General features: G+C 39.0%; 238 protein-coding genes, 1 other RNA gene, 3 pseudogenes and 1 other annotated feature (2 of these 243 running past the window's edge). Of the genes and pseudogenes, 53 read left to right on the top strand and 189 right to left on the bottom strand.

The genetic code is table 11. The annotated features are described in order from the left end of the window. Both LG307_RS11585 and LG307_RS11590 read left to right on the top strand, forming a co-directional pair. A protein-coding gene (locus LG307_RS11585) for an LLM class flavin-dependent oxidoreductase (RefSeq protein WP_404441946.1) crosses the window boundary here: on the top strand, positions 1 to 583 show its 3' portion. 443 nt of this gene lie to the left of the window's left edge; the window shows 583 of its 1,026 coding nt (coding positions 444-1,026); its start codon lies off the left edge, out of view; it ends in the stop codon at positions 581 to 583. Positions 584 to 628: 45 nt separating this feature from the next. Next, entirely contained in the window at positions 629 to 1,750 is a 1,122-nt protein-coding gene (locus LG307_RS11590; protein WP_404441948.1) for an NADH-dependent flavin oxidoreductase, read from the top strand. A 227-nt stretch (positions 1,751 to 1,977) separates the two neighbouring features. On the opposite strand, the gene LG307_RS11595 is transcribed toward LG307_RS11590, so the two are convergent. The 9 genes from LG307_RS11595 to LG307_RS11635 all read right to left on the bottom strand — a co-directional run bounded on the left by LG307_RS11595 (position 1,978) and on the right by LG307_RS11635 (position 11,977). After that, a complete protein-coding gene (locus LG307_RS11595) occupies positions 1,978 to 3,180 on the bottom strand; it encodes a toxic anion resistance protein (RefSeq protein WP_404441950.1) in 1,203 nt (400 codons plus the stop codon). Positions 3,181 to 3,198: 18 nt separating this feature from the next. After that, a complete protein-coding gene (locus tag LG307_RS11600; RefSeq protein WP_404441952.1) occupies positions 3,199 to 3,837 on the bottom strand; it encodes a 5-bromo-4-chloroindolyl phosphate hydrolysis family protein in 639 nt (212 codons plus the stop codon). A 195-nt stretch (positions 3,838 to 4,032) separates the two neighbouring features. Next, positions 4,033 to 5,448 carry an NAD-dependent succinate-semialdehyde dehydrogenase gene (locus LG307_RS11605; protein WP_404441954.1) on the bottom strand — a complete coding sequence of 472 codons (1,416 nt, stop codon included), beginning with the start codon at positions 5,446 to 5,448 and terminating at the stop codon, positions 4,033 to 4,035. A gap of 94 nt (positions 5,449 to 5,542) precedes the next feature. After that, the gene (locus LG307_RS11610) at positions 5,543 to 6,748 is read right to left on the bottom strand and encodes an MFS transporter (RefSeq protein WP_404441956.1); all 1,206 of its coding nucleotides are present in this window, start codon (positions 6,746 to 6,748) and stop codon (positions 5,543 to 5,545) included. A gap of 239 nt (positions 6,749 to 6,987) precedes the next feature. Continuing rightward, positions 6,988 to 7,467 carry a YusW family protein gene (locus tag LG307_RS11615; protein WP_404441958.1) on the bottom strand — a complete coding sequence of 160 codons (480 nt, stop codon included), beginning with the start codon at positions 7,465 to 7,467 and terminating at the stop codon, positions 6,988 to 6,990. A 59-nt stretch (positions 7,468 to 7,526) separates the two neighbouring features. Next, positions 7,527 to 8,174 (bottom strand): phosphatase PAP2 family protein, encoded by a 648-nt coding sequence (locus LG307_RS11620; RefSeq protein ID WP_404441959.1) that lies wholly within the window; start codon positions 8,172 to 8,174, stop codon positions 7,527 to 7,529. Between the two features lie 61 nt (positions 8,175 to 8,235). Continuing rightward, the gene (locus LG307_RS11625; protein WP_404441961.1) at positions 8,236 to 10,161 is read right to left on the bottom strand and encodes a vWA domain-containing protein; all 1,926 of its coding nucleotides are present in this window, start codon (positions 10,159 to 10,161) and stop codon (positions 8,236 to 8,238) included. A 10-nt stretch (positions 10,162 to 10,171) separates the two neighbouring features. Then, positions 10,172 to 11,044, bottom strand: coding sequence for an AAA family ATPase (locus LG307_RS11630; protein ID WP_404441963.1), 873 nt, complete (start codon positions 11,042 to 11,044; stop codon positions 10,172 to 10,174). Between the two features lie 150 nt (positions 11,045 to 11,194). After that, on the bottom strand, positions 11,195 to 11,977 hold the full coding sequence (locus tag LG307_RS11635; RefSeq protein WP_404441965.1) for a TerC family protein: 783 nt from the start codon (positions 11,975 to 11,977) through the stop codon (positions 11,195 to 11,197). 420 nt (positions 11,978 to 12,397) lie between these two features. On the opposite strand from LG307_RS11635, the gene LG307_RS11640 reads away from it, so the two are divergent. Both LG307_RS11640 and LG307_RS11645 read left to right on the top strand, forming a co-directional pair. Next, positions 12,398 to 13,762, top strand: a complete 1,365-nt coding sequence (locus LG307_RS11640; RefSeq protein WP_404441967.1) for an MATE family efflux transporter — start codon at positions 12,398 to 12,400, stop codon at positions 13,760 to 13,762. Positions 13,763 to 13,853: 91 nt separating this feature from the next. Further along, on the top strand, positions 13,854 to 14,231 hold the full coding sequence (locus LG307_RS11645; protein ID WP_404441968.1) for a hypothetical protein: 378 nt from the start codon (positions 13,854 to 13,856) through the stop codon (positions 14,229 to 14,231). Positions 14,232 to 14,272: 41 nt separating this feature from the next. Here LG307_RS11645 and LG307_RS11650 read toward each other — a convergent pair whose 3' ends face one another. The 16 genes from LG307_RS11650 to LG307_RS11725 form a co-directional block, all read right to left on the bottom strand. Beyond that, the gene (locus tag LG307_RS11650) at positions 14,273 to 15,109 is read right to left on the bottom strand and encodes a CAP domain-containing protein (protein ID WP_404441970.1); all 837 of its coding nucleotides are present in this window, start codon (positions 15,107 to 15,109) and stop codon (positions 14,273 to 14,275) included. 391 nt (positions 15,110 to 15,500) lie between these two features. Beyond that, the gene (locus LG307_RS11655; RefSeq protein WP_404441972.1) at positions 15,501 to 16,652 is read right to left on the bottom strand and encodes a homogentisate 1,2-dioxygenase; all 1,152 of its coding nucleotides are present in this window, start codon (positions 16,650 to 16,652) and stop codon (positions 15,501 to 15,503) included. 23 nt (positions 16,653 to 16,675) lie between these two features. Further along, entirely contained in the window at positions 16,676 to 17,587 is a 912-nt protein-coding gene (locus LG307_RS11660; protein ID WP_404441974.1) for a fumarylacetoacetate hydrolase family protein, read from the bottom strand. Between the two features lie 18 nt (positions 17,588 to 17,605). Beyond that, positions 17,606 to 18,214 (bottom strand): flavin reductase family protein, encoded by a 609-nt coding sequence (locus LG307_RS11665; protein ID WP_404441976.1) that lies wholly within the window; start codon positions 18,212 to 18,214, stop codon positions 17,606 to 17,608. Between the two features lie 18 nt (positions 18,215 to 18,232). Further along, on the bottom strand, positions 18,233 to 19,321 hold the full coding sequence (hisC, locus tag LG307_RS11670; protein ID WP_404441978.1) for a histidinol-phosphate transaminase: 1,089 nt from the start codon (positions 19,319 to 19,321) through the stop codon (positions 18,233 to 18,235). Positions 19,322 to 19,378: 57 nt separating this feature from the next. Continuing rightward, positions 19,379 to 20,497, bottom strand: coding sequence for a 4-hydroxyphenylpyruvate dioxygenase (hppD, locus tag LG307_RS11675; protein WP_404441979.1), 1,119 nt, complete (start codon positions 20,495 to 20,497; stop codon positions 19,379 to 19,381). 119 nt (positions 20,498 to 20,616) lie between these two features. Further along, positions 20,617 to 22,053, bottom strand: coding sequence for a dihydrolipoyl dehydrogenase family protein (locus tag LG307_RS11680; protein ID WP_404441981.1), 1,437 nt, complete (start codon positions 22,051 to 22,053; stop codon positions 20,617 to 20,619). Beyond that, positions 22,054 to 23,304: a dihydrolipoamide acetyltransferase family protein gene (locus tag LG307_RS11685; RefSeq protein WP_404450439.1), complete on the bottom strand. Its 1,251-nt coding sequence runs from the start codon at positions 23,302 to 23,304 to the stop codon at positions 22,054 to 22,056. A 21-nt stretch (positions 23,305 to 23,325) separates the two neighbouring features. Further along, the gene (locus LG307_RS11690) at positions 23,326 to 24,321 is read right to left on the bottom strand and encodes an alpha-ketoacid dehydrogenase subunit beta (protein ID WP_404441982.1); all 996 of its coding nucleotides are present in this window, start codon (positions 24,319 to 24,321) and stop codon (positions 23,326 to 23,328) included. Next, the gene (gene pdhA / locus LG307_RS11695) at positions 24,321 to 25,385 is read right to left on the bottom strand and encodes a pyruvate dehydrogenase (acetyl-transferring) E1 component subunit alpha (RefSeq protein ID WP_404441984.1); all 1,065 of its coding nucleotides are present in this window, start codon (positions 25,383 to 25,385) and stop codon (positions 24,321 to 24,323) included. Before pdhA ends, LG307_RS11690 begins: the two co-directional genes overlap by 1 nt. Before the next feature lie 16 nt (positions 25,386 to 25,401). After that, positions 25,402 to 26,538, bottom strand: a complete 1,137-nt coding sequence (locus LG307_RS11700) for a Leu/Phe/Val dehydrogenase (RefSeq protein WP_404450440.1) — start codon at positions 26,536 to 26,538, stop codon at positions 25,402 to 25,404. 24 nt (positions 26,539 to 26,562) lie between these two features. Continuing rightward, positions 26,563 to 26,958: a thioesterase family protein gene (locus LG307_RS11705; protein ID WP_404441986.1), complete on the bottom strand. Its 396-nt coding sequence runs from the start codon at positions 26,956 to 26,958 to the stop codon at positions 26,563 to 26,565. A 425-nt stretch (positions 26,959 to 27,383) separates the two neighbouring features. Then, complete coding sequence (locus tag LG307_RS11710; protein ID WP_404441987.1) at positions 27,384 to 28,178, bottom strand: ABC transporter ATP-binding protein; 795 nt, start codon at positions 28,176 to 28,178, stop codon at positions 27,384 to 27,386. Continuing rightward, positions 28,156 to 29,178: an ABC transporter permease gene (locus tag LG307_RS11715; protein WP_404441989.1), complete on the bottom strand. Its 1,023-nt coding sequence runs from the start codon at positions 29,176 to 29,178 to the stop codon at positions 28,156 to 28,158. Before LG307_RS11715 ends, LG307_RS11710 begins: the two co-directional genes overlap by 23 nt. Positions 29,179 to 29,211: 33 nt before the next feature. Next, a complete protein-coding gene (locus LG307_RS11720; RefSeq protein WP_404441990.1) occupies positions 29,212 to 30,210 on the bottom strand; it encodes an ABC transporter substrate binding protein in 999 nt (332 codons plus the stop codon). Between the two features lie 267 nt (positions 30,211 to 30,477). Further along, positions 30,478 to 31,425 (bottom strand): NAD(P)H-dependent flavin oxidoreductase, encoded by a 948-nt coding sequence (locus LG307_RS11725; RefSeq protein ID WP_404450441.1) that lies wholly within the window; start codon positions 31,423 to 31,425, stop codon positions 30,478 to 30,480. A 79-nt stretch (positions 31,426 to 31,504) separates the two neighbouring features. On the opposite strand from LG307_RS11725, the gene LG307_RS11730 reads away from it, so the two are divergent. Next, positions 31,505 to 32,020 (top strand): gamma carbonic anhydrase family protein, encoded by a 516-nt coding sequence (locus tag LG307_RS11730; protein WP_404441992.1) that lies wholly within the window; start codon positions 31,505 to 31,507, stop codon positions 32,018 to 32,020. Positions 32,021 to 32,298: 278 nt separating this feature from the next. Here LG307_RS11730 and paaX read toward each other — a convergent pair whose 3' ends face one another. From paaX to LG307_RS11815, 17 genes are all read right to left on the bottom strand, one after another. Next, positions 32,299 to 33,174 (bottom strand): phenylacetic acid degradation operon negative regulatory protein PaaX, encoded by an 876-nt coding sequence (gene paaX, locus LG307_RS11735; RefSeq protein ID WP_404441994.1) that lies wholly within the window; start codon positions 33,172 to 33,174, stop codon positions 32,299 to 32,301. Between the two features lie 150 nt (positions 33,175 to 33,324). Continuing rightward, positions 33,325 to 34,536, bottom strand: coding sequence for a thiolase family protein (locus LG307_RS11740; protein WP_404441996.1), 1,212 nt, complete (start codon positions 34,534 to 34,536; stop codon positions 33,325 to 33,327). A 21-nt stretch (positions 34,537 to 34,557) separates the two neighbouring features. Further along, positions 34,558 to 35,403 carry a 3-hydroxyacyl-CoA dehydrogenase gene (locus LG307_RS11745; RefSeq protein ID WP_404441998.1) on the bottom strand — a complete coding sequence of 282 codons (846 nt, stop codon included), beginning with the start codon at positions 35,401 to 35,403 and terminating at the stop codon, positions 34,558 to 34,560. 81 nt (positions 35,404 to 35,484) lie between these two features. Beyond that, entirely contained in the window at positions 35,485 to 37,002 is a 1,518-nt protein-coding gene (locus tag LG307_RS11750) for an aldehyde dehydrogenase family protein (protein WP_404441999.1), read from the bottom strand. A 24-nt stretch (positions 37,003 to 37,026) separates the two neighbouring features. Then, positions 37,027 to 37,800, bottom strand: coding sequence for an enoyl-CoA hydratase-related protein (locus tag LG307_RS11755; RefSeq protein ID WP_404442001.1), 774 nt, complete (start codon positions 37,798 to 37,800; stop codon positions 37,027 to 37,029). 11 nt (positions 37,801 to 37,811) lie between these two features. Next, on the bottom strand, positions 37,812 to 38,591 hold the full coding sequence (locus tag LG307_RS11760; RefSeq protein WP_404442003.1) for an enoyl-CoA hydratase/isomerase family protein: 780 nt from the start codon (positions 38,589 to 38,591) through the stop codon (positions 37,812 to 37,814). Then, the gene (locus LG307_RS11765) at positions 38,584 to 38,892 is read right to left on the bottom strand and encodes an EthD family reductase (protein ID WP_404442004.1); all 309 of its coding nucleotides are present in this window, start codon (positions 38,890 to 38,892) and stop codon (positions 38,584 to 38,586) included. The genes LG307_RS11760 and LG307_RS11765 overlap by 8 nt, the downstream gene beginning before the upstream one ends. A gap of 104 nt (positions 38,893 to 38,996) precedes the next feature. Further along, on the bottom strand, positions 38,997 to 39,488 hold the full coding sequence (gene paaD, locus LG307_RS11770) for a 1,2-phenylacetyl-CoA epoxidase subunit PaaD (protein WP_404442006.1): 492 nt from the start codon (positions 39,486 to 39,488) through the stop codon (positions 38,997 to 38,999). A 42-nt stretch (positions 39,489 to 39,530) separates the two neighbouring features. After that, complete coding sequence (paaC, locus tag LG307_RS11775) at positions 39,531 to 40,352, bottom strand: 1,2-phenylacetyl-CoA epoxidase subunit PaaC (RefSeq protein ID WP_404442008.1); 822 nt, start codon at positions 40,350 to 40,352, stop codon at positions 39,531 to 39,533. Beyond that, entirely contained in the window at positions 40,349 to 40,696 is a 348-nt protein-coding gene (gene paaB / locus LG307_RS11780; protein ID WP_226681611.1) for a 1,2-phenylacetyl-CoA epoxidase subunit PaaB, read from the bottom strand. The genes paaC and paaB overlap by 4 nt, the downstream gene beginning before the upstream one ends. 17 nt (positions 40,697 to 40,713) lie before the next feature. Then, positions 40,714 to 41,682, bottom strand: a complete 969-nt coding sequence (paaA, locus tag LG307_RS11785; protein ID WP_063560822.1) for a 1,2-phenylacetyl-CoA epoxidase subunit PaaA — start codon at positions 41,680 to 41,682, stop codon at positions 40,714 to 40,716. Positions 41,683 to 41,770: 88 nt separating this feature from the next. After that, positions 41,771 to 43,090, bottom strand: a complete 1,320-nt coding sequence (locus LG307_RS11790) for a phenylacetate--CoA ligase family protein (protein WP_404442011.1) — start codon at positions 43,088 to 43,090, stop codon at positions 41,771 to 41,773. Positions 43,091 to 43,248: 158 nt separating this feature from the next. Further along, entirely contained in the window at positions 43,249 to 44,430 is a 1,182-nt protein-coding gene (locus tag LG307_RS11795; protein ID WP_404442013.1) for a DUF2812 domain-containing protein, read from the bottom strand. Positions 44,431 to 44,625: 195 nt separating this feature from the next. Continuing rightward, positions 44,626 to 44,787 (bottom strand): hypothetical protein, encoded by a 162-nt coding sequence (locus tag LG307_RS11800; protein ID WP_404442014.1) that lies wholly within the window; start codon positions 44,785 to 44,787, stop codon positions 44,626 to 44,628. A 140-nt stretch (positions 44,788 to 44,927) separates the two neighbouring features. Beyond that, complete coding sequence (gene bshB2 / locus LG307_RS11805; RefSeq protein WP_404442017.1) at positions 44,928 to 45,593, bottom strand: bacillithiol biosynthesis deacetylase BshB2; 666 nt, start codon at positions 45,591 to 45,593, stop codon at positions 44,928 to 44,930. Between the two features lie 18 nt (positions 45,594 to 45,611). Continuing rightward, complete coding sequence (locus LG307_RS11810) at positions 45,612 to 45,953, bottom strand: YojF family protein (protein ID WP_404442020.1); 342 nt, start codon at positions 45,951 to 45,953, stop codon at positions 45,612 to 45,614. A 129-nt stretch (positions 45,954 to 46,082) separates the two neighbouring features. Continuing rightward, entirely contained in the window at positions 46,083 to 46,679 is a 597-nt protein-coding gene (locus tag LG307_RS11815) for an alpha/beta hydrolase (RefSeq protein ID WP_404442021.1), read from the bottom strand. A gap of 149 nt (positions 46,680 to 46,828) precedes the next feature. Between LG307_RS11815 and LG307_RS11820 the strand changes: the two genes are divergently transcribed. Further along, on the top strand, positions 46,829 to 47,332 hold the full coding sequence (locus LG307_RS11820) for a hypothetical protein (RefSeq protein WP_404442024.1): 504 nt from the start codon (positions 46,829 to 46,831) through the stop codon (positions 47,330 to 47,332). 37 nt (positions 47,333 to 47,369) lie between these two features. On the opposite strand, the gene LG307_RS11825 is transcribed toward LG307_RS11820, so the two are convergent. Then, complete coding sequence (locus LG307_RS11825) at positions 47,370 to 48,497, bottom strand: hypothetical protein (protein WP_404442027.1); 1,128 nt, start codon at positions 48,495 to 48,497, stop codon at positions 47,370 to 47,372. Positions 48,498 to 48,623: 126 nt separating this feature from the next. Between LG307_RS11825 and LG307_RS11830 the strand changes: the two genes are divergently transcribed. After that, the gene (locus tag LG307_RS11830; protein WP_404450442.1) at positions 48,624 to 49,355 is read left to right on the top strand and encodes a ZIP family metal transporter; all 732 of its coding nucleotides are present in this window, start codon (positions 48,624 to 48,626) and stop codon (positions 49,353 to 49,355) included. Between the two features lie 42 nt (positions 49,356 to 49,397). Here the strand turns inward: LG307_RS11830 and LG307_RS11835 are convergent, their stop codons facing one another. The 3 genes from LG307_RS11835 to deoD all read right to left on the bottom strand — a co-directional run bounded on the left by LG307_RS11835 (position 49,398) and on the right by deoD (position 51,614). Further along, entirely contained in the window at positions 49,398 to 50,255 is an 858-nt protein-coding gene (locus LG307_RS11835) for a D-alanyl-D-alanine carboxypeptidase family protein (RefSeq protein WP_404442029.1), read from the bottom strand. Positions 50,256 to 50,435: 180 nt separating this feature from the next. Continuing rightward, positions 50,436 to 50,843 carry a secondary thiamine-phosphate synthase enzyme YjbQ gene (locus tag LG307_RS11840; protein ID WP_404442032.1) on the bottom strand — a complete coding sequence of 136 codons (408 nt, stop codon included), beginning with the start codon at positions 50,841 to 50,843 and terminating at the stop codon, positions 50,436 to 50,438. Positions 50,844 to 50,909: 66 nt separating this feature from the next. Next, positions 50,910 to 51,614, bottom strand: a complete 705-nt coding sequence (gene deoD, locus LG307_RS11845; RefSeq protein WP_224840559.1) for a purine-nucleoside phosphorylase — start codon at positions 51,612 to 51,614, stop codon at positions 50,910 to 50,912. A 310-nt stretch (positions 51,615 to 51,924) separates the two neighbouring features. Between deoD and LG307_RS11850 the strand changes: the two genes are divergently transcribed. Continuing rightward, on the top strand, positions 51,925 to 52,068 hold the full coding sequence (locus LG307_RS11850; protein ID WP_207556242.1) for a hypothetical protein: 144 nt from the start codon (positions 51,925 to 51,927) through the stop codon (positions 52,066 to 52,068). Between the two features lie 44 nt (positions 52,069 to 52,112). Here LG307_RS11850 and LG307_RS11855 read toward each other — a convergent pair whose 3' ends face one another. Further along, a complete protein-coding gene (locus tag LG307_RS11855) occupies positions 52,113 to 52,427 on the bottom strand; it encodes a YodL domain-containing protein (RefSeq protein WP_404442037.1) in 315 nt (104 codons plus the stop codon). Between the two features lie 176 nt (positions 52,428 to 52,603). Here LG307_RS11855 and LG307_RS11860 point away from each other — a divergent pair, with 176 nt between their 5' ends. After that, positions 52,604 to 53,713 carry a DUF2515 family protein gene (locus tag LG307_RS11860; RefSeq protein WP_404442040.1) on the top strand — a complete coding sequence of 370 codons (1,110 nt, stop codon included), beginning with the start codon at positions 52,604 to 52,606 and terminating at the stop codon, positions 53,711 to 53,713. 105 nt (positions 53,714 to 53,818) lie between these two features. Here the strand turns inward: LG307_RS11860 and LG307_RS11865 are convergent, their stop codons facing one another. Then, entirely contained in the window at positions 53,819 to 53,986 is a 168-nt protein-coding gene (locus tag LG307_RS11865; RefSeq protein ID WP_010193926.1) for a YozD family protein, read from the bottom strand. Between the two features lie 187 nt (positions 53,987 to 54,173). On the opposite strand from LG307_RS11865, the gene LG307_RS11870 reads away from it, so the two are divergent. Then, entirely contained in the window at positions 54,174 to 54,332 is a 159-nt protein-coding gene (locus LG307_RS11870; protein WP_404442042.1) for a hypothetical protein, read from the top strand. On the opposite strand, the gene LG307_RS11875 is transcribed toward LG307_RS11870, so the two are convergent. From LG307_RS11875 to LG307_RS11940, 14 genes and pseudogenes are all read right to left on the bottom strand, one after another. Then, complete coding sequence (locus LG307_RS11875; RefSeq protein ID WP_404442044.1) at positions 54,321 to 55,028, bottom strand: hypothetical protein; 708 nt, start codon at positions 55,026 to 55,028, stop codon at positions 54,321 to 54,323. The two genes, LG307_RS11870 and LG307_RS11875, sit on opposite strands and share 12 nt — an antisense overlap. 540 nt (positions 55,029 to 55,568) lie before the next feature. Continuing rightward, positions 55,569 to 55,787: a YozE family protein gene (locus LG307_RS11880; RefSeq protein WP_404442046.1), complete on the bottom strand. Its 219-nt coding sequence runs from the start codon at positions 55,785 to 55,787 to the stop codon at positions 55,569 to 55,571. A 62-nt stretch (positions 55,788 to 55,849) separates the two neighbouring features. Next, positions 55,850 to 56,128 (bottom strand): YokU family protein, encoded by a 279-nt coding sequence (locus LG307_RS11885; RefSeq protein ID WP_404442049.1) that lies wholly within the window; start codon positions 56,126 to 56,128, stop codon positions 55,850 to 55,852. Between the two features lie 11 nt (positions 56,129 to 56,139). Continuing rightward, on the bottom strand, positions 56,140 to 57,561 hold the full coding sequence (gene ablA, locus LG307_RS11890) for a lysine 2,3-aminomutase (RefSeq protein WP_404442051.1): 1,422 nt from the start codon (positions 57,559 to 57,561) through the stop codon (positions 56,140 to 56,142). 100 nt (positions 57,562 to 57,661) lie between these two features. Next, the gene (locus LG307_RS11895; RefSeq protein ID WP_404442054.1) at positions 57,662 to 59,068 is read right to left on the bottom strand and encodes a sigma-54 interaction domain-containing protein; all 1,407 of its coding nucleotides are present in this window, start codon (positions 59,066 to 59,068) and stop codon (positions 57,662 to 57,664) included. 10 nt (positions 59,069 to 59,078) lie between these two features. Beyond that, positions 59,079 to 59,966, bottom strand: coding sequence for a putative beta-lysine N-acetyltransferase (gene ablB / locus LG307_RS11900; protein WP_404442057.1), 888 nt, complete (start codon positions 59,964 to 59,966; stop codon positions 59,079 to 59,081). Between the two features lie 95 nt (positions 59,967 to 60,061). Beyond that, positions 60,062 to 61,330 carry a peptidase gene (locus LG307_RS11905; protein WP_404442060.1) on the bottom strand — a complete coding sequence of 423 codons (1,269 nt, stop codon included), beginning with the start codon at positions 61,328 to 61,330 and terminating at the stop codon, positions 60,062 to 60,064. Positions 61,331 to 61,370: 40 nt separating this feature from the next. Further along, positions 61,371 to 62,021 (bottom strand): 3-oxoacid CoA-transferase subunit B, encoded by a 651-nt coding sequence (locus LG307_RS11910; protein ID WP_404442062.1) that lies wholly within the window; start codon positions 62,019 to 62,021, stop codon positions 61,371 to 61,373. Next, positions 61,991 to 62,707, bottom strand: a complete 717-nt coding sequence (locus LG307_RS11915; protein WP_404442065.1) for a CoA transferase subunit A — start codon at positions 62,705 to 62,707, stop codon at positions 61,991 to 61,993. Before LG307_RS11915 ends, LG307_RS11910 begins: the two co-directional genes overlap by 31 nt. 13 nt (positions 62,708 to 62,720) lie before the next feature. Beyond that, complete coding sequence (locus LG307_RS11920) at positions 62,721 to 64,052, bottom strand: aspartate aminotransferase family protein (RefSeq protein ID WP_404442068.1); 1,332 nt, start codon at positions 64,050 to 64,052, stop codon at positions 62,721 to 62,723. 236 nt (positions 64,053 to 64,288) lie between these two features. Continuing rightward, positions 64,289 to 64,432, bottom strand: a complete 144-nt coding sequence (locus tag LG307_RS11925; protein ID WP_404442071.1) for a YjcZ family sporulation protein — start codon at positions 64,430 to 64,432, stop codon at positions 64,289 to 64,291. Positions 64,433 to 64,518: 86 nt separating this feature from the next. Next, positions 64,519 to 66,078, bottom strand: a complete 1,560-nt coding sequence (locus LG307_RS11930; RefSeq protein ID WP_404442073.1) for a methyl-accepting chemotaxis protein — start codon at positions 66,076 to 66,078, stop codon at positions 64,519 to 64,521. 91 nt (positions 66,079 to 66,169) lie between these two features. Then, positions 66,170 to 66,298: pseudogene (locus LG307_RS11935) on the bottom strand (DNA alkylation repair protein); the annotation flags it as partial. Positions 66,299 to 66,374: 76 nt separating this feature from the next. Beyond that, the gene (locus tag LG307_RS11940) at positions 66,375 to 66,989 is read right to left on the bottom strand and encodes a TetR/AcrR family transcriptional regulator (RefSeq protein ID WP_404442076.1); all 615 of its coding nucleotides are present in this window, start codon (positions 66,987 to 66,989) and stop codon (positions 66,375 to 66,377) included. Between the two features lie 423 nt (positions 66,990 to 67,412). Between LG307_RS11940 and LG307_RS11945 the strand changes: the two genes are divergently transcribed. From LG307_RS11945 to LG307_RS11960, 4 genes are all read left to right on the top strand, one after another. Next, positions 67,413 to 68,216, top strand: coding sequence for a GDSL-type esterase/lipase family protein (locus tag LG307_RS11945; RefSeq protein ID WP_404442078.1), 804 nt, complete (start codon positions 67,413 to 67,415; stop codon positions 68,214 to 68,216). Then, positions 68,213 to 69,127, top strand: a complete 915-nt coding sequence (locus LG307_RS11950) for an ABC transporter ATP-binding protein (RefSeq protein ID WP_404442080.1) — start codon at positions 68,213 to 68,215, stop codon at positions 69,125 to 69,127. The genes LG307_RS11945 and LG307_RS11950 overlap by 4 nt, the downstream gene beginning before the upstream one ends. Beyond that, positions 69,120 to 70,100 carry an ABC transporter permease gene (locus LG307_RS11955; RefSeq protein WP_404442082.1) on the top strand — a complete coding sequence of 327 codons (981 nt, stop codon included), beginning with the start codon at positions 69,120 to 69,122 and terminating at the stop codon, positions 70,098 to 70,100. Before LG307_RS11950 ends, LG307_RS11955 begins: the two co-directional genes overlap by 8 nt. Before the next feature lie 98 nt (positions 70,101 to 70,198). Beyond that, positions 70,199 to 71,032: a phytoene/squalene synthase family protein gene (locus tag LG307_RS11960; RefSeq protein WP_404442084.1), complete on the top strand. Its 834-nt coding sequence runs from the start codon at positions 70,199 to 70,201 to the stop codon at positions 71,030 to 71,032. 467 nt (positions 71,033 to 71,499) lie between these two features. On the opposite strand, the gene LG307_RS11965 is transcribed toward LG307_RS11960, so the two are convergent. The 6 genes from LG307_RS11965 to LG307_RS11990 all read right to left on the bottom strand — a co-directional run bounded on the left by LG307_RS11965 (position 71,500) and on the right by LG307_RS11990 (position 78,039). Further along, positions 71,500 to 72,531: a cyanophycinase gene (locus LG307_RS11965; RefSeq protein ID WP_404442087.1), complete on the bottom strand. Its 1,032-nt coding sequence runs from the start codon at positions 72,529 to 72,531 to the stop codon at positions 71,500 to 71,502. Between the two features lie 404 nt (positions 72,532 to 72,935). Then, positions 72,936 to 73,667: a class I SAM-dependent methyltransferase gene (locus tag LG307_RS11970; RefSeq protein WP_404442089.1), complete on the bottom strand. Its 732-nt coding sequence runs from the start codon at positions 73,665 to 73,667 to the stop codon at positions 72,936 to 72,938. Between the two features lie 291 nt (positions 73,668 to 73,958). After that, complete coding sequence (locus LG307_RS11975; RefSeq protein ID WP_404442092.1) at positions 73,959 to 74,255, bottom strand: antibiotic biosynthesis monooxygenase family protein; 297 nt, start codon at positions 74,253 to 74,255, stop codon at positions 73,959 to 73,961. A 150-nt stretch (positions 74,256 to 74,405) separates the two neighbouring features. Then, positions 74,406 to 74,780, bottom strand: coding sequence for a hypothetical protein (locus LG307_RS11980; protein WP_404442094.1), 375 nt, complete (start codon positions 74,778 to 74,780; stop codon positions 74,406 to 74,408). 820 nt (positions 74,781 to 75,600) lie between these two features. Then, a complete protein-coding gene (locus LG307_RS11985; RefSeq protein WP_404442097.1) occupies positions 75,601 to 76,662 on the bottom strand; it encodes a hemolysin family protein in 1,062 nt (353 codons plus the stop codon). A 63-nt stretch (positions 76,663 to 76,725) separates the two neighbouring features. Beyond that, positions 76,726 to 78,039, bottom strand: coding sequence for a hemolysin family protein (locus LG307_RS11990; protein ID WP_404442099.1), 1,314 nt, complete (start codon positions 78,037 to 78,039; stop codon positions 76,726 to 76,728). Positions 78,040 to 78,236: 197 nt separating this feature from the next. On the opposite strand from LG307_RS11990, the gene LG307_RS11995 reads away from it, so the two are divergent. Then, entirely contained in the window at positions 78,237 to 78,515 is a 279-nt protein-coding gene (locus LG307_RS11995; protein ID WP_404442101.1) for a twin-arginine translocase TatA/TatE family subunit, read from the top strand. A gap of 508 nt (positions 78,516 to 79,023) precedes the next feature. After that, positions 79,024 to 79,167 carry a sporulation protein gene (locus tag LG307_RS12000; protein ID WP_404442103.1) on the top strand — a complete coding sequence of 48 codons (144 nt, stop codon included), beginning with the start codon at positions 79,024 to 79,026 and terminating at the stop codon, positions 79,165 to 79,167. A gap of 363 nt (positions 79,168 to 79,530) precedes the next feature. Here the strand turns inward: LG307_RS12000 and LG307_RS12005 are convergent, their stop codons facing one another. Then, the gene (locus LG307_RS12005; protein ID WP_404442106.1) at positions 79,531 to 80,085 is read right to left on the bottom strand and encodes a MerR family transcriptional regulator; all 555 of its coding nucleotides are present in this window, start codon (positions 80,083 to 80,085) and stop codon (positions 79,531 to 79,533) included. A 422-nt stretch (positions 80,086 to 80,507) separates the two neighbouring features. Here LG307_RS12005 and LG307_RS12010 point away from each other — a divergent pair. The 3 genes and pseudogenes from LG307_RS12010 to LG307_RS12020 form a co-directional block, all read left to right on the top strand. Next, positions 80,508 to 80,757, top strand: a pseudogene (locus tag LG307_RS12010) (transposase); the annotation flags it as partial. Between the two features lie 351 nt (positions 80,758 to 81,108). After that, on the top strand, positions 81,109 to 81,651 hold the full coding sequence (locus tag LG307_RS12015; RefSeq protein ID WP_404442108.1) for a TetR/AcrR family transcriptional regulator: 543 nt from the start codon (positions 81,109 to 81,111) through the stop codon (positions 81,649 to 81,651). Between the two features lie 116 nt (positions 81,652 to 81,767). Then, complete coding sequence (locus tag LG307_RS12020; RefSeq protein WP_404442111.1) at positions 81,768 to 84,356, top strand: RND family transporter; 2,589 nt, start codon at positions 81,768 to 81,770, stop codon at positions 84,354 to 84,356. 190 nt (positions 84,357 to 84,546) lie between these two features. Here the strand turns inward: LG307_RS12020 and LG307_RS12025 are convergent, their stop codons facing one another. From LG307_RS12025 to LG307_RS12060, 8 genes and pseudogenes are all read right to left on the bottom strand, one after another. Further along, the gene (locus tag LG307_RS12025; protein WP_404442113.1) at positions 84,547 to 85,437 is read right to left on the bottom strand and encodes an IS3 family transposase; all 891 of its coding nucleotides are present in this window, start codon (positions 85,435 to 85,437) and stop codon (positions 84,547 to 84,549) included. Next, on the bottom strand, positions 85,434 to 85,724 hold the full coding sequence (locus LG307_RS12030; RefSeq protein ID WP_404442116.1) for a transposase: 291 nt from the start codon (positions 85,722 to 85,724) through the stop codon (positions 85,434 to 85,436). The genes LG307_RS12025 and LG307_RS12030 overlap by 4 nt, the downstream gene beginning before the upstream one ends. 130 nt (positions 85,725 to 85,854) lie before the next feature. Next, positions 85,855 to 86,322: an SMI1/KNR4 family protein gene (locus LG307_RS12035; RefSeq protein ID WP_404442119.1), complete on the bottom strand. Its 468-nt coding sequence runs from the start codon at positions 86,320 to 86,322 to the stop codon at positions 85,855 to 85,857. 135 nt (positions 86,323 to 86,457) lie between these two features. Next, positions 86,458 to 87,017 (bottom strand): annotated as a pseudogene (locus tag LG307_RS12040) (class I SAM-dependent methyltransferase). Between the two features lie 446 nt (positions 87,018 to 87,463). Continuing rightward, the gene (locus tag LG307_RS12045; protein ID WP_404442122.1) at positions 87,464 to 87,847 is read right to left on the bottom strand and encodes a DoxX family protein; all 384 of its coding nucleotides are present in this window, start codon (positions 87,845 to 87,847) and stop codon (positions 87,464 to 87,466) included. A 709-nt stretch (positions 87,848 to 88,556) separates the two neighbouring features. Then, the gene (locus tag LG307_RS12050) at positions 88,557 to 89,708 is read right to left on the bottom strand and encodes a Ger(x)C family spore germination protein (protein WP_404442124.1); all 1,152 of its coding nucleotides are present in this window, start codon (positions 89,706 to 89,708) and stop codon (positions 88,557 to 88,559) included. After that, positions 89,709 to 91,112 carry a spore germination protein gene (locus LG307_RS12055; RefSeq protein ID WP_404442127.1) on the bottom strand — a complete coding sequence of 468 codons (1,404 nt, stop codon included), beginning with the start codon at positions 91,110 to 91,112 and terminating at the stop codon, positions 89,709 to 89,711. It abuts the gene before it with no gap. Continuing rightward, positions 91,109 to 92,197: a GerAB/ArcD/ProY family transporter gene (locus tag LG307_RS12060; protein WP_404442129.1), complete on the bottom strand. Its 1,089-nt coding sequence runs from the start codon at positions 92,195 to 92,197 to the stop codon at positions 91,109 to 91,111. The genes LG307_RS12055 and LG307_RS12060 overlap by 4 nt, the downstream gene beginning before the upstream one ends. Before the next feature lie 238 nt (positions 92,198 to 92,435). Here LG307_RS12060 and LG307_RS12065 point away from each other — a divergent pair, with 238 nt between their 5' ends. Further along, positions 92,436 to 93,296 (top strand): pirin family protein, encoded by an 861-nt coding sequence (locus LG307_RS12065; protein WP_404442132.1) that lies wholly within the window; start codon positions 92,436 to 92,438, stop codon positions 93,294 to 93,296. A 284-nt stretch (positions 93,297 to 93,580) separates the two neighbouring features. On the opposite strand, the gene LG307_RS12070 is transcribed toward LG307_RS12065, so the two are convergent. From LG307_RS12070 to LG307_RS12085, 4 genes are all read right to left on the bottom strand, one after another. Next, positions 93,581 to 95,152, bottom strand: coding sequence for a bifunctional 3-(3-hydroxy-phenyl)propionate/3-hydroxycinnamic acid hydroxylase (locus LG307_RS12070; protein WP_404442134.1), 1,572 nt, complete (start codon positions 95,150 to 95,152; stop codon positions 93,581 to 93,583). Positions 95,153 to 95,217: 65 nt separating this feature from the next. Continuing rightward, on the bottom strand, positions 95,218 to 96,105 hold the full coding sequence (locus tag LG307_RS12075) for a VOC family protein (protein WP_404442137.1): 888 nt from the start codon (positions 96,103 to 96,105) through the stop codon (positions 95,218 to 95,220). A gap of 14 nt (positions 96,106 to 96,119) precedes the next feature. Then, entirely contained in the window at positions 96,120 to 97,103 is a 984-nt protein-coding gene (locus LG307_RS12080; protein WP_404442138.1) for a fumarylacetoacetate hydrolase family protein, read from the bottom strand. A gap of 240 nt (positions 97,104 to 97,343) precedes the next feature. Then, positions 97,344 to 99,314, bottom strand: coding sequence for an acetoacetate--CoA ligase (locus LG307_RS12085; protein ID WP_404442141.1), 1,971 nt, complete (start codon positions 99,312 to 99,314; stop codon positions 97,344 to 97,346). A gap of 291 nt (positions 99,315 to 99,605) precedes the next feature. On the opposite strand from LG307_RS12085, the gene LG307_RS12090 reads away from it, so the two are divergent. Further along, positions 99,606 to 100,181 (top strand): TetR/AcrR family transcriptional regulator, encoded by a 576-nt coding sequence (locus tag LG307_RS12090; RefSeq protein ID WP_404442144.1) that lies wholly within the window; start codon positions 99,606 to 99,608, stop codon positions 100,179 to 100,181. 299 nt (positions 100,182 to 100,480) lie between these two features. Here the strand turns inward: LG307_RS12090 and LG307_RS12095 are convergent, their stop codons facing one another. Next, positions 100,481 to 101,092: a TetR/AcrR family transcriptional regulator gene (locus tag LG307_RS12095; protein ID WP_404442147.1), complete on the bottom strand. Its 612-nt coding sequence runs from the start codon at positions 101,090 to 101,092 to the stop codon at positions 100,481 to 100,483. Positions 101,093 to 101,364: 272 nt separating this feature from the next. Here LG307_RS12095 and LG307_RS12100 point away from each other — a divergent pair, with 272 nt between their 5' ends. Next, complete coding sequence (locus tag LG307_RS12100; protein ID WP_404450443.1) at positions 101,365 to 102,552, top strand: YhgE/Pip domain-containing protein; 1,188 nt, start codon at positions 101,365 to 101,367, stop codon at positions 102,550 to 102,552. 660 nt (positions 102,553 to 103,212) lie between these two features. Here the strand turns inward: LG307_RS12100 and LG307_RS12105 are convergent. Together LG307_RS12105 and msrA are read right to left on the bottom strand one after the other, a co-directional pair. Further along, positions 103,213 to 104,553, bottom strand: a complete 1,341-nt coding sequence (locus LG307_RS12105) for a sodium-dependent transporter (protein ID WP_404442149.1) — start codon at positions 104,551 to 104,553, stop codon at positions 103,213 to 103,215. A 54-nt stretch (positions 104,554 to 104,607) separates the two neighbouring features. Next, positions 104,608 to 104,823: a binding site (T-box leader), on the bottom strand. Between the two features lie 1,220 nt (positions 104,824 to 106,043). Beyond that, positions 106,044 to 106,997 carry a peptide-methionine (S)-S-oxide reductase MsrA gene (msrA, locus tag LG307_RS12110; protein WP_404442152.1) on the bottom strand — a complete coding sequence of 318 codons (954 nt, stop codon included), beginning with the start codon at positions 106,995 to 106,997 and terminating at the stop codon, positions 106,044 to 106,046. Positions 106,998 to 107,135: 138 nt separating this feature from the next. Between msrA and LG307_RS12115 the strand changes: the two genes are divergently transcribed. Then, positions 107,136 to 108,062, top strand: coding sequence for a CobW family GTP-binding protein (locus LG307_RS12115; protein WP_404442154.1), 927 nt, complete (start codon positions 107,136 to 107,138; stop codon positions 108,060 to 108,062). Between the two features lie 129 nt (positions 108,063 to 108,191). Then, positions 108,192 to 109,037 (top strand): protein-glutamine gamma-glutamyltransferase, encoded by an 846-nt coding sequence (locus LG307_RS12120; protein WP_404442157.1) that lies wholly within the window; start codon positions 108,192 to 108,194, stop codon positions 109,035 to 109,037. 31 nt (positions 109,038 to 109,068) lie between these two features. Here the strand turns inward: LG307_RS12120 and LG307_RS12125 are convergent, their stop codons facing one another. Both LG307_RS12125 and LG307_RS12130 read right to left on the bottom strand, forming a co-directional pair. After that, positions 109,069 to 109,218 carry a hypothetical protein gene (locus LG307_RS12125; RefSeq protein WP_404442158.1) on the bottom strand — a complete coding sequence of 50 codons (150 nt, stop codon included), beginning with the start codon at positions 109,216 to 109,218 and terminating at the stop codon, positions 109,069 to 109,071. A 2-nt stretch (positions 109,219 to 109,220) separates the two neighbouring features. Beyond that, entirely contained in the window at positions 109,221 to 109,382 is a 162-nt protein-coding gene (locus LG307_RS12130; RefSeq protein ID WP_404442161.1) for a Fur-regulated basic protein FbpA, read from the bottom strand. Between the two features lie 189 nt (positions 109,383 to 109,571). Here LG307_RS12130 and LG307_RS12135 point away from each other — a divergent pair, with 189 nt between their 5' ends. The 6 genes from LG307_RS12135 to LG307_RS12160 all read left to right on the top strand — a co-directional run bounded on the left by LG307_RS12135 (position 109,572) and on the right by LG307_RS12160 (position 115,271). Further along, positions 109,572 to 109,895, top strand: a complete 324-nt coding sequence (locus tag LG307_RS12135) for a MerR family transcriptional regulator (protein ID WP_063560791.1) — start codon at positions 109,572 to 109,574, stop codon at positions 109,893 to 109,895. Between the two features lie 119 nt (positions 109,896 to 110,014). Beyond that, on the top strand, positions 110,015 to 111,775 hold the full coding sequence (locus LG307_RS12140; protein WP_404442164.1) for a LytS/YhcK type 5TM receptor domain-containing protein: 1,761 nt from the start codon (positions 110,015 to 110,017) through the stop codon (positions 111,773 to 111,775). After that, complete coding sequence (locus LG307_RS12145; protein WP_404442166.1) at positions 111,768 to 112,496, top strand: LytR/AlgR family response regulator transcription factor; 729 nt, start codon at positions 111,768 to 111,770, stop codon at positions 112,494 to 112,496. The genes LG307_RS12140 and LG307_RS12145 overlap by 8 nt, the downstream gene beginning before the upstream one ends. 122 nt (positions 112,497 to 112,618) lie before the next feature. Next, positions 112,619 to 114,067, top strand: a complete 1,449-nt coding sequence (locus LG307_RS12150) for a carbon starvation protein A (RefSeq protein ID WP_404442169.1) — start codon at positions 112,619 to 112,621, stop codon at positions 114,065 to 114,067. 100 nt (positions 114,068 to 114,167) lie between these two features. Then, positions 114,168 to 114,416, top strand: a complete 249-nt coding sequence (locus tag LG307_RS12155) for a DNA alkylation repair protein (protein ID WP_404442171.1) — start codon at positions 114,168 to 114,170, stop codon at positions 114,414 to 114,416. Positions 114,417 to 114,530: 114 nt separating this feature from the next. Continuing rightward, on the top strand, positions 114,531 to 115,271 hold the full coding sequence (locus LG307_RS12160; protein WP_404442174.1) for a DUF4397 domain-containing protein: 741 nt from the start codon (positions 114,531 to 114,533) through the stop codon (positions 115,269 to 115,271). Between the two features lie 49 nt (positions 115,272 to 115,320). On the opposite strand, the gene LG307_RS12165 is transcribed toward LG307_RS12160, so the two are convergent. From LG307_RS12165 to LG307_RS12180, 4 genes are all read right to left on the bottom strand, one after another. Then, a complete protein-coding gene (locus tag LG307_RS12165; RefSeq protein ID WP_010193870.1) occupies positions 115,321 to 115,449 on the bottom strand; it encodes a YjcZ family sporulation protein in 129 nt (42 codons plus the stop codon). Between the two features lie 44 nt (positions 115,450 to 115,493). Next, positions 115,494 to 115,586: a YjcZ family sporulation protein gene (locus LG307_RS12170; RefSeq protein ID WP_010193868.1), complete on the bottom strand. Its 93-nt coding sequence runs from the start codon at positions 115,584 to 115,586 to the stop codon at positions 115,494 to 115,496. A gap of 483 nt (positions 115,587 to 116,069) precedes the next feature. Beyond that, positions 116,070 to 116,657: a YpmS family protein gene (locus LG307_RS12175; RefSeq protein ID WP_404442177.1), complete on the bottom strand. Its 588-nt coding sequence runs from the start codon at positions 116,655 to 116,657 to the stop codon at positions 116,070 to 116,072. 11 nt (positions 116,658 to 116,668) lie between these two features. Next, entirely contained in the window at positions 116,669 to 117,571 is a 903-nt protein-coding gene (locus LG307_RS12180; protein WP_404442180.1) for an SGNH/GDSL hydrolase family protein, read from the bottom strand. A gap of 117 nt (positions 117,572 to 117,688) precedes the next feature. Here LG307_RS12180 and LG307_RS12185 point away from each other — a divergent pair, with 117 nt between their 5' ends. Further along, positions 117,689 to 117,832: a hypothetical protein gene (locus LG307_RS12185; protein ID WP_404442183.1), complete on the top strand. Its 144-nt coding sequence runs from the start codon at positions 117,689 to 117,691 to the stop codon at positions 117,830 to 117,832. 27 nt (positions 117,833 to 117,859) lie between these two features. Here the strand turns inward: LG307_RS12185 and LG307_RS12190 are convergent, their stop codons facing one another. Further along, a complete protein-coding gene (locus LG307_RS12190; RefSeq protein ID WP_404442185.1) occupies positions 117,860 to 118,441 on the bottom strand; it encodes an SCO family protein in 582 nt (193 codons plus the stop codon). Between the two features lie 131 nt (positions 118,442 to 118,572). Here LG307_RS12190 and LG307_RS12195 point away from each other — a divergent pair, with 131 nt between their 5' ends. Further along, positions 118,573 to 119,844, top strand: coding sequence for an MFS transporter (locus tag LG307_RS12195; RefSeq protein ID WP_404442187.1), 1,272 nt, complete (start codon positions 118,573 to 118,575; stop codon positions 119,842 to 119,844). Between the two features lie 22 nt (positions 119,845 to 119,866). Here the strand turns inward: LG307_RS12195 and LG307_RS12200 are convergent, their stop codons facing one another. The 12 genes from LG307_RS12200 to LG307_RS12255 form a co-directional block, all read right to left on the bottom strand. Further along, on the bottom strand, positions 119,867 to 122,632 hold the full coding sequence (locus LG307_RS12200) for a VWA domain-containing protein (RefSeq protein WP_404442190.1): 2,766 nt from the start codon (positions 122,630 to 122,632) through the stop codon (positions 119,867 to 119,869). Beyond that, entirely contained in the window at positions 122,616 to 124,421 is a 1,806-nt protein-coding gene (locus LG307_RS12205; protein WP_404442193.1) for a VWA domain-containing protein, read from the bottom strand. Before LG307_RS12205 ends, LG307_RS12200 begins: the two co-directional genes overlap by 17 nt. Before the next feature lie 5 nt (positions 124,422 to 124,426). Beyond that, positions 124,427 to 125,290 (bottom strand): DUF58 domain-containing protein, encoded by an 864-nt coding sequence (locus LG307_RS12210; protein WP_404442196.1) that lies wholly within the window; start codon positions 125,288 to 125,290, stop codon positions 124,427 to 124,429. Between the two features lie 5 nt (positions 125,291 to 125,295). Further along, a complete protein-coding gene (locus LG307_RS12215) occupies positions 125,296 to 126,303 on the bottom strand; it encodes an AAA family ATPase (RefSeq protein WP_404442199.1) in 1,008 nt (335 codons plus the stop codon). Continuing rightward, positions 126,304 to 127,896, bottom strand: a complete 1,593-nt coding sequence (locus LG307_RS12220) for a hypothetical protein (protein WP_404442201.1) — start codon at positions 127,894 to 127,896, stop codon at positions 126,304 to 126,306. 7 nt (positions 127,897 to 127,903) lie between these two features. Continuing rightward, a complete protein-coding gene (locus LG307_RS12225; RefSeq protein WP_404442203.1) occupies positions 127,904 to 128,749 on the bottom strand; it encodes an ABC transporter permease in 846 nt (281 codons plus the stop codon). Next, the gene (locus LG307_RS12230) at positions 128,749 to 129,681 is read right to left on the bottom strand and encodes an ATP-binding cassette domain-containing protein (protein WP_404442205.1); all 933 of its coding nucleotides are present in this window, start codon (positions 129,679 to 129,681) and stop codon (positions 128,749 to 128,751) included. Before LG307_RS12230 ends, LG307_RS12225 begins: the two co-directional genes overlap by 1 nt. Then, complete coding sequence (locus LG307_RS12235) at positions 129,678 to 132,119, bottom strand: hypothetical protein (RefSeq protein ID WP_404442208.1); 2,442 nt, start codon at positions 132,117 to 132,119, stop codon at positions 129,678 to 129,680. The genes LG307_RS12230 and LG307_RS12235 overlap by 4 nt, the downstream gene beginning before the upstream one ends. 119 nt (positions 132,120 to 132,238) lie before the next feature. Next, positions 132,239 to 133,366 (bottom strand): Ger(x)C family spore germination protein, encoded by a 1,128-nt coding sequence (locus LG307_RS12240; protein ID WP_404442209.1) that lies wholly within the window; start codon positions 133,364 to 133,366, stop codon positions 132,239 to 132,241. Further along, complete coding sequence (locus LG307_RS12245; RefSeq protein ID WP_404442212.1) at positions 133,363 to 134,469, bottom strand: GerAB/ArcD/ProY family transporter; 1,107 nt, start codon at positions 134,467 to 134,469, stop codon at positions 133,363 to 133,365. The genes LG307_RS12240 and LG307_RS12245 overlap by 4 nt, the downstream gene beginning before the upstream one ends. 9 nt (positions 134,470 to 134,478) lie before the next feature. Next, a complete protein-coding gene (locus LG307_RS12250; protein ID WP_404442215.1) occupies positions 134,479 to 135,951 on the bottom strand; it encodes a spore germination protein in 1,473 nt (490 codons plus the stop codon). Positions 135,952 to 136,054: 103 nt separating this feature from the next. After that, positions 136,055 to 137,038 carry a nucleoside hydrolase gene (locus LG307_RS12255; protein ID WP_404442217.1) on the bottom strand — a complete coding sequence of 328 codons (984 nt, stop codon included), beginning with the start codon at positions 137,036 to 137,038 and terminating at the stop codon, positions 136,055 to 136,057. Positions 137,039 to 137,167: 129 nt separating this feature from the next. On the opposite strand from LG307_RS12255, the gene LG307_RS12260 reads away from it, so the two are divergent. Together LG307_RS12260 and LG307_RS12265 are read left to right on the top strand one after the other, a co-directional pair. Continuing rightward, a complete protein-coding gene (locus LG307_RS12260; RefSeq protein ID WP_083800888.1) occupies positions 137,168 to 137,428 on the top strand; it encodes a hypothetical protein in 261 nt (86 codons plus the stop codon). Between the two features lie 124 nt (positions 137,429 to 137,552). After that, positions 137,553 to 138,068: a PCYCGC motif-containing (lipo)protein gene (locus tag LG307_RS12265; protein ID WP_404442219.1), complete on the top strand. Its 516-nt coding sequence runs from the start codon at positions 137,553 to 137,555 to the stop codon at positions 138,066 to 138,068. Positions 138,069 to 138,130: 62 nt separating this feature from the next. Here the strand turns inward: LG307_RS12265 and LG307_RS12270 are convergent, their stop codons facing one another. The 18 genes from LG307_RS12270 to LG307_RS12355 form a co-directional block, all read right to left on the bottom strand. Next, a complete protein-coding gene (locus LG307_RS12270; protein WP_404442222.1) occupies positions 138,131 to 138,973 on the bottom strand; it encodes a DegV family protein in 843 nt (280 codons plus the stop codon). 220 nt (positions 138,974 to 139,193) lie between these two features. After that, complete coding sequence (locus LG307_RS12275; protein ID WP_404442224.1) at positions 139,194 to 139,445, bottom strand: DUF2535 family protein; 252 nt, start codon at positions 139,443 to 139,445, stop codon at positions 139,194 to 139,196. Between the two features lie 91 nt (positions 139,446 to 139,536). Further along, positions 139,537 to 140,202 (bottom strand): SOS response-associated peptidase, encoded by a 666-nt coding sequence (locus LG307_RS12280; RefSeq protein ID WP_404442227.1) that lies wholly within the window; start codon positions 140,200 to 140,202, stop codon positions 139,537 to 139,539. Positions 140,203 to 140,288: 86 nt separating this feature from the next. Next, positions 140,289 to 140,999, bottom strand: coding sequence for a lysophospholipid acyltransferase family protein (locus LG307_RS12285; RefSeq protein ID WP_404442230.1), 711 nt, complete (start codon positions 140,997 to 140,999; stop codon positions 140,289 to 140,291). Between the two features lie 25 nt (positions 141,000 to 141,024). Continuing rightward, positions 141,025 to 141,519, bottom strand: coding sequence for a dihydrofolate reductase (locus LG307_RS12290; protein ID WP_404442232.1), 495 nt, complete (start codon positions 141,517 to 141,519; stop codon positions 141,025 to 141,027). Next, a complete protein-coding gene (locus tag LG307_RS12295) occupies positions 141,516 to 142,310 on the bottom strand; it encodes a thymidylate synthase (protein ID WP_404442235.1) in 795 nt (264 codons plus the stop codon). Before LG307_RS12295 ends, LG307_RS12290 begins: the two co-directional genes overlap by 4 nt. Positions 142,311 to 142,416: 106 nt before the next feature. Next, a complete protein-coding gene (locus LG307_RS12300; RefSeq protein WP_404442238.1) occupies positions 142,417 to 143,166 on the bottom strand; it encodes a toxin in 750 nt (249 codons plus the stop codon). Between the two features lie 229 nt (positions 143,167 to 143,395). Continuing rightward, the gene (locus tag LG307_RS12305; RefSeq protein ID WP_404442241.1) at positions 143,396 to 143,926 is read right to left on the bottom strand and encodes a phosphatidylglycerophosphatase A; all 531 of its coding nucleotides are present in this window, start codon (positions 143,924 to 143,926) and stop codon (positions 143,396 to 143,398) included. A gap of 18 nt (positions 143,927 to 143,944) precedes the next feature. Beyond that, positions 143,945 to 144,532: a YpjP family protein gene (locus LG307_RS12310; protein ID WP_404450444.1), complete on the bottom strand. Its 588-nt coding sequence runs from the start codon at positions 144,530 to 144,532 to the stop codon at positions 143,945 to 143,947. A gap of 395 nt (positions 144,533 to 144,927) precedes the next feature. Next, entirely contained in the window at positions 144,928 to 145,701 is a 774-nt protein-coding gene (locus LG307_RS12315; RefSeq protein ID WP_404442244.1) for a class I SAM-dependent methyltransferase, read from the bottom strand. Positions 145,702 to 145,762: 61 nt separating this feature from the next. Beyond that, the gene (locus LG307_RS12320; protein WP_404442247.1) at positions 145,763 to 146,197 is read right to left on the bottom strand and encodes a BrxA/BrxB family bacilliredoxin; all 435 of its coding nucleotides are present in this window, start codon (positions 146,195 to 146,197) and stop codon (positions 145,763 to 145,765) included. Between the two features lie 243 nt (positions 146,198 to 146,440). Further along, positions 146,441 to 147,562, bottom strand: coding sequence for a conserved virulence factor C family protein (locus LG307_RS12325; protein WP_404442250.1), 1,122 nt, complete (start codon positions 147,560 to 147,562; stop codon positions 146,441 to 146,443). 21 nt (positions 147,563 to 147,583) lie between these two features. After that, positions 147,584 to 149,491: an ABC-F family ATP-binding cassette domain-containing protein gene (locus LG307_RS12330; RefSeq protein WP_404442253.1), complete on the bottom strand. Its 1,908-nt coding sequence runs from the start codon at positions 149,489 to 149,491 to the stop codon at positions 147,584 to 147,586. A 3-nt stretch (positions 149,492 to 149,494) separates the two neighbouring features. Continuing rightward, positions 149,495 to 150,124 (bottom strand): HD domain-containing protein, encoded by a 630-nt coding sequence (locus LG307_RS12335; protein WP_404442256.1) that lies wholly within the window; start codon positions 150,122 to 150,124, stop codon positions 149,495 to 149,497. A 748-nt stretch (positions 150,125 to 150,872) separates the two neighbouring features. Continuing rightward, complete coding sequence (locus LG307_RS12340) at positions 150,873 to 151,715, bottom strand: DegV family protein (protein ID WP_404442259.1); 843 nt, start codon at positions 151,713 to 151,715, stop codon at positions 150,873 to 150,875. Between the two features lie 44 nt (positions 151,716 to 151,759). Then, positions 151,760 to 152,617, bottom strand: a complete 858-nt coding sequence (locus LG307_RS12345; RefSeq protein WP_404442262.1) for an amidohydrolase family protein — start codon at positions 152,615 to 152,617, stop codon at positions 151,760 to 151,762. Between the two features lie 151 nt (positions 152,618 to 152,768). Then, the gene (locus LG307_RS12350) at positions 152,769 to 153,302 is read right to left on the bottom strand and encodes a glutathione peroxidase (RefSeq protein ID WP_404442266.1); all 534 of its coding nucleotides are present in this window, start codon (positions 153,300 to 153,302) and stop codon (positions 152,769 to 152,771) included. A 17-nt stretch (positions 153,303 to 153,319) separates the two neighbouring features. Further along, positions 153,320 to 155,011 (bottom strand): formate--tetrahydrofolate ligase, encoded by a 1,692-nt coding sequence (locus tag LG307_RS12355; RefSeq protein ID WP_404442269.1) that lies wholly within the window; start codon positions 155,009 to 155,011, stop codon positions 153,320 to 153,322. A gap of 205 nt (positions 155,012 to 155,216) precedes the next feature. On the opposite strand from LG307_RS12355, the gene LG307_RS12360 reads away from it, so the two are divergent. Beyond that, positions 155,217 to 156,392, top strand: coding sequence for a diglucosyl diacylglycerol synthase (locus LG307_RS12360; protein WP_404442272.1), 1,176 nt, complete (start codon positions 155,217 to 155,219; stop codon positions 156,390 to 156,392). Positions 156,393 to 156,413: 21 nt separating this feature from the next. Here the strand turns inward: LG307_RS12360 and LG307_RS12365 are convergent, their stop codons facing one another. The 3 genes from LG307_RS12365 to LG307_RS12375 all read right to left on the bottom strand — a co-directional run bounded on the left by LG307_RS12365 (position 156,414) and on the right by LG307_RS12375 (position 158,055). After that, the gene (locus tag LG307_RS12365; RefSeq protein ID WP_404442275.1) at positions 156,414 to 156,566 is read right to left on the bottom strand and encodes a DUF3934 family protein; all 153 of its coding nucleotides are present in this window, start codon (positions 156,564 to 156,566) and stop codon (positions 156,414 to 156,416) included. Between the two features lie 103 nt (positions 156,567 to 156,669). Beyond that, positions 156,670 to 157,359: an AIM24 family protein gene (locus LG307_RS12370; protein ID WP_404442278.1), complete on the bottom strand. Its 690-nt coding sequence runs from the start codon at positions 157,357 to 157,359 to the stop codon at positions 156,670 to 156,672. 15 nt (positions 157,360 to 157,374) lie between these two features. Further along, complete coding sequence (locus LG307_RS12375) at positions 157,375 to 158,055, bottom strand: class I SAM-dependent methyltransferase (protein ID WP_404442281.1); 681 nt, start codon at positions 158,053 to 158,055, stop codon at positions 157,375 to 157,377. 93 nt (positions 158,056 to 158,148) lie between these two features. Here LG307_RS12375 and LG307_RS12380 point away from each other — a divergent pair, with 93 nt between their 5' ends. The 6 genes from LG307_RS12380 to LG307_RS12405 all read left to right on the top strand — a co-directional run bounded on the left by LG307_RS12380 (position 158,149) and on the right by LG307_RS12405 (position 162,004). After that, a complete protein-coding gene (locus LG307_RS12380; protein ID WP_205831518.1) occupies positions 158,149 to 158,373 on the top strand; it encodes a DUF3892 domain-containing protein in 225 nt (74 codons plus the stop codon). Between the two features lie 23 nt (positions 158,374 to 158,396). Then, a complete protein-coding gene (locus LG307_RS12385) occupies positions 158,397 to 158,540 on the top strand; it encodes a hypothetical protein (protein ID WP_404442284.1) in 144 nt (47 codons plus the stop codon). Positions 158,541 to 158,654: 114 nt separating this feature from the next. Beyond that, positions 158,655 to 159,287 carry an FMN-binding negative transcriptional regulator gene (locus LG307_RS12390; RefSeq protein WP_404442287.1) on the top strand — a complete coding sequence of 211 codons (633 nt, stop codon included), beginning with the start codon at positions 158,655 to 158,657 and terminating at the stop codon, positions 159,285 to 159,287. Between the two features lie 127 nt (positions 159,288 to 159,414). Then, complete coding sequence (locus tag LG307_RS12395) at positions 159,415 to 160,443, top strand: ATP-binding cassette domain-containing protein (RefSeq protein ID WP_404442290.1); 1,029 nt, start codon at positions 159,415 to 159,417, stop codon at positions 160,441 to 160,443. Beyond that, on the top strand, positions 160,406 to 161,197 hold the full coding sequence (locus tag LG307_RS12400; RefSeq protein WP_404442293.1) for an ABC transporter permease: 792 nt from the start codon (positions 160,406 to 160,408) through the stop codon (positions 161,195 to 161,197). Before LG307_RS12395 ends, LG307_RS12400 begins: the two co-directional genes overlap by 38 nt. A 3-nt stretch (positions 161,198 to 161,200) precedes the next feature. Next, positions 161,201 to 162,004 (top strand): ABC transporter permease, encoded by an 804-nt coding sequence (locus LG307_RS12405; RefSeq protein ID WP_404442295.1) that lies wholly within the window; start codon positions 161,201 to 161,203, stop codon positions 162,002 to 162,004. Between the two features lie 362 nt (positions 162,005 to 162,366). Here LG307_RS12405 and LG307_RS12410 read toward each other — a convergent pair whose 3' ends face one another. The 4 genes from LG307_RS12410 to LG307_RS12425 all read right to left on the bottom strand — a co-directional run bounded on the left by LG307_RS12410 (position 162,367) and on the right by LG307_RS12425 (position 166,464). Further along, the gene (locus tag LG307_RS12410; protein WP_404442297.1) at positions 162,367 to 163,119 is read right to left on the bottom strand and encodes an ABC transporter permease; all 753 of its coding nucleotides are present in this window, start codon (positions 163,117 to 163,119) and stop codon (positions 162,367 to 162,369) included. Then, positions 163,116 to 163,835: a phosphate ABC transporter ATP-binding protein gene (locus tag LG307_RS12415; RefSeq protein ID WP_404442300.1), complete on the bottom strand. Its 720-nt coding sequence runs from the start codon at positions 163,833 to 163,835 to the stop codon at positions 163,116 to 163,118. The genes LG307_RS12410 and LG307_RS12415 overlap by 4 nt, the downstream gene beginning before the upstream one ends. Before the next feature lie 111 nt (positions 163,836 to 163,946). Beyond that, entirely contained in the window at positions 163,947 to 166,118 is a 2,172-nt protein-coding gene (locus LG307_RS12420; RefSeq protein ID WP_404442303.1) for a DNA topoisomerase III, read from the bottom strand. A 100-nt stretch (positions 166,119 to 166,218) separates the two neighbouring features. Beyond that, the gene (locus LG307_RS12425; RefSeq protein ID WP_404442306.1) at positions 166,219 to 166,464 is read right to left on the bottom strand and encodes a hypothetical protein; all 246 of its coding nucleotides are present in this window, start codon (positions 166,462 to 166,464) and stop codon (positions 166,219 to 166,221) included. Between the two features lie 196 nt (positions 166,465 to 166,660). Here LG307_RS12425 and cspD point away from each other — a divergent pair, with 196 nt between their 5' ends. Next, positions 166,661 to 166,861 (top strand): cold-shock protein CspD, encoded by a 201-nt coding sequence (gene cspD, locus LG307_RS12430; protein WP_088018492.1) that lies wholly within the window; start codon positions 166,661 to 166,663, stop codon positions 166,859 to 166,861. A gap of 122 nt (positions 166,862 to 166,983) precedes the next feature. Then, positions 166,984 to 167,265 carry a DUF2564 family protein gene (locus LG307_RS12435; protein ID WP_404442309.1) on the top strand — a complete coding sequence of 94 codons (282 nt, stop codon included), beginning with the start codon at positions 166,984 to 166,986 and terminating at the stop codon, positions 167,263 to 167,265. A gap of 54 nt (positions 167,266 to 167,319) precedes the next feature. Here LG307_RS12435 and LG307_RS12440 read toward each other — a convergent pair whose 3' ends face one another. Next, on the bottom strand, positions 167,320 to 167,508 hold the full coding sequence (locus LG307_RS12440; RefSeq protein ID WP_010193776.1) for a zinc-finger domain-containing protein: 189 nt from the start codon (positions 167,506 to 167,508) through the stop codon (positions 167,320 to 167,322). A gap of 22 nt (positions 167,509 to 167,530) precedes the next feature. Further along, positions 167,531 to 168,184, bottom strand: coding sequence for a reverse transcriptase-like protein (locus tag LG307_RS12445; RefSeq protein WP_404442312.1), 654 nt, complete (start codon positions 168,182 to 168,184; stop codon positions 167,531 to 167,533). A gap of 170 nt (positions 168,185 to 168,354) precedes the next feature. On the opposite strand from LG307_RS12445, the gene LG307_RS12450 reads away from it, so the two are divergent. Next, positions 168,355 to 168,750 carry a reverse transcriptase-like protein gene (locus LG307_RS12450; RefSeq protein WP_404442315.1) on the top strand — a complete coding sequence of 132 codons (396 nt, stop codon included), beginning with the start codon at positions 168,355 to 168,357 and terminating at the stop codon, positions 168,748 to 168,750. Positions 168,751 to 168,881: 131 nt separating this feature from the next. Here the strand turns inward: LG307_RS12450 and LG307_RS12455 are convergent, their stop codons facing one another. Continuing rightward, positions 168,882 to 169,154, bottom strand: a complete 273-nt coding sequence (locus LG307_RS12455; RefSeq protein WP_404442318.1) for a DUF6123 family protein — start codon at positions 169,152 to 169,154, stop codon at positions 168,882 to 168,884. Positions 169,155 to 169,216: 62 nt separating this feature from the next. After that, positions 169,217 to 169,705, bottom strand: coding sequence for a divergent PAP2 family protein (locus LG307_RS12460; RefSeq protein WP_404442321.1), 489 nt, complete (start codon positions 169,703 to 169,705; stop codon positions 169,217 to 169,219). Between the two features lie 97 nt (positions 169,706 to 169,802). Here LG307_RS12460 and sspL point away from each other — a divergent pair, with 97 nt between their 5' ends. Continuing rightward, the gene (gene sspL, locus LG307_RS12465; RefSeq protein WP_404442323.1) at positions 169,803 to 169,943 is read left to right on the top strand and encodes a small, acid-soluble spore protein L; all 141 of its coding nucleotides are present in this window, start codon (positions 169,803 to 169,805) and stop codon (positions 169,941 to 169,943) included. 779 nt (positions 169,944 to 170,722) lie between these two features. Here sspL and LG307_RS12470 read toward each other — a convergent pair. The 21 genes from LG307_RS12470 to LG307_RS12570 form a co-directional block, all read right to left on the bottom strand. Further along, positions 170,723 to 171,592: a 5'-3' exonuclease H3TH domain-containing protein gene (locus LG307_RS12470; protein WP_404442326.1), complete on the bottom strand. Its 870-nt coding sequence runs from the start codon at positions 171,590 to 171,592 to the stop codon at positions 170,723 to 170,725. Between the two features lie 114 nt (positions 171,593 to 171,706). Next, positions 171,707 to 171,841: a hypothetical protein gene (locus tag LG307_RS12475; RefSeq protein WP_263458277.1), complete on the bottom strand. Its 135-nt coding sequence runs from the start codon at positions 171,839 to 171,841 to the stop codon at positions 171,707 to 171,709. A 74-nt stretch (positions 171,842 to 171,915) separates the two neighbouring features. Then, a complete protein-coding gene (locus LG307_RS12480) occupies positions 171,916 to 172,755 on the bottom strand; it encodes a sulfurtransferase (protein WP_404442329.1) in 840 nt (279 codons plus the stop codon). 17 nt (positions 172,756 to 172,772) lie between these two features. Further along, a complete protein-coding gene (locus LG307_RS12485) occupies positions 172,773 to 173,030 on the bottom strand; it encodes a YpbS family protein (RefSeq protein WP_404442332.1) in 258 nt (85 codons plus the stop codon). 182 nt (positions 173,031 to 173,212) lie between these two features. Continuing rightward, positions 173,213 to 173,971, bottom strand: a complete 759-nt coding sequence (locus tag LG307_RS12490; protein WP_404442334.1) for a DNA polymerase beta superfamily protein — start codon at positions 173,969 to 173,971, stop codon at positions 173,213 to 173,215. Between the two features lie 12 nt (positions 173,972 to 173,983). Beyond that, on the bottom strand, positions 173,984 to 177,664 hold the full coding sequence (locus LG307_RS12495) for a dynamin family protein (protein ID WP_404442336.1): 3,681 nt from the start codon (positions 177,662 to 177,664) through the stop codon (positions 173,984 to 173,986). A 383-nt stretch (positions 177,665 to 178,047) separates the two neighbouring features. Next, positions 178,048 to 178,617: an isoprenylcysteine carboxyl methyltransferase family protein gene (locus tag LG307_RS12500; RefSeq protein WP_404442338.1), complete on the bottom strand. Its 570-nt coding sequence runs from the start codon at positions 178,615 to 178,617 to the stop codon at positions 178,048 to 178,050. A gap of 6 nt (positions 178,618 to 178,623) precedes the next feature. Beyond that, positions 178,624 to 179,703 carry a type III polyketide synthase gene (locus LG307_RS12505; protein ID WP_404442340.1) on the bottom strand — a complete coding sequence of 360 codons (1,080 nt, stop codon included), beginning with the start codon at positions 179,701 to 179,703 and terminating at the stop codon, positions 178,624 to 178,626. Between the two features lie 220 nt (positions 179,704 to 179,923). After that, positions 179,924 to 180,457, bottom strand: a complete 534-nt coding sequence (locus LG307_RS12510; RefSeq protein ID WP_404442342.1) for a GNAT family N-acetyltransferase — start codon at positions 180,455 to 180,457, stop codon at positions 179,924 to 179,926. A 169-nt stretch (positions 180,458 to 180,626) separates the two neighbouring features. Beyond that, the gene (locus LG307_RS12515) at positions 180,627 to 182,144 is read right to left on the bottom strand and encodes a carboxypeptidase M32 (RefSeq protein ID WP_404442345.1); all 1,518 of its coding nucleotides are present in this window, start codon (positions 182,142 to 182,144) and stop codon (positions 180,627 to 180,629) included. A gap of 142 nt (positions 182,145 to 182,286) precedes the next feature. After that, positions 182,287 to 184,206 carry an ATP-dependent DNA helicase gene (locus tag LG307_RS12520; RefSeq protein ID WP_404442347.1) on the bottom strand — a complete coding sequence of 640 codons (1,920 nt, stop codon included), beginning with the start codon at positions 184,204 to 184,206 and terminating at the stop codon, positions 182,287 to 182,289. Positions 184,207 to 184,651: 445 nt separating this feature from the next. Beyond that, on the bottom strand, positions 184,652 to 184,846 hold the full coding sequence (locus LG307_RS12525) for a hypothetical protein (protein WP_047968909.1): 195 nt from the start codon (positions 184,844 to 184,846) through the stop codon (positions 184,652 to 184,654). Positions 184,847 to 184,939: 93 nt separating this feature from the next. Further along, a complete protein-coding gene (locus LG307_RS12530; protein WP_404442350.1) occupies positions 184,940 to 185,143 on the bottom strand; it encodes a hypothetical protein in 204 nt (67 codons plus the stop codon). 55 nt (positions 185,144 to 185,198) lie between these two features. Then, positions 185,199 to 186,341 carry a class I SAM-dependent RNA methyltransferase gene (locus tag LG307_RS12535; RefSeq protein ID WP_404442352.1) on the bottom strand — a complete coding sequence of 381 codons (1,143 nt, stop codon included), beginning with the start codon at positions 186,339 to 186,341 and terminating at the stop codon, positions 185,199 to 185,201. Positions 186,342 to 186,494: 153 nt separating this feature from the next. Next, positions 186,495 to 186,884, bottom strand: an RNA gene (gene rnpB, locus LG307_RS12540) — RNase P RNA component class B. A 62-nt stretch (positions 186,885 to 186,946) separates the two neighbouring features. Then, positions 186,947 to 187,252, bottom strand: coding sequence for a cell division regulator GpsB (gpsB, locus tag LG307_RS12545; protein WP_404442355.1), 306 nt, complete (start codon positions 187,250 to 187,252; stop codon positions 186,947 to 186,949). Positions 187,253 to 187,327: 75 nt separating this feature from the next. Continuing rightward, complete coding sequence (locus LG307_RS12550) at positions 187,328 to 187,894, bottom strand: DUF1273 domain-containing protein (protein ID WP_404442358.1); 567 nt, start codon at positions 187,892 to 187,894, stop codon at positions 187,328 to 187,330. Between the two features lie 134 nt (positions 187,895 to 188,028). Further along, positions 188,029 to 188,436 carry a CotD family spore coat protein gene (locus LG307_RS12555; RefSeq protein WP_404442361.1) on the bottom strand — a complete coding sequence of 136 codons (408 nt, stop codon included), beginning with the start codon at positions 188,434 to 188,436 and terminating at the stop codon, positions 188,029 to 188,031. A 341-nt stretch (positions 188,437 to 188,777) separates the two neighbouring features. Next, positions 188,778 to 190,031, bottom strand: coding sequence for a ribonuclease H-like domain-containing protein (locus LG307_RS12560; protein WP_404442363.1), 1,254 nt, complete (start codon positions 190,029 to 190,031; stop codon positions 188,778 to 188,780). Positions 190,032 to 190,046: 15 nt separating this feature from the next. Next, a complete protein-coding gene (locus tag LG307_RS12565; RefSeq protein WP_404442365.1) occupies positions 190,047 to 192,314 on the bottom strand; it encodes a DEAD/DEAH box helicase in 2,268 nt (755 codons plus the stop codon). Between the two features lie 114 nt (positions 192,315 to 192,428). After that, positions 192,429 to 192,641: a cold-inducible protein YdjO-related protein gene (locus LG307_RS12570; protein ID WP_404442367.1), complete on the bottom strand. Its 213-nt coding sequence runs from the start codon at positions 192,639 to 192,641 to the stop codon at positions 192,429 to 192,431. A 282-nt stretch (positions 192,642 to 192,923) separates the two neighbouring features. On the opposite strand from LG307_RS12570, the gene LG307_RS12575 reads away from it, so the two are divergent. After that, on the top strand, positions 192,924 to 193,388 hold the full coding sequence (locus LG307_RS12575) for an Hsp20/alpha crystallin family protein (protein ID WP_404442369.1): 465 nt from the start codon (positions 192,924 to 192,926) through the stop codon (positions 193,386 to 193,388). Between the two features lie 483 nt (positions 193,389 to 193,871). Here the strand turns inward: LG307_RS12575 and LG307_RS12580 are convergent, their stop codons facing one another. Continuing rightward, positions 193,872 to 194,024 (bottom strand): hypothetical protein, encoded by a 153-nt coding sequence (locus LG307_RS12580; protein ID WP_169291539.1) that lies wholly within the window; start codon positions 194,022 to 194,024, stop codon positions 193,872 to 193,874. Between the two features lie 138 nt (positions 194,025 to 194,162). Between LG307_RS12580 and LG307_RS12585 the strand changes: the two genes are divergently transcribed. Both LG307_RS12585 and LG307_RS12590 read left to right on the top strand, forming a co-directional pair. Beyond that, positions 194,163 to 194,351, top strand: coding sequence for a hypothetical protein (locus LG307_RS12585; protein WP_404442371.1), 189 nt, complete (start codon positions 194,163 to 194,165; stop codon positions 194,349 to 194,351). Positions 194,352 to 194,402: 51 nt separating this feature from the next. Further along, positions 194,403 to 194,906, top strand: coding sequence for a GNAT family N-acetyltransferase (locus LG307_RS12590; protein WP_404442374.1), 504 nt, complete (start codon positions 194,403 to 194,405; stop codon positions 194,904 to 194,906). A 41-nt stretch (positions 194,907 to 194,947) separates the two neighbouring features. On the opposite strand, the gene LG307_RS12595 is transcribed toward LG307_RS12590, so the two are convergent. Beyond that, positions 194,948 to 195,574, bottom strand: a complete 627-nt coding sequence (locus LG307_RS12595; RefSeq protein ID WP_404442377.1) for a YppG family protein — start codon at positions 195,572 to 195,574, stop codon at positions 194,948 to 194,950. A gap of 204 nt (positions 195,575 to 195,778) precedes the next feature. Between LG307_RS12595 and LG307_RS12600 the strand changes: the two genes are divergently transcribed. Both LG307_RS12600 and LG307_RS12605 read left to right on the top strand, forming a co-directional pair. Beyond that, positions 195,779 to 195,982: a YppF family protein gene (locus LG307_RS12600; protein WP_404442380.1), complete on the top strand. Its 204-nt coding sequence runs from the start codon at positions 195,779 to 195,781 to the stop codon at positions 195,980 to 195,982. Between the two features lie 121 nt (positions 195,983 to 196,103). After that, entirely contained in the window at positions 196,104 to 196,268 is a 165-nt protein-coding gene (locus LG307_RS12605) for a hypothetical protein (protein WP_404442382.1), read from the top strand. A 44-nt stretch (positions 196,269 to 196,312) separates the two neighbouring features. Here the strand turns inward: LG307_RS12605 and LG307_RS12610 are convergent, their stop codons facing one another. From LG307_RS12610 to LG307_RS12620, 3 genes are all read right to left on the bottom strand, one after another. Next, positions 196,313 to 196,672, bottom strand: coding sequence for a YppE family protein (locus tag LG307_RS12610; RefSeq protein ID WP_404442384.1), 360 nt, complete (start codon positions 196,670 to 196,672; stop codon positions 196,313 to 196,315). Between the two features lie 36 nt (positions 196,673 to 196,708). Continuing rightward, the gene (locus tag LG307_RS12615) at positions 196,709 to 196,966 is read right to left on the bottom strand and encodes a hypothetical protein (protein WP_404442386.1); all 258 of its coding nucleotides are present in this window, start codon (positions 196,964 to 196,966) and stop codon (positions 196,709 to 196,711) included. Between the two features lie 359 nt (positions 196,967 to 197,325). Further along, positions 197,326 to 198,342, bottom strand: coding sequence for a DUF2515 family protein (locus LG307_RS12620; protein ID WP_404442389.1), 1,017 nt, complete (start codon positions 198,340 to 198,342; stop codon positions 197,326 to 197,328). Between the two features lie 94 nt (positions 198,343 to 198,436). On the opposite strand from LG307_RS12620, the gene recU reads away from it, so the two are divergent. Then, positions 198,437 to 199,033 carry a Holliday junction resolvase RecU gene (recU, locus tag LG307_RS12625; protein WP_404442392.1) on the top strand — a complete coding sequence of 199 codons (597 nt, stop codon included), beginning with the start codon at positions 198,437 to 198,439 and terminating at the stop codon, positions 199,031 to 199,033. Between the two features lie 45 nt (positions 199,034 to 199,078). Next, positions 199,079 to 201,766, top strand: coding sequence for a PBP1A family penicillin-binding protein (locus LG307_RS12630; RefSeq protein WP_404442395.1), 2,688 nt, complete (start codon positions 199,079 to 199,081; stop codon positions 201,764 to 201,766). Positions 201,767 to 201,806: 40 nt separating this feature from the next. Here the strand turns inward: LG307_RS12630 and LG307_RS12635 are convergent, their stop codons facing one another. The 18 genes from LG307_RS12635 to LG307_RS12720 form a co-directional block, all read right to left on the bottom strand. Continuing rightward, positions 201,807 to 202,310 carry a YpoC family protein gene (locus LG307_RS12635; protein ID WP_404442398.1) on the bottom strand — a complete coding sequence of 168 codons (504 nt, stop codon included), beginning with the start codon at positions 202,308 to 202,310 and terminating at the stop codon, positions 201,807 to 201,809. After that, positions 202,310 to 202,963: an endonuclease III gene (gene nth / locus LG307_RS12640; RefSeq protein ID WP_404442401.1), complete on the bottom strand. Its 654-nt coding sequence runs from the start codon at positions 202,961 to 202,963 to the stop codon at positions 202,310 to 202,312. The genes LG307_RS12635 and nth overlap by 1 nt, the downstream gene beginning before the upstream one ends. A gap of 71 nt (positions 202,964 to 203,034) precedes the next feature. Continuing rightward, entirely contained in the window at positions 203,035 to 203,736 is a 702-nt protein-coding gene (locus LG307_RS12645; protein ID WP_404442403.1) for a DnaD domain protein, read from the bottom strand. 448 nt (positions 203,737 to 204,184) lie between these two features. Then, the gene (asnS, locus tag LG307_RS12650) at positions 204,185 to 205,477 is read right to left on the bottom strand and encodes an asparagine--tRNA ligase (protein WP_404442406.1); all 1,293 of its coding nucleotides are present in this window, start codon (positions 205,475 to 205,477) and stop codon (positions 204,185 to 204,187) included. Positions 205,478 to 205,611: 134 nt separating this feature from the next. Next, positions 205,612 to 206,799, bottom strand: a complete 1,188-nt coding sequence (locus LG307_RS12655) for a pyridoxal phosphate-dependent aminotransferase (RefSeq protein WP_404442409.1) — start codon at positions 206,797 to 206,799, stop codon at positions 205,612 to 205,614. Between the two features lie 21 nt (positions 206,800 to 206,820). Continuing rightward, positions 206,821 to 207,294 carry a DUF5590 domain-containing protein gene (locus tag LG307_RS12660; RefSeq protein WP_404442412.1) on the bottom strand — a complete coding sequence of 158 codons (474 nt, stop codon included), beginning with the start codon at positions 207,292 to 207,294 and terminating at the stop codon, positions 206,821 to 206,823. A gap of 12 nt (positions 207,295 to 207,306) precedes the next feature. Then, a complete protein-coding gene (locus LG307_RS12665) occupies positions 207,307 to 207,477 on the bottom strand; it encodes a YpmA family protein (protein WP_010193715.1) in 171 nt (56 codons plus the stop codon). Positions 207,478 to 207,851: 374 nt separating this feature from the next. Beyond that, positions 207,852 to 210,386 (bottom strand): exonuclease domain-containing protein, encoded by a 2,535-nt coding sequence (locus LG307_RS12670; protein ID WP_404442415.1) that lies wholly within the window; start codon positions 210,384 to 210,386, stop codon positions 207,852 to 207,854. 156 nt (positions 210,387 to 210,542) lie between these two features. Continuing rightward, entirely contained in the window at positions 210,543 to 210,929 is a 387-nt protein-coding gene (gene panD / locus LG307_RS12675) for an aspartate 1-decarboxylase (protein WP_404442417.1), read from the bottom strand. 3 nt (positions 210,930 to 210,932) lie between these two features. Then, on the bottom strand, positions 210,933 to 211,793 hold the full coding sequence (gene panC, locus LG307_RS12680) for a pantoate--beta-alanine ligase (RefSeq protein WP_404442420.1): 861 nt from the start codon (positions 211,791 to 211,793) through the stop codon (positions 210,933 to 210,935). Between the two features lie 5 nt (positions 211,794 to 211,798). Continuing rightward, entirely contained in the window at positions 211,799 to 212,629 is an 831-nt protein-coding gene (gene panB, locus LG307_RS12685) for a 3-methyl-2-oxobutanoate hydroxymethyltransferase (protein WP_404442422.1), read from the bottom strand. A gap of 247 nt (positions 212,630 to 212,876) precedes the next feature. Continuing rightward, on the bottom strand, positions 212,877 to 213,830 hold the full coding sequence (locus LG307_RS12690; protein WP_404450445.1) for a biotin--[acetyl-CoA-carboxylase] ligase: 954 nt from the start codon (positions 213,828 to 213,830) through the stop codon (positions 212,877 to 212,879). 2 nt (positions 213,831 to 213,832) lie between these two features. After that, positions 213,833 to 215,050, bottom strand: coding sequence for a CCA tRNA nucleotidyltransferase (locus tag LG307_RS12695; RefSeq protein ID WP_404442424.1), 1,218 nt, complete (start codon positions 215,048 to 215,050; stop codon positions 213,833 to 213,835). 21 nt (positions 215,051 to 215,071) lie between these two features. Continuing rightward, on the bottom strand, positions 215,072 to 216,199 hold the full coding sequence (bshA, locus tag LG307_RS12700) for an N-acetyl-alpha-D-glucosaminyl L-malate synthase BshA (protein WP_404442427.1): 1,128 nt from the start codon (positions 216,197 to 216,199) through the stop codon (positions 215,072 to 215,074). Continuing rightward, complete coding sequence (gene bshB1, locus LG307_RS12705) at positions 216,200 to 216,910, bottom strand: bacillithiol biosynthesis deacetylase BshB1 (protein WP_404442429.1); 711 nt, start codon at positions 216,908 to 216,910, stop codon at positions 216,200 to 216,202. It abuts the gene before it with no gap. Then, positions 216,903 to 217,322, bottom strand: a complete 420-nt coding sequence (gene mgsA, locus LG307_RS12710; RefSeq protein ID WP_404442432.1) for a methylglyoxal synthase — start codon at positions 217,320 to 217,322, stop codon at positions 216,903 to 216,905. The genes bshB1 and mgsA overlap by 8 nt, the downstream gene beginning before the upstream one ends. 13 nt (positions 217,323 to 217,335) lie before the next feature. Continuing rightward, positions 217,336 to 218,139: a 4-hydroxy-tetrahydrodipicolinate reductase gene (gene dapB, locus LG307_RS12715; protein WP_404442435.1), complete on the bottom strand. Its 804-nt coding sequence runs from the start codon at positions 218,137 to 218,139 to the stop codon at positions 217,336 to 217,338. After that, positions 218,139 to 218,477, bottom strand: a complete 339-nt coding sequence (locus tag LG307_RS12720) for a nucleotide pyrophosphohydrolase (protein ID WP_404442438.1) — start codon at positions 218,475 to 218,477, stop codon at positions 218,139 to 218,141. Before LG307_RS12720 ends, dapB begins: the two co-directional genes overlap by 1 nt. A gap of 163 nt (positions 218,478 to 218,640) precedes the next feature. Here LG307_RS12720 and LG307_RS12725 point away from each other — a divergent pair, with 163 nt between their 5' ends. After that, positions 218,641 to 219,516, top strand: a complete 876-nt coding sequence (locus tag LG307_RS12725; protein WP_404442440.1) for a YitT family protein — start codon at positions 218,641 to 218,643, stop codon at positions 219,514 to 219,516. A gap of 95 nt (positions 219,517 to 219,611) precedes the next feature. On the opposite strand, the gene LG307_RS12730 is transcribed toward LG307_RS12725, so the two are convergent. From LG307_RS12730 to hisC (LG307_RS12790), 13 genes are all read right to left on the bottom strand, one after another. After that, positions 219,612 to 220,292 carry a zinc metallopeptidase gene (locus tag LG307_RS12730; RefSeq protein WP_404442442.1) on the bottom strand — a complete coding sequence of 227 codons (681 nt, stop codon included), beginning with the start codon at positions 220,290 to 220,292 and terminating at the stop codon, positions 219,612 to 219,614. 85 nt (positions 220,293 to 220,377) lie between these two features. Then, complete coding sequence (locus LG307_RS12735; RefSeq protein ID WP_404442444.1) at positions 220,378 to 221,175, bottom strand: sporulation protein YpjB; 798 nt, start codon at positions 221,173 to 221,175, stop codon at positions 220,378 to 220,380. 59 nt (positions 221,176 to 221,234) lie between these two features. Next, positions 221,235 to 221,831: a DUF1405 domain-containing protein gene (locus LG307_RS12740; protein ID WP_404450446.1), complete on the bottom strand. Its 597-nt coding sequence runs from the start codon at positions 221,829 to 221,831 to the stop codon at positions 221,235 to 221,237. Between the two features lie 71 nt (positions 221,832 to 221,902). Further along, positions 221,903 to 222,697 carry a c-type cytochrome gene (locus LG307_RS12745; RefSeq protein ID WP_404442447.1) on the bottom strand — a complete coding sequence of 265 codons (795 nt, stop codon included), beginning with the start codon at positions 222,695 to 222,697 and terminating at the stop codon, positions 221,903 to 221,905. A 35-nt stretch (positions 222,698 to 222,732) separates the two neighbouring features. Beyond that, positions 222,733 to 223,407: a menaquinol-cytochrome c reductase cytochrome b subunit gene (gene qcrB, locus LG307_RS12750; RefSeq protein ID WP_404442450.1), complete on the bottom strand. Its 675-nt coding sequence runs from the start codon at positions 223,405 to 223,407 to the stop codon at positions 222,733 to 222,735. A 3-nt stretch (positions 223,408 to 223,410) separates the two neighbouring features. Next, a complete protein-coding gene (locus LG307_RS12755; protein WP_404442452.1) occupies positions 223,411 to 223,920 on the bottom strand; it encodes a Rieske 2Fe-2S domain-containing protein in 510 nt (169 codons plus the stop codon). A gap of 245 nt (positions 223,921 to 224,165) precedes the next feature. Then, entirely contained in the window at positions 224,166 to 224,624 is a 459-nt protein-coding gene (locus tag LG307_RS12760) for a YpiF family protein (protein WP_404442454.1), read from the bottom strand. A gap of 466 nt (positions 224,625 to 225,090) precedes the next feature. Next, positions 225,091 to 225,627, bottom strand: coding sequence for a ReoY family proteolytic degradation factor (locus LG307_RS12765; RefSeq protein WP_404442457.1), 537 nt, complete (start codon positions 225,625 to 225,627; stop codon positions 225,091 to 225,093). Positions 225,628 to 225,659: 32 nt separating this feature from the next. After that, on the bottom strand, positions 225,660 to 226,919 hold the full coding sequence (locus LG307_RS12770; protein WP_404442460.1) for a tetratricopeptide repeat protein: 1,260 nt from the start codon (positions 226,917 to 226,919) through the stop codon (positions 225,660 to 225,662). Between the two features lie 33 nt (positions 226,920 to 226,952). Continuing rightward, the gene (locus tag LG307_RS12775; RefSeq protein ID WP_404442463.1) at positions 226,953 to 227,861 is read right to left on the bottom strand and encodes a hypothetical protein; all 909 of its coding nucleotides are present in this window, start codon (positions 227,859 to 227,861) and stop codon (positions 226,953 to 226,955) included. A 340-nt stretch (positions 227,862 to 228,201) separates the two neighbouring features. Then, complete coding sequence (aroA, locus tag LG307_RS12780) at positions 228,202 to 229,494, bottom strand: 3-phosphoshikimate 1-carboxyvinyltransferase (RefSeq protein WP_404442466.1); 1,293 nt, start codon at positions 229,492 to 229,494, stop codon at positions 228,202 to 228,204. Positions 229,495 to 229,509: 15 nt separating this feature from the next. Further along, positions 229,510 to 230,622 carry a prephenate dehydrogenase gene (locus LG307_RS12785; RefSeq protein WP_404442469.1) on the bottom strand — a complete coding sequence of 371 codons (1,113 nt, stop codon included), beginning with the start codon at positions 230,620 to 230,622 and terminating at the stop codon, positions 229,510 to 229,512. Positions 230,623 to 230,679: 57 nt separating this feature from the next. Beyond that, positions 230,680 to 230,686: the final stretch of a histidinol-phosphate transaminase gene (gene hisC, locus LG307_RS12790; RefSeq protein WP_404442471.1), read on the bottom strand. 1,088 nt of this gene lie beyond the right edge of the window; the window shows 7 of its 1,095 coding nt (coding positions 1,089-1,095); its start codon lies beyond the right edge, outside the window; its stop codon occupies positions 230,680 to 230,682.

The raw sequence follows: 230,686 nt of genomic DNA on the forward strand, positions 1-230,686 counted from the left end.
CCGAAATTACTTTGACCCTTCCCTGGCACAAGGATATAGTCATGTTAAAGCAATTCCAGGTGAGGGATTAAACATACCTATTTGGCTGTTAGGTTCAAGCGGATACAGTGCACAGCTGGCAGGAGAGCTGGGACTGCCGTTTGCTTTTGCTAGCCATTTCTCGCCGCATAACACACTGCCGGCTATCCAGCTGTATCGCCGTTCCTTTAAGCCCTCTAAAGTACTGGACAAGCCGCATGCAATGGTAGGGCTAAACATCATTGCGGCCGACACAGATCAAGAAGCGAAGCGGCTCGCTACAACATTGCAGCAGCAGTTCTTGAATTTGATGCGCGGAAAGGAAATCCCATTGCAGCCGCCAGTGGATAATATTAATGATATAGCGAGCGACTATGAAATAGCTGCCCTTGAGAATCAGTTAGGAACTTCGATTGTCGGCAGTCCTCAAACTGTAAAAGAAAAGCTAGAAAAATTTCTGGATGAAAGTCAAGCCGATGAAATCATGGCAATCACCCAGGTTTACGATCATAAGGCCCGCCTCCGTTCCTTTGAAATACTGGCAGAGATTACTCAGCTAAAATAAATTGCAAACCTTTACCAAACTTATGTAAACAAAAGGAGAAAAAAGATGAATCCAAAATATGAAGCTGCATTTAAACCATTTACCTTCCGTTCTGGAGTGGAAATAAAGAACCGTATTACAATGGCACCCATGACCAATACGGCGGCGCATGAAAATGGTGAAGTATCAGACGAAGAAGTTGCGTATTATCAAGAACGTGCCGGTGGTGTGGGAGCGGTGATCACCGCATGCACATACGTCACCAGGAATGGAAAGGGATTCCCGGGTGAATTTGGCGCAGATTCCGATTCCCTAATACCTAGTTTAAAACGTGTGGCGACAGCTATACAGATAAAAGGATCGAAAGCGATTTTACAAATTTTTCACGGTGGAAGAATGTGCCCGCCTGAAGAATTGCTCGATCGTCAACCTATTGCTCCGAGTGCGATAGCAGCGGAACGGGACGATGCCGTGGTACCTCGGGAAATGACATCTAACGAAATCGAAGAAATCATTAACGCATTTGGTGAAGCTACCAGAAGAGCAATCGAAGCTGGGTATGATGGGGTTGAAATCCATGGTGCCAATACGTATTTGATTCAGCAATTCTTTTCTCCGCACTCAAATCGCAGAACTGACAAGTGGGGTGGAACTCTGGAAAAACGTATGTCCTTCCCGCTTGCTGTAGTTGACGCTGTTAAAAAAGCAGTTTCAGACCATGCAACAAAACCTTTTATCATCGGCTATCGCTTATCGCCTGAAGAAAGAGAGAATCCTGGTATCACCATGGAAGACACGTTGCAATTAGTGGACAAGTTAGCGGACAAGGACCTGGATTATCTCCATATTTCTGTCGGCGGCTATTGGACCGGATCAATCCGTGATGATAACGATCAGACTTCCCGAGTTATTATGATCCACGAACGTGTCGGCGATCGTGTTCCTGTGATGGGTGTCGGGATGCTGCGGACACCCGATGAAGTGATGAAAGCATTTGAAACAGGTGTACCTTTAATCGCTTTAGGAAGAGAATTAATAATGGAACCCCAGTGGGTACAAAAAGTACAAGCCGGTGAAGAAGACAAAATCCGTACAACATTATCTAAAAAAGATCAAGAAGAACTGGCTATTTCTAATAAAATGTGGGAGTACTATACTGGCATCCCCGGCTGGTTTCCTATTGTATAAGGAGTTCACTTATCTCATTCCATTCTCCTCTTACTAGAATTGTTCAAAAAAATGGGAATCATGATAATAATTGTCCTACTCAGCAAGTAAGTATAAGAATATACCTTATACTAAACATGACGGAACATTTTAAAGGGAAACCACCTAAGTGGTTTCCCTCTTTTATTTAGTATTAGAGCAGAAAATCTGATATTTTTTCTGATACATATGTTTTTTTATAATTTCAATCAGTCCTTTTTCGCTTTAGAACGAACTTCAAGTAGTTTGTTTTTTAGGTCATTTTCCATTTGGACGAGTTCTAGTTCTACTTGATGGCGTTTTTCTCGGCCTTCTTGTTGGATCTGTAAGGTTTCTTCAAGTGTTTCGATTAGATTTTCTTGCGTTTTCTTCAGTGTTTCGATGTCGACAAGACCTCGTTCGTTTTCACGTGCTGCCGAAATTGTGTTTTGTTTAAGCATTTCTGAGTTTCGCAATAACAATTCATTGGTAGTCTCTGAAACATTTTTCTGTGTATCCACTGCCTTTTGTTGATTGTATAAGGAAACTGCAATAACCAGTTGGTTCTTCCATAGTGGAATGGCTGTAAGGATGGAAGATTGAATTCGTTCCACCAGTGTCTGGTTTGTATGCTGGATCATCCTGATTTGCGGTGCCATTTGCAGGGTGATTTGACGGCTGATTTTCAAGTCATGTGTGCGCTTTTGAAGGCGGTCTGCAAATTGCATCATATCACTAACGGCCTGTACATCCATTTGATTATTTGTTTGCCTTGCTTTTTGTTCTAGCTCCGGAATGATGGTTGCCTGAATTTCATCAAATTTATGCTCCGCTGCGGCGATATAAATATTTAATGCCTGGAAGTAATCTTTATTTTTGTCGTATAAAGATTCAAGCATGATATTGTCACGCTGTAACACCTTTTTAAAGCTTTCGAGTTGATCTGAAATTTTATCGATTTCAAAACCAATTTTACGGTATTTCGCAAAAAGTTGTTGTACTGAATTATTGACACTTCCAAAGAATTTACCAAAGAAACCTTTTTTCTGAGGTTCCAGTTCTCCAGGTTTTACTTCTTTGATCTTTTTCATTAATTCAGAAACCACTTCTCCTACCGGGCCTGCGTCCTTTGCCTGAACATGAGACAATATGGAATTAGAAAAAGTGGACAATTCGTTTTGTGCAGTGACACCGTAGGAAGATATAGCGTGTTGATCATTTGGATCAATTTGTTTTGCAATATCAATGGCTTTAGCTTTGTACTCTTCAGAAAGGGTATCCATTACCTTTTCTCTTTTAGGTTCTGATTGAACCTCATTTAGGTCTTGCGTCATCATTTCGTTTTCCGTTTTCGGTGTCGCAAATGGATTGCTTAATAAGTCATTCAGTGTATCTTCTTTTACTTGGTTTTTTACCTGGTTATTGTTTTTCATCGTCACTCACCCCATAAGCTACTTCTTCTCAATTATTCTCTTATCTGTATCAAGCTGTTGATAATTCATTAGTTTGATTTCAATCGTAAGATTATTCATATCCCCTGACAGTACTGCCATTAACTCTTTTTCCATATTGCGTTCTAATTGTTTTAAAGCACTTTCTGTTTCTCTAAGGGCTATGGAAACTTCATGAGTCCGCACTGGTTGATTTAATAGGTGCACATATTTTTCAGTGATGATAGCAGAGGAATCCAGATGATGGTGAAAGAAATTTTGCGCTGTACGATAGCGTACCGGTTCCTTTTCCACCATTTTAATGATTTTAGTCGAGATCTTAGATAATTTTGTTATCGTTTGATAAACAAAAATCGAGCGCACGCGAAACCTTGAATTATTAATTTTCTTTGCTTTTTCTTTCGCTTCCTTTAACTGAGCATTAACATATTTTTTCTCTTTTCGTTCTATCTTTTCCAAGTCGTTATTAGGTAGCAATTTTCTCTTCAACGCCCAATAGCTTCCAAGAAAGCCACCAAATGCGCCAAGGATACCGAGTTGAATTTGATTACCTGTTAAAAGGAATACTATTAAAAAACCGATGGCCGCTAAATTAAACGATAGTATGATAATAAAACTGTGCAGTAAAAACCGTTTCATAACTTCACTCCTCACCTTTTTAAAGGCTTAAGATAAACTATACCTTTCTTACGTATTCAATAAGAGAAAGGTTTCAATTATTTATAGTTTTATTATAAAGGATAGAAGTCGGAATACGAAATATTTTATGTATCAGCCAATAGAATAAATGAAAATAGCCCTTGATCATGTTGAAATCAAGGGCTTTAAAGTATATTAAATTCCTATAGAAACGTATTTCACTTCCAAATATTCTTCCATTCCATGATGTCCGCCTTCTCTGCCGATACCACTTTCTTTCAATCCGCCAAATGGGGCCTGTGCCACAGATGGTGCCCCATCATTGACACCAATAATGCCATAATCAAGCCCTTCTGTAACTCGATAAATTCTGGACATTTTCTCCGTGAATACATAGGCTGCCAATCCGTATGGAGAATTATTAGCCCTCTTGATCGCCTCTTCTTCCTCTTTAAAAGTGGTAATTGGGGCAAGAGGCCCAAAAGTTTCTTCATTCATGCAAAGCATTTCATCTGTTACACCCGTGATGACTGTCGGCTCCATGAACGTTTTATCCTTCACTTCGCCACCAAAGGCAACAGATGCACCTTTCTCTTTGGCATCGCTTAAATGCTCTTTCACTTTTTCTAATGCATCTTCATCAATCAGTGGTCCAAGATCCACTCCGCGCTCCATCCCGTTTCCAACTTTAAGTTTAGAAACCTCTTTGACGAAAAGTGAAGTGAATTCTTCAGCCACACTCTCCTGAACATATATTCTATTGGCACAAATACAAGTCTGGCCGGCATTTCGGAATTTGGACTGAACAAGTCCTTTCGCTGCTTTTTCCAGGTCGGCATCCTCAAATATGATAAATGGAGCATGTCCGCCAAGCTCCAATGATAGTTTCTTGACTGTATGAGATGCTTGTTCCATTAATTTCTTACCAATTTCCGTAGACCCTGTAAAGGTAAGCTTTTTCACATCTTTATGTTTCATTAATGACTCGCCAATAACGGAAGATTTTCCGGTGATGACTTGCAGAACACCTTTAGGCACCCCTGCTTCGTCTGCATATTTTGCCAGGAGTAAGGCAGTCAATGGAGTCTGTCCGGCGGGTTTCACGATTACCGTACATCCTGCTGCTAGGGCTGGAGCAACTTTCCTTGTAATCATTGCGGCTGGGAAATTCCATGGCGTGATGGCGGCAACAACACCAACCGGCTGCTTTTGGATCAGTACTCTTTTGTCCTTGGAGGAAGATGGAATGGTCTCTCCGTAGATTCTCTTGCCTTCCTCTTTATACCAATCTACAAAACTATTCGCATAACCAACCTCTCCCAATGCTTCCCGGAACGGTTTGCCTTGTTCCTTTGTAAGAGTTTCTGCAATAAGCTTTTTATTTTCCTCCAATAAAACGAACCATTTATTTAAAATATCTGCACGCTCATATGCCGTATAATTTCTCCAAGTTTGAAACGCTTCTTCTGCATGCTGGACCACTTTTTCCAGTTGGTCCTCGGAAATGCTTGGTACCGTACCGATCACTTCTCCTGTTGCTGGATTTGTCACTTCGATTACTTCCTCTGTATTCACCCATTCACCGTTTATGTACATCGAATATTTTTCCATTGTGTTCCCTCCATTTAAAAGTTTTCAGGACATTCTCTTTAATATATTCACTCTTTATGGGACATTCCCTTTATTGAACACAAAAAAACACCCGTTAAGGTGTTTTTTGTTCGGCAACTGCAACTGGGTGGCGAAATAGTCTTAAACCATATATCAAAATCAACGTTAAAGAGAGCATTCCAAAAACGATTGCCATCATTTGAAGTCCTATCGTATCAAGGAAGAGCCCGGTTCCAAGAAGTACTACCTGGAACAACACACGGTCCAGCATATTTCGGAATGAGAAAAAGCGCCCGTGGTACTCTTTCGGTATTTTCGTTTGAAAGATGGTTGCTGCAATCGGGAAGAAACATCCAACCGCCAAGCCGAATAAGCCAAAAGAGAATAAGGTCATCCATTTAATGTCTGCAAAGTACAAACTCAAGTGGGAAATGGCTATAAGTGTTACAAACAAAAACATTAGCGGAACCATATTATTATCGTTAGAAATACGTTTTACCGCAAATGCTCCAATCATGAAGCAGACACCTTCGATTGTGTAAATCCAGCTTTTAATCGCTTGATCATCTTGGATTTCACTAATGTTAATGACCATCAGGTTGAAGCCCCCAATGAATAAAAATGGGATAAATGTAAGAATCAATACGGTAAGAGCAATCGGCGTTTCCTTTAAAACCGGCAGGACCTCTTTGAAATCTCCGGATTTTTTATTTTCGCCATCTACTGCATCGTTATGGTTTGGTTCGTCAAAGTTCAACAAAAAGGTAAGTAAGAACAGTATGCCATAAGCAACCATGGATGCCATATACAAGGATGATAAACTCATGATAACTAGCATCGCTCCCGCAAGGGCAGTCCCTGCAATTCTAGATACAGTGGATACATTCATATGTACCCCGTTCATTTCTAATAAGTCTTTGTCTTTCACAATCAAAGGAATCGATGATTGTAACGCTGGAAAATAAAATGCTGCAGACAACTGGATGGCAATCATGAAGATAATCATGAAAAGAATAGATTGATATTCAATCGCTAGAAACATAAATACTACGCTGATCATCCGACCAAATCCTGAAATTAGCATTACTCTCTTTTTACTTGTTGAGTCAATAATTTTACCGGCTAACGGTCCTACCATCACACCTGCCAGTAGCCCTGCAAACAAGATAAGAGACTTCGCAAAATCTGAAGGAACCAATGCTTGCATAAACTCCAAATTCCCGATAATACCCGTCCATAAGCCTAATCCTGCGATAAATTCACCTATTAAAATAATCCATACATTCCGGTTTTTCCACATGATAGTTTCTCCGATCACTTGTGTTGTTGTAAGAAAACTATACCATGGAATGAATTAATTCGCTACTCGAAATTTCTGATTGTCTTCATGCAGGCGATGAGGACCTCTCTTCTCCTTTTTCCTCGTCACTGAGGTCTTCATCACGACCATGAGGACCGTCGTCCTTCGAATAATCGAAGAATCTGGAAAGTAAAGCAATAAAAAATTGGCATAGGAAAGTCCCTTTGCCAATTTTTGGATTATTTCTTCTCTTCATATTTCTTAACGGTACCATCTTCAAACATTACTTCAAGTTCAAATTCTTTATAGTCATCCTTCAAACCGAATACTTCTAACACCTGCGTCATTACTTCTTGCTGATCTGCGTTGCTATCAAATTTCAATTGTTCCAATCGAGGGGATAGCTCGGTATAAGCCTCGTCCCCTTTTAGGGAAACTTCATTTATATCATCCTCAATTTCTGCTTCACCATTTCCTTCTGCTTTATATTCAGCTTCATATTTCACTCTGTTTTCGTACTCCACTTCGAGGTCGAACTTAGTAAATTCATGTCCAGCTGTACTCTGTTCGTTTTCCACATCTGTAGCAGTATTTTGAGGTGGAGCATTCTCCGGAGGTGCGGATAAGTTGTTATCCGTTCCACAACCTGCCGCTAATCCAACAGATAGTGTCATTACCAAAGCTGTCATCATCGGCTTTTTCGATACCCATTTATTCATATAGGTCATCTCCTTTATAATTTGTAAGAATATTTTTTCCCGTTGTAAATTATTTACCCTTAATTAAGAAGAGAATTCATTTTCTTGTTATGAACAACTTTCAAATAAATTCCACTTAAGAACAGGAACCATGAAGCACCCATTGCAAATCCGCCCAACACATCAAGTGGGTAGTGTACTCCTAGATAAATTCTGCTAAATCCTATTAGTCCTATTAGAACAAAACAAACTGTCACGAGTGTATTCCTTAGCCAGCTTTGCTTAATTATTAAGAAACATAAGAATGCAATAGCCCCAAAGAATGCCATGGAATTCATCGAGTGTCCACTAGGGTAACTATAAAACCCTGCTTCTACTACATGATCTAGGCTTGGTCTGTCTCTTGAAAAAATCGTTTTTAACAGTGTATTTAGTAATCGCACTCCTAAAAGATTTGCCCAAAGAAATAGGGCTAAATACCAGTTTCGTTTAATAAAGAGGATGATTGTAATAATAACGAGTGCAGGGTAGAAAAACAGCCTTGATCCTAAATAGGACAAAAAGATAAAAAATCCATCCATTTCACCTATTCTATAAAGGCTTTCACCAATCATCCGGTCCCATGATTCACTTGCTTCTACATTAACCAATAATGCTACAATAAGAAATACCGAAAAAAGAATACCGCTTGCTAAAAACATATTGTTTGGTTTTATGTAAATATTCATGATGTCACTCCCGACAAAAAGGCTAACTTCCTGTATCTTAGAGTTAGCCTTTTTGCTTTTATTATAAACTTTTTAACAATAATTTTTTCAAAAGTGGAAAGAGCACATCTGGTAACTCTTTTATATCCGGAACTAAAATACTATACTTGCCATACATATTTTGGATGGTTTTGACTTGGCCCTCATCAATTTCACCGTTTGCCAAGAATACGTTGATTACTTCAAGTCCATTCTTCCGTGCTTCCATGACAGATTGGTGTGTATCTACTATCCCATTCTTTTCGTAGTCCATTGCTGCAGGTTCCCCGTCGGAGAATACGAGTAGAAATTTTTGTTTTTCGCTCCGATGCACAAGTCTTTTGGTCATATGTCTGATTGCATAACCATCTCTGTTATCTTCTTCAGGTTCAAGCTGAAGAATCTCCGGCCCAGAAGCAGGTCTTACACTAGAGTTGAAATCTATCACAGTTTTAAAGTAGTTCGGCTGGCTAGTCTTTGTTGCATCATTGGTATCTTCCCAGAATCCTACCACTTCGTGAGGAACGAATACGGATTTCAACGCTTCATGAAAAAGAGTGATCCCATATTTGGTCTGTTCCATTTTATCGAACATGGATGCCGAGCAATCAACCAATAGGGAGAAAACAGCATCAATTTCAATAGAGGGATTATCTTTCTTATAAAATACTCTTAGGTTTTCTTCTGTAAACCACGGTAAGAGTTTTTTACTCAATCTGCCGAATGGAAGATCACTTCTTGGCATAATTTTTTTATGCTCCAATGTTTTTTGTATTAACTGTTTTAATTTCTTTTGATAGGTGGAGACAAACAGTTTATATTCTTCATAATCTGAATAATGTTCCGCTGATATTTTCTCCGGTTTTAAAAAGACAGGATAGGCGTATTTGTTCTCTTTCCCAAACTCTGCGCCACTCCCTCCTTCTTTTTTTGTATCATTTAGAACATCCAGCGCTTCTAGCTTGGAATAATCATTTTTATTTGTCTGTTGACTCTCGCCTTGGACAAAGCCCATTGCCTGGTCCCCATCTTCTCCTTCGCGTACGCCTTCTCCCATTAGATCGGTTTTTGTACCTTGTTCCATATCAAATTGAAGAAAGCTTTTGTTGTTGCTTTCTGATTCACGGTGCCATGTTGGTAGCTTGTCTTCATGTACATCTTCTTCGTCGTCTTCAATATCCTGTTGTTTTATATCATCATTTTTCAGTTCACTTTTTCTTTTCATTTCATCAAAGGTCGGGGACTCGTCTACTTCAGGCATCTCTGAAAAGTCCGGTAGGAAAAAATACGTATTAAGCATATCTTTCTCCAAGAGGTCTTCAAGTACTTCAACTATGGTTTTCACACTGCGAAAAATAGCTTCCGTGCTTTTTGCTTCGTAAGATTTAGCAATTTCGTCCCGGAGAAATGGGAGAGCAAGGTCTAACTTCATATTTAGTTGAGGGACTTCCTCCAAAGGATTATCCGTGGTCAATAGGAGATACAACAAATTGTATAGCGCATCTGTCATAATGTTTCTTTCCATGTTGACTGTAAGTTGGCTTCTGAAATATTTGCGATATTCCACTCTTCTCACCATAAAGGTTTTAGTGGTGCCTGGCCGCTCTCGTTTGCAAAGTTCCTCAAGTCTTATATCTTCCATCAGAATAAACAATTGTCTGCTAAAACTTGATAGATGTGTATTTTTCATATAAGTAAATAACTGTTTAATCACTTTATAATCAGTATGTGCAACAGATCCGACACTGCGCAAGTACACATCACTTTTCATGCCGAGCAGTTTTTCAAAAGTGGGATGGTTATCCCAAAATAAACTGATATACATTTTATTCAAATACGGATCATAGTAGGATTTGAACGCATATTCCACTTCTAAGTCTTTCTTCTTTGAAAGGGAAGTCGCTAAGTCCGATAACTCCATAAATAGAAAGGAATCAATTTTTTTATCATTAAAAACGATAGGTCTCAAGTTAATCTCCTCATTCAAACAAAGTTTGTGCGATGTTTAAGATAGCTGCTTTTTCTCTATCATCTTCCAGTTTTTCAACAATACCGCGTTTAATCGCTCTAAGCGGTGGCAAGTATACACTAAGATCACAAGTGTCTAATAGGGCACGCACAGATGCAGCCTCTTCCGATAGATTTCCGTTTTCAACAAGCGCGATAAGGTCGGCAGATAATGTTACATACTTACTTAGTAGCTTTTCATCATTCAATTTGGATTGGCTTTTCAGGACTTGAAGTAAAACCTCTCCCTGCACATATGGCACATCGATGACAATAAAGCGATTTTTCAGTGCTTCATTTAATGGTACCGTTCCCACATACCCTTCATTTATGGCAGCTATAACTCCAAAGTCCTGACTTGCTTTCACTACTTCACCTGTAAAAGGATTTGTAATGGTTTTACGATAGTCTAGTACTCCGTTTAGAATTGGCAAGGTTTCTGGTTTCGCCATATTTATTTCATCGATATACAGAAGATTGCCTTCTTTCATCGCATTGATGACTGGACCTGGTACAAATTCTATCGTCGCTTTTCCATCATTATTTTGAATGGTCTTAAACCCAAGTAATGCTTCTGCATCTAAGTCTACTGAGCAGTTAATACTGTGCATTGGTTGATGGAAAAGAGATGACAAGGTTTCCGCCAATTTTGTTTTTCCAGAACCTGTTGGGCCTTTTAGTAGGACGTTCTTTCCCATCGCCAAGGCAATGATGCAATCAAACAGAACGTCATCATCAGCTGATGTATAACCTGCCGACCCTATAAGGGAGTTGCTACCTTTTCTTTCTTTATTTCTTTTTATCTTTTCTTGAATAGTTTTAGGTAATTGATCTATATTAAACATCTTTCATTCTCCTTTAGGCATATTCCATTTAGTATCTCACATTTTCCACTTCGTTCATGTACTAGTGAAAAAGGCTGCTGACAATAGATTGTCAACAGCCTAGTACATTATATCAATTATTACATTTTACTTGAAGTAAAAAGTGTTAACTTACTTAATGCTATCCACTTCTTGAACTACTTTGTTCTTTCCGGAAACAATCCAGCCACCAACAGCGATACCGATCAAGACGATCCAGAACATCGCTTTAAACAACGGACTGTGCGGGAAGTGGTACGGTAATACGCCAACACTTGGATGTGCGAGTGTGTACATTGCCAACTTGAAACCGACCCAACCTACAATTAAGAATGCGGCTGTTTCCAAACTTGGTCTTTCTTTTAACAGTTTTACGAACAAGGTTGCCGCAAAACGCATGATGACTACTCCGATAAATCCACCTAGGAAGATGATGATAAACTGTCCACCATCAATTCCTCCTATTTGAGGTAAGTTAGTTTTTGGCAATGTCATGGCTAATGCGAAAGCTGCAAGGATAGAGTCTACTGCAAAGGCAATGTCTGCAACTTCTACTTTAAAGACTGTCATCCAGAAACCGGACTGTTTTTTGGGATTGTCAACAGCGGCAGCATGTTCCACTTTTGCCACTGCAAACCGTCGCCATATATGATTGAGCGCGATAAACAGCAAGTATGCTGCTCCAATCGCCTGTACTTGCCAAATTGATACTAAGAATGAGATAGCGAATAAAGATCCAAGCCTGAAGACGAGTGCTCCTGCCAACCCGTAAAATAAAGCCTTTTTCCGGGCTTCTTCTGGTAGGTGCTTAACCATAATTGCTAGTACTAGTGCGTTGTCAGCCGCTAAAATACCTTCAAGTGCAATCAAGACAAGAAGAACCCAGCCGTATTCCAATAATAGTGATATCTCCATGGTTTCCTCTCCTTTTTACATAACAAAAGCCTTTCCTAAGAAACAGGTAAAGGCTTTTATGAACACATAAAAGACCTTTACCTAGAACTGTCCAATTTCCAGTTTAGGCAAAGGTCTTGCTAACAACATCATCGTTGCCGATAAAGCCGGTGCTGATTTATTCAGTCACGTCATGACGGCAATATCGTTCTCATAGCTACTCCCCTTTGATTGGGCTTGTGCATATGTAGTTTTAATATAAACCTATTCTAGTAGGTTTATATTAATGTGTCAACACATTATTTTCCCCACTCAAGTAGTGACGGAATTCCAATATCTCAAATTTCAAACATTTTATTTCTACACTCTAAATAAATGTTTTATGATATAATCCATAACATTATTACATAATTACTTCAACTAAAAGGTCGTGGGATTGTTATGCATCAAGTGTTTTCCTATAAAGAGCGTCTTCATCTTTTCATTAAAATTGTCGTTCCCATTCTTATCACCCAACTCGGCTTATTTTCCATGAATCTTTTTGACGTCATGATGACTGGAAACGTAGGAGCCAGCGACTTGGCCGGTGTGGCAATCGGTTCCGGACTTTGGGTTCCAGTTTATACGGGTCTAAGTGGGATATTACTCTCCATAACTCCTATCGTGGCACAGCTAGTTGGCGCGAAAAAAACGGAAGGTGTCCCATTTTCAATCACCCAAGGTGTGTATGTCGCGTTTGCTATGAGTATTCTTGTTATCTTAATTGGAGCTTTGTTGATTAATCCCATACTTTCTGGAATGAGTCTTGAAGCCGGGGTTAGACATGTAGCTAAATACTACTTAATTGCACTTGGCTTTGGAATCGTTCCATTGTTTGTCTACACAGTTATTCGATGTTTTATTGATGCGCTAGGACACACAAGAACATCTATGATCATCACGCTGCTGTCCTTACCTATTAATGTCTTACTGAACTACTTATTGATCTTTGGAAAACTTGGACTCCCTGCCCTTGGCGGAATCGGTGCAGGAGTGGCATCTGCTTTGACTTATTGGGTTATCATGGTCATTTCTTTATATATTGTCTTGAAAAAGAGACCTTTTACCAAGTATCCACTTTTCAAGAAGCTATATCCGGTATCCCTTTCAAAGTGGAAAGAGATATTACTAATCGGTGTTCCGATAGGACTTTCGATTTTCTTTGAAACCAGTATTTTTTCAGCAGTGACGCTCTTGATGAGTTCTTTTGACACAGTTACTATCGCTTCCCATCAAGTAGCACTTAATTTTGCTTCCCTGCTTTATATGATTCCGCTCAGCATTTCTATGGCCTTAACCATCTTAGTTGGATTTGAAGTTGGAGCAGGACGCATTCATGATGCCAAGCAATACACCATCATGGGTGTTGTTTCTGCAGTTCTTCTTTCCTCCATTTGCGCTGTGTTTCTGTATTCCTTTAGAGCAGAAGTCGCTTTTCTTTATACAAAGGATCCAGAAGTAATTACTCTGACTACCGCTTTCCTCTTATACGCAATCTTCTTCCAGCTTTCTGATGCAATTGCTGCACCGATACAAGGCGCTTTAAGAGGATATAAAGATGTAAATGTTACGTTTATGCTAGCTTTTGTATCCTATTGGGTCATCGGGTTGCCGATTGGATATCTACTGGCAAACTATACTGAATTTGGAGCATTTGGCTATTGGATTGGATTAATTTGTGGGTTAGCGGCAGGAGCAGTCGGGCTTTCTTTCCGTTTAAGCATCCTTCAAAAAAGATATATGAGAACAACTGTACCTGTGAAATAAATATAACTATTCTTATAGGAATAAAAAGAGGACTTATGTAGTAAATTGTCGAAAAAAGTCATATTATAATTTTTTAAGTGAGGTAATACCTATGAATGATTATGATATGGAAAAAGTTCGTGCTTCTTTACACTATTTTCGCCATGAGCTAAAAGTCCTCTTAGATTTGCTGGAAAGCTATGAGATGTCAGACTATGAGCAGAAAACACAATTGCAGCAAAATCTGATAATTCAATTCAAAAGGTATAAAGAAAAGTTAAAAAGAGAAATAAAAATTTTGATTGAATACGATAGCAGTCTGCTGAGTTCAGATTATCTCTTACCTTGTTTGGCAGTTGCCTTTACGTATCTCCAAGATATTGGAGTAAATCGCATTAACCCGAATAGTATCCAAAGGGTTGTCCAACAGATAAAAAAGGCTTACTTTTATATGGAACGCTGTGATCATGACTTTGAAACAAACAAATAGAAAAAGGCAGCCAACCGGCTGCCTTTTATTTGGTGACTATATTATTTTCCGATAAACATTTGAGTCCAGTAGTTACCTTCTTCCACATGACCTACACCAATGTGAGTGAAGTTTTCATTCATGATATTAGCACGGTGACCTTCAGAATTCATCCAAGCATTCACAACTTCTTCAGGGCTTTGTTGACCTTGTGCAATGTTCTCCCCTGCAGTGTTGTACTGAATTCCATATTTCTTCATCATATCAAATGGAGATCCGTGAGTCGGGCTGTTATGAGAGAAATAATTGTTTTGTTGCATGTCTTTAGACTTGTCTTTCGCTACTTTGCTTAATTCTTCATCTAATTCAAGTGGTGCTAAACCTTGTTTTTCACGCTCAGCGTTAGTTAATTCTACCACTTTCTTTTCAAACTCACTTACAGCACCAGCAGTTTGTTCAGTTGCTGGTTTTTCAGCATTTTGTTGTGGTGCTTGTTGTTGTGGTGATGGAGCTTCTTGCTTTGGTGCTTCCTGTTTCGGTGCTTCAGCAGGAGCTTCCGCTTTTTCTTCCTTTGGAGCTTCTACTTTTTCAGCAGGTTTCTGTTCAGCTTGTTTTGGTGCTTCTTTTTCAACTGCTTCAGCAGAAGGTGCGCCATTTAGGTTAACTTTTACGCCGTATTTTTCTTCAAGATCTTTCACATAACCATCTAAGAACGCTTTTGCATCTTCTTGATTTGTGAATGCTTTATTACTATTAAATGAAATGACTTTGTTTGTTAAGTCACATGTTGGATTTGTTGGTGCGTTTGATTCTGCTTTCGCATTCATTCCGAATGGTGCCGCAGTTAGTACAGCTGCAGTTGTTACAGCAGTGATGATAGATTTTTTGTTGATTTTCATAGGTGTGTTTCCCCCTTGAAGTTTTTTGTGTTGCTTTCTTGCTACACGAAAATCATACCACGGGTTTTGTGTAATATTAGAGGAATAATATAGAAAATGAAAACGTATAATTTCAATTATTATCCATATACTGAAAAACTCTTTATGTATCAACGGATTTCATGGAGTGGCTAATTCAATCAATCTTCAAGCATTTTTCCAGTAAAATGAAACAAATTAAAATTATACTAATAAAATGGTGTTGACAAGTTTTTATACGGTCCATTTTATTACAAAATAGTTCTGTTATATTACATTCTTTACAGGAAATCTTACTCTTTTGGATAATAATTCCTCTCCAAACAAACTAAAACACCAAGCTCTATTAAAAAGCTTGGTGTTCTAAACAAAACTATTTTTCTATCCAAGTAAACATATACTTCTTATCTTCTATACTGTGTGCTTTTTTTACAACTTTCAATGGCTTGAATGTATCAATCATGACTGCAAGCTCCAAGGTCTCTTTCTTCCCTATGCTTGCCTCGGTGGTACCTGGATGCGGGCCATGCGGAATGCCTGATGGATGCAACGTAATGGATCCTTCCTCTATTCCTTTTCTGCTCATGAAGTTCCCTGCCACATAATATAGCAGTTCATCACTGTTCACGTTACTATGATAATAAGGTGCCGGTATTGCTTCTGGGTGGTAATCGTACAATCTTGGCACAAAGGAACATACAACAAAGTTATGACCTTCAAATGTCTGATGAACTGGAGGTGGCTGGTGAACCCTACCTGTTATTGGCTCAAAATCTTCTATATTAAATACCCATGGATAGAGGTAACCATCCCACCCAACAACATCAAGTGGGTGGTGACCAAGTACATGTGAATGCAAATAGCCCCTTGTTTTGGTGATTACTTCATACTCACCTTTGTCTGTATATGTTTCCAACATTTCAGGTCCCCTAAAGTCACGTTCGCAAAATGGACTGTGTTCCAACATCTGGCCATATTCATTGCGATACCTTCTAGGTGTGGTTAGTTGACTAAAAGATTCGATGAAGAGAATTTTTGTTTCTTCTTTAGGAACGACGCGGTAGATAGTACCGATTGGTAAGGTCACATAATCTCCTGGGCGGTATGTGATTGTCCCGAACATGGTCTCCACTTTACCTGAACCGTAATGAATGAAAAGTAGTTCATCTCCGTCACCATTTCGGTAATAATTCTCCATTTTCTCCGTGACCAGTGCTGTTCCTATTAAAAGATCACTGTTGCCTAATAAGTATTCTCTGGCATCTAATGCGTTTCCTTTTGTCTCTAATGATGTGGTTAGTAGGTGGCGGTGATTCAGGGCTTCTTGATCTTCATATTCTGGCATATAGCTGCCAAGCACCGTGGATTTTACCACTTCTGTCGGCAGGTAGTGATGATAGAGAATGGATTGTGTACCTGAGAATCCTTTGGTACCCATTACTTGTTCTCTATATAATGTCCCGTCTTCTTTTTTAAACATCGTGTGGCGTTTATGTGGTATTTCTCCCATTTTACGATAATACATGAGCTCACCTCATATCATAGTAGTTATCTAATTGTGTTTTTTAATGTTCCTAGACCTGTGATGGTTAGTTCAACTTCATCACCGGGTTGTAGCCAGCGGTGTACTTCTGTACCGAGTTCTAGGATGCAGCCCGTACCAACCGTTCCTGATCCTATCACTTCTCCAGGGTATAATGTAACATCGGCTGAAGCTCTTTCAATCATTTGAGCAAATGTATAATGAATCTGCTTGAAATTCCCTTTAGAAAGTAGACTTCCATTAACAGAAGCAGTCATTTCTAAGTTGTACTCTTTATCTGTTTTAAACGACTCAAGTTCATCTGGTGTCACAATGACTGGTCCCAAAGATGTGGCAAAATCTTTTCCCTTTGCTGGGCCCAATCCTACCTTCATCTCTTTTGCTTGAAGGTCCCTTGCACTCCAGTCATTCATGATGCAATAGCCGAATATGTACTCGTCGGCATCTTGTGCCATTATATCTGTGCCTTCTTTTCCAATGATGCAGGCGATTTCCAGCTCGTAATCCATCCATTCACAAGCGGATGGCTTGTCAATAAACTCTTCAGGACCTTTAATAGCCATGTGATTGGTAAAATAGAACACAGGCATTTCATACCACTCCGGGATTACCTCAAGCCCTCTTCTGGCCCTTGCCGTCTTTACATGCTCCTCAAATGCATAGAAATCACGGACGCTTACAGGTTTAGGCAGTGGTGCAAGGAGTGTGACCTCGTTCCTTTTATACCTTCCTTTTTCGCTATCACTTTCTGAGTGCAGTGCCACAATATCTTTGAATTTTTCATATTGATTAATTAATGTTAAAAGATCGCTCGGTAATAGACCATCGGATGCTTCGTTCATATCGACAACAACGTCATCTTGTATCCAGCCGGCTCTATTGTCATCCGAATCTTTTTTAAAGGTTATAAATTTCATGACAAACCCTCACATTTTTTATTTGCGTTGAAGTTCAAACATATCACTGATGGCCTTTGTATACATACTTCCTGCCATTCTCCCTACTGGATTCAATTTCTTGGTATCAATTTTCCCTTCATAATAAAGGTCATCTGAAATATGGAAACTCTCCACTTTTCCAATTACAAGGCTTCCTGAACCTGGCGCATCACCGAAATGCAACACTTCATGAAGTGTGCATTCCATTTGAACAAGACTCTCCTTCACTCTTGGTGGGGTAACTAGGAGACTAGGTTCTTTTGTAAAACCTGATTCTACAAATTCATCCACATCGCTTGGAAATTCGGTCGCTGTTATATTCATTTGCTCTACTATTTCTTCGCTGACAATATTAATCACAAATTCCTTTGTGCTTTCAATATTCAGTAAAGTGTCCTTTTTTGACCCATCTGTCCCTCTTCGCATAGGAGAAAAGCAGACTAGCATCGGCTCTGCACTGATCGCTGTAAAAAAGCTGAAAGGAGCGATGTTTGCATTTCCTTCATTATTAATAGAAGAAACTAGTGCAATCGGTCTTGGCAAGATTGAACCAACCATCAACTTATATGCATCTTTCCAGGCAAGGTTGCTTGGTTGTATATCCATGTTCGTCCACCTGCTTTCCTACAAATTTTTTAACGTCTCAATAAAGTAACTGTTATCTTCCATAGAACAAATGGTGACGCGTATACTGTTCGGATATCCTAAAGCAGCACCTGATTTAACCAAGATCCCTTTTGTAAGTAATTTTTGAGTGATTTCGTTTCCATCCTTGCCGATATGTATCATCATGAAATTCGCTTGTGTAGGGAAATAGGAAAAACCAAGCTTTGTTAGTTCAGTCTCCAAATAGGTTCTTCCTTCTTCATTACGAAGGATACACTCTCTCCTGAATTCCTGGTCTGCTATCGCTTCTATTGCAGCTGCCTGTGCTAACTGGTTAACATTGAATACCTCTTTAACCTTGTTCAATTCAGCTGATATGGAAGGATCCATAATGCCATAACCAATTCTTAATCCCGCCAATCCATATACTTTAGAAAACGTTCGTAAAATGACAAGATTGGAGTGCCTCTTCAGTAAAGGAATGGATGACAGATATTCATCACTTGTTGCGTACTCATAGTAAGCTTCATCTAGGACGATCAATATATGCTCCGGCACTTTTTCAATGAAGGAAATAAGTTCAGCCTTTTTTACAATGGTCCCAGTCGGATTATTAGGATTGCAGACAAAAATCATTTTCGTCTGTTCGGTAATGGTAGCGAGCATGGCAGTCAAATCATGAACGCCATTCTTCAATGGAACGATCACAGGCTTGCCGCCTTCAATGGACACGTTGGTTTTGTATCTCGGGAAAGTGATATCGGCCATAATGGCTTCTTCCTCACCATTTAAAAAAGCCCGGATCAATAGTCTGATAATTTCATCAGAACCATTGCCTATAAACAATTGATTTTGTGCAACTCCCAAAAAACCACTCAATTTGCTGGATAGAGCTCTAGCGGAACCGTCGGGATAAGTAAATAGATAATCAAGCTTTTGCATTAATTGATTTTTTACTAATGGCGAACAACCGAATACATTTTCAATTTCAGACATGTTTACTATTTTCTCGATTCCTAATTCGCTCTGTATATCCTGCAAGCTTTTCCCTAAAGGGTAGGCAGCAATATGTTGAAGAATTTTCCTGCTTTTTACTTTTACCGCCATTGGTTAATCTACCTCCTATAAAAAAGGGAGGAAACTGGTCCTCCCTTTGTGACTTTTTTACAGATTCCCTCTTAATTCTTGTTCTCTTTCAATGGATTCAAATAACGCTTTGAAGTTTCCTTCACCAAAGCCTTTTGCACCCTTCCGTTGAATTACTTCAATAAAAAGAGTTGGTCTGTCTACAATCGGTTTTGTAAATATCTGAAGTAAGTATCCCTCATCATCTCGGTCAACCAGAATGCTCAGCTCGCGAAGCTTTGCAATTTCCTCATCAATCTCCCCAACTCTTTCTGACAACATTTCATAGTAAGTATCAGGAGTATTAAGGAACTCTACGCCATTTTCCTTTAATTTGCTTACTGTCTGTACAATATCTTCCGTCAGGATTGCAATATGTTGAACACCGGCACCATTATAGAACTCCAAGTATTCTTCAATTTGTGATTTTCTTTTTCCTTCAGCAGGTTCATTGATTGGGAATTTAATTCTTCCGCCATTGTGCATTACTTTAGACATAAGCGCGGAATATTCTGTGTTAATATCTTTATCTGTGAAGTGAGTCATTTCCTTGAAGCCCATCACTTTTTCATAATAAGCGACCCATTCTTCCATTTGCTCTACGTTCCCTACCACATGATCAATACCGATAATACCTGCGTCTTTAACCGGTGTGGAGTTCGTGTATGCTCTGAATCCAGGCATGAATACTCCACTATAATTTTTACGTTCAACCAGTGTGTGGATGGTATCTCCGTATGTACCAATTACCGCTTTTTTCAATGTACCGTGCTCGTCTGTCAGCTCTTGTGGAGGCTGGATGGCGATTGCTCCTCTTTCCACTGCTCCGTTGTAAGCACTTTCAACATCTTCTACGACAAGTGCAATATCCTTTACTCCGTCCCCATGCTTTTTAACAAACTCAGAAATTTTTGTATCCTGTTTAAGTGAACCTGTAATGACAAGTCGTACATTACGTTGCTTTAATACATAGGACACCGTCTCCCTGTTGCCTGTTTCTAACCCAGAATAAGCTATAGGTTGAAAACCGAATGTGGTGGCAAAAAAATGTGATGCTTGCTTGGCGTTACCTGTGTAGATCTCCAAATAGTCCACATCTTTTACAGGAAATACTTCTTCCGCTTGATCTTTTACTTGCATCGTTTTTTCTACGTTCATAAATACCCCTCCTAATTTTTATCTAAAAAATATTATTATTCTGAATATAATATAATCTATAATTTTCATAGTCTGCAAGAGTCTCGTTTAAAGCTAGAATGCTTTGACGCGCCAACGTGTCAAGACGAAGTCACTTTTTGTTTCGTCGCTCTAGGGACCTTATGAATTGCTATTCCCTCAAGATCCTCGACTGACTCCCACATGCTTTCGCTCACACTTGGATGCGGGTAAGATGGAAATAACATATCCTCTTGTCTTGCAACCATTTCTAAAGCAATTGTTCCTGTACTGATCATTTCCACCGCTTGGGCTCCCATTATATGAATACCTAAAACCAGATCGGATTTTGAATCTGTTACCGTTTTAGTAAAGCCTTCTTTTTGCCCAAGAATGCTTGCATAACCATTTGTTTGCAGGGTGCTTTCCCCTACCTTTACTTCAAATCCATTTTCAATCGCAACTGTTTCCGTCATCCCGACAGTTGCAATGGGAGGAATGGTCTGCACGATTCTAGGAAGAAAAGTAAGATCGAACTCAGAGTGATGGCCTGCGATATTTTCCGCTGCCACCTTCCCTTGTTTTATCGCTTTTACCGCCAAGGCCGGGCCTTCTGTAATATCACCAATTGCATAAATGGAAGCAATATTTGTACGGCACGCTTCATTAATTTTTATAAAACCTTCCTCACACAAATGAATGCCTGCTCGCTGAAGACCAAGTGATTCTGTTACCGGGTTTCTTTCTTCGGCACAATAAAGGTGTGAACTTTCCAAAACGACGGATTCATTCTTACCGTGATCAAATGCCACTTCCCACTGATTCTCATCGAACCTGAACTTAGGAGTTGTGTCAGTCTTATAGAGCTTTATTTTTTGCTTTTTCAACTGTCTCTGCAATTCTTTGTTAATGGCAGGCTCAAATGTAAATTCATGCTGACCTGGAGGAAGAATCAATGTTACCTTTGACCCTAGACTGTTAAATGTAGTTGCAGCTTCAAGGGTAAAATCATCGTTTCCATATAAAATAAGTTCACTTGGCAACTTCTCCAGATTCCAGATGGAAGTAGGTGTCAATGAATGGTGATGTATTTCTGCGATTGGCTTTTTACTGCACCCAGAAGCTATGATTGCATCTTTGAAGGTAAAGGTATCATATTGATGCCCATTCTCTACCCCTATTTTACTGGCAGATATAAAAGAGGCTTCTCCCGTTATGATCTCGATTTTGTTTGCTTTGCATAATGCCACAACACCTTGAAGCAGTTGCTCCACAACCTTCTTTTTGTGTTCCTGTAAACTCGGCAAATCGAATGTTACCCCGCTCGTATCCAACCCCAGTTGTTGAAAAGTTTCCATCCGTTGAAATGACTGAGCTGCTGCTGTATGTATTTTGGATGGGATACATCCTTCATTTAAGCAGACACCGCCAAGCTTATTTTTCTCAATAATGGTAACCTGCCGACCTAACTGCGCCGCTCTGATTGCAGAGTGATAACCCCCCGGGCCTCCACCGATCACTATTACATCCCGTTCTTGCGTAAGTTCGCCTACAACCATTTAAACCAGCTCCAGCATTAATAATTTTGGTTCTTCTAAAAGTTGAGTCAGCCTATTGGTAAATGCCACTGCTGTCGCTCCATCTGCCACACGATGATCGAATGACATGGAAATGTTCATGATGGAACGTATAACAATCTCATCCTGCTCATTTACAACCGGACGTTTTTTGGTTTTATGGAATGAGATCAATCCCACTTCCGGCTGATTGATAATTGGCGTAGCACCAATACTTCCTCCTAGAGGACCAACATTGCTGATGGTAAAACTGCCTCCGGTCAATTCTTTCATGGAAAGCTTATTGTCCTGGGCCTTTTGGGTTAACTCTTTTAAATTGGCATGGATTTCTTTTAATGATTTTCTCTCTACATTGCGGATCACAGGGACAATCAATCCATCTTCTGTGTCTGTGGCTATCCCGATATGATGTTCTTTTATCAATTCGATTGTCTCTTCCTGCTCATTCAATCTGGCATTAAAGATTGGATAGTCTTTTAAGGCGATGGAGATGGCTTTAAGGAATAAAGCAGTTGCTGATATGCTTTGATTGCTTTTTTTCCAAATCTCCCTGTGTTCTAATAAATTTGTCACATCTATTTCTTCAAAATGGGTGCAATGCGGTATGGTAAGCAGTGACTGTGACATTTTCTTGCCTATTTGTTTTCTTCGTCCTCTAAATGGAATGATTGTTGTAGCTTCTTGCTGATTATTGGATTCTGTTTGTGTTCGAGATTGCTGAACTGGCTGTTCTTTTATTTCAACTTTTGGTGTAGGTTGCTTTTTACTTTCTATGAATCTATATACATCTTCATCTGTGATTCTTCCGGCAGGACCGGTCCCCTCAACCTGTTCAATATCAACTTCCGCGTCCCTTGCAATCTTTCTTGTATATGGGGTAGCCATGATTCTAAAAGATTTAAGCTTTGTTGGTTGTTGATGCTCTCTTGGTGCTTCCACAACTTTTGAGGAGATGTTTTTTTGTGTAGAGTTGGAAGAAGTTATTGTTTCCTTCCCGGCTGAATCAGCTTCTAATATAAATAAAGTGGTACCAACTGAAATGGTCTCCCCTTCTTTAACCAAGATTTCTTTGATTACCCCAGCTCGTGGCGCTGGTATTTCGGCAGTCATTTTATCTGTCTGTACCTCCACCAGAGGCTCATCAGGCTTCACTTTATCTCCTTTTTTAACAAAGAAAGTTAAAATATCAGCCTGTGTCATACCTTCGCCAATATCATGAAGTTTGACCTCGATCATACTGTGAACCCCCTTTTACTAAAACTTCATCACTTTATTTACTGCTGCAATGACCCTGTCAGTAGTTGGCAAATAGTAGTCTTCAAAACCAAAATAAGGAACTGGAACGTCAAATCCAGTCACTCGCTCCACCGGCGCTTTTTGATAGAGGAACGATGTTTCATTGATGATGGCAAGCACATCACCACTTACACTTGTTGCAGCATGAGCTTCGTGCACAATAACCGTTCTCCCGGTTTTTTGTACAGATTCCGCAATAATATCTTTGTCAATCGGGTAGAGGCTTCTCAGGTCGATCACTTCACAACTTACACCCTCAGACTCTAGTTTTTTTGCAGATTGAAGGGCAACCGGAATCATCGCTCCCCATGCAATGATGGAAACATCCTCCCCTTCCCTGCAAACCTTTCCTTTTCCGATTTCCACAGTATATTTTCCTTCAGGCACTTCTTCCCTGACAGAACGATAACAACGCATCGGCTCTAAAAATAGTACTGGATCTGGATCTTCGATTGCAGCAATCAATAATCCTTTGGCGTCATATGGGTTAGACGGGCAAACAACCTTGATACCTGGCATATGGGTGAAAATTGCTTCTGTACTATCTGAATGGATTTCCGGGGCCCTGACTCCTGCTCCATATGGTGCACGAATCACCATAGGGACGGTATAATGCCCCATCGTTCTTGCCCTGATTCTTGATGCATGGGTCATGATTTGTTCGTAGGCAGGATAAATAAATCCAAGAAATTGGATCTCTGTAACGGGACGGAACCCATTTATCGCCATTCCGATTGCAGCTCCTATAAAACCAGCTTCACTTAAAGGGGTATCCATCACTCGATCTTCCCCGAATTTTTGTTGCAGTCCTTCGGTAGCCCTGAAAACACCACCATTGACCCCAATATCTTCTCCCATAAGCAGAACATTTTCGTCCTCACGGAGCATGGTGTCCAGTCCATCTGTAATGGCCTGAACCATTGTCAATGTTCTAGTCTTTACTGCCGTTTCCATTATGCTTCACCTCTCATCAGTTGAAGAAGTTCCTTTTTCTGTTGCTCAATTCCCCATGTAGGTTGTTCAAATACATAATCAAACATATCAGCAGGGTTTGCCTTTGGAAAACTCTCCATCTCTTCTATGGAAGAATCGACTTCTTGAGAGAGCTCTGCTAACATTGATTGTTTAAGTTCTTCGTTGAACCAGCCTTTTCCTTTCATAAAGCGTTCAAGGCGTAGTATCGGATCGTCCTCCCGCCTTTTTTCACTTTCCGATTGGTCTCGATATTTGGTAGGATCGTCAGCTGTCGTATGTGCACCATATCTCCACGTAACCGCTTCAATTAAAGTGGGACCTTCACCATTTCTTGCTTGTTCCAAAGAGTCCAGTGTATGAAAATAGACAGCAAAAATATCATTTCCGTCTATGCGAATACTTCTCATATCATATGCGAGTGCTTTTTGGGCAATTGTTTCTGTATTCATTTGTTTGGAAAGTGGTACAGAAATGGCGAAATGATTGTTTTGGTTGAAAAATACAACTGGCGCCTTCAAAACGCTAGCAAAATTTAAACCTTCGTGGAAATCCCCTTCAGATGTTGCTCCATCGCCAAAATAAACGATACTTGCGTTTCTAGTGCCTTTTCTTTTTTCCGCGTATGCCGCTCCTACAGCATGTGGGAGTTGCGTGGCTATTGGGATCCCTGGTGGAAATACTTTTTTCCCATTTGCCGGTATACACCCTTCATTTCTCCCATTCCAAAATAGGAGAATGTTGCGTAGAGAGTGACCGAACGTCATAGTAGCACCGTGATCCCTATAAGACGGAAATAACCAGTCTTCTTCCTGGAGCGCCATCGCACTTCCAACTTGTGATGCCTCTTGTCCCTCATACGGTGCATAAGTGCCGATACGACCTTGACGTTGAAGGCTTACACATTTTTTATCAAAGGTACGAATTCTAAGTACATGCCTATACATCGACTTTGCAAGTTCTTCTGTCATTCTTTCTTCGTAGGATTTATCAAGTATATTCCCTTGATTATCGATAACCTGAATAATAGGAAATTGATTGTTCACCTTATTTCCCCCTCTGTTAAACTCGTACAGACCACTTCGGTCGCTTGGAATGAGTAAAGAAGCTGTTTCTTCTGCTTCTGTCTACAAGTCTTTGTTCGCAGAAATTATTTGCTGCTTCTACCGTGGTAATATTCATTTTTTCAGCTTCCTTGTAAACATCCATCAAAGAATTGTAGATGGCCATTGTTTTGCGAAGAACACGCTCTTTGTTTGGTTCATATAGTTCATCTGCCACTTGTATAAGCCCACCCGCATTTACGATGTAATCTGGTGCATAGAGAATCCCTTTTTCTTGCAGCATGGCACAATGGTGATTTTCAATCAGTTGATTATTTGCTGAACCTACCACTGCTTTCACCTTCAATTGTTCGATTGTCTGATCATTGATGATTCCACCAAGAGCGCACGGTACAAACACATCTGCATCAACCGAGTATATTTCATCTCCGCCAACCACTTTAATTCCTGCGCCAACTTCCTTGGCTTTTGCAACAAGTTGATTGATGGCGAATTCATTTATATCGGAAACATAAATGTCAGCGCCGGCATTCATGAGCTGCTCTGCCACCTTTGCCCCAACCTTCCCGAGCCCTTGAATGGCATAACTTTTCCCGTAAAGATTCTTTGAACCCCAGAGTGTAAGGTTTGTCGCTTCGATTCCATAAATAACTCCTTGAGCCGTTGGCACGGAGGAGTCTCCACTTCCGCCATACACCTCATCCACACCGACAATACAATTTGTTTCCTTTAGGGCATGCACAAAATCCTCAGGAGATGTCCCCATATCTGTACCTGTGTAAAAACGTCCATTTAAAGACTCTACAAACTGTCCGAAAGCTCTGAACAGCTCCGGGGTTTTGTCTTTATTAGGATCACCGATGATGACCGCTTTTCCTCCGCCAAAGTCCACGTCCGCTGCGGCACATTTATATGTCATTCCTTTTGAAAGACGGAGAACGTCATATAGAGCCGCATCGACAGAGTGATATGGCTGCATCCTGCATCCACCTAAGGCAGGCCCTAATGTTGTGTTATGTATGGCAATAATGGCCTTCAGCCCGGTATCAGGATCATTGCAAAAAACTACTTGTTGGTGTTGTTGAATCTTATCAAACATTTCCATTCCCCCAACTTCAGAAGTAAGCGTTTTCATATTTGTCAAAGCAACCACCCTTTATCAATTATTCTTGTAGTCTATCAAAGCTTCAATTTTTCTTTTAGGTAATACAACTTGCGTAACTTCCCCTTCGCCAATCAATCTGTCATTAGATAAAACTAATACTTTTGTGATAATGAAGTTTTTCTTTAGACCGACGATGGTTGCTTCTAAAGTCAAAACGGTTCCCTCTGTTGCCGGAGCCAGATGCTTAACTTTTACTTCTGCACCCATTCCTTCTTCTGTCTCATCCAAAACCCCTAAAATTATTTGCCGAGAAACCCACTCCATGTGATAGACCATCATTGCAGTGGAATACACAGGATGCACCACTTTCCCTTCAAACTGGGCAAACATTTTGTTTGTAACCGTGATTCGGATGCTATGTTTGGCACCTATAGTTAGATCTGGCTTCATGTTTACACCCCAAAACGTATAACGTTTATTTAACGCTATAATAACATTCCGTTAAATGAACCGTCAATAAATTGTAGAAATTTTATAAATAGTCAATCTTAAAAGTCCAGGAGAACAAATTAAAATCGATAATGCAACCTAAAACCACGTCCCAAGTAAGATTTTAATCTCTTAGGACGTATCTCGCATTTCGCATAGCTTTGAAATCTTGACCTTGGCCGGATCTTGCCTTTGCGCTTCATCTTTGACAATTTCAATGAAATTTCATTGTCACCAAGGTCTTCATAACTGCGATGAGGACCATTCTCCACCTTTTTCCTCGTCACGGAGGTCTTCATCCCAACGAATCCAGCATTCCATTTTTTTATAATTTCTTAAACGATAAAAAAGAGGAAAATGATTATGTCATTTTCCCCTTTTCTTATTCAACTAAGCAACGCTCTGTCGTTAGTCATGGCTTGTCCGCGTATTCGTTGGAATTCAGCTAACAATCTCTCAATGGTAAGAGATTTCTTTTCTTCTTCCTCTACTTCGAGAATAATTTGGCCTTTGTCCATCATGATTAAACGATTGCCAAGATCTAGCGCCTGTTGCATGTTATGGGTCACCATAAGCGTTGTCAATCCCTTGTCTGCCACAATCTCTTTTGTGATATTGGTAATCAACTCTGCACGGGATGGATCAAGTGCAGCGGTATGTTCATCCAATAAAAGAATATCAGGCTCTGTAAATGTTGCCATCAAAAGAGACAATGCTTGTCTTTCTCCACCCGATAGCAACCCCACTTTTGCACTTAACCTGTTTTCCAAACCAAGATGCAACTTTTCCAAGACTTCTTTGAAATAAGTTTTTCTCTTTTTCGTAACGCCCATCTTTAATGTACGGTTTTTGTTGCGGGAGTATGCCATTGCCAGGTTTTCCTCGATGGTCATGGTTGGAGCTGTTCCCGCCATAGGGTCCTGGAACACCCTTCCGATATATTTGGCTCTTCTGTGCTCTGCCATATACGTGACATCTCGGCCATCAATTTCTACTTTTCCCGTATCGGGTGTCAGCACTCCTGAGATCATATTCATCAGAGTAGACTTTCCGGCACCGTTACTCCCAATAATAGTGACAAAATCTCCTTTTTTTAACGAGAGATTGATCGTATCAAGCGCATTTTTTTCATCTAATGTACCTTCATTAAATATTTTGTTAATCTGTGTTAAATGTAGCACGTTGATCCCCCTTTTCATTGGCAGATTGTAGAGATCTAAGCTTTAACATCTTTTGTCTCTTCCGCTTTCTATCTTTGTAGCTATCAATGAATTTAGGTGTGATCAGTGCCAATATTACTATCGTTGCTGTAATGGCTTTTAGGTCCCCTGTTTCTAAAAAATCCACCCTTAATGCAAGCGTCACGACAATACGATAGATGATGGCGCCACCAATTACGGCAAAAGTGGTCCATGCAATCGTCCTGGTACCGAAAATAGCCTCTCCGATAATAACAGATGCTAACCCGATGATAATCATCCCGATTCCCATTCCAACGTCTGCATACCCGCCATGCTGGGCAATCAGTGCACCTGAAAATGCAACCATGGCATTGGAAATTCCTAAACCAACAATGACTAATCCGCTTGTGTTGGCAGAAAGGCTTCGAATCATCCGTTTATTATCACCTGTAGCTCTGATTGCCAAGCCGATTTCTGTCTTCAAAAATAAATCAGTTATAATTTTTATGGCAAACGTCACTATCAACATGATGAAGATGATTCCCCACGTTTTAGGTACAAATGCACCTAAACCGATAGTGGAGAAAATATTGTTTAAAAACTCATCTATTCCGGTATTCCCCCACCAGGAACGGATGTTGGTGAAAAAGGTATCACTATTTAATAATGGGACATTCGATCGTCCCATTATTCGCAAATTAATAGAGTATAAAGCGATCATCATCAATATACCTGACAATAGCGGATTAATCTTTCCAAACGTATGTAAGGATCCAGTAATGCAGCCTGCGATAAATCCTGCAAACATCGCCACCACTGTAGCTGTGATAGGACTATATCCGCTGACAATCATTGTCGCAGCAACTGCAGCGCCAGTTACAAAACTACCATCTACCGTCAAATCGGGAAAATCAAGGACCCTAAAGGAAAGATATACCCCTAGGGCCATGATTGCGTAGATGATTCCCAATTCGACTGAACCAAAAATTGCTGTTACCATGTCAGAATCATCTCCTCGTTGTCTTAAAATTTCTTATTTTTCATCATAGAACTCTGCGAACTCCGTCCAAGCATCTTGCACTTCCAAGCCTTGAGCTTCAGCAGCTTCTGTATTGATGGTTAATTTCAAGCTTTGAGGGTAGGATACTGGAATTTCAGAAGGGTCCTTTTCACCTTTTAATACTTGAACAGCCATTAAACCCGTCTCATAACCTAAGTCATAATAGTTGAATCCACTTGCCGCAACTGCCCCAGCTTCCATGGAATCAAGATCTCCTGCAAATAAAGGAATCTTTTCATTAGTTGCAACGGTTATAAGTGATTGAATAGCTGAAACAACCGTGTTATCAGTAGGCATATAGATAGCATCCACTCTTCCAATAAGAGATTCTGCAGCCTGTTGAACTTCTGCAGATGTAGAAACCGATGCTTCTACTAGAGTTCCGCCTTTTTCCTCAACAAGACTTTTCACTGTTTCTACCTGAACAACAGAGTTTTGTTCACCCGTATTGTAAATAACTCCGATATTCTTCGCCCCAAGCTCATCTACCATGAAATTGATGGTAGTAGCAATGGCATCAGGGTGTGTATCTGAAGTACCTGTGATGTTTTCACCTGGCTTATCAAAGGATTCTATAAGTTCTGCACCAACAGGATCAGTTACAGATGTAAAAATGATAGGAATGTCTTTTGTCGCCTGCAATGCGCTTTGTGCACTTGGAGTAGAATTAGCGAAAATCATGTCCACTTCATCAGCAACAAACTTGTCTGCAATAGGCTTGTTATTATTCGGATCTCCCTGAGCATTTTGAACATCATATTTAACATTGTCGCCTTCTTTGTAGCCATTGTCTTCTAGTGCCTTCTTGAAACCTTCAAACGCAGCATCCAAAGAAGGATGCTCAGCAATTTGGGTTACCCCTACAACCACTTGATCCTTTGCATCCCCGCTTGTTGAATCGGAACTACAGCCGACCAGTAAAGCAGCACAGGCCATACTTGCCAAAATAGATTTCATCTTGAACTTTTTCATACTTATCCCCCTTATATATGTTTTTAAGCTACATAAAATTATGTAAGCTATTGAAACCGTTTACAATGTTGTTTCGTCTATGATGAATAAAATGACATTCGTTTTTTCAACGTTATATTAACACCAACAAACAAATAGTGTCAATATATTCTAAAAATTTAAATAAATTTGTTATTCTACAATAAATACGCCATTTTCCCTTAAAACCCTTTTTCTTTTTGTAAATAAAAAAAGAAACCTCCGATTGGATAAGAGGTTTCTTGACTCTTATAATAGGACAATTGCCTTTTGAAGACGTTCTTTTGCTTCCTTTACCATTTCCTCGAATAGTTCGCATACACTTGGAATGGTTTTAATGATACTTGATATTTGACCGCCGTTTATGAAACCTTGCTCAAGCTCCCCCTCGACTGCACCTTTAATATGGTGATCCTCAGTAGTCAATAAATTAAACTCCTCAAGCGTAATTCCTTCCTGCTCTTTTTGAAGAAGCAGATCAGCATATGGTGTGCGAAGAACCCTTCTTACCCTTCCGACAGATCTGCCCACAATGACAGTTCCCAGATCGTCAGCCGCCAAGATGGAGTTCTTATAATGACTGTGAAAAGGTGCTTCTTTTGTAGCAATAAGCCTTGTCCCCATTTGCACTCCAGAGGCACCAAGGGCGATAGCTGCAGCAAGGCCTTTTCCATCCCCGATCCCCCCAGCTGCAACAACAGGTATGGACACAGCCTCTACCACTTGTGGAATTAATGTCATAGTGGTTGTTTCCAGGTTAGAATTAATACCGGCAGCTTCATATCCTTCTGCCACAATAATATCCGCGCCAGCACCTTCCGCTTTCTTTGCCTGTTTAGGTGAAGCAACCACACAAATGACGGTTATGCCATTTTCTTTTAGCTTTGGAATGTAAGGAGCGGGGTTTCCTGCCGAAAGGGAAACAACCGGTACATGGTGCTTCATAATGAGTTTCAGAATTTCTTTTGTATAGGGAGAGACTGACAAAGCAACATTCATTGCAAAAGGTTTTTCCGTGAACTCCTTGGTTTTTTTGATGATATCTTCCACTTGTTCCGGCTCCATCGTTCCTGCCCCTATTGTACCAAGGCCTCCTGCATTGGAAACGGCTGCAGTTAATGGTGCGTTACTAATATTGCCCATTCCGCCTTGGATAATTGGAACATTTATTTTAAGAATCTGTTGTAGTTTATTCATCAATTATTTCACCCCTCGTAAAAATAATGTTATACTAATTTTAATATTTAGACAATAATATTTAGGGAGTGAGTGATGAATGATTTATCCTTTTGGTGGAAAAAAACCTCAACTTCATGATTCAGTATTTGTAGCACCGGGTGCTCGAATTATCGGTGACGTTACGATTGGGGAAGAATCGACTGTTTGGTTCAACGCAGTTTTACGCGGCGATGAAGGACCAATAAGAATCGGGAAAAGATGCAGCGTCCAGGATAATGTAACTGCACACTTGTATGAAGGTTTTCCGTTAGTGGTTGAGGATGAGGTAACAGTCGGGCATACAGCTATTTTGCATGGCTGTACGGTTAGAAAACGGTGCATCATAGGCATGGGTTCTACCATTTTGGATGGAGCGGATATTGGCGAGGAAAGTATCATAGGTGCCAATACATTAATTCCTTCTGGTAAAAAGATTCCTCCTCGTTCATTGGTTGTAGGTTCCCCTGGTAAAGTTATTCGTGAATTAACAGACAGGGATTTGGAGCTGATACAGCTATCCATTGATACATATGTGCAAAAGGGGAAGGATTATCAGAGGGAATTGGGCGATTAAAGGTTGAAATGAGGGCCGGGCTGTTATATGACGCTCGGTTTTTTGTTTGTTTGAGATTCTACAACTTTGGAGGGAGCTTCTACAATTGGTTTGTTAGGTTCTACCGTTTTGGAGCCACCTTCTACCTTAAAATCCGAACCTTGTACACTTTTGGACAGACCTTCTACCCTTCAACAAAAATCGACACAAACAATATCCATTATAATAATATTATGTAAACCATCTAACTTCCACAAGAAAAAAAGCACTTCCACCAACTCATAGTGGAAATGCCCCCATCACTCCATAATATATGGATGATTCATCACATCATACTTCTTATCCTTCAATTCCAGCTCGTTTCCATCCTCAAATACTCCTTCAAAAAACCGGGAAGCAGGCTCTGCAAGCTCTTTGTAATATTCACTAAACAAAGAAGCTGCATGACTGCCTAGCCACATATCCGGTAAAAGCTCTTCTGGCAGTCCCGGATCCACGAACAAAAACTTTCTGTATTCATGTACAAGCTTGGTCCGCTCCACGAAACATTCAGCATCTGTCATTTGACCTTTTCCAATCTTATTCTTATCGATGATATATTTCTGGCTATACTCTTGGATAAATTGTTGGTACCTTCCATTTATCTCATTCAGATCCCAACTTTTCATGACAAGTCGTTCATTTTCAAAAGGCCCATGATATTCAGAAATGAAAAAGTCTACATACTCTTCTATTTCGTATTTGGCAATAAGGTCTTGTACTTGTTTTTCCAACGAGTTAGGCGAAATCCAACAACTGTTTGATAACGTCCCAAATCCGCTCCAGACCAGCTCTTTCCGAAGTTCATCCCGGACGCTTCTGATTTCTTCTGGTATGGTATACATGAGCATGCGCCATTTTCCATCCCAGCTATCCGTTTTCAGCTTGAAAATACGTTTCGCCGCTTCATCTATTCTTTTCACGCCGCGGTCTGTTAAAAAATAATAACTTTTGTTACCCTTTTTCTCCGCTTGTACCCACCCCTGCTTATTCATACGCGATATTGCTGCGCGAACGGCTTGATCATTATGGCCAAATTCATTTAACAATTTGATTAAGCTGCCGATCCAAATTTTATTCCCATAATGCCTGACATAGTCACCGTATAATGTAAAAATCATTGATCTTGTATTCATTTCCTGCATCCTCTTTCTACCAAATAGGATAAATCGCTATATTACAGTAATTCATTTTAACAGAGTAACGCGTCATAGAAAAGACGGAACGGAAAACTTATCCAAGCATCCTCCAAAAAACCATACCAAAGAATCATAGAACTTCAAGCTCTATGATTCTTGTGGTCTCTCAACTATCGTAGCAATCCCTTGACCTACCCCTACACACATTGTCGCAAGGCCGAATCGCACGTCCCGCTTGTTCATTTCATGCACAAGCGTAGTAAGTATCCTTGCCCCGCTGGCACCAAGAGGATGTCCAAACGCAATCGCGCCACCGTTTACATTCACTCTGCTAGGATCTAGTTCTAATTGGCGCATACATTCTAGCGATTGGGAGGCAAATGCTTCATTTAACTCAACAAGGTCTATATCTCCAATAGACAGACCTGCCCTTCCTAGTGCTTTCCTGGTGGCATAAATCGGCCCAATTCCCATGATGGAGGGAGTAAGTCCTGCTGATGCAGACGTGACATACCTCGCTAACGGCCTTAAACCAAGCTCCTTCGCTTTTTCTGAACTCATCAGTAGCAGTGCCGAAGCGCCGTCATTTACACCGGACGCGTTGCCTGCAGTGATGGTGGTTCCTTCGCCAAAAATAGGCTTAAGGTTGCTTAGTTTTTCAAAAGTTGTGTCAGGTCGAGGGTGCTCGTCACAGTCGACAATTGTTTCCCTGCCTTTTCTATCGACAATAGTGACTGGTACCATTTCTTCTTTAAAGCGGCCCGACTCCATTGCCTTTTTAGCTTTTTGCTGGCTTTCATAGGCAAATACGTCCTGATCTTCACGGGAAACGGAAAACTCTTTAGCCACGTTTTCTGCTGTTTGCGGCATCGTATCGACTCCGTACATCTTTTCAAGTTTTCTATTAGTAAATCTCCAGCCGATGGTTGTATCCATGAGTTCCATGTTTCCTCTAGGATAGTCCATTTCTGGCTTTGCCATGACAAATGGAGCCCTTGTCATGCTCTCGGTCCCGCCGGCTATGAATATGTCGCCTTCCCCCACCATGATGGCCCGAGCCGCATAATTTACCGCATCAAGACCCGATCCGCATAAACGGTTGATAGTAGTGCCTGCTACCTCTACCGGTAGACCTGCCAATAATGCACTCATCCGTGCAACATTGCGGTTATCTTCCCCTGACTGATTGGCATTGCCGAACACGACTTCTTCGATTTCATTTACCGGCACATTCGGGTTTCTTTCTACAAGGGCTTTAATTACGATCGCCCCAAGGTCATCCGGGCGAACGTCCTTTAAAGCACCTTTGTACCTTCCAATTGGTGTTCGGCAAGCATCTACAATTACAACTTCCTTCATAATGGGCACCTCTCTCGTTGTTTATTGGTAGTCATAGACTCCTTTTCCACTTTTCCTGCCTAGTCTTCCGGCTTTCACATACTTTTCAAGCAAAGGTGCCGGGCGATACTTTTCGCCTAACTTTTCATGAAGATACTTCAGGTTATTCAGACGTGTATCCAATCCCACCAAGTCTCCAAGTTCGAATGGCCCCATCGGATAATTAAGTCCCAGTTTGATCGCTTTATCGATTTCTTCAGGTGTACCCACACCTTCTTGCAACATATAAAAAGCCTCATTCCCGACAAGGGCACTGATTCTGCTTGTCACAAATCCAGGAAATTCATTTACTACAACCGTTTCTTTCCCCATTTTTTCTGCTGCATGACGGATAAATTCTGCCGTTTCATCGCTTGTTTCCAAACCACGGACAATTTCCACAAGTTTCATTTTATGTACAGGATTGAAGAAGTGCATCGCGATCACTTTTTCAGGTCTTGATGTGAAGCTCCCTATTTCAGTAGGACTCATGGTAGAGGTATTGGAAGCAAAATAGCAATGTGAAGGTGCAAACTTGTCTATTTTTTCGTAGACAGTTTTTTTAATTTCCATGTTTTCAGGTACCGCTTCTATAATAAGATTTGCCTCGATAACGGCATCTTCAAGTTTGGTAGAATAATATAAACTATCTCTTAATTCCCCTGCTACGTGCTCTGTTATTTTTCCTCTTTCCAACCCTTTTGTGATGATGGTTTCTATTTCGTTTCTAGCACCTTCAAGTTGTTCGTCCTTTACGTCTATTAGTGTTGTATGGTACCCGCCTAACGCACTTACATAGGCAATTCCACGACCCATAACTCCTGAACCGATGACCACTACTTTTTCCATATAGACTCTCCTCCTTCATCATGCTGTAAAAAAAGCAAAGAGGACCAAGCCCCTTTGCTCCAAGTTTGAAGATTATTCTTTTTACACACCAAACGGATTAAGCGGACGGTTTCCAAAATAGGAAATGATACTCTTCGTTTCTGTGTAAAGATCAAGTGTTTCAATGCATAGCTCACGTCCAAAGCCGGATTGCTTGTATCCTCCAAACGGCGTTCCAGGGAATGCGGAGAATGGGCAGTTGACCATCACGATTCCAGCTTGAATTTGTTTTGCAACACGGGTTGCACGGCCGTGGTCTTTTGTCCAGATAGCTGAACCTAGTCCATATTCGCTGTCATTCGCAAGTTTAACCGCTTCTTTCTCATCGCTAAATGGCATAACAACTACCACAGGTCCAAAAATCTCCTCTTTAACGACTTTCATTTCGTGTGTAACTCCTGTGATGATGGTTGGCTCATACCAGAAACCATTTTCATAGCCTTCCACTTTAGCCACTTTACCACCTAAAACGATGTTTGCTCCTTCTTCTTTTGCAGATTGGACATACCCGTCAATTACATCTAACTGACCTTGGTTGATGATGGCACCAATATGTGTTTCTTTTGCAAAAGGATCACCAAGGGAAAGCTTTTTCGCTTTTTCTACGAATTTCTCCATAAACGCATCATAGATATTTTCGTGGACATACAAACGGGAACGAGCTTCACAAGATTGACCTGTGTTATAGAAAATTCCAAACAAAGATCCGTCCACTGCAGCATCAATGTCTGCATCTTCAAATACTAGATTAGGGGACTTGCCGCCAAGTTCCAATGTTACTCGTTTAAGAGTCTGGGAAGCTTTCTCCATGATATCTTTACCGATTGGAGTTGAGCCAGTGAATGCTACTTTGTCTACTTGAGGGTGTTCAACCAAGTAGTTTCCAACTTCAGATCCGGCGCCTGGGATGATGTTGACAACTCCCTCAGGAACTCCTGCTTCTACGCATATTTCACCTAACACGATGGCAGTCAGCGGAGTTAGGGTTGCTGGTTTCACGACAACGGAGCAGCCTACTGCGATTGCCGGGGCAATTTTCCATGCTGCCATCATTAAAGGATAGTTCCATGGGATGATTTGCGCACAAACGCCTACCGGTTCTTTTTCCGTGAAGTTGTGGAATTGTCCTGGAACGTTGTTAACAGATCCACGGTGTCCAACAATTGCTCCTGCATAGAACTCAAAGTCTTCGATAGCCTGCATGACTTGACCTTGTGCAGCTGATAGGGACTTACCTGTATCCAAAATCTCTAACTCTACCAGCTCATTGAAACGGGATCGCATGATAGAAGCAATTTTATTTAATGTTCTTGCACGTTTGTTTAACGGGAATAGCTTCCACTTTCCTTTATCAAATGCTTGACGCGCGGCTTGAACCGCTTTTTCCGCATCCTCTTTAGAAGCTTTCGTGATCGTTGCAACTGCTTCTCCTGTTGCAGGGTTGTAAGTCGTAAACGTCTCTCCTGTGGAACTATCCATGCGTTGACCTGCGATAATAAGTTGATAAGTGTCTCGTTTCATATCAAGTTGTTCCATTTTTTGCTCTTTAACTGTAGACATACTCTCATCTCCTTTAAGATTTTATTATTTTCCTTTAAATGCCGGTTTTCTTTTTTCTATAAAAGAAGTTACCCCTTCTTTGTGGTCTTCTGATAGACCCGCAATTCGCTGACCATATGCTTCCTGTTCCAAATATTCCTCATATGACATATTCCAACTCGCTTGTATGGAACGCTTAATGAGTCCTATTGCTTGAGTAGGCATGTTTGCAAGTTTGTTTGCAAAAGCTGCCACTTCTTCGTTCCAACTGTCTACTGTGACCACTTTGGTGACAAGTCCGAGTTCTTTTGCTTGTTCTACCTTAATCTTTTCTCCTAAAATAGCTAACTCCAATGCTTTTGCAGTTCCTACTAACTTAGGGAGAAAATACAGATTCCCAGAATCAGGAATTAAACCGACATGAATAAATGCCTGCACAAAGCTTGCTTTTTCTGAGGCAATACGAAAATCACATGCTAAGGCGAGACTGAAACCTGCACCGGCAGCAACTCCATTTATCGCAGCTATGACAGGTTTTTCACATCGGGACAACTGTTTCATCATCGGACCATATCTTGTACGCAAGACATGCCCGTGATCCATATTTTCATCCACTTCTGCAAGGTCCTGGCCAGAGGAAAACGCCCTGCCTTCTCCAGTAATGACAATGGACCGAACGCTTTCATCCGAACTTGCCTGCTTTAATGCCTTCGTGATCTCTTTATTCATTTGCTCTGTAAACGCATTCAATTTATCCGGCCGGTTCATGATGACCCATGCAACCTGGTTCACTACTTCATATTTAATGGTTTCAAACATTGCGGCTCCCCCTATTCCCCTTCAAATTTAGGCTTCCGCTTTTCCTTGAATGCACGCATGCCTTCTTTTTGATCTTTGGATGCAAACAAGAGATAAAAATTCTTTCGCTCATATTGCATTCCTTCATATATCGAATAGTCCACAGCCTTATGGACAGACTCTTTTATCAGTCGAAGGGAAAGAGGTGGTTGTTTAGCTATTTTCTTTGCAAAATTCATCGTTTCTTCCATTAATAGTTCTCTAGGGATAGCCCGGTTGATCACTCCATAGTGCAAAGCTTCCTTTGCGCTCATTCTATCCCCGGTGAGGAGCCACTCCATGGCCTTTGATTTCCCCATTAATTTCGTCAACCTCTGTGTTCCCCCGGCTCCAGGCATAACCCCCAGGCTGATTTCCGGAAATCCAAATTCAGCATCATGTGATGCAAATAAGATGTCACAGCAAAGCGCTAGTTCAAAGCCTCCTCCAAGGGCAAACCCTTGAATTGCTCCTATAATTGGTTTTTTCACCCAAGCAAGGCGATCCCATTCAGTGAATTGATTTAGCAGTTCCAGTTCAATGGCTGTCGCTTCTGCCATTTCATCAATATCCGCTCCAGCTGCAAACGCGCGACCATTCCCCGTAAGTACCATGACTTTCACTTCATCGTTACGATCAAACTCTTCTAAAACCGTTACAATTTCTGTAACCATCGGCCTGTTGATTGCGTTTAACACTTTTGGCCTATTGAGTTTGACGATACCTATTGAGCTCTCAATGGAAACTTCAATAAATTCGTACGTTTTACTCATTCACTTCTTCACCAATCATCAAGGTAACAAGATTGCCGGCGAAGCTCATAAGATCCTTTCCAGATGCTTTCGCTTCATCCGTTCTCATCGCTTGCTTTAAAGCGTCATGGTTTTCATAGTACATTTCACACATCAAATAGTACTTGCCTTCTCCACCCATTGGGCTGCCTACTACTTTCGTTACTTCCATTTTGCGTAGGCCAGGAATTTTTGCAGTGATAGGTGCATGCGTGTCGAAATAATGCTGATCGAAAGCTTCCTTGTTTTCCGGGTGTTTGTAAAGCGCGATTAATTTTACCATTCTAAATCTCTCCTTTTATGAGCTCTCAATAAACCGCTGGGGTTTTATCAGGCCAGTTATTTATGTAATTGCCTGACAGAGTTTTCTCTGTTAGGCATTGGTACTTACATCATGGTGGAAACAGGTTTCATTGCTTCAAAAGGGTTTTTACAACCTTTGCAATAGAGAATGCTCCTACAGGCGGTGGGGCCAAAGATGTTATCTAATGTTGTATAAGTCGATCCGCAATAAGGACAATCCACATGCCATTCTCCGGAAGCATCTATTATAGGTGGAGGTGCAATTCCAAATTCTTTCAAGTGACTTCTGCCTTGTGCAGTAATGCGGTCAGAAGTCCAGGGAGGCTGATAAATGAATTGAACATTTACCTTTTGAAATTCTTTTAAATTATCAATCTCGTTTTCTACATTCTTTTTTATGATATCAAGGGCTGGACACCCCATGAATGTAGGCAGCATCTGTATGGTCACTTCCTGATTGTTTACATCAATTGCTTCCACCATTCCGAGATCCACCACGCTGACGGAATCTATTTCAGGATCTTTTACATGGTGCAGGGCATCCCAAACCTTCATTATAATTGCTTCTTCCTGCATGATGTCATCATTCCTTTTTGTTAGGCTAAAAGGTGATTTGTCTTACCATACTGCAGCTGGATTGCTACTATAGACTTCGCCAAGCGTCAAAAGGGCGTCTTCCAAATCTTTGGTATGTTCACCTTGTCTGCCATTGCCACTTTTCATTCCCATTTTATCTGGAAAAGTCAATCCCACTTTTTCAAACATAGTTGTCATCTCTTCAGTAAAGCGACGGCGAATATCTTCCTCTGAATCTATTAGTTGGAGCTGTGTAATTTGAACAGCACTTGGCCCCAAGGAAAGTACACCATCAAATTCTTCTACAACTCTATCAATGGCTGCTTTCATCCTGGTCTTAGCATCACCATTTGCTGTACACAACTGTCTGAACCATGTTCTCCAGTGCAACAAGTGATAATAAAGTTCCATATTCACTTTTACTGCTACATGTTTCAGAGGTTCATAGGAGGAGTTTTTCAATGCCTCCACTTTAATTTTCTTGGCCTGTGTGTAAAAATAATGCCTTACGACTGTATATGCCCAATCATATTTAGGTTCAGTGAGATAGGTCCCGGAACCATTTACTTTTTCCAAAAGAACCGCGTTCACTCTATCTGCGGCTGTTCTTCCATGTGCAAGTGCATCCATGTCCCCTTCGCCGAGATCCTCAAGCAATTGGTAGTACATGGCGGCATGCCCCATCGTATCTTGGTTTATGGAAGAAAATGCAACATCCTCTTCAATATGCGGCGCAAGGCCCAGCCATTCCGATCCCCTGTAGGCAATGATAAAATCGTCGTCGGCCAGTTGATATAATAACGCTGTTAGGGCCTTGTAATAGGATGCATCTCTTTTGGCTTCTTCTATCGTTGCTATATTCATCCTTTTTTCTTCCCTCCCCAAGACATGATTTCCTGCTCATCAAGCATCCCCTGTTCATAGTGACGCCATTTTTTCTTCAAATATCCATAGCCTTTCGTGTTTCGGTAGTCCTTGTTGTCAATTCTCTGCAAAGATTGACGTTCTTCTTGAGACATTTTTCGGATATCGCCTCGTTGCACCACCCAAATATCCACGGCAGGCTCACGTCTCATGAAGTTTTCTTGTGCCATGACAAGCGCAATCTCTTCGTTGGGAGCAAGTAGACTGAACTGATATTGCATTGGAGCCGTATGGGTTCTCTTACTAAACACTTCAAATTCTTTATAAAAGCCTTTTGTACTCAATTCCTTAGCTCCTCCCCTCACCCTGCTGATGTTTCGGAGCTTAACGCTTCGCGAACCCATGCATTATTTTCATGTGCTATTATTCTTAATCTCAGGCGATCCTGTGATTTAGGACCTTTATTTCTGATAATATCTTTAAAGTTGTTCCAATTCGGTTGTTTGTAGATCCATTTTTCTTCTTTTTCATCATAATGCATCGTTTCATCCGGCAATGTTAGGCCAAGCGATAACACTCTCGGAATGTATTTGGTGAAAAAGTCTTGGCGAAGTTCTTCATTGCTTTTGGTGCGGATATTATATTTCATCGTAATATCTTGCTTTGAAGTACCAGTGGTTGAGGCATCTGCCGGTCCAAAGAACATTAACAAAGCTTCCCACCAGCGATTAATGGAATCCTGTATCATATTTCTTTGTTCTTCTGTTCCTTCTGCAAGTGCCATAATAATAGCTTCGCCGTGTTGAGCATGAAAAACTTCTTCTGCACATATCCTCTTTAGCGCTCTCGCATAAGGTCCATAGGATGCATCTAGCATATTCGTCTGCGATATGATGGCAGCCCCGTCAACAAGCCAGCCGATAAGACCTGCATCGCCCCATGTTGGTGCTTCCATATGAAAAACATTATGAAACTTTAAATCTCCTGAAAATAAATCTTGCATTATTTCTTCACGGGATTTTCCGTAAGGTTCCATCAAATCTTCCGCAACTCGCAACAGCAGCTGTCCATGGCCCATTTCATCTTGAACTTTAGCCATGATCCCAAGCTTTCTTTTTAGAGTAGGAGCTTTTGGTACCCATTCCTTTTCTGGAAGCGCTCCCATTATTTCGCTGATTGCATGCATCGAGATCAGTTTAATTAATGTTTTACGATATTCTTCCGGCATCCAATCGTCTGCTTCAATCTTTTCCCCAGCCTGGATACGCTGCATAAAATGCTCATGTTTCTCTTCTTCCGTCAAGCGGTCAAACGATAATGAGTTGGTCATTTTCGCCGCCTCCTATTTCTATAACGTTTATTTAACGTCATTATAATATAATGTTATACGTTTTTCAACACAGAAAGTTCTGAACTTTTTAAGCGTGAGAAAACCTTGTGTCGACAATACGTACCGCTTTCCCTTCAGAACGTGGGATTGTTCGCGGTTCTACAACAATTGCTTTCACATTAATCAAGCATTTGGACTTCAAATCATATTCCACCTTTTGTGCGATGATTTTCATCTCTTCCTTCCTTTTTTGTATGTCTGTTTGCAAAAAAACATCCTCTTGCATTTCTACGTGTACTTCAACAGTATCTAAGCTTTGATCACGCGAAACGAAAAGTTGATAATGTGGTGCTAAATCTTTAATTTGCAACAATGTATGTTCAATCTCAGAAGGAAAGATATTTACCCCTCGAATAATTAACATATCATCTACTCTTCCTTTGACTCTCGACATTTTCGTTGTCGTCCGTCCGCAAACACATTTCTCTCGTTTTATAGAAGCTATATCACCGGTTCTGTACCGAATGATTGGCATCGCTTGCTTTGTAAGACTCGTAAATACAAGCTCTCCTACTTCCCCCTCTGGTAATAATTCCAGAGTTTTAGGATTAATCACTTCTACATAAAAATGATCTTCCGCAACATGCAGACCATCCTGCGCCTCGTGACATTCCATTGCCACACCAGGACCAATCACTTCACTTAATCCGTATATATCGCACGCTTTGATTGCTAATTTATTTTCCAAAGTTCTTCTCATCTCTTCCGACCAAGGCTCTGCTCCAAAAATTCCGTACTGTAAAGAAGTCTCTTTTGGATTAATACCTAGATCTATCATCCTGTCAGCAATGTTCAGCACATAGGAAGGTGTCCCGCAAATGACAGTTGGCTGGAAATCTTGAATTAATTGGATTTGCCTATCTGTGTTCCCGCCAGAAACCGGAACTGTAATCATCCCAAGCTTTTCACTACCATAATGAAGTCCGAGTCCTCCTGTGAAAAGGCCGTACCCATAAGCATTATGAAGGATATCTCCTTTCTTTCCTCCCGCCATTGAAATGGCACGCGCTGCAATTTCACTCCACATATTGATATCTTCTTGTGAGTAGGCAACAACTGTAGGCTTCCCGCTGGTTCCAGACGAGGCATGAAGCCTTGTTATTTGATTACGCGGGATAGCAAATAATCCGAATGGATAGTTTTCGCGCAGATCTCTTTTAGTGGTAAAAGGTAGTTTTTGAATATCGTGGGGTGTTTGAATATCAGAAGGTGTGATAGTTAAGTTAGTTATCTTTTGTCTGTAAAAAGGAACATGTTGAAAGACTTTCTGTACTGTGTCTCTCAGCCTGGAGGATTGAAGGAGTTGCATCTCTGATGAAGATAGGGTTTCAGAATCATGTAAGATCATCGATATTTCCCCTTTCACTTTTTTAATATAACGAATTTATTCCGACATCATACATTATGTAATATTGTTCAACATCATTAAAATAACCTTGAAGGGAAGAAATGTCAACTGATAATTCTGAAGATTCTATTTTCTAAACTAAGAAGCAGAGGCGGCTTTTAGCTCCTCTGCTTTTTCTTGGTTATTTTTTGTTCCATTGCATTAATGATCTTTTCAATAGGTTCTTTGCCGTAATAGGTTACATGATAGATGATATGGTCTTTTCTCGAGAAAATTGAATTGTCTAATACGTAAAGTTCATCAAACGCTGTAGCATTATAAAGTGCAGCATCTCCACTTTTTAATTCCTTTTCTTGATCTATTAAATCTTGCAACAGGCTTTTGGCTATAACCTCGTTCAGGACAACATATTGACGCGAGGTCAATGAAGGACGATAAGGTCCACTTTGATCTTCCCATTTCTCTCCTTCTACCTCCACAAGTTGATTAAGTTCGTACTGCTCAGGCACAAGGATGCTAGATTTTACAGAGAAGTAATTGTCACGATTACTATTTCTTTCATAAAAATGGGGCTCAAGGTTGGTGCTATCGGTAAAATCTTTCATCTGTATGACAGGTATTTCCTCATCTGGAATAGGCGGGTAACTATTTGCCAAAGTTATACCGCCTGCTTTACTAAGTTCATAAATAAAAACGACTCCCAAAAAAGTAAGCACGCATATTCCTATTACCTTATTTAGCAAATATTTTTTTCGAAAGTCAGTAACAGGTTGGATTCTTTTGTTGGATTGGAGCATTTTTATTAGCTTATTTAAATGGATTAGTCCATTTAAAATCAACAAATTTATACCGATGAAAATAAAAATCTGAATGATAGGAAACAAGAACTCATCATTTAGATAATTTCTAACAGGATTTAATGTAAGCATGAATACGGCCAAAGCGACACCTATCAACGAAATTAAAAAAATAACATATGCTCTAAACTTTAGTGCTCTTTTTAGTAGGTTAATGGTTTCTGTTTGGTTGATTGGATCTGTATGTATTTCATTTTCCGGGCATTCAGCATTGTGCTGAAAGAAATGCAGGTGGTCTCTTGAAGCAACATATCTCCAGCCGGCTAGTTCATATTGTCGCAGTCGTTCAGGAATATGACTGATTGGTTCTTTGAAAATACCTGTTTTATATGTAATTGTTTGAGGTGCTGCTTTCTTAAAGTGAGCCGTCAACTTGGTCATCTTTGTAAGTTCCCAGCCTTTTGCGGCCATATCAGAGAGCCATGCTTCCTGTTCGGATACCTGCCATAAGTCCAACCATAAGATCTTTTTCTTAGTATTCAAGCTCTAGTCACCCTTCCCCAACCGATCTTCTCTCTAACCTTAATACTATATTAGAACGATTTGGGGGTAAAGGGAATATTTTCAAGAAAAAGATTAGTGTGCGATGAAGACCTTCTTTATTCTCGTCACTTAGGTCTTCATCACGACCATGAGGACTTCTCTCCTACTTCTTTCTCGTCACTCAGGTCTTCATACCTAACATGAGAACCTCTCTCTTCCTTTTTTCTGGTCAATCAGGTCTTCATATGACCATGAGAACCTCTCTTCTCCTTTTTCCTCGTCACTGAGGGCTTCATCACGACGATGAGGACTTCGCTCCTCCTTTTTTCTCGTCACTGACGTCTTCATACCTAACATGAGGACTTCCCCTCCTCCTTTTTACTCGTCACCGAGGTCTTCATCACGACGATGAAGAGCTAATATGAGCACTTTTTCAAAGTTCAATTATAATCTCCTAACCAATAAAAAAATCAGGAGACCTCATCTCCTGATTCTACTTACACTTTATACGTCCAGAATGTTTCTCGGTATAACCAATCCTCTATTTCTGGTGCATTTTCCTTCAACTGCTTTTCCATCAGCTCCACCCATCCGCTCGTTTGGGATTTGTGTGCTTTGATGGCTTTCAGCTTTTCTTCTGCAACAGAACGAATATCGATTGTCACATCAGGTTCACCAATCAACTCCACGCTATTTTTCAAGATTGCTTTCCCATAAACAGTCGGTCTGACCTTTTCAGGGAGCCTTCTCACTGCAATAGCCACCGCGTTGCTCATTGCATCATGATCAGGATGAACGCCGTGTTCCGGATAGAACGTAAGTACTAGACTAGGGTTCAACTCTACCAACGCTTCGTGAACAATGTCTCCAAGGTATTCTTCATCTTCAAACTCCAGTGTTTTATCATGAAGGCCAAGCATGCGCAAGTCTTCAATTCCCATCACTTTACACGCATCCAATAATTCTTTTCTTCGAACCTCCGGAAGTGTCTCACGGTTCGCAAACAGCGGGTTCCCAAGATTTCTACCCATTTGTCCGAGCGTGCCGCACAAATAGGTTACAGGAACACCACTTTGGGTAAAGAGTTTGATGGTTCCCGATGAACTAAATGCTTCATCATCTGGATGGGGGAATACTACCAATACGTGTCTTTCTGCTTCCATTATTCTCTCTCCCTTCACTTAAAATGGCTCCTGGCTAATTTGCAAGGCGACTGCAAGTTTTCCTTCAGGATTTAGGCCTGCTAATAGCAGACGATCTTTATCATCCACTTCATAATGTGTGACACCTTCTGCATAGACCCAGCCATGTTTGAGCTTTAATCCAATTCGGTATGGTCCATTTCCAACTATTTTAGCCCGCTCAAATTTCAATGGAACATTTCGTATGAATGCCCCCACTGCAAGACCAGTATTGTGGTGGCCGGCATAGGCTCCGTTCGTCGTCTCCAAATGTACGAATACTTCCACATCTATCTGTTTGTCTAATTCGGCTTGCACATGTTTTTGGTCAATAATCTTCATTCTGTTCCTCCAAAGGTATGTACAGATTTTATTTCTTCCTTCAGTTTAATATATGAAGCAAGGGAAAGAAAATGGTTTGCTCATTTATTAACACGAAAACGGAGTGAAGATTATCTCACTCCGCTTTTTTCAGATGGAATCATACCACTTTTTTGACGCTTGGACTTCTGAGTGTGTTAATTGATGTCCTTGATATTCCCAGTGTACTTCGACGTTCGATCCTGCATCTTCTAGTAGCTTGCTTAGCTCTTCGGTTTCAGAGGCAGGACAAATCGGATCATTTTTTCCAGCACCAATAAATACAGGAGTTTCGCTTAATTCTGGTAGTTCGACTCCTCTTCTTGGAACCATTGGATGATATAAAACAGCAGCTTTAAGCGTGTTTTTATAATGAAAAAGCATGCTGCCGGCAATGTTTGCACCATTGGAATAGCCAACCGCGATGACATTGTTCCGATCAAATTCATACTTCACCGCTGCTTCATCTAAAAATTCATGGAGTTCTTTCGTACGAAAAATTAAGTCCTCTTCGTCAAACACTCCTTCTGACAAGCGTCTAAAAAAACGCGGCATGCCATTTTCGGAAACATTTCCTCTTACACTTAGAACAGAAGCTTCGGGATCAATCATTTCTGCCAATGGAAGTAGGTCCTGTTCGGTCCCTCCTGTTCCATGTAATAAAAGTAAAAGTCGTTTGTTGGAACCTTTTTTAAATATATGTTTCATGATTACTCACTCCTCACTAACTAATATCTTGAATTCGAGATTAATTTAGTATAGTAAAAAAAATGGTGAACGTCAAACAATTGGTTCTAACATATTTCATTTAAAGAGAATAGTCTAAAGTAAGAAAAGTCTTAATGGAGGAGTTCAATATGCTACCTTGGAACAAGATGTTTCCATTTCCAAAGGATTACATGAAACAGGATATATTTAAGCAAACAGATGTGGAAAACTGGATGTCTAAAGCCACGCAAGGGAAATTGCCGCCAAACCCGCAGACACTTGGTTCCACAGACTTTTTTGCACAGTCATTCGATCTTTTGAGATCTGCCCAAGCAAAAAAGAACAAAAAGAAGAGAAACGAGTTTAAGGCAAAAGTATTTGAAACCCATGAAGAAGTATTTGTCCGTTTTGCGGTTGCATCTGAAGAGCAATTATCTCAAATCAAAACTACACATAATACGACCACATTATTTATTGATAATTTCCCCTCTCCTGGGGATAAACAGACTATTCCTTTACCATGCATCGTTAAAGGGGCTAGTTCCAGGGCTAAATATCAAGATGGCATTGTAGAAATACGTCTTTCAAAAGAAACAGCTGTGCCAGTAACTAAAGTTCCGATAGAAATTATAAAAAGAAAATCCAAAAAATAGAGGCAGACTCTCCACAGGAATCTCTCGCCTCTATTTCTTACAATTGCTGAATTAAATTGTTTAAATCCAATGTCCAAGGCTCTTCAATAGAACCCCTGTAAAGTTGAAAAGTAACCTGTCTTGATTCCGTGCCTCTTGTATCTCTGTGGATATAAAGTTTAACCGTTATTGGGTAATATAGTTTTGTATCATAATCGTGGTCTGCAGGTAAATCAGATAGCCTTTTTACTAAATCAATTTCTTCTAAAAATTTCAGTTTATCCTTCATAAGGATTCTGTTTTTATCATCTAAAACGGAGGCAAGAATAAACCAGTCATGCTGATGGATCGATAAAACAGCTGCATCCACAATTTCAGCAGGTGAAAGTTTTTCTGTATGATCTATCCATTCTCCTGCAGCTTTTTTTATCATAATAGAATGCGCATGATCCATTTTTCGCGATTTATGTGTAATGCTGTCTTGAAAGTGAATACAGAAGTGTCCAGGGAAACCATTCTGTAAAGCCCCTTTTCCATGGGGCATTCCGTGCATAGAAGCAGCATATTTATGATCTTGGGATAGGATGAGAATGGCTCTGCGATCCCAACTCCAAGTTCCCCGGTAAATCTCTTTCATTATTTTGGTATCTTCATTTGTTAAAGGTTGGACATCTGCATGATAAGAGCCTGCTCTTCTTTGAACTTCAAAGGTCCTTCCAGTGTCCAAATCTAAAACGGTAAAGCTGCTATAACGAGGCAATGCAGTATTTGCTTCATTCCATGTAATAAGGTCTCCATAATGAATACCATATAGTTTTTTCATGTCTTTTGTTAATTGATGAACCACTTTTTCCGGCAGTTCCAAGATTGCCTTGTTTTCGTTTAAATCATATATGTTCATTTGATGATCAATCGCATATTTTTTTTCTTTTTCTATACTGATATATACATCTGTTGGAGGTACAGGATAGTTAACCTCTACCCATTTTCCTTTATTAATTGCTTTAAAAACAGTTTTAGGAACGGGCAATTCCGATATATACTCTGAATCTAATGAGGTTTGCGCATGATACCGGGCTGCCGATTCCTTTTCACCAAAGGCCGACACATTACCGGGTATGCCCATACTTAATAAGTAATAACTAATGACAGCAGCTATCAAAACAAAAGGATAAAACCTGTTCACTTTCATTCCTCCTTACAATTGAAACGACTACCTTTGTATTTTGTCAAAAACACAATTAAAGTATGTTGTATTTTTTTTCGTACACATTAATAATATAAATGCTGAAGGACAAGTTGGGTGATTGTAATGACAGGAGCTTTATTTTGGGGAGCGGTAGCTGGCGGTGCTTTGCTTCTTGGAGCTATAGTTGGGTTGTATGTACCGATACCACGAAAATTAACCGGATTTATCATGGCTTTTGGGACGGGAGTTCTTATTGGAGCTGCTTCGTTTGAACTTATGGGGAAAATGGAAGTGGAAACTGGATACAGTTATGTTGTTTTTGGGTTTCTGGTTGGTGCAGCCCTCTTCACCCTCTTAGAAATGGTGATCATTAAGAAGGGCGGTAAAGAACGCAAACGTTCAAAGGAAAAATCCGAAGGGCATTCTGGGATGGCTATTTTTATCGGTTCTATCATGGATTCGATTCCTGAATCCGTCATTATTGGAGTAAGCCTGATAAAATCCAATACGGTTAGCTGGGTAATTGTCTTGGCAATCTTTATCAGCAATATCCCTGAAGCATTGTCAAGTTCTGTAGGTCTTCGAAAAGACGGGTATTCTAAAAAGAAAATCTTGTTTCTTTGGACAATAGTGTTTATTTTGACCACTTTAAGCTCGGTTTTTGGCTTTGTCGTATTTAAAGAATTAAATGAAATTTACATATATTTAGTTAGTGGACTTGCTGCAGGTGGAATCATTGCAATGGTTGCTTCCACCATGATGCCAGAAGCATTTGAAGAAGGAGGCCCCATTGTCGGTCTTCTCTCAGCCCTAGGTCTCCTGTGCTCCTATATTCTCTCAAGCGGAATACTATAAAAAACCCCTCAACCTGATCAAATGGTTGAGGGTTAATATAGGCTATTGTTTTATCGCACGATCGAAAAATTCTTCCAAGGTTAGATCATGTTCATCCATATAAGCAGCGACCTCTTTGCCAACATAACGAAGATGCCACGGCTCGTACTGATAACCAGTAATCACTTCTCCATCTTGGGGATAGCGGATAATGAAACCATGCTCACTTGCATGCTCCTTAGCCCACAATCCCTCAGGTGTTTCACCAAACTCTTCAGTCAGGTCAAGTGCCGCAGACCGACTCGAAATATCCATCGCAAGTCCTGTTTGGTGTTCACTATGGCCTGGGATTGCGGAAACAGCATTAGTCTTTTCTTCTCCCCATTTTTTCAAATAAGTATTGTAAATCCCATACTGAGTTTCATAAGATCGATAACCAGACACAGCAAAAATCTCTATATTATCCGCTTCTGCTGCAGCGAAAAACTCTTCTAATGCACGTGCAGCTTCTTCTCTTAAGTATTTCTTTTCATAATCACCTTCAAAAGAAAATGGGACATCCGGAATAGTCAAGTCACTAGGAACGTAATCAGCTGGCAAAGACTGATTTTTGTTTACAAGCACTAACATGTTTTCTGTGTTTTCAATTACTTTTTCTTCATTCAAGACGGTAAAGAACGGCTCCTCTAATACATATTGATTCTCATTTGTTTCAGGAGGCGCTTCGGTTTCTGGACTTTCTTGCGGTGGTTCCTCTTCCTCCACAGCTTCTTCTTCAATCGGTGTCTCTTCTACAACCTCTTCTGTCTTATCATCGGTAAAGTACTCCCAGAACTTCCAATTGACATCATCCAATTGTTTGGAAGAACAACCTGTTAATAAGAGTAAAATTACTAGGACAGAGAAATGTTTCTTTTTCATAAAATAATCACCTTTTTACTATTCTAATATAATCATTTTGCATCTTTAAATCCGATAAACTAAAAGTTCCACTCCATGTGAAACATACTTAAACAGTTTACCATTAATCCATAACGCCGTAAAAAGATTTTACTGCCAATATAGAATATAAGTAAAAAGTCACTTCCCTAAATGATGCGATCATTCAGCATCTTTACACACCTTAATATATATTTGCCTATGACGAGGACCATCAAATTCACAGAAAAATATCCCCTGCCATGTACCGAGAACAAGTTGGCCATTATGGATGATGATTTGCTGGGAGTTCCCAAGTGTCATTGCCTTTAGGTGAGCCGCTGTATTTCCTTCCATATGCCGGTATTTAGGATGTTCCCATGGATATATTTCCTCCAGTCGCATCACAACGTCTTTTACTACATCTGGATCTGCATTTTCATTAATAGTGATCCCAGCAGTTGTATGTGGACAATAAACCAACACATGCCCCTCTTTTATCCCTGATTTTGAAACCAGACTCTCTACCTCAGCGCTGATATCTTGCCATTCATCCCTTTTGTGAGTTTGCAGATTTAATTTGTGTAACATAAAGTGTCATCCTTTCTGTAAAAAAAAGCCCTTGAGTGAATTAAATTCCCAAGGGCTTAACATGTATTATTTTTTAATTACAGCTTCCAATGCCACTTCCATCATGTCACTGAAGGTAGATTGGCGTTCTTCTGAAGTTGTTTCTTCTCCAGTAAGAATGTGATCGCTTACTGTTAATACAGACAGTGCATTTCGACCGTATTTAGCAGCTAAAGTGTAAAGCGCTGCGGATTCCATCTCGATCGCAAGAATTCCATACTTCGCCCATTTCTCAAGCTCGCCATTGTCATTATAGAACATGTCGGCAGTGAAGACATTTCCAACTTTCAGGTTAAGGCCTTTTTCCACGCCAACATCGTATGCTTTTTTAAGCAGGTCAAAGTTTGCAGTTGGAGCATAATCCACCCCACCGAAAGTCAAGCGATTCATCTGGGAATCAGTGGATGCACTCATTGCCAAGATTACGTCACGGACTTTTACATCCTTTTGGATGGCTCCGCAAGTACCTACTCGAATTAGGTTTTGCACATTATATTCATTCATCAATTCGTTGATATATATGGAAATGGAAGGTACTCCCATACCAGTACCCTGTACAGAGATTCGCTCACCCTTGTAAGTACCTGTAAAGCCTAGCATTCCTCTTACTTCATTGTAGCAGACAGCATCCTCAAGGAATGTTTCTGCTATATATTTTGCACGTAACGGATCTCCAGGTAGAAGAATCGTTTCCGCTATTTCACCTTGTTTTGCTCCAATATGTACACTCATAATGTTACCTCCTAATAGCTCTTGCCATTGTTACTTTACAACAATGACTACTATACCATATATTACCCATGTTTCAAAAGAATCTCTCCTTAAAAAAGCGCATTCTTTTACAGTTGCAGCAGAAAATAAAGGGGAAAGATATTCTCCTTTCAGGAAGGTGATCCGATTGAGAAAGAAGCTAAAGCAAGCTGTAGAACATGCTAATGAAACTAACACAACGAAAAAGAAAACTGCTGAGCCTAACACATCCAGACGAGATAAACAACAAAGCTAGAATGGCCACGCTTAACTAAAAAAGGAGCTGAGTTAAATGGGTAAGAAACACCGTAACAGAATTAATGGGCAAAAGAAGAACAACCATATTAGTCCTGAAGCCATTGAAGCGGAACATACCGCCCACAAAAAAGAGCATTCTCCTAAAGGTCGGAAAAACGGCCCCGGGAACCATATATAATAACAAAAGGGCAAATGGTCTTTAACCTTTGCCCTCTCCCTTTTTTATCGCACTGCCACCCGATTTATTTTCTTCCACCCACCAAACTCCAAGCGATAGTAGGTTATTCCTACCGTCCCCTCATCAATCATCAAGACATCCCCCGTCGCAATAAATCTTCCTTCGTAATCACGAGGGATGGAATCTGTTACATTGAATTTTTTATAGACCTTATCCACTATATCCTGATGACTGCTTCCTTCCATGGTTAAACGGAAAATGGGATTGTACCCTTTGGATTCCCCGTAATTAGGTGTTTGCATAATGGTGACATCAAATTCTCCTGTACCCATCTTCATCATTCTTTTAAGAGCCAACATCCTTTTCACCCCTCAACCATTTCTATATATACTTATTAGCAATAAGGGGTGTCGAATCCTTCATCAAATTATAAAAAGTTTTGTCGAATAGAAGAAATTTTTGCAAGAAAACAGTATTGCTCTCCTGTGTATCATGAAACGACCACCATTCTCATATGATATTCCGAGGTGATTGTATGTTTTGGAAGTGGTTTACAGGAACAGCAACAGTACCTAATCAAAAAACTTCGGAAAAATTATGGACTGCTTCAGATGAACACCAACTCAAAAAGGAATGGACAAATTCCCCTGGTAATCATTCACCTTCATTAAAGGAAAAAGAATTGGTGACGAAAATCCACATCAAGACTGCAAGCCTTAACCAAAACAATGTCACCCGAACTCAAGCCTACTTGGATTTTTATTTAAAACACCCTGAAGTACATTGGAGCTTTTTGGCTCATATGGTTTCAAGAAATGGTGGCTGGAATATGACAGATCTGAAAGCCAGTCACATATCTTCCTTGCTTTCCTTTGAGAAGGCCTCCATCTTATTTCGTTTTCTAGAAAAAGCCAACCACCTCATTTTTCAAGATGCTTACCCACAACTACTCCTGTATGAAGAAAGTAAAAAGGCTGGCAGACCTCTATTTTATCTACTCTCCGAATTTCACGTTTCACCTTTTATGAGTCCGATATGGACCCTTTTTTTGAATAATAACAGGAAGAATGAACTTCTTACCGTTTCGTTGATCATTAATGAACAGAATTTTATAGAGTCTAACCTCCTTCAGAATCCTTATTTTCAGCAGAAAGTATTATCCAGTTTAACCTATCAACTTCAGGAAAAGCTGGGTTTTACGTTGGTGCTGTTTCCTTACCAGAAGGGTTCAAATACTCTTTTGACTGGTCTTGGAGTACAACAATTTTCCAACCTTGGCACACGTATTGAGATTGGAAAAAAGCTATATGTTCTATTATTTAAGAATGAGGATGTCCTGCAAGGGGCTTTGAGTTTTAGCATTCAGAATACCCATACCGGTTCAAGGGAAGATTACCTTCCTGCCGTTTTTTCATCAACGTCTCCTTCCCGTAAAATATATAGTCCGACCATTAAAAGTGCTTGGGCGGATTTTAATCACCCATCTATTGTGCCTGTTGCTTGGTTCGAAGATATTCATGGTGTAATAAAGTTTTTTCATCTCCCTGCAACCATAGAGCCGGCTGATATGGAGAAAACACATCTATTTAATTTGATGAAGCTAACTGGAATTTCTGAGCTTCATGGGGTTTTTATAAAAAAGTAGTCCGGTGAAAATCACTGACCGTGTAAACGTAAAAAAGCTGTCCCCAAGGCAACGATCTCGCCTAAGGAACAGCAATGCTTGTATGATTTTTATTTTTATCGGTTCCTATTCTATCTCTTCATCAATAATGCATTTTTCCAATAAATAATCAAACATGATATCCGCCAACTCTTCTATCTCGCTTTCAGCTGGAACATACCCCCGCCTTACCAGCTCATTGTAAAAGAACTCGGCTATTTCTTCTGTGTCGATGACTACCTCGATTTCTTTCACAATATCACCCCTTTTTAAAGGTTTATGTACGTCTTTAAAGATATATGTCTTACTCTCTATATTAATCCATCAGGTTGGATAAATGCTATCTTTGTTTTTGAAAATTTCAAAAAAGTGCATATCAACGTTTGCGCGCGCATACATTGGGGACATAAGGACAAGCATTCATTTTAAGGAGGAGATTTATATGAAGAACTATTTAGGAAGCTTAGAAAGACTTGGAGAAGAGGAAGTCTTGTTGCCACTTTTAGATAAAATTTCGGACAAACTGGTTTTCGCTGCAGCAATTATCGGAGGTCCGTTTTTTATCTATTTGATCTTTCAATTCTCCAGACTATTTTTCTAGTTGACTATGTTTCTTGCCATCCATGTACTTTTTTAGGTTTTTCATGACTAGATTCATCACTTCCATGTATTCCTCATCTCCAAAGATATCATATAACACTTTATAGTCATTATAGACATCAAGAAGCCCATCAATTATCCTTTGATATTCTTTGTTATATTCTTCTTTTTTAAAATGTTTGTTTGATCCAGTCATCGGATTATACAACTCCAAGCTTGTATTTTCTTTATTGAACATATAGGACAATCCAAGTTTGTGGATAAGAATTTCAGCATGTTCGTGATGGACCACCATCGTCAATTCTTCTTCTCCGGCTTCCAACCATTCCCCGTCAGACAATCTTGTCAGTTCGTAAATGATGTCTTCCCATGAGTCTTCTTTATATCTCCATATTTCAGTGCGGAATCCGACTATTTTAAATAATTCTTTTCCATAACCTGCAACATGAACAATATCACCGATAAAGTACATATATTTAATATCTAGTCTTTCAGTTACCAGTACTTTTCCTTCGTATTCAGATACAAATGCGAGTGTTTCTTCTTGATAAAGCCCTTCACTTGAATTGACTTCATATACATACGAACCATCTATTTGCTTCATGTCCGTCACTTTACCGACAGTTCCATAGATGGTGATGACAACAATGTCGCCGATTTTATATTTTGGTTTGTTTGGTTTTTTGTTCTTCCCCATATAATTTCTCCCCATTTATCACTGTGGCTTTGATAGTAATGTATTATATGCAGCAAGATGCCAACTCGCCAAAGCGTTGAGGCAAAAAGTGGTTGTACCGATGTGTTAATAGGCGTCCGTCCCTATTAATTTCTTGCTCCATTAACATAGGAAATAATAATAACTTGTGTTGTTTGGCTAAAGCTGTTCCTTTCCGCAAATGGCTTCGCTTTCCGCGGGACGGTGCTTGAGCCTCCTCGCTGCGCTTCAGGGGTCTCAAGCTACCGTTACTCCCCCGCTGGAGTCTCCGCCATTTGCTCCAATACACAGCTAGAATTTACGTTAAGATATGTTAATGCTTTTTCAGATAACTCGATTAGATGTTTTATCCCTAAGTTGAATGAAGTCACTTTGTTGATTGTAGTGGAAGGCGAATGCCTGAGGAAGCTCACGGACCGCCCGCAGACAAGCGAAGCGCCTGGAACGGAAATCAACCGTATTTATACTTATCTATCTCAAAATAAAAATGCACCCTCATAGAAGGTGCATTTTAAATAGCTATTATACTTCCTCTTCGTATAGCTCCCAGGCTTTATCGAAGGTGGACATGCTCTCTAAGTATTGGCCGTTCATTTCCAAATAGCTGCTGATTTCATGGTAGTCGTGTGAGTTTTTAGGAAAACTATGATCGTCGTAAGCATGATTAGCAAATATACTAATGTCATCTTTTTTCAAAGCATGACGAAATTTCATTAAATAATGGTAAAACGACTTTCTCAAAATGCATCCACACCCATTTTTTTACCCTCATTCTACATCAGAATGAGGGTAAAGGACAACCATTAGCTTGAAAAGTCAAAGTAGTTTCGTTTTAACAGTCGCGGTTTGGCCATTAACTGCTTATAGCTTAGCTCTGCTTCTAATTCCTTTGTATTTATAAGAAACAATTGATCTTCAATTTCCTTCACAACCGAATCTTCTTGATATTCCATTCCGCAGTCTGTACAACTAACTGAAGGTGTTTCCGTTATGGTGACTGCTTTTGTCCCATCAGGAAGTTCCCAATAAACTGTACCGTCTGAAGCAATAACTTGTGAGCTTTCACACCAATTACATTTCATCAAGTGCCCTCCTAACTGGATTCACTCTTGTTTTCTTCTTCTCCAACAACATATTTCTTCTGTTGGGCCTGAAATTTCTTTTCTTTTAACTCATCCCGTTTGTCACGTTTATCTTTTAAAGAGGAATGTTCAGGGTTTGTTTCATAATTCTTGCGGCGATTCAAACGATTTAACCCTTCAGGTACTAGATTGAACTGGGAGTCGTTCATTAATGCGGCAATACCGATATTTGAACGCTTTTCTTCCATATTTGAATAAATCTCCCCAAAATACGCTTCCGCTCTTCCCGGTATATAATTTTCCGGTTCTGGATAAGTGGTGATGACCCCTTCAAAATTCCTCAGAACTACTTTATTCGCACTTTGGGAAATAATATAGTTTGGTTGAACGGCAATCTTACCTCCCCCACCAGGAGCATCCACTACAAAGGTAGGTACAGCATAACCACTGGTATGTCCACGTAACCCCTCGATAATTTCTAATCCTTTTGAAATTGGGGCCCTGAAATGTCCGATTCCTTCTGAAAGATCACATTGGTAAATGTAGTATGGTCTTACCCGTATTTTAACTAGGTCATGCATCAGTTTTTTCATGATAGGGACACTGTCATTGATGCCAGCTAAAATGACGGCTTGGTTCCCTACCGGTACTCCTGCATCTACGAGCATTTCACAAGCAAGCTTAGACTCTTCCGTTATTTCAATAGACGTATTAAAATGAGTATTTAACCAGACAGGGTGATACTTTTTTAATATATTGCAGAGATTTTCTGTGATTCTTTGGGGAAATACTACTGGTGCCCTCGTTCCTATCCTGATAATTTCAAGGTGTGGAATGGCACGAAGGTTTTTTAAGATGTATTCAAGTATTTGGTCATTGATCAGAAGTCCGTCCCCTCCGGATATTAAACAATCACGGATTTGGTCATTGGATGCAATGTAGGCAATAGCGGCATCCAATTGCTTCTTTGGCACTCCCATTCCGATTTGACCGGAGAACCTTCTACGTGTGCAGTATCTGCAATACATGGAGCATTGGTTTGTCACCAAAAACAGTACTCTATCCGGATAACGATGCGTCAAGCCTGTTACAGGGGAATCTTCATCCTCATGTAGAGGATCTTCGAGGTCATATTTGGTTTTGTAGATTTCTTTTGAGATTGGTACAGACTGCATCCTTATAGGACATCTTGAATCATCTGGATTCATCAAAGAAGCATAGTAAGGTGTTATATTTAAAGGAATGGTTTTAGTGGAGATTTTTACCCCTTCCTCTTCTTCCGGTGTTAAGTTAATGACTTTCTTTAAATCCTCAAGTGTCCGAATTGTATTGGTCAACTGCCAAATCCAGTCATTCCATTGGTCTTCGGTTACATCTTTCCAAAGCTCAAATTCACTCCAATGCCGTTTGGGCTTATATAGATCCATTTTCATCTCTATCTCCTCCCTGTTCTACATCATGCAATAACCATGCCAACTATGCTGATGCCCAGTTACTACTTATATATGTAGAATAGGGGGAACTTGTTATTAATCAGAGTGCCGAATATTCAGCACTCCCATCACTTTTAGGTTTCTCTTGCATTTTTGCAAGTTTATACTGAAGGGTCTGACGCGGTATATCCAATATTTTTGCCGCTTTCAATACATTACCCTCCGTTTGGTTCATGGCACTTTTAATCATCAATTCTTCAGTCTTCTGAAGTTCCATCCTCAATGAGCCTGTGTGTTGTCTTACTGACTTAATGGAATTGTTCAGTTTGGTTGGGAGATGTTTAGAAGATATGATTTCTTCTTTCGATTTTAATAGGACATACTCTATCGTATTAATTAATTCCCTAACATTTCCTGGCCACGGGTAGGATTGAAATATTTCTGTTATTGTCTTAGGTAACGGGTAGGCAATTCGGGATTGCAGTTTTTTTTCCAAAAGCAGACGTACGTCATGCTGTCGCTCTCTGAGAGGAGGAATATATATCGGACATGTATTTAATCGATAATACAAATCGGCTCTGAAGCATCCTTTTTCCACACAAATATCAGGAGGCTCGTTCATAGCGGTTATAACCCTTACATTGACTTTGATTGCACTCGTCCCGCCCACTCTCCTTATAAAACCATCTTCAAGGACACGGAGCAATTTTGACTGAAGTTCTAAAGGCATGGAATTCATTTCATCAAGAAACAACGTCCCTCCTGTTGCCAACTCAAATAATCCCTTCCGGTCAACCGATCCTGTGTAACTGCCTTTTTCCGTACCAAATAAAATACTTTCTAGCAAAGTACCTGGTATCGCTCCGCAATTCTGAGCAATAAAAGGTCCGCCATTTCTAGGAGATTGATAATGTATCCCTTGCGCAATGATTTCCTTGCCAGTCCCAGTCTCTCCCCAAATAACAACGGGTAATAACGAAGAGGCGAAAAGGATCGCATCTTGCAACATGTTTATACATTCCGGGTCATTGGTAATGAAATCATTTAAGCTGTAGCTTACATGAAAAGAGGAGACTTTTTTGATTCCATCTGATTTATGAATTTTAGCTTGCAAGTCCATTAGTTTATTAGAAAGCGTATTTATATGTCCATAATTTTTAGCAATTTCCACTGCCCCCATCACTGTGTTCCCATTCAGAATGGGAATAGTGGTATTAACCGTTTCAAGCAGTTGGCCTTTTTTATTTTCATAACGTTGATTTTCATGATAGATCGGTTTTTTTGTTTTCAATACCTTCAGCAGCGTACTGGTTTCATCCGTTAAGGAAGGGAAAACATGTAAGAGGTGTTTTCCCAATACTTCTTCCACTTTCATCCCATCATAGCCCGCTGCCACCTTATTATAATAGATGGTGATTCCATCCTTATCTACTGCGTGAATGGCCTCATCAATTCCATCTAAGATTGCCATAAGCATCTCTTTAGAAAGTGTGTGTGGTTGCATCATCTTCACCCGCCTAATTCTCGGCAGTTGGTGCCGAATTTTGGGCATACAATTGCGATAAATCTTTACTCCACACATTCATATCTTCTATTTTATCGAAAATAAAGCAGTTGTTTTTTAGCCGGCCTTTATACGTATAATCTAGATTTTGCAATACGGCGTTCATTCCAAAAGAGAGAGCCCGGGCAATGGAGTAACTGCAATAAATCTGCCTCTTCACTAATTCCTTTTCTAGTTCGCGAATCAAGACGTTCATATAACCTCCTTTTCGTTTCATCGGAGATGTCGCACAGTCAGTAATTTCTGCATTTTTATAGGATTCATTTATTTCAGCGGAAGCTGCCGCTATGATTTCCCCGTCTTCCTCCAAGAGCATAAAGATAGTATTAGTATTAATTTGTTCAATAATATAATCCGGGTCCTCTATTGGTACAGGATAAATGGGAAATACACTTTTATAAAAGGAGGATAAATCTTTAGCATCCCCTACCTCGGCCACACGCATTTTTAAGTTCGAATCAAGCAGCACTTCCTTTTGTTTCGTTTTTTGCCAAACTGAATCAAGAATAATATCTTCTTCCACCCATTTATCACTGTTATACCGATCAATCTTCATATATTTACATAAAAAATACCCTTCTCCTCCAAGGAAGTAGCCCGGAACGGATGCTTCGAATAAGAATCCTTTTTCTAATAGAGCTACTACATGGTCCTTTCTAGATTTTACAATGACTTTCTCTACAAAAGATTGCTTGCTCCATCCTTCTATGCATGTGATGATTTTCTCTATATTTCCTCTGAAGTCTTCTATTTTCAATCTTTTATTATAATAATCCTGATACGCGTCTAAATAAATCGTTTTATTCTTTACCAGTAAGGTTTTACCTGTTTTTGTACTCATTGTATCCCCCCTTCTAATTCAATTCGATATAGAACGGGAAATTCCCCCATTTTTTTTGAGAAAAAAAAGAACCTCCATTAAAAGAGATTCAGCATTTAGGTTTCATCGGAGATTTCACACCAGTCCATTAACAAATTGGCAAAAATCTCTGCTGCCTTCATCATTTCTTCAATTGAAATATACTCATTAGGATAATGTGCTACTTCCGTTGTTCCCGGACCGCATACAACAGTAGGGATACCTGAAAGTTGTGTAAATAATCCTCCATCCGTCCCCCATGGTGATGCTTCTAAAATAGGCTGCTTCTTTTCCACTTGTGTATATGCCTTTTCCAAACTCTTTATAAAAGGATGGTTTACCTCTACAGACCCTGGCACCCACTGTGCGCCAAACCACTCGAGTTCGACAGGATGACTTTTAAACCAGGAATCTGTTTCACTTAAGCTAGACATCCAAGATGCTAGTTCTTGTTTGACATCCACAAGTTTCTCTTCAGGCCCCACTCCTATTCTTCCCTCTAGCACTACCAAGTCCGGCACCGAGGATGGCCAATTTCCACCTTCCACTTTTCCTATATTAATTGGTAGGGGAATGGGAATCCCTTTATACAACGGATCTTTTACTCTTTCATTTCTTTTTGTTTCCAACTCTTGAATTTTCCCAATGACAAGGATGCTTTTTTCAAGGGCACTGACTCCCTCATATCTAGTACCTCCATGCGCTGCCCTACCCTTTACTTTTAGGCGGAACCACATGGACCCTTGTTGTTTAGGGAATATTTTCATGTTAGTGGGCTCAGGAATAAGTACGGCATCTGCGGAATACCCTCTTAGGATTGTCGCCAATGTACCCGCTCCTCCACTTTCCTCCTCTATCACACTTTGAAAAATAACATCCCCTTTAAGTTTTACTCCCATTGATTTTAATGCATTGATAGCAAGAAGTAAGGAGACGTTTCCTCCCTTCATATCTGTACTTCCCCGCCCGAATACTTTGCCATCTTGAACTTTACCTTCGTACGGGTCACACTCCCACTGCAATAAGTCACCTTCAGGTACTACATCAATATGTCCGTTTAGGATGATCGAACGTCCTCCACCGGTTCCCTTCCATATTGCTACTACATTAGGAGAATCATGAAAATTCTCTCTGGTAGAAACGAAATTATCGTGGGAACACATTTCCTTTATATCCGGTTCCCAAATATCAATTTCCATCCCTAGTTCCCGGCACGCTTCTATCACCACTGCCTGTGCGGAACTTTCTTGTCCCTGTATACTTCTTTCTTGAATAAGCTTCTGCAAGAGCTTGACAGCATTTCCCCTGTTTTTTTTCAACCAACCATTGAGCAGTTTCACTTTCATCTCATCCCCCCTTCTTCCAACACACCGTACGGAACCGTTATTAAAATGCAGGTGATAGTGTAAAGGATGCTTCTGTTTTTTCTTTCACCTGCCCCAAACTAACCCCCGGCATTAATTCACTAAGCACCAATCCTGCTTTAGAAACTTCAAAAACCGCTAAATCTGTAATAATTAAGTCCACACAATTTGGTGTCGTTACAGGCAAACTACATGTTTTAACAACCTTAGATTGTCCATATTTATCTGTATGGCTCATCAAAACAATCACTTTCTTCGCTTTTTGGGAGAGTTCCATCGCTCCCCCCATACCGGGCACCCTTTTTCCCGGAACTATCCAATTTGCCAGATCCCCCTGTTCAGATACTTGTAGCGATCCTAAAATGGTAATATCAAGCTTCCCTCTTCTGATCATTCCAAATGCCAGCGCACTATCACAATAAGATGCCCCTGGCTGAATGGACACTGGGAAACCTGCAGCATTGCATAGATTGGCATCCTCTTCTCCTGGAAACGGCGTAGACCCCATCCCTAAGACCCCGTTTTCAGCTTGAAAAAAGACATGGGTATCTTTTGGCAAGTGATTGGGAACTAATGAGGGAATTCCAATTCCTAAGTTTACGACCATGCCATTTTTTATTTCTTTCGCCGCCCTATTGGCAATCAAGTCCCGTACGTTTCCTCCCATACCCATGTCCAGTTCACCCCCTCACTTTGAATCATATAATCCACATACACTCCCGGCACGATGATTTCCTCTGGATCTAATTGTCCCAAAGGAACGATTTCCTCCACTTCCACGATGGTTTTTGTCCCTGCCATTGCTACAAGCGGATTGGTGTTTCTTGCACTTTTATCAAAAATAAGATTCCCATAAGGATCTGCTTTTTTTGCGTAGACAATGGATAAGTCTGAAGTAAGTGCTGTTTCAAGGAGATAGTCCTTTCCACCTGATGTAAGAATTTGTTTGTTTTTTGTTACAATATCGCTGTTTATCCCTACGTCAACGAGAATACCTCCTAATCCAACACCACCCGCTCTTATTCTTTCAGCCAATGTACCTTGAGGGCTGAACTCAACTTCCATCATATTGTCAGTCATCATCTTACCTGCAACGGGATTCGAGCCGATATGGGAAGCAATTAATTTTTTTACCTTTCCTGCACAGACCACTTTTCCTATACCAATCGTTGGAAACCCGGCGTCATTTCCGATAAGAGTTATGTTTTTTACACTTGAATCCAAAAGGGCATCAACCAGCTTCGGAGGTGTCCCCACTCCCCCAAAGCCTCCAAACATTAATGTCATGTCATCAAAAAATAAAGGACGAACCTTTTCTAGCTCCACAATTTTGTTAAAAATATTTTCCACTTTCTCCATCCCGGTCCACTCCTTACAATTCTGCTTGCAGCTCGTTTAGTGTCAGTTCTAGGATGGTAATCAGTTCATCTACTTCTTCTTTATTAATAGATAGAGGGGGTGCAATGATGACCGCATCTCCTCCCACGCCTTCCACCCCAGCTGCTGCTGGATAGATGAGCAAACCATTTTTCTGTGCGAGCTCCACCAGTCTTGGGGTAACCGCCTTTTCTTGTGAAAAAGGATACTTTGTCGCAAGGTCGGCTACTATTTCAACCCCAAGCAAAAGGCCTTTACCTCTAACATCGCCAATAAACGAATACGTTTGTTGGAGTTGATGCAATTTGTTTAAGAGATAATCCCCCATTTGCCGCCCATTCTTGACAAGATTTTCTGTTTCCATGTATTCCAAAACGGCTAAAGCAACAGCCGCTGATTGAGGATTGGCACTATAAGTATGCCCGCTCATAATCACCTTAGATCCCTTTAAGATGCTTCCCACTATCTTCTCGCTGACTAGTGTCGCTGCTATTGGCGTATAACCGGCACTCATACCTTTGCCGATACAGATGATATCAGGTGTCACATCCCAATGCTCCAAAGCAAACATTTTTCCAGTTCTTCCTATGCCAGTCATGACTTCATCTGCAATAAAATGAATGTTATGTTTTTTGCACACCTCTGAAATTTTTTGATAGTATCCATCGGGCGGAGATACTGCTCCTGCTGCCGCGCCGATAACCGGCTCTGCTACAAAGGCAGCAATATTTTCTTCCCCAATTTCCAATATGGCACGCTCCAGGTCCTCTGCACATTTTAAACCACATGAAGGGTATTCCAATTTGAATGGACAACGGTAACAATAAGGTGGTTCGACTACAGGGGATTTTTCCAATAAGGGCTCAAATCTTTTCCTTCGATCCGCATGTCCTGATAAGGATAGCGCTCCGATTGTAATACCGTGGTAGCTTTTCCAACGGGAAATAATCTGGTTTTTGTCAGGTTTCCCTACCTCTTGCCAATATTGAATCGATATTTTCATCGCCGTTTCTACAGCTTCTGTTCCGCTATTTACAAAAAATGACCAATTAACATCTCCCGGAGTCATCGTACTTAGTTTCGTTGCAAGCTTTTCAGCCGGTATGCTGCTAAATTGGGAACGGTAGACAAAAGATACTTTGCTTGCCTGGTCCGTCATCGCATCTATTACTGCTTGTACATGATGACCAATGCTTGCCGTAACAGCACCAGAGGAACCATCTAAGTATTTCTTTCCTGTGATGTCATATAAATACACTCCGTTACCGTGGCTAATCACAGGGTACTCTTTATCTAATAAAGGCTTAATAAGGTAGGATTGATCCATAAACGATTACTCCTTTCCACAATCGTCCTGTAACCGCTTACTAGCAATGGGAGTCCTCTTTAATCAAGAGACGAGTAGATTCTGGCAGTAGTTAAGCTAGCTTACTACCATTGTATGTTCAATAGAAAGAAATCTTTCGTTCAATTTATGGATAAATCAGCAGCCACTGAAAGATGGCGAATTACAAATAAAAAAGCATCACTCACAGTTCCCGAGTGATACTTCCTGAACTTATCTTATTTGCAATAGCAAGCTCCAACAATGATTAACAAAATGAATAGAACTACGATCAAAACGAATGTATTTCCGCATCCCTGTGCCGGCGCTACTTGAGATGGATAGCCGCATGGTCCACAAGTGTAGTAACAGTAATCGTGCATGGTCATCACTCCTGTTTAATATTTACACTGTTACTTTATGAACTAGGTGGCTGTCCTGTATGTGCATATGCCCATTTTTCAAAAATCTATTTATTTTCCTCCATTTTATCAATAATTTTGACCATGCTCTTCAATGTCTCTTCTATGTGCGTGTTATCCTCTGTAACTTGTTCGACTGTCGCGCTGATTTCCTCAAGGCCGGCAGTCGCCTCTTCCATCAAAGCTGCAAATTCACTCGTGTAAGAGTCTGTATTCGCAGTTTTTTCTTTTACTGTACTAGCAAAATCACGGAATTGTTGTGCATCAGTTAATAATGTTTTCACCGTTTCACTGATGTGCTGGAAGGAATGGTTGACCTGATTTGTTGCTTCAAGATTTTTGCCCATTTTTGCAATATTAAGCTGCAGTTGTTGCAATACCTCTTCTTTTGTTTGGTGAAGAGACGAGAGGTTCTCTGTAATTTCTTTTGTTGTTTCGCCAGTGGATGTGGCAAGCTTGCGGATCTCTTCTGCTACCACCGCAAAGCCTCTTCCGGCATCCCCTGCCCTAGCTGCTTCAATGGAAGCATTCAATGCCAGCAAGTTTGTCTGATCGGTAATATTTTTTATGTGTTGTGTTAATATATTTGTTTCGTCAATTTTTTCCGTAAGAACTTGGAATACGGCATCCATTTCCACAATATCTTGCGAAAAGCTTTTCATGTTTTCCTGAAGTTCAACTGCCATCAGTTTGCCTTGATCTGCTGTGGATTTTGTTATATTGGTTGTTTGATATAAACTATTTGATTTATCTACAACATTGTCCATCAAGGTTGATACATCATTCGTCTGTTCTGCTATGCCACCAATCTGGTCAGCTTGTTTTTGACTTCCCACGGATAACTCCTGTATGGTTAGTGACACTTCTTTTTGGGATTGAATACTTAAATTTAGGCGCTCATGTACTTTATTGACTTGTTCAATTAATGACATGGCATCCCGCTCAAAGGCTTCCTGCTTTATTTGACGCTCTTCATTTGCAGCTTGCATCGTGTCCACAATGCCTTCAAATTGAGCAAATAGTTTCTTGCCTATTTTCACTTGAACAAATGTAATGACTAACAACAAAAAGAATAACAAGACTATATTTCCCAACTGTCCGTCCGTCATCAGGTTGCCGTTTAGAAATGACCAAAGAGAGTAAGAAAATAAAATTAAACTCCCAATCCCTCCAACAATAAAGACATTTCTATTAAAGTAAACGGTTGCAAGCATCAACACAAAAAAAGGTAGAATAAATCCAGATAAAGACGCCCCACGGTTTACTAAAATGATAAAAAACACTAAAAATGTTACTCCTACTGTAAAGTAAGGAACTAAATAGTGGAACCAATTATTCCATCTAGTCAGTATTAATAAAACGACCCCTAAGCATAACGCAACAAATAAGGTCACGGTTATAAAGGTTGCCGCAGGTACGAAGAAATTCACTAGAAGTCCAGCACCATACGATATAAAAATCACAAAAAACATAAGCTTATTTTTGTTGATTAAATCTTGAAACTTTAAATCTTTTACACTTACCGCTGACATTGCAAAATCCCCCACTCCATCGTCCTTTGTTGCTGTTGTTTCTTTTCTTTTCTTTAATACATATTTATTCTTCAAGTCCTCTCTATTATCCTGCAATAATTCTGTTATTTTGTTGTATTTTGACAAAAAAAAACCAGGCAATAATTGCCCGGCATTTCTTCTTTAACTAGTTATTAATTCGTTTGTTAACTTCAATCGTTATGAACTCAGGCAAATAATTGGGAGTACATCCCTTTGATACCATTTCACCTTTGTAAAGACCCGTTTTCTCACCAAGTTTCATACACCGTGCTCGATACTATAGATCTTATTGGATTGGTGCGTTTCCAAAGTTTACTATTTTTAACATTGTAGCATATATCGTATGGAAGCTACCTAGGTTCAATCCCATTCCAAAATAGTTCCACTAATGCACGTGCCGTTTTTTCTGCTCCACCCAACTCCTCTATCAATGCTTTTTTATTGCGGATCATAGTAACGGTAGAAAAGGCATGTGCCAGCAACAAGGGGTTGGTTGTAGAAATTTCCTCATTATCAAGAGCCTGCTTGAAAATAGCTTCAAGTGCATCATTTACTCCACTTTCCGCTGTGCGAATGACATGTATATTGTCTTCAGAAAGAGAAGGGGAAGCCTCTTTTAGCAATGTTTCGAAGTCAACGTGAGGTCTATTTAGGTGATCTACTGTCACTTCGTATAATCTTTGTTTAAGCCCTTTGTGGCTCTCTAAAAGTTGCTCCGTATGTTTTCTAACTCGATTAAACATATTGGACACCGCCGTCGTAAATAACGTGGCTTTGTTATTAAAATAATAATAAACACTTGCTTTGGTGACTTGACTAGATTCTGCAACTTGCTCCATTGATACATTTTCATACCCATACGTCATAAATAGTTGTGACGCAGTATGTAAAATTTGATTTCTTGTATTAGGGCTATCCGTCAACTTAGGTCGACCGGGTCTTTTTTTATTCATAGAGTTGGACAAAACAAAATGCCTCCTTCCATACTAAATTAATCAGTTGATTAATTAACTGTCCTTGACTTTATATAAACAATTTATAGTTTAAATTTCATCCCAACATTGTGATGAACGGTATAACGGTTGCTTCTCGACATAATTATAGCAGAATATGGAGCATATATCCGATTTGTAACACACTCTAGCATAGAATTCTCTCAATAGCCCTACATATACAAGAAATGGAAGCTCACTTAAAAATATGATCGATGCTAAAAGCATAAACTACTATGCTTTTTAAGTTAAAAGAACTCATTTTTGTAATTCCAATAATATTGATACACATTAGAAATTGATAATTAACCTTCCAGTATATATAATAAGTGAGTCTATAGCCTTTACTATTTGAGATCTGCAGATTTATTACATTAAGGAAAGGATGAAAGTAGCTTGAAAAAATATACTTTATCAATCATATCAACGGTCTCTCTCGCAGCTACATTATTATGGCTGATTGGTCTCGGTTGGACGTTCGTGGATCAATTCTCTACCAATGAAAAATTGGAACAGTCAGAGAAAAAAACTGAACCGCCTTTAACGAGTAATCAAGATGGCACTCTCACCATTTTTGCATTGGGTGATTCTTTAACCCGTGGTACTGGTGACGCCAATGGCAAAGGGTATACCGGTTACTTAACGGATCAATTAAAAGAGAAGACAAATCAAGAAATCAATCTTTTCAATACCTCCATTAAAGGAGAAACATCCAGCGGCCTGTTAAATCAACTTCAGCAAAGAGAGATACAGCGTCAAACCAAACAAGCAGATGTTATTGTTATGACAATAGGCGGTAATGACTTATTTCAGCAGGGCGCAGCTTTAGAATCGTTAGACATGAACGCTATTAACAGCAATAAGGAGCTCTATTTAAATAACGTCAAAAAGATTTACTCCCAGCTTAGAGAGCTTAATGAAGATGCAGTCATCTACCATGTTGGATTGTACAACCCTTTTAGTAATATTCCTGATGCAAGTACGACATCTTCTATCGTAAGAGATTGGAATTTTCAATCTGCTGAAACAGCAGCTGGATTTGAAAACATTGTCTACGTACCTACTTTTGATCTTTTTCAGTTACAAGTTGAAAACTACTTATATACAGATCAATTCCACCCCAACACCGAAGGTTATATGCTAATTGCAGAACGTGTAGCCTCATTGATTAACTTTGAAAAAGAGGAGAAGAAATCATGAGCCAAGTACCAGCGCTGCAAGTTGAAAATTTGACGAAAAATATAAAAGGCAAGCCAATCATTAAAGGTGTTTCTTTTAACCTTGTACCTGGAGAGGTATTTGGGTTTTTAGGACCGAATGGAGCCGGTAAAACTACCACAATCCGAATGATCGTCGGATTGATCTCCCCTACTTCTGGCACCATAAAAATCAACGGTAAAAATGTGCGGACAGATTTTACTGAAGCAATGAAACATTTAGGATGTATTGTTGAAAACCCTGAACTCTATTCTTACCTTTCAGGTTGGGAAAACCTTGAACACTTTGCAAAAATGGATAAAACCATCCCAAAGTCAAGATTAGATGAAGTAATAACGCTTGTTGGATTATCGAATCGAATTCACGACAGAGTAAGTACTTATTCACTTGGAATGAGACAGCGCCTCGGTATTGCACAGGCACTTTTAGGAAAACCGAAAGTCCTTATTTTAGACGAGCCTACAAACGGTCTCGACCCTGCTGGTATTCGTGAAATGCGTGAATTCATCCGGCAGCTCGCACGTGAGGAAAACTTAAGCGTTCTTGTATCTTCTCACTTATTAAGTGAGATTCAGCTAATGTGTGACAGAGTGGCAATCATCTCGAAAGGCTCTGTACTACGTACGGATTCTGTTCAAAATCTGTTAGCGGAAAAAGAACGAGTAATGTGGAAAGCAGAACCATTACCACTTGCCAAACAACTTTTGTCCGAAGAAACAGAAGTGACAGAAGGTACTCATGAAACATTGATTACTCTATTCGATGAGATACTTTTACCAGAATGGAATGCAAAGCTTGTAAGAAATGGTGTAAAAGTGAAAGAAATGAGAACGCAGCTTCCTTCTTTAGAAGATTTGTTCTTAGAAGTTACAGGAGGCGAAAGTATTGATTAATCTTATCCGCAATGAAATGTTAAAGCTTCTAAGAAAAAAAAGGTTATACGTCATCATCTTGATTATCGCCTTTCTTGTGCCTCTCTTTACTTACGCACAGTTTAAAGAAATTCAAGAGCAGAGCGAAAATATAAGTAATCAGGATTGGCGAACGGTTCTGCAGCAGGAAATTACTGAAACACAGAACCAGTTAAGCTCAAGCCGAATACAAGATGAATGGCGAAATTTTTTGAAAATCAGACTCTCTCAACAGCAATATTATTTAGAGAATGACATTGATCCCCGTGCTCCGGGTGCACCAACGTTTATGCGGATTTTTGCTGAAAACTCGATTGACCTTGTTTTACCACTGCTCGTAATGATTATTGTAGCTGACCTTGTATCATCTGAAGCAAGTAGCGGTACGATCAAGCTGTTGCTTACACGACCAGTAAAACGATGGCGGATTCTATTAAGCAAGTACTTAGCGATGCTATTATCCATTTCTTTTATCGTCTTATCCGTAGCTGCCCTATCTTATGGAATATCTGGAGTAGTGTTTGGCTATGGTGGCTGGAACATGCCTTTACTGACAGGATTCTCAATCTCTGGTGACGAACTGATTACAAGCAATGTTCATATTGTTCCTCAATGGCAATTTATCCTGATGGAGTTTGGACTGGTATGGTATGTTTGTCTGATTGTGGGTACACTCACCTTTATGCTATCTGTTCTGTTACGAAGCACAGCAACTGTTATGGGAATCATGCTCTCATCTCTCATTGCAGGAGCCATTCTAGCAAACATGGTATCTTCTTGGGAAAGTGCAAAATACCTGTTCATTTTAAACTTAGACCTTACTAACTATATAAGTGGAATGGCAACTCCTATCGAAGGAATGACATTAGGCTTCTCGATGAGCGTTCTAGCCGTTTGGGGAATTGCTGGCTTAATCATCGCATTTGTAACGTTTTCTAAAAGAGATATCTATTAATATTATGCAACAACAGTTTACTTTTTTTATTCATACCCTAAAGCTACGTCTTATCCATTTTTTTGCCTTCCAGTCATTTGCAAAGGATGTGAATCTTTATGAACGATTTAATGAAAGCATATCAACATTGTGAATCTATAATTAAAGAACATTCCAAAACCTTTTATAAAGCCTTTATGCTTCTACCTAAAGAGAAGAAGCAATCAGTCTGGGCTGTTTATGCATTTTGTCGACAGGTCGATGATATTGTTGATGAAGGAATGAATCCGAAAGAAGAGCTTTTTGCATTTAGAGAGATGTTTGCTTACTTTCTAAATGGCGAATTGCCGTCAGAAGATCCAATGTGGTTAGCTCTTCAGGATGTGTTCAATCGATACGAGATGGATGTTCAATCTTTTCATAACATGATAGTTGGCCAAGAAATGGACTTATATAAAAAGTTGTATTATTCAGAGGAGGAAGTGTTGCATTACTCCTATCATGTAGCAAGTACTGTTGGTTTGATGCTTCTTCCGATCCTTGCACCGAAGAAAAAAGATGCATTGCGAGAGGACGCTATTGCACTTGGACAGGCGATGCAGATTACTAATATTCTTCGGGATATTGGAGAAGACCTTGAGCGTGACAGAATCTATCTACCTATTGAAATGTTAGAAAAAGCCGGGTATTCATTGGATGACTTGAATAAACATATCGTAAATAACAAGTTCATCTCGGTATGGGAAGAGATGGCGACCAAAGCGGAAAGTCTTTATGAACAAGCGTTAAGTACAATTCATTTATATCCTATTCATTCGAGAGCTCCAGTTAAAGGAGCAGCACATCTATATCGCGCAATACTAGGTTCCATCCGCAAAAAGGGGTATTCTGTATTTAAGAAAAAGCATTATGTTTCAAGTGAAGAAAAAAAACAAATCATAACGCAAATGTGAAATACAAATGGCAAATCTCAACAGATCCCATAACCTTTTCCAAATCAAAAAGGCTTAGAGATTTTATTCTCTAAGCTACTTTCTTTTTTTATGTTCCAATTAAGCGCCCTTTTCTCGAATAACTAACATGCTATTATTAATAGTACTGCGAAATATCAAAGATTGCTGAAAGTGCTTTTCTTACATAAACATGAAAGTAGTAGTCATAGGGTTTTATCATTCATAATCCCTATTCAACAGATACCTCTTCCTACTCATCGAAATTAACTTCACAAAAAAATGTATCTCCTTCAAATTCTTGATGGACGACTGAGGCTTTTGGGGGAATTTGTGAAGGGGTTGTCTGCATTATAAAGGAAGAAATTATGTCTAGCGAAAAATTAAAAATCCTCCGAATCACTTCGAAGGATTTATGAAGAGAACTACAATAATAATTATACTCCACACACAAACAACACTAATATCTATTAATTTCCATAAATATTTCCTGTCGATGAAGACAATACACCATTCTGAGCATTTAATGTATATTGAAGTCCGTTAGTGCTTGTCCAAGTTGGAAAAGAAAATGTGTCGCCTGCTTCTAACTTAAACATTTCAATGTTTTTCATTGTTAATGGTGAGCGGGATCCGCTTGTTGGTGCACTGGTAGTGCGAGCGACGTATACAGCGGAATTTGTACTTCCAGGTTGAGATACTACTCTTGCGGAACCGTCTGCTTCAACTAATAATGCCGTCTGTTCGTTAACAGCAATTCCTTTTGCTTGTGTTGTCCAGCCGTCCATGATGTTACGAGCCATAAAGCCAACAAATCTGCCCATACGATCACGTTGTTCAAAATGCGTGTCTGTAATGGTGCTTGTTAAATAAGGGTTATCTAGAAAATCCCTTGTAAACGTCATATAACGATTTCCCGGGTTGGTTAATGCTTCGTCCGAATAAACCGATCCGTTCTCCGCATCATACACAAACTGCCCTTGAATCGCAAGGCCTGCACTCGTTCCACCCATCGGAACGTTGTAGATTGAAATTAGATCATTTAATGTATCTTCCAGTGGCGTATCTATTATATAGTCCACATATAAGGACTGATCACCACCCGCAAAGAAAACAGCCTCAGCTTTAAATACTTTATCAAGTACAAATGAATCATAAGCAGCATTGCGATTCTTTAATACAATGGTTTCTACTGAGTCTAAAGCAACACCGTTGCTTGCGGCTAAGTCGTATACATATTGATTGTAGCCATCGCTTCCAGATGCTCGAAGCACGACAAAGTCCCCCCCATTTGCCTTTTCCGCCATCCACAGCATCGCTTCATCGACATCCGTTGCCCCCCCCATTAAGTTAAGCCCAAAAGTGGTAGATCGGGTAATGTTTGTTGTGTCTCCATAGCCGTAATACGTATAATCTTTACTTGCTGCTTTAGCAGGCCCGTGAGCAGCCAATAATACCAATGACAAGCCAATCGATGCAACCATTTTTATAAAGTTCTTCATGTTTTTAACACTCCCCACATTTCATTATTTGTAGGGACGTCTAAAGTAGTCCCTACAAACAATCTATATGCAAGATTTATGCCAATTTTAAAATTTATAATATTCCGTTATTAATTGTGTTTATCTGCTTCTTAAAGTTTTAATGGTTACACGAAAAATAACCAATTAAACCCTAAAACTGAACCCATTAAATATTGAGATGTTATATAAGTAAACCTGTTAATAATAATCCTTTCCTTTATTACTCATCTTTCCCTAGTAAATTACTGCATTTTTACCGCTTAATTCCATACTACGTTATTCTTCATCCTGAAGAAATTGAGCGCTAAACCTTGTTTGGGATAGCGCCCTTTTGTTGAATTAGAAAAACGCCCCTACAACACGTAGGAACGTATGATAACCATTTATTTTTCAACTGAGATTATTAAGAACATAGGTCTACGGAGTTCGTCTTTCATTTCAGGAATACTTTCTAACATTTCTTCAGAGGGAATTGGTTCTCTAACTTTCTTTATATTAAAACCAACAATAATTAAGTCGTTGATATAAGTTGAAAATGTACGATGGTATTTTATAACGTTATCAGTAAGAAATGTTGTTTCACGTAATCCTTCTAATTGGTAATTGTCAACTGCCCAATGCAGACGATTCCCTTTGTCATCAAAATACCAATCTTGGTCATTCCGAGACGTGAAAATTGGATGCTCAATTGAAAACACAAAAGAACCTCCAGGCTTTAGACAATCATAGACCTTTTTACAGATTGTTTCAAAGGACTCTATATAGTGAAAAGCCAAAGAACTAATGACAACATCAAATTGAGAGTGGGAAAAATTAATGTCTTCAATTGGCATCTTAATGTATGATATTAAAGAATCATTATTCATTTCACGAGCTTGTTGAAGCATTTTTTCAGATATATCTACTCCAATAACAGACCTTGCTTGCTGGTCAATTGCATAACGGCAATGCCAACCGAAACCACATCCCAAATCCAGTACACTTTTATTCTCGAGTGAGGGTAAAAGCTCTTTTAATACGTGCCATTCTCCCGCACCTTCAAGTCCTTCAACTGAACGCTCCATTTTTTTATATGCAGAAAAGAAATTCATATCATCATATTTGTTTTGCTTCATAATTAATACAACTCCTATATATTTAGTTAGCCTCCAGAATTAAAACAACATCTAATTTAGGAGGCTAACTATCTTCTTCTAACCACCTCTTACACCTCATTTATAACATATAGTTCTTATTACTGGAATGTTGCCCTATAACTTAATACAATCATTTCATAATTTATAAATTCATACAATATGTTATTCTACATCCAGATAAAAATAAAATGAGCGCTGATTCTTGGTTACAGGATTGCGCCCGATCGGAAGATGCTTAATTTTTTGCAACCGTTTCTAAAAGTAAGAGTTTTACGAAAGATCAACTTTTTGAAAGTGTTCAACTGTCGGGAATGGATCATAAAAATGATGGAGTTGATTTTTCCATTTTTGATATTCATGAGATTGCCTAAATCCAACTGTATGATCTTCTAAAGTTTCCCAACTAACTAATAATAAATACTTCCCCTCAGATTCCAAACAACGTTGTAGTTCGTGGGAGATATAGCCCTTCATTGATGAAATGATTTTAGATGCCTTATGAAAAGCTTCTTCATATTCCTGTTCCATACCTTTTTTAACTTGAAGCATGACAGCTTCTAATATCATACAAGCTCCCCCTCTGTGTTCAATTATAGAATGAATAATTTCACTCTATATCTTCTTTTTAATGATTAATAATTCCTCTCAAATTGACGCCCTTCACTTTTCAAGAAATGCGCCCGTTAGTTTAAGATAGAAATTTAGTCTGAGGAGCATTTATTCATCAAAAACATAATCAGGAATATCTTGAGTAATTACACTTTTAATAAATTCAACTACCTCATTAGACCCAATTGCTTTTTGATATACATCAGTTTTCCGGATAATAAAATTCAAATCTATAAGTTCTGCATATACACAAATTCCACTAGCAAACATTTTTGTGTGTTTAATGATTTCTTGATAATTTTTATTCTCACCTTCAATTAGATATATATAATTTACTAATTCATTTCTTTGCATATCTGTATGTATAACAAGGTATCCCAATACTTCAACTAACCGCCCATCCCAATATTCATCAAAATTATTAGCGTTATTTATTCCTAGATTCAAAGTTATCTCTTTTGAATTTTTCAAAGTCCTTTTCAAACAAACAAAACTCCCCCTATTTTTATTTTTAAGTACGACCTCTTAATTGGTAGTTCCTTAATTAAGTTTTTTTATAGCAATAACCTGTAGCACTTTATTGAAAATTCATGCAGCCAAATATTATTAAAAACTCTCGTTAATCAGAATAATTTAATTGTACGAGACCTCATATAAGGCAATTATCTATATTTTCGTCTGTTGCATTAAACTACCCGTTTGATTAATTCCAATTATTTCATAATCTAAAGATTCCTACAATAAGATATTTTCTTCGGCCAATATAAAAACGAGCGCTGATCCTTATTACAGGATTGCGCCAAATTATGGAAGAATCGATTTCAAGATAAAATATTCCATTTTTCTACGTTATACATGTATTCCGCTATTAAAGTCTCTCTATTTCTTCGCCTCTCCTTTAATAGCTACATGCTTTTTTATTATCAATTTTCCTTTCAATTTTCTCAAGTTGCTAAACATCTCTCATAATTTCTTCTTTGTTTCTTCTAAAAAGTTCATGCAATGGCAGTTTAAGCCTTGTTGAGAGGATCTTTTTCATTTATAATCTATCCTTCCGTCTGATAACTAATGATTTTTCAAATATAATCCACCAAGAACGGTAAAGTTCTTAGTTATAAAAAAATAAAAGACCTCTACCATTAGGTAAAGGTCTTGCTAACAACATTAGTGTCGCTAACAAAGCCGAGGGTTTAAGCCCCTGAAATGACGACCTTGCTGTAAAAGCTCTCCCCTTTAGGAGATGTTAATTTGATTTTTCCTATATTATCTGAAATTTAAATAAGTGTCAATTATGAAATAGTTCTCATGTAGCCGGCAATTCGTCACCATTATATTCGTCTCGTATTTCTCCAACGATTTCCTCTAGGATATCTTCCATGGTCACTAGTCCGGTCGTGTTTCCTTGCTTATCTGTCACAACTGCCATATGCACTCCGCTTTCTTGCATCTTTAAAAGCACATCTTTTATAAAAGAGGTTTCTTTGAATTGTGGCATTTCTCGAATAAAATCTTCCAGTATCACCTCCCGGCCAGCTGCTACACTTGTTAAAATTTCCTTGGTATTAATGAAACCCACTAACTTGTCTTTACTGCCGCTATCTAAAATTGGATATCTCGTATAGTCAAATTCCCTGTGCACTTCTTTTAGTTTAGAAAGTGACACGTCTTTATGAAGCATGACCATTTTACTTTCAGGAATCATAACATCCTTTAGAATACGTTCATCTAAAGCGAAGATATTTTTAAGGTAAGCAAGTTCAGTCTGATTGATCTCGCCACTCTCGTAACTTTGCGTTACAATCATTTTTAATTCTTCTTCAGAGTGGACTGTTTCATGTCCAGCAGGCTTAACCCCTAGACCGCGAAGAAGAAGTTGTGCCGAACCATTAAGAAACTTGATAAATGGATTTGTCATTTTTCCAAACCAATAAAGTGGTGGCGCCAACCACAATGTCATTTTTTCAGAAAACTGGATTGCTAAGGTTTTCGGTGCCAACTCACCAAGCACTACATGCAAAAACGTGACGATGGAAAGAGCTATGGCGTATGAAAGCACTGTTGATAGTGCCTCAGGAACATCAAATCTTTCAAAAACCGGATGTAGCATCCGCTCAACAGTAGGTTCTCCCAGCGCACCTAGAACTAGAGCTGTTATCGTAATCCCTAGCTGACATGCAGATAAATAATAATCCAGATCATGTGCAACTTTTTTCGCGATTATCGCCTTTTTGTTTCCTTCTGAAATTAACTGATCAATTCTTGACATCCTTACTTTTAGAATCGCAAACTCCGCGCCAACAAAGAACGCGGTTAATCCAATAAATACGGCTATTAGAATTAAGTTTATAATAATTAATATGTCCAATTATGTCCCCCTAAGAGGGATTCACCTCCACAAGATGAGTTCTACTCCAAAAAGAATGCAACGTTACTTTACTTTTACAGCGTGTTGATGCAGCATTACCTGTTTAATTTGATAGTTATCCATTTCTACGACTTTCCAGATATGTTCACCGTGTACTATTTCGTCTCCTTCTTGCATCGAGTTAGAACTTTGATGTTGAATCCAGCCCGCAATTGTATCAATGTCATCACTTTCTTCAAAACCTAAACCGAATTGCTCTTCCAGGTCCTCAAGCAGAACACGGCCGCTTATTAAATACTTATCTTTATCAACTGTCTGGATTTCTGCCACTTCATCATTATCAAATTCATCACGGATTTCACCAACGATTTCCTCTAAAACATCTTCCATGGTAAGGATACCAGATGTCCCGCCGTATTCATCTATGACTAGAGCCATATGTACTCGTTCATTTTGCATTTTCAGAAGCACATCTTGAATTTTGGTTACTTCCACGACTATCGGAATTTCACGAACAAATTCCAATAGCTTGTACTTGTGTCCATCTGTCATATCGTTAAGCATCTTTTTAACATTTACAACACCGATAATTTTATCTTTATCATTGTCTTTCACTACTGGATATCTGGTATAGTTATGTTCGTCCAAAATATTAATAATTTCGGCACTATCCATATCTTTATCAAGGTAGATAATATCAGTCCGAGGAACCATAATATCTTTTGCAATACGCTCATCAAATGAAAATACATTTTCCATGTATTCTAGCTCTGTTTCATCAAGTTCTCCACCCTTATGACTTTGTGCCATAATGATTTTTAATTCCTCTTCGGAATAGGCTTCTTCATGACCGGCAGGTTGAACTCCAAGTGCACGAAGCAGAGCACGAGATGTTCCATTTAAAGACCAAATTAGGGGATACATGATTTTACCGAACCAGTATAGTGGAGCAGAAAGCAGCATCGTCGCCTTTTCAGAGAATTGAATGGCCAATGTCTTCGGTGCCATCTCCCCAACAACTACATGTAGAAAAGTAACCAGTAAAAAAGCAATGGCATAAGAAGCAACAGAGGAAGCCCCTTCTGATACATTGAAAAAATCAAAAACCGGATACAAAATCCGCTCTACTGCCGGTTTACCTAATGCCCCTAATCCAAGAGCGGTGACAGTGATACCCAACTGACAGGCTGATAAATAATAATCAAGATCTGTTGCCACTTTTTTTGCAATAATTGCTTTTTTATTCCCTTCCTCGATCAATTGGTCAATACGAGACATACGAATTTTCACTACTGCAAATTCAGCAGCTACGAAAAATGCAGTCAAACCTATTAGTACCGCCAGTAAGAAGAGATTCATAATTGTAATAATGTCCAAATTTTTCCCTCAATTGAGGGATTCACCTCCATAGTGTAATACCTACATCACCTAATAATTATATAGCCTTTGAATGTTAAAATGCCTCTTTTTATTGGATGTTACTCATGTAGAGATTATCAGATTTCTCTGTGAAAATCTAAAAATACATAGCAAAATTTCAATTTAAAAAGTTAAGCCTATTAAAAATTTCTACTATGGTTCTAAAAATAGTTAATTCGGATACTCGCTACCATCCTGAATTTATCCTTACATCTCTTTTCCTGGATATTTTTATATGTTCAAAACTATTAATATTTCTAGGAGCCGGAGAGATTGCTTTTATACTTTTCGTGGCGTTGCTCCTGTTTGGACCTTCCAAGCTACCAAAGCTGGGGAAAGCCGCAGGACAAACACTTTCTGAATTTAAAAGAGGTATGAAAGATATAATGGAATCGGACGAGCAACCGAGTCATAAAAAGGACAAAAATAAATAGAAGATAGCACTATTTCTGTAAAGTTTGGCATTTTGGGATATGAGCTTATAAAACTCCAAGGGGAGTAGCTAACGGTTATGTCGACAATACGTGATTCTTTCATCACCGGCCTGACTGGCAACCTGAAAGTTGTTTTCTAGACCTTTGCCATCATGGTAAAGGAATAATAGTGTACTTATACAAACCTTTACCATAAATAATGGTGAAGTTTTTTTATATTCAAGGAGGAGAAAGACGATCTAAACGTTCATTTTGGGGTAATTGATTATTATTCGAATTAGTCCACTTAATATAAAAAAACTACTAAATTGGATGCAGATTTTAAAAAGGAAAATGTTATTTTGAATAATTTCGTTGTAACAATGAAACTTCATCGTGTGTCAATCTTATAATAGGTATTCATAATCCACCAAGAATTCTCTTACTACCTACTACTGCGAGTTAAATGATCCTAGTATTACTCGAGACACAGAAATATAAGACTAGTATTTCCGGAGGTACAATATAAATGATACAAAAAGTGATGAGTTACTTGAATATCGGTTCTCTTCATGTAGATCTTGTTTTGGAGAAAACTGAATTACAACCTGGTGAAAAAGTGACAGGTGCCTTCCGTGTCGAAGGTGGTTCCCTTTATAACCTGATTATCTAATCCGACATATACAGTGTGTTTTCCACCTTGTTGTAATACTGACAGCAGCACTGAAAGTTCATACTCACTAAATCTAGGATATAGCATAATACCAGTAAATTTAGTTTTATCCAAGTTACCCCGCCTTTCTCTAAACTTCTATTACGTACTCCTGCACGATTGCTTAATTCCAATTATTTCATAATCTAAAAATTCCTTCAATAAGATATTTTCTTTGGTCAATATAAAAACGAGCGCTGATCCCTTGTTCCTGGATCGCGCCCGATTGTTGAAGATCTTCAATTAATATCTTATTCAAAAAGCTCAAATTAGTGGAACAAAAGATCTTGAGAGTCATTTTGCTTTTCAGTTACCTGTCTTATCCTACTCTTTATTACCGTTATTCTCATAATATGTTTTCAATTCCTTATAAATATAATTAGCTATGTTTTCAGGAAAATAATTAGTAAACTCATGAATGTACCTAGCTAAAAAATGATTATCATCCACAAGATTTAAAAAGTTTCTACCCGCAGGGAATAGGTTATCCATTTCTCTTAGAATTTCTTGTGCTTTTTTTCTGCTGGTATAATCATTAGTATGAATAGTGTCTCTAATCGCTTGAATTAAATACCAAATCTCCCTATCCATTTTCTCCTTGTATCCAGGATCATGAAGCAATTTTATTTCTTTCAAGATCTCCTTGTCACCTTTAAAATATTCTTCCCATATTTGAATTTGTGATTTTTCTCTCCTAAATAAATCAAGCATAATAAAAGCAAATTCATCTAATTCTTCCTCAGAAATACCTTCAATGTTGTACAGTCTCTCCATTCTCGTAATTACTTCTAGCTTATCAATTAATTCTCCTTGCTTTTTTTCAATTAACTGCTTCTGTAACTGCAACAACTCTCGATTATTAAACTTTTGATTAGTCATTTGTTCTTTTATTTCATTTAATGAAAAACCAAAAGTCCAATCAAGTAGTTCAATTAAGTGATAACAAAATATCCATAGTTAATACAGATGTGAATTCAACATTATACGGAGAAATGTTAATATTGGAATATGATGAAGATGCTGAAACATTTAATCTTGTTGGAAGCTATAACTATAGAGAAGCTCTATTTGATGAATAAAAGACTCGCAAATACTTTTAAATAAAAAAAGGACACCCTAACTGTAACGGGTTCTGATACCTGTCACAAACTTAAAAATTACATTTGAAAATGTATAGGGTTTTGCTCTTCTTCGCCATCTCTACTGCTAAAGTATTTTATCTAATAACAAACGGATATATTAAGAAACACATATTTTAGATTCTAATATTAAAAATCCCCTATTATAAGATCGGAAGGGTGAATGAGCAGTGGGAACAACAAAAAGAATATGTAAGAGCGATGCATTCAGAAGAAAAAACAGGTGCACTCTATCGTCAACGTAAGACGGATGTAGAACCAATTTTTGGATTATTGAAGGCTAATTTAGGTTTTACACCATTTTCTGTCCACGGATAAATCGAAGTTTGAAAACGAAATTGGCCTCGAATTAATGGCAGTAAACTTAAGAAATATGCGGCAAGATGGTAATGTCTTGTCCGCATATTTCTAAAATAATATAAGTGAAATCGACAGCGCGATTTCACTTTTTTCATTTATAAAGCAATTTATGTCCCAGCCTTATGATGTATATATAAAGGTGATTAAATGGTCTTCGTTTAAGAATTGTTAAATTATCTGCAGTTTTTCATTTCCTCAACTGCTTGTATGACTTGTAAGCGGCTAGGGTATTTCCCGTTAATTATAAGTGCACATCCTTTATATGAAGTGTACACGCCCTATTAAATGTAATTTTAGAGTCTTCACCATTATGAATAGAAATAATTTTACTGCTGCCAAGTTAATCCGCCGTTTGAAGCTATAATAGATATAACACTGAATAAATGATAAAGGACTGAAAGGTTTGGCTAATTTTACGAAAAATAGGACAAAAAAACTGATTATTGAAGCTTTTTTAGAATTAATCTCGGAAAAGAATTTCTCTTCTATTTCTATTAATGACATTTGCGAACGCTCGATGATTCACAGAAGTACATTTTATCGTCATTATACAGATAAATATGAATTATTCAATCTCGTTGTACTACAAATAAATCAAACTTTAATCGAGCAATACGAGAAAAATAGTGAGCTTAACATTGAAGCATTAATCAACTTTATTGATGAAAATCGACCACTGTTTTTAAGTATTATGAACAGTGAAGAGCTACATCACCAAATTGTTAAAACAACGAGCCAAATTATGATGAGAGATGCCTTTTTACAAGATCGTCATGGCTATGTAATGAACGATACATTAGCGATTTCTATTCGAACTGCTGTATATCCAGAGATGAAAAGTACATTTATCGTGAATGGATTTTTAGGGATTATAAAAATTTGGCTTGCTCAAGAAACTCCTTATACAAAGGAAGAACTTTCAAAGCTTCTACATTCGTTCCTATAATTAGTGAAACATTTTGAGCTAAATGTCTCTTTTTGAATCATTTATTCATTTTTGATTATTCTTTTATTTTTGAAACCTTGATAAGATTGGTTTCAGGATAAGGAGGAGTAGTCAACATGAACAGATTGTTTTCAAAAATTGGAGACTTTATAGTAAAAAATGCGAAACTAAATATTATTGTCATCGCACTCATCACCGTGTTCCTAGCAGTAGGCTTACCAAGGATCGAAATGAACATGGGGAACGAAATGTTCGTTAGCTCGGATTCAGACGTACTTTTAGATACGGCTACGTACCAAGAAAATTTTGGTGCTGAAAGTGCATTTATCATTATCAATGGTGATAAGGACAGTCTATTTACACCTGAAACCTTAAAAGAAGTTTTGAAACTTTCAGAAGGTGCAGTAGAAATTGATAATATTACGGGTTCAACTGAATTCGTCAGCATGATCGATGAATTGATGTCGAATGAAAATATGTCCATCGCGAGTATTTCGAATGGCGATAGCAGTGAATTACAAAATGCCTTAATGAGTGAAATTAGCGAAGAAGATGTTGAGCAAATTTTACAACAGCAAATGAACAGTTTAACAGCTGAACAACTAAAGCAAATTCAAGCATTCCAACAAGCACAATTAACACCTGAACAGCTACAACAAATTGCTGCTGAAATGGCTAACTTAGGTGCAGCGGTTACACCAGAAGTACAAGCAGGTATCATTAACGGTGTTCTGACAGAAGAACAAACAAAATCGATTGCAGATTATACGCAATCGATTTTAACAGAAGAGCAAAATGCGACGATGCAAAAACTTGTCATGGAGGCATTACCATCATTAACAGAAATGAGTACTGAAACACTTCAACAAATTGTGTTCTCAGATAACGGCAATGTACCTTCGCAGCTTCAAATGCTCTTACCAGATAACGGAGCAAATATCCTCATCAAATTAGATACTTCTGATAGTTCAGAAATGGAAACAAATGTCAATATCAATAATAAATTAAATGAATTAATTGACGAAGCTAATTTTGCAGAAGGCATTATAGTGAAAACGGCAGGAGGACCTATTGTACAAGGGAACAATCAAAGTGAAGTAATGGTAACAATGGCGATTCTATTATCATTAGCTGTAGTCTTAATGATTGTCGTACTTTTCTTTGTATTCCCAGTGCGTCGTCGTATTATATCACTAGGGTTTGTATTAATCGGCTTAGTAGCGACATTTGGATTTATCGGATGGGTTGGCTTACCACTGACAATTGCTACAATGGCAACTTTACCAATTATTATTGGTCTTGGTACGGACTTTGGTGTTCAATTCCACAACCGTTACGAAGAAGAGTTTAAAAAGAGCAATTACAATGCAGCGGAAGCCGTGCGTCATGCTGTTTCACATATTGGTCCTAGTGTAGGCATTGCTGTATTTATCATGGCATTAAGCTTCTTAACGATGTTTTTATCAAAAGCGCCAATGATGCAACAATTTGGCTTAACACTCGCAATTGGCGTTGTCATTTGTTATATCATTGAATTAATCATGATGTTCTCTATTTTCTATTTATTAGATCGCAACAATGAATCAGCAAACATTAAGGATAATAAAGATACAGTACTTTCTCGATTCTTAGGACGCTATGCAGGGTTTGTAGGTCGATTTGCCATTCCGATTTTAGTCATTGCGATTGCCGTTTCTGCTTACGGATTCTCTATTGAGGATGATATTCCTGTAGAAACAAACACGATGAAATGGCTTCCACAAGATATGGAAGCATTAGTGAATACGAGAGAATTACAAGAATTAGTTGGATCAACAACGTATATCACCTACTTAGTTGAAGCGGAGGACGTTACTGATGCCAAAGTTGTGCATTGGATGAATGAATTCGCTGAGAATGTAGATGCAACGTATGAGGAAATCGGAGGACAAACAACGATTGCTTCACTTACGGAACAGTTAAATGGTTCTTTAGCAACCAATGAGGAAACGTTAAAGAATCAAATTGAAGGGTTACCAGGTACCTTAAAGCAAACTGTCATTAGTGAAAACAATCAATTTGCAACGATTCAATTCCAAATAAATCAAAACTTATCGACTGCTGAACAATTAGAATTACTTCATAAAATGAACGAGCACATTGATGCTGATGAAAGTATCGTTGTAAAACCAGCAGGATCACATGTATTAATGTTATATGGAATTGATAACATTACAGCGAATAGTGGCTTAATGAAAAACGCGGGATTATTGATTATCTTTATTGGTCTTTTCTTAATTTATCGCCGATTAAAGGATTCTATCTTCCCATTAATTCCAATTGCATTAGTATTAGGGTTCTCACCATTGTCTTTAAATTTATTGGATATTCCATTGAACCCGCTGACTACCGCTCTGGGCTGTTTAGTTTTAGGGGTTGGTACAGAATTTACAATCTTAATAATGGAACGCTTTAAAGAAGAGCAAGCGAAAGGTTTAAGTGATGAGGATGCGATAAAAGTATCGTTATCAAAAGTAGGGCAAGCGATTACTGCTTCCGGCTTAACTGTAATTTTCGGCTTCTCAGCACTTATTTTTGCAAGCTTTCCGATTTTAAGTGACTTCGGTTTCACGACAGTAATTGATACAACATTATCCCTTATTTGTGCATTAACAATATTACCAGCGCTAATTATTTTATTCGCTAAAAAGAAAAAGTATGAATAATTGAAAACCAAAACCTTCGACAAAATTTATCAGTCGAAGGTTTTGGTTTATTTTTGTTACACAAAAAATTGGTAAAATACAATAGGTTAATAACTTAGGGTTCTTCCACAATCTGGCCCTAAAATGAAAATGAGCGCTGATCCTTGTTCTGGTCTGCCCCCTGTCAAGTAGACACAAAAAATAAGCGCAGTTAAGAAGCCTGACTTCTATATTCGATAGGAGTCAGGTTGTTTAGCTTGTTTTGAAACCTTTCTTGGTTATAAAAGAGAATGTAGTTTTTAATAGCCCTTCGAACCTCTTGGGAAGTTTTAAACGTAAAGAGGTTAAAACATTCTGATTTAAAATGGCTGAAGAAACTTTCCATACTCGCATTATCCCAACAGTTGCCCTTTCTTGACATACTAATTTTTACTTTATGTCTTTTGAGTAGCTGATTATAGACATGGGACGTATATTGATATCCTTGATCATTATGGAGAATCATTCCTTTTACATTTCTTCCTTTTATCGCTTTATTAAACGTATCCAGAACTAGTTTATTATCATTACGTCTACTAATTTGATAGGCAACAACCTCGTTATTATAGAGGTCTTTGATGGCAGACAAATACAGTTTCTGTCCATTGAAAATAAGATACGTAATATCCGTTACCCACTTTTCATTAGGACGAGAAGCGTAAAAGGCTCTATTTAAATAATTATTCGAGATTAGATAAGGCTCTTTCTTACCGTAATAAATTCGTTTCCTCCTGATAATTGATTTAATACCAAGTTCACTTAGTAACCGTTGAATTTTTTTGTGATTAATGTGAATCTCATAGGTCCTCTTTAACCAAGTTTGTATTCTTCTATAGCCATAGATGCCTTTACACTTCTTATGGCATTCTATTATTTTCTGCTTTAGCTTCTCGTCCTCTAGTTGCTTTTCTGAAGATACTCCTTTACGCTTTAACCACTTGTAGTATCCACTTCTTGACACTTTAGCCAGATGACAAAGTAGCTTTATAGAATGAGCTTGTTTAGATAAATCATCAATGACTTGATATAATCTCCTAGGATTTAAATCAATTCCCCCTTTCACATCCTTAAAAGCTTTTTTAATAATTCGTTTTCAGCTTCTAATCGCTTTATTTTCATTTGAGGATCTTCAATTTTAGATAAAGACGGGGAACCAGATCCACTTTTTCTTCCTCGATGTTCTCTAAGACCAACAATTCCATCTTTACTATATTGTTTAATCCACCGTTGTATGTTTTTTCGATGAGTGTTTAATTCTCTAGAAACAGCAGCATAATTCTTCTTTTGATAATATAAATCCACCGCTTTTTTCTTAAACGTTATATCGTAAGTCTCCGCTTTTTTCTCCATAAAAAATACCCCCTTATAGTAGACAGATTAATGCGCTTTTTTAAATGTGTCTACTATAAGGGGAGCATACCAGTTCCAGGATCGCGCCCGTTTGTTGAAGATAATACCTAGTTCTATACTCTAAAATGTTCTAATCCTCTAATGAGTCTTCCAATGTTCTTAGTAAAAATTCTCCGAAGCTTGGAAACTCTATTTCAAAATTTTGATCTTCTATTGGTAATCCATTGAAATAAGAAACAACAGTAGCGGAATCATCATTTTCATTTTTCACATTAGAACAATCTAAGCAATAATACATGTTGTCATAACCAGCAAAATAGATACAAATAAGGTGATCTGGCAAAGTTTTTTCTTGTCTAAAATGTTTTGTAATCCAAACCATACTTGGAACTCCACTTTCTTCTATTCCCAAGCCAAATATCTCTTCCCCCAAAATGTCACCAACACCATATCTTCTTAGAAAAAGTCTATAACTAATGGGGAATTTGACATTTAACGTTTTTTCAGCAGCATAAATTAAATCGTCTGATATCCCACCAATAAAATCACCCATATCTGAATGCTCGTCAATAATTTCAAATTCCTTTTTAATAAACATCCAATTTCTCCCCTAGTAGAAAAGTCTTCATAGTTAAACAGCACAATTATTATGTACGGAACAATCTCACTGAACTACAATCGCTCCTATTTACTTAATGTCCTTCAATTCACAATTTGAATAAACTTATCATTTTTATAATGGTTTTACAGCATCCACTATGAGTGAAACGAAACCCAAGTTTCCATTTTTGTTTCGGTGGTAAAAACGCTTTGAACGGTAGATAAACCCTTTCTTTTCATCCCAATCATTGAAATGAAATTTACCGTCCCCATCACAATATTATAGTAGAGTAACGTTAAAACCAGCTTCTTCAAACATAGAGCTAAATGTCTTATAATTATGCACAATTTTATTACTCGCTGCAGGATGGTCATTAGGTCCAGGTCCTCCTACTTGAACCCCTTCTTGGTATTCTTTATCTGGAAAGAAACCATCGGGAACGGCACAACGTATATACCCACCAGGCTTTAAAAATCAAAAAAAATCTTTGCAGCATATGTTCCTTCTTCATAAGTTAGATGTTCCCAAACATGTTCTGCTAAAACAGCTTCAAGTGAGTTAGATGAAAACTTAGTCTCCCAATCAACTCTTCTTAACAAATTCAGTTCATGTTCTTGCGTTTGAAGCCATTCTGGATTGTTATTGTGTTCACCTGCACAAATGACGACTTTTAGATTTTTTTTAAAATCCATATAACCCCATCCTCTCCTCACACTAGAAGTTTTTTTAAATCTACTTTATAACTTCCTTTCGCTTACTACCAATTATTTCATAATCTAAAAATTCCTACAATACGTTATTTTTTCATTCAAAACAAATTAAAATGAGCACTGATCCTTGTTACAGGATAAGCGCCCGATAGTTGAATAATAAGAAGTAAAAAAGTCATTGTACTTTATTTAAAAATTGTAGCACTTCTTTTGGTGATTTAAGAAGATAACTTGTTAGACAATTGTTCTAGCTTTTTTAAAATTCCTGGTCTTTTATTTTTTGGATAATCCCATATCCATCTTAAAAAAATCTAAGTCAAATCTTTCTTCGTATGGTAATAAAAAAGGCGACTTATTTTTTGAATAATTGCCGCCTTTAACATAATAACAAGATACATTAAGATTTTGTGGGAACTCTTGTATGAACGCTATAATAAACTAAAAGGACCAGAGCCTGAATACAGAATCATTAACGTCACACCCAAGAGAGACAAGTTCTTATTGAAATGCACAAGCTGCATTGCTTTTTGCTGTTTATCTGATAATCCCCAAAAACGATGGACAATAAAAGTTGTTGGGATTAGGAACACAAGCAAAAGAAGTGCTCCAATTTGTGCATAGATTCCAAAAGCAACGCTTATTCCACCTATAACCGCAAAAACACTCATAGCGGCTGCTGACAATCTTGGAAAAGGAGCTCTAAACTTCTTCGTCATCTCTACTGTGTGATTGAAATCTTTTAGATGGCTAATTCCCGCTAAAATGAAAATAAGAGAAAATAAAATTCTCCCAATGAAAAATACAATATCCATAATTATCGTCCTCCCCATTTTTTGTTATTTAGAAATTGATTTTTGTTGTGAATTGTCAGCACCTTAACTGAAAAGCAATTCTGATTTAATTTAATCTAACTTTTATAGCTTTTCAGCATAATAAAAAATTCTTTGTAGGACTTAAGGGTAACCATTTTTGTTGTAATTTGGTTACAAATATTCCCTTACATCTCTTTTGAAAGTTTGTTTTATTTGTATTATAAACCCTCCTTAAATAATTATTAGAAAAAGATAATAATAACACTTGTCGCATAAACAACACATGTTGTATAATTGGATTATAGGTAAAGTTTTGTCACTACTCAACCAACAAAATTTTTATTCTGTTGCATAAGCCGCATTTTAAGCAAAATGTCTAAAATCACTACAAAAAAAATATCCGGATGAAAGTTATGAAAAGCTTAGAATGATAGCCATCATGCTTAACTGGATGATTTACGCAGCTGTAGTGGGTTGGAAGGGCCACAGCAGTAGATCACCAGAATATTATGTAGAATATACGATTTTGTCTATTAGACAATTATTAAAGAATGAAGTAGTTAATGTTAGATAGCCCGAAAAAGGCTGGACCGAAAGTTCATCGAATGACAAATCTTTTGTGGTAGCCTCTTTTTAAAATTGTAATATCAAATATTATGATAGGAATTTTTTTACATGCTTTTTCTGGCGGCGGTTGGCATCAGCACTCCTATTCAAAAGGCCGTCGAATCCCCGCATTAATTTTGTTGATACTTTTTAATGGTGCTATTTTCACACGAATATCATCTTTATTTAATACTGGGAATTCCCCACTGTTCTGAAGTTTCTTCCAATCGTCGTGCATAAATCGATACATATAGTCCTCAAATTGATAAATATCCCCGCCAATATTTTGGCTGTTCATGTAAGCTGAATAAACGTCATTTTTAATTTTATCTTTAATCTGCTTCTTGATTTTTGATTCATTAATCTCATAGCTCGATTCTCTTATAACAGCTGATATATTAATATTTAGTCCAATTTTTGTCTCATTTTTGTCTTTTTTAACGATTCTTTTGACTTTCGGTTTCAATAATTCGATTTGAACATGTTTGTCTTCCCCTTCTTCACTGACGATAACAGGAGAACTAACTGACTCGTTGTTAATATTAATGAATCCCTCAAGGTCTTTATTGCTTAAGAAGCCCTTCATTTTCTTCCCTTTTATAATAAACGCTCCATCAAATATGGAGACAGGCAATTTCTCTTTTTCTTCTTTCATGATCTCTTTATTAATGGATACTCTTGGCAATAGTATTGTTTTTGTTTCTTCATTATATTGATAAATAAGATCCTGCAGCATAATCGCCGGAATAGCAGGATTTTGGTGCAGCATAAATTCAGGTTTATTAATCCTGGAATCACTGAAAGGATAATAAAAAGGGACCTTTGTTGTAAAAATTTCTTCAATCTTTTCCTCCGTACCGTAGGTATAACCGGTTAAACGAATATTTAAATTCGAATTTAAAGCCTTAATTGTGTTCCCTAATCGCTGTTCCAATAATTCCTTACCAAAGATCAACAAATTTATCTGATCATAATCGATTGGAATCTGAACACCATGATAGACATCAATAAAAGCATCTTCAACCGTTTTCCCTCTTCCAACTCCTAGCCAGACTGGAAGAGGTTGAGCAGGTTTCCCTTGCTCAGTTTTAGCTACATTTGTAAAGTCTAAGAACTGTAATACAACATGATATTCATGATCTATATAGTCAATTCCTAACGCCACAGCATATGCTTGAAATTGGACTTCTCTAATATTGGAACAACCTGTAATAAGAAGTGTTAGAGCATAGGTTATGAAAAGAAATTTCCTCATTTACTCACCTTTTCTTGTATCATCTTTTGTATGTAAGGATGCATATCGTTTTTTCATGAAAGAAAAAGGCAACCTGATAAAAGTATATAGAATATCTTTTCCATCTGGCGAACCAATGTCCGCTAATAATGGGACACCAAACGATTTTAACCTTGTTAAATAGAGGAAAATGAACATGTAACCAATGATAAAACCATAAATCCCCATGAAGTAGCTTAAGGTTAGAATAAACAATCTGAAGAAAATAATATTACCTGTTAAAGATTGATTGATTAGTGTAAAGCTGGAAATAGCTGTTACCCCAATAACAACTAGCGTAGTCGGGGATGTTATTCCCCCTCGAATAGCCGCATCCCCAATGATCAAGGCACCAATAACAGCAATCGTTTGTCCAATCCCTTTAGGTAAGCGCGCACCGCCTTCTTTAAATAGCTCAAACATAAGTAGCATTAGTAAAATCTCTATAAATGCTGAAAATGGTAATCCGATTCTAGTTAAGGTAATAGTGGCAATAAGTGGAAGTGGTAAATGTCCGACATTATGTGTGATTAAAGCTAAATAAAAGCCTGGCAGAAAAGTCGTCGTAGCCAGCCCTACCCAACGGATTGTCCGTTCCATTGATGCATAATAAAAACTGATGTTTTCATCTTCAGGAGTCTTAAATAAAAAAGAAAGATCTGCCGGTGCAATCAAAGCGGTTGGAGCTCCATCTACAATAATGGCAAACCTGCCTTGATTGAGACCTTCCGCGACGAAATCAGGTCTGCCTGAATAGTTAATCAATGGTATGAGTGAAAATTTACGATCTATAATATACTCGGACAACATGTGGGTACTTGTTAAGATATCAACGTCTAAAGAAGCAAGTCGACCTTTTATTTCATTCAATATGTCTTCGTAAATAATATCTTTTATATAGAGAAGTGAAATTTTTGTATTCGTTCTTCTGCCTATCGTGTAATCTTCAATGACTAACGATGAAGATCGCAGCCTTTTACGAATTAAACCAAGGTTGGTCGCAATGTCCTCGACAAAACCATCCTTTGGTCCTTGAATCGAAACCTCCATTACAGACTCATCTGGCTGTCTGGAGGGAGATTTACTGATATCATAAAAATATACGTTTTCTCCGCAAGGAATAATCATTAGTTTCCCCGAAAAAATGGCCTCCTCTATTTTTTCAGGATTGATTTCCTCTTTACTGATCACTTCCATTCGCAAAGATTGATAGATGGATTTGGATGTTTCTATTTCAGGCATCATCAAAGATTGAATCAGACCGGAATCCGTTAAAGGTTTACAATACACAAAGACGGAATTCCTATTGTCCGTTTTAATTTCTATATCTGATGAGTGGTTGAAAATCCGTTGAATGTTTTCAATAGAGAAAAGATGCTCATTCATGATTCCGTTCTCCCCCTTTTCCACTTCTGATTACGTTTTACGATGTATAAAGTCAAACCGGAAATTTGCAGGATTAAGAAAAAGAACGAGATAGGTCTAAAATAGCTATCGATAATGGTTGTCAATGGGCTTTGGTCGAATGGATAAATACAGGCAATAAAAAGGAGTCCGTATATAATCCTTACTACTTTTACATTCGCAATCCCTTTGGAAAGAATCCTACTTGAGATGAAAACAAATAAACTAATCCTGATTACTCCGCCGGAAAGCCATTGATAAATCGCAAAAAAATCCGTATGAGAAAAATAACGGCCAATAGAAATCAAGCGCCACTGTTCATAAGCAGGGTAACGATACTCAGCAGCCACTGTTGGTCCAAACTCTGCAAGTGCTGCCATGGTAGGTCCTAACGTTAAGCCGATAATAAGAAATCCAATAATGAATAACTGTTTTTTTGTAATTGCTTTCGTTAATAAAGGTGTTAAGAAAATAATAATAAATAGCTCTAATATCGGTAATGAAGTAAATAAAATACCCTTAGTGATGGGGAAATACCCTTCAGTAAACATCGGGAATAAGAGTTCATAATGTTTCTTGTTGAAATTAGCGAAAGAAATAAAAAAACCTAATAAGAGAACAAGTGGACATAGAATAATGCTAAGGAGTCCCATGGAAAACAACCCCGACTCCGTGCAAATTAAACAGAATATAAGCAGTACAATTGCAAGCGTAAAACTGTTAAACCCTTGCATATAGCTCAATTGTGACCAATAAATAATTTCCTTTGCCGTGATAAAAGCATTTATCAACATATAGATAGCCAATGGTAAAAGAAGGATGTAATAACTTATTTTGCTCCCATAATCTCTTAATAAATGAATAATCGACCGGTCGTTTAGAATAGAGACAATCCTATAGATCACATAAATCCATAACGGAAGAACGATGATTGTTAATAGGATACTAATCCAAGCACTTCTTTTCACTTCATTTAAAAGGATGGGTATGATTTCAACATGAGCAAAAAGACCAACAGAAAGTAAAATCATGTACACAATGGATATAAATCTTAACTTATTCTGCATTATCTCAGATTCCTTTTTTCCATATTATTCATCTGTGTATCAATTAATATTCATCTGTTAGACACTTTTTAATTTTAGCCATTAGGTCGTCCCCTCCATATGATTTTCTACATTTCACACAAAGTGTTGCTTAACTAACGAATAAATAATTTTATTGGTTGTGTTGTCTTCATGCTCCATTCATAATTAGATATGCAACAAGTGTTGTTTAAACGATAGTTGTATGAAGGAGGAATTAATGATGCAACAGTCAAAAAAATATTATCATGTTTACAATAGAAAAATCAGTCATGTATATACTCCTCAATTTCAACGTAATAGCGATATTCATACAATGGCAGTGGTAATCGAACCAGGGCAATGGGAGAAACATGATCCATTTTTAGGTATGGCTCATGACCTCATGAGAAGTGGTGTGTTTGCCGTTCATCCTCACCGTGGAATCGAAACAGTAACTTACATGATTGATGGCATCCTTAATCACTATGACAGTAAGAATGGTAGTGGTGAGCTTCATCCTGGAGATGCACAATGGATGACAGCGGGTAAGGGTGTGGAGCACGTAGAAGATGCTTCACCTGGAGAGCTAGTTAACCTGCTTCAACTTTGGGTCAATATTCCAGCAAAATACAAAATGACGCCACCTCGCTATCAAGATTTGCGAAAAGACAAAATGCCACAAAAGGTTGAAAATGGTGTATCCACTAAAGTATTCTCAGGCTCAGTAAACGGATTAACTGCACCAACATTGAATATAACACCTGTCACGATGGTTGAATTCAAAATGGATGCTGGCAGTGAAGTTACACCTGAAATACCAGGCTCTCATAACGGTTTTTTATATATTCTGAAGGGATCAGGTACCTTTGGTTCTGAGCAAACACATGGGAAGGCTGGACAAGTATTGTGGTTGGGGTCGGGTAATAATGCAGAAATCAGTAATATTCAAATAAATTCGAACGGAGATATGCATGTCATGCTGTATACAGGGGAACCAATTGGCGAGCCTGTAGTAGCTAGAGGTCCATTCGTCATGAATACAGAGGAAGAAATTATTCAAGCCTTCATTGATTATCGAAACGGCACTTTCTTGGATTAATAAATGGAATCTGATTCTTTTGATTTCGTCCCCTTAGTAATCCAATGAATAATTTTCTTCATGCTATTTTTCACGATAATATAAATCAGTTGTTAAAAAGCATGGATTTATTGCTATTTAGAAAAGGTTGCCTTCAATCAATTTGAGGCAACCCTTAATGAAATTGAAGAAAAGAAGATTATCCAATCCGTATTACATCGATAATTTTTCGTTCCGAGACAAATTGGATTAAGGGGATGGTTCTTGTGGTTGAAACTAACCACGAGAACCATCCCCTTGGTCCACTAACTCAAAAAGCTTACAGGTGATTGATAATGCATTTGTTTTTTCAGCTCATCCACAATTGTTGTTAATTCAGACTTACTTGCTGCTGCCCCGAAAACATAAAAGTCCGGTCGAATGATAATAGCTTCCATTTGATTTTGTTGAAAATACTCCTTATAAGTACCTTCCATATCGTAGTAAGCGTTATCATTTGAAGCGTCAAGTGTTACCTCGATAAAATGGGTTCCTATAACGTCAAGAAATTGTTTTTGTTCCTTATTAAAAATTGCATTTGGATTTCCATTGGTGCTGATGATTGTCCATCCACTTCCGATTAGATCATCTAAAAGACCAACCTTTTCACCATGCTTTAAATTCCCTTGCACAGAAAGCCTACCGGCTAAACAACTGGGCTGTTCAGAATAGTTGTATATAATTCCAGTTGTTAAGTGAGGGTATGGCGGGAACGGACCAGCATTGCCTGATAAAAAGACTTGATCCCTGTTAGCAGCTTCGAGAGGATCCGTAACACAAATCATCTTTCCAAGCTCAACCGCCATATGAATATACCCTTGAACATTAGGATTACGTTCTTCCGAATATGTCTCAAGTATGTTGTCCTGGCTTACATTTCGAAGAACTAAATCCAGTTTCCATGCCAACCCCCATGCATCTCTTAACCCTGAACACATCCCTTGACCTATAAATGGCGGCGTCAAATGGGCGGCGTCACCAGCAATCATGACCCTCCCTTTACGCCAGTTTTCTGCCCACGCTCCCCGGAAGGTGTACACTGCATGACGTACCAGCTGGCAATTTTCTTTTGTATATCCCCATGGCTTTAAAAGTTTCCATGCGGTTTTCTCATTATTAAGTTCTTCTACTGTCTCACCAGGCATCGACATAAATTCCCATCTTCTTCTTCCTGGCCCGCCAGGAACAATGGTAGTGGGCCGCTTAGGATCACAAAGCTGCCAGAAATTTGGTTCCATTTTTTTCTGTTCGTATGGAATAATGTCTACGACCAGCCAAGTATATGCAAATCCTAAATCTTTATACTCAACATTCATTTTTTTTCGAACCATACTATTTGCCCCATCGCATCCAACTAGATAAGATGAGGAAAAGCTTTGTTGCTCACCTTTTTGATTCACCACCACAATTTCAACAAAATCGTCTTTTTCAATAAAATTAACCGCTTCATATCCTCTATAAAGACTGACTGAAGGTATTTTTTTACATACCTCATTTAGGACGAGTTCTAAATCCGGTTGATTAAAAAAGTTATGGGCTGGCATGCCGGAGGGTCCAATATCAGGATGTTTGATACTTAGAAGAATGTCTCCGGAAGCATTCCGCCATTCATAGGCACCTCGTATATTTTCAGAGATTTTTTCTGATACTTCCTGACCACATATTAATCTGATCATTCTTGCAATTTCATCATCATAGACAATTGCCCTTGGATGCGGATATTGTCTTGGCCAGCGTTCAAAAACCCCGACCTTATAGCCCTTTTTCCCAAGTAAAATGGCCAACACACTTCCGACTGGACCATATCCGACAATCGTTACATCAAAATCCGGCTTCATAAAATTCACCTCTTTTCAAAAAGTGTTTATATTGTTAGCTCAGAAAAGTGCCTGATTGGGAGAGTTTATTCCTGTCCCACAGTAGCAAGATTATAACCATACTCTGTTCCCCAGTAACTTAAAGTATCCCATTCCCTTGGTGCTTGAGGTAAATCCTCATGCCATGGGCGAGGTTCCATGTAACCAAGCTCCGGCAGATATATATCCATGCTAGTAAACAATTCAATAATGTGTTTATCCGGGTCATGATGATAAGAAGCTATATTATGACCTGCTGTGTGGCGAGACGGCCCCCATAAAATTGGAATTTTATTTTGAGCAAGCAGATCAGAACTGTCGTATTGATGACTAGCTCCCCGCAATTCAAAGGCAATGTGATGCATCAGAGATTTCGGTGCAGAGACAATATTCAACGTATGATGATCATGGTTACATGTCATAAAGTTGGCAACATCAAACAATCTGTCTGTTATGGCGAATCCCAGCACCTCTTTGTAAAATCCAACAACCCTATTGGCATTTCTTGAACACAATGCAATATGACCTAATTTGTTCGGTACAATCCCTCTATTCCTAAACCTAGGTGCAGACATTTCCATTGTTTGATAGAGATGAACGGTATTTTCGTCCGGATCAGACAATTCAAGTATTTCCGGAACTCCAGGCTGGGTATCACTTTTTATTTCACTGGTAATTCCATGTGTTTTTAAATAAGCTTGCATTTCCTTCAAAGATAAATTACGATCTAACTGCCAGCCTATCGATTGCATTCTGTTATTATCTGATTCTCTTAAAATAATAGTATGATGATCCAGTCCACTGCTAATATAAGCCGTTCCATCCCCTGCCCTTTCTACTAAAGAAAATCCCATTACTTCCGTGTAATAATGCAATAGTGCCTCTACATCTTTTGTGATAAATTCTGCATAACCTAATTTAAATACATTTACCATTCCTTTTTCCCCCTCTATTTGAATGTTGTTTCAACTACTGTGGGTACAACAACCCGGTTTTCCTGTACACCTAAATCAATAGAGCCATCGAGACTTTTAATTTCACAGCGAACAATATCACCATTTTTCAGGTAACGATTGCCTTGCTGACTCTCAACAAAGAACTGAACCTTTTCTTCATGCGATAAGGAAGGATTTATAATCTTTTGGATAATTTCTCCATTCATTTTAAGGCAAACCCCGCCTGTTGTTCCGGTCAAGATTAAATCACCAGGAGATAAATTCATTAATCCAGCAAGTTCGGTAAGAGTTTCAGCCGGCTTGTATAGTAGCTGGCTTGTATCAGCTGCTTGCCGCAGCTCCCCATTCACCCATAGATTCAAGCTTAGCTGTCCCAATAATGAAGTCTCCCCTTCATCTAATAGGTATAGATAAGGTCCGACCGGGCAAAAGGTTCGGTAGCTTTTTCCTTTATACCATTGCATCTCCATAATTTGTGTATCCCGTGCTGAAACATCATTTGCTATTACGATTCCTGCGACATATTGATGGATATTCTGTTCGGTTACCTCTACTGGTTCATTTATTGCAGTCCCTATCACAAGCCCAAGCTCAATTTCATAATCCAGCAATTGTACATGTGATGGACAAATGATGTCGTCATAAGCTCCTGTCAAAGAGCTGTCGGCTTTTGTAAAGATAAGGTTATAAGGCGGACGGCTTCCATCTAATCCGCTTTCGTGGCGATGGCTACTATAGTTTGCCCCTTGACAGACAATACGGGCTGGCTCTGTCACCGGGCTTAAAATAGCTAAGTCTTTTAGGTATACCGTATCAATTGGGGTCTTTATAACTTGTTTTGCCAAAGGGACTCCATACTTTAAAAATTCTGAAAGTGACTCATATGTCCCTTGAATTGGTACCACCTGATCCCCTTGCAGCACTACACCCCATTTCACTTCATTGTTTTCACTATAGCGGATTACATTTACACCCACTGCGAATACCTCCTTTTTGAATAGCCGATTTAAAATGCCTTTGCGCATACAATTTCTAGAAAAAAATTAATAAAGGTGAATACGGATTGCTCTTTGTGCTTTAAGCGCTTTCATTTTATCCGATGTGTTTATCAAAGTTGTAGTATGGTGGGAACTTTCTATCTACCTTGCTTGTAAAATGACTCCTAAAAGATAACTAAATATTAAAAATGACCTTGTATATAATAGGAAAATCTCCTGTTAACTTATTCTTGAGGCCAAATCTACAAAATATTGAAGTGAATTTGGATTGGCCATTGAATCAGGATTAATTGATTTTTCAATAGGCATTCCAAGTAAGATTTTTCTAATGGGTACCTCGAGCTTCTTCCCATTTAATGTTTTAGGAACTTCTTCAATCGCATATATTGCATCCGGAACAAATCGAGGAGATAAATTCTGTTTAATCTGTTTATTAATTACATGTTTCAATTCATCAGTTAATTTCACACTTGGGTGAAGGACAACAAATAAAGACATAAAGGAATCTTTACCACTGTATTCTAAGTCAATAATTAAACTTTCAAGAATCTCTGGAATTACATCGAGTATTTTATAAATTTCGCTTGTGCCCATACGTATACCGGATCGATTTATGGTTGAATCAGAACGTCCATAAATCACGCAACTACCATCATTATTAATTTGAATCCAGTCACCATGTCTCCATACATTCTTAAATGTTTCAAAATAGCTTTCTAAATAACGAACGTTGTCTTTATCATTCCAAAAATAAAGAGGCATAGACGGCATGGGGGCTGTTATAACTAGCTCTCCTACACTGCCTTTGATTGGATTACCATCATCATCGAAGGACTCCACTTTAACACCTAGTGTTCGTGTTGGAATAATGCCTGAACGAACTGGTAAAACAGGTGTACCACCAACAAAGGCAGAACATACATCCGTTCCTCCACTTGTTGAAGATAACAAAATATCCTTTTTTACATTTTCATACACCCATTTATAGGCATTTTCTGTAAGTGGTGAAGCAGTCGAAAAAATGGCTTTTAACTCCTTTAAAGGAAAATACTCTTTGGGCCTAAAATTATATTTCATGCAAAGATTAATATAGGCTGCACTTGTACCCAAAATAGTAACCTTGGATTTTTCTACAAAATCCCATAACACTCCCAAGTTGGGATATGTTGGACTCCCATCATATAATGCGATTGTCGCTCCTGAAACGAGTCCCCCAATGAGTGAATTCCACATCATCCAACTTGTTGTAGTGAACCAGAATATACAATCTTCCGAATTGAAATTTTGTTCAATACTTGATGTTTTTATTTGCTCTATTAAAATCCCCCCATGACCATGGACAATTGGCTTTGGCAGGCCAGTCGTTCCAGAGGAATATAATATCCATAACGGATGGTCAAAAGGTAATTGTTCAAATGATAATTCCACACCGAAATTCAGTATATCTTCCCATTTATCTGTATCTTGTAGTTCTGTTGGATCAAAACTATCAGTATATGATACTAGGATGGTTTTTTTTATACTTGGTACTTCCTGTTGGATACGCTCAATCACTTCTTTTTTATTAAAAGTTTTTCCATTATATTGGTATCCATCTACAGCAAAGAGAAATACTGGGTCGATTTGCCTAAAACGATCTATAACACTATTGGTGCCGAAATCCGGTGAGCAGCTAGACCAAATAGCGCCAATACTGGCACATGCAAGGAAAGCAATGACTGTTTCCGGAATATTTGGCATATATGAAACGACCCGGTCACCTTTTTGCACGCCTTGCTCTTTCAAGTAATTAGCAACAGAGGCTGTTTTACGAAGTAAGTCTTCCCAGGTAAATTCTTTATAACCTTTATTTTCAGATTGAAAAATGATTGCCGTTTTATTTGGTACAATATAACGAAAACAATGTTGTGCATAGTTTAAACGTGCACCTTCAAACCATTTAGCTCCAGGCATTTTCCGTGAACTAAGTACTTGTTGGTAAGGTGCACTGGAGTGTACTTCACCATACTCCCAAACAAGTCCCCAAAAGGTCTCAAGTTCGTCTACAGACCATTTCCATAAGTCCTGGACACTTGAAATACTGATATTTTTATTTTGTTTTAGCCAATTCTGAAAACGAGTTATATTACTATTGGCAATCTGTTCTTCGGTTGGTTTCCATAAAACTGATCCTTCAACAGATAAACTCATGTAGTTCCCTCCTTCATCACTCACACTTTTGACAAACCTATTTCATATTCTCCTCCCAATAGGCGATGCGCCTCATCTCAATACACATTTACATCTCTTTAAAAATTTGGTTCTGTTTGACATTTAAACCTCCTAAATTAGAATAAAACACATGTCGCGTAGGAAACATTTGTTGTATAATTAAATTATAGGTATCTTTTTATCACCACTCAAGCGATAAAATCTTCAGTATGTTGCTTAAGCAACAGATTATATAAAATTACTAAAATATTCTGAAAAAGGAGGTATCTTATGATTAAGGGAAACACAGATTTACGTATGATCCGAACTAGGAAATTCATTATTGATTCCTTTATACAACTCTTGGAAAAAAAGGATTTCAATAGTATCAGGATTAGTGATATTACATCAGGAGCCATGATTAATCGGGCAACCTTTTATCACCATTTTGTCGATAAATATGATTTGCTAGAAAAAGTGATTAAAGAAGAATTAATGGCGAATGTTCTTCAGGAACTATCTAATAATGAAGAGTTTAATGAGGAATTGCTCAAAAGTGTATTTTTATCAATCACGAAATTTCATATGAGCCTGTCTGATCGCTGTCAAAGAAGTTATCATGATATGACAGTGAATATAGAATCCATAATAAAAAAAGAGCTTGAACATATTTTCATTCAATCACTATTAAAAAAATATCACGGTGAAAGCAATGAAAATCTAAGAATAATAGCCACCATGCTTAGCTGGATGATTTACGCAGCTGTAATGGATTGGAAGGACCACAGCAGTAAATCACCAGAAGATTATGTAGATAATGTCATTTTGTCTATTAGACAATTGTTAAACAATGGAAATATAGAATAGCATCGGGTTTCGAAATTTATTTGGGAGATTTACATTACTACTTCAATAAAAAGAGTTAATCCCTCTTGGTTCAAATCTTCTGCTAGTAAAAATTGATGTACCAAAGAAAGCAGGCTAATTCCTATGCGAATTAGCCTGCTTGTATAGCTGTTAATTACTGACTTCTCTCCCAAAACAAACACCGTTGTATTTCCCTAAGCTTCTAATGAATCATTTAAATTATTATATCCCTTAGTTGTTAATTCAAAATCTTACCTTTAAAAAAGAACAAACTATTAACTGATTTAGTTACATTAGGATTATAGTTTAGAGTTATTTTGTCTAATTAATTGTTTCATGAAATTCAACATTTTCATGTGCATTAATGCCATTTCCTCTGGTGTGTTTTGTTCATCTTTTTCTAACCATTGCTCAATTAGACCAAAAAATGCAGATGAAATAAATGATGTAATATATTGATGTGGTATATCAATAATATGTTGTTTTTCAATAACATTTAATTTTTCATAAAAAGATTCTTTCATATATTCCTTCATTTTTTTAGGAAAAGCTGGATCACCATTTGAACTAATCAGAATTTTAATGAAGCGTTTGTTTTCCATTAAATAACAAAAGAGTTGAACAATTGGCGGATAAATCATCTCTTTTGAATAATATTTATCAAATTCGCATGGTTTTAATTGCTTTATTTTTCCATGTAGTCCTTTCAATAATTCATTTTGATTTTTCTCCATTAAGTCATATTTATCAAGATAATGAAGATAAAATGTACCTCTGTTTAATCCAGCCTTTGACGTTATATCTCTTACTGAAATAGCATCAAACCCTTTTTCTTCGAGTAAGTCTACAAAGGTATTTCTTAATAATTCCTTCGTTTTTGCTACTTTTATTTCTCTTAGTGATTGAGCCATTTTTATTTCTTCCTTTATAAAGTAATCGTTCTTAATGAAGAGTAAGTTTTAAGTTGATTATTAATGAACACATTCGTTTTTATTGATTATTGAGCTTATTTAAGATTCATTGTAATCTTTCTATGTAACAATAGTCAACTTGGTGTTCATTATTTTAACTTAGAATAATAAGGGGGATACCACATGGATTTTATAAAAACAAATTCCAAACAATATTACCAAGTTTAGTCTTTTTACTTTTTTACTAAAAGGGGATTTTGAAACTAATGAATATTTTAAAAAACAAACTGGTGTTGTTATCACCATTCATAGCTTTGGTAGTCATATTTATTTTTTCACTAACACTTTTTCCTTCTGTCCAACCCCAACCTAAAAATTTGCCGATAGCGATTGTTAACGAAGATCAAGGAGTGCAAATTCCTAATCAACCAAAAATTATTATGGGTCAAACAATCGTTGAAATGATACACAAAAATTCAAAAATAGCTACAGATAAAACCCCTGCCGTTAAATGGGTTGAAGTAAAAAGCACAGAAGGAGTACATAAAGGATTAGGTAATGGAGAATATTACGCAGCAATAATAATTCCAAAAGATTTTAGTGCTAAACAGGCTTCTTTAAGAACTCCAACCCCTTCTTCTCCTGAGGTTGAAATTTTCATTAATCAAGGTATGAATACTATGGCTTCAACAATGGCAGGACAAATGTTGAATGAAATAGTTGACAATATGAACAACAATGTTCGGACACAGCTACTAGATGAACTTGAAAAGAATGGAGCAACATTAACAGCAAAACAAGCTGCAAGTCTTGCAACTCCTATTACAAAAAAGGTCACTAATGTTAATGAAATTGGTACAAATAGCGCAAACGGTAATGCACCTGTTTCCTTATTCCAGCCACTATGGATGGCTAGTCTAGTGGGTGCCGCTATTATCTTTATCGCTGTTAGTAAATTATCGATTTCTAATCACAAAGAGAACTTTGTTGTAAAGATAGTTCAAGTCCTAATGGGAGCAATTGTTAGTCTTCTTGCTGGATTTGGGTTAACTTGGCTGGCAGATGGAATGCTAGGATTACACATTCCAGAATTCATAGATATAGCGTTATTTTTATCAATTACTTCCTTTAGTTTTTTCCTAATGATTTCAGCTGTACTTTCTCTATTGGGACTTAGAGGTATGCCTATCTTTATCTTAATGCTTTTCTTTGGTGCACCATTACTTGCAATGGCTCCGGAAATGATGTCTTCATTTCATAGAGATTGGGTATATTCTTGGTTGCCAATGCGATTTATGGTAGAAGGATTACGTGAAATGTTCTTCTTTGGAAAAGGATTATCTTGGAATTCTCCTGTATCTACCCTTGTTTGGATTGGATTAGTGAGTATTCTAATAATACTTGCTTCTACTTTAAAACTTAATTCAGTACACGAAGAAAAATCTCACTCGAATGCATAAGATTTGGTAATTCAAAAAGCAGCTGTTCTGGCTGCTTTTTGTTTGTCTCTATACTTTCTTTATACGGTGTACCTTATTCTACTGTAGCACCGTTTGTTTAAGTATATTTCTTCACTATGCCTTTTGTGCTTTAACATAGATTTTCATTTTTTTTGCAAATCTTTACTAAACAATCTGGCCCTTTAATTGAATAAGAAAAAATCCTGCCACAAATGAAACCAGCAAGATTTTTATCAATCTTTATTACAAACTACAAAGTTGTTGGGTGCTAAAATGTTATTTACTAAGATACCTTCAAATCACTCATTTCACTGTTCAACTGTAAAAAGGTTATCATAGAAAGTTTTAAATCAATCTTACAAATACTTGAAAAGGGAGTCTTTTCTTAAATTCTTGTTTTTCCTAATAAATATCAACTAAAGAGTCGATTTCATTTAATTTTAAAAGAGATCAATTTTTTTATATTATTGCATTTTCAAAGATGGTTTTTAGTATTTTTGTTGTGCCTCTTTGAACAATTTTTCTTTGTGTTTTGGTATTCCCAAAGGTCTTTTCCTGTATAAATTGTTTTTAAATATACAATCTCCTTTCTGGAACAGGACAATGCATTTAAGCCTATTTACTAAGTCCTCTATCCAAAATAAGCGTTAATCCTTGTATTTAAATCACGCCCACCACATTCAAAAACACTACCACAATCACAACAGGCACCACATACCTCATCAACAAAAACCAAACCGAAAATAAGCCATTTAATCCTTTTGATCCTTGGATAACCTCACTTCTAAGTATGTCCTTTTTCATTTTATAGGAAACGAAAATAGAAATGAGTAATGCGCCTACAGGCATCAGGATGTTGCTGACCAGGAAATCAGCGCTGTCGAATATCGTTTTCCCAAAGATGGTAACGTCCCCTAATACACTATAGGACAAGGCTGAGGGAATGCCGACTAGGAAGATTCCAAGCCCGGTCAACCAGGCCGCTTTACCTCGAGAGCCTCCTTTGTTCTTTGTCAGTGCCGCCACGACAATTTCCAGCATCGAAAATGCAGAAGTAAGGGTAGCAAAAAGAAATAGAGCCAGAAATAGGAATAGGAACACTTTACCGAACATGATCTGGTCAAACACTGAAGGCAATACGATAAACAACAAGCCAGGTCCTTCCGCCGGTTCAAACCCCAAGGAGAAAACAGCCGGGAAAATGGCGAGACCTGCAAGAATGGAGATGAACAGATTCACACCGACAACCGAAACAGCCGGCTGCACTAGGCTCTCTTTTTTTGATAAGTAGGAGCTATAGGTAACCATGACGGATACCCCTACACTTAAGGAAAAGAATGACTGTCCCATCGCAAACAGTACGCTTTCGGCCGTAATGTTTGAAAAATCAGGATATAAAAAGAACGAGACACCATCCATCGCATTGTCGAGGGAAAGCGAGCGAACAATCAACACGATGAATAAAATAAACAACGCAGGCATCATGATTTTATTCATTTTCTCGATGCCGTTTTGCACCCCTTTTGCCACCACTAGAATGGTCAAGAGTAAAAATGCAGCCTGTGCAGCAACTGCCGCGATTGGATTGGATACCGTTGCCGTAAATAGCCCTTCATAACCGCCGGCAAACTGACCTATCATTCCCGTTACCCCATAAAACAAGTATTGGACAATCCAGCCGCCAATCACGCTGTAAAACGACAACAGGATAAAGCAGGTAAACACGCCAAGATACCCGATCCAGTGCCATTTCGAGCCTGGCGCAATTTTCTTGTAGGCAGAAACCGCTTCTTTCCCTGTGCTTCTTCCAATGATAAATTCACCGAGCAAAAGGGGAAAACCAATCAACACGGAAAAAAGTAGAAATAATAGAATAAATGCCCCTCCACCGCTCATACCGGTTACATACGGCAGCTTCCAGATCGCCCCAAGTCCAATTGCAGACCCGGCAGACGCCAATACAAATCCCAACTTCGATGACCATTGCTCCTCTTGCTTCATCACTAATTCCTCCCCAAATTAAAAAACTATAACACAAAAAAGCCGCACGTTTTCCGAAGGGACGTGATCAATTCACGCGGTACCACCCTTCTTGAAAGCATGCGACTTTCCACTCTAAATATAACGGCTAAACACCGCTTTGCCAATTTACGCAGGCAAAGTAAAGCTCCAAGATTGAAATTCCTCTTACCTTTGTACCGGACTTTCACCAAACGCCGGCTCTCTACAACAGGGAGATAAGACTTAATAGATTCTCTTCATAGCTTCATTTCTATATGCTTTTAAAAGTATTAAGTGTGATTATAGTATGGAAGCCTTAAGATAGTCAATGAGAAATTTTAAAAATTTAAAAGTCCCCTATCAATAGCGCTAAACCTTGTTCTGGGATAGCGCTTTTTAATTAAATAGGTATTAACTGTCTGTTCAATAAAAAATGAATTAATTGCAAGACCCTTTTGTATATTTTTGTATGAGAAACTATTTTTATTTAGTAAAATCTATTTTGGAGGTGCTTAAATTGATATTTGATTTAACTCATTAATCTACAAGATGCAGTATCACAAGAAACACCAATAAAGGATTATTTAAGTAAAAAAGAAATACATTTTATATAAGGGTAACAAACTAGATATTTGCGAGGAAACTGATGGTTTTTCCTTGACCGATGCAGAAAAGTATAGAAACCGTGTAATCCGTAAATTTTTCGGAGATTTCCAAATCAACGGATTTTTATGCCATTCAAATGTAGTTTCTTATGGTGGGTATACTAGAGATAGACCCGAAATACTTCTTGATTTAACTCGATTTATATAAGATGCTACAATTGAGAGTCATTGGGTTAAACAAAAAAATAAAGAACATTTTATTATTAAATTTAAGCAACCCCTTAATTATTATAAATATTGGACATTTGAGGTTGAATATGAGGATAGTTATTACGGAATTACGAAAGACAATCTAGATTATTTACCAAATGAAGTAATTGAAATAAAAGTAAAAAGATGGTTGATTCAAAAATCTCTCTATATTTTGAGATATGGAGTATATGAACTATTTTCTTATGTACACCCAAAAGTAAAAATAGAGCCAAACCAGATCATAGAAACTATGTCTGAACAAGAATACATTGATAAGTATAAAGTAGAAGATGGTTATTAATGGGTAATGGACGGATCGCTTATTTATTAATGTTGGTAGTGAATTATTCCAATAAATCTTCGCTAAATACAAGGAGTTACTTAACAATCTTGGCCCGATTGTCGAAGATTGATATCTACATTTTTAATGTATCATTTTGTAGTCTTCTGGTTTACTAATCAAAAATTATATATAAACTTTATCATTTGGAGAATGATATACCCTAGTGATTGGAGGGGAAGGCGCGAAGACGCTCGCAGGCAAGCGAAGCGCCTGGAACGGAAATCAACGGTATATTATACTTTCTATTTCAAAGAAAAACGGAGTGCTTTGTACACTCCGTTCATTCCTTATTAAAATAATTTCTTATATTCTCCATAGCCCTCTTGTTCAAGTTGGCTTATTGGGATAAATCGTAGGGCAGCGGAGTTGATGCAGTATCTTAATCCGCCTTTGTCTACAGGGCCGTCCTCGAAAACGTGACCAAGATGGGAATCTCCCTCTTTACTTCTAACCTCAGTCCGTACCCTTCTGTGACTAACATCCATCTCTTCTTTGATTTGTTCTTTGTTTATCGGCTTTGTAAAGCTTGGCCATCCGCAACCGGCATCATATTTATCAAGGGAAGAAAATAGCGGTTCTCCTGACACGATGTCTACATAAATTCCTTCTTCAGTATGATTCCAGAACTCATTTTTGAAAGGAGGTTCTGTACCGTTATTTTGAGTGACCTCATACTGCATAGGTGTTAGCTTTTGTTTTAAGTCTTCGCCGTTTTCTTTTTTCCAATTCTCTTTAATAAATGCCGCCCTCCCTGATCCTGCTTGATACATCTTATAGCGGAAAGGATTTTTCTTGTAATAATCTTGATGATACTCTTCCGCTGCATAAAACGGTTTAGCAGGAAGTATTTGTGTAACGATTGGATCTTTGAATCTTCCACTTTCATTTAGGGAGTGTTTTGATTTTTCAGCAAGCTGCCTTTGCTCCTCTGAGTGATAAAAGATGGCAGTACGATAGGAATCCCCACGGTCATGGAATTGTCCGCCTGCATCTGTTGGATCGATTTGGCTCCAAAAAACGTCTAGTAATTTTTCATACGGGAATATTTCAGGGTTGAACGTAATTTGTACCGCTTCATAATGGCCTGTCGTCTCCGAACATACCTCTTTATAGGTAGGGTTTTCTTTATGTCCACCTGTGTAACCCGAAACTACTTCTTCTATTCCATCCTGTTCGTCAAAAGGTTTAACCATGCACCAGAAGCAACCACCTGCAAATGTTGCTTTCTCTAAACTGTTTATCATAAAGTACCCACCTTTTTGTAAAATATATTTACGTGAATTATAGCAATATCATAGAGGAATTCCTAATGGAATGCTCATATTACAGAAAGATAATAGGTATGGTAAAATGAGGGGTACATATTTCAGGAGGTTCCATTAATGAGTAAAAAAGTTGAAGTTTATATATTAGCAGGGTTTCTTGGGAGTGGGAAGACTACCCTTTTGACTCAAATGTTGCACCAGGAACAAGCGGAAAATAGAAAAGTGGCGGTGGTAATGAACGAACTTGGCAAGGTCTCCATCGACTCCGATTCCATACCGGATGAAACCCCACTGTCTGAATTATTTGATGGCTGTATATGTTGTACGATACAAGAGAAATTGGAATCTACTATGCAGGGGCTTTTACTTGATAAAGATTTGGATGCCATTTATATAGAGACGACAGGTGCGGCGCATCCAATAGAGGTGCTTGACACGGTTCTTTCTCCTATATTTGCAAACAAGTTTTCTGAAGCTCGCATTATCACCCTTTTAGATGTTTTACGTTGGAAAGATCGAGACAGCTTATCTATTCAAGTAAAACAGTTGATAAGAGAACAAGTGAAGCATGCCGACATGCTTATCTTGAACAAGACGGATTTAGTTAGTGAAGCAGAAGTTTCTAGCATTTTGTTTGAATTGCAATCCATAAATCCTCATGCTTCCACCCTTCTAACCACCTATGCTAAGATTCCTGAAAACAGCTGGAAGAGAACGAAGCAGTTAGAAAAAGGAAGTCATTCTAGTGCACATGTGAAGGATTCCCTACATTTGAAGACGTTTGTGTATCAATTCTCCTCTAAAATAGACTTAGATGAGTTTGAAGACTGGCTCAGAAATCTACCTGACTATGTTTACCGAATTAAAGGGTATCTTTCTTTCGAGCATTCAAACAGTATTTATTTGTTTCAATATTCTTACGGCACTCCACTGTATTTGAAAGAGTTGGTTAAAGTCCCATTAAATCTTGTCATTATTGGAGAAGACTTGGATGTAGAGTTATTAACAAAACAATTACTAACTTTAGAGAATAACAAGCAATAACCGAAAGTGCTGTGCAAATCCTCATGATTTGCACAGCACTTTTCATTTTTATTCATTCATGAATGCCATCAACTTGAATATGTTGATTAGTAGTGAGAATTAAACTGTTTTTGTGAAAAGAGGGATGTCATGATTGTCATAAACGGAGAATCAATTACAGAAAGTACTCTGTCTAATTTAGAAGGGCTCGAAAAGACCATCTTTCAACGCCTACTTAATGATCAAGAGGTATATTCTTATGATTCTATGGAGGAATTAAGATTTGAGATTGCTTTACGGAACAATATTGTCGCAAGTGCCGCATTAATGGCACAGGGTGAAGCACGCTTTGAAACGTTTGCCGGTTCACAAGGCAACCCTGCTTATTGGAATATAACGGAGACTGGCGGCTTTTTAATACGGGAAGATGTCAATCCATCAGATGCCATAACTGATATTCTTGAAAATAGTCAATTTTATGCGTATGAGTGCGCAACAGCCATACTTATCCTTTATTATCACGCGATATTAAATACAATCGGCCCTAAACTTTTTAATGAATACTTTCAAGACTTATTACTATACAGCTGGCATTTTGATTCCGATCTTGTGATGCAGTCCGTCTATACCTTCTATACAATTCCTGGTGATGTTGTCTACTTTAAAAACCCTGATTTCAATCCATTGACCTATTGGTGGAGAGGGGAAAATGCTGTGGTAATGGATGACGACTTGTATTTTGGGCACGGACTCGGACTAAAAGATGCAGCGTATATCATTGAGTTTTTGAATGGAACGAGAAAACCAGATGCAACTAAGCCTGCTTATTTGAGTGATTATGTTGCCCGTCCATCTTTTACACATTTGGCAAAGTTATTCTCCTCTCCAAACAGACGAACTAAACATCAACATCCAGTCATTATCCATCGTAAGAATTCTATTTCCCTTGATCGGTATTTGTTCTACTTGTATCGTTCTTACCTTCCTAATCAATAAAGGCCGGCTCCCACATAGGAGCCAGCCTTTTTCATTTAGAATTTTGAACAAGCCTTAAGATTTCCAAAGCACGATTGCCTTCTTTTTTAAGAAGCTCCTCCCATATCTGATCTCGTCGGCTGTCTAGTTTAATAATATCGTAAGCAAGTTTAAATGAATCAGCATTGTGATACTCCTGCAAGTTTATCTCCTCCCTTTTTCAATTAAATTCGTATATTCCTTTTTCAATTCACTTAATGTGTAGGTGGAAAGAACACTATGATTCATGAAAAACCCCGCATTAACAAGTTTGGTAATATAATACTCTTTTGCATCGCTTATAGCCTTTTTTAAAATTGTTGCCATTCCACTCACCTCTCTTTACGTTAGTTTAATAAACAAACAGGATAGATACCTTATTTTTGTTAGAAGTTTTCACATTGAAATTCAAAACCACTACATTTAATTGTAAGGTTTTCTAACATACGCACAGGAATTACATAAAGAAATGTAATATAATGATTAAAAGAGCTCTAGAATAGGATGTGAATGGCTATGACACAAGAGGATCCATCTTTGAAAGAGAGAAAAGTCATTTCAATCGGCACGGTACGTGACCTTACAGGTTTATCTGAAAGACAGATTAGATATTATGAGGAAAGAAAGTTGATTTTCCCTGCAAGATCAGGTTCTGGCATTCGCAAGTATTCCTTCTCTGATGTAGAACGGCTGATGGAAATCGCCAACCAAATGGAAGAAGGCGTGCAGACTCATGAGATACGTAGAGAGTGGAAAAAGAAAGAAAAAGAAAATGAAAATTGGAAGAAACAAATGTTAAAAGGGCAAATTCAAGCGCATTTCAAACAAAACAGAAGCTAAGCATGATCTTCTCCTTGAAGGAGGGCATCATGCTTTTTTTCCGCATTTGAATTTAATCTTAACGGGAGTATTTGGTTATGCTACCATTAGCACATTAGGATTTATGTGGAGCGTGAAGTATGTTTGAATTATTATTAACCATGTTAGAGCGACTTGGAATCATTGTAACCGTTGCCTTTATCATGACTAGGCTCTCTTTTTTTAGACAGTTAGTCAATCGGCAGCAAATAGATAGAAAACAGCAAGCATACGCTATTCTATTTTTTGGGTTTTTCGGAATTATCGGTACATATACAGGTCTCGCTTTTAGTACGGAAACATTAGGCTTCAACCGTTGGATAACGGAATTGAACGACTCTGAGGCAATTGCCAACTCCCGTGTGATTGGGATAGTGATGGCAGGTCTACTAGGCGGATATAAAGTGGGAATTGGTGCCGGGTTGATAGCAGGTATACACCGAATGAGTCTTGGTGGATTCACTGCTTTTTCATGCGGCTTTTCTGCTATAGTAGCAGGCCTCTTGGCAGGTTATATCCGAAGCAAGTATAAGGGAAAGAGAATTAGTGTTTCTGTAGCTCTTCTAACTGGTGCACTAGCAGAATCCATTCAAATGGGCATTATCCTGCTTAGTTCACAACCATTCTCTAAGGCACTCGCCCTTGTTGAAAGTATAGGACTTCCTATGATTTTAGCTAATGGAGTTGGGTCTGCTCTCTTTTTCCTCATTATCTTATCTGTAATTAACGAAGAGGAAAAAGTCGGGGCAGTACAAGCTCAAAAAGCTTTGTCGTTAGCAGAGAATACGTTGACGCACCTTAGAAAAGGATTATCACTAGAATCTGCGGAAGAAACGTGCAAAATTATTTATCGGGAAGTAAATGCCAGTGCTGTATCCATTACAGATATGGAAAAGATTCTAGCACATGTCGGTCTTGGGGATAATCACCATAAACCACTCTCTCCCATTCAGACTCACAGCACAAAGCAAGTACTGAAATACGGAAATTTGTTGGTAGCAGGAAAAAATGACATACAGTGTCAAGATCCCTCTTGTCCACTCGGAGCTGTAGTTATCGCTCCATTAAAAAAGAGAGAAGAAACAGTTGGCACACTTAAATTTTACTTTTCTTCAGATAAAGAAATAGACAATGTGGTTATCCAGTTAATTACAGGTCTCAGCTCTCTGATGAGCCATCAGTTGGAAATCTCAGAAGCTGAAAATGCATCCAAGCTAGTGAAAGAAGCTGAAATTAAAGCTCTTCAAGCTCAAATCAGCCCCCATTTTCTATTTAACTCACTGAATGTCATTGTTTCTTTAATACGCACAGATCCGAAAAAAGCAAGAAAACTACTGATTTCTCTTTCGCATTTTTTTCGGCAAAATCTGACGGCAACCACTGCAAAATGGACAACCGTCCAAGAGGAACTAAAACATGTACAAGCATACCTTTCTGTTGAGGAAGCACGGTTTTCCGACCGTTTAACAGTCACCTATCATGTTGATGAATCTGCGCTTTCTTATCTTGTTCCCCCTCTGTCCTTACAGCCAATTGTTGAAAATGGGGTGAAACATGGGCTTAAAGATAGGGAGGAAAATGCTCAATTAATCATCGAAATAACAGAACGCGATTCTGATATTTTCATCTCCATAAGCGACAATGGAATAGGCATGACAAGAGACCGGATAAGGGAGCTTGGCCGGGATCAAGTGTCTTCTCCTACTGGTACTGGCGTTGGCCTTTACAATATTAATAAAAGACTTATAATGATGTTTGGCAATCAAGCAAGATTACATTTTCATAGTGAAGCAAGCCTTGGCACTACAGTCTCATTTTCCATTGCCAAAAAATTAAATAAGGATGATAAAACATATGGATAATATTAAAACGATCATAGTGGATGATGAACCCTACAGCCGGGATGAATTAAAACATTTATTACAAGAGCATGATTGTCTGCAAGTGATAGGAGAAGCAGCAACAGGTGAAGAAGCTCTTTTACTCTGTATGCAGCATCAACCAGATGTCGTTTTTTTAGATATCGAAATGCCTAAAATGAACGGCTTGGATGTTGCTAAGCATTTAAAAGAATTAAAAAAATCACCTCTTATTGTTTTTGCCACCGCCTTTCCCAACTTTGCGGTGGACGCTTTCCGCCATGAAGCGGTTGATTATTTACTAAAGCCTTTCGATGAGGACCAATTGTCCCAAACCGTGTGTCGGCTTATCAAACATTTAACTCCAGAAAAGGAAGCTTCTCCACAACCAGGTTCTTCAAAACTTGCAGTGGAACATGAAAATGAAATTTATTATATAGACCCCTTTGATATCCTTTATATTAGCAGAGACGAACGAATTTCAAGAATCCATACAAACACTCGCAATTTCGAGTCAAAGCTAGCTTTGAAGGACTTGGAGGAAAGATTGCAAGACTACCCTTTCTTTCGGATACATAAGAGCTATCTTGTGAATTTGAATAATATAACAAAGCTGACTCCTTGGTTCAATGGTGCATATATGCTAGAACTAACCGGCAGCCCCGAAAAGCTCTCTGTAAGCCGCAACTATGTAAAAGCATTAAGAAAAAAACTTGAACTATAACATGTCAGTAGCCGATACTGACATGTTATTTATGTTTTTACACATCTTAGCCGCTCTACCACCATATGAAAGCCTTTTCATTTATAATGATGATACTCCATAAAGAGAAAGGGGTCTTCATTTTGTATACATTCTTAACAGGTATTGTCTTATTAATAGTAGGTTATTTCATTTACGGTAGATTTGTAGAAAAAGTATTCGGTATAAAAGATGCTAGAGAAACACCCGCTTATTCCAATCAAGATGGTGTTGATTATCTCCCTCTAGGCCAGAATAAAAATTCATTGATTCAATTGCTTAATATAGCAGGTGTTGGTCCCATTTTCGGACCGATTTTAGGTGCTTTATATGGACCTGTGGCATTTTTATGGATCGTTTTGGGTTGTATTTTTGCAGGGGCTGTTCATGATTATCTGACAGGGATGATTTCCATTCGAAATCGTGGTGCCCATTTACCTGAACTAGCAGGGAAATTCCTTGGCAAATTCATGAAACATACTGTCAATGCATTCGCTATCTTGCTTTTACTTTTAGTTGGAACCGTTTTCGTAACGGCTCCTGCTGGATTGATTCATACTTTAGCTGATGGAAGCATTACACTTAGTGTCATCATTTTAGTTATCTTTGTTTATTATATCTTTGCAACGATGTTACCAATTGATAAAGTGATCGGTCGATTATATCCTATTTTCGGAGCACTATTACTGATAAGTGCGTTGGGTGTGGGAATATCGTTAGTTGTAACTGGAGCTCCTATTCCTGAATTAAGTTTTACAAATATGCACCCAGATAATGTGCCTATCTTCCCATTATTGTTTTTAACAATTTCATGTGGAGCACTATCAGGTTTCCATGCAACGCAAACTCCTATAATTTCTAGAACTACTCAAAATGAAAAGCAAGGTCGCAGAATTTTCTATGGCATGATGATTGCAGAAGGTATCATCGCCATGATCTGGGCTGCAGCAGGAATGAGTTTATTCAACGGGTCGGCAGGTTTGAGCGAAATCTTAGCCAATGGTGGACCTGGTGCAGTTGTTAGTGAGGTTTCTATTACCATGCTTGGTGCTATTGGTGGTACAATGGCGGTCATCGGTGTCATTATCCTTCCGATAACATCTGGAGATACTGCTTTCCGAAGTGCTCGTATGATTATTGCCGATTACTTCAATATTTCTCAAAAGAAATTTTTAAGCCGTATCTGGATTGCCGCTCCTTTGTTTGTCATTTCGTTTGTACTGACAAAAATTGATTTTGAATTACTCTGGAGATATTTCTCTTGGGCAAATCAATCAACTGCTGTGATCGCATTATGGGTCGGCGCAATGTATCTATTCATTGCTAGAAAACAGTATTATATTGCGATGATACCAGCAATTTTTATGACGATGGCAACGACTACCTATATTTTAAATGCTCCAATTGGATTCCGTTTACCGATTGAAGCGTCCTATATCGGTGCTGCTATGTTTACTATCATTGTTATCGGGTTGTTCTATGTAAAAGCCATTGCAGTAAGGAAGACAGATTTCGAACTAGATGCAACAGATATCTCAAATAAAGCAGCATAGTTTCACAAACGGTTCTACTTTTGTAGGACCGTTTTTTCTTTAATTTTTGCATAAATGTTTTCACTTCGGAAAAAGTAATAACAAAGGAGGCGGATTTACAATGACATCCCCTTATTTATGTCCAAATTGTAAGACTAACCGCTCACGTTTCAATATTATTGAACAAGTGGCAAAGTCCGTGAAATTGAATCCCCAATCAGGTGAGGTTGTAGAGGAATATACTTCAGGCAATATGGATCCTTTTCATATCCCCTATAAGGGACCTTCTCAAAAAATTCAATGTGCCACATGCGGCAATGTAGATGAAGAAATCACTTTTATCAAACACGCAGAATACCAAAAAGGATAATGGGCTTAACATGCCTGTTATCCTTTTTTCTATGTAAGCATGATTAGTGTTAATATTTCACTTTTTATTGCATATCCATTTAGCATCCGAAATAAATGGAGGTTGTATGTAAATATGGGGCATGACGAGAATTACTTCCTCGCTGGACAATATCAATTGCTTGCTGATTATTACAAATATCTGGATCAGCAAAAACATATCTATTGCTATAATATGCATGTATATCATTTGAAGAAATGGGTGCAAAATACTCAATCAGGCGATCAAAGAACACAGCCTTCAAGCGATAAAGCTCACCTCCGGGTCCTGCATGCATCTCCTGGACTGATGCCGGTAGATATAAAGGTAAACAATAGCCCGGAATGGAGAGATCTCCGTTATACAAATAGCAGCAGTTATATAACCATTCAGCCAACAAACAATCAATTAGAAGTATTTCAAAGTGGAAGAAAGCTAGCTGCCGGTACTCTTGAGGCAACTCCCGGTAAATCCTATACCATTGCAATTGCAGGAATGAAGGATAAATTACAACTAATACCTGTTGAAGATGATTCGTCTGTGCCTCAAAGTGAATCCAAAATGCGCTTTTTGCACCTATCACCGGATGCTGTTTCTGTTGATTTGGCCGTCAAAAAAGGCGATGTGGTTTTTTCTGATATTCCCTATACCGGAATTTCTGATTATCTTGGGCTTACACCTATGACGGTGGATCTTGAAATCAGACTAACCGGTACAAAGGATATTGTCTTGCCCCTTAACAGAGTAAGTCTAAAGCCGGATGTTGCTTATACCGTCGTTGCCGTTGGTCTCGTAAAAGGCTCTCCTACCTTGGAAGCTATTTTTTTAGTGCCTTAACATGTAAAATGCTCAATCAACTTGTGATTGAGCACCATTTTTTATTTCATTAGCACCAAGCAGCACCAACGATGATTAAAAGAATAAACAATACAACGATTAACACGAAAGAGCTTCCGTAACCACCGCCGTATCCTGCTCCTGCTACTTGACCGTAACCGCAACCACACCAACTCATAGCTGTCACCTCCTCTACAAAAGGTACTTATCGAACATTAGTTATTAATAGTGGAGGACTCCCGCACCAACAATCACCAATAAGATAAACAGAACAACTATTAATGCGAATCCTGATCCATAACCAGAACCACCCATGCTCTACACCTCCCCCTCTTTCCTAATACATAATGTATTCAAGCGGGGCGTAATGGTAAAGGCATATGCCCAGTTCCAAAAAAATTGGGTGAATTTTTTTACTAAGCCCTTTGGCGGTGTAGTATCAATTAAATTTTATAAAAAATAAATACCGGGCAGACACCGCCCGGTCAATTTAAACTAGAAAATATTAGGTTTTGTGAATTTACGCTGTTCCTTTCCGCAAATGGCTTCGCTTTCCACGGGACGGTGCCTTGAGCCTCCTCACAACGCTTCAGGGGTCTCAACCTACCGTTACTCCCCCGCTGGAGTCTACGCCATTTGCTCCAAACCACAGCTGAAAATCACATAACCAATACGTTATTGCTTATTCAGTTAACACAGTAAGATTGCTTTTTATAACCCTTCATTTAAATGAAATCAACTGTTTTGCAAAGCAAATTTTAAAGAGCATGGTGATTTTTCACCATGCTCTTTGAGATATTAGTCCTCGACTGGGACTAGCAGTTTGAATTCTATGTCATTGCGTTCGATATCAAATTTTGTGAATTCCACTTTTGTATCACTTTGCAGCTCCAGTTCCTGTAGGGCTACATAGATACTTTGTTCGTTAGGAATAATCTTAACCCACGGGGGTAAAGGGTAATTGTCTCCTACATACTTTAATACCATCGATACAGGCACTTGCAATCTTCCAATTGACATCGAATCTTGTTTCAATACCACATCACCGTTTTCCTGAACTTCCGGAATAAACGTCATCGTCAGGGGTATGTCTCTTTCAAACACGGTCATTTCTCCCCTAAGCTCTACCCTGTCTGTTAAAGCTACCTCATAGTTCAATGGCCGTTTGGTTTCTTTCTCCAAATAATAACGGATAAGTTCGTTTAGGTCTTCTTTATCAGATTGTATGGTAAATGCAACCCTTTTTCTATCATCATCCCTGCCTGATAAATAAAATTTTGAATGCTTCGGTAGCAACACCAAAAAAATGGCTACTCCGGCAATTAATATATTTACCACCAGCAAGCTTATAAAGGCCGTTTTCCAGTTTATTACTTTCTTCACCATAATCCTCTCCACTACTCTTCATCTAATAACTCTTCCATTGAACTGTCTTCATTGAATCGTTTAATTTCATCTACGATATTATCACCTATTAGTTGATACCCTTTTTGATTAGGATGAAACTGATCATCATCAAGTAAGTTCTCTTCTGGATCAATGAAAATGTCCTGAATGGGGACATATGCTGTATTAGGATATTCATCAAGAACAGAAATGGTGGTAGCATTCCAATTAGTTACTACCTCATTCATTTCCTCTATTTCTTGAAAAAATTGATAAAAAGGATTAAATAACCCCACTAAATAAATCCTGCTGGAATCGTTGTGTTTTCTTACCTCACTAAGGACACTGTCCAATCTTTTAGCATATAATTCTTGTTCTTTATCAAACAGTGAAAAGGTTAAATCGAGAAAATTTTCTCGGATTACCTTCATTAAATCGTTTCCTCCGACAGTCATGAAGATTACATCCGCTTCTGCAAGAGCCTCTTGCACTTCTGGATCTTCCAGTCTCTTTAAGAGATGGTTCGTGCGGTTTCCTCTTACTCCAAGGTTAGTGACGCTGACGTTATCGATATATGGTTTGTCTTCATAATGTTGTTTGACAATGGAAGAAAAACCTCCCTGGTTGGACTCGTCACCAACACCTTGCGTCAAAGAATCACCGAAAAAGACCAATTTAAATGACCGGTCAAAAAAATCTTCCGTTACTTCCTCTTTTTCTTCAATATTCATTATTTTGTTCTGGTTCTCCACAGGCTCTTCCTTGAAGAAATCTTTGAAAAGCTTTCTTTCACTTTGGCTTTCTCTTCGCTCTTTCGCTTTTTCCAAAACATAGCTTGAAGAATTTTCTGCAGAACAACTAACCATACTAATTATTATAAGGCCCAGCAAGCCTATTTTCCAAAATTTCACCATGAGGCATTCTCCTTATTTTGTTAAGGATTATTCTGTTTCTTACATTATAAGACAGTACCTTTTTATAACATACTCTAGGGTATTTTTCAAAAGTAAATGTTATGGAGGACAATTAATATGAAGGAAAAAGAAATTCTTGCCTGTAATGAAGAGGTTTCAAAAGAGCTTTTTTCTAAAGAGCTCCATGTAATAGTGACTGATGGAGTGAATGCAAGCAGAGAAGAAGATATGAATATTAATCAAAAGGATCACTCTAAATAAGAAAGAGTGATCCAAATGGGATTATCGTTAACCTTGGTTTTGCAATATTTCTATATGTTCCATTATTTCTTCGTATGGGACATCCAAGCCGTCATAACTTTTAATGATGGTCCCTTCTTGATTAATTAGATAGAAACTGGTGCCGTGGACAACTTCGCCGCCATTCTTTGGTTTAGCCACAATGGTTTTGAAGTTTTCACGACCAAATTCCTCGATTTCTTTTTGAGTATAGCCTGTTAGGAAATGCCATGAAGAAAAGTCTGCCTGAAAGTTTTCACCAAAGTCTTTAAGCACTTCTGGAGTGTCCACTTCCGGGTCAACAGAGAAGGATAGAAATTGTACATCTAAGTTCTCTTCATCCGCCATACGTTGCAATCTCGCCATATTGGCAGTCATTGGTGAACATACAGTTGTACAGTTGGTAAATACCATATTAGCTACCGTAATTTTACCTTTTAGGTTTTCAAGTCCAACCTCTTCATTATTCTGATTTATGTAGTTGAAATCTCCTAGTGCCCAATCGGTTTTATCAGGTATATCTGAATTGCCACTGCAAGCTGCCAAGATGATCGCGCAAAGTCCAATCAGCAATATTCTTGAATTTTTCAACAAGTGCTTCACCTTATTTCATTTTTATTTTCCATTTTCTATTCAAATCGTATCATTTATTAGAGGAAGATAAAAGGAACTCAAAGTGAAATTCATAAAAAAAACATATTTGTTGGGAAGGAGTAAAAGGAATGCAGAGAGAGTCTGAGACATTTAGCATCATTTCCCTCACGTCAACATCCATTATTCTTGTACTTGGAAACTCCATGCTTATTCCCGTTCTGCCTGAAATTCGCCATGACCTACAACTTACACAAGTACAAGCAGGTCTCATTTTGTCCATATTTTCCATTGCAGGCGCCATAACCATCCCGTTCGTTGGCTATCTATCTGATAGATTTTCCCGGAAGGATATTATCCTTGCATCCCTTTTACTTTACGGAATTGGCGGTTTTGTCTCAGGTATAGCATCTGTCATGGAAGGGTCCTATTCTTTCGAGGGGATTATCACTGGGCGTGTTCTTCAAGGAATTGGGTCTGCCGGGACAGCGCCAATTGCAATGGCAATCGTGGCGGACTTGTTTGCAGGAAACAAACAGTTGAAAGTATTAAGTCTCATGGAGACAACCAACAGTTTAGGAAAAGTTCTTTCGCCATTGTTAGGGGCATTTATAGCATTATTTATGTGGCATTATGTTTTTTTCGCCTTCCCGCTGGCATGTGGGATTTTGTTTATTATGTTTTTTCTGTTTGTAAAAAAGGAAAAGTCTTCTTCTGATAAAATGGTTTTTAACAATTATGTCCAACACTTAGCAGGAGTTATGAGAGAAAACAAGTTTTATTTGTTAACAAGCTACAGCGCTGGTGCTCTTTGTCTTTTCTTGCTGTTTGGTCTTCTTTTTTATTCTTCTGATGTTTTGGAAAATACTTTTGAAACACATGGTTTCCTTAATGGGGTCATCCTTTCCTTTCCTCTTCTATTTTTGACCCTTTCCTCCTTCCTTACAGGGAATATAATTGGAAAGTTCAGCAACTACATAAACCGAATTCTCATGGTGAATTTTTTGCTACTGAGCGGTTTTCTACTGGGGATATTGCTTTATGACAGCCTCTGGTGGACCATTTTATTCATATCCCTTATTAGCACATCCATTGGTGTTGTTCTTCCATGCATGAATGCCATCATCACTAATTCTGTAAAAAAAGAAGCAAGAGGATTTGTAACGGCTCTGTACGGGTCGGTCAGATTTGTTGGAATTGCTCTGGGCCCAATTGTATTTGGCTATTTTATGGATTTCTCCATTTCCACTATTTTCATATTATCTTCTTTACTCTGTCTTTTTCAAGCCATTCTATGCTTCTTCTATTTAGACAAGAAAAATAGAAGCGTCTCGGCTCATGACATCCTCAACTGGTTTACGTTATTCCACTTACCGTTTCAAAGAAATAAACAAAGAGGCTGACTTTTATGTCAACCTCTCTCATCTATCTACGTTTCCTGTTCTTTGCTTTTAGCAGCTGATTCATACGATCTTCGGTAGCTTTTGTTTCTTTAGGCATTTGTTCCGTTTCTTTTCGTGGTTTAAAGTCTTTTATTTCTTCGACTTTCGGCTCTTCCCTTTTAGAAATCTGACTAGTTTTAAGTGGAGCTTTATTTCTTTTAACTACAGGTGCTGTCCATTTTCTCTGTGATTTATCTTTTTCCTTTTTCACCTTACCTTTATTCCAGATGGCAAGTGATATCAAGCCAAACCTTCTAATAAAGATTTCTATAATGAATAAGAAAAAAGCAAGAATGATAAATGGTAACCACACTGTTTGAGATTGGTAAACATTTTTATGATAAGGACGGAAGACATCTTTGGGGTCTTCCAATACCATACCATTTTGATTACCAGTAATACTTTCAAGCAACTCCAAATTTACCGGCCTTTGTTCAAATTCTGTGGAAAAAGGTACTACCATTCCGCTAGTAAAAGTTGAGACCGTTTCCCCTTCTACTTCTTGTGTAATATTGAGGAAGTAAATATCGGGTATGGCTGAAAATTCCACTTCGTACTGGCCAGGACCCACCATTTTACTTTTAGCGTCCTCTATAATCTGCCCCTTATTGTTTGATACAGATATAGAAACGGGAGTCAATATATCCTCTATCGCTTCCACTTTCACTGAAGCTCTGCCTCCATCAACAGAGGTAGTGATGTCATAAGCTCCTTGCTCATAAGATGGCAAAGACCACGTCATCATCTCGTTCCAAAAAGCCGTCCATTTTTCCCATGATGGAAAACCTCCACTCCAAGATCCCGAAACATCCGAGGTCCAAGCGATGGTTCTCCCAAGGCCGTAATTCATTCGAGCAAGGATGGGATCCTCTTTTTCACTTGATATGATCTGTTCAGCCCTGGACTTGAGAGTAGTCGCAATATAAGTATTAAGAAACGGTGTCCCGGTTTCAAACCTTTTCGACCAATCATAACCTGCATATACAGTCGGTACATGTGGATTGTCTTCAATATATGTTTTGGTAGTAAGGGCGGTTTCTCTTGAGAGGATACTTGGCACTGCGCTTGCTTCATATACTTCGTAAAATCTTCCTGTCCCTATCTCAGCAAGCTCTTCTAACAAGGAAGTATCTGCATCTCCACCGATCGCTACTGTGGATAATGTTACATTATTGGTTAAACCCTCTTCGATAATTTCTTCATAAGGACCATCATTTGATTGACCATCCGTTAATAAAATAATATGCTTTCGTTTAAGGTCCATCTCATTCAATTGCTCATAAGCCTGGTTAAGGGCTGGGAAAATATCTGTTCCACCACCCAACGCTGTCGAACGAATGGATTCAATTACCCCTTCTTTATCCTTGATCGGTTCTGTTTCTACTACTGTCCAAGGCTCTGTATCAAAGGCAATAAAGCCAAATGTGTCCTCTTCTTTTAACAGTTCCACAGAACGTGCTGCAGCTTCTTTCGCTAAATCAAATTTTTCTCCCATCATACTTCCTGAACGGTCCAGTACAATGATCAAACCAAGTGAAGGAATCTCCTTTTTACCTTTTACATCCATATCCACAGGAAGAATCTTCTCTATCGGGGTTTGAAAATATCCACCAAGCCCATAGGATTCATTGCCTCCAGTCATCGTGAAGCCTACACCAAAATCCCTGACGGCTGTTTCAATGAGCTCCATCTGATTGCCACTTAAGAGGTGACCAGATACATTATGAAAAATAATACTTTCATAAGCCAGGAAACCGCTTAGTGTCGTAGGTAAAAGGCTTGGATGAATGCGATCTATATTCCATCCACTTGCATCTAAAGCACGGAAAACATTATCTCCCTCACCCTCTTGGTCTACCATAAGCACTTTAGGTTGCCCAGAAACCTGTGTTAAAGAGTGTGATATATTGTTTTCTACAATTTTATCAGCTACTGGAAAAATTTCCGCTTTAAATGTATATAGTCCGGGATCTGTTAATGGAATGGCGTAGGAATAATTATTAGATCCCTTAGCCACTACAATCTCTTCTTTTATAATGGTTTCATTATTCTGGGTAATATGCAACGTGGCTGTTGTGTCCACATTGGCCACTAACCCGATCTGGAAAGGCACTGCTTCCCCTTCAAAGCTTGATTGTGGCGTGTGAAAGGATTGAAGCGACACATCTTCCACATACGGTGATTGGAAAGCCATTGCATCCATTTCTATATTTCTGCCTGAATAAAAGGTGGATTGTCTGGCACTGTTCCCGTTTGTTTCCACACCATCAGTCATTAAAACTATTCGGCCTTTACGATCTTCCGGGATGTAATTTGCAGCAAATTCCATCGCGTCTTCTAGATTCGTAAACTGAGAACTGTCATTTACAGAAAGCTGTTGAATCGTCTCTTGTTGATCGGTAAAGGATCGTTCAAGTTTTGGCTTTTCTGAAAATGTAACAATGCTATAACTATCCTCTTCTTTCTTTTGCTTAATCGCCTCATTAATGGAGGAAAGGATTTCCCCTTCCATTCTTTTTACACTATCGGACTGATCTACAAGAAATACCGTGTGTGTTCCTTTTACAGAGGAAAGAAAAGATGGCATACATAGCCCAAGTATAAGTAACAAATAGATGATGCTACGCAAGGAGATGATGACATACTCCTTTTTTCGCTTCTTTTTCTTTTGACGCCAGAACAAAACAAGACTGATTAGTACCGGGATAATAAATAAAAGCATGAGAGGGTGTTCAATTTGAAATTCCACGTCTGTAAACCTCCCATTCTACCAAAAGTACGACAAGAGCAAGCATTAAAAACAAATAAGAAATGTTATTACTGGTTGTTGTCTCCTCTCCTTGATCGACAGAGGAAACTGCGGAAACGGTAAAGCTCTCTTCTGTCTGAATCGACTTTTCTGCATCTTCTAACATAATAGTAAAAATCCTGGATTCCTCTTTTTGGTCCTTTGTCTCTTTAAGCGTATACAAGCCGGGTGTTAGTGGTAGGGCAATGGGCTGTTCGAAAGTTAAGTAAGATAAGACCACCTTATCATCGCTGTCGAGGATTTCCGCTTTTTTTACATCAGAAGCTGGAAAATAATCCATCGTCTGACCAGGATAAAAATACCCCAACATTCCCCTGTTCTGTGTTAATTCCTGAATAGAATGGAACATGAACAAAGGGAAACCCGGATGGAGCGGCCAATCACTCGAGCCAAGCTCAAATGTTACCACAATTATTGGATGTCCTTCGTATGTTCCCGAAAGAATCAAAGGCGTTTCTCCGCGCCTTGCAACTACATCTAATGAGGAAAATTCTTCTGCAGTAAAGGCCTTTTCCACATAAACTTTTTCCATTTCCACTGATTGCATCAGCGGGTCTGCCATACTTCCCGAAACTTCACCTGAGAGTTCCATTTCTTTTTCCCCATCTTCTCCTGATAGGAAAACTAGCTTAGGACCAGACGGCCAGTCGCTTCTAGGAATGCCTTTTATGAGGTGAACACCATCAAATTTATTTTCTTCCGCTGAATCTGAAGAAAGATGGATGACATTGGTGCTTGCAACCTCAACGGCCTTTCTTGCAAATGGATGTATTTCTTTATGAACGTAGACTGTAGGGTCCTGTTGCTGCCCGAGGAAAGCGAATTGTTCATTGTCTAACCTATATTGCTCATCTCCGCTCACGACAGCTTTATACAATGTTGCAGGTGGCAGTTCTTCAAGAAAAATAGTCTTCACTTTGTTACCTTCCACCGCCTCAGAAACTTGTTGTAAGACTTCCTCCTCCTCATTAAATATTGATAAGTTTAGCTCCTTCGAATCGTTTCCTTCATTTTTTACGGTAACTACTCCAACTACTTTGCTTTCACGCATGGTTACCCCAAATGCTTCCACTGCTAAGTTCTGGTGGGAATCACCTAAATTATGTGCAAAAAAGGTTGTGTTCTGGTGAAGCTCCAAGGATTCTTCTTTGGAAAAGTTGTCGGATAAAAGTTGTATGTTCCCGTTATCTTCCCCTAAAAGACTTTTAGCCATATTGATGGAATCTATTAAGTTTGCTGAAGCGTATGAAGGTCCTAACTTTTCCACCAGTTCCGCTATTTCTTTTTGCGACTGTGATCTCTCTATTAGAATTTCAGGAGTCTCTTTAGCCACTATTACAGTCATTTCTTGCTGATCCACTTTATCAAGTGTTTGCACCATTTTCTCCTTGGCCAAATCCAGACGGGATTTTTCCCCTTCGAGTGCTGTCATGGATGCGGATGTATCCACAATGAAAATGATATGGTCTCCCTCTATGCCATCTTTCTCAAAGTAGGGCTGTGCCAAAGTGAAAATAAGAAACAACAGAGCTAATAGCTGAAGGTATAATAGCAGATGGTGCTGCAGCTTTCTCCACCATGCTTGTGCTTCAAATTCGTTCATCCACTCCTGCCACAATAAGACAGAAGGAATTGCTTTTTTTTCATACTGTTTTCGAAAGAAATACATCAAGATAACTAATAGTAAAAATGCACTGAACAAAAAATATATTGGTGCTGTAAAACCCATCCCCATCACCTAATCCAACCTTTAGAGGTCATCCTTTTAAATAAAATATCTTCCACTTTCTCTCCTGTGTGGCACATAAGGTAGGAGATACCCCTTTCAAAACAAAAACCCTCGAGCATCTCCATTCTTTTTTGCATTTTTTCTTTATAATTCTTTCTAGTAAAATCAGAAACTGTCACATTAACTTCCTGATTGGTTTCACTGTCAATCAGCATAAAGTCCCCATCAAAACTTGGGCTTACCTCATCCTCTTCCAAAACTTGCAACAAATAAATTTGCTGTCGATTTGCTTGAATTATTTTCAATGTGTGGATGACCGAGTCAAGCGGTTCCAATAAGTCACTGATGACAATAGATACACTGCTTTTCCTTTGAACATGGTTTAAAGCCGCCTCAGAAAATAGCAGGGATGACTCCTTAGCTTTTATCTCCTCTACATATTGAAGCATCTGATGGAGATGACCTTTTCCTTTGCGATATAAATAAGGCGCCTGCTCCCCATGGACATCCATGATAGATATACGATCATCCTGACTGAGCCCAATATAGGCAAATGAGGCTGTGAGTGTTTTGGCTAGCTTCCATTTGGCGGGAGAACTAGCCATGGAATTTGTACAATCAAGGTAAATGGTAGCAGATAGCTCTTGCTCATCCAGATATCTTTTAATATAGTGTTTTTGCGTACGTGCAAAGATATTCCAGTCCACTTGCCTAAGGTCGTCTCCCTGCTCATACATGCGATAATCGGAGAAATCATGTGACGCTCCGAACCTTGTCGACTTCCTTGTTCCTTTATGCCAGCTTCTTTTGAGCTTGCCTGCTTGAAGTGTATGGGCCTGTAATTGCTTTGTTATCATAGAATTCAACATCACTGCTACCTTACATTCAATACTTTATCAGTGTACTGAATGGCATCCTCAAGAATATGATCTTCTTTAATCCCAGAAGCTTCCCCTTCAAAATTTAAGAACAAACGGTGACGCAAGACAGGGATGGCGGCATGCTTAATGTCGCCTTTTGAAACATGAAAACGTCCTGAGCAAAACGCCCTTGCTTTTGCTACTTTTATTAAGCTTTGAACTCCACGAGGCCCTACACCGTATCGTACATATTTTTTCACAAGCTCACTGGCATGCTCTTCTTCTGGATGAGTTGCCATGATGAGTTGTACCGTGTAGTCTAACAGTTCCTGTGAAACTAGTATTTCTTTTACTGCCATTTGAATTTGTTGCATTTTCTCGGTATTTAAAAGTTTTTGAACGTGATAGGATTCTGTTCCTGTTGTCCTTTTAATAATCTCATATAACTCTTCCTTCTTAGGATAGCCCATGTTAATTTTCAATAGGAAACGGTCCATCTGTGCTTCCGGCAGCGGATAAGTTCCTTCCATATCAATAGGGTTCTGTGTTGCGAGCACAAAGAATGGAGAGGAAACCTTTCTCGTTTCTCCCATGATGGTTACTGTCTTTTCAGCCATCGCTTCTAAAAGAGAACTCTGTGTTTTAGGCGTTGCACGGTTTATTTCATCCGCCAAAACAATATTAGAAAAGATTGGACCTTCATGAAACACGAAGGACTGTTTTCCGTTTTCATGTATTTCAATCATTTTTGTACCGGTAATGTCAGAAGGCATCAAGTCAGGAGTAAACTGGATTCTTGAAAAATCAAAATTCAAAACTTCAGATATTGTCCGGATAAGCATGGTTTTCCCTACACCTGGCATCCCTTCGAGCAAGGCATGACCGTCTGACACCATCGCCCAGATCAGTTGTTCAATCACTTCCTCCTGTCCAACGATCACCTTTCCGATTTCCTGTTTCACTTCTTGCAATGTATCTTGATAATATTTCAATTCCTTTTCTTTCTCTTCCAAACTGATCACTTAATCTGCTCCCTTCGGATCCACTTCACTAAAGTATTGTTTGACGACATTTTCTAATCTTGATGGCAATTGCATTCTATCCAGTGATTCCCTGTAGGATTTTTCATAGGAAGAGAATACTTCTCCATACGGTCTTGCTTCCCCTCTCAGGGTCGGAGAATCAGGGGCATCTTCGTATTCTGATTGTCCTTCCCCAGTCGGACCGCCATCTGTTTCATTTTGAACATCACTTTGAATGTTGGAAGGCACTGTAAAGGTTTGCTCACCTACACCGACACCTGCTCCTAGACCGCCACCTCCTGGACCTTGTCCTTGACCTTGGCTGCCTCCCCCTGCTCCTGCACCTTGTCCCTGGCCTTGTCCTTGACCTTGTCCCTGACCTTGGCCTTGACCCTGACCTTGACCTTGGCCTTGACCTTGGCCTTGACCCTGACCTTGACCTTGACCTTGGCCTTGACCTTGACCTTGGCCTTGACCTTGGCCTTGAGCTGTTTGATTTGAAGATGAGTTATTAGAATTAGATAACGATAGCTTAGAAGGATTCAACCCAGCCTGCGTCATTTTACCATGTTGATTTGTGGCTGCTGATTGAAGAGCATTCTGTAATGCCTCCATATCAGAAAGGGACGATATATCTTGTAACAGCTCCTCAAGTTGTTCCATTAATGCTTCTAATTCTTCTTCTGTCCTTTCATCTATGTCCAATTCTTCCTTATCAAGGAGGCTCTTGGATAGTTCAGACAGTTCTTTTTTTTCTTCATCTGATAAGGAGCTGATATTTTTCTTCATCTCATTTAGAAGCTTTTCAAGTTCTTCATTTTTTTGATTTAAAGCAAGATTCGCCAATGAGTTATCAGGTTGTTCTTTCGCAAGTTCTTTTAAGCTGGCTTCCTTTTCTTGGAGCTCTTTCATCTTTTCAGCTAAGTTATTTTCTTTCTTCATTAGTTCTTTCAAGAGTTCATCTGCATCTTTTTCATTTGTAAGATCTTTTAGCTCCTCTAGATCTTCCTTTAAGCCTTCTTTATCTTTCAGTTCTTCCGCATCTTTTTTTACCTTTTTAAGTGTTTCTTCTATAATTTCTCTTTCTTTCTCTACCGCTTGGGCCTCCTGCATTTTGTTATTTGGGTACAAAATTAAAAGTATAATGGCGCAAGCGGTCAACAAAGACATGAATAGTATTTTAGGTTGGATATGCTTTAATTTTGCCCCTTTTATGTCATGTTCCTTTTTCTTCAGATGTTCATAAGTCTCTTTGCGTTGTAGTTGTGCGACCAAGGAGGTATCTTTCACATAATCCAGAGACGTGGTTAATCTATCCTCTTCTAGAAATTCATCTGAATATCTTGCTGCATCCCATGTCGATGGCCTATTTCTCCAGTAGAGGAGGAATACTGCTAAACAAACAATACATCCTATCCAAAGAGCTTTTTCCATTAGATACGGTGTCACGACAATTCTGGCAACAATAAGTACACTTAAAAAACTGACGCAAAATGCTAAAATTGCATATTGCGTCTGTTTAGAAAGCCTTTGAATTCTAAGCTTTCTTCTAATGGAAAAGAGGAACCTTATTATTTGATCGTTTTCCTTCATTTTTCATCTACCCTTTACGTGGTTTCATGTTCGGGCGTAACTTTTTAATACTAAGCAAAATCAAGACAATGGAAATCGTGATATATGAAATGATCAATCCTACGCCAAGGTGTGTATCTATCCCGGTCACATCCTTTAATTGCATCGCAGCAGAAGGCTCAAATAGTGCAAGCATCACACCGAAGGGATTAAACATTGCGATAAAGTAAGGGATCGGGTTTGTTTGTGGCCCAGTTGCTCCGTATTGGGTAAAGCTAATGGAGAACACCGTAATGATCGCGGTCCCTGCAGCAAGGAAAAAGGCTACTCCATACGTACAAACCATTGCAACAATCGTTTTGCGTATTAATGTGGAGAAGAAAACACCGATGCTTCCTAAAGTTGCCATAGAAAGTAAGTAAACACCGAAAGTCAATAACAATAGCTTTGGTGAAATTCCCCCAAACAAAAATACGATGCTGTATAACGGCAAGCTTGAGATTACGATTAACAATAAAAATGATAAAGATGACACTAGCTTGCTGATAATGATACTTGTGGAAGATTGCTGTGTCGTCAACAGAATGTTCAATGTCTGTTTTTCCCTCTCACTGCTAATGATTCCCGCTGTTAATCCAGGAGTCATAAAGAAAATTAAAGCTAGCTGCACAAATGCTAAGATCATGAACATGTTTTTACTATTTTCTGCTCGGAACATACCCATCGTGTTGAATCTTGTTTCCATGTAAATATAAAATAAGGCGATTAAACCTAGCACACCCAGGTAGAATAATATTCCAAGGAAGCTTTTGAAACTCCTGAAGCGTAACTTGAACTCTTTATTTAACATGGGGTTGATTAGTTGAGCTTTCATTATTCCACCCCCTTTGTAATTTCTAAGAAGATATCTTCCAGGTTGGATTCTTCTTGACTTAAACTCAGAATCATCACACCGGAATCTAATGCTTTCTTAAGTAAATCCACTTGTTCTTCGTCAGTCCCTTCAAACGAGAAGGAAAGGAGATTTGAGCGTTGTTCACTTAATTGAATGTTGGAAACACTAGGAATATCCTCAAAAAATCTGATGGCTTTATCAATATCTTTCAGAATGAGCACCTTCAACACTTTATTGGCTTGCAATTGTCGGTGGATTTCTTCCACTCTTCCGGTAGCAACTAACTTACCACCATTGATAACGCCAATTTCATCACACATCTCTGCAAGTTCTGGCAAGATATGAGAAGAAATCATGATGGTTTTGCCCATGCTTTTTAATTCCCTCAATATTTCCCTCATTTCAATTCTTGCCCTAGGATCTAACCCTGAAGCCGGTTCATCTAAAATTAATACTTCCGGGTCATGTATTAATGCTCTTGCAAGACAAAGACGTTGTTTCATACCCCTTGACAATACATCTACATAAGCATCTTTTTTATCCGTCAGATTCACTAGCTCGAGCAGTTGGGGGATCAGCTTCTGTCTTTCTTCTAAAGGAATGCCATAACTTGCACCATAAAAGTCTAAATACTCATCTGTCTTAAACTGATCATAGACTCCGAAAAAATCAGGCATATATCCAATATACTTCCGAACCATTTTTGGATTTTTCGTCACATCATATCCGTTTACAAAAGCAGTCCCAGATGTAGGAGCAAGAAGGGTAGATAGGATGGAAAAAGTGGTGGATTTCCCCGCTCCATTATGACCTACAAATCCGAAAACCGTCCCTTTTTCAACCTTTAAGTTTAATGAGTCCAATGCAGTGAATTTCCCATATTTTTTTGTTAAATTAATGGTCTCTATCATTCTTTTATCGCTCCCTCTACCTCTACACCTGGCACTTGTATATCTCTGTCATAATTAGTTGGGATCGTTACTCGAACGGTTATGCTTCCCTGTTCATTAAAATAATCAGTGAGATTTCCTTCCAAAGTGACGGATCCTTTATTTTCAAGCAGTTCCGCTTCTTTGGACTTTTGATTTACTATAAAGTACTCGACACTACCGTCTCTTGTACGAAGTTTTATTTTTACTTCCTTCATTTCATCTTTCGCAACATCGACCATATCCGGAAGATTGTAGGTAAAGTCATAAGTCCCGCCACCTAAATACACATATGTTTCATTAAATTCCAGTCCATTATGGTGAATCATGCCCATTTCACCTTCTGTCACTGCAAGATTAGGAGACATGTGTTCTTCTTTGAAACTAAAGCTTCCTCCACCTGAATTCGTGATGGTTACTGGCAATACAACTAGGTGAGTGGCATTAGATTTTCCCGATTTCCCATCCACTTTCGTTCCCATCACCCCTTCGGTTACATAACCAACCAGAATAGGTTGAGAGGCTAAAGAAAAAATATCTTTTCTATTTACAAGCAAATCTAGAATTTGGAACTTTTTATAGTCTTCAAGTTCATCTTTTTCTATTTGATTAGCGCCTGGTCCTTGATTGTAATAACTTTGGAAATTTGGAAAAGCTTTAGTTGCAGAAGCACTGCTTGGCGCAGTCAATGCATTAGCGATGTTGCCTCCAGCCACCTCATATTCCAGGTTCACTGATTCTCCTGCTTTAATATCTCCAAGTGTTTTAGCGTCGCGTCCTGATAAAAGAAACGCGTCTTTTAACTCATATTGCATCTGATTGGATATTGTCCCCAGTACTTTTCCATCTTTCATAGAGAGGGCATGATCTATTTTCCCTATTGGCAAGGAATTTACGTTACCAATACTTGTACGTGTTGACCAATACTCCACATCATTGAACGTGATTTCTGTTCCTTTAGATAGGGAACTGACGTACGCATAGTTCTTCATCCATTCAAAATTCTCATTATAACCGTATGTCATTGGGAAAAGGTTGGTATTTTCCCCAGTCTCCATTTTATAATCGCCGCCGCTGTTAGTGAGGATGCTCGCTACCCCATATCCACTGGCAGTTTCTGTTACATTGTCCAAGATAAGTATACTTGCTTCATTCACTTGTGTGCCAGATATTCTGTCCTTAGCCCCTATGCTGAAAACTGCAACACTGGTAAAGATTGCTACAGCTGGAATGATCCACCACGCTTGTTCACGTTTGTCTGTTCTCTTCAAAATAATATACAAAACCGGAATGACTAAAATTAAATATAGTAGAAAGGCACCGATTAAAAGTGGTACCGAAACGATAGAACCAGGAAACGCTTCGCCAATGGGACTTAATTGGTGTGTCAGTTCTTCCATGACAGGCATTTTATAGGAGTTAGGTGTCTTTGATGTAACCTTTTGAAGTACACTGCCCCACCAGGTGTTTATTTCACTCCATTCTCCAAAAAGAGGGGAAGACAAGTTACTAGCGATTTGGGTAACTGTCCCCGTCCCGGCATTCATCATTAGTGCGATGGGCGTATCTCCATCCTTTGTCAAAACGGTTGTCTCTTCATATAATAGATTTCCAGTGAAAACAGGAAGGTCTGGAAAACTACTTTCTTTATTCAACTTTAAAAGGGATGTTTCATTAGTCGGGTCTAGCAGCTGAAACTCCTGCAATTCTCCTAAATCTTGACTCAGCCCTACTTTTGTATCAAACATCAAAGATCCGCCGTTATTAACCCAGTCTTTAATGGCTTTTTGCTGCTGAGATGTAAGTGTGGCCAATGGAAAATCGTGAACTAAAAGAATATCAAACATTTCCAGACCATATGATTCAGTGGGGATGTTATCGCCACCGATGTTTAGCAATTCCATACTTTCATTTTGATACTTTACTAGTTTCAAGAAATTAACAGCATCATGGTTATTGCTAAGTACTCCCAGAACGACTCTGTTATCTCCGATATATCTAGGCTGAGCATTTGCATTTCCTTTTACCTTTACTTCTTTTCCTTTTTCTACTCCACCTTCATAAAAACTGACAAAGTCATTCTTTGTCCCAGAGTAGTTATAAGACATATGATCGGAGGTACCTTTTACGGCAAGTTCCAACGTTTTGGAGCCTCCTGCTTCTAACTCGACCGGGATGACATAACTTCCGGCCATATTATATGTAGGGCTAGAAAATATGACTATATCTCCTTTTACGGCATCTCCTTTGTTAACTACTTCTATTCTGATGGGATGCCCCTTCCCCATTTGAACTTTATTGTCTACCCCAAATTCCACTTTCACTTCTAAATTTGCTTCTGCGCTTGTAAGGGACGGGTAAAAAAATAAACCGATTACCATTAATAGCAAACACTTTTTCACAAACAACCATACTTTCACTCTTTTTCCCCCTAAATGTGACAATCTCTCTTTCTATTTTCAAATAACTATATCTTAGACGTACCTTTATAGGAAAAAGTTTCAAGTTAATAAAAAAAGAAGGGATTTTTCCCCTTCAATCAATCCATCACGCCGGTACGTAAAATATCCACATTAATATCAACCTTAAACTCTGATTGTTGATAGAGCTCTCTCCATTCTTTTTTGCTAAATGAATCATAGCCTACTTTTGCGCGGAAATAGTTGCCGAATCCAACTGGGTCCGCACCCATTTCCTTGCTTTTTCCTAATACCTCCATTAATCTTCCTTCCATATATCCCCCTATTTCCTCTTCTATTTTTTTAATAGCATCTGGATTACCCAGATCATAGTTTTCCGATATCTCCTGCATCCTTGTCTTTACATTAATTTTTATGGTAAAAGAAGGTTCTTGTATATCCTTCAACACTATTTTTGTATCACTTCTAAGGTGATCTAGGGAAGCGTATACATAATCCTCTTGTTTATTGTTGTTAGTGAGAATATATTCATTTAATTTCTCTTTAGGGAGGACGAGCTCCGTATTGCCTGCTTCAAAAGGATCCAGCAGCAATTTTAAATAAAAGGAATCCTTGGTGTTTAATTCTCCGACGACTTTATCATCTTGAAACAGGGATATCCCTTCTATAACAATGGTCTCATCCTTGAAATTCAACAATGGTAGCACAGGATCACGTCCTTCACTATAATAAAACTGCATAAATTCATGCAGGGTAGGTGAAATTACCGAATCCGCTTCTACGTTCTGAGTGATCAAGTCGTACAAAAAAGTCCCTGCATTGGTTACATCTTCGGATTGTTGGGATAGTTGAAGAAGGTCATACGCTTGTGGTTTACTTACTGCTAGATAAGACATGGTTCCCACTTCTGCGTCTCTCGATAAGGTATCGATAATAGAAATAATTCCACCTTTTGCCAATTCTTCTCCGTAAATAGCCACCCTCAATTGCCCTGAAACAAGTCTCCTGCTCGAGGCTAGGTTTTCCTTTTGCCTTATCCCCTTACTAGTATGCGCTAAGGAAGTAACCATTTTAGTGTTATTTGGATGCAGAGGATCGAATTCATAATAGATGATCGATCCTTTAAGCATGCCATCTTCATTATCATAGCCAATTGCTGTAACTAGACCCAGTTCCTCCAGTGGTTTTTGCGTCACACAACCACCACTAAGAATTAAAAATAGAATAATCCATATTATCTTTTTCATCTAGGCTGTTTCACCCCTTTTATTTTTTCTCTTATGAAAACAATAAAAGAAAGGAAGATGGAATAGACAAAGACTGTAAAAAAACCAAACCATCCCACAAAATCAACAAACTCATTTATGTGTGTACGCTTTTGAAAAAAGCAGGAACATATAAAAACGACTGTACTGCATATAATGACAAACGTCTTTTGCTTGTGGTTGAATACCCTTTTTAACCCTTTAGAGGCAGCCCACAGCATAAAGAGAGTATTAGGAAGAATAATGACAAGCCAAAGTGAAACCGCTAAAAATTCGAACCTCTCCAAATTTGGAAATTGTACTATTTTGAACATCGATAAGGTCGCCCATATCGTTTTTTCTAGTTGCTCTCCGCTATAATAACCAACTGCAACGAAAGTAACGGCAAAGATTAGTGCAAATGTAAAGAACACCCCAAATTGCGCGTATTTATGGACTCTTTGTTTATCACGAATATATGGGTACACAAAAAACAACAATTCTAACCCCAATACCGTAAAGGAAGTTTTATATGCACCTTTTAGCAGTTCTTTAGGAGAAGCTTCTAAAAACGGCAAAAAATTAGTCCAATCCATATACCTAAGAGGTACTATTAACATTAAAACCAACCAAATAGTTAAGAAGAATCCTAAAAAACTGACACCCACTATCGTTTTAATGCCACCGTATACTCCATAAATGGAAATCAGAAGCAGTATTAACACAATCGCCCAAGTCTCTAAATCAGGAAATACCCATGCTTGTACAATCTCCGTGTAATTTAAAAGAATGGACATTAGACCTGCTAAAAGATAGAAGACAAACACCAAATTCAACGTATTTCCTATCCATTTTCCAAACACCAATTTATGAATTTGAAATAAATCTTTGGATTTAAAGGTTTTAAGAATATAACACATAGAAAACACAACAATTGCCATTCCAATATAGCTTATGATGATCGATATCCACGCATCCTGACCGGCTTCCATAAAAATAATGCGTTGTACTCCTGCTATTCCTACACCAGTTTGGTTCGTGTGTATGATAAAGAACACCAAATATGCTGAAAACAAAAACGACTTTTTTACATTTGTAGTACTCATTTTGCCACCTTATTCATCTATGTCCTGAGATGTATATTGATGAAAAGAAAAGAAACCCTTTTTATTGGGATTGGTCCTTATTAGATGAACCGGCATCCTAAAGATAGTATTTAAAGCATGATTTTTATCAAATGGATACACTGGCTTAAGGTAAGGAACACCTACGCTTGTCAAACGAATTAAGTGAATCAGTAAGAAACATAATCCCAGACTGATTCCAATTCCTCCCCATATCCCCGCTAGAATTAAAATAGGAAACCTTGTGACTCGTACAGCAGTTCCCATGAGATAACTAGGTGCAGTAAAGGAACCAAGAGCACTTAAGGCTACAACAATAATGAGAATATTACTCGTAAACCCAGCTTCCACTGCTGCTTGTCCTAATACAATACCTCCGACTATACCCATGGTTTGTCCCACTTTAGTTGGAAGCCTTGCTCCTGCTTCTCTTAGCAACTCAATCATGACTTCCAACAACAAAGCTTCAAAAATGGGAGTGAAAGGAACTTTCGACCTTGACTCACCTAATGAAACCAATAATGTAGAAGGAATCATTTCATAATGATACGTAATGATGGCAACATAGGCTGGAGTCAGGATTACAGAGAGGAACATGGTAATGTAACGTAAAAATCGTATAAAGCTTCCCATATTCCAACGCATATACACATCTTCTGTTGATTCAAAAAAATTGAAAAGGGATGCAGGACCAAGCAAAACCATAGGACTTCTGTCCACAAAGACAGCGACCATTCCGCGCTCCACACTGTAAGTAACCCTATCAGGCAATTCAGTTTGAACAAATTGCGGAAAGATAGAGTAACTGTTATCTTCTATTAGCTGTGCCAACACAGATGTATCGAGTATGTCGTTTACTTGCAGAGAGTTGATTTTTTCTCTGATGGATTGGACGATATCTTCATCTGCCATCCCTTTTAAGTAAACAATCCTGATCTCTGTTTCATTCTTTTTCCCGACAACCATTTTTTCCGTACATAGATCTTCTGAAATAATATTTTGCCTGATAATACTAATATTTGTACTTAATGATTCAGTAAACGAAATCTTTGGACCAAAGACAAGCGATTCCGTTTCCGCTTTTTCTAGGCTACGTTCCACTTTTTTCGTAACGTTAATCAATAACCCTTGCTCCGCCTCGGATGTAAATAAAAATACATACCCATCCAACAATTTATTGATTACATCCTCCATGTCACCAGTCAGTGTCGCACGGGTAGTTGGCAATTGATATAGTAATTCAGCCAGATTAACGGAACGATCACTAGTTAGATTTATTATCGTTGGCAGGATTGTTTGGTTTATTTCATTAAAATCAACCAGGTTTTTCAGATAAATGAATAGAATAGAGGAATCATTTCTCTTCATTTCATAAAAATACAGATCTGGACTATGATGAAAGGTCTTTTTAACGTGTTCCTGTAGACTGCATATATCGTATGTAGTTAGATTCTTTTTCTCCACATGGACCACCCTTCCATTTTCTCCATATATGTGTAGGCTTACCAACCTGTGATATTTTACTCTTTCTAGGAACAGAAAAACCGGCCATTTTCACAGGGCCGGTTTAGCGATATCTCTGATTATTTAGTTCCACTGTCAAAACTTCTGTAACGCGTTGAATAAATGAGTCATAATTAAAGTCCATTGCTATTCGATGTACCGGATATTCAGCCAGTTGGACGAAATCACGAAAATCACCAATTGTCTGCCCAAATGCTGAACCAGGAGATGTGACAACACGCACCGGTTTTAATTCATATTCAATTTCATTTTCATTAAAAATTCCCCATAAAGTGACCACATCATGTAAAGGAGCTCCAGGAATGGTTGGAATCTGTGATTTATAGAATTGCCAATAGTAATCCATCATCGGTTTAATAATGGTCCCAAGTTGGTTGTTCTTTTCCTGATTTATTTTATCGATTTCATTAACCATATCCGCAGTCAAAATAGCTCGCTGCGTGACATTTAGAGGAAATATGGTCAATTCTTTGGCGTAATTAATGACAATATTGGCTGCATACGGGTCACCATATATATTTGCCTCCGCTACAGGAGTAACATTCCCGGGAAAGTTGAATGTTCCCCCCATCACATAAATCTCACTTACCTTGGCTACTGTTTCAGGATAAAGAATAAATGATGTAGCAAGGGAAGTCAGTCTTCCGACGCAAACAATGGTCAACTCGCCATCATATTTTTCAATGATGTCATAAATCTGGTGAAAGTTTTCGAAAACATTATCATCTTCTTGGAAATCCTCAGGTATCACAAACCCTCCAAAGCCTTCTGGACCGTGTACTTCAGGATAATAGATCGGAGGATCACCAATCATAGACCTTTCGGCTCCTCCGATTAGTGGAACATCATATCTTCCAGTATTTCTTTGTATATACTTCGCATTTCTAATCGCCGTTTTTTTATTTACATTACCGTATTCTGCAACTACACCGACAATCTCTACATTTTTTTCAAAATAAGCATAAATAATTGCCATGATATCATCGATTCCAAAATCAGCAAACAATAGCACCTTTTTTTTCATCATATCCCACCCCTAGGTTAGGAAGTCCAAATATTTTGCTTTAGATTAAGACAAACCAAGACAAACATACAGGCACAAGGGACTGCAGACGAATAGTTTAATAAGGATTAAATAGGATAGGAGGAAGGAAACATGTCTCAATTTTATAATCAATGTCGTCGATACCAAGGACAAAATGTCACGGTGAGGTGTCGTGACGGTTCATCCCATCACGGAAGAATCGTAAGAGTATCTCCAAGCCACGTTTACATTCAACCAACAGGAAGAAATAGATTCGGTGGATATGGCATGGGCTTATGGGGCGGATATTACGGAGGATATGGATATAATCCTGTAGCAGTGCCTCTTGCATTCGTAACAGGTGTCGTTTTAGGCGGTCTATTATTCTGGTAAAAAATTGATACTAACGGATGTCCCCAATACGTCCGTTTAGCCTCGTTCACAATAGTGTTAAAATTTTCTGTACTCTGCTATGGTATAGTAGATTAGTACAGTTTATGTGAACGAGGTGTATTTTATGAAAAAATTGGCATTTACTGTTTCTTGTATGGTTGTTTTTACAGTAGGTTGTTCCAATACGGAAACGCAAAACAGCAATGCAACACATAGTGAAGAACAACACCACCATAATGAGAAACCCTCCTTTTTCCAAGGAGATCTTAGGGAAGAAACTGCTTCTGTGGAAGAGTTGCCTTCTTTTTTGAAGGACAAGCCTGAGGATATGCAACTTATCTATTCCGCTGCAGCACAGCATAAAGAAGTACTTGAATATATTCCATGTTATTGCGGTTGTGGCACTTCAGCTGGCCATAAAAGCAGTTATAATTGCTTTGTTTATGAAAATAATGAAGATGGATCGCTTGTCTGGGATGACCATGGTACAAGGTGCGGAGTGTGTTTAGAAATCGCTGCCACTTCTGTTATGGAATACAGCAAGGGTAAAAGCGTGGAAGAAATCAGATATATGATTGACCAAGCGTATAAAGAAGGTTATTCAACACCCACTCCAACTCCAGAACCTAAGGATGGGTAATATAAAAGGGTTCCAGAAATGGTGGCATTTCCGGAACCCTTTTTTGACCTATTCATTTTGGCCTATTCAGCATAATACATCAGTGCAAGTGCACCAGGGCCTGTGTGTGTGGAAATTACAGGGGTAGTATAAGCTATTTGGATATCTTCAAATCCAGAAGCCTCGTAAAGGGCATCTTTTAAAGCTTGTGCCTGTTTCAATGATCCGGCATGTGCAATTCCTACCCCTTTTACCACCTTACCTGCAATATCTTCCTTGAACTGTTTGGTAAAGAACTTAATCACCTGTGAATGGCTTCTCACCTTGGTTACTGGCGTATAGACCCCATCTGCAAGCGAGGCGATTGGTTTAATATTCAATAATGAACCTATAAGCGCTTTTCCTCTTCCAATACGCCCACCTTTAACTAAATTATCTAACGTATCAACCATAATGAACAAATCTGTATTGCTACGAATATCATTTAGCTTATTAATAATTTCTTGCAAGTCTTTTCCCTGCTTGGCCATTTTTGCCGCAGCTACTACCTGGAAAGATAAAGCAAAAGAAATGAATCTTGAATCAACCACCGTCACATCGCTGTCGCTGATACTAGCGGCGCTTTCAGCAGACCCTACAGTTCCGCTCATGCCTCCGGTCATATGGAGAGATAAGATTTTACTGCCATCTTCCCCTAACCTATTGTAAACATCTACAAATGTACCCACTGAAGGTTGCGAGCTTTTTGGCAATTCTGTGGAATGTTTCATCTTATCCATGAATTCATCGGGTTTAATACCAAATCGATCTATGTATGACTCTCCGTCAATCGTTATAGACAACGGAACTATTTCTATGTTTAATTCTTCAATGATGGACTGATCAATATCTACAGTTGAATCTGTCACTATCTTTACATTTGTCATTAAATTCACTTCCCCAATTATATCCTTTTTTCTATTATACCTTCCTACCTGGTTTGTTCAAACCAAAACAGGTTATGTTCCCTTTTTTATATGTAGTTTGTCATGAACCTGACACAAAATGAGCGTTGAAATAACCCGCTGTGACAATGATGTTTATTCTATTTGGAACAAAAAAAATACAGGGTTGGCCCTGTATTAATATTATCACATTCACGTAAGTTTAAGCATTATTTTTTAAAATATCTGTTTTCACAACTTTACAATAATCCGGCCATTTCAATACTGTTCGCAAATAATCCTTGAAAGAATAGATTTGCTTTGGTTCCTTCTCATTAAGGATCATTTTAAGATATGTCTCCAGTCTGACCCGAACCATAAAATGATATGTGCTATCGTCCTCCAATACTGGAATTTCAATGACTTTTACCTTCTGTCCCTCATTAACCGTGAACTCTAGGCTTTTCCATAGCAAAATATCAATCCTCTTTTTTCACCCGTTTATTATTATTATACCCTAAATATTGAAATAAGTGTAAACTTTCATTAGACAAAATAAAACAATTTTATATAGACATGATACATTGAGGACCATTGTTTTTTGGAGAGTTAACGATGGTGGAAACTTCATAAGCTTTCATATAGTCAGCCTTGAATGGTTGTAGCATAGCAGTTATCTGGGAACTTGTGAGCGCTTGTCTAGAAAGCCAAATTTTTTCATGTTCTTCTTTCAGTATTACCGGCATTCTATCGTGAACCCCTTCGACAAGTTTATTTGGTCTTGTCGTTATTAACGTACAGCTCACCATCTCTTCATCCTTTGTAACCCAGCGGTCCCATAACCCTGCAAAAGCGAAAGGCTGTTCATTGGTTTTTGTAAACCTTATAGGCTTCTTTTCATTTCTTTGCTTTTTCCATTCATAGAACCCATCTGCAGGAATTATACATCTTTTTCTTTCCAACAGCTTCCGAAAACTAACTTTTTCATGTATTGTTTCTGCACGGGCATTAATCATTTTGTACCCGATCTTTTTGTCTTTCGCAAAACTCGGCACCAAGCCCCAATGGATATAGCCTGCCCTGTTTTTATTTTCTCCTGCTACTATGGCCAATATGGGCTGACCTGGAGCGATATTAAAGCTGATTTGATATTCGAGGTTGTTTGCATTTTCTAGAAAAAAGCGTTCTTCTAACTTATGTAGTTCTGTCGTTAAGGAAAATCTGCCACACATTATTGGAACACTTCCTTTTTATTGGTGTTTTATTTGTGTTTTCATTCTACAGGAAAAGCCACTACTTTTGTAGTGGCTTCAGTTAATCATAGTCCCTGTTTGATTTTTTCTTGAATTTCTATGCCTAGTTGGTTTCCATCGACTTTTTCGTCTTGTGGCAGAAAGATTGGGTCGTGTACCGTTACTTTAACTTGAGCCGGTTGGAAACCGAATTTCTTTTCTTCCATTATTTTATAAGAACCTGAAATCGTGATTGGAACAACGGGTACTTTGCTATCCGTTGCTAAGCGTAAGCCGCCCTTTTTGAATTCTCCCATTTCGTCCCCCTTGCTTCTCGTTCCTTCAGGAAAAATGACTAGGGAGTGTCCCTTTTTCAAAGTTGCAATGCCATCCCTTATAGACTGGACCGCTTTTCTTCTATCCTTCCGATCAATAAACACACAATTCATGGCTTCCATCCATCTTGGTATAAGAGGAATCTTTTTCACTTCAACTTTAGAAATGAAACCAAGAGGCTTTTCTAAAAATCCGATTAAAATCGGAACATCGAAATTCCCTTGATGATTACTTACAAAAAGTACAGGACCGCTAGGAATTTTCTCCTGGCCAACCACCTCAATATGGGAGCCTGTAAGTTTCACTAATGTCTTTGCCCAGTGTTTGGGCTTTTGATGCATTAACGTATCTTTTTCTTCAACTGTCATTGGAGTGTCTATTTTCTCCACTTTTTTTATTGTCGGCAGACTATAAATTAAATAGACGAAAAAATAAACAAACCACACTATCGAGCGTAACATTTTCTTCTCTCCCTAAAAACCACTTCTATTTGTCTGATAAAGCTACTTTTTTATACTTTCGAAAATAATAATCATAAGGATTTTTTGCATCCTTTATCCCTTTTTCATTCGAGATTAATTCCCAATCTTGATCGTTTACTTCAGGAAAATACGTATCTCCTTCAAATTCTTCATTTATAAATGTTACATACAATAAGTCTGCGATAGGGATTGCTTCTCTGAAGATATGAGCCCCACCTATAATGAATAGTTCTTTTCCATCTTCATTCAAGGTTTTCACTTCATCTAGAGAATGAAGGGTTTCACACCCCTCGGCTTGAAAATCATTTCTTGATAAGATGATGTTTCTTCTCTTCGGCAGTGGTTTTCCTATGGACTCATATGTCTTCCTTCCCATCACAATGGTATTGCCAAGAGTGATTTCCTTAAAGTAAGCTAAATCGGCAGGAATTCTCCAAGGAAGGTCGTTATTTTTACCGATTAAGTTATTTTTATCTACAGCGACAATAATGGAAATCATACACTGACGACTCCTTTAATATGCGGGTGTGCTTCGTAGTCTTCCAGTATAAAATCTTCATATTTAAAATCAAAGATAGACGTAACTTCTTTGTTCAATTTCATTTTCGGCAATTTTTTAGGTTCTCTTCCTAATTGTAAATTGACTTGATCTAGATGATTCGAATAAATATGTGCATCCCCAAGTGTATGAATGAACTCACCGGGCTCTAAATCACAAACCTGCGCGACCATCATGGTGAGTAAAGCATAAGAGGCGATGTTAAAAGGAACACCAAGGAAAACATCAGCCGACCTTTGGTAAAGTTGACAGGATAATTTTCCATCGGCCACATAAAATTGGAACATGGTGTGACAAGGCGGCAGTGCCATGGAATCGACATTCGCCACGTTCCATGCTGAGACTATCAGTCTTCTTGAATCCGGGTTATGTTTAATTTGCTCAATAAGGTTGGCAATTTGATCAATACTTTTACCATCGGGAGTTGGCCATGACCTCCATTGAAAGCCATATACCGGACCGAGGTCCCCATTTTCGTCAGCCCATTCATTCCATATTCTTACGCCATTTTCTTGTAAATATTTTATGTTTGTATCACCGTTTAAAAACCAAAGAAGTTCGTGAATAATTGATTTTACATGTAGTTTTTTTGTGGTTACCAGTGGAAAACCTTCTTGAAGATCAAACCTCATTTGATAGCCGAAGGTACTAATCGTTCCAGTTCCTGTTCGGTCTTCTTTTTGGGTTCCGTTATGTAAAATATGTTTGCATAAATCCAAATACTGTTTCATTCTCTCTTCACCTCTTGTACTGTCTTTAATCTTAGTACATTCTATCATAAAAGCCATACAATTTTACTATTAAAAGAAAAAGAAAAACATTCAATCGAATGCTTTTCTAATAGGTGTTGCTTATTAGATTTCTGGTGATAGGGAGCTTTTCCATGTTTTGATAAAATAAGAATGTATGTGGTGCATGTTTTGCTAATTCAAGTCTGGAGATATCATTTAAGTAGTACATGGCGAATGTTTCTGCGAAGTATTCTTCTGGAAACGTATGAAAATAATTTCTGTTAGGAAATAAAGCAGAAACCTCGCTTTTCCAAGCTTTTAGGAATGTTTGATTATAACGGATATTCCCTAAAACATAGCGATCAATGGAATGAGCCAATTCATGCAGTTCCAAATTAATAGAACCATGACCCAATCCTTTTTTACTGTGGCCAATCTTTGCCAATACTAACTTGGAGCCGCCGATACCGGGGACATCTTCCCAGTTAGAACCCTTTGCGCTATATCCTCTTGGCTTTACGCCATGTAAATGTTCAAACCCTTCTACATCAGTAAGTTTTCCATTAAACAAATACAAATGGACATTTTGCTGGACCAAGACATTTAGAATCTGATTTGGTACATTAGAAACATGACCAATCATCATCGCCGCTTCTTCCTCTGAGAAATTCCCGGGAGGAAGGTATATTAGCTGATTTAAAGCTTCCCGGTTAGGGGTATCCTTCAGGTGGGAATCTAAAACCGAGGATTTATAATGTTGGAGTGGCACAGCGTTCAAACTGGCATATGCTTTCCAATAGATAGGTATAATGGTAAAAGTAATCAATAACACTATTGCAAATAAACGTCGCTTCATCTTTCCTCACCTTCTCTTGTTGTCAGATCATGTTGGGTTAGTTGTTAGAAAATTCAATTCTATTATATTAGTATTATATCATCTTAGCATTTAATTGGAATGACATTTTTGTCATCTCTTCCTAATATAGATGATTAATTTTTTCCAATGCTTTAGCTATTGTAAACTGTTTTCCTATATAGAAAAGAGTGATTCTGCAATAGAATCACTCTTTTATTTTGCTTATATTTTATACAATTACTTCCTCTTCGCTTAGTTCAGCTTCTTCTATGTCTCTGGATCTATGGGCTATCCGACTCGCCGCAGCGGCTGCAAGGGCACAAACAATATCATCCATAAAAGTGTGAACTTCTTCCCCTTCGTGTTCGTCCAACTTCTTAATGATTCCAAATTTCTCTTTGTCAAGAAAGCCAAAGTTCGTCAGGCCAATCGAACCATACACGTTTACGATGGATAATGGGATAATCTCATCTATCCCATACAACGGTTCATCTGTCTCTACCAAATATTGAAGCGGATCAGGAAGTAGCTTTTTTTCAGCTAAAATATCTAGGGACACTCCCGTTAACACTGCATGGACAATTTCCCTTTTCTCCAATACCTTCTCCACGTTATGTATGCAATCTTCCAACGTGACATTTGTAATATACTTTTTTTGAAGAAGGAGTACAATTTCAGCAATATCCTGGATGGAGACACCTCTGTCTTCCAACATCTTTTTAGTTGTCTCTCTCATCTCACGTAACGTGTATTTTCTCATAAGCCCCCCTCTTTCTCTCTAGCTTAACCACTTGGGTGGTGTGTTTTTTGCCCAGTAGATTGAACCTAAAGCATGATGACCGTTAAATTCATCATGGTAAGTATGGTAATGGAAGTTGAAGTAATATCCGTCGAGTGGCGGATGATCTTTTCTTACGTGAAACCGAATAAGATCTTTTCCTGTGGCAGCATGATATATATGAAAGATCTTTTCACTATCTCCGCCTGTCGGGTTTTCAGATATCGTTAAATTACTCAGATCCTCTTCGGGATGTTCCTCCGCAAGATTTTGTATAACTTGTTCCATTTTAGGGAGAATAACATCCTTAAATTCATCTTGAATTTTAGGACCAATTCTTGAGCCGAATTTTGCAAAACTTTGAAGTTCAGCCTGTGCGGTAGCTAATGACAGGAATGAATCTTTAGACAATCCTTCAAAGGGTGCTATAATTTCATTTGAATGGTTATTATAATCTTTGCTTGTTACATCGCCGAACGATGAATCATCCTTTTGATCATCTATCGTCAAATAGGCAGGTGGCGATACTGTACCGAACGTAAGCGCTGTAATTAGGACCACTAACGATTTCTTTAGCCATTTCGGCATGACAGTCTTCCTTTCCATCTGTTTATCCCCATTCTATTAATTTCTCTATTATTATGTAAAACTAGTATATCACAAAAGTAAGAAAATATTATCAATTTTCTATTAACTTTTCTTACCTTCGCTTTCTTAAACTAACTTTTGATTTACTTTTGTTACAGAATACGCACTAATCTAGTGAAATAAAGAAAAATGATTTAATTATTATTCATTTATTTGTGTTTTTTTGTTAATATTAAGGAATAGTACATATTGGAGGTTAAACTCATGGCAGATATTGCGATTATGGTATCAAGCTTTGTTACATTAGGTGCATTAATTTACTTATGTTTTACTGACTGATTATATGGAAAAAAAACTCGTGTTGAGGATACCTCAACACGAGTTTTTTATAGGAGCTAACACTTTATGTACCCATAGTGGAATTTAGCGGTTTTTCTTTTTAGTACGGTAAATTCGAATTTGGTAAACTTATCGCTTTGCCAGTGATCTTTTAATACTACTCTGCTTTTGGCAACCCTTATTGCTTCTTGCAGGGTTTGTTCATTGAAACCGTCTTTAACTGCGATGTTTCTTAGTGGTGCTATACCGTCTGATTCTTTAATTTCAACATCAAACATTGGATCAAAGTACACAACATCAAAGCTGTTATCTGGCAGGTTTGATAAGATTTCTTGATGTTTTCCGTGAATGACTTCAATGCGCCTCATCGCCCCTACTAGCGAATCGTTGTCGGATTCCCAAACAGAAAGTCCATTTTTTACCAGATAGGCAAGGACCTCATTTCCCTCAATGCCCCACACTTTTCCATTTTCACCTGTTGCCAGACTTGCCATAATGCTATCTGAGGCGAGACCAAGTGTGCAATCAAGACAACTCATTCCTTCATTTAACTCTGTTGCTTCTAAAAACGGTTCTCTCTCTCCTTGAAGCCATCTCTTAACTCGAAAGCCAGCAGTATTAGGATGAAAGAATATGGGTTCTTTTTCATTCTCCCGATACCATTCATAACGATTTTTCCCCACTACTAAGACATCTTGATCAAATTCACTGAGTAAGGTATGGATTGATTTTTTACTTCTTTGTATGTACATACAACCAAGGTCTTGCGCGATATTTTTTGCACTTTGAACCATTTCTTCGTTGGTTCTCCCCGCAGTAGTTACAATCATAAGTTTCTCCTTATATACCTAGTAAAAGGATGTGTGCAGTATTTACACACATCCTACCAATTTAACAATATTGATGAAAAGCTCCTTGAAGATTGGTCATGATATTTTCCATAGTATTTCCTTCGATATCATGACGGTGGATGAAATGTACTACTTCCTTCCCTTTTAACAGTGCCATAGAAGGTGAGGATGGTGGAATATCTCCAAATATTTCTCTCATCTTAGAGGTAGCTTCTTTATCCTGTCCAGCGAAAACCGTTACTAGCTGATCTGGTGTTTTGTCCGCTTGGATAATGGATTGAGTTGCTGCTGGGCGTGCCAATCCTGCCGCACATCCGCAGACAGAGTTGACTATTACTAGTGTAGTTCCTTCAGCGTTATTGAAATATTTTTCTACTTCTTCGCTTGTGGTAAGTTCTTCGAAGCCTGCTCTTGTTAGTTCATCTCTCATGGGTTTTACTATTTGTTTCATATATTCTTCATATGCCATTGACATGTTTATTTCCTCCTTTTATTTCTATGTTTCCCTGTATACCGCAGTTGATTTCCGCAAATGGCTTCGCTTTCCTAGGGGCGCTGCTGGAACCTCCTCGGCTACGCCTGCGGGGTCTCCACCTAGCACTATCTCCCTTAGGACAAGGAAGGCTGCGGCAGCGATTCATCGCAAGAAGAAAATGCGTAGCATTTTCGAGGAGTCTTCGCCTTTTGCTCCAATCAAAGGCTAAGGAACCTAGAGCACTTAGTTGTTTCTTTCCGTCATTTGTTTCCAGACGGAGCCTTTTGCTTCTTCTCCGCCTTCTATCCGTTGGATGGCCATTTTCACTTGCATACTCACTTCGAATTCAGGGTCGTTTTCAGCTTCGTGAAGAGCAGGAAGCGCAGTTTCGTCACCAACTTCATATAAGAACATGGCAGCTCTCCAGCGGACTAATTTATTTTTGTCTTTTAATGCTTCTATCATGGCTTTCATAGCTGATTTATCTCCAAGGTCAGACATGCAGTCTCCCGCAGTTCTCCTCACCGTCACAGACTTGTCTTTTAGCGCTTTTGACAAATAAGGTAAAATGTCTGAGTCCTCCAGCATTCCAAAGTAAACTGTTGCTAATCGGCGTATAGATCCCTTTTCGTCATCCAATGCCTTAGCAAGTACGGGGATGTCTTCTGGTTTTGGATCCATCTGATCAAGCGCAGCAAACCGTTTGGACCAGTCAGGATCATCTAGCATTTCCAATGTCACTTTATAACGCTCTTTTGATTTTATTGTATTCGATTTGTCTTTATTTTCTTCTTGTTTTAACATTTTTTCCAAGCGCTCATCTGTAAACGTTGCAGAAAGCTCTTCTACTATCTCTGTCCCAACAGCCTCAAGGTCACCATAACGGACTCCATGCTCTTTCCATTCACGCTCAAGCACGACATTATCTTGTTTTTCTTGTGCAGCAAGTATTGCTTTCATGAATCTATCGGGCAATCCAACGCGTTTCTCCTCGTCCCCATCTGTTAGTTTCACTTGCATCGGAATTCCCTGGAACATTTGAACAAAGACTTTCACTTCGCCAAAACCTTCTAATGATCTTTGATCTTTTGTGTCTTCATTTTCTTCTGTTTCTCCAAAAGCGGCCCTTACCTCTGAAAGAATTCCTTTCCAGTCAAAACGGGCATTTCTTTCTACGGCTAGAAAGTCCGCAACGTGGTAGACCCCTTTTACACCTTCTATTTCTAGTATGTCCTGAATAATTCCAGGTGCTTGGTTGCTATTGTCTTTTGTATAGTTGTTCCTAGAACCTGCCGGCAACTCTTCACTAAGGATTACTTTCATTGTATTAGGACTAGGAGTTGGTTCAATTGATTGTATCTTCAAGAAAAAACACCCCTTCTTTACTTATGATTGTTCTTTTATTTTTTCAACTTTTTCAGATAGTTCTTCCCATCTGTTCATTGTCTCTTCTAACAATTGGTTAGTTTGTTCTTGCTCTGAAAGCCATTTGCTTACCTTTTCATAGTCACTTCCGGCTTTTGCAATCTCTGTCTCAATCGTTTCAAGCTTTTCCTCATGCTCCATAATTCTATCCTCTATCGTTTCCCAGTCTTTCTGTTCTTGGTATGACAATTTCAAGGTTTTTTGTTTTTGTCGTGTTACAGTTTGTGTTTCTTTTTTAGCCTGTTCTAGCTGTTTTTGTTCTTTACGCTTTAGTTGTTGTTCTTGAACATAGTCTGAGTATTCTCCGAAAATCCTTTTAACGTTCCCATCACCTTCAAGGATAAACAGTTCATCAACGACTTTATCTAAAAAGTATCGATCATGGGAAACGGTGATAACTACACCAGGGAATTCTTCTAAATATCCCTCCAAAATGGTCAATGTTTCCGTATCTAAGTCATTTGTCGGTTCATCAAGCAGCAATACATTTGGCTGGGACATTAGTATTCTCAGTAGGTATAACCTTTTTCTTTCTCCCCCTGAAAGCTTCCGAATCGGGGTGCCATGGGAGTGCGGAACAAAAAGAAACCGCTCTAGTAATTGTGATGCACTTATGTGCTGTCCGTCTTCGCCTTTGATGACTTCCGCTTCCTCTTTAACATATTCTATCATTCTTTGATCTAAATTCATTTCCTGCTGCTCTTGGGTATAGTAACCAAGCTTTACCGTTAACCCGACATCCACTTTACCTTGGTCAGGGGAGATTTTTTGTGCAAAGATATTCAAAAGAGTTGATTTTCCAACCCCATTTGGTCCGACAATCCCCACTCTGTCTTTTTGCTTGATCAATAAGTTAACATCCTTTAGGATAACCTTGCTTCCAAAATGAAGAGAAACGTCTTCTATTTCCATAACTTTTTTCCCGAGCCTTGCAGATCCTGTAAGTAGTTCTAATTCACCTGTAGAAGAAGTGGAAGATACTTTCTCATCCAGGTCCTCAAATCGCTTAATTCTTGCTTTTTGTTTTGTCGTTCTGGCTTTTGCTCCTTTTCTCATCCATTCCAACTCTTGACGATATAGGCTCTTTTGTTTAGCTTCAACTTTAAGCTCTTCTTCCTGCCTGATTGCTTTTGCTTCCAGGTAATCCCCGTAATTTCCCGAATAAGTATAAATGGACCCACTATCTAACTCAAATATTTTATTTGTTACCTTATCAAGGAAATAGCGATCATGCGTTACCAGTAAAACCGCTCCTTGGTATTTACTCAGGTAATCTTCCAACCATTCGATAGCCTCAAAATCCAGATGGTTGGTAGGCTCATCCAAAATAAGGAGATCGGCTGCTTCCACCAAAGTCTGAGAAAGGGCTACGCGTTTTTTTTGCCCCCCTGAAAGGTTAGAGATTTGTTGGTTACTATCCGTTATTCCTAATTTATTGAGAATAGCCTTTGCATTTGAGCTGGCATCCCATGCTTGAAGCTGATCCATTTGTGATTGCAGCTTAGCAAGTTGATTTTGAAGACTTTCATTCAGTGGGTCAGCTTGGATTTGCAATAGGCACTTTTCATACTGTCTTATGACATTGTTTGTATTTGAGTCTTTGCTGAAGATTTGTTCCATTACTGAACAAGACTCATTCAAATCAGGTTGTTGTGATAAAAACCCAATTGTATAGTCATTAGAAGTCGTGATAGTTCCAGCGTCAGGCGTTTCAAGTCCAGCGATGATTTTTAACAAGGTAGACTTTCCTGTACCATTCACACCAATAAGACCGACTCTTTCCTTTTCCTGTATACTGAACGAAGCATTTCCTAGCAGTACTTTTTCCACATATGTTTTTGATAAATCTTCCCCGATCAACATTTTCATTTGTTATATCTCATTCCATTCTTTCATAAATTGATCTACAAATTTCTTCATGAATTCATGACGTTCCAACGCAATTTTCCTTGCTTCTTCCGTTTGAAGTGTATCTTTTAATAGAAATAACTTTTCAAAGAAGTGATTGATGGCTGTGGACTTTTCCCCACGGTATTGCTCATAGGTCATGGTTGTTCTGGTCTCTATTTGCGGATCATACATTGCTTGTCCTTTTGCTCCAGAGAACATAAATGTCCTTGCAGTCCCGATGGCACCTAATGCATCAAGTCTATCGGCATCTTGAACAACTTTCCCTTCAAGGGAGTCCAGAACTATACCATTTCCTCCTTTAAATCCAATATTTTCTATTGTATAAAGAATTTCATCTATATGTAATTTGGTTAATGGCAGTTCAGACAACAGTTCAGCGATTTCATCTTTTGCTCTATCTTTATTTGCAGTTATTTTGTCATCCAATACGTCATGTAATAGCGCGATAATTTCCACCATTAAAAGATTTGCTTTTTCTTCTTTTCCAATATGTAAGGCAAGTCTTCTGACTCTTTGGATATGGAACCAGTCATGCCCTGTGCTGTCATTGTTGAATATGGATTCTACATATTCTTCTACTTTATGTATCACTGAGAGTAACTCCTTTTACTTGTCATTCTTTTTCATTTTAACATGACAAAGTCAATATCTATACCATTTCGCAATGGATGTCATTTCTTTAGTGTAACATATGGGGGATTACTTTCATAAAATGGGCTGAGTCTGCAATTAAATTTTATTAACTTTGATAAATGCCGCTGTTCCTTTCCGCGAATGGCTTCGCTTTCCTAGGGGCACAGCTAGAGCCTACGGGAGCTAAATGTTAATGCTTCTTCAATTAACCCGTTTAAATCTCTTTTTTCTAAATCTTTCGGGGAATGAAGTCACTTTGTTGATTGGAGTGGAGGGCGCATAGACGCACGCGGGAAGAAGGGCCAGGCGCTTCGTGAGCCTCCCTACTACGTTCCGGGGTCTCACCTGGAACGTAAATCAACTGAATTACAAACTTGCATATCTATCAAAAAAGCTAACGGCAATGCCCTGGATTGCTGGACGTTGCACATTAGCTAGAAAGGTGAAGAAATGAATTATCCTTGGTTTGTGAACCGATCTCAAATTGGTACTGCATGGTTGGGAACTCATATTGTTCTTATAAGATGCAATTATATGACAAATGAAGTGGTAGCTGTTTTTAAGAGTGACCATGCCCCATTCGAACCAACCGCTAACAGCTGTGCTGAAACGTTGTCCAGATATATTAGTATAGGTTATACCTTAATAGGAGCCTATCCTCTCAGTAATAAGGAAATTCAGTATGTCTTGCAGTATCGTTGATTCTTTATTCGTTATACCATGATATACCGATTGTGTTTACTCCCGCATGGACAGCGATGGCAGTAGATAAAGGAAAACGGTTAATCGGGATATCAGGGTATTTTTCTTTCAGGTTGTCCACTAGTGCGTCCGCTTCCTCTATATTGGTCCCGTGCAGGACAAATAGTTCTTTAATAGTTGAATTCGCTTGTGCCTCATCTAAGAAGTCCACAATTTTTGACAACGCTTTCTTCTGAGTGCGAACTTTTTCGGCGATATTCAACTTCCCGTCTTTTATTTGAATAATCGGTTTTATTTGGAGCAGACTTCCTAGTATCTTTTGTACACCAGACATTCGTCCGCTTCGGTGCAATTGCTCTAAACTGCCTATTAAAACATATATGTCGCATTTTTCAGCTAATTCATTAAGATATTCAACAATTTCTTCGTATGACTTCCCAGCTTTTCGAGCTTCTATTCCTTTTTTTACCATTGCGGATAATGGGAAAGAGATGACTTTAGAATCTATGGTGTGTACGGGAATGTCCACTAACTCCCCTGCCTGAGTACTTGATGACACAGTCCCACTCAAATGGCTTGATAGATGTACAGAAATAATCCGATCATATGATTCCGCCAATTTATTGTACAACTCTACAAATGCCCCTACAGATGGTTGCGAAGTTTTAGGTGGCGTGCTACTCGCCTCGAGCTTTGTATAAAAGTCCTCTAATGATAAAGTTACACCATCTAGAAATTCCTCTTCTTCAAAGTAGACCACCATCGGAATGCTGTATACATCAGGATGATGTACCAACATCTCGTCCAAATACGCCGTGCTATCTGTAACCCAAGCTATTTTCTCCATAAAATCTCCCCCTGTTCTCTATCTTTTTCCCTTATTTAATTGTACTATTCTGATAATAATTCTTGCAACCGTGGAAATACTTTTAAAGCAGTATCATGAAAGACCGCTTGATGAAAGTCATTTGGAATGATTTCTTTTATAAAAGAAAGATAGGCACCGACGGTTATGAGTGGCCAATCGGTCCCGAACATCAATTTTTCATAATGATCGCAATAATCTAGTGCATGTAACAGATGTTGTAGGAATCTCGTTTTCTTGTGCCGGTTTATTTCTTGGTTTGTTCCCACTATCAAGCCGGAAAGATCTGCGTACATATTTCTGTTTTTATAAACGACTTCTGCTCCATCCAACACCCACGGATCTCCGAAATGTGCCATTACAAACGTAACGTCTCTGTTAAACACTGCCACCTCGTCTAAAGTCAGAGGATGAGAATACTTTAATAATCCTCTCTCTGAATATGTATCTCCTGTGTGGAATACTACCGGTAAATGATACTTGGCAGCCAAACGGTACACTGGTGAATAAACTTCATCATATGCGTAAAAAGGGTAGTAACCTAAGTATATTTTCATTCCTACCACATTTCGCTTCTGAATTTCCCTTTCTAGGCTTTGAACATTCTCTTCCTGCATTTTATACGGATTGATCCCCGGACAATAACCCATAGTTGGAGGAATGGAGGTTGCCAGGTTTAATCCCATCGGTGTATTACTTTTAATGTCTGGAAAAGCATATGGTTCTGTTTCAGTGACCCCCATCGCCACAGCTCCCACCACATTACAATCTTGCCATTCATTGAGAAGTCCATCATACGTATAGGAGAGTCGGGATATGTTATCCGCGGTGTCTTGAAAACTCTTTATTTTTGAAAAATGGACATGGGCATCAATAATTTTCAACAGGTTACTCCTTTCTTTAAATAGTGATATTATTATGTATTCGATAGTAATGCAGAAAAACCCTTCTCTGTTTCAAGAAAAGGGTTTGCTTTTATAATAGCTTTAATTGCAATAGTTTATTCACAAGTTCTATAAAATGGATGTCAATTTATTATAGTAATTCTTCAATATCATTTTTCATTTTTGATGGAGATGTTGCAGATGCGAATCTTTCCACTACTTTTCCGTTTCTGTCTACCAGGAATTTTGTGAAATTCCATTTTACTGCCTTAGATCCCAATAACCCTTTTGCATGTTCTTTTAAGTAGTCAAATAGAGGATGAGCATCCTCACCGTTAACATCCACTTTTGAAAACATCGGGAATGAGACGCCGTAATTCAATTGACAAAATTCATTAATATCCTCTTCTTTACCAGGCTCTTGATTCCCAAACTGGTTACAAGGAAATCCTAGTACCATAAACTTTTTGTCCTTGTATTCTTTATACAATTCTTCTAGTTCTTCAAACTGGGGAGTGAAACCGCATTTGCTGGCTGTATTGACTATCAATAGGACATGATCTTTATATTCCGAGAGCGGGACTTCATTTCCTCTAATATCCAACGCAGAAAAATCATAGATTGTTGTCAATGTAATCACCTCATTTTTCTTTTCATTATGGTTGAATTTGTATTCTCTGTCCATTATTTGTGTGCGACTACTTAGAACAGGCCTACCGCTTTTCCTTCTTCATCAACATCCATCTTCAGTGCTGCCGGCTCTTTTGGAAGACCTGGCATCGTCATGATGTTACCAGTTAGAGCAACGATGAAGCCTGCGCCAACGGAAGGTTTCAGCTCTCTGATGGTTACTGTGAAGTTCTCTGGTCTTCCTAGTTTTTTTGCGTCATCAGTTAGGGAGTATTGTGTTTTTGCCATACAAACCGGCAAGTGCCCCCATCCTTCCCCCACAATTTGTTGAAGCTGTTTTTGGGCAGCCGGCAACAACTCCACACCTGATCCGCCGTATACATTCTTTACAATTGCTTCTAGCTTTTGTTCAAGAGTATCCTCTGATTGATAGAGCGGTGTATAGGCAGACTGTTTGGACTCCATTTGTTCGAGTACTGTTTTCGCTAACTCTAAACCTCCATCTCCACCCTGTTCCCACACTTGGGTAAGGGCCATTGGAATATCATTTTTTTGGGACCAATTTTTCACAAATTCAATCTCAGCTGCAGTGTCGGTAATAAATTCATTTAGTGCAATGACAAAAGGCAATCCGAATTTTTCTATTGTCTCTACGTGTTTTTTGACATTTTCAATTCCTATACTCAACGCTTCTAGATTTTCTTCTTTTAATTGATCTTTTGACACGCCTCCGTGCATCTTGATAGCACGGATGGTAGCTACGATGACCACCGCTTCCGGATTAAAGCCGAGCGCTGGTGTTTTAATATGCAAAAATTTCTCCGCACCAAGATCTGCTCCGAACCCCGCTTCTGTCACTACAAAATCTCCTAACTTTGCGGCCATTTGAGTGGCTATCACACTGTTACAGCCATGTGCTATGTTGGCAAAAGGGCCACCATGAATGATGGCAGGAGTATGTTCCATCGTCTGAACAAGGTTTGGCATGCACGCATCCTTAAGCAGTAACGTCAAGGCTCCTTCTACTTTTAAATCTTTTACCGTCACTGGTTTTTTCTCCAGATCATAACCAATGACAATTCTTGCAAGCCTCTCTTTTAAGTCAGCTACATCTTTCGCCAAGCAGAAAACAGCCATAATTTCAGAAGCAACTGTTATATCAAAGCCGTCTTCTCGCGGAACCCCTTGTGTAGGTCCTCCCATGCCGATGACTACTTTTCTAAGTGCACGGTCATTAAGATCAAGTACTCTTTTCCAAGAAATTCTCCTAGTATCAATCTTTAGATCATTTCCTTGATGGATATGGTTATCAATCATGGCAGCAAGGGCATTATTTGCTGTCGTAATAGCATGGATATCTCCTGTAAAATGAAGGTTGATGTCTTCCATCGGCAGCACCTGGGAATATCCTCCGCCGGTTGCTCCTCCCTTCATTCCCATCGTCGGTCCAAGGGATGGTTCGCGCATAGCGATTACTGTCTTTTTTCCCAGTTTGTTAAGTGCCTGTCCGAGTCCAACTGTGACAGTAGACTTCCCTTCACCTGCTGGAGTAGGATTGATAGCTGTTACCAAAATTACTTTACCATTTTGTTTATTATGTAAACGCTTTGTAATGTCAAGGGAGAGCTTTGCCTTATACTTTCCATAAAGTTCTATTTCATCTTCTTCAATATCAAGCAGACTTGCAATGTCCATAATCTTTTTCATTGAAGCTTGCTGGGCTATTTCAATATCACTTTTTATTGCAGTCTTAGTATGTTTCATCCTTCATTCCCCCGTTATAAATGATAGACTTTTTTGTTTTTTTGACAACGTTATTATTGTACCACTATTCCTAAAAATTATGGATTCGTACTGCGCTTATAATTCTTAGCGAGGAAATTTACATAAAATTTGAAAAACATTAATTTCTCCATAATATAAGATTGATAAAATTTCTTTGTAGGTATTATGGATAGGAGGCATAAAAATGAGAAAAAAAGAGTCAAAGATTATTATTTTGACTGCTTCTTATGGGACTGGCCATCTTCAGGTAGCTAATTCTCTTTATCAAGAATGTGCAAACAAAGGCATGACGAATGTTAAAATATGCAACCTTTATGCAGAATCACATCCATTCATTTCAGAAGTTACGGAAAAGCTATATACAAAAAGTTTTACGTATGGGAAGCAATTCTATAAGCTTTTTTATTACGGAACGGACATAATTCAAAATAAAAAGATGCTTCGTTGGTATTATCAGTACGGACTTAAACGACTCACTTCCCTTATCCAATCTGAAGAACCAGACATTTTAATAAACACCTTCCCTATTACCGCCGTTCCTGAATTCCGTCGTCGAACAGGAGTTGTAATACCAACCTTTAATATCATTACTGATTATTGCCTCCACAGTCTCTGGCTTCATGATGATATTGATAAATATTATGTTGCCAGCAATGAACTGAAAGCAAAGATTCACTCACGAGGCGTCCCTGTATCCAAAGTTGTGGTAAGTGGCATCCCCATCCGCCCAGCCTTTTCTGAATCGCACGATAAAATGGCTCTTTATGAAAAGTATAAAATAAATCCTGAGAAAGACTTGATCCTCCTTATTGCAGGAGCACATGGTGTGCTGAAGAATATCAAAGAAATTTGTGAAACACTTTTGTTAACTACCGACCATCAATTAGCGGTAGTATGCGGCAATAATCTTTCATTAAGAAACGAGTTGGCGCATTTAAATAATAGGTATGATGAAAGGTTTCATTGCTTCGGATATATAGAGAGAATTGATGAGTTATACAGGCTTGCAAGTGTAATGATTACGAAGCCTGGAGGCATTACACTCTCAGAAGCTACGGCAACAGGGACACCTCTCATCCTTTATAAGCCTGTCCCTGGACAGGAAAAGGAAAATGCACTATTTTTCTCTGAAAAAGGTGCGGCTTTAATAGCTAAGGACCGGGAAGAATTGCTTCTTAGCATAGACTCTTTACTTAAAAATAAGGAAAAACAACTCTCTTTGCAAGCCTCGATTAGAAGGTTGTACCTTCCAACTTCGCAAGGGATGATTATGACAGATATCCTTAATGAGAGCGAAAAAATAATGCGAATAGGTTACCCCTCTTCCATTAAATCACAGAAAAAAAAGGTTGGAAGCTAGTCGCTTCCAACCTTTTTTATATTATTCTGATTCACTAGTACCTTTTGCTTTTACACCCTTACTTTTGTAAGGTTTGTTGCTTTTGGCTTTATTGGCAGCTTTCTGCCAGCGGCTCCATCCCTTTTTACCTGTTCCGCGGCCAGTTCCTCCGCCCTTGCTCTTACTACTACTCATTTGTTTCACTCCTATATATATACCAACTAAAGATTATAATTTCGTTAAACATCTAGCTTACTACATTAGAGTGATTAAGCAAAGGTTTTTTATATAGAGGGTGCTATTCGCCAGTCGTATACACTTCTTCAAATGGCTGGACTACGACAAATCCGTTACCGGTGAATTTCATTTGGATAGATTCGCCACTTCCTCTTCCAAGGAAAGTTTTCAATTGCACATCTGTAACAAACTCCGGCTGCAGGTTTCCTGACCATGCTACCGTTGCATTTGGGTCCGTATAAACAGGCTGCCCCGGATAAACCATCAAAGTAAGAGGCTCATAATGCGAGGTAAAGGCCACCATACCACGACCTTCCAGCCTAACATTGAAAAGTCCGCCTGCCATCATGCCTGCCACTCTTCTCATAAGCTTAATGTCCCAATCCAATCCCTTTTCAAAAGCAAGCAGGTCGTTGCCATTGATATAGATGCTGTCACCTTCTAGATCAAGGATTGTAATTTTTTTACCCTGATCAGCAATATACAGTTTTCCGTTGCCTGAAGCCTTCATCAGTTGTGATCCTTCTCCAGTAAAAGCTTTTTTCATCAGTTTCCCTAAACCATGTTCTAACATTCCTTCACGTTGAAACTTGATGGAACCTTCATAAGAAATCATCGAACCCATTTTGGCCCAAATATCTCCGTTAAGATTCACCTCAAGAATCCTTTCCGTCTCTAACTCAAATAAACCTTGCCCTTTATCTTCTTGCCTGCTTTTTTGAATAAATTGCTGAATGGAGTATTTAGACATAAACAAATCGCCTCCCTATTTTTTCTGGAACTCAAAAACCCACATGAACGTTAACGCTTGCTTTAGAAAACGAGGTAGATTAGTGGTATCCAGTTTTTTCGCTTCTTCTTTATATACGGGCATCCCGTCCAAAAGTTCCCAACCATTTTCTAGAGCAAGCCGTTCGAATTCCCAGGGCATCATGGTGTTGCAGATTGCTTCTTTTCCATACAGCCTTTGGTAGCTTTGTGCCCTTGGTCCGGCAGTTGGCCCCAACAAGCCCAAATACAATTTCCCTTCTGGCTTTAACACTTTATGAAATTGTTCTAACACTTGAATAGGCTGTTCTACCCATTCGATAGAATTAATGGCCATCACAGCATCCATCGAGTGAGCTTCAAGTGGCAGCTCCGTCAAACTTCCCTTTTTAAACTTGATTTTTGTATGTACCCTGTTCTTCACAGCTCTTTCTATCATGGCTTCTGCTATATCCACTCCTGTTACATAGTACCCGTTTTCTGCTAGCAAGAATGAACCAAAACCATCTCCACACCCTGCATCCAAAACATGAGCTTCTTGTTTTAACCTCTCTTTTATAAAAGGAATGATCGTTTTCCTGCTACCGTTCAACCACATATTTTCACTGTTTTCATGCCAAAAATCTGCACTCTCGTTCCATACCTTTTCTGTTTCTTCATTCCAGTTGAACTTTTTCATGTTAACCCCCCTTATTAAAAAATCTATTAAACATTCGAATAATTTTATTCTACAAGGAAACGCTACAATCGTATAGAGAAAGGAGGATCAACTTTGAGCGAAACATTTGTAGCAGTTCAGAAAAATGGCGATGGTGATATCACAGGTTTTAAAACATCCAGCGGCAGAGTTCTCTCCTATCAAGAAGCTGTAAACGACGTAAATCAAGGCACTGTCCTTGGAGCGAATGTGTTTAAAGGTAAAGACGGCGAGATGTATATAAGAGGAAACGCCGACGGGGATCCCACAAACAACTTGGATAACTTACCGTTATTCTAAATTATCCGAAGGAGCAAACCAACATGACGAAGAAACATAACAACGGCGGTAGTCAAAATCAGAACAGCCCTACAAGCAGCTTTAAAGGCGGAAGCGAAAAAGTCGCCGGGGATAACAGCAAAGGTAATAAGCGTAATAAAGATCAAAAAGATAAAACGGAGCTATAATACTTGGGAGCTGTCCAATTGGGCAGTTCTCTTTCTTTTTTCTCCACATATTCAGAAAATCCTATATAATTTCATTAAGAGTTGATCTATTGAAACTGTAAAGGAGCTTTCTTTATGTATATACCTAAGCAATTTAGAAACGAAGAAACGAAGGAGCTTGTCCAATTTATCCGGGAAAACAGTTTTGGAGTACTATTCTCTCAGCATGAAGAAAAACCGACTGCTACACATTTGCCATTCATCATATCTACGGAAGTAGACGGTACCATCACATTACTTTCACATATGGCTAGGGCAAATCCTCAGTGGAAAACGCTGGATTCAAATGATGCACTGGCAGTATTTAACGGACCTCATGCCTATATATCTGCTTCCTGGTATGAAGAAGAGAATACTGTTTCTACTTGGAATTATGTAAGTGCACATGCTAGTGGTAAAGTAGAAATTCTCCAAGACGATCAGTCGCTGTTACATATTTTGAAAGAAGCAACAGATTTTTATGAAAAAGGGATGGAAAACCCATGGAGATTGGAAGATAACCTGGAAACTGCCGAAAGTATGTTAGGTGGAATTGTAGGATTAAGAATTAGAGTGGAAAACCTTCAAGGTAAATGGAAATTGAACCAGCATCATTCAATAGCAAGAAAAGAACGCGTCATTCAACAACTGAAAAAACAGACTCAATATGATTCAAAAGTAGTTGCTACATTAATGGAACTAGAGCTACAACTTAAAAAAGAGGGATGATCGAAATTCAGGTCATCCTTTTTGGTTTACATCGTCAAAGAAATATCTTCCACATTCTCCTTAAAGTGTTTATAATAGTCTCTTGTTAGTGCTTTCATTCGGAAAGAATCAGGAGGTTGTAAACAACATGATTGAAGTGAAAAACATCAGTAAGCATTACCGTTTGTTCGAAAGAGATCCAGGATTAACTGGAGCGGTAAAAGCTTTATTTAAAAGGAAATATATAAATAAGACCGCAGTAAACGATATTAGCTTCACCATTCCTAAAGGAGAGATTGTAGGTTACATCGGGTCTAATGGCGCTGGGAAATCCACCACTATCAAAATGATAAGCGGGATTCTTACACCAGACGAAGGTTCGGTAGTAGTCAACGGCATCACCCCCTATTCAGATAGAACAAAAAACGCAAAGAGTATTGGAGCTGTTTTCGGACAACGAACACAGCTATTTTGGGACATTCCAGTCCAAGAATCTCTTGAACTATTAAAACATATTTACGAGGTTCCAGAAGATGTGTATGAAAGGAACCTTGCGAAATTTAAAGAAGTATTAGATTTGGAAGCGCTTCTTCCTATTCCGGTTAGACAGCTTTCCTTAGGACAAAAGATGCGATGCGAGCTGGCTGCTGCCTTTTTACACAACCCTTCTGTTGTATACCTGGATGAGCCAACCATCGGCTTGGATGCTTCGGTAAAAATTAAGATTCGTCAATTTATAAAACAAATGAATAAGGAACATCAAACCACTGTCATATTAACTACTCACGATATGCAAGACATTGAGGAGCTTTGCCACCGCATTATCATTATCGATAAGGGCAGTGTCATTTATGATGGAAGTCTGCTTTCTCTTAAACAGCAAACACGATTTAACCGAACAATCAAACTTGAAATTGATTCAAATGGGCCATTAAACCTTCCTTCCTCCTTGAAAAGTTCTGTTCTTATTGAACTACCAGAGGAAGAAGATCACTACTTACTCCATTTTAATAACACGGTCATTTCAGGCAGTGAGATTATGAAGGAGATTATGAGAGACTATCTCGTTCAAGACTTTACGATAACAGAACTTGGCATCGAGAAAGTCGTACAGGAAATTTACGAACGGGGGCCAGAACATGCGGAAGTACTTGGAGCTGTTAAAGTCTCAAATTAAAGTCGAGACCGCCTATCTCGCTTGGTATTGGGCGGATGTTGTCTCCACTTTGCTCCGGTTGGTCATTATGTATTTTTTCTGGGTCGCTGTTTTCCAAAATCGAACAGAAATCTCCTCCATCTCCTTCGAATCGATGATTACATACGTTGTCATTGCCATGATGTTAGAAAACTATGTATCTGGAGCAGGAAATGAGATGGCCAGAAACATTAAAAATGGCGATATAGCCTTGGAGCTATTAAAGCCATACGATTACCTGACAAAGTTAATATTCATGGACCTTGGTTCAAAAGCAAACAGCTTTGTCCGCACTACTATTCCAATTTTTCTTGTGGCCATCATATTTATCGGTATTCAAGCACCTCAATCCTTCAAGGTAGCTATTTTGTTTTTGGCCAGCATGTTAGTTGGGATCCTTATTGGGACACAAATAGACCTTATTATTGGTGTATTGGCATTTTGGACAGTCAATGTGTGGGGAGTGCGCGTGTTACGTGAAGCGATCGTTAAATTCTTTTCAGGAGCACTCATTCCACTCACCTTATTCCCTGGCTGGTTTCAGGAAGTAAGTAGCTACCTACCTTTTCAGTCGATGATCTTCGTACCTGTAGCAATTTATACAGGACAAATAAAAATGGGTCCGGACGCATTTATGGCTTTTTTCACCCAATTGTTTTGGCTCGCCATCTTATTTGTGATTGTCCGAGTTGTGTGGAATCAAGCAGTTAAAAGAGTAACTGTGTTTGGAGGATAACCTATGTGGAAAAAGTGTAAACGATATACATTCTTATACGGAAAATACTTTAGCAATCACTTAAAGGTGATGATGGAGTATAAAGCAGACTTTTTCATCGGATTGTTTTCGGTCATGGTACAACAATTTACTGCTCTCTTTTTCTTAAAAATTGTTTTTGACCACATAGAAGTCCTTAAAGGTTGGACTTTTCATGAAATTCTTTTCATCTATGCCATTGCGTTTTTAGGTCGCTCCATACACCATATTTTCTTTGATAATTTATGGACGCTTGGATGGCAGTATATTAGATCAGGCAACTTTGACAGACTTCTGTTACGACCGGTGAACCCCCTTTTTCAAATTGTAGCGGAAAGAGTACAGCAAGATGGGTTTGGTCAATTAATAATAGGAGCTATTGTTTTAACGGTCGCTAGTGTGAATTTGGAAATCGAATGGACGATTCAGAGTCTGCTGTTACTAGTTGTTTTCATTATTTCCAGTGGAATCTTATTTGTAGCCATCAATCTTTTCTTTATAACTTTTTCATTTTGGATGGTTGACAGTCTTCCAATTGTTGTTTCCGTTTTTCAGTTAAGTGAGTTTGCAAGATACCCTTTAACGATCTATCCAAAGGCTGTCACTTTAATCATCACGTGGTTGATTCCATATGGATTTACGGCATATTACCCGGCAACCTACTTTTTCGAAAAAGAATCCGTGATCGCGATGGCACTCATTACCCCCGGTATAGCTATACTTTCATTTATCATTGCATACTGGTTTTGGAACAAGGGAATTCGGGCTTTTACTAGTACAGGAAGTTAAAGACAAAAGCCAAAAATTAGTTATTTATGTATCACCGCTGTTCCTTTCCGCAAATGGCTTCGCTTTCCGCGGGACGGTGCTTGAGCCTCCTCACAACGCTTCAGGGGTCTCAATCTACCGTTACTCCCCCGCTGGAGTCTCCGCCATTTGCTCCAATTCACAGCTAGAAAATACCTTAAAGAGGGATTTCCAAACTACATAGATTAGAAAAGTATTTCTTTAACCTTTAGTTGAATGAAGTCACTTAGTTGATTGGAGTGGAAGGCGAAGCCTGAGGAGGCTCACGGACCGCCCGCAGGCAAGCGAAGCGCCTGGAACGGAAATCAACTGGACTTTACTATTCCACCTTTTTTTCACTCCACTTATCTTAATCTCAGTAGTTGTTTTCTATTATTAAACAATGTTGGAAAAGACAATAATCCAAGCATGATGCTTGTTACAGATGCAGTTGTGAGTAGTAAAAATACAATTAGCAGTTGAAATTGAACGGCTTGAATGGGACTGGCTCCAGCTATAATTTGACCGCTCATCATTCCCGGCAGCTGAACAAGACCAATCGTTTTCTGGCTTTCAATGGTCGGAATCATACTGGCCTTGATTGCCTGGATCAATTGGGTATGGATTGCCTGTTTGGTTGTCCCGCCAAGCGAAAGGATCAGGTCAATTTCGTCCTCTCTTGCTTCTATCTCTGAAAGAAATCTATTTAAAAAAAGTATGCCTAGCACCATTGAGTTTCCAATAATCATGCCGGTTATCGGAATGATATACTGCGCAGTTGCCGGAATAATTTGGAATCCAATCAATATCCCTTGTGTCAGCACTTCAATAAAAATGAATGTTACGGCAACCTTCCATGTGAGCCCTTTGATTGGGGTCTTCTTTCTTGCGACATTTTGAACAGCAGCTCCAATAATAGTCAAAACCATTAAAATAATTAAGAAATACCCGTCAGACTCAAAAACGAACGTCAACAGGTAGCCGACGATAAATAGCTGTACAACAGACCTGATTACAGCGATTATCGTATCTTTTTCAAGCCCAAGGCGAAATGTTTTAGAAAGAATGATAGGTATTAAAACAAAAACAAGAGCGATTGCGAGCGTAAATACGTTCATTTCACCACCCCCTTAAGGAATGCTTGTACATGTTCGTTTGTGGAGTTTTGGATATCCTCACTTCTCCCTGCTTCTAACAATTCTCCGTCCATTAAGATCCACGTGTAGGTTCCGACTGTTAAAGCCTGATTCAAGTTATGGGTGATCCATATTATAGTAGTACCGTATTTTTTGCTTACCCTTTGTATTAATTCGTCGATCTCTTTTTGTGAAGTTTGATCCAATGAAGAAGTTATTTCATCCAGCAGTAACACTTTCGGACGATTCACAAGTGTCCTTGCAATGGATAACTTTTGTCGTTGTCCGCCTGATAAATCTTTTACGTTCTGATGTAACTGGCTTTCTTCAAGTCCCACTACATTTAATATGTTTATCGCCTCTTCCTCTTCAAGAGAGCGATTCTGCAGCTTCAAAGGTAAAGAAAGGTTATCAAATACATCACCATCAACCATTGGAGCACTTTGAAGAGCTATCCCCACGTACTTGCGAAGATCTGTTGGTTCATAGGTATTCAGCTCTTTGCCATTTATCATTATCTCACCTGATGTTGGAGTAAGAAGACCGTTAAGCATTTTCAACAAAGTTGTCTTACCTGCCCCAGAGGGTCCGACAAAGGTGGTGATATCCCCTTCTGATATGTCTCCAGAAATTCCTTTAAGAATTTGATTATTATCGGTTTGGTACTTTACGTCCTTTAACTGTATTGCCTCCTTCAACGGTACCCCTCCTTTCCATTTTATAGTAGATACTATACCCTTCTTCTCAAAAAAAATAAGGCCGAGCACCTTCACTCGACCTTCCAACCTATTTATCTTAACATTCAATGCTTAGAAGACAAATTGTATCTTATCTTCTTTCCATTCTAATGAAGCATTAAACACTTTTTCTCCTTTTTTAAAGCCCTTAATTTCAGCGGTCCTTCCTTCTGTCAGGAGTTTTTTTGCGTTAGTAGCAGAGATGGATTTACCTAGGATTTTTTTAGAAATGGTGAAATTACACTTACTTGTTTTGTAGTTAGAGCAACCATAAAACGACCCCTTGTCCACAACATCTCCATCGCATTTTTTACAAGTACCGACCTTAGTTCCGACCCCTGCTGTTCCACGCCCGTTGCGCTTGCCTTTTGTATATTTGAACTCACTGATATCCATTCCTTCAAACGACCATTGTCCACTTTCACTTTTGGCATCCTCTATCAACTTTATGGATAGCTTTTTAGCCTGTTCCATAAAGTCTTCAGGTGATGCTTTGCCTTGGCCTATCTCATGAAGACGCTGCTCCCATTTTGCCGTCATTTCGGGACTCGCTAATATGCTTGAACCAATAGACTTAATGAGTAGCTTGCCTTTATTGGTAGCGAATACTTGATTTCGTTTAACATCAATATATTTTCTGTCTTTTAGCACTCCGATTATCCCGGCGCGGGTGGCTTCAGTTCCAAGACCCTCGGTTTTATTTAGGACCTTAGTGAGCTCTCCATCTTCTAGATGTTTTCCGGCTGTCTTCATCACTGTAATGAGTTGTCCTTCTGTATAACGTTTAGGCGGCTGTGTTTTTCCTTCTTTCACTTTTACGTCATGGACATGCCCTCTTTCTCCTTTATCGAGAGATGGCAGATCTTGTTCATCTTCATCTGTTTCTTTCTCTTTTTTCGACCCATAAATGACTGTTCGCCAACCTGCCTGAACTTCTTCTTTTCCTTTTGAAGCAAATGTTGCACGACCATCTACCAGTGTATGTATGGTCGTGTAGTCAAAAATGGCTTTATCATAATGAGCAGCAATTAGTCTCTTTACAATAAGCGAATAAATTTTTTCTTCATCTGGTGACATTTTTGAGGGGTCAGTCACCTGTTCTGTTGGAATGATGGCATAGTGATCTGTCACTTTTTTCTCATTTACTACCCGTTTATTATTCATGACGGATGAGAACGGAAGTGGGAAGTAATTCTTGTATGCGGTAAATGCACTCAATTTTTGCAACGTTTCAGGAAACATGCCCGCCTCTTCTTTTGTCACAAAGCTTGAATCAGATCGGGGGTAGGAGATGATTCCCTTTACATATAACTTTTGTGCAATCTCCAATGTTTTTTGAGGAGAAAATTTATACAGACTGTTGGCCGTAGCCTGTAAAGACGAAAGGTTAAAAAGATAAGGAGGCTGAAATTCCTTTCGTTCCTTCTCGATGTTTTCTATCATCGCTTCTTTCCCTTTACAGAACTGCACAATCTTTTCGGCTAAATTCGCATCATCAAGTCTAGTCTCCTCATCTTTATGCCACTTCCCCTTATATTTTTTCCCATTCATATTGAAGGTGGCTAGCACTTCCCAGAAAGGCTTTGATACAAAATTTTCAATTTCTAATTCCCTTTTTACAATTAAAGCAAGGGTAGGAGTCTGTACTCTCCCTGTAGAGAATACATCAGATATGCCTTTTTGTTGCAGGAGTAACGTATATGCCCGTGAGGCATTCATGCCGACCAGCCAGTCCGCACAAGATCTACTTAGTGCTTCATAATAGACATTTCTTGTTTCATGTTCCTCTAAAAGGTTCTCAAAACCTTTTTGAACAGCATTTGGGGTCAAAGAGGAAATCCACAAACGTTTTAACGGCTTATGACATTTGCTCACAAGAAGAATGATACGTATGATTGCCTCTCCTTCCCGCTCTGCATCACCTGCCATTATTACTTCTGACACTTCGGGATGATGGACTAATTTTTTGACAGTTTGGAATTGCTTCCACTTGGATTTGGTTACTTTGTGTTGGAATCTTTCGGGTATAATTGGGAGAGTTTGCAGGGACCAGCGTTTCCACGCTTTATCGTATTCTTCCGGAGACAACAGTTCACAAAGATGACCAACAGCCCATGTAAGCATGGCACCTTTAGGGAACAATGGTTGTGGGGGAATCTCTACATAGCCATCCTTTTTCTTGAAGGAAAATGGAGCAGCAAGCTTCAATCCCTGGTCTGGCTTTTCGGCAATAATTAATTTCACTACATCTTCCACTCCACTCTATAAATAAATGTAGGAAAAGAGTGTAGATTCCTTCTCTTTTCCTACATTTATTATAAAAGCAAAACATTTGTTTGTATAGTTACACGGTGACAATATTTTTTCTGGGAACTATGTTCTGGACAGTAATTAATGGATATGCGCTTTGTTGCGTTTCCCCGACGATCAGGTAGTCAGCAACTTGCAGTGCAAAGGAGTCCATGTAATATATATCCTGTAGAGACTCACTCAAACTATTGTAAATGATATCTTCATCTAAAGAGTACAAATTTAGATTCGTTTTGATCCGCAATATCATTTCCTTCCCTTCAAACTTTGTCCGCAGCATAGCTTATCCCTCCTTTACCTATTTATATGAAAGGATTATAAAAATAAAACAGGTACAAAGTTTGAAACCTTGACTAAAATAGAAGAAATATTGTATATTGAAATTGTCATTTAACCGCTTTCTTTTTATTGGGAATTGGTTGTGATAATACAATTTCACGGCACATTGTGCGCTATTTTTAGGAGGAAAAAGAACTATGCAAAACGGTAAAGTAAAATGGTTCAACAATGAAAAAGGTTTTGGATTTATTGAAGTAGAAGGTGGAGATGACGTATTCGTACATTTCTCTGCAATCACTGGCGACGGTTTTAAATCTTTAGAAGAAGGCCAAGAAGTTTCTTTTGAAATCGTTGAAGGAAACCGCGGTCCACAAGCTGCTAACGTTACAAAACTTTAATTTATCGTTGTAAAATATATAGGTACAGGTAGAGACCATCAATTGTTTGATGGTCTCTTTCTTTTTTAGTGCATATCTTTTGCCTCTTTTACTTATTCTAAAATAAGAAGGAGGCTGAAATAATGGATAACCAACAATATAATAATCAGACTGAATTACACACGGGATATAATGATTTGGCTCAAGTGCAGGTGTCAATCCAATCCGCGGAAAAGATGGTGGGTTCTGCTACCATGAGTCTTGATCCAGAAGCAATGGATCATGCTGAAAGAGCCATTTCCAATGCTAGATCTTTACTTAATGATGCAAAAAGCGCAGGTACGGGGCTTGATACAGACTTTCTGCAGAATTGCGAATTATCACTTTCCCAATGCGAACATCAGCTTTCTGAAGCACGTAAATAACCGCCTTTTTGGCGGTTTTTTTGCGACCAAAAAAACAGTTAGTAAAGCGCTAATTTATTTGCGCTCTACTAACTGGTCTCCTAATTTCTTGATTTCAGCACCTACTGTACATTCACTGATGCAAAAAGATTGAGCATGGGTCTTACCATAGTCTTTACGTAACGTTTGCTTGACCAAGCATTCCGTACAGTACGTATCTAAAATTTCACCAACTTCCAAAAGTATCTTTTTTCGATTAATCATTATTTATAGTCACTCCTAATATTCACAATAGCAATTTACTTTCTATCGGCGTTCCTTCTAATGCCTGTTTGGCAAGCTGATGAGCCTCAGTGTTGTCTTTTCTAGGTACAGGTTCATATACAGGTTTGATTTTTAGCACCTTCAACTTTTCCTCTATCTTATCAAGCCAGCGGTTAAAAAGTTCATCATAACACGGCCACTCTCCAGAAAGTTGGTTTAACACAACAAGGGAATCCCCTTTAAAGGTTACTTCCATCGCCCGAATCTCTAAATGCTCCAGCTGTTGAATTAAAAAATAAAACGCCGCATATTCTGCTTCGTTGTTGGATTCCAATTCTTCAAGCCTTGCATTTATTCTGTATCTGTAGTCTTTTCTATTTTGATTATAATAAACCACATTTCCGATTCCCGCCAGTTTTGTGTCTGCATCGTATCCTCCGTCAAAGTAGGCCACTACGTCAGAGATTCCAACTTCACTCTGTTTGATCCATTTATTGATCTCTTTTTTCGTCCATTCCGATCCATCCTGATCAAAGAAAGAAAGACGTTTTACTCTTCCCGTCTTTTCTATATCTTCGGCAAGCCTGAGGGCCAGCCTTATATCAAGTTCATCACTTCTGAAGGTGGTCTCTATGTGCTTTGGAGTGTGATAGTGCCATTCTAAGGTTAATTTCATTTTTTGGAAATCCCCTTTACTACTAAGTGATTCTAACGTATATCCCTTTGGCTTTAAAAAGCATGGGTATTATGACTTTAATACTTTGTTGTTATTGTGTATTCTTATCTTATCACAGGACATATCTAAATATGTTCGTGTAACACTTATTTAATAGGCAGGCGATTGTAATGATTGAAGTATATATAGATGGGGCAAGCGCAGGAGATCCTGGTCCTTCTGGTGCGGGAATTTTTATCAAGGGACATGGCCGAGCTGAACAATACAGTATTCCCCTCGGAATGATGTCGAATCATGAAGCCGAATACCGAGCACTGATTGAAGCCTTGAAAATATGTACGAAACAAGGCTATCAAATTGTTTCTTTCCGCACCGACTCTCAGGCAGTCGAGGGTGCGATGGAAAAGCGCTTTGCAAAAAAACAGCAATATCGCGTATTGCTGGAAGAAGCATTAAGCCTGTCGGATCAGCTTGATTTATTTTTTATTAAATGGATCCCGAGTAAAGAAAATAAGATGGCGGATGAGTTGTCGAGGAAGGCGATTCAGCTTAATAAAAACCAATAGCATATGTGGAATTGGGTGGAGAGACGGCTTCTCTCCTACCGTTTGAGCTTTCCCAGAGTGAATTCGGGCGTAGAGAAGCAGCCATTCAATTACTCCCATAAAAAACTCTCCCAGCTGGGTGGGAGAGTCCATTATATTATCTTCTTTTCCTTGGCCAATTCAAGGGCTGCACGCTTAGAATGTATTTGTTCCTGTTTGATCATTTCCAGAAATGAAACAAAGAAACTTCCGTCAAACTGCTTTTGTGCTTTTAATGTAATTTCGATGGCTATATTTACTAAGTAATCAGAACTATCTGTGTAGTGCTTGCCAAATTCTATAAAACCAAGAGAATCTTCTCCAAATTTAAATCCTTTTGCGGTAAGTTGTTGAAGGTAATCTTCTGTACTCCATGATTTGTTCATGTTAATCCATCCTTTTGTTCATCCCCTTCTTTAATTTTACCGCAAAATTTGTCGTTTGCCCATCAAAGTTTGTCCCAAAGTTCCAATTTTTTCTTTTTCGGCAGGAAAAGCATTCCAAGATAAGCAAGGGCAACTCCGAACAAAGCTCCACCAACTACTTCTTCCGGCTGATGCCCTAATCGTTCTTTCAGTCGCTTTTTCAATTTATCATGGACGTTTTTATCTGGTTTTCCTTCCAGTCTATCCAGCTTTTCTGCAAGATCATTTACCGCAAGAGTTATCTCTCCTGTTTGCCTTCTGACGCCTTGTGCATCATACATGACAATCAGTCCAAAAATGGCCGATAGTGCAAAATCTATTGTTTTAACTCCTCTTTTCATCGCGATGATAGTGGCTAATGCTGATACTCCAGCCGAGTGAGAACTTGGCATTCCTCCCGTTTCAAAAAAAGTACTCCATTCCCATCTACCAGTTCTAAGAAATTTTATCGGAATCTTCAGGAATTGTGCTAATGTGATGGCACTTAAAGCAATTTTAAGTGGTCGATTCAAACTAATCACCTCGTGTTTAGTTTGAGTCATTTTGAACGTCACAATGCAACATAATTTAGAGAGAAAAAAGGAAACCTATGTAACGGAGGTGAGAAGCATGAGTAGAAATAAATCTGCAAACAGAGGAAAGAAAGCACCTGGTGTGAATCCACAAGGTTATGGCCAAGATGCGGAATTTGCTCAGGAAGTTCAATCCAAGCTTGAAAATAAAGCAAAAAAAGACAATACAAAACGATAAAAAAAGAGAAGATGACTCGCTCATCTTCTCTTTCAACATACAAGGTAATTGGATAACAGTTACCAGGCATCTAATCGGGCGCTAACGCGCTGACATTTCCCAAACTGTCTAATAGAACGCTTCTATTCGACCATACAACGACAAACTTCACCCAAACTGTCTAATAGAACGCTTCTATTCCACCATACAACGACAAACATCACCTAAACTGTCTAATAGAACGCCTCTATTCGACCGTACACCGGAAAACTTCACCCAAACTGTCTAATAGAACGCTTCTATTCGACCATACAACGACAAACATCACCTAAACTGTCTAATAGAACGCCTCTATTCCACCGTACACCGACAAACATCACCTAAACTGTCTAATAGAGCGCCTCTATTCGACCATACAACGACAAACATCACCTAAACTGTCTAATAGAACGCCTCTATTCCACCGTACACCGGAAAACTTCACCCAAACTGTCTAATAGAGCGCCTCTATTCCACCGTACACCGGAAAACTTCACCCAAACTGTCTAATAGAACGCCTCTATTCCACCGTACACCGGAAAACTTCACCCAAACTGTCTAATAGAACGCCTCTATTCCACCGTACACCAGCAAACTTCACCCAAACTGTCTTATAGAGTGCCTATATTCCACCGTACACCGGAAAACTTCACCCAAACTGTCTAATAGAGCGCCTATATTCCAGCGCACAACATTAGACTCCACCCAAATTGTCTTATAAAACCTACTCTTGATAAAATAAAAAAATCAAGTCAGTGTTATTAACAAACTTTATCAATAAATCCATGTAAATTCTTAAATTCCAGCTCATCAAATTTACTTGTGACCTTGCTTCGGTCGATGGTAATGGTCGCTGAATGAAGTTCACAAGAAATTGGTACATCACACTTGATCGTTGCGAGCTCCCTTGAAAGGTGCAACAGCTCTAAGCTGTCTTCAAATTTTTGACGCTGACTCTTCGAAAGCGCTGAAAGATTTTCTAAGATCCCGTCTACTGTTTGATACTCCATCAACAATTTAGTTGCAGTTTTTTCCCCGACACCTTTAACTCCAGGGTAATTATCACTGCTGTCCCCCATAATAGCTTTGAGGTCGATGAGTTGTTGCGGGGTAAGACCTTTTTTCTCATAAAATCCATTCTCATCCAACACTTCATAATTGCCATAGCCTTTCATTAGCAAAGCTACTTTGATATTTGGTTTGATCAACTGAAGAACGTCTTGGTCACCCGTTAAGATAATGACCTCTGCTTCTTCACGATATAGTTCTGCAAGGGTACCGAGACAGTCATCTGCTTCAAAACCCGCAAGTCCTATATTTGGGATATCAAACGCCTCTACCACGTCTTTTACTAAATCAAATTGGGGAATTAATTCTTGTGGAGGCGCTGGTCTATTTGCTTTATAGTCATCGAACATTTCTGTGCGGAAGGTTTTGCTTCCCATATCCCAGCAGCAGACAACATGTGTCGGCTCGAACGTTTCCATGGAAGTTATCATATGTTTAACAAATCCCTGAATTGCATTTGTCGGGATTCCATTGGATGTATACATAAATCGATTATAAACACTGGTTGCGTAAAAAGAACGGAATAATAATGCCATTCCATCTATCAATAATACCTTTTTCATAAGGACACTCCCTCTCTATTCCGTTTTTGATTATAGCATAAATTAGAGTTGGAGGACAGGCGGTTCATCCATTCATTATAAAAGCCACCACTCATAAAAGTGATGGCCTTACTATTAATGGTTTTTCTTATTTGTCATCTTCGCTGCTTCGTATTCCGCATATGAAGCGAACTCTGAATCCATGTTGCCTTTTTGTTTAGCGTTATTGTTTCGCTGTGCATTGGCATTTCCTTTTTTCGTACGTCCCATTCTAAATCTCCTCCTTCTTATGGTGGATCCCTTATAGTTTGCGCAAGGGATCCACCATTTAAGTGAGGGTAAATTTAGTTCTTTATTTTAGAAATTGGGTTGTCTGTGTAACTTATCCAGTCGCTCCAGCTACCGGCATAAAGCTTTACTTTTTCAAAACCTGCTTCTTTCAGTGCTAAGAACGTCGGACAGGCAGTTACACCCGATCCGCAATAGACGACTATTTCTTTCGAATGATCCAGAGATGAAAATCTTTCTTTCAACACTTCCGACTCTTTCCATTTTCCGTTCTCGATATTCTCCATCCAGAAATAGTTAAGAGCACCCGGAATATGACCTGCAACCTTATCGATTGGCTCCTCGATTCCCTTATAACGGTTAGGTTCTCTTGCATCAAGCAGATATGCTGACCCACTTTCAAAGGCAGGTAGTCGGGATTTAACCTCTTCCATATCCATTATCAAATCTTCTTCCACTTTAAACGTAAAGGTGCCGCGCTTTTCTTGTAGTGGCACTTCTGTCGTTACAGGATAACGGTGCTTCACCCATTCACTGTAACCGCCATCCATAATCCAAACATCCTCATGGCCCAAAACCTTTAGCAAGAACCATAACCTTGATGCCATCGCACCGTTTTGGTCATCATAAAGAAGAATCTTGCCCTCGTCATGAACTCCGATGTCTTCTAATTTCCGATGAAGCCCCTGAAAGTCGGGCAATGGATGTCTTCCTCCATGTACACCGACTATACTGGATAGGTCTTTGTTCAAATTCATATAATATGCTCCCGGAATGTGATTTTGTTTATATTCTTCATACCCCTCTTCCGGTGCCGGGAGGTGGAAACGACAATCAATAACGGTGAACTCGTTCAGATGCTCTTTCACCCAGTTTACAGACACAATGTGCTTCATGCTTTCCCCTCCATAAATTAGTTACTTCGAGAAACAAATTCCTCTACCATTTCTTTTGTGACTAATTTTCGTTGTGGAGCAATTCCTTTACGTGCCAGTTCATTTATTTGATTAGTGACTTTGTTTATTTTTTCGGTAGTATAGGGTTTCTGTTGACGGCAAAGTACTATTGCCTCTTCTATGTATGCTTCTCTTTGTTGTTCAAGCTGCAAGAAATTCATTACCACTTGATTTTGTTTTCTTGAATGTTCACTTATCGCTTTATGTACGCTCATGGTTGTACCTCCAGTTTATCTGTTCTTTTTTCATTAATTGTATTACGTTCTCTTTCGGTTGCCAACAATCAAATTTATAATGAGGCTTTGTTTGGAATCCAAGTCTACTGCAACGGTAGATGGTGCCCATCTCTAATTTTATCACTTGATAGTGTTTACAGGTGGCGCAGGCATGAAACCGATTAGTTTTTGTGATCACATTCACCCTCTATTCCCAGCTGTTGAAAAAACAACTTCTCTAAAACAGTACTATTCATCGCTCCTTCCTCTAGCTTTACCAAAGACTCTTCAGTTGAAAGGATATAGCGACTTGTTTTAGTTGCAATTTCATTGATGAATGGGTGTTCTTTTACATCCTCTCCCACTTTCAATAGAAAAAGCAAGGCTAACTCATCTTTGCTAAAAATGTTACTTTTTTCTACAAGGTTTTGAAAATGAATCGTTTTACCATGATAGTGAAAGATCTGTTCTAACATCATGGATGCTCTGGCAGCGTGGATAAGGTAAGAGCTTTCTTTTTTCCTGCTCCATTCTTGAATGTTTTTCTTAGCCATATTCGCATAATGATAAGCCAGAACCTTTTTGGAGTAGTCTCTTAAGACAACGTTTTTTAAAGAAAGCATAGAATGGTCGAACTCTTTATAAATAATGGGAGACAGCATCCATTCATACAGGGAGGGATTAGACTTACAAGCTAATAACAATGCCTTCTTCAAGTCCCATCCCTGTATGTCATATAAGTCATCTTGCAGAGTGATGGTATCTTCCTTTTTTTTCAAGGAAAGATACTCTTTAAGCGGTGCAATATAGATGAACCGGATATCATAGTCGCTGTTGTCCGTTGCAAAGCCGTATGCCCTACTACCGGCTTCACAAGCATAAAGAACCTTTACATCATGATGTAATTCGATATCCATGAGCATATTCTCAACCTGGTTCACCAGTGTACCTCCTTATTTTCTATTCTGCTGTATTTGCTCGAGAACCTGTTCCAAATGCGGAACGTCCTGTTCTTGTTCAAGTGCTGACTGCATCCCTTCAAAATAATCCTGAAGCTGTCTAAGCATGTATTGCTTCACATCTTCCAGGGAATTGGTTAGTTCCTTTTTGTAATGGGCAGTTAGAAGCCCCGCACTGTCTTTCAAATATATATCCATCATTGGAGACAGCTGTTCTTCTAAAAAGTCAGCCATCTTTTGCTTTTCATTTTTCTCAAAAAAAGCTTTCGAGTTTCTGTAGTAACCTATAGTTTGTTTTTCCAATTTGGAAGAGATGGAAGGAAACGTTCCATCCACTTTAAACGGGCTAAAATCATCCGCATCCCATACTCGCAAGGAAAGTTGTGCTTCAACCTTCTGAGCCTCTAACTCCAATTCTTTTTGCCAGGAGGTTACGCTCTTACGAATAAAGTTCTCTGTTCGAACGGTCGTTGCCCTTACTTCTTGAGATAGATCACGGGAGATATCTGTCACAAGCTCATGCAGGCAACTGACAAGCTGTGCTTTTATATTTCGTCCGTCCTCCCTAATTACTGCAGGATTGAAGCTCTCTTTAAAAAAGTCCGAATAACGCAATAATGTACGTTGCTTAATATAATAAATCAGTTCGTTTATTTCTTGCACAAGAAGTGTATAGAAGCTCTCCGTTTCGTAACCTGCGATATGTGCTTCTAACATGCGTTTATTGTTGGCATGTAAAAGCTGCAATCTTTCCTTTTCCTCAGATCCAAGCTTGGCTTGTTGTACAAAATGCTCAAATAGCGTGACTGCTCGGTTTAGATCCGCTTGTGCTGCATGAAGGCTCATTTCTACTAAATCTTCTTGTATGAAATCAGAAAAAGCTTTTTCAAAATCTCCCATTAAGGAGTTTTCCAAAAATGGATGTTCGAATGGGCTGTTTTCTTTTTCCTTCAGAGAAAGGAGACTAGAAACAGGAAATAACCTTGGATGGCGGATCCCATAAGCGGTCAACTGCTCTTCCACATAGTCACATACTAATTCAAGCTCTTCCTCATTATTGGCAAGATCGGCTGCATTTACAAGGAAGAACATCTTATCCATGGCGAAAGCATCTTTTACCCTGCCCAGTTGGATCAAGAATTCACGGTCGGCCTTTGAAAAAGCGTGCTGGTAATAGGTTACAAAAAGGATGGCATCCGCATTCTTAATATAATCAAATGATACATCCGTGTGTCTGGCATTAATAGAATCCGCTCCAGGTGTATCCACCAGTGTGATGCCTTGTCTTGTAAAAGGACAATCATAGAACACTTCAATCCATTCCACAAAACAGGATTTTTCTTCTTGTGCGACATATGCTTCAAATTCATGAAGCGCCACCTGTTGAAGGGTACCTAAGAGAGATTTCATATCTTCCCAGCCTTCTAAAAAAGCTTTAAGGAAGTGAAAATGAGTCTTTTTGTTTGCTTCCAGTTCCAGATGTTCATTTTTAGAAATCAATCTCTTGATTGTCGATCCTGCTTCTTCAAGACCTGTTATGTCCGTGTTAAAAAGGAACAAGGCCTGTTTTACATCCTGCAAAAGTTGTTCGGCCGTCTTCATCTGTACACAAACCGTTCCATGTGGATTCTCCTTTGATACAGGAGAAATCTTGTTGATGGAAGCAGTGGTTGGGTTTGGGGAAACCGGCAAAACCTTTTCGCCAAACAAAGCATTAGCGAGTGAAGACTTGCCTGCACTGAATGCACCGAATAATGCAACCGTAAAGGTTTGATTTTCAATTTTTTTCGCTCTTTTACTTAGGTCCTCCACCATTGTTTGAAAACCATGAATTCCCTTTAAAGAAGTAGCCGTTTCCACTAGTCCCCTCACTACCGTTGCAGAGTCTTTCATCTTGATCGAATCTTTGACGACTTCTTGTTTTTGACTTTCGGTCTTTTGTTTATTGGAAGTAGACGGCAATTCGTCTCCCCGCACTCTTTTATAGCTACGGTTCAAATATTGGGATAGCAAGTCCCTTTTCTCTCCCTCGTCTAAAGGTGCAGTTAAATTTAAGATATTGTTCAGCTCTTCGTAGTCCTTTTCCAGTTCCATATGCAGGTGAGTAATTGCTTCTTGAGCATGGTGAACAGCTTCCAGAGTCTTTACTTCCCCCTCTAATTCTTTGGTGCTTTCTTGCATCTGTTTTTCAAGCTTTTCAAAGTAGTTTTCCATAAATCTTTGTACAAGTTTTTGGTAGTCTAACTTAATGGAATGGGCTAGATCTTTGGTATAGTGCAGCACAGCATTTCCGGTAAATCCTGCACCGTGTTTTACATGCGTTGAAATATACTCTTCTGTTATGGGAACCGTAAGTTCTTGCACATTATTGAAGATAGCGGGAGAGTAAAAATTTTGCTCCTTCAAGAAAGATATTATATGTTCATGGATGAACTTTTCCACCTGTGTTTTCACACGCACGCTCAAATCATTCCGAAAAGCCGCACTCCTTTGCTCTCGCTCCTCTTGCGTTTTTTTAGCAGAGAAAAGCAATCCGACTTTAAACCCTTTTTGCCGAGATTCTAAATAATGTTCCGCTAGCTCCCTCATCTCAAACGGAGTGATGTTGGCATTTTCTAAAATCCGTTTTGTTTGATTAATAAAGTCCTCTTTAATCAAAGCTGTTTCAGACTGAATGGAGGAAAGTTTATCTTTTCTTTGATGTAACGTATCTGCCACATCTTTTGGAAGGTCTTTAATTGTTTGGATCGCTTGTTCATACCGCTCGATTTCCTCTGTACGTTGTTCAAGCATCCACTCTTTATGTTCTTCCATTACCTGGTGGAGCGCCTTTTCAATGGTCTTAGGAAGGATCTCCAGTTTATCTTGCCTTAAAATATGAATCGTCTCTTTCACGATGTTCAGGTCATTAAGTGGATGACTTGTTTCTTTTAAGCTCGTAAAATAAATGCTTGCAGGTATAATCCCCCAATCCGCAAAGGACTCCATTATTCTTCCGTTGTAAGTGGAAAATGGTATTTCTTCCTCACGATGCTTATCTATTTGATTAACGATCAGATAGACCTTTTTATCCTTGTCTTGGAGCTCCTTAATAAATTTCAGATTTACTTCTGATTGGACATGATTATAGTCCATCACATAGAAAATAACGTCCGCTAGATGGAGGGCCGATTCAGTGGATATGCGGTGGGCATCGTCTGTTGAATCCACCCCTGGCGTGTCTAATATCACCATGTCGGCAGGAAGCTTCTCAAAAGGAAATTGATATTCAACTGATTCCACTTGGTCTCCGTTTTTGCAGTATGCCTTTACATGCTCAAATGATACCGGTGGCAAGATTTCGAGGGATTCCCCTTCAAAGAAATGGACATGTGCAAGTTCCTCTCCATTTCTAATTTGAACCACGTTGGCCGAAGTTGGTATAGGGCTCGCTGGCAAAATGGCTTCCTCCAATATTTCATTGATAAAGGAAGATTTCCCAGCTGAAAAATGCCCGCAAAATGCTATACTCAATTCTTTTGTTGTATGTTTATGTAAAAGTTCTGCCACTTTCCTGGCACTTTTATGATTTCCGTGATCGTTTAATTTCTCTAGTATTACGGTCAATTTTGATTGAAGTACTTCTGTATGTTTATCTTGCTGCTGAATTTGCTGCTTTGGTTTGTTTGATTCCATTTCTTATGTCCCCTTAGTTGTACATGTCATTTCTCCGCACTCTGAGTCTATTTTACTTGAAATCGCTGCATTTTCCCACTTTACTTGCCTTATTTATAAATATTTTTGTATCGCAAACATGTGCATAGAAATTGCACATGTTATCTGGATGTCTGTATATGAAAAAACAGGGACCCCTGCTGATTTTTCAGCAGAAATCCCTGTTATCTATTATTTGATCGATTTAGGCTCGCATGTATGCTGTAAAACCACTTTCATCAATACCGAATACGCTACAACAGTTGTACCAATTAACAATAATGTCATGTTGGTATGTCCTCCTCGTTGATAGTGATAATTATTATCATAATCATATCAGCTTATGGGCCAATTGACAATGACTTTCATTCTGTTTCCTTTTGAAAAGTTGGAGAAAAACGGTTTCTATCTTCCATGTAAGTAGCATAATTGGTGGTCAGTTCTGACAATGCTTTTTCTTCAAGCGGTATTCTTACACTTAACATCCATGCATTTAAGAGAGTGAATACAATGGCAGTGTAAAAAGCTTGAAACATCAAAGGGATCAGCAAAATCTCCAACACCACAATCGTATAGTTTGGATGGCGAAGAAACTTGTATGGTCCAGCCTTCACAATAGATGCATCAGGCAAAATGAGGACCTTTGTATTCCAAAACTTCCCTAACGACTGTATGGACCAAATTCTGAGGGATTGAGTCATGATGAACAGGCTTAGAATAGCCGGCCAGAAAGGGCTTAACGATCGGTCGAACATGACAACTTCTACTAGAAAACTTGCTAAAAATGCTACATGAAGACTGACCATGTATTTGTAATGCCCTTTCCCGTATTCTATAGCCCCCATTGATTTAATCCATTTTTCATTTTTTCTTGCAATGCCAAGTTCCACTACTCTTTGAGTGACGATAAAAGCAAAAAACAATGCGAAAATCATCTTTTCTCACTCCCATTCTAATAACAGCATTTCAGAGCTGAATCCCGGCCCAAGTGCTGCGGCAATCCCTTTTTCTCCTTTTTTCGTATCCTTTTCCATGATTTCTTTTAAAACATATAAGACAGTGGCAGAGGACATATTCCCATATTCTTTAAGAACTTGTAATGACGTTTCCAGCTTCTCTGCCTCTAACCCTAAACATTCTTGGTATGCCTCTAATACCTTTTTACCTCCAGGATGTAAGACAAAATGGGCCAGTTCCTCAAGTGTTACATGATGGCTATCAAGAAAACGAGTGACATTAGGCGCTAACCAGGTTGAGATGATGACAGGTATGTCTCTCGAGAACACAACATAGAGGCCTTCATTTTTAATCTCCCACCCCATCACTTCTTCTGAATTCTCCATTAAAGTAGACTGACTCCCTAATACTTTCGGGTACGTTTTATTGCCTTCTATTTGAACCTCGTCGCCAACCATGAGCACACAGGCAATTCCGTCTGCAAAAAGGGAGGTACCAACTAGATTACTTTTTGATCTGTCATTCTTTTGAAAAGTAAGGCTGCAAAGCTCCACACATAAAACTAGAACTTTGGCTTTTGGAAATGCGAGACAATATTCATACGCTCTTGAAAGCCCAGCAGCGCCACCAGCACAGCCAAGTCCCCAGATCGGAATTCTTTTTGTATATGGGGAGAAAGGAAGAATATTCATGATTCTAGCTTCGATGCTTGGAGTGGACATCCCAGTAGTAGAAATATAAAAAATAGCTTCTATGTCTTGATGAGGAATGTTTTGTGTTAGTGTTGCAGAATTATTTAGGCAGGCATTTATTGCCTCTGCTCCGTAAGCAACCGCTTCTTTTATGTAAATATCATTTTTCTCTTGCAGCGTATGCGGTTCCCTGAACCACTCGACGTCCCTGGCAAAGTGCCGTTTTTCTATTTGACCGTTTTGAAAGACAGTAAGAAGTCGGTTGATATCTTTAAAAGAACCTTCGAATAATTCTTTAGCAAACTCAACAACCGTATCTTGTTGGATAGGATATTTGGGAATGGATGTTCCAACAGACAATATTTTTGGCATAATTCTAGCACCTCATCGGGTTTGGTACTGTTACTTTTTCCAGAATTTATATAATTATACAGATGATCGTGCACATGTGAGGGTGTTTAGAGCAGAAAACAGAAAAAACCTTCCCAAACTTATCCGGGAAGGTACATGTCGTTTTAAAGGAGTTGTTGTGTTGTGCATTTTTATTATAACGAATACGGTGGATATTATCACTATAAATTATTGGAAATTATCATTTTTTGTAGAACTTTGCCATCCACAGCTCATCTACATACTCGCCATTAATAAAGGCTTGTTCTTTTTGATTTCCTTCCTCATGAAATCCATATTTCTTATAAAGTTGGTAAGCAACCTGATTAGATGAAAAAACAGTTAACGATAATTTCCTAATATGTTGTTCACACCACATATCCGTATAATCCATAATTTTTTTCCCGATGCCAAGCCCTTGCGCTTCTTCAGCGAGCCACGTCCTAAAAAGGCCAGTATGCCGTTTCATTTGAATTTCACCCCGAATAACTCGGGCTATTCCTACTACTCTGCCATTTCTCTCTACACCAATATACATGTTTTCCTTGCTTTTCATATCCCGGATGAACAATGTTTCTTCCTCGGGAGTTCGCGGGACATCCTTTTGGATGTATTGCCCTGCAGCAATAATACTCTCCACTGCTGTCACGATGTCTTTCGCATCTGACTCTTCCACTGGGCGCAAAATCACAGATGACTCATCCTTGGCTGTAAATTCAAAACGTAAATCTAACATGATGTTCCTCCTATAAACTCTTTAGGTACTACATCCTACTTCATTTATCTCTATTCTTCAACAAATAACCCTATATCAACCATGAATTGAGAAAATTTGTTGATTTGGCCGGGTTCTATATATAAAAAAGACCAGAGATTCATCTCTGGTCCTCCTTGCCTTCTATCCATTATGATAATTGATAGATTTTATTATACTTAGTTTCTAGGTACTGAATGAGGTGGTCTGCGTTCAACTCTTCCCCAGTTACGTCCATTAAAATCTCCAATGGCTTTTTCAGCTTCCCGTGTTGATGTACTTTTTCTGTTAACCATGCTTTCACTGGTTCAAGATCACCGGTTGCAAGTAGCTCATCATAGTTTGGTAAATCCTTTATCATTGCTTGTTTAAACTGAGCTGCATACATATAACCCAATGCATAGGACGGGAAGTATCCAAAGCTTCCACCTGACCAGTGCACATCCTGTAGTACACCCTTTGCGTCATTTGGTGGAATAATACCAAGATAACTCTGATACTTTTCATTCCAAGCCTCAGGAAGATCTTTCACTTGTAGCTCATCATTAAATAAAGCTTTCTCTAGTTCATAACGAATCATGATATGCAAGGAATATGTTAACTCATCTGCCTCGATTCGGATGAGTGACGGTTTGGATTCGTTGATTGCAAGATAGAATTCTTCTAGGCTGATCTCATCAAACTTTCCACCCGCATAACGTTGCAGGCTTTCATAATGGCGTTTCCAGAAATTCTCATGACGCCCCACAAAGTTCTCATAAAATAATGATTGAGATTCGTGAATTCCCATCGATGTACCGCTGCACAATCCAGTCCCCAGCAATTCTGGAGATATATTTTGTTCATACAGGGCATGTCCACATTCGTGAATGGTTCCGAAAACTGCTGTGCGGAAATCCTTTTCATCATATTTAGTGGTAACACGAACGTCTCCAGGGTTTAGTCCAATCGCAAATGGATGGACAGTTTGATCAAGCCTACCTGCATCAAAATCATACGATAACTCTTTTAATATCTCTAGGCTAAAATCGCGTTGTTTATCTTTAGGGAAAGAAACCAATAATTCATTTGCCCTAGGTTGAACGGAAGAATCAGCAATCTTTTGCACAAGAGGAACGATCCTCTCTTTTAACTTAGCAAATACCTCATCCAATTTTTCTACAGTGATCCCCGGTTCGTACATATCTAATAACGTATTATATTTGTTGCCTTCATAGCCCCAGTATCCAATAAACTTCTTATTGAAATCCACCAGTTTTTCTAAATATGGTTCCAAAAGGGAGAAATCCGATTTCTCTTTTGCCTCTTCCCATACTGACTCTGCCTTGGTAGAAAGGACCACATACTCCTGGTATTCTTTTGCGGGAACTTTTTTGTTGCGGTCGTAGTTCTTTTTGCTTTCTAGCAAAGATGCTTTGGTAATATCATCTAGTTCGTTAAATATTTCTTCGTTCAAAAGTTGCGTTAAGTAGCTTGCCATTTCTTCTGAAGTTGACATGTTAAATACTTCTGAGGACAAGATTCCAATCACGTCTGACCGACGATCTACTCCTTTTTTGGGAGCTCCTGTTCTTAGATCCCAGAAAATTAAGGATAGTGCTTCGTTATAACTATCCATTTTGTTGATATGATTTAAGTATTCTTCTTTTACTTGGTTGATTTCTATCATATGTATCTCCCCCATTTAGTTATAGAGCTACTGTTAAGAATACACAATTTTCACACTAGTTGGCAACAAATTTGGAAGACTTGTTATGTATTCATGAATAAAAGCACCGAATTTTAGCTTCGGTGCTTTTGGAGGTTGAAAACTATTGTGTTACAGGGCTGGTCGGAAGGACGCCTTGAATTTTTGTACGAACAGCTTCCGGTAATCCCGATGGCAGATAAACGGTAATTTCTCCTCTATCTTCTGTAGTACGAATGAGTCGGCCCATGCCTTGACGGAGACGCAGTAGCATATACGGGACATCAAGTTGCATATATGGATCTTCCAAACCTTTTCTTTTTGCAGCAAATACTGGATCATTTGGCGGAAATGGCAAGGACCAAATTACAACGTTGGACAATGAAGGTCCTGGTATATCCAACCCTTCCCATAAATGATAAGCACAAAGAACAGCACGTTCTTCATTTTGGAATTCAGAAACTAACACACTGATTTCCTTTTCCCCTTCATATAGGAATGGATAGTTCATGTTATTGGCATTTTCAGACTTAAACTTTAGTAATTCTTCTTTAGTGGAGAAGAGTACAAGCGTTCTTCCACCATTTCGTTCGATGGATTCCAATGTTTTGTTGAATTTCACATGGAAATCCTCTTCAACCGCTAAAGAAAGTTTCATATTCTCTTCGTAATCAAATGGAGAATTAATGGAAAAGGATAAATAGTCTCCTATGCCTAATGAAGATGCAAGATAACTAAAGTTTTCATTGTCAGATAAGGTTGCTGAAGAAAAGATAAACGGAATCTGTTTAGAAAAGACATTCTCCTTTAAGACCTCTTCCACAGTTTTTGGCATCACAACAAGGGTCAGATCCTTATTTGCATGTTCTGCCCAAGCTATCACATCTTCTTTTGACAAAAGTAGCTTTAGTAGGAATTCAATAGAATCTAAGTATTCCTCCACTATATGCAGTTGATAATGATCTACCGTATGGAGTTCCCCTTCAAACACAAGTTGATTTCCTATCTCCTCTATTTTCTCTAAAAGGTCTTTGGCACTTTTTACAAGTCGTGCATTCATGGCAATGTCTTTACGTTCTGAGCCCTCAATGCTTGTCAGATTTTCTTCTAGCATATCAAAAAATAGATCGTTTGCCTGTAAAGAATCCTCTACTAGATAAGCAAATTCTTCCCTTAAGTCGTTTCCTAATAAGCGGGTTAGAATTTCTTCTACCTGTTGATTTTTAATTTTGTACGTTAGTGCTTTTTGCGCAGCAAACTCCAATAAATGCCCTTCATCAAAAACGACACTTGATGCTTCTGGCAATAAAGGAAGCTGTCCTTCGCGCTTTCTTTTGTCAAACGTCCAAACATGTTCCATGTAAAAATCATGAGAACAGATAATAAGGTCTGTAGACTTTCTGTAATGATCGCGGGATAGAGTTTGTCCACAACGATGGCGTTTTTCACAGCTGAAACAGTCTTGGAACGTATCCCATCCGACCATGTCCCATTCCTCGTCATTCAGTTTTGCGTAATCTTTGCGGTCTCCATAAGGATGGAAAGATTGCATCGCAGCTGGTTTTGTCACAAAGCTTGGAAGTGCATCATACACTTCATCTATGTTGTCATTATCATACTTATTTACGGCAATATCTAATTTGTTTAAACACAGGTATTGTTCTGGAGATTTTGCTAGACGTACATCCATTGTAATGTCTAGGACTTTCGAGAGCTTTGCAATGTCTCCTTCTTTTTTCACAAGCTGCTCAATCAAAGATTCATCGGCACAGGTTATGATTGCCGGCTTTCCCATATATCTCGCATAACATATTGCATATAAAAGGTACACCATTGTCTTGCCTGTTCCTACACCGGCTTCTGAGAATATTACCTTTTTCTCTTTAAACGCTCTTTCCAGTTGGAAAGCCATAAAGATCTGTTCATCACGCAATTCGAATCCAGCTTCAGGTAGGATGTCGTAAAATACATCCCCGATCCATTCGTTCAGGCGATCAAAAAAGGCATCCCCTTTGTTCATTGTAAATGGCAGACGATTATTCATTCTATGTACCTCCGAGAAAAAGTTTGCATCTAGTCATTATCTACTATTCAGGGAGTACTTGTCAAGCTGGGTATTGATGTTTGTGGAAGGGGTATTCTCTATCGGCAAAAAAAGACTGTTCTTTTTATAGGCTAAAGACTTTAGTTGCTCCATGAAGACTTCTCCCTCTTGATTCCTGCTTCACGGAGGTCTTGATTCGTCTCATGAGGACTTCTGTTGCTGGATTTCCCCTTCCCTGAAGTCTTCATCCGCCCTATGAAGACTTCTCCCTCTCGATTCCTGCTTCGCTGAAGTCTTCATTCTCCTCATGAGGACTTCTGTTACTGGATTTCCCCTTCCCTAAAGTCTTCATCCGCTCTATGAAGACTTCTCCCTCTCGATTCCTGCTTCACGGAGGTCTTGATACATCAACTCCAAATAAAAACCTCCAAATAGGAGGCTTCTCTTAGTTCTTTGTAATATGGATGATCTCATCATCAAGCAGAGTGGCGTACAGCATCGCTTTTGTATATTCATCACGTGCAGCGTTCATTCGTTCTACACATTCATGATTATCTAGCAGGTTTTCACTTGCAAGGCGCTGATAACTACTTTCCAATGCTTTGGAGATTCTCATAAAATCATTCACGTGCAAAGGCATAGAAACCCCTCCAAACAGTATTGATAGAAGTATTCTATGCCCAATTTCTAAAGTTTATTCATCTAGGATGTCTAGGAAAATTATAGGATCTGTTTAATTCTCCTTGCTTGATGATCGATTCTTAGAACTCTTCTTGTTCCGTTCTTCCTCTTTTTCATACTTAATTTCTTCAAGTGGAAGTTCATCAATCGGCATGACAAGTTGATCTCGGTTTTTTTGATTCGTTTCATTCTTCTTAAAAGCTTTGTCTTTCTCGTTTCTCTCTAGTAGTGTTTTTTCTTTAGTTTGATTTCTCAAAACCATCACTCCTTTTTAGGAGTAATTCCCTGGGCTTGCAGCAGTTAAACGTTTCCTATTCTTTTCTAGGCGGACGCTTGCCCCAGTATTGATATAAATCGGTTTTGATGAATCCGTTAAATAATTTTCGTTTTTTCGTCGCTTTCTTACCATAAAAGCTCTCAAAGCCTTCATGGGATGTGAGCATATAGACAGACCACGTTTCTAGTTCAGAGAAGGCCTTCCCCATTTCCCTGTACATCTTTTCCACTTCCGGTCGTTCACCAAGACGCTCTCCATATGGAGGATTTCCGATAATAACACCGTATTCTTTTCTTGTGGTAAAATCCCTGACTTGCATTTGTTTGAAATCAATCAAGTCACCAAGTCCTGCCTCAAATGCGTTTTCTTTGGCGATTGCAATCATGCGGTGATCTAAATCATACCCTGCAATATCAAGCGGTTGGTCATAGTTAGCTTTATCTTCCATTTCTTCACGCGCCTGTTTCCAAAGGTCATCACCAATCCAATGCCAGTCTTCGGAGACAAAGTCACGATTGAATCCAGGTGCGATGTTTTGTCCAATTAGCGCAGCTTCAATCGGAATGGTACCTGAACCGCAAAAAGGATCAACAAATGGCTTGTCCGGATACCAGTTCGTCAACATTACTAAAGCTGCTGCCAACGTTTCTTTAAGTGGCGCTTCGCCTTGATCTGTACGATAGCCTCTTTTGTGTAAACCGATACCCGAGGCGTCTATGGTGATTTGCGCAACATCTTTTAACAGGGCAACTTCAATTTTGTAAACTGCTCCTTTTTCTTCTAACCAAGCAGACTGAATCTTGTAATGCGATTTCACCTTTTCTACTACTGCCTTTTTTACGATAGCTTGACAATCTGGTACACTAAACAGCTTAGACTTTACTGATTTACCGATAACCGGAAATTCGGCATCTTCAGGTAAATAGTCTCCCCATGGCAATGCTTTCGTCTTTTCAAAAAGTTCTTCAAAAGAAGTGGCTTTGAATTCTCCTACCACCACTTTAATTCTGTCTGCAGTCCGTAACCATAGGTTAGCCCGGCAAATGGCCATAGCGTCTCCCTTGAAGATTACTTTGCCATTATCAACCGTACATTCATAACCTAAATCTCTTACTTCCTTTGCAACTAGAGATTCTAAACCCATCGCTGCCGTTGCAATTAATGTATAGTTTTTCATTGTATAAATCATCCTAACTAAAATTCAATTTCTCTTATGTATTATTATCACAAAAACTTCGTCCCATATCCCATTTATCAAATAAAGCTCTCCTGGCAACAGGAGAGCTTATGTTACATAATCATAGTTGGATGTGACATTCAATCAATAGTGATCTGTAAGCCATGTTCTGTTCCTTTGTACTGCAAACGGATCGCTCCTTGTACGCAGGTGGTAACCATCTGTCTACAGACACTTAAAGTATCTGTCCCTCTCATCGTTTGGTTCCTTAGAGAAGGTGCCCCTACCATTATTTGGGTTTCTCGCTCGAGGGGTTTACCTCGTTCCACTCTTACAATTTCTTGTAAGACTACGTCACTGTGGCACTTTCAAGGTATTAACACCATATCTAAAAGACTTAGGTGCGTTCCCTGCCGTTAGCTTCGTCCGAAAACCAAGCTACCCTAGCTTATTTTTTCGCTAGGCACGAACACTACAAGCATCTCAGCCTGTGCGAGCATGGACTTTCCTCTACAGCCGAAACTGTAGCGGTTACCCAATCACTATTGATGTCAGCAAGATATAGTATAGTAAATTTAAGCGATGATTGCAACTGTAAATTACTGTCAGTCGTATAACTTACTTCCGAATACATGCTTTTCTAGGTTTGATAATCTTCTTAAGATATCAAAGTTAGTCGATCCGCTGTTAGTATTAGCAGGCTGCGGTTTCTTCCCCGCTTCTTCTACTTGTCTTTTTAGCCTGGCGTTTTCCTGTAACAGCAAGTCATACTCGGCATAAAAAGTTTCATAATCCTTTATTACAACATCTAAAAATTTATCCACGTCTTCTGCTTTATAGCCTCTCATGCCTGACTTGAACTCTTTTTCTAAAATTTCTTTGGACGTTAATTTAATTTTATCTGATAGCATAAGTTCCTCACCTCTAAGCGAGTGCCCATTTGTAAGTACATGGATGGGTCACTTCTCAATTTATCTATTCAACTTTTACCACTCTTGATTGTTATTGAACTGTTCTTCTTCCACAACAAGCTGAAGTTCATAGCTGTCAATCATATATATAGGGTAATCTGTCTGAGTTGATTTTTTTTTGGCCATGTCTATTATATATTGAGGACTACCCGGCCCCTCCTCGTCGTAAACCACCAGTATGGCGTCCGACTTATCGACGACAAACTGATTTTTCAATCTCAATTGAAGCGGTGATTCGTATTTCTTTTTAGTAATAGAGTCAATATGATTAGCTTGCGACAAAATAGAGCTGTAATACTCCTTATTTTGATCACTCCATTTTTCTTCCTGTTCCAGAAATGGGGTAAATACAGCAAGTTTCAGGTAGGGAAATTCCGGTTGCAAAGCATAAACTACTTCAGCAGCCCAAAGTTCCACACCTAGCTGTCCGCTAATGACAACCCATTCTAACTCATTATGTTCTTCTAGTAAAGCAGTCAAGCGCTTCTGTATCGCACTTTTTATAAAATGTACAGCAGGATCATCCTTTTTGAATATTTGCAGTTCCTGGGGTTTATACCCTGTAATTACTAATACTTTCATAAGCACCTCTACATAAAATAATAAATAGAAAGCCTCAAAAGCGCAAGTCATACATCATTATGTAATGGAAAAAGAACTGACTTGAAGCCAGTTCTTTCTCGTCATTTATCAAGCGAAAGCAAGTTAATACTTGCTTATCTTCCATAGCCATAAGGCTTACATTGACCATGCATTCCGCCAGGTCCCATATGTCCCATTCCAGGACCTTGTTGTGCACCCATTACTTGGCCAGGCATTCCCATTTGACCATAACCAGCATTGGTTTGTGCTCCCATCACTTGACCAGGTTGACCACCCATACCAGGTGCTCCACCCATTCCAGGGCCACCAGGGCCACAATTGAAGTGTTGGTGAGACACAGAATCTACCATGGAATCCGTGTGCGGGAAATAGTGTTTGTGTTGGAACTGTTGGTTGTTTACATATGTTGTGTGTGAAGGATGGATGTGAGGAACCTCTGTAGTAGAATAAAGATTTTTTACACAACATTTTGTAGGATGGACAATTGGTGCCATCATGTTAGGTCTGCATTTGTTGTACATACTTTCGATCTCCTTTCAATTTGTTTTTCTCTTTACATTAACAAACTATGAAAGAAGTGAGATACATGTACTAATACAAACACCTATTTTCTTAATTTAAATACATTTGCCTACCATATTTATAGTAAAATCGTATAGATATTATCCTTTAAATTGGAAAGTCCAAATAACGTAAGACCAATAACAACAAAAAACAAACATAAAATAAATCTAGACAACGTGCTCTCTCTCCCATATATCTAATAGTAATTTTTGTTATTCACAATAGTTAATTTTACATGGTAAAAAGCACGTTGACAATATATGTTTTACAGAAAAACAGACAAAATATGAAATTTTTTTTAATGTCTCGATTTACGCTTTAACCGATCTATTCTTTTTTCCAAATCTGCTAAAATTGCTCGGTTGTTTTTGAAGTGATTTTCTTTAGATTCTTGATAAAAATCCAATGATTTTTCTGCGTAATATAATGCAAGTGAGTAGTTTTTCTCCTTATGCTCCAGGATTTTGGCGATCTCTATTCCTGCCACCTCTCTGCTCAGGTAACTTTCATCGGTAAAACAATTTTGAAAGAGTATTTTTGCCTCACTGTAGTTCTGTTCCTTTTTCTTTAACGTTCCTAACTTAAATGTTGCTTGGGAAGAAGAGTCAGCAATATTACTATATATTGCCTCAGCAGCCTCTTTCTCTCCGAGCACGTCATACCAACGTCCTATTTCATATTCTTCTATTTTGTCTCTTTGCTTACTATCCACTAAAAGCAACCCGGAAAGATGTGCATATAGGGTAATTAGCGTCAAAACATCCCATTCATTGTGTTTTAACACTCCCTTTATTCCTTGCATTTCGTTCGTTTTAACAAAATCAAAATAAATCATAGGTGCCAAAAATCCGGGAATATCATCTTTTCGCTCAATTCCAAGGATTTCTTTTTCTACATTTGCAAGTCTTACTGATTCTAATTTATTCTTCCATAGTCTTCTTGACGCATGTAAAAGGTCATAATGTCCAAAGGCAGGAAGTTTCGGGACATGTTCTCTAATTAAAGTATGCCTTGTTTTTACTTGAGGCCAGTCGAACGCCTTTCCGTTGTAGGTGACAAGAGTTGTATAATCCACTTCCTCAAGGAAACTTTGGTATAGGGCAACCTCATTCCCGGGACCCGGTAAAAGATGTTGCCTTACTATCACCCTATCCGGAAGCACTCTTGCATATCCCAGCAAGAAAATGGTTGTACCTGTCCCGCCACTTAGGCCAGTTGTTTCTGTATCAAAGAAAAATAAATCTTTGGCCTTATGACCTTTTGCAGATAAGGGATGATCCACTTCTGAATATTGCCATTCTTCCATAACAGGTAAAAGATCCCCTAACCGGTATTTTCCATGCTTATAATTCAAATCATATACCACTTCACGGATGAGACAGTACTCTCCATTGGCGTAGTATGGTGTCACACCGTAGGCTTCCCATTCGGTTGCATTAGGAATAGTGGCAGATTCAGACAGTTCTTTTTTCCGCTCCTTTTCTTCGGACCGCGGTTCAGGATTCGGTTGGAGGTGTTTTTTCATTCTGTTTAATTTATTTTTCATACTCATATGCTTTTCCCCCTTTTACACAAGCTTTTGAAGTAAAGAGAGAGCCAATTCTTTGGAGTCTTCATCAGGGTAATCGGCACCGATGCAAGACGGACAACCAGAACGGCATGGGCAATTACCTATTAATTCACTAGCCCTCGTAAGCAACTCATTAATATAATCGTACGCTTTTTCGCTTAATCCGACTCCTCCTGGATAACGGTCATAGAAATAGACAACCGGCTTTTCATCGTGAGTCGATTTAACTTGAGGTACCACTTGCATATCCATCGGTTCACACATCAACAAAAGTGGAGTTACATGTTTAAGGGCATGAGCAATACCCAACAGACTTTTTTCCAGGTCATCCCCTTTCAGACTTTCTGTAATTTCGTCTTCGAGCGTAATCCATGTAGCACTTGTCTGCAGTTCTTCTTCTGGCAGATAAATTGGTCCGGACCCGATGTTTTCATGAGTTTCAAATTTAATTTTCTTAAAAATTGTGGCCATCGCCCTTACCGATACGTCTCCAAACGAAATCGTGCCTGCTGGATATTCGGTCTGTTTGTCCACCTCGAGTACATCTAGGGACACAGCAAGATTCGCGTCGGTAAAATAGTCTACATTTACTTCTCTTACAAATGCTTTCTTTTCTTCCCAGTCAAGCTTTTCTACTTGATATTGGACCCCCTGATGCAAATAGATGGCTTCATCATGAAGAAGCGTCATAGAACTGAAACGGTCCATTTCCCCTATCACCTTGTTTGCAGGTTCCGATGTCTGGTCGATAATTATGACATTTTCCTGTGAGGCTGAACGCAAGCTGATGTTGTGTGCCGGGAAGGCATCATTCATCCAGTGCCATTTCCCTCCATTTTCGTGGAGTACTCTTTCTTCCGTCAAATAATCTAAAATGTCCTCTAGCTCCACTCCGTCAAAGGTATCCCCTTTTTTAAACGGTAACTCATATGCAGCACATTTAATATGATCTACTAGTATAACAAGATTGTTCGGATTGATTCTAGCTGATTCAGGATTGCTTTTCAGAAAAAATTCGGGGTGTTGAATGACATATTGGTCAAGCGGGTTGGAACTTGCCACCATGACGATAACCGCTTCACCCTGCCTGCGACCTGCGCGTCCCGCCTGCTGCCATGCACTTGCTATCGTACCTGGATATCCTGTCATGATACAGACCTGCAATTGACCTATATCTACACCCAGTTCCAGGGCGTTTGTGCTAACAACACCATAAATCTCACCATTTCTTAAGCCTTTTTCTATTGCCCGGCGCTGGGTTGGAAGGTATCCTCCCCTGTACCCTTGAATGGACTTTTCCCCAAGTTGATTTTTCACGAGCTCCTTAAGATACGTTAATAAAATTTCTACGCGTACTCTGCTTTTTGCAAAAACGATGGTTTGAATTTTCTCCTGGAGGAACTCTGCAGCAAGCTTTCTTACTTCTAGGGTTGCACTCCTCCTGATGTTGAGCGGTTTATTGACGATCGGAGGATTATAAAAAACTATATGTTTTTTACTTGATGGGGCTCCATTGTTATTGATAAGTTCAAAAGTTTCTCCAGTCAACTCTTGTGCTAATTCTTTCGGGTTTGCAATTGTTGCAGACGTACAAATGAACGTAGGGTTGCTTCCATAGAATTTACAAATGCGTTTTAATCTTCTAATGACATTAGCAACATGGCTGCCAAACACACCTCTGTACGTATGCAATTCATCTATCACGATATATTCCAAGTTTTCAAACAGGGAGACCCACTTTGTGTGATGTGGCAAAATCGCGGAATGAAGCATATCGGGATTTGTGATAACCACATGTCCTGCTTTTCTTACCTTTTGCCTGATCGTAGGGGCAGTATCGCCATCATATGTATAACTGTTGATTGGCACACCCATTTGCGTGATTATTTCATTCAATTCACTCTTTTGATCCTGTGCAAGCGCCTTTGTAGGAAACAAATAAAGAGCTCTTGCATCATTGTTTTGCACAATTTTCTGCAGCACCGGCAAATTGTAGCACAAGGTTTTCCCAGAGGCTGTCGGGGTGACCGCTACAAAATGCTTTTTATTGACGGCAGCCTCGAACGCTGCTGCTTGATGGGTATATAAAGAGCCAATCCCTCTGTTTGTCAAGGACGCCAACAATCTCTCATCTATCTGAGGAGGAAATGGGACAGTTTGAGCCTCTTTTGGCGCTACTGTTTCCCAATGCACGATATTTTTTGCTATTGATTCCTCATTCTTCATCCAGTCAATAACTTCATATATGGTCTTTCTCCATTTCATTACAACTCACCTCATTGTCTATTCTCTATTTTAGCGAATAAGCGTTCGGTTCGTAAAGCCCAAAAAGAAAAACCAAACACTTGTAAGGTGCTTGGTTTTCCCATTCTGTTATATTTACATCTTCTGATTTTGACTGTAGTTATTGATGACTGCTAGCACTTTGGTGGATTGTGTCATGCCGCTGTGGCATAAAGGACATGTCGGGACTTCGCTTTCACTGTTCTTAAAGTTGTCTCTCATCCAACCATTGCAATCCTCTGATTCACAAACCCATACTTTCGTTTCCTCAGTAACGATCTCTTCTACTTCTCTTCTTCCAAAAGCCATAGTACCACTCTCCTATCTTTTGAGGTGGGGCGCAGTTTATCCTCACTAATATACTCTTAGTATGCCAATATACGAGGAAAAAATAAGAAAAAAATAAAAAAAGCATCCTCGTCATACAATCTCTTCCAGAATATTATAGCATAAATTCATGGTAAATGCATGTTAATAAATGATTTATGAGTTGCAAATTCTGCAGTAAAAGGAAGGGACAAAAAGGATACAGTAACCCAAATAAGCCTTCGTCCATATAGTAATGATAAAGAGCATGAAAGGAGCCTTACCATGAAAGACGAGAAGAATAAGATTTCTAGTAAGAAACTTCCTCAAAATAATATAATGAACTCCATTGATGCGTTTTTCAGCAGTTCGCCAATAAAAGGTATGCTTCAGCAAATGGATAATTTTTTCGGTCATGCATTTACAGAAGCCTCTTTGCCGGTGGAAACAAGGGAAACATCCGGAGAATTCATCATCATATGTAAGCTCCCAGGAATTAAAAAAGAACAAATCACCATTGAGACATTTGATCGCTATATAACCATCGGGGTTAATAACGAAGAACAACTGGAAACCATTGATGAAACTATTCCTTATATAAGCAGCAGCTATTCCATGAAACAACATAAACGCTCCATACCCGTTCCGCCATATGTAAAATTACACGCCCTTCAAGCAAATTATCGAGACGGCCTGCTCCAAATCCGCATACCTAAGAAAAACATCAAACAAATCAAAAATGATGACTGAAAAGTTTAAGAAAAACCAAAAGAAAACGCTTTGTCCTATTACACCTTAGTTATTTAGTAATCGTCGCTGTTTCTTTCCGCAAATGGCTTCGCTTTCCGCGGGACGGTGCTTGAGCCTCCTCACAACGCTTCAGGGGTTTCAACCTACCGTTACTCCCCCGCTGGAGTCTTTTCCATTTGCTCCAATCCACAGCTAGAAGTTACTTGAACTTGAACGAAAGGCTACCTCATTTTCAGTTATTTCGTTTAGGCGCCTTTGATAAATCCTTAGGTGAATGAAATCATCTTCTTGATTGGAGTGGAAGGCGCGCAGACGCCAGCGGGAGGAAGGGACAGGTGAGACCCCGCAAGGCGAAGCCTGAGGAGGCTCACGGACCGCCCGCAGGCAAGCAAAGCGCCTGGAACGGAAATCAACCGTTATATTAGAAGTATCTATTTCTCCTAACACCAAAAGCAGTCACCACTGAGAGTGACTGCTTTTGCTTTAGTTTTTATGTGATTTTGATCCGTACTTTGCATTCTCTTCAGGAGTAGAATCCATCTGAATGCTTGCCAACTCCTTAGACACCTCTTGCTGATGCTGGTTGTTAGGATATTTATTCTTACGCTCTCGATTATCATTTCTATTCGTCATCATAACGCCTCCAAAAATAAAATTCCCTGCCTTAATAGCTTGGATGGAATCATCAGATTTATGATTGGTAATAAAAGTCCAGATACATTCCTACATAAATTCTCCTCTAGCACACAAGATAACCATTAGGAGGTGTAAAAGATGAGCAAAAACTATAAAAAAGTGTATGCCAGCCCATCCACTTCGCCATCACTTGTAATAAAAACCAACCTAGATAACGAACAAAAAGAAGAAAATCCCTATTATAGCTCCTCCCTTAACCACCAGGAAGAAGAAAAAATGGACAACTACTTCTTTGAACAAGAACCAAAAGGCGATTATCATAAATAAATCAGGAGAGAATCTTCTCTCTCCTTTTTCTAAGTTTTAGGAGGGATGAGAGTGAAGATTCGCATCATAAATAAGGGTGACGCAGCTCAATACAAAAGACTGCGCCTCGAGTCGTTACTAAAAGAACCCATTTCCTTCGCTTCAAGTTTTGAGGAAGAACATAATCGGTCATTAGAAGAAATAAAAGATCGCATCCCCGAAAATCAAGATTCCTTTATATACGGCCTGTTCGATGAAGATATCCTTGTCGGAATGGTCGGTTTCCAGCGAGAGAAAAAAATAAAATTTAAACACAAAGGGTTCATATGGGGTGTATACATCACAGAAGAATATAGAGGAAAAGGGTATAGCAAACAGATGCTCGAACATACTTTAACTTCAGCTAAAAGCATCCCTGGATTAAAAAAAATCCAATTAACGGTTGCTGCAACTAATAACTCTGCAAAGAAATTGTATGAAAGCTACGGATTTGCGGTATTTGGATATGAAAAAGAGGCTTTGTATGTAGACGGCTTTTATTTAGATGAAGAGCATATGGCTTTACATATAACATGAGATCAACCCAAAAAAATGCCCTCAAATGAAGGCATCTATAATTATGCTTTAAATGTGGCTGTAATCCCTTTAAACATATTGTTTAACTGGTTAACCGTATTCATCATTTGACCCGCTGTATCCATCATTTTTTTCATATCAACATTCCCGTCCTGTCCTTTGAATTGATTCATAAAGGAGTTCACTTGGGATGTTTGTGGCTTTGCTGTTTGGCCTTGGGTAGGATATGGATTCATGAATGGCATACTCATTTGGTTTGGCATAAAATTACCCGCCTGCCCCCCACCTTGTTGTGGTATACCTTGAGGATATCCGTTCTGTCCCAATCCGTTAAACGGCATGCTTTGGGCAAACCCATTCTGCCCCATACCGCCCATCGGCATCTGCTGCGGGAACCCATTTTGACTCATGTTATTCATCATGTTAAAAGGAAAACCTGAATTTTGCACACCACTTACTGCAAACGGCATTGCATTCATGTAGTCCGGTAGCATTCCTTGTTGGTTCATCCAGCCTCCGTTCATAACCTGCTGTGGAAACATACTTTGCATCATAGATCCACCGCCAGCATTAGGCAATAAATTATTTAAAAAAGGAAGCTGACTTAACATATTCATATTCCTATTATGTGATAAATGTCTAGGTCTAGCGTACATTCTCCTAAACATTCAAATCCCTCCTCTTTTCTAGCTATATATAACGTATGATGAAAACCGGGAAAGGTGCCTATAACATCCAACGGCTAAAGGGTTTAATAACTAGTAAACACGCTCTGATTTTGTCCTAATTTGTCGGAAGTTTCATTTTTTCAAAAACAAGAAAAATTTATTTTGCATGCTATGATGGATTTAACTTCAAAAGGGGGGATTGGATTGGTACTTGAAGAGTTGCGTCATAAATTTATCAGTTGTAAAACCTATGAACCGATGGAGCAAAATGAGTTGATGGATTTTTCCAGACAATTATATCTAAGGGGAGAACTAACCATTGGGCAATTCCGCAATCTCATTCGGGAGCTCGAGTCAAAAGGTGCTGTACCGCCAAATACGTTTGAAGACATTTTAGAAGTAACATAATAAGCATTAGCATAGGAGACCTGAATGGGTCTCTTTTTTGTACCAGGACTACAAAATAATATTGCGTAATGAGAAGAGCGATTACGTGGAAAGCTAAGAAGGATATAAAGGAGGGATTTATATGAGTCGCGGAAAAAACTTTAACCATAAGAATAAAGGCCACGAACCTACAATTGGTGCAAAGCCAGCTGAAAAAAAGGTGTTCGAAAAAGTTGAATATGCCATTGAGCCAGTGGCTACAGCTGAGGAACGACCTGTGACAAACAAAGCAGTAAAAGACCGTTAAAAAGTAAAAGCCTGGTCTACGTGATCAGGCTTTTTCTGAAAGTCCTATAAATTTTTTGAGATGGTATCGTTTAATACATATCGAATGGATTGTATCATACCTTTAAAACGCTTTTCACGGGTATCCGGATAAAAGCATTGAACGGCAACCATATTTATATTTTCAACCGTGCTATCTATTTGTTGGACGTGAATATACTTGGGTTTTTCAGATAGAATCCAGTTTTTTACCGTATTCTCCCATAGGCCGACAGTCTCAAATACTTGATCAGCATACGGCTTTACTGTTTGAAAAAAATCAGGTTCTTGCTGATTAGCTTTTGCTTTAATAAAATTCTCTTCCATTCTGTCCAGTTCCATCAATATATCTTCAGTTAATTCCCTTACATTTGTATTGCCAGACATTTTGCTTCACCTCTAGCAATACATTACCATAACTTTTTATACAGAGTAAGCACTCTGCCTAAAATCAATCGGTTTTGGAGAATGAATTTTCAGCAACCGCTGCTCCCCCATCACTTTTTCCACTTCATCTAGTGTGACATGCAGCCGTTTAATTTGATGCTTCATGACTTCTTCCATTTCCTCACGTTCTATTTTAAGTGAATTTGACATTGTCTCTTCTAAAACATCCATTTGAAGCATCATTTCATTGAACAAGTCCGCAATCTCATTTCTAGAAACAACTACATTGGACATACAAATCCCCTCCATACTTTACTTTGTTAGTTAATAGTTTCTGCGTCCATCCTCTACTCCCTTCCTGTGCGACAAAACTAGAAGCATTTCGTCAAAGAAAGTGTTTATTTGCAAAAGACCACCCATTTTTCGCATGATTGATTGCCTCTTTGTAAAAAATAAGACGGTAAAAAATAATGTCTTAGGAGGTCAAACCATGTCCAAACAAAAGAAGAATCAACAACAACAACAACACAAAAATCAAGTAGAAAGCGCACCAGGACAGGAAGATAAAAAGTTAAAAGGGCCAAACCGCCCATCCACCTGATATCATTCCATACAAAAACAGCTCTGCATCGGAGCTGTTTTTGTATGGTTTTCTATAACCACTTCTTTAAAGCGATTAGGCTATGCAATTGATGTTGTTTGTGAATAAACCATTTTGTAAGATCTATTTTTTCCCTATCGAGGATAGACACCTCTTCTCTCCACCGAGATAAATGTCTTGCCTTTTTAAAAACCCAATCATCTTGAAGAAATGGTTGGCGAGGAATGACTGGATAAACAGACCGAAGAAATGGTGTTTCTCGAAATAAATTCTTTTTTACATACTGTTCATAATCAAATCGTGACCCCGTATGTTCAGTTTTTTGAGAAAAATGAACAAATGAATATTGAAAATCATCATTAAATAGAAGATTGGCCAACTTCTTGCCCAATTCGATTCTATTATGAAGTTTTTGAAAACCATGTACCGAATATCCATACAATTTTCCTTCAACTGTTGGAAAAATGACACAACTGAAATGTCCAAGATCTTGAAAGGTGTATACACTTGTTCCAAAGACTTTTCTTTTTAATTTTTTATTATGTAGTACCGGTTCTTGTATAAGATTTTGTTCATTAATAATGAGGGAAGTCATCAACCTTCCGATATCCCTTTTCTCCCAAAAATACTCCCACTCCGCTTCCATAAAGCAGGAAACATGAAACGCTTTTAATAAATGAAAGAGTGGTTTGTTATATTTCACGGACAACTCATATAGTAGTAATTGTGGATAGGCATCGGTAAAGATCATGGAGTTTGCTAATTCATAAGTAAGAAAAATGGGATATCTCTTCTGCCATTCTAAAGCGAGCTTGAACCATCTACCTTCCAGATCCGTCATATTCCATCCCGCATTTCGCGATACCATGCTTGCCAAAAATGCCCAGCGGATTTCTTTGTTTCTATCATAATAAGTTGCATATGCTTTTGTCCTAGAAATATTGTCAACATTGTATTTCGCTGTATTTTTTCTAATAGTAGTGATAAAATTATTTTCTTGAAAGGAGTACTTGTATTTATATCTTCTTTCTAGAATTTGCGAATAGAGAGTGACATGTTTCACGTACATATTCTCCTCCTTTCAATCAAAAAGTGACAAAGTTTACAAAAAGATGACGTTTTTTTCTAATATAAGATTAGTTTTAGTCTAGAGGGGGAAATTTATGACTATACGTTACCCAAATGGTAAAGTATTTCAGGCAAGCAGCAGTTCGCCTTCCAAAAAGACTGGACCAACATTGTATGGCAACAGAGGCATGAGTTTAGAGGATGATCTCCATGATTCCAATATGTATTACCTCCACCAAGGAATTGCTGTTGTCCATAAAAAGCCGACACCAATCCAAATAGTCGATGTCCACTACCCAAAAAGGAGTGCAGCAGTAATTAAAGAAGCATACTTCAAGCAAGCTTCTACTACAGACTTTAACGGAGTATACAAAGGAAGATATATTGATTTTGAGGCAAAGGAAACAAAAAATAAAACTTCCTTCCCTCTACAAAACTTTCATGAGCATCAAATTCAACATATGCGGCAAGTGGTGAAACAAAATGGAATCTGTTTCGTCATATTAATGTTCCGTCTTTTTAATGAAGTGTATTTGTTGCCGGCTGATAAATTATTTCTTTATTGGGATAGGAAAGAATCCGGTGAAAGGAAGTCTATCACAAAACAAGAGGTCGAGCGTGAAGGCTACTTAATCCCTCAAGGTTATCAGCCAAGAATCGATTACATCAAAATAATAGACATGTATTTTTAACAGCTCCGGAATTACTGTATGTGTGAAGAAAGGCAGGTCTGAAACATGACTGAAAAGTATCAATCAAGAGAACAAAGACGAAAAGCAATGGAAGAAGAACGCAGTGCCAATTCCGGCACAAAAAGGAAAGGACCGAAGAAGGGTATTTTCAAGAAAATATTTTTATCTGCACTTATCATAGGAATTGTAGGATTAGTAACTGGTATTGGAACTTTTGCTTATTATGTTCAAAGCACTCCACCGTTGGATGAGACCCTACTTAAAGTACCTGTCCCCTCCAAGGTTTATGGGATGGACGGAGAGTTGGCTGCTGAAATAGGCGGGCACGAAGCCAGGGAGTATGTTGATTCTGAAGATATTCCTGATCTTGTAAAAGATGCCTTCTTGGCAACAGAAGATGTTCGCTTTTACGAGCATAATGGTGTCGATTACCGACGTTTGGCTGGAGCAGTATTGGCTAACGTTACAAGGGGCTTTGGCTCTGAGGGCGGTAGTACCATTACACAACAGCTAGTGAAATTATCATTTTTATCTACTGATAAAACTTTAAAGAGAAAAGCGCAGGAATTCTACTTGGCCTATCAACTAGAGTCCCGTTTTACCAAAGATGAAATTTTAGAAATGTACTTAAATCGCATTTATTTTTCAAATTATGCATATGGAATTTCCAATGCTGCGAAAAACTATTATGGAAAATCCCTTGACGAGTTAGAACTGCATGAAGCAGCCATGCTTGCAGGACTCCCACAAAGTCCAAACAATTATAACCCTGTCACAAATCCGGAAAATGCTGAACAACGCCGGAACATCGTATTAACTCTTATGGTGAAACACGGAAAGATAACACAGGAGGAAGCGGATGAAGCAAGAGCAACTCCAGTAGACTCCACTTTGACAGATGATGTGGAAAAGACGAATTACTCTAATAAATATAACGCCTTTATTGACCGCGTGATTGAAGAAATTTCAAACCAATTGGGTGATGTAGACCCTCAAGCAGATGGCTTAGAGATTTATACTACCCTTGATGTAAATGCACAAGAACAAGTGGAATATATTCTCTCCGATGAAAGTGGCATTCCGCATCTGGAAAATGAAGATTATCAAGCAGGTATTGCTTTAATTGATACCCAAAGCGGTGAAATTCGCGCCATTGGCGGTGGTAGAAATCACATGAAGACTGGTACCAATTATGCAACAGACATTAGGGTTCAACCAGCTTCTGCTATTAAGCCAATCCTTGATTATGCACCTGCTATTGAATACTTGGATTGGTCCACCTATCATCAAATAAAGGATGAACCTTACAGTTATTCTTCTGGAACGGAAATTAATAACTGGGACAACAAGCATAAGGGTTCATTAAGCATGAGACAGCATCTAGCAGATTCTCGTAACATTCCTGCATTAAAAGCTCTTCAAGAAGTCGGGTTGGATAGAGCACGAGACTTTGCTGTAAAGTTAGGTATACCACTTGAAGAAGAAATTAATGAAGCTTATGCAATTGGTGGATTTACCAATGGAATCTCCCCTCTTCAAATGGCTGGTGCTTACAGTTCATTTGGTAGCGGCGGAGTATATACCGAACCATTTGCCGTAACAAAAGTTGTCTTCCAAGACGGTACTAGTGTTAACCTTAACAAAGAGTCAGAAGTAGTCATGAAGGATTCAACTGCATTCATGATTACAGATATGCTTAAAACATCTGTACGCAGCGGGTTAGCCACAGCAGCAAATGTACCTGGATTGAATATTGCGGGTAAGTCAGGAACCACAAACTTCTCTGACGGTACCATATCAGAATTTGGAATACCTGAAGGTGGTGTACCAAGTACCTGGTTTGCTGGATATACCCCAACCTATACCGCGGCAGTTTGGACCGGTTTTAGACGAACAGGCACAGATAACTATTTACGACCAATAGACGGGTCGAATCAAGACCAGTATTTATCCAGAATTATTTTCAAACAATTAATGGAAAATATATCCACTACAAATGAAGACAAAGCAGACTTCCCTGTACCAAACAGTGTTGTGCGTGTTCCAATAGAGAAAGGATCAAACCCTCCTCTCAAGGCAAGTGAATTCACGCCATCTGATCAGGTTACGAATGAGTATTTTGTTAAAGGAACAGAACCAACAGAGGTTTCCAAAGAATATGATAAGCTTCCGGCTCCATCTGGATTTACTGCGAAGTACGACGAAGAAGCAAATGTCATTAATCTGAATTGGAAATATCCTGAAGAACGATTAGAAGGTGTCACATTCACTATTAATGTAGCTGTTAATGAAGGTTCTCCTCAACCTCTGACTGAAACGAAAGATCTTGGTTTGGTTGTGGAATCACCAGATCCTGGTGCTACTTTTACCTTTGAAATTATAGCTGTTCAAGATGAAAACACCGAGAATAGAAGCGATGCAGCATCACAGTCTATAACAATTCCTGAAGCAGTCGAAGAGGATGATGAAAGTATCATACCAGAGATCCCAAACCCGCCAGGTGATGGCGAAGAGCCTCCTGCTGACGGCGAAGAGCCTCCGGGCGACGGTGAAGAGCCTCCAGGTGATGGCGAAGAACCTCCTGCTGACGGTGAAGAACCACCAGGTGATGGCGAAGAACCTCCGGGCGATGGCCAAGGACCTCCGGGCGACGGTGAAGAGTCTGATGACGCAAATACACTAAGCAACACAAACCGAAATGGGCAACGCAATGATTCAGAAGACGACGATTAATACAAAAAAGGGCTACCTTCATCGGTAGCCCTTTTTTCTGTTATTTCTTCTCTAAAGCCTTCATTTTATAAAACAGCTTGGCGCTTTCCGTGAACAGCTGTTGAAGCTGAATAAAGGCATGATATAGCCCCGGTTTCTTAAAAACAAATTCCAACCTCTCCTCTACATTTACCGGCTTCCATTTTAAGTAGACCGCATCTCTATTCCAATCAGTCAAACTTCTTACTGGCTGTTCATTCATCCAGAATAATAGTTGTAAAAACCAAGCAATGCAAGGAATTATTTGTTTCCTTGCTTCCTTTCGATTTCTGTCTTCATGAAGCGAGTTTAAAATAGTCTCTTTCTCTTTCCAACTTGCAAGTATAAGTGGAATAGTATCGCTTGTCTGTTCCCAAGGCAATTGATGTGGCGCTGCTCCCTGATAGTATGCAATATCATACTTGAATGGTATCTCAATGATATCTTTTAATCTGTATGCTTTTATCGAAATGGAGTCATGATTTGAATAAAAATGAGGATGGATAAATGTTTCTGGTATTTTCATTAGCCCACCTTCTTCTTCATTCTCTTCTTACCTTCCCTGCACATCTCAAGTAAAGGACAGCTTTCACATTGAGGATTCTGAGCTTTGCAATGATATCTTCCAAAGAAAATTAGTCGATGGTGGGTAGCAGACCACTCTTCTATCGGTATTTTTCTCATTAAAGTCTTTTCTACTTCAAGTACGCTGTCTTTCCACTTACAAATACCTAAACGCTTACTGACTCTTTCTACATGTGTATCGACTGCAATTGCTGGAACACCAAATGCAACGGATACAACCACATTTGCTGTTTTTCGGCCTACACCTGGTAATTTAACGAGTTCATCTCTTTCTTTTGGAACTTCTCCATTGTATTCCTCAAGTAAAAGTTGACACAAACTCCTAATATTTTTTGCTTTGTTTCGAAACAAGCCAATCGATCGAATATCTTGTTGCAATTCTTCTAGTGTAACAGCGAGATAATCTTCTGGCTTTTGATATTTTTGAAATAAGTTCTTCGTTACTTTATTAACAAGAGCATCTGTACATTGAGCGGACAACGCAACCGCGATTACCAGCTCGAAAGGATTTTTATGATTTAATTCACAATGTGCATCAGGGAACATCTCCCCCATCACATCTACTACTTCCTTTATTTGTTTAAGATTTAACATCCCATAAGTCCTGCCTTTCCGTAATTGCTAGAAAAAGGAACACGCAATTCCACATTACGTGTCCTCTTTTGTTAATCAAGCCAGTTATAAAATGGAACAGTGGAATTGCTTGATTTTTTTGGTGGTAAGGAAGTTGCTTTTTGGTGATTTTTACGGAACTGTTTTCCGTATTCATTAGCCTGATTAATGGTTTTGATGCCATTCTTTTTCCATTCAAAAAGAATCCTGTCTATATAACGAAAATTCAACTTCCCAGAGATTACAGCTTCTCTTAAGGCAGCTTTGATAATCGTTGGATCATGATGATCCTGGTCCATCCACATATTGAGGGATTCGCACTCAAACGGAGATAAAGGTCTGCCGAATTCCTGCTCAAACACTGTATAAAGGTTGATTTCTTGTTGTTGATTCATTTGCTGTGAAGCTTGTTTGTTTTGATCCATCATATAGGTGATCATTTTTTCCCATAGGGGTTGGAGAGAATATCGTTCGTATTTGATGGAGTACTCGTCCATTTCATCACTGATGGACACATACCCTTTTTGGAGTAGATGACGTAAGATTTCCATGCATTCTGTAGGATCAATTGTCATCTTATCTGCGATTTCCATAGGGGTTGGAAAAATTATGCCGCTTTCTACGAATGAATGTACATGTAGAAGTAGTAAAAACTCTTTTTCATTTAACCCAAGGTTTACATAGTTATTTAACAAATATTTTGGAACGGACAAGTTGCCCTCTTCCATGAATTGAATAAATTGCTCTTTTTTCATCTGAGACACCTCTCCGATAAGTATAACAAATTTCTATTGTTTCTTCATAGGTAATATATTTCAATATGATGATCATTATTAAAAGCTTCACCCACTGTAGGTGAAGCTTTAGATTTACCAGATAATGAAGACCTCACTTACTATTGATTGAAACAACTGAGGTCTTTATACCTTTTCAAGACCTCTCTCATCCTTATTTGACGCAACTGAGGTCTTCATACACCCTTCTCAAGACCTCTCTCACCCTTCGTTGACGCAACTGAGGTCTTCATACACCTTCTCAAGACCTCTCTCACCCTTCGTTGACGCAACTGAGGTCTTCATACACCTTCTCAAGACCTGTCCCATCCTTATTTGACGCAACTAAGGTCTTGAGATGAGATTTTTCTTACGAAATGAAATCATAAAAACAGCCACCCGTCTCCATAGCGGGTGACCCTCGTTATTGTTATGGGTATAAACGGTTTAATAATCTTGGGAATGGAATTGCTTCACGAACGTGCTCTGTTCCGCTTATCCACGCTACTGTACGTTCAAGACCAAGGCCAAAGCCGGAATGAGGCACAGAACCGTACTGGCGAAGCTCTAAGTACCATTTGTAAGCATCTGACTCTAAATTGTGCTCTTCTAAGCGTTGTTTTAATAAATCATAGTCATGGATACGCTCAGATCCACCAATAATTTCTCCGTATCCTTCTGGTGCGATGAGGTCTGCACATAGCACTACATCGTCACGTTCAGGATGAGGCTGCATGTAGAATGGTTTGATTCCTACAGGATAGTGCGTAATGAAAACAGGCATGTCATAGCTTTCAGCAATGGCTGTTTCATGTGGTGCACCGAAATCATCGCCCCACTGGATATCATCGAACCCTTTTTCATTTAAGAATTTAATCGCATCATCATAAGAAATGCGTGGGAATGGGGCTTGAATTTTCTCAAGTTTGGAAACATCTCTGTCCAGAATTCCCAATTCCAATTTGCAGTTTTTCACAACAGATTGAACGATGAAAGAAACATATTGCTCTTGAACAACAAGGTTGTCTTCGAACTCATAGAACGCCATCTCTGGCTCAATCATCCAGAACTCAATCAAATGACGTCTAGTCTTTGATTTTTCTGCCCGGAATGTTGGTCCAAACGAGAATACTTTTCCAAGTGCCATTGCAGCTGCTTCCATATATAGTTGTCCACTTTGAGAAAGATATGCATCTTCGTCAAAGTATTTTGTTGCAAATAGTTCAGAAGTGCCTTCAGGAGCACTTCCAGTCAAGATTGGAGGATCTACTTTTGAAAATCCATTTTCATTAAAGAATTCATATGTTGCACGAATAACTTCATTTCTAATTTTCATGATGGCATGCTGTTTTTTAGAACGCAGCCATAAATGACGGTTATCCATCAAGAATTCTGTTCCATGGTTCTTTGGAGTGATTGGGTAGTCCACTGCTTCATGGATCACGTCTACTCCTGTTACACCAAGTTCGTATCCAAATGGAGATCTTTCGTCCTCACGCACGATTCCTGTTACATATACAGACGTTTCTTGCGTTACAGATTTTGCTGCTTGGAATACAGCTTCATCCACTTCCGCTTTTACGACTACTCCCTGAATAAATCCAGAACCGTCTCGTAATTGTAGGAATGCAATTTTCCCACTTGATCTTTTGTTGGCAATCCAAGCACCAATGGTTACTTCTTCTCCAACATGTTTATGTACTTCAGATATTGTTGTTTTCACTACTTTATTCCCTCCAGCATTGTTCTAACAATGAAATTTACACATTTATGTACATACCCTCTATTATACAAGCCTGTAATATGGTACGCAAACAATTTTCCATACAATCTACATAAAAGAAAGGCTAAGTAATATTACTTAGCCGCCACTTTTGCCATATAGTTTGCAATCCGCTCTACAGCACTTTCCAATAAGTCAAGACTTGTTGCGTAGGAAAGTCGGACATAGTCATCCGCTCCAAACCCAGAGCCAGGAACAAGTGCCACTTTTTCTTCTTCTAGCAACGCTTTTACAAAACTGTCTACATCATTAAAGCCAGCCATTTTTGCAGCTTCAATAGCTTTAGGGAAGAGATAGAAAGCACCCTGTGGCTTGAGGCAGTGGAAACCAGGGATTTGATTCAGTTTTTCAAAAATGATGTTCAGTCTCTCCTCAAAAGCTTGTCGCATTACTTCTACATCATCCTGCGGTCCTTGATATGCAGCAATGGTTGCATATTGAGAAATGGATGTAGGGTTTGATGTACTATGGCTTGCTAGGTTTGTCATTGCACTGATAATTGTTTGGTTCCCTACAGCATACCCGATTCTCCAACCTGTCATAGAATGAGATTTGGATACACCATTAATGATGATTGTTTGCTCTTTTAGTTCTGGTGAAAGTTGAGCGATGGATATATGCTTGTTTCCATCGTAAAGCAGTTTTTCGTAAATTTCATCCGACACAATAAGAATATCATGTTCTAGACAAACTTTCCCGAGCTCTTCAAGTTCTTGCATGCTATAAACCATACCTGTCGGGTTACTTGGCGAGTTTAAAACTACTGCTTTGGTTTTTGGTGTGATCGTGGCTTTGAGTTGCTCAGCAGTAATTTTAAATTGATTTTCTTCCTTGCCTTCTACATAGACAGGTACACCTTCAGCAAGCTTCACCTGTTCTGGGTAACTTACCCAATAAGGAGTCGGAATAATTACTTCGTCCCCTTCATCAAGGATAACTTGGAAAAGTGTATATAATGCATGCTTAGCACCAATGCAGACAATTATTTCAGACGGTTTGTACGTTAATTCCTGATCACGCTCAAGTTTGTTGATGATTTCCTTCTTTAATGCAGGAAGTCCGCCTGAAGGAGTGTATTTAGTAAATCCTTTATCCATTGCTTCTTTTGCTGCATCCATAATATGGGCTGGTGTATTGAAATCAGGCTCGCCTGCTCCTAAACCGATGACATCATGTCCGGCGTCTTTAAGTTCCTTCGCTTTTGCCGTTATTTCTAATGTTGTAGATGGTGTTAACGTTGATACCCTTTTGGCTAATTTCATCTTTACTTCCTCCCGCTACCATTAAAAGATTATTCGTTGAAAGTATTCTCCATTTTCAAACTTAATGTAATAAAGATTATATTGATCATTACTGTCTTTAAATTTAATTTCCCACAATGGCGTGTTTTTTTCCATTGCAAGAGTAATGGAGATGATTTCTTTAGGTTGTCTGTCCGTTTGAAGATAGTTTAAAACCTCTTCTTTAGGAATCCCATCTTCCATCTTCATTGTATGAACAATTTCCTTGCTTTCTTTGACCCACACTACTAGTTCTTCTTTTTCGCTATCCGTTCCTTGTACAATGACATAGGAGTTTGTTCCATTATATGCCGCTACTTCTTCCACCGTTTGCAGCTCGGCACCTTTTTGGGCTAATGCCACTCCTTTTTCAATCTGATCTTTAACAGGAGACATGGCTGTTTGGTATATAGAGATACATTGCCACAAAATAATAATTACAATCATACTGACACTTAAAATAATCCATTTTTTCATTTCATCACTTCTTTATGTACGATATATTGTAAACACTGCTTTTTCTTTATCTTCTTGGTCTAGAGCCAAACCGAACATCAGGTTTTCTCTTTTTAATGTTCTGTTTAATGTATCCACGATTTTATATAAATCAGATGAATTTTCTACAGTTACGGTTGATAAGACCTCTATTTTACTTTCCATCCCAAAATCCTCCTGCGTTTAAACAATTTTTGTTACTTATACTGACCTGTGTTGTCGGTTAGAATATAAGTACTGAATCACCTATAGTGTTCAAACACATTATAACAGTTTCTATTCAGTTAAGTACATTGATGTACGTGAAAGTATAAAATTTGTCCTATCCCACACCAACTTGATGGGTGAATCTTTCTATAAATGGAAGATTCACCCCTTTTTTATTGAAAATTACGTTAACACCGCAGATGATTTCCGCAAATGGCTTCGCTTTCCGCGGGGCGACCTTGAGCCTCCTCGGCTCCGCCTGCAGGGTCTCAACATTGTCGCTACTCCCCCGCAGGAGTCTTCGCCTTTTGCTCCAATCTTCTGCTTTAAGTCTAATCCATACTATTAATGATGGAGAAGAAGGAGTCTTTTTTTATAATGGCGTTAGGTATGGCTGCCAGAAAGGAGTTGCCATATCTTTTTTCCACTACTCGCTTATCAAAGATGAATATTTCTTTTGGACCTTCTGCTTCTAAGAATTGACTTATCATCGTCTTAAATCTTAGAACTGCTATCGGCAATGAAACATCGGCAAAGGAATTGCGCCCTTGGCTCTCTATGGTGGAGATTTTTGCAGCCATAACTGGTTCATCCATCGACTTAAACGGTAGTCGCATGACAACAAGTGTGTCAATTTTCTCGCCTTGAAGATTAATCTCTTCAAGAAAACCATTCGTAACTAATAAAATGGCCTTTTCAAAATTAGCAGCAGCTTTAAGTATTTTTTGCTTGCCTCCTGACATGCTACTTTGACTTACCACTACTGTTTCAAATGCATTTGGCAGTGATTTAATTGCCTGGTAAACTGAACTCAACATCTCAAGGGAAGAAAAGGTCACAAGGATTCTCCCGCCCCTATCTTCTAAAAGCTCCAATAGCTGCATGGCAGCAATTTCGTTGAATGCTTCATTTTTTCCTCTTGTAATTGCTGGCATGTCTGTCGGAATAAATACGCCTGGATAGTCAGTTCCCGCATTTTCAACAGATATAGTTTTAGGGTAGAAATCTGTCAGTCCTAACTCCTCTAGCATGTAGTCAAAATTATTGTCCACACTAAGGGCCGGAGATATAAAAAGCACACTGCTTTTTTGCTGATAAAACTTTTCAGCAAGATTATGGGAAACATCAAGCGGTTGTTCATGGATAGTAACCGAGTTCCTTGCCCCTTTTATATGTACATCAAACCAATTTAGACTTTGATGGTCATCACTGAAAAGTAGGGCATTAAACGTGTCTCTCATTTGCTTCAATGCAGTAGCCTCTGCCTCTTTCTCCATTGATAAAAGGACTTCTGTCAACTTCATATACAGTCTTTGCGCAGCTTCTAAAACAGCATACCATCCTGGTGACTTTTCCTTCAACACATCATATCTGTATATGACTCTTGATTGCCCCGTCTTTGTTCTCAAAAGGCAGTAACTTCTTATCAATCGAAAGGCCTCGTCCAGTTCTTCTTTTGCCTGTTGAACAACAGGGGTTTCTTTTAACCTTGACAATGCAAAATATAGATCTAAATAACTGATTTCCTTACCAAGAAACCTACTTACGCTTTGATGAAAGGCACTGGCATCTTCCACAAGAAAATGCTCAATCTGCATAAATGCTTCGGGCTTCCAGATTTCTTTCGCAAGGAACATGTGATTGGTGAAGACAATAGACGCATTTTCCACTCTGTTCTTTGCTCTTACATAAAAACAAAGTTCCTCTTCTGACTCATTTATTGATACACCGTAAGAACAATTTATGGAATCCCAAAGCAGTCTTCCGCCGGAGGATAGAGAAAGCTCTTGCATATCTCCAGTTTCCGTTTCCGTCAACCAAACCAGAATTTGCGCCTTTGTTAATACAGCATCATAGTTATCATCATTTTCTGCTAGCACTGTCACAAACCTCGCCAAGCTTAGATAATAATACTTCCCTTTTATTTCTGAAAGGAGAAATGCCGCTTTATTACTTAGGGATGAAACTTGTTTTTCAAGCGCGTTTTTCGTTTCTAGCGTGGTAGCACTGATAACCACTTTTTTATTATTCACCAGAGCAAACAACAGCGCTCCAAAAGTGTGTAATTTATAAGATGGCGGAATTTCCAATAAACCGTGTTGCCGAGCATCTAATAAGGCAGACAAATCTTTGTCAAAAAGATTTAGCTGACCCTTCACCTTTGTTAGTAAATTACTTTTCGTTATTGCTTGCTCTTCTATAGGTTGTTGTGAGACTTTTCTAATAGCAAGCTTTTCATCGTATAGGACATGACTAAGAGAAGCCGACACACCTTTTTCTTGAAATAAGAGATGTATATCACTCTTCATGGAATGTAAAAATGTATGTAATTGTCGGATTGTTATGGAAGGAAGCTTTTGTATCTTCTCCAGAAGCTTTAGGAATACAATTGCTGTGGCTTCTGCGTCACTATCTGCTCTATGTGGATTGTCATGATTTAGTTTATAAAAAATGGATAAATCCGTTAATTTATAGCTTTTTTGTGTAGGTAGTAAGATCCTGGCCAATTCCACCGTATCAAATGTATTTCCGGAAAATGTCGGGTGACCGCTTGCTTTTAGCTCATGCTGCAAAAAAGAGAGGTCAAATGGCACATTGTGTGCAACTAATGACGAGCCTCTTAGCATTTCACACAGCATAGGAGCTATTTGTGCGAAGGTTGGTGCGCGATCAACCATTTCCTGATTGATATTGGTTAGTTGTTCAATAAAAGGCGGGATGGTACATTGAGGGTTCACAAAGCTTGCAAAGCGCTCGACTATTTCTCCATCTTCTATTAAAACAGCGCCAACTTGTATTATTTTGTCATTTTTCTTGGGAGTATTCCCTGTCGTTTCCAAGTCAAGAACGACAAATCGCTGTTTCATCTAATTCCACCTCATTACATCTCTTCAACATATATAAAAGGTACCATAGACACCATGTGAAAAAAATATGTAATTTTATTTTTCCCATGTTTAAATAGAAAAACCCCCTGTTTCGAGGGGGGATTCCATATAATGGTTGATTTTTGTTCCATTCATTTATACAATAACGGTCGCGGCTGGTTCTGTGCCCAGCATTTCGATTATTTCGTTGTATTCGTTCATGACGGCGACTTTTGGTTGATGATCTTTTACTTTTTCTTCCGTCATCATGGCATAGGAAATGACGATAATGACATCTCCTTCTTGTACGAGTCTTGCGGCCGCACCGTTCAGGCAAAAGTCTTTTCCACCTCTTTTGCCAGGGATGATATAGGTTTCAAAACGTGCGCCATTATTATTATTAACAATTTGCACTTTTTCGTTGGCAGCCATTCCCACTGCATCAAGGATGTCCTCATCAATTGTTATACTACCTACATAATTCAAATTGGATTCTGTTACCCTAGCTCGATGTATTTTTGCGTTCATTAGTGTACGAAACAATTTTTATTCCCCCTTATTGTATGAAAAAACAATGTTGTCAATGAGCCTTGCTTTTGAGAATTTTACTGCAATGGCAATGATCACGCTCTCCGCTTCCTTTACCTTCTCTAATTCCTGTAGGGTAGGATAAGCGTAAATCTCCACGTATTCCGCTTTATATCCTGTTTGGAGGAGGATGTCTTCCTCCATTTTTTGTTTTACGGTGTGGACTTTTTCCCCGTCTTCCAACAGTGATTTGCCAAGTGTCAGTGATTTATATAGAGAAGGGGCTTTAGTTCTCTCCTCTTCTGTCAGGTACACATTGCGGGAGCTTTTAGCAAGGCCGTCTTCCTCCCGGACCGTTCCAACTTTAACTAATTCAATTGGTAAATGATAATCGGTAATCAAGCCCTCTATGACTGCTACTTGTTGTGCATCCTTCATTCCAAAATAAGCAGCATCTGGGGAGACAATTTGAAACAGTTTCATCACAACTGTCGCTACTCCGTCAAAGTGACCTGGACGATGTTTTCCGCATAGAACATCGACTCGTTGCTCGACTTTTATGATGGTGGTTCGATTTTCTTTGTACATCTCCTCTACGGAAGGGTAAAAAAGAAAGTCCACTCCACGTAATTTTGCAATCTCTTCATCACGTTCAAAGTCACGTGGATAGGCATCTAAATCCTCATTTGGTCCAAACTGCAAAGGATTTACAAAAATGCTTAATACGACTATGTCATTATTTTTACGAGCTTCTTGTAGTAAAGTTTGATGTCCTTCATGAAGAAACCCCATCGTAGGAACGAAACCGATTTTTTTACCTTGTTGCTTTTCTATTTTAATGACACGTTGCATGTCAGAAATTTGTTTAATGATTTTCACGTTTCTTATCCCCCATATAATCGATGCAGCGTTTCCTCTTTCATCGTAAAACTGTGTTCCGGCTTAGGAAAGATATTTTCTTTTACCTCATGAACATACTGTTGCAGACCGTCTTTCATTAACACTTGGGAATCTACATAGGATTGCACAAACTTCGGAACCCGGTCTACTCCGTATTTCACGACATCATGGTAAACAAGCACTTGTCCATCAACATCTACACCTGCACCGATCCCGATCACCGGAATAGTAAGCTGAGCGGCTATATCCTTGGCTAGCTGCTTTGGCACGCACTCTAAAACGAGGGCCATCGCTCCTGCCTCTTCAGCCGTTCTTGCATCTTGTATCATTTTCTTGGCACTCTCCACATCTTTCCCCTGTACTTTGTAGCCTCCAAGAACACCTACTGATTGTGGGGTCAAACCAAGATGTGCTACTACTGGAATTCCAGCACTAGTCAAAGAGGAAATAACATGGAACACTTCCCCGCCGCCTTCCACTTTCAGTGCATGTGCCCCTGATTCCTGTACGATCCTTTTTGCATTAAGCAAGGTGTTCTCCATTGAAAGATGATAAGACATAAAAGGCATATCTGTAACGACAAATGTGGAAGGAGCCCCACGTTTTACTGCTTTGGTATGATGAATCATGTCTTCCACTGTAACTGGTACAGTAGATTCATATCCAAGAACGACCATGCCAAGAGAATCTCCGACAAGAATCATATCCACACCCGCTTCTTCTGCAAGCTTTGCCGAAGGGTAGTCATAGGCCGTCAACATGGCAATTTTCTCTTTTTCTTTTTTCATTTTCAAAAAGTCTGATGTAGTTTTCATTTTCCGTCCTCCTTTTAATTAAGGAGAGGAAAAGAACCGAAAAAATCCCTCTTTTGCGCATGCGAAAGAAGGATGTGGTGTATAGCTTAAAAAAATTCATTCAGTTCAATCCCTCTGTCCCAGTCCTTTGGATCAAGGCAGATATTTGGTTGGTTGTAAAAAAATATGAAAGTTGTCAGGTGCAGTTCTTTAACAGATACTGCCCAACACCACTATTATAGTGTATGTGATGAAAGAATGCCATCATTTAATCGCTTCCAATTTGTATATCAGCTGAGTGAATATAGTGTATTACATCTTGATCATCTTCAAGCATTAATACGCCGTCTTCTGTAATCCCCTTTGCTGTTCCTTCCAAGGTTCCTGTTATCGTGCGGGCAATGATTCTCTTTCCTATACTGATGGCATAGGACTCCCATAGTAGTTTGATCGGATAGAATCCATGCTCAAGATATTTTTGATACAAATATTCAAACTTCAGGAGGATTGTTTGGATAAGCTCTGCACGATTGACCTTCTCTCCGAGTTCAATAGACAGGGATGTAGCAATCGAATGGAGTTCTTCAGGGAAATGCTCTAAAGCGTGATTCACATTTATTCCCATGCCGATAATGACGGAATTTATTTTATCTGCTTCCGCCTGCATTTCCGTCAGAATGCCGACTGTTTTCTTTTTATTAATCAATATATCATTAGGCCATTTTATATCAGGACGTAAACCTGTTACCTCTTCAATGGCTTGCGTAATGGCAACTGCTGTCAATAATGTAAGTTGAGGAGCTTTAGCAGGGGGTAAGTTCGGGCGCAGAATTAAGCTCATCCAAACACCAGTATATTTTGGCGAGTACCAAGCCCTGCTCAATCTCCCTCTTCCAGATGTCTGTTCCTCTGCCACAATCAAAGTCCCTTCAGGAACGCCGTCATAGGCCAATTGATGGGCTATCTTTTGGGTGGAGGTGACGGAATCCTCAAAATGAATTTTTCGTCCAAGTGTTTCCGTTTTTAACCCTAAAGAGATCTCATTGTGTGAAATCTTATCTGGAATCGTTTTAATTCTATATCCTTTTCTTCTAACTGCCTCAAGCTCATAGCCTTCCTGCCTCAAATCTTCGATATGCTTCCATACGGCTGTTCTTGAGCATCCCAGTTCTTCGCTTATTTTTTGGCCAGATAGGAAATCACCTTCGATTTCAGTGAACATTTTTAATAGTTTGGATCGTATTTCTGTAGCCAATTGTACACCCACTCCTTCAGAGCCACTCTTTCATTTTTTGTTTCCTCATAAATTATAGCCATTTCCATATCTGATAGTATTTCGGAAATCCATTTTCCTTGTTTTCCGCCTGCCACTTCCATTAAATCATGGCCGTTGAACACCACATCTTTTAGACTGTATATGGGTAGGTTGTTATATATTTCATGAATCTTCGCGAAGGAAGCTAGCTCGTCCAAACCTAACACACTTAATACTTGATGGGCTTCTACCGTACGTTCAAGCCCCGCTCTGTATATAGATTCTTTTTCCCAGCCATCCTGTTGGAACTTTTCCATCATCCATAAATTCTCCACGACGGCCTTACTTATTTTCTTTGGAAGTTTCCAGCTGGTTAAAAAACGTTCCGCTTCTTGCTCGCCTATCTCTAAAACGTGTCCCAGTACGGTCCATATAGCGGAAAGGCTATTAAGATGATGCAGCGGTACATCACCCAGCTTCAGCAACTGCTCCTCTTTCCCACCAAGCTTAGGAAGGTATGTATAAAGTCCTGTGGAAACCAAAAGCTCTAAACCATATTTCACACCCTGGCCACGTAAAAGCTTCTCCATTTCTACCGTTTTTCGCTCAGTAGAAACGTTCTCAAGAAGTACATTATCTTCTTTAATACCTAAAAAGGTGGCTGCTTCTAAAGAAAAGGACAATTGACTAGAAAACCGGACAGCACGGAGCATCCTCAAGGCATCCTCCCTGAAGCGCTCTGTTGCTTTTCCAACAGTACGAATAACTTTTCTATTTATATCTTTTTCTCCATCAAATGGATCTAATATTTTGCCATGTTTGGTCATGGCTATCGCATTCATCGTGAAATCCCTTCGTTTCAAGTCTTCCTGAAGACTTTTCACAAATACCACTTCATCCGGATGCCTATTATCTGTGTAGTTTCCATCAGTTCGAAATGTTGTCACTTCAAAACTTTCCTGCTCTGATGTGATGACAATAATCGTTCCATGTTCTGCGCCTACATCTACCGTCTTTGGGAAAATGGTTTGAATTTCATCAGGTGTGGCGGAAGTGGCTATATCAATATCCCCAATCACTCTGTCCATTAAGGTATCCCGAACAGAGCCTCCAACAAAGTAAGCCTCATGTCCGTTCTCTTCCAAACGCTCAATGATTTCAATTCCTTGTCGGAAGGCTTTGTTCATGTTTTCTCCCCCGTTTATCATTCAGTGCTTAATCAGTTGCTTGTACATATCTTCGTACTGTTCCACAATTCTTTGAGAACTGAAATGCTCTTTTACTCTTGAAATCGCATTTTCCGCAAACTCTTTATGTAGGGTTGCATTCCCCAATATTTTTACCGCATTTTGCGCTATATCTTCCACATCTCCAACATCACTTAAATAACCTGTCCTTCCGTCTTCTATTACTTCTGGAATTCCACCGATTTTGGTCCCGACAGAAGGAACGCCGCAGGCCATTGCCTCTAGTAACACCAGACCGAAACTCTCTTTTTCTGATAAAAGAAGCATAAGGTCGCTGATGGAATATAAGTCTTCAAGGTTCTCCTGCTTTCCAAGAAATAGCACCTTATCTTTTAATCCAAGTTCGCTTACTAGATTGCAGACCACCGAAATTTCCGGTCCATCTCCAACAAGCAGCAACTTGGACGGGACTTGCTTTTCAATAAGGTGGAATGACTTCACAACATCCTGCACTCTCTTTACCTTCCGGAAGTTGGACACATGGATGATGACCTTTTCATCATCAGGAATGCCATATTGGGTTTTCAAGTCCTGAGTATCCTTTTTCGTGTAAACCCGCTCATCAATAAAGTTATAAACTGTCTGAATGGCCTTCTTTGGTTGAAGAAGGTCGTATGTCTGTTGAACAAGTGACTCAGAAACAGCTGTTACCACATCTGAACCTTCAATTCCAAATCGAATCATATCGTTTAACGATGGATCGTAGCCTAAAACCGTTATGTCCGTTCCATGCAAGGTGGTTACTATTTTTAATTTATCGTCCGTCATTTTTTTGGCCAAATATGCACAAACGGCATGGGGAATGGCATAGTGAACATGAAGCAAGTCCAACTTTTCCCTTTTAGCCACTTCTGCCATCTTGCTTGCTAAAGCCAAGTCATAAGGGGGGTACTGGAAGACAGAATACTGATTCACCTGTACTTCATGGTAATAAATGTTGCTATATACTTTATTTAGTCGGAAAGGCATACTCGAGGAGATGAAGTGGATTTCATGTCCCTTCTCCGCCAAGAGTTTCCCTAATTCCGTTGCAATTACCCCAGATCCCCCTACCGTTGGATAACAGGTAATGCCTATTTTCAATTTCAATTAAATCCCACCTAGTAAATCATAATTTAGGACAAGTGGTCCTTTGGCAAAAAAGCCTTCAGCGTACTTGGAACCGATTTGCTTGCCATATGCCCGTTCGCGACTGATCACTGCGTCCACATATCCATTCGTAAGCGGTGTATCCACACTGTCCTTATCTTTTTCAAATTGACTTGCGTAGGCCTGAAGTGCTTTTGCTTTTTTATCAATTTGATCTGATATATCTATGTAAAATTCCGGTTTGTACACCCCATTTATTTGATAAAAATAAAGGTTTTCTGGTTTATGTGCGTTCTGCTTCTTATTGTCTTCTACCATTCTTACCCCAGAAGAAAACACAGCCTCTTCCACCAACTTTGCGCAATTTCCATGATCAGGATGACGATCTTCATGGTAAGGGGCAAAGACAAGGCGAGGTCTAAATGTTCTAATTACAGAAATGATCTCGGTTATGTATTCTTCTTTCAGAAATAAGCCCCTGTCTGGCAGGGAAAGCTGAATAAGTTCATCGAGTTCCAAAATCCCTGCAGCCTTGGATGCTTCGCTTTGCCGAATTTCTACAGTTCCATTGGACGATTTCTCTGCAAAAGTCAAATTGCAAATACCGGTTCTAAGACCTTGTTCTTTAAGCTTGGCAAGCGTTCCTGCCATACCTATTTCGACATCATCCGGGTGTGCCCCAAAAGCGAGGATGTCCAATGATTCACTCATGGCTCTTTGTCTCTTTGCCGTGAACAATCTCTCTCCAGCTGAGCTCTCCCCTTGCAAGGCCATGGACTAATATCTCTGCAGTCCCCATATTTGTTGCCAGTGGAATGGAATACACATCACATAAACGAAGCAAGGCCGTCACATCTGGCTCATGAGGCTGTGCTGTCAATGGATCGCGGAAGAAAATGACTAAATCCATTTTATTTTTGGCGATCATGGCCCCAATCTCCTGGTCCCCTCCAAGTGGTCCAGACTGGAATCTATAAATTGTAAGGCCAGTAGCCTCTGCAATTCTAAGGCCTGTTGTACCGGTGGCGAAGATTTCATGCTTTTCAAAAATGGTCTTATACGCTGTAGCGAATTGAATCATATCCGGTTTTTTCTTATCGTGTGCAATTAATGCAATCTTCATGACAGTTCCCCCGTTACTCGATAATATTTTCCAAGCCGTACACTAACTCTTCCAAATTCATGATTGTTTCAACCGAAAGTTTCACCCCAGACATGAAGCTTGCACGATTATAAGAATCATGTCGGATGGTTAAAGATTGCCCTTCTCCGCCAAATATGATTTCTTGGTGCGCTACAAGTCCAGGCAGCCTAACACTGTGAATGCGGATGCCATCTTTTGTTTCTGCTCCTCTTGCTCCTTTGATTGTTTCCTCTTCCTCAGGGTGGCCTTGTCGTTTTGGCTCACGCGTTTTGGAGATAAGCTCTGCCGTTTTTATAGCTGTGCCTGACGGAGCATCTAATTTCCTGTCATGATGCAATTCCATGATCTCCACATCTTGGAAATGCTTGGCAGCCATTTGAGCAAACTTCATCATTAATATAGCTCCAACCGCAAAGTTCGGGGCAATGATGACACCGACTTTTTTAGACGCTGCAAGGTCTTTCAATTCTTTAAGCTCTTCTTCATTAAAGCCGGTCGTGCCGACTACAGGGCGAATCCCATATTCCACCGCAAGTATTGTATTAATCTTACCGATCTCAGGAGTGGTAAGATCAATTAGTACATCTGCCTCCACTTCTTGAAAACAGGTTCTTGGATCATTGTAAATGGGTGCATCAATCTTAGGAAAACCTTCCACTTCAGAAAGTAATTTGCCTCCATTCACTCTATCCAAACATGCAACCAATTGAAAATGTTCTACATTATGTATTAAATCCACCGCTTCTTGTCCCATACGTCCACGCGGTCCGGCAAGAATTATCTTGATGTTCTTCATTATTTTCCTTCCTCCTCAATCCTTGTCCATCTATCTTTATCTCTTGTTTGGAACTTTTCCATCACACGGTCGTGTGCTTCTTGTAAATCTATATTTAAAGAATTGGCGAAACAGATCATAACAAACAGCATATCACCTAACTCTTCCTCCACCGTATTTTCTTTTTCTGTATTTTTCTTCGGTTTTTCTCCGTAATAATGATTAACTTCCCGAGATAATTCACCAAGTTCTTCTGTCATTCTCGCAAGCATTGCTAACGGGCTGAAATAACCTTCTTTAAACTGGGAAATATAAGAATCAACTTCCTTTTGCATCTCTTGCATCGTCTTTTCACTCATGCCCATGTCACCTCACCTTATCATGTTAGCTAAAACCTTATCATTTGACAAATGTTTGAGCTTGTATGAGTAGTTTATCTGTTCACTTATTTACATTTACTTATCTTCTTCTTGTCTATTATAATAGAGAGGTTGTAAACTATCTAGGTCTTGGAGGTTCATCATGTTAAAAGGCTTGAAAATCAAAAACATTATCTACATACTAATCGGTTCTGCCATTTTTGCATTTGGTCTCGTCAACTTCAATATGCAAAACAATCTTGCAGAAGGAGGCTTTACCGGTATTACCTTGCTTTTATACTTTCTTTTCCGCTTTGACCCTTCCTATACCAACCTTTTACTGAATATCCCTATCTTTTTCATCGGTTGGAAACTACTTGGCAGGAATACATTTTTCTACACGCTTATTGGGACCTTCAGTTTGTCCTTATTTTTGTGGATATTCCAAAGGGTGCCTTTAATGTTTCCTCCTCTTGAAGATGATTTAACTTTAGCAGCGTTGTTTGCCGGAGTATTCATCGGGATAGGTTTGGGAATTATCTTCCGTTACGGTGGAACAACAGGCGGGGTGGACATCATCGCACGCCTTGCTCACAAGTACATTGGCTGGAGTATGGGAAAAGCCATGTTCATGTTTGACGCAGTAGTTATCGTCCTCTCATTGATCATGTACTTAACCTACCAGGAAGCGATGTACACGCTTGTTGCTGTGTTTGTTGCCGCTCGTGTGATTGATTTCATGCAAGAAGGCGCATACGCCGCTAAAGGAGCAACCATTATTTCTGAAAAGAATGAAGAAATTGCTTCTAAGGTTCATGCGGAAATGGACCGAGGGGTGACTATATTACGTGGACAAGGTTCCTTTTCAAAGGTCGAACGCAATGTATTGTATTGCGTTGTAGCAAAAAATGAGTTGGTAAAGTTGAAAAATGTCATCATCTCTGTTGATCCTCATGCGTTTGTGGCGGTCAGTGATGTACATGATGTGCTTGGTGAAGGCTTTACATTGGATGAGAATAAGAATCCGGTAGAGCGATGATTGTTACACGTTGAAGGTCTTCATACTCGTTATGAAGGCTTTTATTTTTGAAGTAAAAAAAGCAGCCAATTCAAGGCTGCTTCTACACGATCATACTATTCCCGGCTACCCAAATATATCAAAATAAACCTGACCAGTTCCGCTACCGCAACAGCAGCCGCCGCCACATAGGTCAATGCCGCCGCATTCAGTACCTTCTTCGTTTCACGTTCCTCATTATTATTAATGATTCCAAGCGACACCACTTGATCCATCGCCCGATTAGAAGCGTCAAATTCAACAGGCAGGGTGACAAGTTGAAACAGCACCGCAGCCGCCATAAAGATGATACCGACAAGAATCAGGTTACTTGCACCGAAGATTAACCCTGCGAAAATCAGGAAGAACGACATATTGGAACCAATACTTGCGACTGGTACCAATGAATGACGAAACCTTAAAAAGGCGTAATCTTGGTTGTCTTGGATGGCGTGGCCGACTTCATGTGCCGCGATGGCCGCACCTGCAATGGAATTCCCATGGTAATTATGGGATGACAGCCTGATGGTTTTTGAGCGGGGATCATAGTGGTCCGTTAAATGACCTCTTGTCTCCTCCACCCTCACATCATGAATGCCGTTATCGTGTAATATCCTCCTGGCAACCTCAGCTCCCGGCATCCCGGATGAGGAAGCGACTTTAGAATATTTTTTATAAGCGCTTTTCACTCTTGATTGAGCCCATAATGGAACAATCAGCAAGAAAGCAAAATAGATTAGATACATTCCCAATCCCATTAGTAAGTCCCTCCTTAGCTTCATAACACACAGCTAACTGTAGTCTTCCTATTAGGATTATTTTATTTGCTCTATTTTATCCCTGTCAATCTTTAAGCTTTTTGCGCATTTCAAGCTTCTTAGCCCCTAAGTATTTGCGGATGGCCACGTAGGACAGTGTCAACAAAATAAAGCTTCCTGTAGAAATCATGACCCATAGAAACGAAGGATCTGTTTCATCTTCCTTAAGTTCTTTAAACAAGGATTTAAGATCTGCTTCAATTACTTGCATATCGTCAAATTCCTCAGAATGGGAAAGCAGAGCCTCTCTATTTTTATCCAAATAATCGATATGGGCATCCACTTTCTGAATATACTCTGGCTTAACGTCCATCCTTACACTTGGATGGATCATATCATACTCCAATAACAGTCTACGGTATAAGGTTTCATAAGAATCACTGTCTCTAGTATCAACAGAATCCTTCAATTGTTGGAAAGTCATGATTAATGGGTCTTCCATCTCCACCCACATCGGTTGGTGTTTCGAGGTCATGGCATCTACAGCCAAACGCAGTCTGATGATTGCCCTGACTTTTTCTTCATGAGGAAGCAGTGTGTCACTGAGGGACGCCATTGATTGTTGATGAACAACAGAAATAATTCTTACCTCATCGGATGGAATCTGCTGGTTCGTAACCATCACCTTTGTAAATTCGTCTGAAAAAATATCGAGCAGATTGTGCGCTTCTACATATCTTTCCGTTTTTACTAACTGAAGCGCATCATCCATGATAAAATTCAGTGCAAATGGCTGCAATGGCTCATGAGAGTGTGCATTTATACCTGTCGGGAAAATAAGTAAAAGTAATAGAATGGCTACTATATGTTTTTTTGCTTTCATCGCTTGTCCCTCCCATATTCTCTACTAAATGTTATGAGAGTGTGGACAAGGTTAGAACATTATTCCATGGACAACTTCATCCTATTATTCCTTAAAGAAAAATAATACGCGACGGCAATTGAAAATATACTTAACCAGAAGGTGAAATATCCGATTTGTGGCAAGTATTTCATTAAGCTTCCATACCATGGCATCATTTTGAAAACATAGTCAATAACATCATTATGTAAAGTCCAAACCCCAGCTGCAACAAGGTGCCATAGTTTAAAACGATAATAAGGACTATATAAAACTCCTTGGACAGCCATTGCGCCATGTGAAACGATCAGCATATACCCTTCAATAGGAAGATACCCTGTTTCCATAAGCGTCAAAATGTTCATTACCACCGCCCATATTCCGTATTTCACTAGCGTGACAATTGCTAACGCTTCAAACAGTTTGAAATTCTTTTTTAGAATAAAACCTACCAAGACAAAACAGAAAAAGAGGCTAGCCGTAGGACTGTCGGGAACAAAAATAAGAAAAATGGCAGGGGTTTCTGCTAATTGATAGCCATACCATACATACCCATAAATGGTGCCAAGAACGTTAATAATCAACACCAGCCACAGCATCATAGGTGTTTTCAATAAGTGTATAAACCAAGTTAACATCATGTTTCCTCACTTTTTTGATTGATGTTTCCATTATACAAAAAAGCTGGCTAAATTAGCCAGCTTCTAAGTTATTGTGCTTCTGTAGCTTTTTCATTCATCTCAACTAGGTAGTCACCCAGGATTTGAAGTTCTTCATCCGTCCCTTTGAAAAGGTCTGCAGGCATTCCACCGATACCGTTTACCGCGATATCTGCATAGTCTTCAGCAGTCATATCAGGGTTATCAAGTAGAGATGGAGCCATGCCAGGGCTACCTTGAAGATTATTAGCATGACAAGATAGGCAAGTGTTTTCTTGAAGAATTAAGTAACCTTCAGCATTCTCATCAATTTCAATATCTAATTCGTCTCTGATCTCACCTTGTTCAGCTGCAGCTTCCCAGTCATGAGAATCTACGGACTGCCAAGTTAAGAAGAAGATTGAAGCAATACCAAGAAGCATAAGACCAGTTGCGATCGGACGCTTACTTGGGCGACGCTCAGGACCACGATCTAGGAATGGAGCAAGTAATAATGCACCAAATGCTAGACCCGGCATTACCATTGCACCAATTACTGTGTATGGACCAGCGGCATATTGATATTTAAGTAATTCGTATAAGAATAAAAAGTACCAGTCAGGTAAAGGAATGTATCCAGTATCCGTTGGGTCTGCAATTCGCTGTAACGGTGGCTCATGCGCTACTGTCAAGCATAAGAATGCAATCAAGAATACTGCCCCAACCATCCATTCTTTCAACAAGAAGTTTGGCCAGAACGCTTCCGTTTTACCAGGAAACTCAGAGTAATCTTTTGGAATATTAGGTTTACGAACCGCCGGGACACGGGAGTCACCAACGAATTTCATACCTTTTCCTCTATGCATATAGGTTCCCCTCCTTTGTTATCAAAAATTAAATCTTATAGCGGTCCAGAGATACCTTGCTTACGAATCATGACAAAGTGAGCTCCCATTAAACCAAATAGGGCTGCAGGTAAGAAGAATACGTGAATCGCAAAGAAACGGGTCAGTGTTTGTGCACCAACAATTTCTGGATGTCCAGCAAGCAATACTTTCACTGCATCTCCAATAAGTGGTGTTGCGGCAGCAATTTCTAAACCTACTTTTGTTGCGAATAACGCTTTCATATCCCAAGGCAATAAATATCCAGTAAAACCAAGGCCTAACATAACGAAGAAGATTAATACTCCTACTACCCAGTTAAGTTCACGAGGTTTCTTATATGCACCTTGGAAGAAAACGCGAAGTGTATGTAAAAACATCATTACAATAACTAAACTCGCTCCCCAGTGATGCATACCGCGGACGATTTGACCGAACGCAACTTCATTTTGCAGATAATATACGGATTCCCACGCATTTTTGATATCCGGAACATAGTACATAGTTAAAAACATACCGGATAATACTTGAATTACCGTCACAAAAAACGTTAATCCACCAAAACAGTATACAAATGCGGAGAAATGATGTGCTGGGTTTACGTGTTCAGGAACCTCATGGTCCGCGATATCGCGCCACATCGGCGTAATATCTAATCGTTCGTCAACCCAATCATAAATCTTATTTAACAATTATTACGCCTCCCCTTTAGGCTTAGCGCTACCTAAATATACTTTTCCATCTTCCACTTTGTGCTGGTACACATCAAGTGGTGAAAGTGGTGGAGTATTAGGTACGTTATCACCGTTTTTGTAATACAAACCATAGTGGCACGGACAGAAGAACATTTCTGGGTTGCTAGGATCAGAAGCCCAGTTCACCGTACAGCCCAAATGTTTACAGATAGGAGATAATGCAATTATATCGCCCTTCTCACTTTTGAATATCCAAGCAGCTCTTGGTTCTTCAGATTCATACCATGCATCAATTTGATCAATTTTGAAATCAAATCGTTGTGGTTCAGTCGTTAATTCGCTTTCATCACAAACAGCGACCATTTCTTGGTCTGTACCGGCTTTTAATACAGGATCAATTGCAAAACGGACCATTGGCATCAGCATACCTGCTGCCATGAAACCGCCTACACCAGTAAGGGTATAGTTTAAAAATTGACGTCTAGACACGCGATGGTTTTTCTCACTCATTGTTTTCCCCCCTCTATAGAAAGAACTAAGTCCATACGGACAGTAGATTATAACACATAGAAAACTAGGACATTCTCATGATATATCAATCTTGTCCCAAGGTCAATAATCTCCTGCCTTGAAAAAATGGCAAGGTTGTGACTTATTTTCAATCCTCTTAAAATATTTTCGTTTTTTTATTGCTTTTTTAATATCATTTTGCTAGTGGCTTCCCTTTTGGGATATTTTGCACCATTTTTGCACTTTTAATCCTGCCATTTTTGAATGAACATTGGCAATAGCTGATTCATCTGATCTTGAATGATTTTCTGTTTATATTTTTCTTCCATATCCTCTAATGGAATGGCGGGGAGCCAAACGAGCTTTCCTTCCAATTGTTGTTCCTGCTGATTCCAAGAACTGTCGGAAGTCATTAAAAACACATGTTTAATATTGTTTTCTTTAATATGAAATGAAAGGTTATTAAGCTGCACTACTTTCTTTTCCGCTTGGTCCTTTTCCACGTAACTAAATGGCGGCAACAGGATTACTCTTCCTTTAAATTGCCTTTCCAATTCGTAACTTAATATGTTTATGTATTCTCCGTGAGAGGCAATCGTTTTGATATTGTCTCCGAAACTAATCGGCATCAAAGGAATAATCACGGTATCTATGTATTCTTTTGCTTGAACGTACTGGGAAATATCTTTGCTTGTCCATTTCATGGTTTGGTTTCAACTCTTTCTTTAAGGAATTTATGGTCGTTCTTTAAATATAAGTTTTGTGGTGGGTGAGGTCAAATATTATGGGAGAACCCACGTATTTTTCCAATCATGAACAAATCATCACTTCCGTATCAGTACCTGAGCTTCATCATTGACCATTTAAATGAAATTTCATTGTCACTGAGGTCTTCATAATGGTGATGAGGACCTTTCTTCTCTATTTTTCACTTCAGTGAGGTCTTCATTCACGCCCATGAGGACTTCTCTTCTCCTTTTTTCTCCTCACTGAGGTCTTCATCACGTCCATGAGGACTTCTCTTCTCCTTTTTCCTCCTCACTGAGGTCTTCATCACGTCCATGAGGACTTCTCTACCCCTTTTTCCTCCTCACTCACGTCTTCATCCCCACAATTATTTTCCAATCAACAAAAACCCCCCCAACATTTGAGTTGAGGGGGTGCAAATTTTTATAATCTCTTCAATTGACCTGTCAATTTACGAAATGCCTCTTCATCCTGCCGATCCAGTGCATCATCAATCATTTTCAATAGCTTATCTTTTTGGAAAGTATAAATGGATTCTTCTAGCATCCTCTCTGCCAGTATACGATCCTTTTCATTGATTTGGGGCTGTTTTGGCATGAACGGATTATCTTCGAGCACCGCCGCGTATTGAGGCGAATGGTATACAGAACGGAAATTCAACTGGATATAAATATCCTCATCCCTATTTAGCCTAATATCATGGAAGGACTTTTCCGCATCCGTCGTCATCACATTTTCCTTATAAAACCTGAATGGCACTTCCTCTACACAATGGGTTGACATGATAATACCCCTTGGACAGAACTGGGCTTGCTCGACAAAATGAACTTTCCTCATCAACTGGTCATGACTCATCAAATAGTTTAAAATCCATACACATTCACGTCTTTTTAACTGATAGTTTCCTAAGAACCACCTTATAAAGTCCTTCTTCTCGTTGACAGATACAGGGGTAGCCACAACTATCGTCCCTCCTCTGCGTAGAATATTCCCTACTCTTGTAAATTTAGATACAGATCTTGCAACTCTATGTTGGTTGGATCTAGTTGTATTAGTTTTTCAAAAAGCGGCTTTGCTTCTTCCCGTTTCCCTTCCTCTAATAGGAAGTGTGCATAATCATAAAGGAAGCTGCTGTCATCTTTAAAAGAAGTATATGCTTGACGGTAATGATTTAATGCATCAGAATATTTTTCAGTTTTTTGGTAGGCAACAGCAAGGTCCCAATCATATTGCGGATCGGATTCTCCAAAATTAATGAGTTCATTCAGACAGTCTATCACATCTTCATAACGTTCTTCCTGCAAGAAGATTTTCGTTAAAGTCAAGGCTGCTTCCACATACCCAGGATCAATGGCAATGGCTTCCCTCAGTAACTTTTCTGCCTCTTCCACATTCTGCTGCTTCATTGCCACTTTCGCCCCGTAAACCTGCAATTCTTTGTTATATTCATTTACCGCTAATCCTTCTTTGGCAACACGCAAGCTGTCTTCTAATAATCCTTCGTGTTCATATGCTTTTGCAAGGTATAAGTAAAGAGAGGAATATTCATAATCCATTTCTTTTACTTGATTAAGTTTTTCGATACTGGTCTTGAAAAATCCTGCCTGAAAAGCGGTAAATCCGTATTGAAATAATACGTCAATTTTCAACTCTTTCTGCAAGGCCTGATCGAAATAAGGCATCGCATCCTCAAATTGCCCTGTTGCACTGTAGCACTCTGCGAGTCTTTCTTCTAAGGAGAAATCTAGTTCATCTGCATTAGAAAGAACTGATTCATAATATGGAATGGCTTTTTTGTAGTCCCCTTGTGACAGATACACTTCCCCCAGTGCCAGACTAATGATCGGTTCCTTTGGAGCAAGTTTTTTTGCGGCAAGTAATTTTTGCTCGCTGACCTCAAATAGTCCTTGTGCTTGATAAAGGTCTGCAAGAAGAAGCAAAGACTGAATATAGACTTCATCATCTTGCCCTATATTTTCAAGCAAGCCCATTGCTTCGTCCTCTTCATCAAGATCGATGTGTACTTCCGCCAAGGAGATGATTAGATCCGATTCATTCGGAAACTGGTAAAGGAGATTCTGAAATAGTTCCTTGGCATCTTGGAGCATGCCGAGTTGCTGATAAATCTGGGCAGTCTGGAAAAGATCTTCTTCACCTAACTTTGTTTCATTTTCTTTCAGCAAGGAAAGTCCTTTTTCTATTTCTCCATTATCTATTAGTTCTAGAGCTTGATCAATTACTGTGTAAGACAAAATACTACTTCCCTTCATTTTTAAAATCCGCAATCACATCTCAGAGAGTGAAAAATGCCCCGGAATGGTTACTGTACATTCTTTTCCAAATCCTGGACGAAATAAAATTCCCTCTCCCGCTTTTATAACCGTTCCTTTTTGAACTGTAACTTCTGGAATATGACTATCATAATCCAGATTTTCAATAGTTTCAATAATATGGCCTTCAGGTGACGAATAGAGATTATAGTCTAATTCTCCACCAACCCTCAAATCTCCTTTTGATGGATAGATACCAATTTTCATTAATAGGTCCAAATCAAGAGGTTTTCCCTGTTCTGGGCACTCGGTGGAATGGGTCAATTTTTCTTCTTTCATGATAAATTTCCACTCTTTTTTCTTTCTTGTTTTTTTGGAGGGAGAAATATTTTGCCAACACGGCAGAAATGTGACCGGAAATTGATACAAGGCATCTTTTATCCACCCCCATGGGACGGAAGAGAGTTCTGTAGTATCATCCATCTGCAAAAATATAGCAGAAATTTTATATCGCCTGCATTGTCTTACGAAAGAGGGTGTGAGTTTATCGAAAGGAATTCTTACAGCAAAATAATAATCAACCGGACTATTCAATAAGAAAGTTCTCGCTCTCTTCAATGCTTGCAATAATTCTTTCTCACGTGGAACGGAAAAGAGAGAGAGAATGGTTGTACAGCCTTTTTTTAAATAGTTCTCGGTGATGAACTGTTTGAACTGCGGAAACGGCATTTGTTCTAGGTTATCGACAAGCATAACATGCCCGGGTGTCAGCACATAAGGGGATATATCCATCCGCATAGACCTTGAATTGCTAAAATGGCCGTCTTTCATGTAATGGATTTTGTTGTCCTTCACTAGCAGATTGGTATGGAGGAGTGTTGATTTGTTTTTGACCACATTAGCAGCTTCTATAATATATTCCATAGCATCCCCCTCTTATATTCGTCTTAAGACAAGCTATGCGACTGGAAGGGGATATATTCTATGTACTTGGTGAATGATTGCATGAAAAAATTTGGGATTGCAAGATGATCGACATACACCCTGCCGGTATTCTTTTCGGTTTCGGGCGATATTTAGAATTTACGGGCGATTTTCAGCTAAATCGTGCGATAATTTGAATTTACGGGCGATTCTAAGGGCTAATCGGGCGAAAATAAGATTTTACGGGCGAACCGCTGTAATCATTCGCCCAAAACTCTTCATATACCCCAACAGTTGGCAACAAAAAGAGACCCCTTTCTATGGACCCCTCAGCTGAAACTTACCCTCTTCTCAAACTATCCATATGCTCAAAGAAGCTTGGGTAGGAAACATTGATGGCTTGATCATTATGAAGAACTGTCTCTCCATCCGCAATTAGACTTGCGATGGCTCCCATCATACCTATTCGGTGATCTCCGTAGCTATCCAGGGTGCCGCCATACAACCTTGTCTTGCCCTTAATTATCATACCGTCCTTTGTTGCCACAATGTCAGCTCCAAGCTTCTTCAGCTCGTTTACAACCGTATCGATACGATTTGTTTCTTTTACCTTCAACTCTTCCGCATCCTTAATTACCGTTGTTCCTTCAGCCTGCGTCGCCATCAAGGCGATGATGGGCACTTCATCTATCAAACGCGGAATGATGTCTCCGCCAATTTCAATACCTTTAAGGTCTGATGTTTCAATGGTAATATCCGCATAAGGCTCCGGTCCATCTTCTACCACATTAGTGTAAGAAAGACTTGCCCCCATATTTTTCAGAACTTCCAAAATCCCAGTACGAGTAGGATTCAACCCCACCCTCTCCAGTGTAATCCTGCTTCCAGGGACAACCGCACCTGCCACAAGGTAAAAGGCAGCAGAAGAGATATCTCCTGGCACAACAATATGTAAGTCGGAAACCAGCTCTTGATTGCCTGCCACGCTCACCTTTCCGCCTTCCTCTTCCATTACCTCCACACCGAAAGCACGCAACATTCTCTCCGTATGATCACGTGATTTAAATGGTTCTTTGACGCTTGTAACACCTTCTGCCTGCAACCCTGCCAAAAGAATGGCGGATTTCACTTGGGCGCTTGCAACAGGTGACACGTAATCAAGTCCGGTTAAGCCTCCACCTTGAATAGAAATTGGCGTGAAATTGCCATCCTGGTTTCCTTGTATCCTTGCGCCCATGTCACGCAATGGAGCAGTAACCCTCTTCATTGGTCTTTTAGCGATAGACTCGTCTCCAATAAGGACAGAGTGAAAAGGCAGGCCGGAGAGAATGCCCATCATCAACCTTGCCGTTGTTCCCGAGTTTCCAACATCCAATATTTCTGATGACTCTCGAAGTCCCTTCATTCCGTTTCCATATACTGTAACATCGGATCCGTCCTGTTCGATTTTCACGCCAAGTTTGGTGAAACAACTGATAGTACTTAGACAGTCATCACCTGGAAGAAAATTTTCCACTGTTGTTTTGCCTTCAGCCATGGAGCCGAACATGACGGAACGGTGAGATACCGATTTATCTCCCGGGATCTTTATCGTGCCTTTTAACCCACTTGCAGTGTTTGTAAGTTTTTTCATTACACTCTCTCCTAACTAAACAATATAAGTTTCGTACATGGTGTATTTTCGCAAACATGTTTCTGCAGATTGTCGATCATCTTCAGATTGGAAGCTGAGTCTCAACACCCCATAGATTTCTTCTCTTGTTTCCATGATACGAATATTAGTAATGCTTATTTTTTCTTTAGCAAGAATACCGGTTATCTCAGAAATAATACCAGGGTAGTCAGGAACATCCACATATAAATCGTAAAAAGACGGAATCGCTCCTTTGGACTTTACCGGAAGGCCATCACGGAACTCTTTTGCCTTGCTGAAATATTCAAGCAAGAAAGCTTCGTTATTCTGTGACAAATGGTCCCTCACGACTTCCATTTGTTCCATCCATTTATCTAACAGTGATAGAATGGTTTCTTTATTATGTATCAAGATGTCTTTCCACATGGTCGGGTTGCTCGAGGCAATCCTTGTTATGTCCCTAAAACCACCAGCTGCAAGTCTTGAAACAAACGGATTGATAGATTGCATCTCCTCTGCCTGGTGAACGAGGCCAGCCGCCACAACATGAGGGAAATGACTGATGACTCCCGCAACCAAATCGTGCTCTGCAGCAGACATGATAATAAAATTCGCCTTCGTTCCAGCAAGCCACATTTTCGTTAAGGCTATCTCTTTTGGATTGGCATCCTCCTTAAATGGAGTCAGCACATAAAAAGCATTTTCGAAAAGATGGCTTTTGGCAGCAATCACTCCGCTTTTATGGGACCCCGCCATCGGATGTCCCCCTATGAATGTAACATTATCTTGGGGGAAAAGGGTAGACGCTAAAGTTGTAATGCTATTTTTCGTACTTCCTACATCGGTAATCACAACCTGTGGTTTTGTAAATGTTATGGCACTTAAACGTTTTAGCACTTCGTTTGCCTGCATGACAGGTACAGAGATGACGATAAAATCTGCATCTTTCGCTTCCGTATCATAATCTTCACAGAACTCATCAATGACTTTCAACGATTTTGCCAATTTTGCCTGCTGTGTGTTAATATCGTATCCGATTATATCTGCATTAGGATGTTCTTTTTTTATGGCAAGGGCTATCGATCCACCAATTAGCCCAAGGCCAATCACCAACACTTTCCCTTTCATGTCACTTCACCGCCTGATGTCTATATATATGTAAATAGAGAGGATATCTCCTCTCTATTAGATG

The sequence above is a fragment of the Sutcliffiella horikoshii genome (genome assembly GCF_044809035.1).
GTDB lineage: Bacteria > Bacillota > Bacilli > Bacillales > Bacillaceae_I > Sutcliffiella_A > Sutcliffiella_A horikoshii_G.

Bases quoted from the DNA above. Each gene is read 5' to 3' on its own strand.
- LG307_RS11970 (WP_404442089.1), bottom strand. From the start codon at position 73,667: ATGAAGCAAAACAAATATGATGATATGAATTTCTTTTCTGCATATAAA.
- LG307_RS12565 (WP_404442365.1), bottom strand. From the start codon at position 192,314: ATGAAATGGAGAAAGACCATATATGAAGTTATTGACTGGATGAAGAAT.
- LG307_RS12055 (WP_404442127.1), bottom strand. From the start codon at position 91,112: ATGAATGAGCATCTTTTCTCTATTGAAAACATTCAACGGATTTTCAAC.
- LG307_RS11925 (WP_404442071.1), bottom strand. From the start codon at position 64,432: ATGCACGATTACTGTTACTACACTTGTGGACCATGCGGCTATCCATCT.
- LG307_RS12255 (WP_404442217.1), bottom strand. From the start codon at position 137,038: ATGATGAAAAAAAAGGTGCTATTGTTTGCTGATTTTGGAATCGATGAT.
- LG307_RS11905 (WP_404442060.1), bottom strand. From the start codon at position 61,330: ATGAAAGTGAAACTGCTCAATGGTTGGTTGAAAAAAAACAGGGGAAAT.
- hppD (WP_404441979.1), bottom strand. From the start codon at position 20,497: ATGAACGTAGAAAAAACGATGCAAGTAAAAGATCAAGCGGAAGAAGTA.
- dapB (WP_404442435.1), bottom strand. From the start codon at position 218,139: ATGAAGAACATCAAGATAATTCTTGCCGGACCGCGTGGACGTATGGGA.
- LG307_RS12475 (WP_263458277.1), bottom strand. From the start codon at position 171,841: ATGGGACGTACGAAAAAAGGAAATGCCAATGCACAGCGAAACAATAAC.
- cspD (WP_088018492.1), top strand. From the start codon at position 166,661: ATGCAAAACGGTAAAGTAAAATGGTTCAACAATGAAAAAGGTTTTGGA.
- LG307_RS12295 (WP_404442235.1), bottom strand. From the start codon at position 142,310: ATGAAACAGTATTTGGATTTATGCAAACATATTTTACATAACGGAACC.
- LG307_RS12290 (WP_404442232.1), bottom strand. From the start codon at position 141,519: ATGATTTCCATTATTGTCGCTGTAGATAAAAATAACTTAATCGGTAAA.
- LG307_RS12455 (WP_404442318.1), bottom strand. From the start codon at position 169,154: ATGAACAAATCATGGAGTACAGAAGATTACCTTCAACAACTTACCGCA.
- LG307_RS11655 (WP_404441972.1), bottom strand. From the start codon at position 16,652: ATGTATTATCGTAAAATGGGAGAAATACCACATAAACGCCACACGATG.
- LG307_RS12635 (WP_404442398.1), bottom strand. From the start codon at position 202,310: ATGAAAATACCAGAAACATTTATCCATCCTCATTTTTATTCAAATCAT.
- LG307_RS12560 (WP_404442363.1), bottom strand. From the start codon at position 190,031: ATGAGTATGAAAAATAAATTAAACAGAATGAAAAAACACCTCCAACCG.
- LG307_RS12095 (WP_404442147.1), bottom strand. From the start codon at position 101,092: ATGGCTCAATCACTAAGAGAAATAAAAGTAGCAAAAACGAAGGAATTA.
- LG307_RS11830 (WP_404450442.1), top strand. From the start codon at position 48,624: ATGACAGGAGCTTTATTTTGGGGAGCGGTAGCTGGCGGTGCTTTGCTT.
- hisC (WP_404441978.1), bottom strand. From the start codon at position 19,321: ATGGCGGTAAAAGTAAAAAGCAGGAAAATTCTTCAACATATTGCTGCC.
- LG307_RS11895 (WP_404442054.1), bottom strand. From the start codon at position 59,068: ATGATGCAACCACACACACTTTCTAAAGAGATGCTTATGGCAATCTTA.
- LG307_RS12170 (WP_010193868.1), bottom strand. From the start codon at position 115,586: ATGGGTGGTTCTGGTTATGGATCAGGATTCGCATTAATAGTTGTTCTG.
- LG307_RS12285 (WP_404442230.1), bottom strand. From the start codon at position 140,999: ATGTTACGCTCGATAGTGTGGTTTGTTTATTTTTTCGTCTATTTAATT.
- LG307_RS12330 (WP_404442253.1), bottom strand. From the start codon at position 149,491: ATGAAAATGTTGATCGGGGAAGATTTATCAAAAACATATGTGGAAAAA.
- LG307_RS12050 (WP_404442124.1), bottom strand. From the start codon at position 89,708: ATGAGGAAATTTCTTTTCATAACCTATGCTCTAACACTTCTTATTACA.
- LG307_RS12425 (WP_404442306.1), bottom strand. From the start codon at position 166,464: ATGCTGCGGACAAAGTTTGAAGGGAAGGAAATGATATTGCGGATCAAA.
- LG307_RS12370 (WP_404442278.1), bottom strand. From the start codon at position 157,359: ATGTCTAAATACTCCATTCAGCAATTTATTCAAAAAAGCAGGCAAGAA.
- LG307_RS12480 (WP_404442329.1), bottom strand. From the start codon at position 172,755: ATGAAGCACATTGTGTCTGTAAACTGGGTGAAAGAGCATCTGAACGAG.
- deoD (WP_224840559.1), bottom strand. From the start codon at position 51,614: ATGAGTGTACATATTGGAGCAAAACAAGGTGAAATAGCGGAAACGATT.
- LG307_RS11975 (WP_404442092.1), bottom strand. From the start codon at position 74,255: ATGATATTAGAAGCTGTCATGCTTCAAGTTAAAAAAGGTATGGAACAG.
- LG307_RS12510 (WP_404442342.1), bottom strand. From the start codon at position 180,457: ATGTTAGATTTACGTTTTGAATTTACAGCCAAGGATGAGTCATCTGTG.
- LG307_RS12320 (WP_404442247.1), bottom strand. From the start codon at position 146,197: ATGTCAATGGCATATGAAGAATATATGAAACAAATAGTAAAACCCATG.
- LG307_RS12240 (WP_404442209.1), bottom strand. From the start codon at position 133,366: ATGAAAAAGATAATATGGATTATTCTATTTTTAATTCTTAGTGGTGGT.
- LG307_RS12520 (WP_404442347.1), bottom strand. From the start codon at position 184,206: ATGAATAATCGTCTGCCATTTACAATGAACAAAGGGGATGCCTTTTTT.
- LG307_RS12115 (WP_404442154.1), top strand. From the start codon at position 107,136: ATGAGTAAAAAAGTTGAAGTTTATATATTAGCAGGGTTTCTTGGGAGT.
- LG307_RS11725 (WP_404450441.1), bottom strand. From the start codon at position 31,425: ATGAATAAACTACAACAGATTCTTAAAATAAATGTTCCAATTATCCAA.
- LG307_RS12610 (WP_404442384.1), bottom strand. From the start codon at position 196,672: ATGTCTGGCAATACAAATGTAAGGGAATTAACTGAAGATATATTGATG.
- LG307_RS11740 (WP_404441996.1), bottom strand. From the start codon at position 34,536: ATGAAGGAAGTTGTAATTGTAGATGCTTGCCGAACACCAATTGGAAGG.
- LG307_RS12340 (WP_404442259.1), bottom strand. From the start codon at position 151,715: ATGGAGAAAATAGCTTGGGTTACAGATAGCACGGCGTATTTGGACGAG.
- LG307_RS11920 (WP_404442068.1), bottom strand. From the start codon at position 64,052: ATGGATCAATCCTACCTTATTAAGCCTTTATTAGATAAAGAGTACCCT.
- LG307_RS12375 (WP_404442281.1), bottom strand. From the start codon at position 158,055: ATGAAAAAGTTCAACTGGAATGAAGAAACAGAAAAGGTATGGAACGAG.
- LG307_RS12725 (WP_404442440.1), top strand. From the start codon at position 218,641: ATGTTAAAAGGCTTGAAAATCAAAAACATTATCTACATACTAATCGGT.
- LG307_RS12605 (WP_404442382.1), top strand. From the start codon at position 196,104: ATGAGTCGCGGAAAAAACTTTAACCATAAGAATAAAGGCCACGAACCT.
- LG307_RS12400 (WP_404442293.1), top strand. From the start codon at position 160,406: ATGCGGAAGTACTTGGAGCTGTTAAAGTCTCAAATTAAAGTCGAGACC.
- paaC (WP_404442008.1), bottom strand. From the start codon at position 40,352: ATGAATATAGCAACGATAGAAGAAGCCAAAAGAGATGCATCCTATTAC.
- LG307_RS12720 (WP_404442438.1), bottom strand. From the start codon at position 218,477: ATGAGTGAAAAGACGATGCAAGAGATGCAAAAGGAAGTTGATTCTTAT.
- LG307_RS11835 (WP_404442029.1), bottom strand. From the start codon at position 50,255: ATGAAAAAGAAACATTTCTCTGTCCTAGTAATTTTACTCTTATTAACA.
- LG307_RS12695 (WP_404442424.1), bottom strand. From the start codon at position 215,050: ATGAACAAAGCCTTCCGACAAGGAATTGAAATCATTGAGCGTTTGGAA.
- LG307_RS12550 (WP_404442358.1), bottom strand. From the start codon at position 187,894: ATGAAAGTATTAGTAATTACAGGGTATAAACCCCAGGAACTGCAAATA.
- LG307_RS12175 (WP_404442177.1), bottom strand. From the start codon at position 116,657: ATGGTGAAGAAAGTAATAAACTGGAAAACGGCCTTTATAAGCTTGCTG.
- LG307_RS12260 (WP_083800888.1), top strand. From the start codon at position 137,168: ATGTCTCAATTTTATAATCAATGTCGTCGATACCAAGGACAAAATGTC.
- LG307_RS12225 (WP_404442203.1), bottom strand. From the start codon at position 128,749: ATGAAAGCTCAACTAATCAACCCCATGTTAAATAAAGAGTTCAAGTTA.
- LG307_RS12620 (WP_404442389.1), bottom strand. From the start codon at position 198,342: ATGTACGTGAAACATGTCACTCTCTATTCGCAAATTCTAGAAAGAAGA.
- LG307_RS11700 (WP_404450440.1), bottom strand. From the start codon at position 26,538: ATGAAAACGCTTACTTCTGAAGTTGGGGGAATGGAAATGTTTGATAAG.
- LG307_RS12500 (WP_404442338.1), bottom strand. From the start codon at position 178,617: ATGATTTTCGCATTGTTTTTTGCTTTTATCGTCACTCAAAGAGTAGTG.
- LG307_RS11850 (WP_207556242.1), top strand. From the start codon at position 51,925: ATGGGTAAGAAACACCGTAACAGAATTAATGGGCAAAAGAAGAACAAC.
- LG307_RS12300 (WP_404442238.1), bottom strand. From the start codon at position 143,166: ATGAAGCGACGTTTATTTGCAATAGTGTTATTGATTACTTTTACCATT.
- LG307_RS12355 (WP_404442269.1), bottom strand. From the start codon at position 155,011: ATGAAACATACTAAGACTGCAATAAAAAGTGATATTGAAATAGCCCAG.
- LG307_RS12195 (WP_404442187.1), top strand. From the start codon at position 118,573: ATGCAGAGAGAGTCTGAGACATTTAGCATCATTTCCCTCACGTCAACA.
- LG307_RS12030 (WP_404442116.1), bottom strand. From the start codon at position 85,724: ATGGAGAAAAAAGCGGAGACTTACGATATAACGTTTAAGAAAAAAGCG.
- LG307_RS11715 (WP_404441989.1), bottom strand. From the start codon at position 29,178: ATGGTAACAGCAATTTTTGGTTCAGTCGAATTGGGAATCATCTACGCA.
- LG307_RS12155 (WP_404442171.1), top strand. From the start codon at position 114,168: ATGACATCCCCTTATTTATGTCCAAATTGTAAGACTAACCGCTCACGT.
- LG307_RS12280 (WP_404442227.1), bottom strand. From the start codon at position 140,202: ATGTGTGGCAGATTTTCCTTAACGACAGAACTACATAAGTTAGAAGAA.
- LG307_RS11855 (WP_404442037.1), bottom strand. From the start codon at position 52,427: ATGTTGGCTCTTAAAAGAATGATGAAGATGGGTACAGGAGAATTTGAT.
- LG307_RS11995 (WP_404442101.1), top strand. From the start codon at position 78,237: ATGGTTCTAAAAATAGTTAATTCGGATACTCGCTACCATCCTGAATTT.
- LG307_RS12315 (WP_404442244.1), bottom strand. From the start codon at position 145,701: ATGATTGTAACTACTGCGGGGAGAACCAACGAAGAAATGGTTCAAAGT.
- LG307_RS12760 (WP_404442454.1), bottom strand. From the start codon at position 224,624: ATGAAATGGACAAGCAAAGATATTTCCCAGTACGTTCAAGCAAAAGAA.
- LG307_RS12060 (WP_404442129.1), bottom strand. From the start codon at position 92,197: ATGCAGAATAAGTTAAGATTTATATCCATTGTGTACATGATTTTACTT.
- LG307_RS12145 (WP_404442166.1), top strand. From the start codon at position 111,768: ATGGATAATATTAAAACGATCATAGTGGATGATGAACCCTACAGCCGG.
- LG307_RS12740 (WP_404450446.1), bottom strand. From the start codon at position 221,831: ATGTTAACTTGGTTTATACACTTATTGAAAACACCTATGATGCTGTGG.
- LG307_RS12385 (WP_404442284.1), top strand. From the start codon at position 158,397: ATGACGAAGAAACATAACAACGGCGGTAGTCAAAATCAGAACAGCCCT.
- LG307_RS12435 (WP_404442309.1), top strand. From the start codon at position 166,984: ATGGATAACCAACAATATAATAATCAGACTGAATTACACACGGGATAT.
- LG307_RS12730 (WP_404442442.1), bottom strand. From the start codon at position 220,292: ATGGGATTGGGAATGTATCTAATCTATTTTGCTTTCTTGCTGATTGTT.
- LG307_RS11605 (WP_404441954.1), bottom strand. From the start codon at position 5,448: ATGGAAAAATATTCGATGTACATAAACGGTGAATGGGTGAATACAGAG.
- LG307_RS12735 (WP_404442444.1), bottom strand. From the start codon at position 221,175: ATGAAAGCAAAAAAACATATAGTAGCCATTCTATTACTTTTACTTATT.
- LG307_RS11660 (WP_404441974.1), bottom strand. From the start codon at position 17,587: ATGAAATTTATAACCTTTAAAAAAGATTCGGATGACAATAGAGCCGGC.
- LG307_RS12775 (WP_404442463.1), bottom strand. From the start codon at position 227,861: ATGGAATATATTATAGAAGCTGCTAATGTGGTCAAAAACAAATCAACA.
- LG307_RS11870 (WP_404442042.1), top strand. From the start codon at position 54,174: ATGAAGAACTATTTAGGAAGCTTAGAAAGACTTGGAGAAGAGGAAGTC.
- LG307_RS11765 (WP_404442004.1), bottom strand. From the start codon at position 38,892: ATGGTAAAATTAATCGCGCTTTACAAACACCCGGAAAACAAGGAAGCT.
- ablA (WP_404442051.1), bottom strand. From the start codon at position 57,561: ATGAAAATGGATCTATATAAGCCCAAACGGCATTGGAGTGAATTTGAG.
- LG307_RS11630 (WP_404441963.1), bottom strand. From the start codon at position 11,044: ATGTTTAATATAGATCAATTACCTAAAACTATTCAAGAAAAGATAAAA.
- LG307_RS12000 (WP_404442103.1), top strand. From the start codon at position 79,024: ATGATACAAAAAGTGATGAGTTACTTGAATATCGGTTCTCTTCATGTA.
- LG307_RS11680 (WP_404441981.1), bottom strand. From the start codon at position 22,053: ATGGTTGTAGGCGAACTTACGCAAGAACGGGATGTAATAGTGATCGGT.
- paaX (WP_404441994.1), bottom strand. From the start codon at position 33,174: ATGAATACAAGATCAATGATTTTTACATTATACGGTGACTATGTCAGG.
- bshB1 (WP_404442429.1), bottom strand. From the start codon at position 216,910: ATGAGTGAATCATTGGACATCCTCGCTTTTGGGGCACACCCGGATGAT.
- LG307_RS12085 (WP_404442141.1), bottom strand. From the start codon at position 99,314: ATGAGTTTATCTGTTGAAGGATCAGTTTTATGGAAACCAACCGAAGAA.
- LG307_RS12180 (WP_404442180.1), bottom strand. From the start codon at position 117,571: ATGGTGAAATTTTGGAAAATAGGCTTGCTGGGCCTTATAATAATTAGT.
- LG307_RS11600 (WP_404441952.1), bottom strand. From the start codon at position 3,837: ATGAAACGGTTTTTACTGCACAGTTTTATTATCATACTATCGTTTAAT.
- LG307_RS12525 (WP_047968909.1), bottom strand. From the start codon at position 184,846: ATGCCTTTGCACGTGAATGATTTTATGAGAATCTCCAAAGCATTGGAA.
- LG307_RS12630 (WP_404442395.1), top strand. From the start codon at position 199,079: ATGACTGAAAAGTATCAATCAAGAGAACAAAGACGAAAAGCAATGGAA.
- LG307_RS12185 (WP_404442183.1), top strand. From the start codon at position 117,689: ATGAAGGAAAAAGAAATTCTTGCCTGTAATGAAGAGGTTTCAAAAGAG.
- LG307_RS12120 (WP_404442157.1), top strand. From the start codon at position 108,192: ATGATTGTCATAAACGGAGAATCAATTACAGAAAGTACTCTGTCTAAT.
- LG307_RS11620 (WP_404441959.1), bottom strand. From the start codon at position 8,174: ATGAATATTTACATAAAACCAAACAATATGTTTTTAGCAAGCGGTATT.
- LG307_RS12070 (WP_404442134.1), bottom strand. From the start codon at position 95,152: ATGAAGCCGGATTTTGATGTAACGATTGTCGGATATGGTCCAGTCGGA.
- LG307_RS11760 (WP_404442003.1), bottom strand. From the start codon at position 38,591: ATGAGTAAAACGTACGAATTTATTGAAGTTTCCATTGAGAGCTCAATA.
- LG307_RS12405 (WP_404442295.1), top strand. From the start codon at position 161,201: ATGTGGAAAAAGTGTAAACGATATACATTCTTATACGGAAAATACTTT.
- LG307_RS12390 (WP_404442287.1), top strand. From the start codon at position 158,655: ATGTATATACCTAAGCAATTTAGAAACGAAGAAACGAAGGAGCTTGTC.
- LG307_RS12365 (WP_404442275.1), bottom strand. From the start codon at position 156,566: ATGAGTAGTAGTAAGAGCAAGGGCGGAGGAACTGGCCGCGGAACAGGT.
- LG307_RS12205 (WP_404442193.1), bottom strand. From the start codon at position 124,421: ATGGGTTTTACAGCACCAATATATTTTTTGTTCAGTGCATTTTTACTA.
- LG307_RS12660 (WP_404442412.1), bottom strand. From the start codon at position 207,294: ATGAAAAAATGGATTATTTTAAGTGTCAGTATGATTGTAATTATTATT.
- ablB (WP_404442057.1), bottom strand. From the start codon at position 59,966: ATGAGTACAAAAACAGGTAAAACCTTACTGGTAAAGAATAAAACGATT.
- paaD (WP_404442006.1), bottom strand. From the start codon at position 39,488: ATGCAGGAAGAAGCAATTATAATGAAGGTTTGGGATGCCCTGCACCAT.
- LG307_RS12245 (WP_404442212.1), bottom strand. From the start codon at position 134,469: ATGAGTACTACAAATGTAAAAAAGTCGTTTTTGTTTTCAGCATATTTG.
- LG307_RS12485 (WP_404442332.1), bottom strand. From the start codon at position 173,030: ATGAGCGTACATAAAGCGATAAGTGAACATTCAAGAAAACAAAATCAA.
- LG307_RS11960 (WP_404442084.1), top strand. From the start codon at position 70,199: ATGAACGATTTAATGAAAGCATATCAACATTGTGAATCTATAATTAAA.
- sspL (WP_404442323.1), top strand. From the start codon at position 169,803: ATGAGTAGAAATAAATCTGCAAACAGAGGAAAGAAAGCACCTGGTGTG.
- LG307_RS12495 (WP_404442336.1), bottom strand. From the start codon at position 177,664: ATGGAATCAAACAAACCAAAGCAGCAAATTCAGCAGCAAGATAAACAT.
- LG307_RS11800 (WP_404442014.1), bottom strand. From the start codon at position 44,787: ATGTTAGGTATGAAGACGTCAGTGACGAGAAAAAAGGAGGAGCGAAGT.
- LG307_RS11745 (WP_404441998.1), bottom strand. From the start codon at position 35,403: ATGGAAAAAGTAGTGGTCATCGGTTCAGGAGTTATGGGTCGTGGAATT.
- gpsB (WP_404442355.1), bottom strand. From the start codon at position 187,252: ATGCTATCAGATAAAATTAAATTAACGTCCAAAGAAATTTTAGAAAAA.
- LG307_RS12165 (WP_010193870.1), bottom strand. From the start codon at position 115,449: ATGAGTTGGTGTGGTTGCGGTTACGGTCAAGTAGCAGGAGCAGGATAC.
- LG307_RS12785 (WP_404442469.1), bottom strand. From the start codon at position 230,622: ATGAAAGGGAAAGTGTTGGTGATTGGCCTTGGGCTAATTGGTGGATCG.
- LG307_RS12210 (WP_404442196.1), bottom strand. From the start codon at position 125,290: ATGTTGAATTCTATGATAACAAAGCAATTACAGGCCCATACACTTCAA.
- LG307_RS11755 (WP_404442001.1), bottom strand. From the start codon at position 37,800: ATGTTTGAAACCATTAAATATGAAGTAGTGAACCAGGTTGCATGGGTC.
- LG307_RS12745 (WP_404442447.1), bottom strand. From the start codon at position 222,697: ATGCATAGAGGAAAAGGTATGAAATTCGTTGGTGACTCCCGTGTCCCG.
- LG307_RS12310 (WP_404450444.1), bottom strand. From the start codon at position 144,532: ATGCCGAAATGGCTAAAGAAATCGTTAGTGGTCCTAATTACAGCGCTT.
- LG307_RS12230 (WP_404442205.1), bottom strand. From the start codon at position 129,681: ATGATAGAGACCATTAATTTAACAAAAAAATATGGGAAATTCACTGCA.
- msrA (WP_404442152.1), bottom strand. From the start codon at position 106,997: ATGATAAACAGTTTAGAGAAAGCAACATTTGCAGGTGGTTGCTTCTGG.
- LG307_RS11720 (WP_404441990.1), bottom strand. From the start codon at position 30,210: ATGAAAAAGTTCAAGATGAAATCTATTTTGGCAAGTATGGCCTGTGCT.
- LG307_RS12135 (WP_063560791.1), top strand. From the start codon at position 109,572: ATGACACAAGAGGATCCATCTTTGAAAGAGAGAAAAGTCATTTCAATC.
- LG307_RS11810 (WP_404442020.1), bottom strand. From the start codon at position 45,953: ATGAAGATTATTGACCAAAAACATGTGCAAGCCGAATTAGACAAACAG.
- LG307_RS12645 (WP_404442403.1), bottom strand. From the start codon at position 203,736: ATGAAAAAAGAGCAATTTATTCAATTCATGGAAGAGGGCAACTTGTCC.
- LG307_RS12690 (WP_404450445.1), bottom strand. From the start codon at position 213,830: ATGTTCACTGAAATCGAAGGTGATTTCCTATCTGGCCAAAAAATAAGC.
- LG307_RS11645 (WP_404441968.1), top strand. From the start codon at position 13,854: ATGAATGATTATGATATGGAAAAAGTTCGTGCTTCTTTACACTATTTT.
- LG307_RS12220 (WP_404442201.1), bottom strand. From the start codon at position 127,896: ATGAAGGAAAACGATCAAATAATAAGGTTCCTCTTTTCCATTAGAAGA.
- LG307_RS11750 (WP_404441999.1), bottom strand. From the start codon at position 37,002: ATGTCTACAGTTAAAGAGCAAAAAATGGAACAACTTGATATGAAACGA.
- LG307_RS11615 (WP_404441958.1), bottom strand. From the start codon at position 7,467: ATGAATAAATGGGTATCGAAAAAGCCGATGATGACAGCTTTGGTAATG.
- LG307_RS11815 (WP_404442021.1), bottom strand. From the start codon at position 46,679: ATGAAACATATATTTAAAAAAGGTTCCAACAAACGACTTTTACTTTTA.
- LG307_RS11885 (WP_404442049.1), bottom strand. From the start codon at position 56,128: ATGAAATGTAATTGGTGTGAAAGCTCACAAGTTATTGCTTCAGACGGT.
- LG307_RS12440 (WP_010193776.1), bottom strand. From the start codon at position 167,508: ATGATTAATCGAAAAAAGATACTTTTGGAAGTTGGTGAAATTTTAGAT.
- LG307_RS11730 (WP_404441992.1), top strand. From the start codon at position 31,505: ATGATTTATCCTTTTGGTGGAAAAAAACCTCAACTTCATGATTCAGTA.
- LG307_RS12105 (WP_404442149.1), bottom strand. From the start codon at position 104,553: ATGAAGCAAGAGGAGCAATGGTCATCGAAGTTGGGATTTGTATTGGCG.
- paaA (WP_063560822.1), bottom strand. From the start codon at position 41,682: ATGACCAACTCATTATCGTTTGACCGCTTGACGGAAGAAGAGAAACAT.
- bshB2 (WP_404442017.1), bottom strand. From the start codon at position 45,593: ATGGAAGCAGAAAGACACGTATTGGTAGTATTCCCCCATCCAGATGAT.
- LG307_RS12160 (WP_404442174.1), top strand. From the start codon at position 114,531: ATGGGGCATGACGAGAATTACTTCCTCGCTGGACAATATCAATTGCTT.
- LG307_RS12595 (WP_404442377.1), bottom strand. From the start codon at position 195,574: ATGTTTAGGAGAATGTACGCTAGACCTAGACATTTATCACATAATAGG.
- LG307_RS11640 (WP_404441967.1), top strand. From the start codon at position 12,398: ATGCATCAAGTGTTTTCCTATAAAGAGCGTCTTCATCTTTTCATTAAA.
- LG307_RS11690 (WP_404441982.1), bottom strand. From the start codon at position 24,321: ATGGAAACGGCAGTAAAGACTAGAACATTGACAATGGTTCAGGCCATT.
- LG307_RS12305 (WP_404442241.1), bottom strand. From the start codon at position 143,926: ATGAGAAAATACACGTTACGTGAGATGAGAGAGACAACTAAAAAGATG.
- recU (WP_404442392.1), top strand. From the start codon at position 198,437: ATGACTATACGTTACCCAAATGGTAAAGTATTTCAGGCAAGCAGCAGT.
- LG307_RS12555 (WP_404442361.1), bottom strand. From the start codon at position 188,436: ATGTACAACAAATGCAGACCTAACATGATGGCACCAATTGTCCATCCT.
- LG307_RS11860 (WP_404442040.1), top strand. From the start codon at position 52,604: ATGTTTTGGAAGTGGTTTACAGGAACAGCAACAGTACCTAATCAAAAA.
- LG307_RS12140 (WP_404442164.1), top strand. From the start codon at position 110,015: ATGTTTGAATTATTATTAACCATGTTAGAGCGACTTGGAATCATTGTA.
- LG307_RS11610 (WP_404441956.1), bottom strand. From the start codon at position 6,748: ATGTGGAAAAACCGGAATGTATGGATTATTTTAATAGGTGAATTTATC.
- panB (WP_404442422.1), bottom strand. From the start codon at position 212,629: ATGAAAACTACATCAGACTTTTTGAAAATGAAAAAAGAAAAAGAGAAA.
- LG307_RS12615 (WP_404442386.1), bottom strand. From the start codon at position 196,966: ATGTCCAATGTAGTTGTTTCTAGAAATGAGATTGCGGACTTGTTCAAT.
- LG307_RS11635 (WP_404441965.1), bottom strand. From the start codon at position 11,977: ATGGAGATATCACTATTATTGGAATACGGCTGGGTTCTTCTTGTCTTG.
- nth (WP_404442401.1), bottom strand. From the start codon at position 202,963: ATGTTAAATCTTAAACAAATAAAGGAAGTAGTAGATGTGATGGGGGAG.
- LG307_RS12350 (WP_404442266.1), bottom strand. From the start codon at position 153,302: ATGGACAGAGAATACAAATTCAACCATAATGAAAAGAAAAATGAGGTG.
- LG307_RS12130 (WP_404442161.1), bottom strand. From the start codon at position 109,382: ATGGCAACAATTTTAAAAAAGGCTATAAGCGATGCAAAAGAGTATTAT.
- LG307_RS12065 (WP_404442132.1), top strand. From the start codon at position 92,436: ATGATGCAACAGTCAAAAAAATATTATCATGTTTACAATAGAAAAATC.
- LG307_RS12445 (WP_404442312.1), bottom strand. From the start codon at position 168,184: ATGAAATTAACCTTAGAATGGCACTATCACACTCCAAAGCACATAGAG.
- LG307_RS12020 (WP_404442111.1), top strand. From the start codon at position 81,768: ATGAACAGATTGTTTTCAAAAATTGGAGACTTTATAGTAAAAAATGCG.
- LG307_RS12535 (WP_404442352.1), bottom strand. From the start codon at position 186,341: ATGAAAAACTATACATTAATTGCAACGGCAGCGATGGGTTTAGAATCT.
- LG307_RS11595 (WP_404441950.1), bottom strand. From the start codon at position 3,180: ATGAAAAACAATAACCAGGTAAAAAACCAAGTAAAAGAAGATACACTG.
- LG307_RS12655 (WP_404442409.1), bottom strand. From the start codon at position 206,799: ATGAAATTAGCCAAAAGGGTATCAACGTTAACACCATCTACAACATTA.
- LG307_RS12075 (WP_404442137.1), bottom strand. From the start codon at position 96,105: ATGGTAAATGTATTTAAATTAGGTTATGCAGAATTTATCACAAAAGAT.
- LG307_RS12270 (WP_404442222.1), bottom strand. From the start codon at position 138,973: ATGACAAATGTAAAGATAGTGACAGATTCAACTGTAGATATTGATCAG.
- LG307_RS12410 (WP_404442297.1), bottom strand. From the start codon at position 163,119: ATGAACGTATTTACGCTCGCAATCGCTCTTGTTTTTGTTTTAATACCT.
- LG307_RS12515 (WP_404442345.1), bottom strand. From the start codon at position 182,144: ATGATAGAAATCAACCAAGTAAAAGAAGAATACTTAAATCATATCAAC.
- LG307_RS11820 (WP_404442024.1), top strand. From the start codon at position 46,829: ATGCTACCTTGGAACAAGATGTTTCCATTTCCAAAGGATTACATGAAA.
- LG307_RS12035 (WP_404442119.1), bottom strand. From the start codon at position 86,322: ATGTTTATTAAAAAGGAATTTGAAATTATTGACGAGCATTCAGATATG.
- LG307_RS12580 (WP_169291539.1), bottom strand. From the start codon at position 194,024: ATGATGACGAATAGAAATGATAATCGAGAGCGTAAGAATAAATATCCT.
- LG307_RS12575 (WP_404442369.1), top strand. From the start codon at position 192,924: ATGAAAGACGAGAAGAATAAGATTTCTAGTAAGAAACTTCCTCAAAAT.
- mgsA (WP_404442432.1), bottom strand. From the start codon at position 217,322: ATGAAGATTGCATTAATTGCACACGATAAGAAAAAACCGGATATGATT.
- LG307_RS12360 (WP_404442272.1), top strand. From the start codon at position 155,217: ATGAGAAAAAAAGAGTCAAAGATTATTATTTTGACTGCTTCTTATGGG.
- LG307_RS12450 (WP_404442315.1), top strand. From the start codon at position 168,355: ATGATTGAAGTATATATAGATGGGGCAAGCGCAGGAGATCCTGGTCCT.
- LG307_RS12505 (WP_404442340.1), bottom strand. From the start codon at position 179,703: ATGCCAAAAATATTGTCTGTTGGAACATCCATTCCCAAATATCCTATC.
- LG307_RS12755 (WP_404442452.1), bottom strand. From the start codon at position 223,920: ATGAGTGAGAAAAACCATCGCGTGTCTAGACGTCAATTTTTAAACTAT.
- LG307_RS12570 (WP_404442367.1), bottom strand. From the start codon at position 192,641: ATGGCTTTTGGAAGAAGAGAAGTAGAAGAGATCGTTACTGAGGAAACG.
- LG307_RS12395 (WP_404442290.1), top strand. From the start codon at position 159,415: ATGATTGAAGTGAAAAACATCAGTAAGCATTACCGTTTGTTCGAAAGA.
- aroA (WP_404442466.1), bottom strand. From the start codon at position 229,494: ATGAAAAAACTTACAAACACTGCAAGTGGGTTAAAAGGCACGATAAAG.
- LG307_RS12090 (WP_404442144.1), top strand. From the start codon at position 99,606: ATGATTAAGGGAAACACAGATTTACGTATGATCCGAACTAGGAAATTC.
- LG307_RS11590 (WP_404441948.1), top strand. From the start codon at position 629: ATGAATCCAAAATATGAAGCTGCATTTAAACCATTTACCTTCCGTTCT.
- LG307_RS11875 (WP_404442044.1), bottom strand. From the start codon at position 55,028: ATGGGGAAGAACAAAAAACCAAACAAACCAAAATATAAAATCGGCGAC.
- LG307_RS12470 (WP_404442326.1), bottom strand. From the start codon at position 171,592: ATGAAAAAGGTATTATTGATAGATGGAATGGCATTATTATTCCGTTCT.
- LG307_RS11705 (WP_404441986.1), bottom strand. From the start codon at position 26,958: ATGAAGCCAGATCTAACTATAGGTGCCAAACATAGCATCCGAATCACG.
- LG307_RS12585 (WP_404442371.1), top strand. From the start codon at position 194,163: ATGAGCAAAAACTATAAAAAAGTGTATGCCAGCCCATCCACTTCGCCA.
- LG307_RS11910 (WP_404442062.1), bottom strand. From the start codon at position 62,021: ATGGGTATGGGAGGAAACGTACGGGACTTGATTGCCAATAGGGCGGCG.
- LG307_RS12005 (WP_404442106.1), bottom strand. From the start codon at position 80,085: ATGACTAATCAAAAGTTTAATAATCGAGAGTTGTTGCAGTTACAGAAG.
- LG307_RS11950 (WP_404442080.1), top strand. From the start codon at position 68,213: ATGAGCCAAGTACCAGCGCTGCAAGTTGAAAATTTGACGAAAAATATA.
- LG307_RS12670 (WP_404442415.1), bottom strand. From the start codon at position 210,386: ATGAAACAGCGATTTGTCGTTCTTGACTTGGAAACGACAGGGAATACT.
- LG307_RS11665 (WP_404441976.1), bottom strand. From the start codon at position 18,214: ATGGATATACAACCAAGCAACCTTGCCTGGAAAGATGCATATAAGTTG.
- LG307_RS11965 (WP_404442087.1), bottom strand. From the start codon at position 72,531: ATGAAGAACTTTATAAAAATGGTTGCATCGATTGGCTTGTCATTGGTA.
- LG307_RS12265 (WP_404442219.1), top strand. From the start codon at position 137,553: ATGAAAAAATTGGCATTTACTGTTTCTTGTATGGTTGTTTTTACAGTA.
- LG307_RS11790 (WP_404442011.1), bottom strand. From the start codon at position 43,090: ATGATCTTACATGATTCTGAAACCCTATCTTCATCAGAGATGCAACTC.
- LG307_RS12665 (WP_010193715.1), bottom strand. From the start codon at position 207,477: ATGGAAAGTAAAATAGAGGTCTTATCAACCGTAACTGTAGAAAATTCA.
- LG307_RS11840 (WP_404442032.1), bottom strand. From the start codon at position 50,843: ATGTTACACAAATTAAATCTGCAAACTCACAAAAGGGATGAATGGCAA.
- LG307_RS11650 (WP_404441970.1), bottom strand. From the start codon at position 15,109: ATGAAAATCAACAAAAAATCTATCATCACTGCTGTAACAACTGCAGCT.
- LG307_RS12045 (WP_404442122.1), bottom strand. From the start codon at position 87,847: ATGGATATTGTATTTTTCATTGGGAGAATTTTATTTTCTCTTATTTTC.
- LG307_RS11915 (WP_404442065.1), bottom strand. From the start codon at position 62,707: ATGGAGAAAGTGGAAAATATTTTTAACAAAATTGTGGAGCTAGAAAAG.